The sequence below is a fragment of the Microcoleus sp. N9_A1 genome (assembly GCF_036701795.1).
Classification (GTDB): Bacteria; Cyanobacteriota; Cyanobacteriia; order Cyanobacteriales; family Microcoleaceae; genus Microcoleus.
The window spans coordinates 1-183,799 of the sequence record NZ_JAUBRI010000003.1 but is presented as its reverse complement, the minus strand read 5'-3'; the positions used below and the strand labels follow the sequence as shown (position 1 = coordinate 183,799).

143 protein-coding genes, 1 tRNA gene, 1 other RNA gene and 2 pseudogenes are annotated in these 183,799 nt (G+C 45.9%); 75 read left to right on the top strand and 72 right to left on the bottom strand.

Annotation, left to right across the window (positions count from 1 at the left end; translation table 11 throughout):
- Both QUA58_RS02555 and QUA58_RS02550 read right to left on the bottom strand, forming a co-directional pair.
- On the bottom strand, positions 1-329 hold a 329-nt coding region (locus tag QUA58_RS02555; RefSeq protein ID WP_333392914.1), incomplete at its 3' end, for a transposase.
- A gap of 18 nt (positions 330-347) precedes the next feature.
- A complete protein-coding gene (locus QUA58_RS02550; protein ID WP_333392913.1) occupies positions 348-566 on the bottom strand; it encodes a hypothetical protein in 219 nt (72 codons plus the stop codon).
- A 268-nt stretch (positions 567-834) separates the two neighbouring features.
- Here QUA58_RS02550 and QUA58_RS02545 point away from each other — a divergent pair, with 268 nt between their 5' ends.
- The 3 genes from QUA58_RS02545 to QUA58_RS02535 all read left to right on the top strand — a co-directional run bounded on the left by QUA58_RS02545 (position 835) and on the right by QUA58_RS02535 (position 3,611).
- Positions 835-1,341 (top strand): class I SAM-dependent methyltransferase, encoded by a 507-nt coding sequence (locus QUA58_RS02545; RefSeq protein ID WP_333392912.1) that lies wholly within the window; start codon positions 835-837, stop codon positions 1,339-1,341.
- 220 nt (positions 1,342-1,561) lie between these two features.
- Positions 1,562-3,172, top strand: a complete 1,611-nt coding sequence (locus QUA58_RS02540; RefSeq protein WP_333392911.1) for a cyclic peptide export ABC transporter — start codon at positions 1,562-1,564, stop codon at positions 3,170-3,172.
- Complete coding sequence (locus tag QUA58_RS02535; RefSeq protein WP_333392910.1) at positions 3,162-3,611, top strand: GNAT family N-acetyltransferase; 450 nt, start codon at positions 3,162-3,164, stop codon at positions 3,609-3,611. Before QUA58_RS02540 ends, QUA58_RS02535 begins: the two co-directional genes overlap by 11 nt.
- Positions 3,612-3,613: 2 nt before the next feature.
- Here the strand turns inward: QUA58_RS02535 and QUA58_RS02530 are convergent, their stop codons facing one another.
- Both QUA58_RS02530 and QUA58_RS02525 read right to left on the bottom strand, forming a co-directional pair.
- Positions 3,614-3,973 carry a Spx/MgsR family RNA polymerase-binding regulatory protein gene (locus QUA58_RS02530; protein ID WP_333392909.1) on the bottom strand — a complete coding sequence of 120 codons (360 nt, stop codon included), beginning with the start codon at positions 3,971-3,973 and terminating at the stop codon, positions 3,614-3,616.
- Positions 3,974-4,044: 71 nt separating this feature from the next.
- Entirely contained in the window at positions 4,045-4,488 is a 444-nt protein-coding gene (locus QUA58_RS02525) for a DUF4332 domain-containing protein (protein WP_333225969.1), read from the bottom strand.
- A gap of 396 nt (positions 4,489-4,884) precedes the next feature.
- On the opposite strand from QUA58_RS02525, the gene QUA58_RS02520 reads away from it, so the two are divergent.
- The 5 genes from QUA58_RS02520 to QUA58_RS02500 all read left to right on the top strand — a co-directional run bounded on the left by QUA58_RS02520 (position 4,885) and on the right by QUA58_RS02500 (position 12,097).
- Positions 4,885-6,273, top strand: coding sequence for an aminopeptidase P family protein (locus QUA58_RS02520; protein WP_333392908.1), 1,389 nt, complete (start codon positions 4,885-4,887; stop codon positions 6,271-6,273).
- A 136-nt stretch (positions 6,274-6,409) separates the two neighbouring features.
- Complete coding sequence (locus QUA58_RS02515) at positions 6,410-8,017, top strand: adenylate/guanylate cyclase domain-containing protein (RefSeq protein ID WP_333392907.1); 1,608 nt, start codon at positions 6,410-6,412, stop codon at positions 8,015-8,017.
- A gap of 209 nt (positions 8,018-8,226) precedes the next feature.
- Positions 8,227-9,210 carry a GntR family transcriptional regulator gene (locus tag QUA58_RS02510; protein WP_333250258.1) on the top strand — a complete coding sequence of 328 codons (984 nt, stop codon included), beginning with the start codon at positions 8,227-8,229 and terminating at the stop codon, positions 9,208-9,210.
- A 163-nt stretch (positions 9,211-9,373) separates the two neighbouring features.
- Positions 9,374-10,048, top strand: a complete 675-nt coding sequence (locus tag QUA58_RS02505; protein WP_333392906.1) for a nitroreductase family protein — start codon at positions 9,374-9,376, stop codon at positions 10,046-10,048.
- Between the two features lie 159 nt (positions 10,049-10,207).
- Positions 10,208-12,097: a hypothetical protein gene (locus QUA58_RS02500; protein ID WP_333392905.1), complete on the top strand. Its 1,890-nt coding sequence runs from the start codon at positions 10,208-10,210 to the stop codon at positions 12,095-12,097.
- 57 nt (positions 12,098-12,154) lie between these two features.
- Here QUA58_RS02500 and QUA58_RS02495 read toward each other — a convergent pair whose 3' ends face one another.
- Complete coding sequence (locus QUA58_RS02495) at positions 12,155-12,793, bottom strand: Uma2 family endonuclease (protein ID WP_333392904.1); 639 nt, start codon at positions 12,791-12,793, stop codon at positions 12,155-12,157.
- A gap of 180 nt (positions 12,794-12,973) precedes the next feature.
- Positions 12,974-13,753: an ABC transporter permease gene (locus tag QUA58_RS02490; RefSeq protein WP_333392903.1), complete on the bottom strand. Its 780-nt coding sequence runs from the start codon at positions 13,751-13,753 to the stop codon at positions 12,974-12,976.
- A gap of 127 nt (positions 13,754-13,880) precedes the next feature.
- Between QUA58_RS02490 and QUA58_RS02485 the strand changes: the two genes are divergently transcribed.
- The 4 genes from QUA58_RS02485 to QUA58_RS02470 all read left to right on the top strand — a co-directional run bounded on the left by QUA58_RS02485 (position 13,881) and on the right by QUA58_RS02470 (position 18,848).
- Positions 13,881-15,038, top strand: a complete 1,158-nt coding sequence (locus QUA58_RS02485) for a DegT/DnrJ/EryC1/StrS family aminotransferase (RefSeq protein WP_333392902.1) — start codon at positions 13,881-13,883, stop codon at positions 15,036-15,038.
- Positions 15,039-15,504: 466 nt separating this feature from the next.
- A complete protein-coding gene (locus QUA58_RS02480; RefSeq protein WP_333250242.1) occupies positions 15,505-17,181 on the top strand; it encodes an AarF/ABC1/UbiB kinase family protein in 1,677 nt (558 codons plus the stop codon).
- 163 nt (positions 17,182-17,344) lie between these two features.
- Positions 17,345-17,719, top strand: a complete 375-nt coding sequence (locus QUA58_RS02475) for a hypothetical protein (RefSeq protein WP_333250241.1) — start codon at positions 17,345-17,347, stop codon at positions 17,717-17,719.
- Positions 17,720-17,897: 178 nt separating this feature from the next.
- On the top strand, positions 17,898-18,848 hold the full coding sequence (locus QUA58_RS02470; RefSeq protein WP_333392901.1) for an NAD-dependent epimerase/dehydratase family protein: 951 nt from the start codon (positions 17,898-17,900) through the stop codon (positions 18,846-18,848).
- Between the two features lie 14 nt (positions 18,849-18,862).
- On the opposite strand, the gene QUA58_RS02465 is transcribed toward QUA58_RS02470, so the two are convergent.
- From QUA58_RS02465 to QUA58_RS02410, 12 genes are all read right to left on the bottom strand, one after another.
- Entirely contained in the window at positions 18,863-19,885 is a 1,023-nt protein-coding gene (locus QUA58_RS02465) for an Npun_R2821/Npun_R2822 family protein (protein ID WP_333392900.1), read from the bottom strand.
- A gap of 291 nt (positions 19,886-20,176) precedes the next feature.
- A complete protein-coding gene (locus QUA58_RS02460; protein ID WP_333392899.1) occupies positions 20,177-21,049 on the bottom strand; it encodes an Npun_R2821/Npun_R2822 family protein in 873 nt (290 codons plus the stop codon).
- A complete protein-coding gene (locus QUA58_RS02455) occupies positions 21,046-22,020 on the bottom strand; it encodes an Npun_R2821/Npun_R2822 family protein (protein ID WP_333392898.1) in 975 nt (324 codons plus the stop codon). Before QUA58_RS02455 ends, QUA58_RS02460 begins: the two co-directional genes overlap by 4 nt.
- 123 nt (positions 22,021-22,143) lie before the next feature.
- Complete coding sequence (locus QUA58_RS02450; RefSeq protein WP_333392897.1) at positions 22,144-23,244, bottom strand: formylglycine-generating enzyme family protein; 1,101 nt, start codon at positions 23,242-23,244, stop codon at positions 22,144-22,146.
- Positions 23,245-23,255: 11 nt separating this feature from the next.
- Positions 23,256-24,206 carry a glycosyltransferase family 10 domain-containing protein gene (locus QUA58_RS02445; RefSeq protein ID WP_333392896.1) on the bottom strand — a complete coding sequence of 317 codons (951 nt, stop codon included), beginning with the start codon at positions 24,204-24,206 and terminating at the stop codon, positions 23,256-23,258.
- Positions 24,207-24,349: 143 nt separating this feature from the next.
- Positions 24,350-25,591 (bottom strand): glycosyltransferase family 4 protein, encoded by a 1,242-nt coding sequence (locus QUA58_RS02440; RefSeq protein WP_333392894.1) that lies wholly within the window; start codon positions 25,589-25,591, stop codon positions 24,350-24,352.
- Between the two features lie 63 nt (positions 25,592-25,654).
- Positions 25,655-27,658 (bottom strand): ABC transporter ATP-binding protein, encoded by a 2,004-nt coding sequence (locus QUA58_RS02435; protein ID WP_333250226.1) that lies wholly within the window; start codon positions 27,656-27,658, stop codon positions 25,655-25,657.
- Positions 27,659-27,750: 92 nt separating this feature from the next.
- Positions 27,751-28,902, bottom strand: a complete 1,152-nt coding sequence (locus QUA58_RS02430; protein WP_333250224.1) for a glycosyltransferase family 4 protein — start codon at positions 28,900-28,902, stop codon at positions 27,751-27,753.
- 281 nt (positions 28,903-29,183) lie between these two features.
- Positions 29,184-30,002 carry a hypothetical protein gene (locus tag QUA58_RS02425; protein WP_333250223.1) on the bottom strand — a complete coding sequence of 273 codons (819 nt, stop codon included), beginning with the start codon at positions 30,000-30,002 and terminating at the stop codon, positions 29,184-29,186.
- A gap of 9 nt (positions 30,003-30,011) precedes the next feature.
- Entirely contained in the window at positions 30,012-30,887 is an 876-nt protein-coding gene (locus QUA58_RS02420; RefSeq protein ID WP_333250221.1) for a hypothetical protein, read from the bottom strand.
- Positions 30,853-31,851 (bottom strand): UDP-glucose 4-epimerase GalE, encoded by a 999-nt coding sequence (gene galE, locus QUA58_RS02415; protein WP_333392893.1) that lies wholly within the window; start codon positions 31,849-31,851, stop codon positions 30,853-30,855. Before galE ends, QUA58_RS02420 begins: the two co-directional genes overlap by 35 nt.
- A gap of 210 nt (positions 31,852-32,061) precedes the next feature.
- Positions 32,062-32,265 (bottom strand): hypothetical protein, encoded by a 204-nt coding sequence (locus QUA58_RS02410; RefSeq protein WP_333250217.1) that lies wholly within the window; start codon positions 32,263-32,265, stop codon positions 32,062-32,064.
- 224 nt (positions 32,266-32,489) lie between these two features.
- Between QUA58_RS02410 and gloB the strand changes: the two genes are divergently transcribed.
- Complete coding sequence (gloB, locus tag QUA58_RS02405) at positions 32,490-33,263, top strand: hydroxyacylglutathione hydrolase (RefSeq protein WP_333392891.1); 774 nt, start codon at positions 32,490-32,492, stop codon at positions 33,261-33,263.
- Positions 33,264-33,265: 2 nt separating this feature from the next.
- Here gloB and QUA58_RS02400 read toward each other — a convergent pair whose 3' ends face one another.
- Positions 33,266-34,105, bottom strand: a complete 840-nt coding sequence (locus QUA58_RS02400) for a glycosyltransferase (protein ID WP_333250213.1) — start codon at positions 34,103-34,105, stop codon at positions 33,266-33,268.
- A 630-nt stretch (positions 34,106-34,735) separates the two neighbouring features.
- Between QUA58_RS02400 and QUA58_RS02395 the strand changes: the two genes are divergently transcribed.
- The 4 genes from QUA58_RS02395 (at position 34,736) to dnaB (ending at position 44,594) form a co-directional block, all read left to right on the top strand.
- A complete protein-coding gene (locus QUA58_RS02395; RefSeq protein ID WP_333250211.1) occupies positions 34,736-34,948 on the top strand; it encodes a hypothetical protein in 213 nt (70 codons plus the stop codon).
- Between the two features lie 21 nt (positions 34,949-34,969).
- Positions 34,970-40,072: a PAS domain-containing protein gene (locus QUA58_RS02390; protein ID WP_333392890.1), complete on the top strand. Its 5,103-nt coding sequence runs from the start codon at positions 34,970-34,972 to the stop codon at positions 40,070-40,072.
- 361 nt (positions 40,073-40,433) lie between these two features.
- The gene (gene rplI / locus QUA58_RS02385) at positions 40,434-40,892 is read left to right on the top strand and encodes a 50S ribosomal protein L9 (RefSeq protein WP_333250207.1); all 459 of its coding nucleotides are present in this window, start codon (positions 40,434-40,436) and stop codon (positions 40,890-40,892) included.
- Between the two features lie 144 nt (positions 40,893-41,036).
- A complete protein-coding gene (dnaB, locus tag QUA58_RS02380) occupies positions 41,037-44,594 on the top strand; it encodes a replicative DNA helicase (RefSeq protein ID WP_333392888.1) in 3,558 nt (1,185 codons plus the stop codon).
- Between the two features lie 179 nt (positions 44,595-44,773).
- On the opposite strand, the gene QUA58_RS02375 is transcribed toward dnaB, so the two are convergent.
- Both QUA58_RS02375 and QUA58_RS02370 read right to left on the bottom strand, forming a co-directional pair.
- A complete protein-coding gene (locus tag QUA58_RS02375) occupies positions 44,774-45,361 on the bottom strand; it encodes an FKBP-type peptidyl-prolyl cis-trans isomerase (RefSeq protein ID WP_333250204.1) in 588 nt (195 codons plus the stop codon).
- A 283-nt stretch (positions 45,362-45,644) separates the two neighbouring features.
- The gene (locus tag QUA58_RS02370; RefSeq protein WP_333392886.1) at positions 45,645-45,971 is read right to left on the bottom strand and encodes a phasin family protein; all 327 of its coding nucleotides are present in this window, start codon (positions 45,969-45,971) and stop codon (positions 45,645-45,647) included.
- A 216-nt stretch (positions 45,972-46,187) separates the two neighbouring features.
- Between QUA58_RS02370 and QUA58_RS02365 the strand changes: the two genes are divergently transcribed.
- The 4 genes from QUA58_RS02365 (at position 46,188) to QUA58_RS02350 (ending at position 48,999) form a co-directional block, all read left to right on the top strand.
- Entirely contained in the window at positions 46,188-46,544 is a 357-nt protein-coding gene (locus QUA58_RS02365; protein ID WP_333392917.1) for a zinc ribbon domain-containing protein, read from the top strand.
- A 72-nt stretch (positions 46,545-46,616) separates the two neighbouring features.
- Positions 46,617-47,582, top strand: a complete 966-nt coding sequence (locus tag QUA58_RS02360) for a BadF/BadG/BcrA/BcrD ATPase family protein (protein WP_333392884.1) — start codon at positions 46,617-46,619, stop codon at positions 47,580-47,582.
- A 258-nt stretch (positions 47,583-47,840) separates the two neighbouring features.
- Positions 47,841-48,497 (top strand): hypothetical protein, encoded by a 657-nt coding sequence (locus QUA58_RS02355; RefSeq protein WP_333250196.1) that lies wholly within the window; start codon positions 47,841-47,843, stop codon positions 48,495-48,497.
- A gap of 103 nt (positions 48,498-48,600) precedes the next feature.
- The gene (locus tag QUA58_RS02350) at positions 48,601-48,999 is read left to right on the top strand and encodes an MgtC/SapB family protein (protein ID WP_333392883.1); all 399 of its coding nucleotides are present in this window, start codon (positions 48,601-48,603) and stop codon (positions 48,997-48,999) included.
- A 179-nt stretch (positions 49,000-49,178) separates the two neighbouring features.
- Here QUA58_RS02350 and QUA58_RS02345 read toward each other — a convergent pair whose 3' ends face one another.
- Positions 49,179-49,391: a hypothetical protein gene (locus QUA58_RS02345; RefSeq protein ID WP_333250192.1), complete on the bottom strand. Its 213-nt coding sequence runs from the start codon at positions 49,389-49,391 to the stop codon at positions 49,179-49,181.
- A gap of 62 nt (positions 49,392-49,453) precedes the next feature.
- Complete coding sequence (locus QUA58_RS02340; protein ID WP_333250191.1) at positions 49,454-49,672, bottom strand: hypothetical protein; 219 nt, start codon at positions 49,670-49,672, stop codon at positions 49,454-49,456.
- Between the two features lie 374 nt (positions 49,673-50,046).
- Between QUA58_RS02340 and QUA58_RS02335 the strand changes: the two genes are divergently transcribed.
- The 4 genes from QUA58_RS02335 (at position 50,047) to QUA58_RS02320 (ending at position 68,628) form a co-directional block, all read left to right on the top strand.
- The gene (locus tag QUA58_RS02335) at positions 50,047-51,798 is read left to right on the top strand and encodes a hypothetical protein (RefSeq protein ID WP_333392882.1); all 1,752 of its coding nucleotides are present in this window, start codon (positions 50,047-50,049) and stop codon (positions 51,796-51,798) included.
- A gap of 680 nt (positions 51,799-52,478) precedes the next feature.
- Positions 52,479-55,889: an amino acid adenylation domain-containing protein gene (locus QUA58_RS02330; RefSeq protein WP_333250187.1), complete on the top strand. Its 3,411-nt coding sequence runs from the start codon at positions 52,479-52,481 to the stop codon at positions 55,887-55,889.
- 181 nt (positions 55,890-56,070) lie between these two features.
- Complete coding sequence (locus QUA58_RS02325) at positions 56,071-61,161, top strand: aminotransferase class III-fold pyridoxal phosphate-dependent enzyme (RefSeq protein ID WP_333392881.1); 5,091 nt, start codon at positions 56,071-56,073, stop codon at positions 61,159-61,161.
- 186 nt (positions 61,162-61,347) lie between these two features.
- Positions 61,348-68,628, top strand: coding sequence for an amino acid adenylation domain-containing protein (locus tag QUA58_RS02320; protein ID WP_333392880.1), 7,281 nt, complete (start codon positions 61,348-61,350; stop codon positions 68,626-68,628).
- A gap of 282 nt (positions 68,629-68,910) precedes the next feature.
- Here the strand turns inward: QUA58_RS02320 and cobS are convergent, their stop codons facing one another.
- Positions 68,911-69,708, bottom strand: coding sequence for an adenosylcobinamide-GDP ribazoletransferase (gene cobS, locus QUA58_RS02315; protein ID WP_333250179.1), 798 nt, complete (start codon positions 69,706-69,708; stop codon positions 68,911-68,913).
- 259 nt (positions 69,709-69,967) lie between these two features.
- Here cobS and QUA58_RS02310 point away from each other — a divergent pair, with 259 nt between their 5' ends.
- The 3 genes from QUA58_RS02310 (at position 69,968) to QUA58_RS02300 (ending at position 71,969) form a co-directional block, all read left to right on the top strand.
- A complete protein-coding gene (locus QUA58_RS02310; RefSeq protein WP_265235369.1) occupies positions 69,968-70,417 on the top strand; it encodes a hypothetical protein in 450 nt (149 codons plus the stop codon).
- A 223-nt stretch (positions 70,418-70,640) separates the two neighbouring features.
- The gene (gene tgt / locus QUA58_RS02305) at positions 70,641-71,768 is read left to right on the top strand and encodes a tRNA guanosine(34) transglycosylase Tgt (RefSeq protein ID WP_333392878.1); all 1,128 of its coding nucleotides are present in this window, start codon (positions 70,641-70,643) and stop codon (positions 71,766-71,768) included.
- Between the two features lie 63 nt (positions 71,769-71,831).
- A complete protein-coding gene (locus QUA58_RS02300; protein WP_006634808.1) occupies positions 71,832-71,969 on the top strand; it encodes a photosystem II reaction center protein K in 138 nt (45 codons plus the stop codon).
- 84 nt (positions 71,970-72,053) lie between these two features.
- Here QUA58_RS02300 and QUA58_RS02295 read toward each other — a convergent pair whose 3' ends face one another.
- Complete coding sequence (locus QUA58_RS02295; RefSeq protein ID WP_333392916.1) at positions 72,054-72,608, bottom strand: glutathione S-transferase family protein; 555 nt, start codon at positions 72,606-72,608, stop codon at positions 72,054-72,056.
- Positions 72,609-72,710: 102 nt separating this feature from the next.
- On the bottom strand, positions 72,711-73,286 hold the full coding sequence (locus QUA58_RS02290) for a manganese efflux pump MntP family protein (protein WP_333250173.1): 576 nt from the start codon (positions 73,284-73,286) through the stop codon (positions 72,711-72,713).
- Positions 73,287-73,483: 197 nt separating this feature from the next.
- Between QUA58_RS02290 and QUA58_RS02285 the strand changes: the two genes are divergently transcribed.
- Positions 73,484-74,083: a cytochrome b/b6 domain-containing protein gene (locus tag QUA58_RS02285; RefSeq protein ID WP_333250171.1), complete on the top strand. Its 600-nt coding sequence runs from the start codon at positions 73,484-73,486 to the stop codon at positions 74,081-74,083.
- Between the two features lie 278 nt (positions 74,084-74,361).
- Here the strand turns inward: QUA58_RS02285 and QUA58_RS02280 are convergent, their stop codons facing one another.
- The 4 genes from QUA58_RS02280 to QUA58_RS02265 all read right to left on the bottom strand — a co-directional run bounded on the left by QUA58_RS02280 (position 74,362) and on the right by QUA58_RS02265 (position 79,853).
- A complete protein-coding gene (locus QUA58_RS02280; protein ID WP_333392877.1) occupies positions 74,362-76,662 on the bottom strand; it encodes a cache domain-containing protein in 2,301 nt (766 codons plus the stop codon).
- 1,041 nt (positions 76,663-77,703) lie between these two features.
- Positions 77,704-78,168 carry a hypothetical protein gene (locus QUA58_RS02275; protein WP_333250168.1) on the bottom strand — a complete coding sequence of 155 codons (465 nt, stop codon included), beginning with the start codon at positions 78,166-78,168 and terminating at the stop codon, positions 77,704-77,706.
- Between the two features lie 296 nt (positions 78,169-78,464).
- Complete coding sequence (locus QUA58_RS02270) at positions 78,465-79,025, bottom strand: sugar O-acetyltransferase (protein WP_333392876.1); 561 nt, start codon at positions 79,023-79,025, stop codon at positions 78,465-78,467.
- A gap of 153 nt (positions 79,026-79,178) precedes the next feature.
- Positions 79,179-79,853 (bottom strand): MBL fold metallo-hydrolase, encoded by a 675-nt coding sequence (locus QUA58_RS02265; protein WP_333392874.1) that lies wholly within the window; start codon positions 79,851-79,853, stop codon positions 79,179-79,181.
- 33 nt (positions 79,854-79,886) lie between these two features.
- Between QUA58_RS02265 and QUA58_RS02260 the strand changes: the two genes are divergently transcribed.
- Both QUA58_RS02260 and QUA58_RS02255 read left to right on the top strand, forming a co-directional pair.
- Positions 79,887-81,359 (top strand): site-2 protease family protein, encoded by a 1,473-nt coding sequence (locus QUA58_RS02260; protein ID WP_333250162.1) that lies wholly within the window; start codon positions 79,887-79,889, stop codon positions 81,357-81,359.
- A 477-nt stretch (positions 81,360-81,836) separates the two neighbouring features.
- The gene (locus QUA58_RS02255) at positions 81,837-82,949 is read left to right on the top strand and encodes a glycosyltransferase (protein WP_333250161.1); all 1,113 of its coding nucleotides are present in this window, start codon (positions 81,837-81,839) and stop codon (positions 82,947-82,949) included.
- A gap of 186 nt (positions 82,950-83,135) precedes the next feature.
- Here QUA58_RS02255 and QUA58_RS02250 read toward each other — a convergent pair whose 3' ends face one another.
- Positions 83,136-83,810, bottom strand: coding sequence for an FkbM family methyltransferase (locus QUA58_RS02250; protein ID WP_333392873.1), 675 nt, complete (start codon positions 83,808-83,810; stop codon positions 83,136-83,138).
- Between the two features lie 249 nt (positions 83,811-84,059).
- Between QUA58_RS02250 and sat the strand changes: the two genes are divergently transcribed.
- Positions 84,060-85,241 carry a sulfate adenylyltransferase gene (gene sat / locus QUA58_RS02245; RefSeq protein ID WP_333392871.1) on the top strand — a complete coding sequence of 394 codons (1,182 nt, stop codon included), beginning with the start codon at positions 84,060-84,062 and terminating at the stop codon, positions 85,239-85,241.
- A gap of 207 nt (positions 85,242-85,448) precedes the next feature.
- Positions 85,449-87,623, top strand: a complete 2,175-nt coding sequence (locus QUA58_RS02240; protein ID WP_333392869.1) for a caspase family protein — start codon at positions 85,449-85,451, stop codon at positions 87,621-87,623.
- Positions 87,624-87,909: 286 nt separating this feature from the next.
- Here QUA58_RS02240 and QUA58_RS02235 read toward each other — a convergent pair whose 3' ends face one another.
- Together QUA58_RS02235 and QUA58_RS02230 are read right to left on the bottom strand one after the other, a co-directional pair.
- Complete coding sequence (locus QUA58_RS02235; protein ID WP_333392867.1) at positions 87,910-88,470, bottom strand: Uma2 family endonuclease; 561 nt, start codon at positions 88,468-88,470, stop codon at positions 87,910-87,912.
- Positions 88,471-88,733: 263 nt separating this feature from the next.
- A complete protein-coding gene (locus QUA58_RS02230; RefSeq protein WP_333250151.1) occupies positions 88,734-90,083 on the bottom strand; it encodes a valine--pyruvate transaminase in 1,350 nt (449 codons plus the stop codon).
- 253 nt (positions 90,084-90,336) lie between these two features.
- Between QUA58_RS02230 and QUA58_RS02225 the strand changes: the two genes are divergently transcribed.
- From QUA58_RS02225 to QUA58_RS02210, 4 genes are all read left to right on the top strand, one after another.
- Positions 90,337-90,564, top strand: a complete 228-nt coding sequence (locus tag QUA58_RS02225; RefSeq protein WP_333250149.1) for a hypothetical protein — start codon at positions 90,337-90,339, stop codon at positions 90,562-90,564.
- A 96-nt stretch (positions 90,565-90,660) separates the two neighbouring features.
- Positions 90,661-91,203, top strand: coding sequence for a peroxidase-related enzyme (locus tag QUA58_RS02220; RefSeq protein WP_333250147.1), 543 nt, complete (start codon positions 90,661-90,663; stop codon positions 91,201-91,203).
- Between the two features lie 21 nt (positions 91,204-91,224).
- Positions 91,225-92,430: an adenylate/guanylate cyclase domain-containing protein gene (locus QUA58_RS02215; protein WP_333250145.1), complete on the top strand. Its 1,206-nt coding sequence runs from the start codon at positions 91,225-91,227 to the stop codon at positions 92,428-92,430.
- Positions 92,431-92,803: 373 nt separating this feature from the next.
- The gene (locus QUA58_RS02210; RefSeq protein WP_333392865.1) at positions 92,804-93,643 is read left to right on the top strand and encodes a Tab2/Atab2 family RNA-binding protein; all 840 of its coding nucleotides are present in this window, start codon (positions 92,804-92,806) and stop codon (positions 93,641-93,643) included.
- Positions 93,644-93,790: 147 nt separating this feature from the next.
- Here the strand turns inward: QUA58_RS02210 and QUA58_RS02205 are convergent, their stop codons facing one another.
- Complete coding sequence (locus QUA58_RS02205) at positions 93,791-93,997, bottom strand: hypothetical protein (RefSeq protein ID WP_333069727.1); 207 nt, start codon at positions 93,995-93,997, stop codon at positions 93,791-93,793.
- Positions 93,998-94,206: 209 nt separating this feature from the next.
- On the opposite strand from QUA58_RS02205, the gene QUA58_RS02200 reads away from it, so the two are divergent.
- On the top strand, positions 94,207-95,079 hold the full coding sequence (locus QUA58_RS02200; protein ID WP_333392864.1) for an S-methyl-5'-thioadenosine phosphorylase: 873 nt from the start codon (positions 94,207-94,209) through the stop codon (positions 95,077-95,079).
- 278 nt (positions 95,080-95,357) lie between these two features.
- Here QUA58_RS02200 and QUA58_RS02195 read toward each other — a convergent pair whose 3' ends face one another.
- Positions 95,358-96,581: a tetratricopeptide repeat protein gene (locus tag QUA58_RS02195; protein ID WP_333392862.1), complete on the bottom strand. Its 1,224-nt coding sequence runs from the start codon at positions 96,579-96,581 to the stop codon at positions 95,358-95,360.
- A gap of 76 nt (positions 96,582-96,657) precedes the next feature.
- Between QUA58_RS02195 and QUA58_RS02190 the strand changes: the two genes are divergently transcribed.
- Positions 96,658-97,146: a WbuC family cupin fold metalloprotein gene (locus QUA58_RS02190; RefSeq protein WP_333250137.1), complete on the top strand. Its 489-nt coding sequence runs from the start codon at positions 96,658-96,660 to the stop codon at positions 97,144-97,146.
- Positions 97,147-97,255: 109 nt separating this feature from the next.
- On the opposite strand, the gene QUA58_RS02185 is transcribed toward QUA58_RS02190, so the two are convergent.
- From QUA58_RS02185 to QUA58_RS02170, 4 genes are all read right to left on the bottom strand, one after another.
- Positions 97,256-97,768, bottom strand: a complete 513-nt coding sequence (locus tag QUA58_RS02185) for a hypothetical protein (protein WP_333250136.1) — start codon at positions 97,766-97,768, stop codon at positions 97,256-97,258.
- Positions 97,769-98,082: 314 nt separating this feature from the next.
- On the bottom strand, positions 98,083-99,891 hold the full coding sequence (locus QUA58_RS02180) for a PAS domain-containing sensor histidine kinase (RefSeq protein ID WP_333392861.1): 1,809 nt from the start codon (positions 99,889-99,891) through the stop codon (positions 98,083-98,085).
- A 25-nt stretch (positions 99,892-99,916) separates the two neighbouring features.
- Entirely contained in the window at positions 99,917-102,988 is a 3,072-nt protein-coding gene (locus QUA58_RS02175; protein ID WP_333250132.1) for an MASE1 domain-containing protein, read from the bottom strand.
- A gap of 169 nt (positions 102,989-103,157) precedes the next feature.
- Positions 103,158-104,789: a serine/threonine-protein kinase gene (locus tag QUA58_RS02170; protein WP_333392860.1), complete on the bottom strand. Its 1,632-nt coding sequence runs from the start codon at positions 104,787-104,789 to the stop codon at positions 103,158-103,160.
- A gap of 534 nt (positions 104,790-105,323) precedes the next feature.
- Between QUA58_RS02170 and pheT the strand changes: the two genes are divergently transcribed.
- Positions 105,324-107,768 carry a phenylalanine--tRNA ligase subunit beta gene (pheT, locus tag QUA58_RS02165; protein WP_333392858.1) on the top strand — a complete coding sequence of 815 codons (2,445 nt, stop codon included), beginning with the start codon at positions 105,324-105,326 and terminating at the stop codon, positions 107,766-107,768.
- Positions 107,769-108,015: 247 nt separating this feature from the next.
- Here the strand turns inward: pheT and QUA58_RS02160 are convergent, their stop codons facing one another.
- On the bottom strand, positions 108,016-108,588 hold the full coding sequence (locus tag QUA58_RS02160) for a Uma2 family endonuclease (protein WP_333392856.1): 573 nt from the start codon (positions 108,586-108,588) through the stop codon (positions 108,016-108,018).
- A 177-nt stretch (positions 108,589-108,765) separates the two neighbouring features.
- Here QUA58_RS02160 and QUA58_RS02155 point away from each other — a divergent pair, with 177 nt between their 5' ends.
- The 5 genes from QUA58_RS02155 to QUA58_RS02135 all read left to right on the top strand — a co-directional run bounded on the left by QUA58_RS02155 (position 108,766) and on the right by QUA58_RS02135 (position 116,732).
- Positions 108,766-109,191: a DUF29 family protein gene (locus QUA58_RS02155; RefSeq protein ID WP_333392854.1), complete on the top strand. Its 426-nt coding sequence runs from the start codon at positions 108,766-108,768 to the stop codon at positions 109,189-109,191.
- Between the two features lie 34 nt (positions 109,192-109,225).
- Positions 109,226-109,495 carry a YciI family protein gene (locus QUA58_RS02150; protein ID WP_333392853.1) on the top strand — a complete coding sequence of 90 codons (270 nt, stop codon included), beginning with the start codon at positions 109,226-109,228 and terminating at the stop codon, positions 109,493-109,495.
- Between the two features lie 13 nt (positions 109,496-109,508).
- Positions 109,509-112,535 (top strand): hypothetical protein, encoded by a 3,027-nt coding sequence (locus QUA58_RS02145; protein WP_333392852.1) that lies wholly within the window; start codon positions 109,509-109,511, stop codon positions 112,533-112,535.
- Positions 112,535-116,200: a helicase gene (locus QUA58_RS02140; RefSeq protein WP_333392850.1), complete on the top strand. Its 3,666-nt coding sequence runs from the start codon at positions 112,535-112,537 to the stop codon at positions 116,198-116,200. The genes QUA58_RS02145 and QUA58_RS02140 overlap by 1 nt, the downstream gene beginning before the upstream one ends.
- Before the next feature lie 73 nt (positions 116,201-116,273).
- Positions 116,274-116,732: a peroxiredoxin gene (locus QUA58_RS02135; RefSeq protein WP_333250119.1), complete on the top strand. Its 459-nt coding sequence runs from the start codon at positions 116,274-116,276 to the stop codon at positions 116,730-116,732.
- A 134-nt stretch (positions 116,733-116,866) separates the two neighbouring features.
- Here the strand turns inward: QUA58_RS02135 and hpf are convergent, their stop codons facing one another.
- The gene (hpf, locus tag QUA58_RS02130; RefSeq protein ID WP_333392849.1) at positions 116,867-117,496 is read right to left on the bottom strand and encodes a ribosome hibernation-promoting factor, HPF/YfiA family; all 630 of its coding nucleotides are present in this window, start codon (positions 117,494-117,496) and stop codon (positions 116,867-116,869) included.
- A 149-nt stretch (positions 117,497-117,645) separates the two neighbouring features.
- On the opposite strand from hpf, the gene lipB reads away from it, so the two are divergent.
- The gene (gene lipB, locus QUA58_RS02125; RefSeq protein WP_333250115.1) at positions 117,646-118,323 is read left to right on the top strand and encodes a lipoyl(octanoyl) transferase LipB; all 678 of its coding nucleotides are present in this window, start codon (positions 117,646-117,648) and stop codon (positions 118,321-118,323) included.
- A 45-nt stretch (positions 118,324-118,368) separates the two neighbouring features.
- Here lipB and QUA58_RS02120 read toward each other — a convergent pair whose 3' ends face one another.
- Complete coding sequence (locus tag QUA58_RS02120) at positions 118,369-118,590, bottom strand: helix-turn-helix domain-containing protein (RefSeq protein WP_332984474.1); 222 nt, start codon at positions 118,588-118,590, stop codon at positions 118,369-118,371.
- A gap of 222 nt (positions 118,591-118,812) precedes the next feature.
- Here QUA58_RS02120 and QUA58_RS02115 point away from each other — a divergent pair, with 222 nt between their 5' ends.
- The 3 genes and pseudogenes from QUA58_RS02115 to QUA58_RS02100 all read left to right on the top strand — a co-directional run bounded on the left by QUA58_RS02115 (position 118,813) and on the right by QUA58_RS02100 (position 121,144).
- On the top strand, positions 118,813-119,046 hold the full coding sequence (locus QUA58_RS02115) for a hypothetical protein (protein WP_333250113.1): 234 nt from the start codon (positions 118,813-118,815) through the stop codon (positions 119,044-119,046).
- Between the two features lie 413 nt (positions 119,047-119,459).
- Positions 119,460-120,687, top strand: a pseudogene (locus QUA58_RS31445) (RNA-guided endonuclease InsQ/TnpB family protein).
- Positions 120,688-120,799: 112 nt separating this feature from the next.
- The gene (locus QUA58_RS02100) at positions 120,800-121,144 is read left to right on the top strand and encodes a hypothetical protein (RefSeq protein ID WP_333250107.1); all 345 of its coding nucleotides are present in this window, start codon (positions 120,800-120,802) and stop codon (positions 121,142-121,144) included.
- A gap of 162 nt (positions 121,145-121,306) precedes the next feature.
- On the opposite strand, the gene QUA58_RS02095 is transcribed toward QUA58_RS02100, so the two are convergent.
- From QUA58_RS02095 to QUA58_RS02085, 3 genes are all read right to left on the bottom strand, one after another.
- Positions 121,307-121,864 carry a single-stranded DNA-binding protein gene (locus QUA58_RS02095; RefSeq protein ID WP_333250105.1) on the bottom strand — a complete coding sequence of 186 codons (558 nt, stop codon included), beginning with the start codon at positions 121,862-121,864 and terminating at the stop codon, positions 121,307-121,309.
- Positions 121,865-121,910: 46 nt separating this feature from the next.
- Positions 121,911-122,945 (bottom strand): RRXRR domain-containing protein, encoded by a 1,035-nt coding sequence (locus tag QUA58_RS02090; protein ID WP_333250104.1) that lies wholly within the window; start codon positions 122,943-122,945, stop codon positions 121,911-121,913.
- Positions 122,946-123,356: 411 nt separating this feature from the next.
- Positions 123,357-125,900, bottom strand: coding sequence for a mannose-1-phosphate guanyltransferase (locus tag QUA58_RS02085; RefSeq protein ID WP_333250102.1), 2,544 nt, complete (start codon positions 125,898-125,900; stop codon positions 123,357-123,359).
- Between the two features lie 569 nt (positions 125,901-126,469).
- Here QUA58_RS02085 and QUA58_RS02080 point away from each other — a divergent pair.
- Both QUA58_RS02080 and QUA58_RS02075 read left to right on the top strand, forming a co-directional pair.
- Positions 126,470-126,667 (top strand): hypothetical protein, encoded by a 198-nt coding sequence (locus QUA58_RS02080; RefSeq protein ID WP_333030091.1) that lies wholly within the window; start codon positions 126,470-126,472, stop codon positions 126,665-126,667.
- Positions 126,668-126,674: 7 nt separating this feature from the next.
- A complete protein-coding gene (locus QUA58_RS02075) occupies positions 126,675-127,412 on the top strand; it encodes a class I SAM-dependent methyltransferase (RefSeq protein WP_333143063.1) in 738 nt (245 codons plus the stop codon).
- A gap of 267 nt (positions 127,413-127,679) precedes the next feature.
- Here QUA58_RS02075 and QUA58_RS02070 read toward each other — a convergent pair whose 3' ends face one another.
- Together QUA58_RS02070 and QUA58_RS02065 are read right to left on the bottom strand one after the other, a co-directional pair.
- Entirely contained in the window at positions 127,680-129,386 is a 1,707-nt protein-coding gene (locus QUA58_RS02070) for a hypothetical protein (protein ID WP_333250098.1), read from the bottom strand.
- A 599-nt stretch (positions 129,387-129,985) separates the two neighbouring features.
- On the bottom strand, positions 129,986-130,465 hold the full coding sequence (locus QUA58_RS02065; RefSeq protein WP_333250096.1) for an NUDIX domain-containing protein: 480 nt from the start codon (positions 130,463-130,465) through the stop codon (positions 129,986-129,988).
- 145 nt (positions 130,466-130,610) lie between these two features.
- Here QUA58_RS02065 and QUA58_RS02060 point away from each other — a divergent pair, with 145 nt between their 5' ends.
- Genes QUA58_RS02060 through QUA58_RS02045 form a run of 4 tightly spaced genes read left to right on the top strand, consistent with a single transcriptional unit; the run spans position 130,611 to position 132,463 of the window.
- Positions 130,611-131,312: an alpha/beta hydrolase gene (locus QUA58_RS02060; RefSeq protein ID WP_333392845.1), complete on the top strand. Its 702-nt coding sequence runs from the start codon at positions 130,611-130,613 to the stop codon at positions 131,310-131,312.
- 46 nt (positions 131,313-131,358) lie between these two features.
- Complete coding sequence (locus tag QUA58_RS02055) at positions 131,359-131,772, top strand: hypothetical protein (protein WP_333276481.1); 414 nt, start codon at positions 131,359-131,361, stop codon at positions 131,770-131,772.
- Positions 131,769-132,053 (top strand): type II toxin-antitoxin system mRNA interferase toxin, RelE/StbE family, encoded by a 285-nt coding sequence (locus tag QUA58_RS02050; protein WP_333151983.1) that lies wholly within the window; start codon positions 131,769-131,771, stop codon positions 132,051-132,053. The genes QUA58_RS02055 and QUA58_RS02050 overlap by 4 nt, the downstream gene beginning before the upstream one ends.
- Positions 132,054-132,109: 56 nt before the next feature.
- The gene (locus QUA58_RS02045) at positions 132,110-132,463 is read left to right on the top strand and encodes a hypothetical protein (protein ID WP_333392843.1); all 354 of its coding nucleotides are present in this window, start codon (positions 132,110-132,112) and stop codon (positions 132,461-132,463) included.
- Positions 132,464-132,579: 116 nt separating this feature from the next.
- On the opposite strand, the gene QUA58_RS02040 is transcribed toward QUA58_RS02045, so the two are convergent.
- A complete protein-coding gene (locus QUA58_RS02040) occupies positions 132,580-132,885 on the bottom strand; it encodes a hypothetical protein (RefSeq protein ID WP_333262627.1) in 306 nt (101 codons plus the stop codon).
- 706 nt (positions 132,886-133,591) lie between these two features.
- The gene (locus QUA58_RS02035; RefSeq protein ID WP_333091127.1) at positions 133,592-134,128 is read right to left on the bottom strand and encodes a hypothetical protein; all 537 of its coding nucleotides are present in this window, start codon (positions 134,126-134,128) and stop codon (positions 133,592-133,594) included.
- A gap of 316 nt (positions 134,129-134,444) precedes the next feature.
- On the opposite strand from QUA58_RS02035, the gene QUA58_RS02030 reads away from it, so the two are divergent.
- A complete protein-coding gene (locus tag QUA58_RS02030) occupies positions 134,445-135,827 on the top strand; it encodes an NB-ARC domain-containing protein (RefSeq protein WP_333250324.1) in 1,383 nt (460 codons plus the stop codon).
- Between the two features lie 166 nt (positions 135,828-135,993).
- Here the strand turns inward: QUA58_RS02030 and fba are convergent, their stop codons facing one another.
- The 5 genes from fba to QUA58_RS02005 all read right to left on the bottom strand — a co-directional run bounded on the left by fba (position 135,994) and on the right by QUA58_RS02005 (position 140,658).
- Positions 135,994-137,073: a class II fructose-bisphosphate aldolase gene (gene fba, locus QUA58_RS02025; protein ID WP_333250087.1), complete on the bottom strand. Its 1,080-nt coding sequence runs from the start codon at positions 137,071-137,073 to the stop codon at positions 135,994-135,996.
- A 192-nt stretch (positions 137,074-137,265) separates the two neighbouring features.
- A tRNA-Lys gene (locus QUA58_RS02020) sits at positions 137,266-137,337 on the bottom strand.
- 67 nt (positions 137,338-137,404) lie between these two features.
- Positions 137,405-138,274, bottom strand: a complete 870-nt coding sequence (locus QUA58_RS02015; RefSeq protein ID WP_445301858.1) for an aldose epimerase family protein — start codon at positions 138,272-138,274, stop codon at positions 137,405-137,407.
- Between the two features lie 137 nt (positions 138,275-138,411).
- Positions 138,412-140,490, bottom strand: a complete 2,079-nt coding sequence (locus QUA58_RS02010) for a CapA family protein (RefSeq protein WP_333392840.1) — start codon at positions 140,488-140,490, stop codon at positions 138,412-138,414.
- A gap of 12 nt (positions 140,491-140,502) precedes the next feature.
- On the bottom strand, positions 140,503-140,658 hold the full coding sequence (locus QUA58_RS02005; RefSeq protein ID WP_333254625.1) for a hypothetical protein: 156 nt from the start codon (positions 140,656-140,658) through the stop codon (positions 140,503-140,505).
- Between the two features lie 615 nt (positions 140,659-141,273).
- On the opposite strand from QUA58_RS02005, the gene QUA58_RS02000 reads away from it, so the two are divergent.
- The gene (locus QUA58_RS02000) at positions 141,274-141,585 is read left to right on the top strand and encodes a DUF6679 family protein (protein WP_006633466.1); all 312 of its coding nucleotides are present in this window, start codon (positions 141,274-141,276) and stop codon (positions 141,583-141,585) included.
- A 322-nt stretch (positions 141,586-141,907) separates the two neighbouring features.
- Here QUA58_RS02000 and QUA58_RS01995 read toward each other — a convergent pair whose 3' ends face one another.
- On the bottom strand, positions 141,908-143,545 hold the full coding sequence (locus QUA58_RS01995) for an MBL fold metallo-hydrolase (protein WP_333254703.1): 1,638 nt from the start codon (positions 143,543-143,545) through the stop codon (positions 141,908-141,910).
- Between the two features lie 2,221 nt (positions 143,546-145,766).
- On the opposite strand from QUA58_RS01995, the gene QUA58_RS01990 reads away from it, so the two are divergent.
- From QUA58_RS01990 to QUA58_RS01965, 6 genes are all read left to right on the top strand, one after another.
- Complete coding sequence (locus QUA58_RS01990; RefSeq protein ID WP_333392839.1) at positions 145,767-146,960, top strand: glycosyltransferase; 1,194 nt, start codon at positions 145,767-145,769, stop codon at positions 146,958-146,960.
- Positions 146,961-147,056: 96 nt separating this feature from the next.
- A complete protein-coding gene (locus QUA58_RS01985) occupies positions 147,057-148,406 on the top strand; it encodes a glycosyltransferase (protein ID WP_333254629.1) in 1,350 nt (449 codons plus the stop codon).
- Between the two features lie 114 nt (positions 148,407-148,520).
- Complete coding sequence (locus QUA58_RS01980) at positions 148,521-148,664, top strand: hypothetical protein (protein WP_333254632.1); 144 nt, start codon at positions 148,521-148,523, stop codon at positions 148,662-148,664.
- Positions 148,661-149,452: an ABC transporter permease gene (locus QUA58_RS01975; protein WP_333254633.1), complete on the top strand. Its 792-nt coding sequence runs from the start codon at positions 148,661-148,663 to the stop codon at positions 149,450-149,452. The genes QUA58_RS01980 and QUA58_RS01975 overlap by 4 nt, the downstream gene beginning before the upstream one ends.
- Positions 149,453-151,525 carry a Wzt carbohydrate-binding domain-containing protein gene (locus QUA58_RS01970; RefSeq protein ID WP_333392838.1) on the top strand — a complete coding sequence of 691 codons (2,073 nt, stop codon included), beginning with the start codon at positions 149,453-149,455 and terminating at the stop codon, positions 151,523-151,525.
- A 136-nt stretch (positions 151,526-151,661) separates the two neighbouring features.
- On the top strand, positions 151,662-154,079 hold the full coding sequence (locus QUA58_RS01965; protein ID WP_333392837.1) for a sulfotransferase: 2,418 nt from the start codon (positions 151,662-151,664) through the stop codon (positions 154,077-154,079).
- A 59-nt stretch (positions 154,080-154,138) separates the two neighbouring features.
- Here QUA58_RS01965 and QUA58_RS01960 read toward each other — a convergent pair whose 3' ends face one another.
- The 5 genes from QUA58_RS01960 to QUA58_RS01940 all read right to left on the bottom strand — a co-directional run bounded on the left by QUA58_RS01960 (position 154,139) and on the right by QUA58_RS01940 (position 160,985).
- Entirely contained in the window at positions 154,139-155,359 is a 1,221-nt protein-coding gene (locus tag QUA58_RS01960) for an NAD(P)/FAD-dependent oxidoreductase (RefSeq protein WP_333254639.1), read from the bottom strand.
- Positions 155,360-155,366: 7 nt separating this feature from the next.
- A complete protein-coding gene (locus QUA58_RS01955; protein WP_333254641.1) occupies positions 155,367-155,735 on the bottom strand; it encodes an aspartyl protease in 369 nt (122 codons plus the stop codon).
- Positions 155,732-156,049, bottom strand: coding sequence for a hypothetical protein (locus QUA58_RS01950; protein WP_333254643.1), 318 nt, complete (start codon positions 156,047-156,049; stop codon positions 155,732-155,734). The genes QUA58_RS01955 and QUA58_RS01950 overlap by 4 nt, the downstream gene beginning before the upstream one ends.
- Before the next feature lie 69 nt (positions 156,050-156,118).
- Entirely contained in the window at positions 156,119-158,026 is a 1,908-nt protein-coding gene (gene dxs / locus QUA58_RS01945) for a 1-deoxy-D-xylulose-5-phosphate synthase (protein WP_333392836.1), read from the bottom strand.
- An 817-nt stretch (positions 158,027-158,843) separates the two neighbouring features.
- Complete coding sequence (locus tag QUA58_RS01940; RefSeq protein WP_333392835.1) at positions 158,844-160,985, bottom strand: protein phosphatase 2C domain-containing protein; 2,142 nt, start codon at positions 160,983-160,985, stop codon at positions 158,844-158,846.
- Positions 160,986-161,319: 334 nt separating this feature from the next.
- Between QUA58_RS01940 and QUA58_RS01935 the strand changes: the two genes are divergently transcribed.
- Together QUA58_RS01935 and QUA58_RS01930 are read left to right on the top strand one after the other, a co-directional pair.
- Positions 161,320-161,751, top strand: a complete 432-nt coding sequence (locus tag QUA58_RS01935) for an NfeD family protein (protein WP_333254649.1) — start codon at positions 161,320-161,322, stop codon at positions 161,749-161,751.
- Between the two features lie 102 nt (positions 161,752-161,853).
- The gene (locus QUA58_RS01930; protein ID WP_333392834.1) at positions 161,854-162,822 is read left to right on the top strand and encodes an SPFH domain-containing protein; all 969 of its coding nucleotides are present in this window, start codon (positions 161,854-161,856) and stop codon (positions 162,820-162,822) included.
- Positions 162,823-163,079: 257 nt separating this feature from the next.
- Here QUA58_RS01930 and cimA read toward each other — a convergent pair whose 3' ends face one another.
- Positions 163,080-164,696 carry a citramalate synthase gene (gene cimA, locus QUA58_RS01925; RefSeq protein ID WP_333254706.1) on the bottom strand — a complete coding sequence of 539 codons (1,617 nt, stop codon included), beginning with the start codon at positions 164,694-164,696 and terminating at the stop codon, positions 163,080-163,082.
- Positions 164,697-164,813: 117 nt separating this feature from the next.
- On the opposite strand from cimA, the gene QUA58_RS01920 reads away from it, so the two are divergent.
- From QUA58_RS01920 to QUA58_RS01905, 4 genes are all read left to right on the top strand, one after another.
- Positions 164,814-165,152, top strand: coding sequence for a 2Fe-2S iron-sulfur cluster-binding protein (locus QUA58_RS01920; protein ID WP_333254654.1), 339 nt, complete (start codon positions 164,814-164,816; stop codon positions 165,150-165,152).
- Positions 165,153-165,303: 151 nt separating this feature from the next.
- Positions 165,304-166,413: a glycine oxidase ThiO gene (thiO, locus tag QUA58_RS01915; protein WP_333392833.1), complete on the top strand. Its 1,110-nt coding sequence runs from the start codon at positions 165,304-165,306 to the stop codon at positions 166,411-166,413.
- 239 nt (positions 166,414-166,652) lie between these two features.
- Positions 166,653-166,859: a hypothetical protein gene (locus QUA58_RS01910; RefSeq protein WP_333254657.1), complete on the top strand. Its 207-nt coding sequence runs from the start codon at positions 166,653-166,655 to the stop codon at positions 166,857-166,859.
- A gap of 2 nt (positions 166,860-166,861) precedes the next feature.
- A complete protein-coding gene (locus tag QUA58_RS01905; protein ID WP_333254660.1) occupies positions 166,862-167,257 on the top strand; it encodes a hypothetical protein in 396 nt (131 codons plus the stop codon).
- 103 nt (positions 167,258-167,360) lie between these two features.
- On the opposite strand, the gene QUA58_RS01900 is transcribed toward QUA58_RS01905, so the two are convergent.
- Both QUA58_RS01900 and QUA58_RS01895 read right to left on the bottom strand, forming a co-directional pair.
- A complete protein-coding gene (locus QUA58_RS01900; RefSeq protein WP_333392832.1) occupies positions 167,361-167,828 on the bottom strand; it encodes a hypothetical protein in 468 nt (155 codons plus the stop codon).
- Between the two features lie 144 nt (positions 167,829-167,972).
- Positions 167,973-168,215, bottom strand: a complete 243-nt coding sequence (locus QUA58_RS01895; protein ID WP_333392831.1) for a hypothetical protein — start codon at positions 168,213-168,215, stop codon at positions 167,973-167,975.
- Positions 168,216-168,451: 236 nt separating this feature from the next.
- On the opposite strand from QUA58_RS01895, the gene QUA58_RS01890 reads away from it, so the two are divergent.
- Both QUA58_RS01890 and QUA58_RS01885 read left to right on the top strand, forming a co-directional pair.
- The gene (locus QUA58_RS01890; RefSeq protein ID WP_333208881.1) at positions 168,452-168,595 is read left to right on the top strand and encodes a hypothetical protein; all 144 of its coding nucleotides are present in this window, start codon (positions 168,452-168,454) and stop codon (positions 168,593-168,595) included.
- A 184-nt stretch (positions 168,596-168,779) separates the two neighbouring features.
- On the top strand, positions 168,780-169,895 hold the full coding sequence (locus QUA58_RS01885) for a fatty acid desaturase (RefSeq protein ID WP_333392830.1): 1,116 nt from the start codon (positions 168,780-168,782) through the stop codon (positions 169,893-169,895).
- Between the two features lie 266 nt (positions 169,896-170,161).
- On the opposite strand, the gene QUA58_RS01880 is transcribed toward QUA58_RS01885, so the two are convergent.
- Positions 170,162-171,910 (bottom strand): ABC transporter ATP-binding protein, encoded by a 1,749-nt coding sequence (locus tag QUA58_RS01880; protein ID WP_333392828.1) that lies wholly within the window; start codon positions 171,908-171,910, stop codon positions 170,162-170,164.
- Between the two features lie 519 nt (positions 171,911-172,429).
- Between QUA58_RS01880 and groL the strand changes: the two genes are divergently transcribed.
- A complete protein-coding gene (gene groL / locus QUA58_RS01875; RefSeq protein ID WP_333392827.1) occupies positions 172,430-174,121 on the top strand; it encodes a chaperonin GroEL in 1,692 nt (563 codons plus the stop codon).
- A gap of 471 nt (positions 174,122-174,592) precedes the next feature.
- Here groL and QUA58_RS01870 read toward each other — a convergent pair whose 3' ends face one another.
- The gene (locus QUA58_RS01870) at positions 174,593-174,850 is read right to left on the bottom strand and encodes a DUF2811 domain-containing protein (protein WP_050813024.1); all 258 of its coding nucleotides are present in this window, start codon (positions 174,848-174,850) and stop codon (positions 174,593-174,595) included.
- Between the two features lie 210 nt (positions 174,851-175,060).
- Here QUA58_RS01870 and QUA58_RS01865 point away from each other — a divergent pair, with 210 nt between their 5' ends.
- Complete coding sequence (locus tag QUA58_RS01865; RefSeq protein ID WP_333254677.1) at positions 175,061-175,300, top strand: hypothetical protein; 240 nt, start codon at positions 175,061-175,063, stop codon at positions 175,298-175,300.
- A 198-nt stretch (positions 175,301-175,498) separates the two neighbouring features.
- Here the strand turns inward: QUA58_RS01865 and QUA58_RS01860 are convergent, their stop codons facing one another.
- Both QUA58_RS01860 and QUA58_RS01855 read right to left on the bottom strand, forming a co-directional pair.
- Complete coding sequence (locus QUA58_RS01860; RefSeq protein WP_333254679.1) at positions 175,499-175,654, bottom strand: hypothetical protein; 156 nt, start codon at positions 175,652-175,654, stop codon at positions 175,499-175,501.
- Between the two features lie 103 nt (positions 175,655-175,757).
- On the bottom strand, positions 175,758-176,417 hold the full coding sequence (locus tag QUA58_RS01855) for a class I SAM-dependent methyltransferase (protein ID WP_333392825.1): 660 nt from the start codon (positions 176,415-176,417) through the stop codon (positions 175,758-175,760).
- Between the two features lie 162 nt (positions 176,418-176,579).
- Here QUA58_RS01855 and QUA58_RS01850 point away from each other — a divergent pair, with 162 nt between their 5' ends.
- Complete coding sequence (locus tag QUA58_RS01850) at positions 176,580-176,846, top strand: hypothetical protein (RefSeq protein WP_333254684.1); 267 nt, start codon at positions 176,580-176,582, stop codon at positions 176,844-176,846.
- Between the two features lie 235 nt (positions 176,847-177,081).
- Complete coding sequence (locus tag QUA58_RS01845) at positions 177,082-179,127, top strand: sensor histidine kinase (RefSeq protein ID WP_333254687.1); 2,046 nt, start codon at positions 177,082-177,084, stop codon at positions 179,125-179,127.
- Positions 179,128-179,165: 38 nt separating this feature from the next.
- On the opposite strand, the gene QUA58_RS01840 is transcribed toward QUA58_RS01845, so the two are convergent.
- The 5 genes and pseudogenes from QUA58_RS01840 to QUA58_RS01820 form a co-directional block, all read right to left on the bottom strand.
- Positions 179,166-180,341: a Gfo/Idh/MocA family oxidoreductase gene (locus tag QUA58_RS01840; protein WP_333392823.1), complete on the bottom strand. Its 1,176-nt coding sequence runs from the start codon at positions 180,339-180,341 to the stop codon at positions 179,166-179,168.
- Between the two features lie 184 nt (positions 180,342-180,525).
- Positions 180,526-181,239, bottom strand: a complete 714-nt coding sequence (rnc, locus tag QUA58_RS01835; RefSeq protein ID WP_333392915.1) for a ribonuclease III — start codon at positions 181,237-181,239, stop codon at positions 180,526-180,528.
- 277 nt (positions 181,240-181,516) lie between these two features.
- An RNA gene (gene rnpB / locus QUA58_RS01830) (RNase P RNA component class A) lies at positions 181,517-181,950 on the bottom strand.
- A 55-nt stretch (positions 181,951-182,005) separates the two neighbouring features.
- Positions 182,006-183,175, bottom strand: coding sequence for a magnesium/cobalt transporter CorA (corA, locus tag QUA58_RS01825; RefSeq protein WP_333392821.1), 1,170 nt, complete (start codon positions 183,173-183,175; stop codon positions 182,006-182,008).
- A gap of 118 nt (positions 183,176-183,293) precedes the next feature.
- Positions 183,294-183,722, bottom strand: a pseudogene (locus tag QUA58_RS01820) (sensor histidine kinase); the annotation flags it as partial.
- Positions 183,723-183,799 lie beyond the last annotated feature (77 nt).

Sequence of the window (183,799 nt, the reverse complement as noted above, 5' to 3'; positions counted from 1 at the left end):
CCAAATCTTTTTGCATAGGCATCAACTGCTGCTTGTATATCTGCCAAGCTGGTCAGAATATACCAAGGTTCTTCTGTAGTAATATTTCGATATTTGCCCAGCCACTTACCTGCTAGATTAAACCCCTTAATGGGTGCGGTTTTTCTAATTGTTACTTCTTGATTGAAAAAGCTATTTCCTGGCTCTAATCCTAGCATTTTTAGTTCAGTCCATAACTCCGATTCTGTCTTAATGCAAACATTCTTTTTTAGTCGTAAACAGAAATCTACTTTCTTCTCCCTGAGCCAATTTGCCAGGGTAACACTACAAAATTCACGATCTCCTAACACGAGCAATTTATAATCTGATCAGGCGGCGAATACTGGCGTTAATACAAATTGTTGATTTTCCAATGTGCTGTTCCCTTGTTTTTCAAGGGCTTTCCAATAAATAGGAATGGCTCTTTTTCGCCAAATCATGCTGACCATCAAAATATTATTTGATTGCCATTTGGTTCGATCTATTGCTAAATATATAACCTTATTTTCTTTGACACTACCTTTAATCCAACCAATCACCAGTGGCAACCAAATATTATCTATACTCCATTCATTCTCTGATAAAAATCTCTGAAGTTTTTTTCTTCTACTTTCAAAATTAATAGGTATTGCTAGTTTTGTCGCTATGGTTTCTCATGTGACTTCTTTAATCGATTGCACCACTTGAATCAATAAAATTGTCACTAAGTAATTAGAACGTGTCAGCTTTTCTGACAAATGGGCATGATATAATTCTGGTATCATTTAATTGTTTTTTGGGTAAGAAGCTTTCTTACCCTATCTTTTTTCATGCTATTTGTCTAGAGTTGCCGGACTGTATGACTTTCAGGCGACCTGTCGCCCCGGCAGGGATCTCGATGCTTTTGATGCCGCGCCAGAAGTTATCGAAATTAACCGCCAAAAGCTAAATGCTTCTCAAGTTACTTACCGACAGATCGATTTATTTTCATGGGAACCCGATCGGGAGTACGATCTAGTTTTCTTTGCTTTTTGGTTTTCTCACGTACCCCCAACTTTAGTGGATGAGTTTTTGGGAAAAGTTTACCGATCGGTTCGCTTTGGGGGACAAGTATTTATCGTTGACTCTTTATTTGAAGAAACATCTTCAGCCACAAATCATATTCTGAAGGATGAAACCAGTATTTGCCAAAATCGCAAGTTAAATGACGGTCGAGAATTTCAAGTTTTTAAAGTTTACTACCAGCCGGATTCGCTTTTAGAAAAATTAGCTAAAATCGGGTTTAAAGCCGAAGTTAAGGTAACAGAAAGCTATTTTATTTACGCTAGCGGGATTAAGATTTAAAGTTTTCGTTCCTAATCTGTCGCGCTATGTGTAGAGAAGATGAGGACATTTTTGGAAAAAATTTGCCAAATAGACAGTCATGGACGCAGAGTGTCCATATATCGTTTTTTGTATGGGCAATCCCCCCGTGGTTGCCCCTAAATCTGGAAAAAATTGGCAAAATAGGTAAGTGTGCGATCGAGCTCTGACTACTGTCAAAAATTAACCTCAATAAACTTCTATGAATGTAATTCGGTTACTGTTAAAAGCTTCTTGGTTAAATGTTTCTATCGCCATACTCACAGGCTTAATCAGCGGCGGTTGCAGCGCTATGTTAATTGCTCTAATCAACCGCGCCATTAGCGACAATTCAAATCATAATTTAGTCTGGTATTTTGCCGGATTAGCAGTTTTGGCTCTCGTCGCCGGAGTCATATCGCAATTTTTGTTAATCTACCTTTCTCAAGAAGCTGTTTACAATCTGCGGCTGAGTTTGAGCCGTGGCATTTTGTCTACTCCTTTGCGGAATTTGGAAGAGTTGGGCGCTAACCGCTTGCTGGCAACTCTCACAGATGATGTAGGAACGCTTTCTAATACTATATTTTTGATTCCTTTTCTCTGTGTTGATATCGCCGTTGTTATCGGCTGCTTAACTTATTTAAGCACGATTTCAGGTACAGTTTTTGTTGTTGTATTTTGTTTTATGGTGCTGACGATTGGCACGGTGCAGTTGTTGCTCAATAAAATGCGGAAATTCTTCGATTTAGCTAGAGAAGAACAAGATATGTTGTTTAAGCATTTTCGCAGTATTACTGATGGAATTAAGGAACTAAAACTGCATTCCTTGCGCCGCCAAGAGTTTTTTACGGAAGAATTGCAGGGGAGTGCTGATGCTTCCCGCAATTATAACGTGACTGCTTTGAATACTGGTGCAGTTGCGATGGGAGTTGGGCAGTTGCTGTTTTTTATGCTGATGGGTTTGTTGTTATTTGTTTTACCCAAATTTGTGCCTGTTTCAACTCCGGTTTTGTCAGCTTACATTCTGACAAGTACCTATTTGATGTCTCCGTTTAACAATATTTTGCAAAGGTTGCCGGCGCTTTTTCGTGCTAATACTTCTGTGGAAAAGATAGAGAGAATGGGATTGGCTTTGGCGAGTCAAGCTGAGATAACTTCAACGGTTAAACTGCCTGACACGGCTCAGTGGGAGACGCTGGAGTTAAATCGAGTAATTCACAGCTATCCGGGAGAAAAAGAAGACAGCAATTTTAGTTTGGGCGAGCTTAATTTGAAGTTTCATCCCGGTCAATTGGTGTTTATAATTGGCGGTAATGGCAGCGGTAAGTCTACTTTGGCTAAGTTAATCACTGGTTTGTACATTCCTGAATCGGGAGAAATTCTCCTAGATGGCCAGCCAGTTACTGAGGAAAATCGAGAGTGGTACAGGCAGCATTTTTCTGCGATTTTTTCAGATTTCTATCTGTTTGAAAGGCTTTTGGGCCTGACTAATCACGATTTGGACAAGCAGGCGGCTGAATATCTGCGAGAGTTTCATTTGGATAATAAAGTTCAGGTGAAAGATGGAGTTTTGTCAACTACGGCTTTGTCTCAGGGACAGCGAAAGCGGCTGGCTTTGCTGACGGCGTATTTGGAGGATAGGCCGATTTATTTGTTTGATGAATGGGCTTCTGATCAAGATCCGTTTTTCCGGGATATTTTTTACAAGCAGTTGCTACCGGAGTTGAAGCGGCGGGGGAAAACGGTGTTTGTGATTAGTCACGATGACCGCTATTTTGATTTAGCCGATCGCGCAATTAAACTAGATTACGGTAAAGTAGAGTATGACCGATAAAATGGATAAGCACCGAATTGTAGAAACTTTGACCGAAAGCCAAGTTTCCGACTTGATGGATTTGTACAAAAACGAGTTTTGGAGCGACAAGCGGACGCGGGAGGATGTTGTGAAAATGCTGGCGGCGACTGATGTTATCATTGGTTTTGTCGATGAGAGCGATGGCGTCCCGCCCCGCAAGCTACGGCTAATTGGCATTACCCGCGTCATCACCGATTTCGTCTACAGAGCCATGATTTTTGATGTCATTATCAAGCCGACACACAGAAAGATGGGACTGGGTGCGAAGTTGATGGATGCAGTTTTAACTCATCCCGAACTGCAAGCTGTCGAGCATTTTTATCTTAATTGTTTGTCGAACATGATGCCGTTTTACGAGCGTTGGGGTTTCACAGATGATGTGGGCGAACTTAAGTTTTTGCGGCGAACAACAGGCTGAACTCATCCCCTTGAAAGCCCCAATTTTTCTCGAATTACATCTTCTTTAAAACCTACTAAAACAGCCGTTCCATCTTTAACGAAAAGAGGACGTTTCAGCAGCATCGCATCCTTAGCAAAAGCCTCCACCCACTGTTCGCTCGTCCAATTTTTCTTGTCGTCGCCCAAAGCGCGGTAAGATTGACCGGAAGTATTTCGCATGGGTTGAAAACCCAAAGCAGCTACCCAGCTTTGAATTGTTTCGCGAGTCTGCGGCTGTTCTTTGGTGTTAATGAACTCGTAATTAACATCGCTATCTTTGAGCCACTGGAAAGCTTTTTTGCAGGTTCCGCAGTTGGGGATTCCGTAAACTTGAATTGACATAATAATAATTGTTGACTGTTGACTGTTGGCTGTTGACTGTTGGCTAATAACAACTGACAACTAACTAATGACTAATGGCTACTGACTAATCTAGCTTGTTGAACCCATTTTTGCACGCGATCGACTGAAGGAGTCAAGTCATTGCGCTGCATTGTCGCTACGTGCAGCCTTAAAACTTGTTGGTGTAATCTCTCCACGGGCATTTGAGCCAATTGAGCCGGAGAAGCAACGCCGGCGTGAAGTAACAGCCCGCAATACTGACAGCCTACACTCGGAATTCGAGCCAAATTTGCCATCGCTACCCATTTATTAACATATTGAATGTTAATCTGTAATTGATGGGCTAGCAACATTTTCGCCGCCGGTGTTTTCGTCATGCGAATTAGTTGTCCGGTTGTGGTGATGCTGCACTCTTCCAGTTGAGATTGGTTTTCCTTGCTCAATCCCGGTAAGTGTGCGATCGGCCAATCGCGTACTTGCGCTGAAGTTTGAGGAGCTTTGTGAGAAATTTTCATGTTTTTTCAGTGAATTTTACTTATACTTTAAAGTCTAAAATATCAAACAGTCAATAGAGGCGATCGCTCACGTCTACCAATCAACAAAAACCAGACCAAGGAATTTGACTAATTGCGGGTGTTGTGACATTTCTGCTAATTGCCTGCGGAGTAGCACTTTCAGCCTGTTTTTCCTACCTGTGGATCAGGCTTACTGCTTAACCAAATCATCCCGGCGATGACGACAAAGACTATAAAAAAGACAGCTTATAAATGCTAGCAAAAAAGAAGTGACCGATGAGGATTTCCTCAAAAATGCCTGCCAAGTTGGCAGTCCGAATTTTAGTTTTTTAATGCTGAGAATGCAAAAACTTGTGGCTGACTGCAAACCCAACTCAAAATTATAGGTTTTTACCCATGACAATTACACAAGGTTATGATTTGTTAACTAATACTCTACACCAACGGCGGCAAAAACTGGCTAGTTTAATTAATTTTCCGGTAATTTTATGGGCGGGGCGCAGCATTCCTCGCAATTATCCGGCACTTACTTATCCCTTTCGCGCCAGTAGTCACTTTCTATATTTTGCTGGTTTGCCCTTAGAAAATGCTGCCATTCGCTTAGAATCGGGCAAATTAGAATTGTTCTTAGATGAGGCACCTGCTAGCAGCACGCTGTGGCACGGAGAAATGCCGAAAAGAGCAGAAATTGCCGAACTAATTGGGGCTGATGCTGCTTTCCCAATGGCCGAATTGAAATCGCGAGCGACAAATGCAGCAACGATCGCCGTTCAGGATTCTTGGACTCAGTTGCAACAGTCTCAAATTCTAGATCGCCCTCTGGCACCGCCCAACTCGCCAACCGGAATCGACCTAGAATTAACTCAGGCGATCGTATCTCTGCGCCTGAGCCACGACGCAGCTAGTTTGGCCGAATTGCGTCAAGCTGCGGCTGTCACCGTAGAAGCTCACAAAGCGGGAATGGCGGCAACTGGAAATGCTCAAATTGAAGCAGGGGTGCGCGCTGCAATGGAAAGTGTCATCATCTCCAAAAATATGACCTATGCCTATCCTAGTATCGTTACTGTGCATGGAGAAGTGCTGCACAGTGAACATTATCACAATCCCCTACAAACCGGAGATTTGCTGTTAGCAGATGTTGGTGCGGAAACATCAACCGGATGGGCTGCTGATGTGACTCGCACTTGGCCGGTTTCTGGCAAGTTTTCTCAGACTCAAAGAGCGATTTATGATGTGGTTTTGGCGGCGCACGATGCTTGTATAGAGAAAATTAGTCCGGGCGTTGAATACCAAGACATTCACCTGTTAGCTGCTAGAATCATGACGGAAGGATTGGTGGATTTGGGTATCTTGCGGGGCAATGTTGAAGATTTGGTAGAAATGGATGCTCATGCGCTGTTTTTTGTTCACGGTATCGGACATTTAATCGGTTTGGATGTCCACGATATGGAAGATTTAGGAGATTTGGCTGGCTATGAAGAAGGAAGAACGAGAAGCAGTCGCTTTGGCTTGGGATTTTTGCGGCTGAATCGAGTTTTGCGATCGGGAATGCTGGTATCGATCGAACCCGGATTTTATCAAGTTCCGGCAATCTTAAATAACCCAGAAAATCGCGCCAAATATAAAGATATTGTAAAGTGGGACGAGTTGGAAAAATTCGCCGACGTGCGGGGCATACGCATAGAAGATGATATACTTGTCATCAATGAGGGTAGAGAAGTATTGACAGGGAAATTGCCAACAAAAGCTCCGGAGATTGAGGAGTTAGTGGCGGTAAATACGTAAGTAGAGCCGAGTTCGATCGCACATACGCAGTTCCATCAGGGGTGAAAATAAATAAATAAAGATGAATAAAGGTTGGCAAAAAAGTCTTTTGATATTAGTTAAAAAATTGGTCTCGCAAGTCAGAAAATTATTAGGAATGAGGCCTCCACGCATTCGCAAACCTGTATCCTCGCGGCCTCCGATGCAAGCTGCACCTTTGCCCAGCAACGAAGAAGAGAGGCTAGAAGCACTTCACCGCTACAACATTCTCGACACAGAAGCCGAAGCAGCTTTTGATGATCTAACAGCTTTAGCCTCCTATATTTGCGGCACTCCTATTGCTTTAGTAAGCTTAATAGATTCTAACCGACAGTGGTTTAAATCAAAAGTAGGTCTGGAAGCGCCCGAAACTCCGAGAGAGTCAGCTTTTTGCGCCCACGCTATTTTAAATCCCAACGAATTGCTAGTTATACCCAATGCTCTAGATGACGATCGCTTTGTCGGAAATCCGCTAGTAACTTCCGATCCAAATATTCGATTTTATGCTGGAGCCCCGCTAGTAACTCCTGACGGTTATCCGATCGGCACTTTGTGCGCGATAGATACAGTTCCTCGTAATCTCACCCCACAACAGCTAGAAGCGCTGCGGACTTTAGGACGGCAAATTATCAACCACATGGAGTTGCGAATAAATCTGACTAAATTAAAGCGTGCACAGATCAAGAACAAACAAGTAGAAGAGAAACTCCGTTCTACCGACGAGCAAATTGTCAATTTTTTAGAAGGCATGAGCGATGCTTTTTTTGCTTTCGACACTCAGTGGCGATTTACTTACATCAATTACAAAGGGTCCCAATTTTTGAAGCGCTCGCAGGAAGAACTTTATGGTAAAAATTTTTGGGAAGAGTTTCCTGAATTCGTAAATTCTGATTTTTATAAAGAGTATCATGAAGCTGTAGCCAAACAAATTGGAGTGGCTTTTGAAAAATATTATCGTCCCTTAAAAGTGTGGTTGGAAGTCAGGGTTTTTCCTTCTCACGACGGCATTTCTGTGTTTTTTCATGATATAACTAAGCGCAGGCAGATCGAATCTGCACTCAGGAAAGAACAGAAAAAAACTGAAACTTTACTGCTAAATATTTTGCCCGAACCGATCGTCGATCGGTTGAAGCACGAACCGGGGGTAATTGCAGACAAGTTTGAAAAAGCCACAATTCTTTTTGCTGACTTGGTGAATTTTACCCAAATTTCTACCACCATGTCCGCCACTAAATTAGTGTACTTGTTGAATGAAATTTTCTCAGCTTTTGACCAACTGAGTGAGAAGCACGGCTTAGAAAAAATCAAGACAATCGGGGATGCTTACATGGTAGCAGCCGGTCTTCCCATTGAACGTCCAGACCATGCAGAGGCGATCGCCGAAATGGGGCTGGATATGCTAGCAGCAATTAAAGAATTAAATGTGAAGCTAGACGCGAAATTTGACCTCCGCATCGGGATTAATAGCGGCCCGGTGGTAGCGGGGGTAATCGGCACTAAAAAATTCATTTACGATTTGTGGGGAAATGCCGTGAATACAGCCAGCCGCATGGAATCTCACGGCATACCAGGTCGCATTCAAGTCAGTCACTATACTTATGAGTTGCTGCAGGATAAATATGAATTTGAAGATCGTGGCGAGATTGAGATTAAAGGTAAAGGGCAAATGCAAACTTATTTCCTGACGGGTAGAAAAATAGCAAGCGAGCTCAAAATCGAAGAGTGAATAAAACTAAAACTGGAAAGTACCTGATTGTTGAGGGAAATTCCCGAGGCTGCGATTAATCCCTTCTTCGGCGCGATCGTCCTGTGGTAGAACGGCTGCTGCAGATCAACCAAATAAGATTATGCTATAGACAGAGATATCCGAGCAATCCTAGGCGCGGTACTCGACGTTATAAAAATACTAAGTTGAAGTCGTCGGAGCCTTTAATAATGGTTCAATTTCATATTCAAACCGATAGCGATATTCCAGCATCCACCCAACTATTCAATCAAATCAGGTTTGCGATCGCCTCGCGACAATTTCCGCCCGGACACCGCTTGCCCAGCACCAGACAGCTAGCCATGCAGACAGGTTTGCACCGCAACACCATCAGCAAAGTATACCGCCAGCTCGAAAATACCGGACTCGTAGAAGCCCAAGCAGGATCGGGCATTTACGTCCGCGCTCAAGGCAACGAACACGGCAACAAACTCAAATCTCCGATCCTCGAAGAATATCCCCTTGCCAACAAAATAGTGCAAGGAAGTATCGATCAACTGCTGGGACAGGGCTGTACGCTCAACCAAGCGAGGGAATTATTTTTGGCCGAAATTGACTGGCGGCTCAGGTGCAGCGCCCGCGTGGTCGTCACAGCCCCCACAGAAGACATCGGCGTGGGTGAACTGATGGCGAAAGAACTCGAACAAGCTCTTCGTATTCCCATACAGTTAGTGCCGATGGAACAGCTAGGTACTTTTTTGGATCAAATCTCTTCGGGAACTGTGATCACGAGTCGATATTTTATCGGAGAAGCAGAATCGATTTCGGCACCGCGTTCTGTGCGAGTTATTCCTGTAGACATCTACGACTACAGCCAGGAAATCCAGCTAGTCGGGGGTTTGCCGAAAGACAGTTATTTGGGTCTCGTTAGCCTGAGTCCGGGAATGCTACGATCGACCGAAGTCATCATCCACAGCATCCGGGGAGAGGATTTGCTGGTGATGACGGCTTTGGTGTCAGACGAGTACAAGATTAACTCGATCGTGCGATCGGCCAGAACAATTTTTTGCGATCAACCGAGTTTTGCTACAGTAAAAGCTGCCATCAATGCGGCTAGAGAAGATATTATTCGTCCCCCGCAACTGATATGCTCCGAAAATTACATCGGCTCTAAGTCGATTAATTTGCTCAAGCGCGAGTTGGGCTTGGGGTAAGTCAGTTGACAGTTGACAGTTGACAGTTGACAGTTGACAGTTGACAGCTAGCAGTTGATAGTTGACAGCTAGCAGTTGATAGTTGTTGTTCTAATTTCCAATAACCAATTCTCAATTCTCGATTACCCATTACCAATTACCCATTAGTAATTACCAATTATCCATGCCAATTGAAATCCAACCTTCAATTAATGTTAAAACGGCGATCGAAAGCCGACGGGCCGCGCGCAGTTTCAAACCCGATCCGATTCCCCCAGCAATATTGGCAGAGATTTTGCGCTTGGGAGTGCGATCGCCCTCTGGTTACAACTTGCAGCCTTGGCGGTTTATCGTACTTCAAGACCCAGCCAGCAAGGAAAAATTAAAAGCTTGCGCCTTCGATCAGCGCCAAGTGGTAGAAGCCCCAACAGTATTAATCTGTTGTGGCGATCGACGCGCTGCCGGGCCCGAAAACACCGAAGCCGTCATCGAATTGGGCAAAGCCACAGGCGCAATGAATGACAATTTAGCCGGTTATATGCGGCAAGCAATCCCGCAATTGTTCGAGAACCGTCCCTGCTTCGACTCCCTAGAAGCTTGGACAAACAGACATACAATGCTCGCAGTAGCCCACTTAATGATTGCAGCTAAAAGTTTTGGGGTAGATAGTTGTCCGATGGAAGGTTTTGTCAGCGCTAAGGTGAAAGAAGCCTTTCAAATTCCCGAAGAAGTAGATGTTTGCTGTTTGCTGCCGCTCGGTTATGCAGCAGAACCTTTAAAACAATACGGCGGGCGTTTTGACGTGACTCAAGTTTATTACAGCGAAAGTTATGGAAAGGCGTTGCAAGTTGAGATTTGAGAGTTGAGATTTTGTGGAAACTTGAATTTTAAGAGTTAAGATTTGGAATGAATCGGTGCCCAAGTTCAAACAAATCAAAAATCCCGACAGTTCCGCAATCTCAAATCTAAAATTCAAAATCTAAAATCGAAAGTGGTGAGTTCAGAGAGAGGAAAAAATATGACAGTAGCAACGCGACAAAGCAACGCACAAATTCTAGAAGTAAAATTGCAGCAGCACTTACAAGCAGCCGGATTTAAAAATTTACCGCTTTATATTAGTTGCGATTTTCGAGATGAATCTTTAACGGTTGTGGGAGAACACCCGCGCAGTTTAGTTCTCAAAGCAAAACCGACTTTTGCGGTGCTAGAAGCAGCAATTCTCGAAATTGAACCAGAATCAATTCAACAGATTGGACTTTGCCTAAAAATTACCGGGCAAAAACAGCCTTATGCTTTCCATTCTTTTGCCATGCACAACCCTGTTTTGTCAAGACCAAAAACAGTGCAGTTGTTCAAAAAAACGGAGAATACCCCGGCAGAAGAAACCGGGATAGTCTTAACAAAAAATGTGGCCCAGACGGCGGATGTAGAGGAGGAGATACCATTAGAAATGGATGGGCAAGATGCGTGGGATGAAGAATATTTCCCCAATTTGCCTGAGAGTTCCAGCAATTCCGAGCCGATCGCCTTTAGGGTAGCTGCAATCCCGGCAGATATTGGAGACAATCCCTTCAATCCGCTGGATATGGAAGTGGTCACAGTTGCCCAAAAACCCAAGCATTCACCGTTGGCGATGCTGGCTGCAGCAGGAATCATCAGTGTCGCCGCGCTAGTTTTGGCAGGCGGTTATTATATGCTGAGCCGGCCCTGCGTCATCGGAGGATGTCCTGCTTTAGCTAATGCCAAACAGTTGAGCGAGAATTCGACGAAGACGCTGAAAACGTCAAAAGTTGCCAACAGCCCCCAAGAAGCGCAGCGACAGTTAAAACAGGCGATCGCCCTTTTGGAACCGATTCCCTCCTGGTCAATTCATCGCGGTGAAGCTCAAAGCGCCCTGGAAAACTACCGGAAGCAAAATCAGAATTTAAACTCTGCGATCGATGCAGCGCGCCTCGCACAGTCAGCAACCCAGAAAACCCAAAATCCGCCTTATTCTGCCGAGAACGGGCAGGAAGCGCAAGCTCTGTGGCAAAGTGCGATCGCCGAGCTCGGAGAAATCCCCCCAGACAGCCCAGCTTATCCCTTTGCTCAAAGAAAGTCAAAAGAATACCGGAAGAATGTAGCAACTGGAAATCGGCAGTTAAGCACAGAGAAACAAGCCGAAAAAACACTGCTCGCCGCCAAAAATACAGCCCAAATAGCAGAAGCTCGCGAAGCAGTAGCTCAGACAGCCGAGACTTGGGCTCAAGTGCAAGCAGGTTGGGAAGAATCCCTCGACATCCTATCAGAAATTCCCACGAACACGACATCTTACCAACAAGCTAAACTGTTAGTTCCCAAATACGAAACCAAACTTTCAGAAGCTCGCGAGCGCAAAAATGTCGAAGGAATTTCGGAAAATGCGTATACTCAAGCTGTGACTTTAGCAGCGGAAGCTCAAATTTTTGAGGGCAAAAACGCCTGGTTTAAAGCATCAGAATCCTGGCGGAGAGCTCTGAGTTACGCGGAGCAAGTGCCGGCGGCAACTTCATATTCTCAGAAAGCCCAACCGCTGCTCGCTTCCTACAAAACTTCATTGCAGCAAGCAGAAGTAAGGTTACAGGAAGAAAGAAACCTGCAAAAAGCCCGCACCGATTTAGATAGAACTTGTAAGGGCAACCCCAAGATTTGCGACTATACTGTTAGCAAAGGTTTGATTGCGGTGCAGATGACTCCAGATTACGTGCAGAAACTGCAACAAACCTTCATCCAAGCAAACAACAACAATGCTGTGAAGACTCGCCAAGCTGTAGAAAAGCACGTTGAAACATTGCAAAAGGCCTTGGAGGCGATCGCCGAAAACGCCAAAATCCCGATGCAGGTGTACGATGGCGAAGGCAAGCGGATTGGGAGTCACGAACCGAAGTAGTTGTAGTTGTAGGGTGCGTGAGAGCGAAAAATTTGTCATACTGAGCAATATTTACACTCACGCACCCCCAGCAATTTCACCCGCAGTCAATCCCGCTTGAAAAACTTGTTGCGCCGTCAAATTCAACTCAGGAAAAGTGGGCGACTCGATTGTCTCATCTCCCCGAAATTGACTAACTTCATACTCATCATCAACCAACCGATAAATCGAAATAGTCGGTTGCTTGGGATTCCCGATAAACCTGCGGCCGCCCAAACCGAGATAATCCACAATCCAGTATTCAGGAATCCCAATTAGTTCATATTCCCCTACTTTTTTGATGTAGTCATCTTGCCAATTCGTGCTAACGACTTCTATAACCAGCGGAATTGATGCCCCTTGAGTCACGGTTGAGAATTTTTTCCACATAGGTTCTGATGCTAAATTTGGGCGGTTTAATATCAAAATATCTGGAGAATAAGCGGATTCTTGTTTTGGTGGCTTAACTAATGCTTGTTTTGGGATTAGGTACGGAAGGTTTAGCCTGACAAATTCAAGAGTTAATTCCGAGGCTAAGAAACCCATAACTTCTTCATGTTTTCCCGGTGGCTGGGCTATTTCAATAATCCCTCCGTTGTGCAGTTCGTAACGTCGGTTTTCTGGTTTCCATTCGACAAATTCTTCAAAGGTTACTGGTGGATTGGGAGTTGGAATCATGGCTGTTTATCCTTAGTGATGGCCAGGGCGGGATCTTCGGGCCACCCCACAATAAAACTCACTCTTTGTGGAACAGGCATCTTGCCTGTTCTTAAAAATAGTGCCAAATGCAAGTTCCTACTTACATTATATTATCAATGCCCAATGCCCAATGCCCAATGCCCAATGCCCAACGCCCAATTACCATTTTATCAATTGTGCATCTTGATTAAAAAACTTCCGGGACAATCCCTCAGTCAACAGCAGAGTTGCGATTACAGTTGCCAACGCTAACACAAACATAATCAAAATCTGGTAAGATGCTGCATCGAGAGGACTGATACCGCTCAGCATTTGACCAGTCATCATTCCGGGTAAAGTTACGATTCCTACCACCGTCATTGTATTTAAGAGCGGGATTAATCCAGCTTTGATCGCATCTTTGCGGTACTGCTTTACTGCTTGCTGCGGGGTCGATCCTAAACTTAAATGGGTTTCTATTTCTAACTGGCTGCTATTAACTGTACTGACAAGTCTTTCGCCGGCGATCGCCCCAGAGTTCATCGCATTGCCCAAAATCATCCCCGCTAGGGGAATCAAATACTGCGGTTCGTACCAGGGGTCAGGTTGCAAAATTAGCAAGTTTGTATAGCCCAAAGTAAACGCCGTACTAATCAAAATCGAACCCGAAACTAACGGTAGTAAGTGCTTGATTTTTTTGCTGATGCGGTTGCTAGCCACCGTGCTAGCTGTTGTCAGCATGATTGCTAAAACTGCTAAAACCAGCCAAGGATTTTTTCCCTCCGGGGCAAATACGACGGCCAGCACGTAGCCGACTAGGATTAGCTGGATCAGAGTGCGGCCCGCCGCGATCGCGATCGCCCCCTCCAGCCCCAATCCCTGCCACGCCGAAAGCCCGATCGCGATCGCCACCATCCCCAAAGCCCAACCCAAATCTGTAAAATCTAGCAGAATTAACACCGGCCCACCCTTTCGATAATGTGATTGTTTGCCTGTCCAAATATAAGATATTGCAATAAAGGTTTCTGAGAAACAGTTTTGCTGCAAGAATTTGCTTTGATAATGCTTGAAATTTATGGTGTGAAGAGTGAATAATGTTCCCCCCCTCGACTTAACCCGCCAATACGCGCAGATTGGCGACGAGATAACCGCTGCGGTGCAAAAAGTGCTTGCCTCTGGCGGCTACGTAGGCGGCCCAGCCGTGAAGAGTTTTGAACGAGAGTTCGCCGACTACATCGGCGTTTCCGAGTGCGTTGGCTGCAACTCCGGCACCGATGCCCTGATTTTGGCCTTGCGAGCTCTCAAAATTGGCCCTGGCGATGAAGTGATTACCACTCCTTTTACCTTTTTTGCTTCGGCTGAGACAATTAGCGCCGTCGGCGCAACTCCAGTATTTGTCGATATTGACAGCGAGACTTTTAATCTGGATGTCGAACTCCTCGAAGCGGCAATTACCGACAAAACCAAGGCAATTATGCCCGTCCACATCTTCGGCCAACCGGTAGACATGACTCGGCTGATGGAAATTGCGACTCGGCACAATTTAGCCGTAATTGAAGATTGCGCCCAGTCTGTCGGGGCCGAGTGGCAGTCTCGAAAAGTCGGCAGCATCGGCCATGTCGGCTGCTTCAGTTTTTATCCGACCAAAAATTTAGGCGCTTGCGGTGACGGTGGCGCGGTGACGACAAACGATCCAGCCCTCGCAGCTTCGATGCGAGTGCTCAAAGAACACGGACAGTCTTCTAGGTATTTCTACGAAGAAATCGGGTACAACAGCCGTTTAGATGCCCTGCAAGCGGTGATTCTCAGCATTAAATTGCGGTATCTCGACAGTTGGAACGCCCAGCGGCAGGAGAAAGCGGCACTTTACAGCGAATTTCTCTCCCGCGTGCCCGGAGTTGCCGTCCCCAAAGAATTGCCGGAAGCAAAAGGAGTTTGGAATCAATACACGATCCGGCTGACAAGTCCAGAAGAGGCGCAAAATCCCTCTGGCGATTTTCGAGATTGGATGCGGGCTCAGTTGCAGGAAGCTGGCATCGGTTCGATGGTTTACTATCCGTTACCTTTGCACCTGCAACCTGTTTACAAATCTTTGGGCTATGCTGCAGGTCAATTGCCAAAGGCTGAGCAAGTTTGTCGCGAAGTCTTGTCTTTGCCAATGTTCCCGGAACTGTCGAGGGATCAACAAGAGCGGACGATTTATGGGCTGAAAGATTGCTTGGCAAAGGCCGATCGCATCCGGTAGCTTTGGTGCGATGGCATCAGCGAGGGAAATGCAGGAGGAGAAAAGAATTGCAGGGTTGCAGTGCTGTGAGAATGTGCACCGGTCAGGGAGAGCTGTTAAGTATTTTGACCGATCACTTGTACTTTTATGTACTATATTTAATGAAAAGAAACAAATTTAGGCTAGCAATCCGCCTCGAACGGGTGCATTTTCCGCTCGCCTAAAACTTGCAATGCGATCGGTCAATGATGAAGAAGGAAGTTCGGCAACGGATTCGCTCGACGGATGTAACGGATGTAACGGATGTCAGGAAGAGGGAAGAAGGAAGAAGGAAGAAGGAAGAATAAAGAATGTTGGAACTTTCGACTTCCGATGCCAGACTTCCGATGCCAGACTTCCGATGCCCGATGCCCTCTTTGGCCGATGCTTTTAGGCCCAATTCTCAATTTAACCTGTAATTTTCATAAGATAAGAGGAAAATAAACGAGTGCCTCAGTATCAATTCACTCAGGCTAGACGCTACGATCCACAAGCGATCGCTCAGTATTACCGCAACCGTCCTTGGAAAGCAATTTGGCGAGCAATTACCGTTATTTGGTCTTTTGCGGGCTTTGTGCTGGGGATGCTGTGGGACAGTTGGCAGCACGAAGTCGCAGCACACCAGCCGGAACGGGCCGCCCACCTGCGACAAATACTCACTCGCTTGGGCCCCACTTTCATTAAAGTCGGCCAAGCCCTTTCTACCAGACCGGATTTGATCCGCAAAGACTTTCTCCAAGAATTGATCAAACTTCAGGATCAATTGCCGCCGTTTGACTCGGTGCGCGCTTTCGAGATTATTGAAGCGGAACTCGATCGCAAAATTAGCGAAACCTATAGCGAAATCTCCCCCGAACCTGTCGCCGCAGCAAGTCTTGGTCAAGTCTACCGAGCTCGCCTCCTCACCGGGGAAGCAGTAGCAGTCAAGGTTCAGCGACCGAATTTGCTGCCAGTCTTGAGCCTTGACCTTTATTTAATGCGCTGGGCGGCTGGATTGTTGGGCCCGTTGCTGCCGCTGAATCTCGGCCACGACCTCTCTTTAATAGTCGATGAATTCGGTATCAAACTATTCGAGGAAATTGATTATATCAATGAAGGCCGCAACGCCGAGAAATTTGCTACAAATTTTGCCGATGACCCGACAGTAAAAGTTCCGAGTATTTACTGGCGTTATACTTCAAATTGCGTTCTGACTCTCGAATGGATTGACGGCATCAAGCTGACAGATATAGAACGTGTTAAAGCCGCAGGTTTGGATACCGATAGTTTAATTGAAGTCGGAGTCCGCAGCAGTTTGCGGCAGTTGCTGGAACACGGATTTTTTCACGCTGACCCCCATCCGGGAAATCTGTTTGCCTTAGCGGACGGCCGCATGGCTTACATTGATTTTGGGATGATGGATCAGATGGAAGAAACAACTAAAGAAACTTTGGTTGATTCTGTCGTTCATTTGATCAACAAAGATTACTTACAATTAGCCAAGGATTTTGTCAAACTGGGCTTTTTGACTCCAGATACAGATATTATGCCGATCGTTCCGGCGTTGGAATCTGTACTGGGTGATATCGTCGGCGAAAATGTGTCAGATTTTAACTTCAAGACGATTACAGACCAGTTTTCGGAGTTGATGTACGATTATCCTTTCCGGGTGCCGGCGAAATTTGCCTTAATTATTCGCTCTCTGGTGACAGAAGAAGGTTTGGCCCTGACGCTGAATCCCGATTTCAAGATAGTCGAGGTGGCGTATCCTTATGTAGCGCGGCGTTTGTTGAACGGAGAATCTCCGGCTCTGCGGCGGCGTCTGATTGAGGTATTATTCAAAGATGGCAAATTCCAGTGGAACAGGTTGGAGGAGATGATCGCGATCGCTAGGTCCGATCGCAGTTTCGACTTGCTCCCCACCGCCCAACTAGGCTTGCAATTTTTGCTGTCAGAGGAAGGGTCGTTTTTGAGACGCCAGCTAATGTTAGCTTTGATTGAGGACGATCGAATCCACACCGAAGAAGTTCGCAGCCTGTGGAACTTAGTCAAGGAAGATTTGCAGCCCGGTCGCCTGTTCAACGTTGCTCTAGGCGCTTTGACGGAGTTTTCCACAGCAGGAGCAGCGGCGCTAACTCGGCTTTAATTAGAAGGAAGAAGGAAGAAGGAAGAAGGAAGAAGGAAGAGGGAAGAAGGAAGAAAAATAATTCTACTTTTGCCAATTCCCAATTCCCGATTCCCAATTCCCAATTCCCAATTCCCAATTTTTCAATTCCCAATTTCCAATTACCCAAATTAAGGAATTATTCGTGTATTATTTTCCAGAGCCTCCCTATTTTTTAATGTCGGCTGGACTGCTAGCAGGTATGGCCTCCGGTGTAGCATTTGAAGCAACTCTCAAACAATCCGTACAACTGTGGTCTAAAAATCGTTCTACTCGCACTTTGGCTAACCTGCAAGGGCTGCCATTGCGGATGCCTTTTCTGGGAATGGCTGGCGGAATTTGCGTATTTTTAGCTTCGGGAATGGAGATTTTTGGCTTTCCAAAACTACTTTCTTATGCCCTAGCTTTGCCACTGACGCTACTCACGGGCTGGCTAGTTTGGACTCAGCTAGGTAAGCTTTTGATCGAGTTAGAACGCGGAGGTTCCAAAGCGCTGGATCTGGATTCTTTTGAACAATGAGAGTTAGCTATCAACCTCTTTTCTGAGAAGGAAGGGGTTGATAGTTCTCTAATGTTATCCTAATTTGATGCTTTTTGAACCGCAGAGGACGCAGAGAACGCAGAGGAAGAGAAAGAAGAGGCTCACAATTTATGCAGGAATTTCTGTATAAAATATAAAATATAAAATATAAAATCGAATGGGTAATTTTATTGTTACGGGTGCAGCAGGATTTATCGGCTCTAATCTAGTAGAAACTCTTTTAAATCGAGGGGAGACAGTGATAGGTGTTGACGAGTTCAACGATTATTACGATCCGGCTCTAAAGCGCAAGAATATTGCACAATTTGATAAGTATCCTGGTTTTGAATTGGTGGAAAGCGATATTTTGTCTCTGAATTGGCGAGGTCTTTTATCCGATGCTAAGGTAATTTTTCACCAGGCGGCGCAAGCAGGAGTTCGTGCTAGCTGGGGCGACGGTTTCCGCAGTTATACGGAACGCAATATTAACAGCACCCAAGTATTGTTAGAAGCGGCAAAAGATGCGCCAAATTTGCAAAGGTTTGTGTATGCTTCATCGTCTTCAATTTACGGTAATGCTGAATCTTTTCCCACGAATGAAAATGCTTGTCCGCAGCCTGTTTCTCCCTACGGAATTACGAAATTAGCCGGTGAACGTTTGTGCGGGCTTTATTACAAAAATTTTGGCGTTCCTACTACTTCCCTACGCTATTTTACTGTTTACGGGCCGAGACAGCGCCCCGATATGGCTTTTCACAAGTTTTTTAAGTCGATTTTGTTTGATGAGGCGATTTCAATTTTCGGCGACGGATTGCAAACGCGGGATTTTACGTTTATCAGCGATTGCGTTGCGGCGAATTTAGCGGCGGCTGAGGTTGCGGAAGCTGCGGGGGAAGTTTTTAATATTGGTGGGGGAAGTCGGGTGGTTTTGAAAGAAGTTATTGATACAATAGAGAGAATTGTCGCGAGACCTATTCGGATAGATTTTACCGAAGCTGCGAGGGGAGACGCGCGGCACACTAGCGCGGATGTGTCTAAAGCCCAGAAAATCTTAGGTTATCAGCCGCAGGTTGCCTTAGAAGAAGGTTTAAGGCGCGAATGGGAGTGGATTCAGTCTTTGTACAGTTAGAGTACAGTTAGATACTATTTATCCCAGAAATTCCGCAACTTAAATTGAACATTGTTAATTTTTTGAATTCCCCAAGTTTTGAGATTTCTCCCCAAGCGAACCAACAAATTTGGAGGCGCGAGTTTGGGCTGTGTTTCCGGCGAATTCAAATATCGGTAGTGCAGAAATACGTCTCGGTAGGGAATCTCCACATCTTCGCCAGCACACAATCGACTAAACTTTGCAGCCGAAATACTCATGTAGTGCAAATAAGTCAACCGTCGCCCTTTATCGTACAGAACATAATCTATCACATCAAATTGAGAAGACCAATGATTTCCCGTTACCAGTGCAGGTTGATGATAAGCAAAGTTGTAAAAAGAGATTTTGCTGCGGGCGACTAAATAGTTAAGTAAAGATTGGTCTGCGCCTCGTAAAGACATAATTTCCGCTTCTCCTGATGTTAATTTTTCTAAAAGTTGAGAGCAATTATTTTGATTCAAAACCCCGGCTTTTGACGCAAACCAACCCGCACAAAAAGTATGAGATTGCAGTTCGTCAAAATTTAAAATCTGGGGCAATTTGGGGGACGATAAATCAAATATATAATTGAGGTCAGATTTGTATTGAAAATCGTTTGCTACCCAATCGAAATCATCAAGCTTTTGATAAATATAATCTAGAGAACCCATTAACAGAGTGTCTGCGTCAAAATAGATATATTTATCAAAAGGGCCGTCGAAACAACATAATTTTCGGTGCATTTCCAAACATTGAACTGGTTTCCAACCTTTAGCTTGCCAAACTTTTTGAGCTTTTGCATGGGTTTTCCAAACTTGAGTCGCAAAGTCTTCCCAGAAAATGATTGAATCGGTATTTTCAAACAGGGTGACATGAGGACGAGTTGCAATTTCTACTTGCACTTTTTTCATTCGATTATCATAGGGAATGATACAAACAGGAATATTTTTTGCCCCGTTGACTTCGAGACTGTTTAATAAAGCGACTAAGTGGTCGAACACAACATCGTTTGCTAGAATATAAATGCCATCAGTCATAGTTTTTTAGTGAATAAGTAACCCAGCGCATATATATTGCTTTTTAGGTGCGGGCAAGATGCCCACACCACAAGAAATAAAATTGATTGTGGAACAGGCATCTTGCCTGTTATTCAAAGCTTGTTTGGTGTTAAAAACACAACAAAGCTTATGAATTGTGGAACAGGCATCTTGCCTGTTATTCAAAGCTTGTTTGGTGTTAAAAATACAACAAAATTTATGAATTGTGGAACAGGCATCTTGCCTGTTCTTCCCAGCTTGTTGATAATGATACAACATAGGAGTTTATCCTCACCTACTGAAAACCCGAAATATTTTTTGCACTAAATTTGGTTTTTCCTCATTGAGATAACGATAATGTTTCCAAAGTTGCCAATAAGGACTACCCGATTTAATTGGTATTCCAGCCCAGTGAATATATTTTAACCTTTTACCTTTGTCATAAAGAACATAATCTATTTCTTGAAAATGCTTGGAACCAGCCCAGCTTCCCGGTTCGGTTGCTGAATCTTTCACAAGGTTGCAGCGTTTGGAAATCAATTGAAGAATGATATAATTTAGTATAGGTTGGTCTGTGACATTTTGAGTAAAGTCAAAATATTCTCGATGCTGCGAACATTCTCGCAAAATCTCATACATTTGCGCTTCTGTAATAGTTCCTTTTCTAGAAGCCCAAAAACCGCTGTTGAATACATCTTGAAGCTGTGAGTCGGTAAAGATATTCTGTTGTTTTACAGCGGGTGAAAATACATTTCGCAGTTTTTCGCTGAGGTGGTGGTAATCGCAGCAAAAAAAGTCTACTTCTGATAGTTTGTTTAAGTTGGCTGCGATGTCTTCAAAAACGATGATATCGGTATCGATGTACAGAAATTCGTCAAGGGGGCCAAACCAGGCGCAGAGTTTCCGCATTTTGTTGGGAAGGGCTAAAAAAGTGCGATCGAACGTTTGGCCAATTTCTCTGGTAAACTGTTCCACAAACTCCAGATTTGGGAACAATCGCACCCCGTGGAGAAAGCTGAGTGCGGCTGCGACTTGCTGATAATTGTCGTCGAAGGGAATCAGAAAAACAGGTACTTGACAATTATACAGACGTATGCTGTTTAAAAGGGCGATCGCACTTTCGATCACTTTATCATTCGCAACAATATAAATACCGCGATTCATACATTTATCCTCAACCTTCTCAACACTCTTTGTAGCAAATTCGCCCCAGAAACCTCAGTATAAGACTTTGGCGCTTGGGCAAAAATCGGACGCTGGGACGGTTCGCGGAGATAGCGGTAATGCAGAAACAAATCGCGATAGGGAAACTCAATATTTTCCCCCGCACAAACTCTCCGAATTAAATCCGGCGGCACACCAATATAATGAATGTAAATAAGTCGGTTTCCCTTGTCGTACAAAATATTATCTTGCACTTCAAAATGTTTAGAAGTGACGCTACACCCAGTTTTTTCGCCATCCGGGAGGCTATAAGCAAAATTATAGCTATTCATCCCCGTTTTCATCACCATATAATTGAGCAACGGCTGTTCTCCCGCACCTTCATAGAGAATTTCCGCCTCGCCCGATTGCAGTTGAGCTAACAGCCATTCCCTAGTATCTTGCTCAAACAATCCTTGCTTGCTGGCGTAAAATCCCGAACAAAATATTTCCGACTCGATCCGATTTTGCTCAAAAAGTTCGAGGAGTTTTTGTGACTGAATATTGTATACTTTAGTTGGATCGCGAAATTGAAAATCATAAACCACAAAATCCGATTCCTCTAACTTCTGAAAAACCGCATCAAGGGAATTCATCACCAAAGTATCCGCATCCATGTAGATAAACTTGTCAAACGGGCCGTCGAAAGCGCAAAAGCGCCGATGTGCGCCGTAAAGCCGGAATTTTTTGCGGTTCAAACGCTCGGGTGCGGCTGCTTCCATGAATTTGTCCCATCGCTGAATAGATGCGCTATCTTCATAAATAAAGACGTTGGGACGGTTAACAATTTCAGCTTGGATTTGCTCTATTTGGTCGTCGAAAGGATAAATACAGACAGGAGTATTTGAGCCTAAGATAATTTCAATACTGTTGAGCAAGGCAATTAGTTGATCGTAAACTGTATCGTTGGCTAGCGTGCAAATTCCATTCATATCTATAGTCTCGCGAAGGCGGACTTTGTTTGTGTTGTTGCGGTTTCAACCGCCGAATCAGTTAGTAAAATGGTAGAGAAGGGCGAGCCCGGGTGATTAAAGCAGAGACCCGAAAACCGGAGACTAGGCCAAATCCACAGCTACGCGAAAACCGATCTTCCTGCGGCGACCGCCCGCCGAAAGCCAGTTACGATCGGCACTGCGACAATTGACCGCATAGTTGTCCCAGGAACCGCCACGCAGCATACGGTATTCAGATGTGCCCGTTTCCCAGCAACTTCCGTCAGTTGGTGCGCCGTTATAGTTTTCGTGCCACCTATCGCTGCACCATTCCCAAACATTGCCGTGCATATCGTACAGTCCAAAGGCATTGGGGGGAAATCTCCCGACATTGGTTGTTTCTTTGCGGGAAAGTCCTTTGGGAGCGTTTGCGTAGGGGTAATATCCGTGATAATTTACTAAATCCGGGGTAATGTTTTCTCCAAAATGAAATTCGGTTGTGGTTTTCGCACGACAGGCGTATTCCCATTCTGCTTCACTCAGGAGGCGATATTTTTTCCCGTTTTTTTGCGAGACTTTGGCACAGAATTCGACGGCATCATCCCACGATACATTTTCTACACAACGTTTTTCACCTTTGAAACCAGATGGGTTGTTTCCCATTACTGCTTCCCACTGTGCTTGGGTGATGGGGTATTTGCCTGCAAAAAAAGCCGGTACCGTGACTAGATGCTGCGGATTTTCGTAATCATATCGTCCTTCTTCACTTTTAGGCGAACCCATCATAAATGTGCCTCCGGGAATATAAACCATTTCCAGCACAACTCCATTCCCTAAGTCTTCGGCGAAGAAGTGAGCATAATAACGGCAGCGACTGTTTTCTTTTCCTTTAGCATTTACTGTGATCGCATCAAAGTCAAAAGTAGGAAAATATTTTTGTAACTGCTTTTTTATATTTGGTTCATCTCTATCCTTCAGCACCAAAAAGGCTGCCAACTTCACCTGTCGCAATTCATCTTGCAGTGCCCCAAGGATCAAATCTAAACCAACATCTCCATATCTTATTGCTTCAGACAGTGCAGCAATTTTCACCTCGACAATCGGTGAAGCCAAACGACTCTTAACGCCGGGAATCCCGCCTAAAACAGCCGCAGCTAATGGCACTTGAGATTCACCGCCCTTGACGGCATCGTATTCTCTGGGTTGATTTGGGTTTTCTGTCATTATGTTATTTCCTAAGATACAAACTTAGACAGCCAATTGAGCAAGTTTAATTCATGGAGAATGATTTGTCTGGCTTCGGCAATTTTATCCCTCGCTTCATACCAATAATCCGCAGTAGCCACAACCTCTTTAATAAATTCTACTCCTTTCTCATCCAAACTCGGCAGCCGCAGAAAACTCCCCGCCGGCAACAATTTATCGGCCGCCGAACCGCCGTAATAAATTGGCAAACACCAAGCTAACAAAGCATCCCAAAGCTTCTCGCTGACATACCAATCGTTTTCTGCATAATTTTCAATAGCTAAGTTGTAATAGTAGGGTGCAACAGCGTGCCATTTATTGTTGACAGTCCCGTTCCCGCGCGCCCAATTTGGCAAGTTTCGCCCGTAAAGGTCAAAATCCAATTCTTGTGATTGCAGCAATTTGATCAAGTCTAATCTCTGGCGGTGATTGGCGGTGCGGCTAACACCTGAAGTAATCCAAGAACAGGATTTAGTTTTCGGCGGCGCAGGCATTTCATCGAGTTCTCGAAACGAGTTAGAGTGATACCAAATCGCGGGCATATAATCGGGTTTTGGTGCGAAGTCGTCTGGCCCGGAAACGTAACCGCAATAAAGTTTGGCTTGTTCGTAGTTGGCTTTGGTAATTTCAATAACTTCTGGTAATGGTGGCTCGCGGATTAGGTAAATTATGCGTTCCTTGGGGACACCGCGCAATTTTTCTCGAATGTCTTTTTCAGAACTTTGGGGGCTTGGACGGCGAATTTTGTTGAGCCAGGATTGATTTTTGGGAGGTTTGGGAAAGTCGAATTGATACATGAGTATAAAGTCTGGTTCTGGATGATTTGCTAGCATTTGAATGTTACGCCAGTTGCCGAAGTTGTGGGGGGTTTGTTGCCACAGCCAGTCGCTTTGGTTCATGCCGGGGTAGGTGGTGATTCTGCCGATGATTTTTGGGTTCATATCTAATAATAAATCGGGTTTTTGCTTGTGGGCGGGGCGGGTTTATAAGATTATTAATTTGAGGCGATGATTGTTGGTAAAACCCGCCCCTACTAATAATAAATGTGGTTTTTGCGTTTGGCAGGGCGGGTTTATGAGATTGTTTATTTGAGGCGATGATTGTTGGTAAAACCCGCCCCTACGGAATTTTGAATTATCGGATATCGCAGTGACTCTTCTACATAACTCAAAATTCTCTCTATTCTATTTTCCCACGAAAATTTCTTGACAAAATCCATTGTTTCTGCATAGCCTTCGCTTTTCCTCGGATATTTAGTTAAACTATCTCGAATGCTTTGCGCGAACTGGTACGGGTTATCCGGTTCGCACCAAGTTGCTGCTATATTTCCCGATTTAAATTCCATTAAAGATGCAATCTCCGTCGCTACAATCGGAGTTCCCGATGCCATGTAATCAAAGAATTTTAAAGGAGATGTGAACGTCGCGGCCTCTGTCAAACAGTGCGGGTGAGTCAAAACATCGGCTGCTTGCAGCAAGCTAGCAAGTTGATTTTGAGGGAGGTAGCCGAGAAATTTAATGTTGTTAACTTGTTGGGATTTTGCTAACTGCTGGTAGGCTGTTACTTGGGATGAATCACCGCCCGCGATCGCAAATTGAACTCGCGGCGACTCCAGGGCCACATCCACTAGCATATCGACACCTTTAAACGGGTAAAGTCCGCCTGCATAAACTGCTAAATGCTGTCTGTCATCTTCTAATAATTGCTGTCGCCAATTCTGGGCGGCTTCTGTTTGTCTGGCGAGAAACAAATGATTGAAACCGTTGTGCAGCGTAATTACTTTTTCCGGCGGCATCCCATTCAAAATCATGCTGTCTCGCACTGTATCGGCAACAGTTACGGAAATCTGAAACAGAGGATTGCGGACAATTTCTGATTCAAATTGCTTGTCTTCGTGGTGGTGCTGTTCGTAGATAGCGGGAATTCCGTTTTTAACTGCTGCTTTGACAAAGTTCCAGTCGCGGGTGTGGACAATTTGAGTCGATTTAAGCAGGTGAATCGGTAAGTAGTATTTGCAAACTATTGTACTCGAACTCGTCCACTTGCTGTCCCAACGGTCGATCGGCCACGGCATCGGTAAATCTGCTACTTTTAATTTATCTTGAATATTGTAAATTTTGGCAAGTTTGTCATCGGGTTTCCTGGGTTGAAAAGGAAAAAGCAAATCAACCGGATTCAAAGCACTCCAGCCTTTACGAAGGTATACCAAAACTGCTGGATAACCTAGGTTTGCTGTGGCATTGGCAGAGTGTGCAACTTGAACTAAGCTCGCTACATTGGGTTGCGGCAAGATATTTCTGGTAAAAAATACATAATATTTGGACATGGTAATTGGTAATTGGTAATTGTTGACTGTGCAGACAGTTGACTAATGACTACTGCCAACTGACTACTTTTTAACAGCCTGACGCTTAATAGTCTTTTCTATAAATTCTAAAGTAGTGAAAATATTAGCAGCAGAGTGAAATGATTCTCTGATTAACTCGTCTCTTTCTTCGGGAGAGTCTACCATTTCATCTACTAGCATTTTGAGGTAAGCTATCATGGGAGTCAGGCGAGTGCGAATTTCGTAAGAACCTCTAATTAGAGCTTCATCGCGAGCGGTTTCTTCGGCAAATTGCACTGAATACAAGCGAGTGTAGTAACCTCCTTTTGCTAGCAATTCTTCGTGGGAGCCCATTTCTACGACTTGTCCGCGATCAATCACGGCGATTTTGTTGGCTTTTTGGACTGTGGAGAGGCGGTGGGCGATTACCAACGTTGTGCGATCGCAACTCAATTTCTCGATCGCCGCTTGCACGTACCTTTCCGAAACCGTATCCAGCGAACTCGTCGCCTCATCTAAAATTAAGATTTCCGGGTTTTGCAGCAGGGCTCTAGCAATTGAAATTCTCTGACGCTGCCCTCCCGATAAGATCACGCCCCGATCGCCAATTTGAGTATCCAACCCATCCGGCAATAGTTGGATAAACTCGTAAGCATTCGCTCCCTTCGCCGCTTCCACAATTTCTGCCTGACTCGCATCGGGCTTAGCGTAAGCAATATTTTCGCGCACTGAAGCATTAAACAAAAACGTATCTTGGCTAACAATACCCATCGCTTTTCTCAGACTTTTCAGCTCAAAATCGCGCAAATCCATGCCATCGATCGAGATATTACCTTCAGTAGGATCGTAAAATCTCGGCAGTAAATCTGCCAAAGTTGACTTGCCAGAACCCGAAGTTCCTACCAAAGCCAAAGTAGTGCCGTGAGGTAGAAATAAATCAATTCCTTGTAAAACTAAATTTTTGTGGTTAGGATAACTAAAAGATATTTTATTAAAATGAATTCCCGATCGCAAATGAGTGTAAGGCACAGAACCGTTCAGCATAAATGGCTTTTCCTCGCAGCTCAAAAAATCATTAACCACCTCTACACTAGCCGACGTATTAGCAAATTGACTGCGCCCGCTATTCAACTGTGAAATTAAAGGGATCAATCGAAACAGTACCAATAAATAGGTTAATAAAATTGTAGCAATAGACTCTATCTCATTCGCAAATATTGTGCGACCTATAAATACAATCAAAATTATAACTATCAAATTAACAACTTCGTTAATTGGGGCGATCGCCGCATAATTTACCTGAGCCTGAAAATCCGCTTGTTCTCGCCTTTGAATTAAATGCTTGATCCGCTGATACTCCCTTTCCTCGTTCCCCGTTGACTTGACCAGCCGAATCCCAGTAATCGTTTCCAGCACCCTCACCGAATAATCTTTCGACATTTCAGAAAGCAGGTGGCCAAAATGCTTGGAACGGTTAATAATATATTGATTTGCCCAAGCAACTAACGCCAGCAAAACTGTAGCTGTCACCGTCAGTTTCCACGAGATCGAAAGTAGCAGACCCACAAAAACCAAAACCGTGATTGAGGTAGTAAACATTCCGATGGCCGTACCAACTGCACTAGCAGTCCGACCAATCTCTCCGCCCAATCTATTAATTAAATCCCCGACTTTAGTTTTAGAGTAAAAATCTAAATCTACTTCTAACAACAACCGCAAACCTGCGTCTCGCAAATCAAAAGTCAGAGAGCGCGTCAGAGAAGTAGCCACTAAAGTATTGATATAACTCGCAACATTTTTTAAAAAAATTGCCAGCACAACCGCCCCGGTCATCAGCATTAAACGCTGATTTCCGGGCATTCCCTCAAAGGGATACATCAAAGTTTTAATTAGAGGTGGAGCACCACGCAGCTCGATAGCTTCCTCTAAAAAACTTAAAAGCACTGGTACAATCAGAGTAGTGCTGATACCGTTAAATAAAGCGCCAGAAAAGCCCAGCATCACAGTTAAGAGAATCCTGCCGGGATATCGTCTGGCAAATTTTAGGAGTAGCTTATTGGCAGACATGAAGCATTCCCAGCTAAAAAGTACGGCATCTCAAAATATTCTTTAATAATAGACAGTTTTTCTTCCTCCAGTGAGTGGTTTTAAAATAACATTTACATACCTGCGATTATATCTGAAAGAATCGGTTTCATTGCTTGAATACTATATTTTTTCATACATCTTTCCCGAGCTTTCATTCCTTGTAAATTAGCCGCTGTCAAATTTTGAAATATCCATTGAATCTTTTGTGAAATTTGAGCGGGAGAACTCGGATCGACTAAATAACCCGTTCCCCCTAAAATTGCTGGAATATCCCCCACTCGCGTAGACAAAACAGGCTTAGCCATTGCCATGCCATCTGTCAGCTTGAGTGGAAACTGAGCCACGGCTGTGAGAGTTTCTCGCTGAGGAACAACGACAACATGAGCCGCCGCTACAACGGACGGCATCGTCTCGACTGGAAACCTTGGCAGTTTAACAATCCAACGCCCCCATTGTTTCACAAGTTTATCATCATAATCATCATAAGGACTCCCGCCGACGATCGCTAATTTTAAATCGGGCTCATTTAACTGTTCGAGGGCCATCAAAACATCCTCCACGCCTTTATGAGGTCGCGGTGCCCCCGGAAACATCAAAACTCTATACCCGGACAAGCCGTAACACTGTCTGCTCAATTCAGGATTGTATTTAGCAGGGTCGAACATTGCAGTATCCTTACCATTCGGCAAATATACACCACCAAAACGCTGTTTTAAAAACTCAGTATCAACGGTGACAGCATCAGCACGGTGAATGAGACTTTCCATCCACTTGAGATAGAGCGGATTATCTGGTTCTCTCAATAAACCATTGTGTTTAAAAATATCTCGATAAAGTTGTTTGAAAGATGGACGGTATTTCCATTCATCTCCGCCGTACCAGCTCATTTCCCAGTCGTCTATATCTAAAATTATAAAGTGGCGAGTCGCCAGTTTTTTTAGCAGTGATAACCCAAAGCTTGTAGGTTTAGGTTTGACTGCATAAATAATATCCCCATCTATTTTTTTCCAAAGTTTTTGAGCATCTATTAAAAACCCCGGATAATTTTTACCCGGTATCGCACATACCGGGATGTCTCTAGGAGGATTAGCATACAATTCCTTGCCAAACTGAAACCCAACAACTTCTACATCACATTTAAGCTCTATCAAGACTTGAGCTAAGAAAAAAGCACGAATTGCACCTCCTCCTGACAAATCGCTCACTACTAATGAAACTTTCACTGAGTATTTTGTTTAAAACATTTGTTTAATTTTCCTGCTTAACCGAGCTTTTGTCAAGGCGACGGGGACTCACGCACTCCCGACCACAGCAACCGGGTTTTTAACCAGGGCAAAGGGCAGCAACGCGTCTTTTGGTAAAAAAAACACAGTAATGAAACCAAGACTGTTATTCAAGCCAGCAATGATTATTCTAGGTAAATTTTCGGATATGTTGAGGCTAATTTTTTTTTATTTTGCGCTGATTTTTGTTGCTTTTGATGCAGTTGGGCGACCAATTTTAATTATTTTAAACGCCAGGGATTGTTAAGTTGATTTGGTAAAAATATTTTAGCAGTGCGATCGACTATTCTAGTAAAGAGCGATCGCGTCACGTTCTTCGCGTACTGAGGGCGGTAAGGATAAGTGCAGTGCATTACTTTAATCGGTTTGTCGATCGTATAAACATCTTTCCACTTATCCAAGTAGTTGTACACCGGGGACAAAGTTGTCATTTTCGGTTTCACCGATTCAACAGCCGCCGCAAAAGCTCCTTGGTCTTTCAATAATAGCACATTTTGATGCGCTACTACCATGTCGAAATATTTCTTAAAGTTTATAAACAATTCCTGAGTTTTACTGCTTTTTGTAAAAGCGATAAATCCGCCATTGTACTGAATGCTATTTTCATTTAGCGGCAACCCGACAGACAGCAAAGTTGACAGAATATCCTGCTTGACTCTTAATAAATTTGCAGCTTTAGCAATCGCAGGCTGCACATCTTCCGTCACCAACAAATCCACCCCATCAAGAAAATCAAACACCTCATCAATTGGCGATAGCAAACAAATATCGCAGTCCAGATAAATAGTTTTCTCAAAAGGAGATTGTTGATACAAAGCCAGCTTAGCTTGTCGCGATGCTAAAACCGGATTTTCGTGTTTCGGTGCGGCCTGCAATCTCACATTTCCAAACACCTGAAGTAAAGGATATAAAATTAGAGGGACTCTATCTATTAAAATAATAATTGGTTCGCGGTGAAACTTCCTGACTGAAGCTAGAAAATGTATGCAGTCTTGAAATGAGTACAATCCAATTAAAATGGTGATAAATCCTCTATCCATATCTTTTCTCTAACGATAGTAAAAATCGAAATTTAATAAGGCAATTAACTGTGTTTTTAATAACCGATAGAGATATTGCCAACGCTCAAACTGCAATTTATCCCCAACTTTATCCCAAAAGGTTCTTACTTGATTTTTTTGCCAGTCCCAATGAGCAAAAGAATGCTCCATAACTTGAGCGAGTTCCTGCCACCCGTCATTACGAATATTCCAGCCAACTTTGGCAGTTGCTAACCCAATTGGATTACCGTCTTTTGTTTTGACTTTTTGCACTTCAAAAAATCTTCCAATCTTTCCCCATTCTTGAATAAACTGAATTTCTCTCCCATTGTCTCTCGCAATTACAAACAAATTTTCTTGAACAAAACTTACCTTTTTCAATGGTAGTTCTAGCTTTTTTGCTAATTTATGAATTGCCTCTTTTCTCCCCGGAAATGATTGATTTGGTGGATGTTCTAGAATGGGCATAAACCCTTTACAAGTAATTCCTGACATCCATTCTCTCTCCGGCACTTTTCCTATGATTCTTGTATCTGCATCCACAAAGATTGTCACTCGACATAATTCTAAGGCTTTTTTTAGTGCAAATCGTTTATCATTATAACAAAAATCTACACCTTCGCGACTTTTTTTAAAGGCGAAAACATTCGTCAAATTCTGAAAGTCATTTGGGTTGTCAGTACAAACAACTAGCATCGTCCCTAGAGAATGAGTTTCTAAGTCTGCTGCTAGTTGTTTGGCTAATTCGCGATACTTTTTCCGAAAAGCTAAGGTGCAAAAACAAAAATCTTTGTGACTGTTTAACATTATTTTTAACTCAATTTTTGCACTTGTTTTATTTGAGTTTATGCTAACTGTGGCGTTTTTGGTGCCACTGCCAAGCATGGGAGATAATGTTCTTAATGTCGGGATATTCTGGAGACCAACCCAAGGTTTTGATGGCTTTCTCGCTGCTGCCAACCAAAGCAGGCGGGTCTCCCGGACGCCGATCGCACTCAACAGCCTTAATCTCTTTTCCCGTCACTTGGCGAGCCGTTTCTATCACCTCTTTCACCGAAAACCCGCCGCCATTGCCTAAATTAAAGAAATCAGATTTGCCACCATTTAGCAAATATTCTAATCCTAAAATGTGAGCAGATGCCAAATCGTTAACATGAATGTAATCGCGGATGCAAGTACCATCAGGAGTATCGTAATCCGTGCCGAAAATTGCGATCGAATCTCGTTTACCCAAAGCCGCGAACAACACCAGCGGGATCAGGTGAGTTTCTGGATTGTGATCCTCTCCTAACAACCCGTTAGGGTCAGCCCCAGCCGCGTTAAAATAGCGGAAACAAACAGACTTGAAATTGTACGCCGCGTCAAAATCAGACAAAATCCTTTCTACCATTAACTTAGTAGCACCGTAGGGATTGATCGGATTTTGCGGGTGGTCTTCGGTGAGCGGGATTTGCTCAGGTACGCCGTAAGTCGCGCAAGTAGAAGAAAACACAAATTTCTTGATGCCAGCAGCGATCATTGCTTCCAAAAGTGTAATCGTGCCGATGACATTGTTGCGGTAATATTTAGCTGGATCGGTAACAGATTCGCCGACGTAAGCGTAAGCTGAAAAGTGCATCACCGCAGCAATGTCATGGGTAGCGAATAGGTTGTCGAGCAGGGCGCGATCGTTGGTATCGCCAACTACTAATCCTACTTGCAAAACCTGCTCTACTAAGTCTTCGTGTCCGTAGACTAAATTATCCAAAATTATCACACCGTAACCTGCATTTTTCAGTGCTAATACTGCGTGAGAGCCAATATATCCTGCTCCGCCTGTCACCAAAATTGTTGGTTTTTCTGTACTCATTTTATTTTGCTTTGTTTGGTAATTGCAACGGTAGATTATATTGTAAATTTACCAGAAAGAATTGGTTTAAAGCCTCTCCCTTTGAGGGGGAAATTAAAATCAGACTATTCATTGCTTTAATCCTCTTCCTTCCAAGTAGAGGTAGCTGTCAACTGTCAACTGTCAATTGTCAATTGTCAACTATCAATTGTCAATTGTCAATTGTCAAGTTCAATCGATAAACTTGAGGCGACCAATTTGGATATAATCAAATATCCGATTAATCTGATGTCGATCCTCTTCTGAAATTTTATCATCTGACAGGATAGCCGAAGTCAAAACTAAGTGTTCCCGGCGAGTGATCTTGCCAGACGCTACAATCCGATCGACTTTTTGAGAAATTGTTAAGTTCGATTTGTTCTGAGATGTTCGCATTTATTCGATCGCTTTTATGCTAAAATAATTAAAGTTGATTGCACTTATTGACCGAAAAATGCTGCGTACCAGACCGCAAATCAATTTGCTCAACAGCAGAAATAAGCTATCATAGTTTTACTTCCAAAGATAGATGCGCGGACTTAATAAATCTGCAATCAGCCTTCTGATAGCGTTCAGACTAATCCAATTATATAATATTTTTCCGAGAGAGGCAGTTTTATATGCAGGTTTATCGGCTTCCGGTACTGTCAGACAATTACATTTTCTTGCTGCACGACCCCGATCGCCACACAGCAGCCGTCGTCGATCCAGCGCGATCGCAGCCCGTATTAGAGCAACTGCAAGCACTCGGAGCCGAATTAACCGCAATTTTCAATACCCACCACCACAGCGACCACATAGGGGGCAATCAGGAACTGATCGATCGCTTTCCCCAAATTACAGTTTACGGTGGCGCAGAAGACCGAGGCAGAATACCCGGACAGCAAGTGTTTTTACAAGCGGGCGATCGAGTTTCTTTCGCCAACAGAACCGCCGAAGTCTTCTTCCTACCCGGCCACACAAAAGCTCACATCGCCTACTATTTCCCCCCCAGCAACCCCAGCGAAACCGGCGAATTGTTCTGCGGCGACACCTTATTTGCTGGAGGCTGCGGCAGGCTGAAAGAAGGCACTCCCGCCCAAATGTTAGCCTCTCTGGGACAACTGCGAAACTTGCCGGACAATACGAGAGTTTGGTGCGCCCACGAATATACACTGAAAAACTTGCAATTTGCCCTGAGTGTAGATGGCGACAATCTTGAGTTACAGCAGCGTTTGGGCGAAGTCAAAGAGGCTCGGAGTCGATCGCAACCTACAATACCATCATCGATCGGCATCGAGAAAAAGACCAACCCATTTTTGCGCTGGGATTCTCCCAACCTCCAATCAGCCGCCAACACCCGCGATCCAGTGCAAACCTTCGCTCGATTGCGCGGCATGAAAGACCAATTTTGACCTTAACGTTTTTGTTTCTTCAGGTAACTCTTAAACTTGAGTATCGGTTCGCTCAACCACCTGTCAAGTCTTTTGTATTTTAGGTGAAAGCTCGACAGCCCCTTAAACTTATTTGGAATTTTTTCCAGTTCATCCTTAAACGGTGTCTGAGACAACATATCAAGCCATAATTGATTGGGGGCGGAGCTTTCCCACGGTTTCGGTCTTGACATAAAGTGCATCACTTTACTTGACATATCATCAGTCTTATGGTTGTTCCATATTTGGTCTAATTGCTTCCACCTTCCCACTAAAACTGAATTTAATGCACCTTGATCGCGATCGCCCCAAATGTGGGTTATACCATTTTGGATCAACTTTTCCGACAGTTGCTCTTCCTCCCAAAGCTTCATGTTGTAAACTAAAACACCACTATTGAAATAAGGGTTTCGATCTTGATAAGTGTTCGGATTTCCCCAGACGTTGGCTGCGGCTGCTATCGGCAGAGTTTGAAAATCTAGGTTCCACAGCGGCTTTAAGCTGCCCAGAACGATCGTATCGCTGTCGAGCCAAATCAGCCTTTCTGTTTCTTTGGTATATTTTTGCGGCTCCAATTTAACGTAAGGAAGTTTAGAACCTGATAGCGAAAGAAGTTGGTCGTAATTAGATTGCAATTCTTGCCATCCAATCTCGTATTTGCAGCAATTCTGTAACTGTTCCTTTTGCGGTGAAGATATCCTGGTAGATACAACGCTAATTTTGACCTGCTCCTCCCCAGATTGGCTAACATTCAGATCTACAGACTTGAGAAGTGCTGCTAAGCCCAGAATATAAGTGCGATCTGCGGCTGTGAATATGTGCATAGGATTAAGTTTGTGAGATGAATGGCAAACGTGACACAAACGTTGGGAATCAAGGAAGTAGGCGACCCTGTATTGAAGTAAATGCGATCGCCAATTTAACGTTGAGACGAATAAAATCTTGCCTAAATTTCCGGTTAGATTTACACAAAGAAACGGGGATTCTAAGTAGGTAGGCGCGAATAAAGTTTATAATTTAACAGAATGTAAGGCGGGCTTCAGTTGACAGTTGACAGTTGACAGATGAGTGCGACCTCTACCTAGAAGGAAGAGGATTGGAGTAATGAATAGTTTTCTTTTAATTTCTCGCCTTTAAGGGAGAGGCTTTAAACCAATTCTTTCTGGTAACAAGAGCGATTGCTTCGTTTCACTCGCTGCGAGAGAGGGCTTATGTATTTTCAAGCTTCATCTACTTATTTACCTGTGTGCAAGTGCCATCTGTTCGCGCCCGAAAACGAGCAACAGCCATTGGTAATATGCAGCAACGCGAAAAATAATGAGACGGACTAACCAAAGCACAGGGGCTTAAATCCCCACCTTTAGGTGGATTGTTTTTAGGCAGGGGCTTAAATCCCCTGCCTAAAAACTTCGCACTCCGAAGTCAACTGTCAACTGTCAACTGTTAACTGGCATTTGAAACAGCCAGAAAATTCCCCGTCGCCTGTGCTGAATCCCGCAACTGGTTCAGACGTGGGACTCTACGATAAAATAAATTGTCTAGATATCGATATTACCCCAGAACGATCGACATCCATCTTAGGTTTGAAGTGTCACCAGGCTCAAATCAAAAGTTCCTCTGGTTATTTCCCTATTATTGATGAGCGCGATTGGCTTTGCCAAAAGTAAAACGAGCGTTGTTAGAAACCGATGCAAAACCCACGCAATACTGAACCCCAAGCAAAAATCGACCCCTCTGTTTCCACGGATTCTAACAAACCGATCTACCCAGGCGCGCCTTTGCCAACTGATGTAGGGATGGTTCTGCAATTGGCAGATGGTAGCATTCAGGGGTGCAATTCTCACGCCCAGGATCTGTTGGGGATGACAGCACAACAGATGCTCTTATGCACTTCTATCACCAGTCGGTGGCAGACTGTGCCTCAAGATGGCTCGGATTTTCCCGGCGAGACACATCCGGCGATGGTGGCGCTCTCAACCGGGCAACCATCTTTAAATGTCATCATGGGCTTTGATCGGCCACAGGGAGAATTGATTTGGTTGAATGTCAATTCTCAACCTTTATTTCAGGGAGATCGATCGACTCCCTACGCAGTAGTTACAACCTTCACCGAAATTGCTCAACCTCAGCCGGAAGAAGTATTTGACACCCTTGCACCACAACAGTCAGACACCCTCGAAAGTATTTCCGACGGCTTCTTTGCTTTGGATCGAGACTGGCGATTTACCTACCTCAATTCTCAAGCGGCGCAGTGGCTGAATCGACTCCCGCAAGAGGTGATTGGTAAAAGCGTTTGGGAAGAGTTTCCCGAATCTGCGGGTAGTTTGTTCGATCTCGAATACCGCCGCTGCGCCAGAGAGCAAGTTACGGTTAGTTTTGAATCTTTTTACGGGCCGCTCAATGCTTGGTATGCAGTACGAGCTTATCCCATCGCCTCGGGAATTGCCGTTTATTTTCAAGATGTCACCCAGCAGAAAGCGGATCGGGCTGCTTTTATTCAACAAGCCCAAACTGCGCGGCAACAACTTGCAGAAATTGAGGCGATTTATGCTAGCGCGCCGATCGGCCTTTGCTTTGTCGATACACAATTGCGGTTTGTCCGGATCAACGATCGCCTAGCAGAAATTAACGGAATTCCAACCGCCGCCCACATCGGTAAAACATTGCGCGAAATCTTGCCAGAAATGGCAGATGATTTAGAGCCGCTTTACAGACAAGTTATTGAAACTAAAATTCCGATCGCGCAGATCGAAGTTCGCGGGAAAAATGCAGCACAGCCGGGAGCAGATCGGGTTTGGCTGTTGAGTCTCTATCCGCTCTCGGCCCAGGACGATCGCTTGCTGGGCGTGAATGGAACGGTGCTAGAAATTACCGATCGCCAAGCTAGCAAAAAAGAAATTCAACGGCTCAACCAGGAACTAGAGGGACGAGTTAACGAACTGCAATCAATTCTTGATGCTGTACCTATTGGCATTACGATCGCAGACGACGCGCAGTGTAAAGTAATTCGCGCTAACAGATTTGCTCAGTCGATGCTCGGATTACCGCCGGATGTCAATGTTTCTGCAACCGGAGAGCAAGCCGAAATCCTTCCGTTCAGACAACTGAGCAACGGAGTAGAAATCCCGCCAGAAGAACTCCCAATGCAGCGGGCTGTGGCAACAGCAGCCGAAGTGCGGGATGTGGAAATTCAAATGGTGCGAGCGGACGGGATGGCATTAGATTGGTTGGTGAATGCAGTTCCGTTATTTGATGCACAGGGCGCAGTTCGCGGCTGTGTGGCGGCGTTTGTGGATATTAGCGCTCGCAAACAAGCAGAAGAAGCTTTGCGCCGTTCCGAGGAACGCTATCGCACTTTGTTTGAGTCCCTAGACGAAGGTTTTTGCGTCATCGAAATGCTGTTTGACGACAACGACAAGCCGATCGATTACCGCTTTTTGGAAGTCAATCCGGCTTTTGAGAGACAAACCGGACTCGTAGAAGCGACGGGAAAAACGGCGCGAGAACTCATTCCAGGGCTCGAAGATTATTGGTTTGAGATTTACGGCAAAGTCGCGCTGACAGGGGAACCAGTGCGCTTTGAGCACGGCTCGGAAGTCATGAACCGCTGGTTTGAAATTTCGGCGTTCCGCACGCCTGAGCCGCACAGCAGCAAAGTCGCCATACTTTTCCAAGAAATCACCAATCGCAAACAGGCGGAAAATCTTCTGCGCGAACACTACAGCAAGTTGCGGATGTTTGTCAAACATTCGCCTGTGGGAGTGGCGATGTTTGACTGCCAGATGCGGTATATGCTGGTGAGCGATCGCTGGCTGTCAAGTTACGGGCTCGGCACTCAAAACATTGTGGGCCGATCGCACTACGACATCTTTCCCAATTTGCCCGATCGTTGGAAACAAATCCACCAGCGCTGTCTGGCGGGAGCAGTCGAAATCTGCCCAGAAGAACCGTTTCCCCGCGCTGATGGCTGCGTAGACTGGGTGCGCTTGGAAATTCACCCTTGGCGAACCAACAGCGGTGAGATTGGCGGGATCATGATTTTTTCGGAAGTAATCACCGAGCGCAAAAACGCTGAACTCGCGATCGCGCTCGCCAATCAGCAAGTCAGCAATATTCTAGAAAGTATTGCGGATGCCTTTATCGCGATCGATGCACAATGGTGCTATACCTACGTTAATGCCGCTGCTGAAAAACTGCTCGGTCGATCGAGAAACGACTTATTAGGTCGATCGATCTGGGAGTTATTTCCCGCTGAATCAGCATCGAATTCGACGCTATATCAAGAATTTCATCGAGTCGTTTCCGAGCAAATTTCTGTCAAGCTTGAAGAGTTTTTGCCGTCGCTTCAAATGTATGTAGAAGTCAGCGCCTATCCAGCAGCAGATGGACTTACGGCTTATTGGAGCGATATTAGCGATCGCAAACGCATAGAAGAAGAACTGCGACAAAAGAATGCGATTTTGAACGTGATTAACGAGTCAGCGCCCACACCAATTTTTGTCAAAGATCGAGAAGGACGGATTATTTATGCAAATCCAGCCACGCTGGAAATAATGGGCAAACCTGCTGCTGAAGTAATTGGTGGTCGCGATATCGATTTATACCCAGTAGTAGAACTTGCAGTCACAGTCACGGAAAACGATCGGCGCATTATGGAATCTGGACAAACAGAAGTCCTCGAAGAATCTCACGATGGCATTCGGACATTTCTGGTAATGAAAGCTCCCTACCGCAATCAGGCGGGAGAAGTGATCGGCTTGATTGGCATCTCCAGCGACATCACAAATCGCAAACGAGCAGAAGTCGCCCTGCAAGAACAAACAAAGTTACTGCAAGTAATTATTGACAGCATTGGTGATGGTTTGATTTTGGCCAACCAACAAGGGGAGTTTGTGTTGTTTAACCAAGCCGCCGAGGGGATATTCGGTCAGCTAACAAATGAAAAATCTCCTCGGGAATGGTCGAGAACCTACGGACTATTTTTGGCAGACAAAAAAACCTTTTTCCCCGAAAATGAACTACCTCTAGCCAGAGCAATCAAAGGTGAATATGTCAATGATGTAGAAGTATTTGTCTGCCACCCCCATGCCGAAAGTCGCTGGATCAGTATCAGCGGTTATCCGGTGGTTGATACTAGCAGCGAAATCCAAGGCGGAGTGATTGTCTGTCGAGATATCACAGAACGCAAACAATCAGAAGCAGCGTTGCTTGAGAGCGAAGTACGATTCCGCAATATGGCGAACAACGCTCCATTTATGGTCTGGGTAACAGACTCCACAGGCTACTGCAATTTCCTCAGCGAAAGCTGGTATGAATTCACCGGTCAAACTGAGGAAACAGGTTTGGGATTTGGTTGGATAAATGCTTTGCATCCAGAAGACCGAGAACAGGCAAAGAACGCATTTTTGACCGCCAACGAACGTCAGGAACCTTTCCGCATGGAATATCGCGTCGGGCGTAAGGATGGCGGATATTCTTGGGCGATAGATGCAGCTGCTCCCAGATTTTCCAAAAGCGGACAATTTGAGGGTTATATCGGTTCTGTTATCGATATTACAGAGCGCAAACAAGTGGAAATCGAGCGCGATATGGTTCTGCAATTGGAACAAACTGCCCGCGCGGAAGCCGAGCGAGCTAACCGGATTAAAGACGAGTTTCTGGCGGTGCTTTCTCACGAGTTGCGATCGCCCCTAAATCCGATTTTAGGCTGGTCGCAACTGCTCAGAGGTGGCAAGCTGAGCGCGGCTAAAACAGCCAAAGCATTGGAGACAATCGAGCGCAACGCCCGACTGCAATCTCAATTAATTGAAGACTTGCTAGATGTGTCTCGGATTCTGCAAGGAAAACTCAGATTAACTGTTGCTCCGGTGAATGTGGCAACCATTATTTTGTCTGCTTTGGAAACCGTGCAATTATCAGCGGAAGCTAAAAAAATTCAAATTCAAACAATCTTAAATCCCGATGTCGGGCAAGTTCTCGGCGATACAATTCGCTTGCAACAAATTGTGTGGAATTTGTTATCAAACGCGGTGAAATTCACACCCGAAGGCGGTCGAGTTGAAGTTAGATTAGGGCAAATTGAACACCAAGCTCAAATTCAAGTCATAGACACTGGCAAAGGCATTCTTCCCGATTTCTTGCCTTATGTTTTTGACCATTTCCGACAAGAAGATGGCGCCACCACTCGCAAATTTGGCGGCTTGGGACTGGGATTGGCGATCGTCCGCCAACTGATCGAACTTCACGGCGGCACGGTGTTTGCAGAAAGCCCCGGAGAAGGACTAGGAGCGACGTTTACGGTGAGATTGCCGCTATTAAATGATGATTCTAGAAGGCAGCGGTCGGAAGCCGTCAATTCGTCTCTGAGTCCCGATATGTCATCTTTGCCGCTAGCTGGATTGAGAATTTTGGTAGTAGATGATGAACTCGACTCGCGAGATTTTGTCGCTTTTGTGCTTGAGGAAGCGGGTGCAGAGGTGATTTCGCTGTCTTCTGCTGCTGAGGCGCTAGAGTCGATCGCCCAAACTGCACCGGATTTGCTCGTCAGCGATATCGGAATGCCCCAGATGGACGGATATATGTTGATAAATCGTATCCGCACTCAGCTTGCGCCTGAGTATCGGCAGTTGTTGGCGATCGCCCTAACGGCCTATGCTGGAGAAGGGAACGAGCGCCAAATTTTGCAAGCCGGATTTGACCAACATTTATCTAAGCCGATCGATCCGACCCTGTTAGTTGCTACTGTAGCGCGAGCGATCGGCGATCGCAGTCAGTTGACAGTTGACAGTTGAGAGTTGACAGTGGGCAGTTGAGAGTTGACAGTGGGCAGTTGACGGTTGACGGTTGTCAGTGGGCAGTTGTCAGTTGAAGGATGAGATATCATTTTTGGTGGGTTCATCCGTCTACAGCGAAGGTGGTGCAGCAATCGGAGAGGACTCTTCGTCCTTACTACGAACCTGATTAAGAAGGACTCTTCGTCCTGTCAACCGTCAACCCTTCGACTTCGCTCAGGGCAAGCTGTCAACTCTCAACTGCCCACTGCCCACTGCCCACTGCCCACTGTCAACTCTCAACTGTCAACTCTCCCTTGCGATCGCCCCTCAAACTTCGCTATTATAAAAAGTTGCAGTCAAAACCCCACAAGCAACGATCATGGCCAAGCGCGTCCAATTAGTTTTAAACAAAGATGTCAGCAAACTCGGCAAAGCTGGCGACGTAGTAGAAGTAGCCCCAGGCTACGCCCGCAACTACCTAGTACCCCAAGGAATGGGATTTAAAGCGACTCCCGGCATTCTCAAGCAAGCAGCGCGCCGCCGCGAAGAAGAAAGACTGCGCCAGTTAGAACTCAAGCAGCAAGCTGAAGTCCGCAAAACCGCCCTGGAAGCAGCCGGGCCTTTCATCATCTCCAAGCAAGTTGGCGAAGCAGACGCGATTTTTGGTACTGTCACCAACCAAGAAGTAGCAGAACTGATTTTCAACTCTACCAGTCAAGAAGTCGATCGGCGCGGCATCACTCTGCCCGAAATTCGCCAAACTGGTACATACAAAGCTGAAATCAAACTACACGCCGAAGTTACCGCCGAAGTTGATATTCAAGTTGTCCCCATGTAATTGGGCATTGGGCATTGGGCATTGGGCATTGGGCATTGGGCATTGTCATTTGTTTTTCTAATAACTAATAACCCATAACCCATAACCCATAACCCATAACCCATAACCCATTTTCAATAACTAATGAGCGATTTTCAATAACTAATGAGCGATTTGATGCCGACAAATATAGAGGCAGAAGAAGCAATTTTGGGGGGCATTTTAATTGACCCCGAAGCGATTTCCCGAATTGCCGAACTGCTGCGACCGGAGTTTTTTGCCATCACCGCTCATCAAGTCATTTATCGATCGGCATTAGGGCTATTTTTACAGGGTCAACCTACCGATTTAATGACGGTAACAACTGCGCTAACCGACCGCAACCAGTTAGAACAAGTCGGAGGACTAACTAAATTAGCACAATTAGTCGATCGTACAGTTTCCGCAGTCAACATCGACCAATATGCAGTTTTAGTTGAAGACAAATATCAGCGCCGCAAATTAATCGAAGCTGGCAACAACATAGTACAATTAGGTTACGAGACGGCAACACCACTAGAAACAGTCTTAGACCGCGCCGAACAACAAATTTTTAGCATTACTCAAGAACGTCCGCAACAAGATTTAGTATCGATCGGCGAAACACTAAACCAAACATTTCAAGACCTCGAAAATCGCAATGAAGGGCTGACGCTTCCCGGTATTCCGTGCGGTTTTTATGATTTAGATGCCATGACAGGCGGCTTTCAGCGATCGGATTTAATCATCGTTGCCGCCAGGCCGGCGATGGGGAAGTGCTGTATAGATGAGTCCGTTATACTACTAAGCGATGGAAGCCTTGTTACCATTGAAGAAATCTATCAGAAACGTCAAGCAGAATTACTAACTTTAGGAAAAGATTTTAAGTTTCATCTAACTAGACCATCAGATTTTATAGATGATGGAATTAAGCCTGTATTTCGGGTAACAACAAGACTGGGACGCTTTATAGAAACTACAATAACACACCCATTTTTAACAATTAAGGGATGGCGGCAGTTAGGGGAAATACAAGCAGGCGATAAAATTGCTGTACCCCGACAGATAAATATTTTTGGTAAAGAAACCATCCGCGACTGTGAAGTTAAGTTATTGGCTTATCTAATTGGCGATGGATGTTTGACACAGGGTGCGCCACGCTTCACCAATGGAAATACTGCTATACTAGAAGACTTTGCTAAGGCTGCTGCTAGCTTCGGAGGTCTTAGGCTGCGATACAACGATAAAGGGAGGCGCGCACCCGAATATCGTGTTATCGGCGATCGAGAAGATTACATAAAGAAAATAGACCTCTTTGGTTGGAATCTACACAGAGTCCTCGAAGAACAAGATTTGTATATCCAAGAATTTGCTCAAAAATTGGGAGTTTCACCGATTTTAGTCTCGTCTTGGGTACAAGGAATTGCATTCCCCAATCAAGAATTATTTACTCGCACCTGTGAAATTTTAGAAGTAGATCCAAAACAGCTAGCCGGGCCCGGAATGGATGCTGTTCATACCACACACAAAAACCCACTGAGATTCTGGTTAGAAGAATTAGGTCTGATGGGAAAAAATGCTCACCAGAAAACAGTACCAGATATAGTTTTTAAATTGGAACGATCGCAAATTGCCCTTTTCCTCAACCGTCTCTTTTCAACTGACGGCTGGGCAACCCTACTTACCAGCGGTCAATCTCAACTAGGCTACTGTTCTGTCAGCGAAGAACTAGCCAGACAAGTACAGCATTTACTACTGAGATTTGGCATCATTGCCGCCCTCAAAAAGCGTTTAGTTAAATACAAAAATACTCGTAATCCAGCTTGGTTTATCGATATTACTGACGTAAAATCTATCAAAATATTTATATCAGAGATTGGCATTTTTGGCAAAGAAGAAGCATTATTTAAAGTAAAAGAAGCACTAGAAAACAAAATATCTCACAATAACCGCGATTTAATTCCTGTCGAGGCTTGGGAATACCTAGCATTAGCCAAAGGAAACGAATCTTGGGCATCGTTAGCAAAACGCGCAGGCATCAAAGGTTATTCAAATATTCACGTTGGTAAACGTGCCCTGTCCAGGGAAAGACTTTTGGTTTTAGCAACTGCTTTAGATAATTCGTGGCTGAAACAACTGGCAGATAGCGAGGTTTACTGGGATGAAATAGTTTCGATCGAACCGATGGGAAATAAGCAAGTCTACGACTTAACTATCCCGGAAACGCACAATTTTGTTGCTAATGACATCTGCGTTCACAATACTGCTTTCTGTACCAACATCGCCCACCACATCGCCGCTGGACAGCAAAAATTTCCGGTTGCCGTTTTCAGCTTAGAAATGTCGAAAGAACAGCTAGTGCAGCGTATTCTTTCCAGTGAAGCCAAAATAGAAAGTAACCGCTTGCGATCGGGAAGAATCAGTCAAAACGAATGGGAACCAATCAGTACAGCCATAGGTAACTTATCAGAATTGCCGCTGTTTATTGACGATACTCCTAATATTACCGTGATGGAGATTCGCTCCAAAGCCCGCCGCCTCCAAGCAGAACAGGGCGGATCTCTCGGATTAATCTTGCTAGATTATCTGCAATTAATGGAAGGTAGCAGCGACAACCGCGTGCAAGAATTATCTCGAATTACTAGAGGCCTCAAAGGTTTAGCCCGCGAGCTCAACGTGCCGATTATTGCTTTGTCTCAGTTGAGTCGAAGTGTGGAAGCGAGGACAAATAAGCGGCCGATGATGTCGGATTTGCGTGAATGTGTTACTGGTGATACGCTCGTGCTGTTAGCGGATGGTCGCCGAGTTCCAATTCGTGATCTAGTAGGCAAAGAGCCAATGGTGTTGGCGATGAATCACCTCGAAAAGATTGCGGTGGCGAAAAGTGACAAGGTTTGGCGAGTAGGAGTCAAGCCTGTCTTTATCCTTAAGTTAGCCAGTGGCAGAAGCCTTAAGGCTACGGCTCAACATCGAATCTACACAGAGCAAGGTTGGCAAGAGTTAAAGTCGATTCAGGTGGGAAGTCGGGTGGCGATCGCCAGATTGATTCCTGAGCCTCAGAAGCCAATTAACTGGAAGGAACATGAAATTTCTTTGCTAGCTCACTTGATGGGAGATGGTAGCTATCTGAAGGGTCAGCCGCTCAGGTATACCACTGCATCCGAGGAAAATAGTGAAATCGTAAAGACCGCTGCTGAGTATTTTGGTGTCCAAGTCAATCGACACGAAAGTAGAGGTAACTGGCATCAGTTAGTTTTCAGTAGCAATGGAAACCGTTGGGAACCCAGGGGAATCAATGGTTCTTCTCACTTCAGTTTTGCTCCTTCACGAGAAACGGTTTTAGACTATGCCAAACTTTTGGATAGTGATTCCTTGCTTCAAAAAGCATCTTCTGACTTGTTCTGGGATGAAGTGATTAATATCTCAGCAGCGGGAGAAGAGGAAGTTTTTGACTTGACTGTTCCTGGTGTCGAATCTTGGTTAGCTGATGGCATTGTCAGTCATAACTCTGGATCGATCGAGCAAGACGCCGATTTAGTAATTATGCTTTACCGGGATGAATATTATAACCCTGATTCGCCCGATCGCGGAATTGCCGAAGTCATCATCACCAAACACCGAAACGGCCCCACAGGCATCATCAAACTATTATTCGATGCCCAATATACCTCATTCCGCAATCTAGCATCTCCAAAGCGCTCTTAAGAAGGAAGAAGGAAGAAGGAAGAAGGAAGAAGGAAGAAGGAACACACAGCAAGCTTTTTCGCGATCCGTATTTTACGTTTAATTAGGTCGATTTACCCAGGACTTATGCAGAAACCCGGTTTCTTAAAAGAAACCGGGTTTTTAAACGAAAAATTTTACACTTAGTTAGGCTGAGCTACCTAGCCAGCGATTTTCAATAATTCCACATCAAAAATCAGCGTAGCATTAGGAGGAATCACCCCGCCCGCACCGCGAGCACCATAACCGAGTTCAGGGGGAATAATCAACTTGCGGCGGTCTCCAACTTTCATCGTACCGACACCTTCATCCCAACCCTTAATTACTTGACCTACGCCAATTTTGAACTGAAAAGGAGAATTGCGATCGCGCGAACTATCAAATTTCGTGCCATCCTCCAAAGTGCCAGTGTAGTGCACCACAACCGTCTGACCGGTTTTTGGAGTCGCCCCATCACCCTCTTTCAATTCAACATATTTCAGACCCGAATCTGTGGTGACAGTTTTCTCAGTATTATCAGTCATGTTATTGCCAGCGATAGTAGCTGGTTCTTTTGGTAAATTAGCATCAGCTACTAGCAAGCTATCTTCAGTGAAAGACTTCGCTGAGAGGATCTCAAGCGCAGCATCGGTTACAGGATTATTCAATTCGGAAGCCACTGCTGTGGATACATAACCGCTCATTTGAGCGACTATCAAAAACACAAAGCAAACCACCACTACCCCCAAGCTGACCAGAATTCCTCGCAAAATTAATCCTCCTGATACTTTTAACGGCGATCTCTCAGATATCTAAGACATCTTGTACAACCAGAACTACAAAATTTTATCTGAACTTTTCCGCCAAAAGATGGCGGCTGCCAGTTAATTTTAAAGGCAAAAGAAAGTATGAAGTCAGAATGTTTGTAATTCTACCTTCTGCTTTCTACATAAGTGCCTGATTGAGCCTTCTGCGTTCGGGTGACAATTTTATCACACGATAGCAGCAAGCGTGCGATCGGGCGGAGCGCGAAGCCATCAAAGAGGATCGCACTCAGCGCCAGTTACGGTTTTCCAAATCCCGCATCTGACGTTCGAGACGATCAAGCCTTCCGCGCAACTCATCCATTTCGGACTGTCGGGGAACGCCCATATCTTGCAGCATATTCCGGAGTTGCCGCTGCAACTGCGTATCCCAATTTCCCTGTTCAGACTTGAGATGTTCAGTCACCTCATCGACAAAGCTTTTGGCTTGTTCGGGATTGATTTTGCCATCTTTGACCCATTGCTCGCTGGCTTCCTGCAATTTCTCCGCCACCAGGGAGGTAGTACCAATGCCCAGCATTACCAGTTGTTTGAGTAAGTTGCTATTGTTATCCATAGATTTTTCCTACTGTTTGCCCCAAAATACCCGATCGGCTCAGGTCGCCTGCGGTCGCTGCGAAACCCTTTGTACAATTTAAGTTACATCAGCGCTGACCTACCTTTCTATTTTGGAGCATCCAGCGACCTGCTGGCGAGTCTAACTCGCCAATGGGCGTTCGGAAAACCCGCTAAGAAGCCTGCCGACAAAATTACCCAATCACCGTGCTGTCTAATGCCTGAGTGTCCCCGCTGTCACCAACCTGTAGACTCCCGAGCGATCGCCTGTGGGCACTGCAAAACCCCTCTCAAAGCTTTCGGTCATCCGGGTATCCCGCTTTATCGATCAAAACCCGAAGAATTTCTGTGCAATACCTGTATTTACCACGAAGACGACACTTGCAACTACCCGCAGCGTCCCTTTGCCAAAAAATGCACCCTTTATCATAATCAAGCTGAGCCACTTGTGCCACAGACGATTCCTTACAGCAGTGGCGACGGGCTGCAATCAATCAAAAATTGGTGTCAGCGCCATCTGGTTTGGTTAGCATTATTAGGTTTAATTATTATTAGCATTGCTCTGTCGATTTAATCGGATTGTACAAAGCGTAGAATAGACATATCTCTGTTAATCTGGGTTGCTCTATTATTCTCTAAATTATTCATGAGCTACGTATTCGGCATCGACGGCGGCGGCACTAAAACTATCTGCCTTTTAATGGATGACAACCACCTTGTTTTAGGACGGGGTGAAGCAGGGCCATCAAATTATCAAACCCTGGGAATTGAGACAGCCAAACAATCCATCCAATTGGCGATCGAACGAGCAGTTCTGTCCGCTCAGGTCGAGGCTGTAGGCAATCTCAACATAGAAGCAATTGGTCTGGGACTAGCAGGCGTCGGGCGTCCAAAAGATCGTGAAATAGTGCAATTTGTAGTGCAGAACTTGCAGTTGACGAATACTTTACCAGTAACCCGCTCATTCCTGCCCAGGAATATAGTAATTTGCAGCGACTGCGCGATCGCACTTGCTGGCGGTACAGGCCATCCAGTGGGTATCGCCGTTATTTCAGGAACCGGTTCGATTGTTTTTGGGCAAAACAGTCAAGGGAAAACTAAACGAGTCGGCGGTTGGGGATATATTTTAGGCGATGAAGGCAGCGGATATAACATCGCCCTTCAGGGTTTGCAAGCTGCTTTGAAGTTCTATGACGGACGCGAAGATTTTACCGTGCTTGCGGAAAAATTTCAAAAGCATTTAGGCCTCAATAACCTAGAAGAATTGGTAGAAGTCGTTTACGGGCGCGGTTGGGGAGTCAAAGAAATTGCAGCTTTAGCGCCGATTGTCGATCGAGCTGCAGCAGAGGGCGATCGCGTCGCTGACTGCATTATCAATAATGCTGTGGCAGAATTAACCTATTCAACAAAAATAGCCATTGCAGCGCTATTTAACCAAACAGAAGAATTTGAAATTGTGATCGTAGGAGGTGTGTGGGGCGGGGAGGGAAATTGCCGAGGTCGGTTTGAAGCAGCAATAAGTGCGATCGCCCCAAAAGCTAAGGTTATTTCGCCCCGATACGAACCAGCTTTCGGTGCTGGATTGCTAGCTTTAAACGCTCTCAACAATTAATTGTTGACTGTTGACTCTTGACTGTTGACTCTTGACTGCTGACTGTTGACTATCTTCCTTATCTTCCCGATCGCCCCTGTCTTGCGGATTTTCTCGATTTTTCCAAATTTTCAACTTCTGGATTATCTACCTTATCTTCCCAACTTGTAGAATTCCAGCCTGCCATAATTAAAACATCAGATGAATGCGAAACCAGAAACAAATTTAGCAGTAGTGCGTTCCTAAGTAAACAAAAACCGAAGCAAGGAGACAATTTATATGATTACTTCTCAAAAATGGCGTTCAGCAACAGCAGCAATCCTCGCACTGGGCATTACAGTTGGAACCAGCGCGCCGCTGGTGGTAGCTACTCCCGCAGAAGCCCAACAACGAATTTCACAATTTGATAGCATCCGAATTCCCTCGGGCAGTGTCATTCCAGTTAGCTATGAAAAAGACAAAATAGTTGTCACCCGCGAAGAAACTGCACCTTTAACTTTAACAGTGGCGCGAGACATCCGCACACCTCAAGGCAGAGTATTAATCCCTGCAGGCAGCCAGATAGTCGGGGCACTGCAACCTGTCAGAAGAGGCAATCAAAGTGGTACTCAATTTGTTGCCAGAGAGTTAATTATCAGCCGCCGCCAACGCTATCGGATTGATGGCTATTCGGGAATTATTACCCGAACCGAAAGAGTCCAAAAAGGTGCTGGCACAGGTTCAGTAGCGCAAGGTGCAGCCTTGGGTGCAGCAGCAGCAGCAGCACTCGCAGGCATTACCGGCGACAAAGCGATCGCGACTGAAGAAGTATTAGGAGGCGTTGGGATCGGCGCTTTAGCTGGAGTCTTGTTGGGGCGGCGCAGCGTTGACGTGCTCGTGATTCGCCCGGAACAAGATTTGGCAGTGAGATTGCGATCGGACATCGTACTCCGCTAAGATTGGAATCTTCGGATTAATTATTTGCAGTAAAACATTGTCGATCGATAACTTGTGGTCTCCCGATAATTGGCTAGGCATACTATTGAGGTTGTGTCTGGCCATGTTTGTTGGCGGAATGATTGGATGGGAGCGCGAACTCAAAAACAAACCAGCGGGATTGAGGACTCATATGTTAGTCAGTATGGGTGCCGCAATGTTTGTTTTAATACCGCTGGCAATAGGTAAAAATGAAAACGGACGAGATGGTGTAGAGCGCGTAATTCAAGGCATTGCTGCCGGGATAGGATTTTTGGGGGGCGGGGAAATCCTGCGCGAATGTCAGCAGGAAATCGGCAAACCAAAAGTTCACGGGCTCACGTCTGCCGCCGCTATTTGGTTGTCAGCAGCTTTAGGAAGTGCGGCCGGATGCGGGTTGTGGCAACTGGCATTAATTGGCGCTTTCATGTCGCTGTTTGTTCTGAGAGTTATAAAAAATTTAGAGCGTCGGAGTCGGAAATAGTCGATCGCGAAGGTTTTGTATAATTAATATTGAAGTAAATTCATACCGATCGAGTTAAATAATAGCAATAATATTAGAATTAATTAGATAAAAACTAGGGTAAATTAAATTATTATCTAAGTCTGTTTTCATGGCATATAACTTAATATCTATCCCGCCCGAACACTGAATAAAGACGATTAATTTTGTTCCGAAAGGTTCGGCGAATTTATCGATTCCAAAGACTCTTGCCTCACACGACCAGCCATCGCGGCTAACTGCAAGCTCATAAAAGCATTCAAATCTTCCAAATCGCACTTCGCCGAGGCAAAAATATCCTGCATTTGATTTTCCGCTTCCAAACTCAGATATCCAGCGGCAATAGCTTGTTTTACAACTTCACGAATCTGCACGGTAGAAATGTCCCTTACTAAATTTGAACTAATCAAAAGTTAACTAATTACTAACAGGAATTTTAGGAAGCCGTCTCGCCAAAGATTTCAATTTTTTTCAGCTCGCGAGACTCTTGTTTCACTCCTCCGGACATAGCTGCTAGTTGCAAAGCCATAAAAGCATTTAAGTCTTCCAAGTCATACTTGGTGGTAGTTAACATCCGCCGCAGTTGATTTTCGGCTTCAATGGTTAGATAGCCTAGAGCCAGAGCTTGCTGGGCGAGATCGCGAATTAGTACCATAACACTTCGGGATTTTATTGGTTCAAGCCTCAGTATCAACTGTTTTCACAGAATCAGCAGTGACGGCTATTGCTCGATATGTGTGACATTGTTACGGGCCACTCGTGACAGCCGGAGTCGAAGAGTGTGACTAAGTATTTGCAGGGTTGTGACGGCGATCACGCGGGGGATGCCAGAGGATGAGTCGGAGAGTGGGGGGTTGGAGAGTGTCCGGGTGTCTGGGTGGGGGAGTCGGAGAGTGTCCGAGTGGAGGAGTCGGAGAGGGGGAGCATTTTTCTTCTTCCCTGGGACTAATGACTAATGACTACTGCCTTCTACCTTCAGAAGACGCTCAACGTCTATAATCAGCAAGTTAAATATTTACGGCAAGACATATGGAACTAGCTCATAAAGATTTGCTACAACAAATAGCCCGACTATCGGAAACTTATGCTAATTTGGCCGATCGCCTGTCTCAAGCCACAAAGCAACTGCAAAACTCCGGCCTTCCTCCCTCTGACAGCTTGCTGCAAGAAGTAGCCGCCTACAGCCGCAACTTTGCTGCAGTCCAAAAACAAGCTCTCGAACTCAACAAATCCGCGATTGCACCAGGGGAAATTACTTCCCTCAAAGACATTCAAAACTTAGTCGAGACTGCCGCAGCTTCTGAAGGTAAAGCAGAAATTCGCGATGCAGCATTGAAAGTGATCGATCGAGTATTGGCGATCGCCCACCGCGAACAAAGCGACTTCGCCCCCTTACAATCAGTGCATGGCAAAGCCCGCGAACTGCAGCGCGCGATTTCCGAATCAACCCCAACTCAACTGCATTCTGACGCAGAATCCTTAGTCACCGGCAAACACCCAGTTTCAGCAGTGCTCGCCCTGGTGGAACAGCAAGACAAATTAGATGACGAACAGTGGGTCATTCTCGAAGAAACAGTCAGCGCCGCTTTTGGCAAACAAATAGCCGTAGCCATTTCCAGAGGCAAATTAACCATTGCTGAGATGGTAAAAGCAGCACCTGCAAAAGTCGAACCCGCATTTAAAGCAGCGCCAGAACAAAAAATCAGCGCCGAACCTTTGCCAGAAGTGATTGTCATCCCGTCAGGAAATGTGGCACCGAAACAAGTTACAGTTGCGCCACAGATCCAGATTTTGGAATCCCCCGCACCTTCTGTCCCCATGCACGAGGTAATTATTGTTCCCAGCGTGGAAGTACCTAAGTCTCTTCAGGCAAGTGGTTCCGGGAACATTGTTTTTGGAGCACCTCGGAACATTCAACAAGCGGTGGCAGTAGAGGGCGCTTTGGGAATTAAAGTTTTGGCGCACATTCAGGGAATTGGCGATCGAACTTTCGGTGCTCAAGAATACGCAGGTAGTCGCGGTAAAGGGCTGCGCGTCGAAGGTTTTCAAATTAATATCGAGCCGCCAATTCTTGGCTTAAATGTCGAGTACATGGCTCACGTCGAAGGTGTTGGCGATACTCCTTGGCTCAGCGAAGGAGAATTGGCAGGTTTTCGGGGTCAAGCGAAACGAATTGAAGGATTTGCGGTGCGGTTGAGCGGGCCGCAAGCTGATAAGTATGACGTATTTTATAGCGCTCACATTCAAAATATCGGCGACACCGACGTGTCCTCCAACGGCGATTATTGCGGAACTCGCGGCAAAGCTTTGAGAATAGAGGCCATCAAAGTTTGGATCGCGCAGTCTGCGAGTTCCCAAACAGTGGCGCCTGTGGGTTTAAAAGTGTTGGCGCACATTCAAGGAATTGGCGATCGAACTTTTAGCGATCGAGAATATGCTGGTACAAAGGCTCAAGGGCGTCGCGTCGAAGGATTTCAAATTAAAATAGAGCCTCCCGCTGCCGGTTTAAATTTGCAGTACATGGCTCACGTTGAAGGAGTTGGCGACACTGCTTGGATCGATGAAGGGGATCTTGCCGGTTTCCGGGGTAAAGCGAAGCGCATTGAGGGATTTGCCGCGCGGCTGACAGGGCCGCAAGCCGATAAGTACGATGTATCTTACACTGCTCACATTCAAAATTTGGGCGATACTCCTGTTACTTCTAACGGTCAATATTGCGGCACTCGCGGCAAAGGTTTGAGGGTTGAGGGGATGACGGTTTGGGTTGAGCCGAAAGCGTAAAAATTTAGGTTTATTGTCATCCAAGAAATTGGAGAAACCGGGTTTATTCCTAGATTTTTGGTACTAACCGAAATTTGTCGCAGAAACCCGGTTTTTGGCTATTTTCTGGTCGCTCAAAGAATTTAAGAAACCGGGTTTATTCCTAGATTTTTGGTACTAACCGAAATTTGTTGCAGAAACCCGGTTTCTGGCCAGCCCAAGGAATTTAAGAAACCGGGTTTATTCCTAGATTTTTGGTACTAACCGAAATTTGTCGCAGAAACCCGGTTTTTGGCAACCTAACGAATTTGAAGAACCGGGCTTAACAGGTAATTGAAAACTTTACAAAACTTACCATCGGTTACAAAAAACACCGACATCGAATCAATCGATAATAAATCGCAAATAATAAGCCTCGACTTGTGAAATTGATATTTTTACTATTGCTGCATTCTCTGTAATTACACGGTTGCGGAACGCTAAAGGATCTGCATAGAATGTATTTGTAGGTTGAATATGAGTTGACAGGAGGGCAAAATTTTAGTTGACCTCGGTTGGTAGAATAAAAATTTATTTACAGTAAAAAACACAACATTCAGATGCTGGCGATCGCGCTTTTGCCTGAATGGTTAATTAAAAGAAGTCTGAAAAATCCCGTTACACTTGTTCCGAAGTTTGTAGTTCAATACTCCCAGGTAAGTATGTCTTTGCCAGCAGCCGACCGTCCCCAATCTGTAGCAACTGATAGCGAATGTTCCTATCAACTTTCACCGATCCAGCAGGGGATGTTGTTCGAGGGCCTTTCAGGCCAACAGTCAGGGGTAGATATCGAACAGGTACTGTGCAGCCTGGGCGAAGAATTGAATGTTTCAGCTTTTGTCGATGCTTGGCGCCAAAATGTCGATCGATATCCAGTTTTGAGAACGAGTTTTAGTTGGTTGGATCGAGAGGTGCCGGTACAAACTGTACACCAAAAAGTCGAACTGTCAATAGTTGAGGAAGACTGGCGCAGTTTGTCCCAGGACGATCGCACCCGCCAACTCGCAACATTTTTACAAGCCGATCGCCTGCAAGGATTTGACCTAACTCAACCGCCGCTGATGCGTTTGGCTTTGTTCCGAGTTGCGGAAACCGAATACAAACTCATCTGGACTTATCACCATATTTTGCTTGACAGTACCTCGGCAATAACTGTTTTGCAAGCAGTTTTTACCTTGTACGAAGCCCTGACTGGCGATCGAAAATTAGAATTAACACCGCCCAATAGCGATCGAGATCCCAGCCATCGAATGCAGCAAGATATCTCGAAAACAGAAGCATTTTGGAGGCAATACTTAAGCGGTTTGGGCGATCGTACTCCTTTGGTTGGCGATTTTTCCAGGACAGGGAAGATGCCCGCCCAACCAGAAAATTTATCAGTTGTGGAACAAGAAAGAAGCCTGTTGCCGACAATTCCCGAAATCCGGCTTTCTAGCAGTGTTACCGCAGCTTTAAACTCTCTAATTCACGAACAGCAACTAACCCTGAATACCCTGCTGCAAGGAGTCTGGGCTTTACTTTTGAGCCGCTGTTCCGGTTCGCAAGATGTAGTATTTGGATCTATTTGCAACAGTCGATCGCCAAATACAGAAAAAATAGAACCAGCAGTAGGATTGTTCATCAATACTTTGCCGCTGAGAGTAATTGTCACTCCCGAAATGCCAGCCATCGATTGGCTGAAACAACTGCAAAATCAATGGAATGCGCTGCAAGAATACAGTAACGTACCGCTGGCAAAAACTCAAGAATGGAGCGAAATCTCCCGCAGCAGTGCTTTGTTTGAAAGCTTGCTAGTAGTTGAAAAGTGCCAGTTTAATTCGGCCTTGCAATCTTTAGGCGGTGACTGGAAAAATCGAGAATTTCAGCTTTTAGAACAGACGAGTTTTCCCCTAACAGTTTACGGCTACGGGGGAGACGAACTGCTGCTGAAAATTGCGGGCGATCGCCAGCGGTTCGATGAAAACGCCCTTACCCGAATGTTGGGACACCTGCAAACTTTGCTCGAAAGTATAGCCGCGAATCCCCAGCAGAAAATTAGCAAATTGTCAATGCTGACAGCAGCCGAAATTTCGCAGTTGCAGCAGTGGAATCAAACTCAGGCAAATTATCCCCAAGACAAATGCGTTCACCAATTATTTGAAGCCCAAGTGGAGCGATCGCCCGATGCCATTGCCGCCGTTTTTCCACACAATTGCCGACAGCAGCTTACCTACCGCGAGCTCAATTCGCGATCGAATCAACTAGCCCATTACTTGCAGCAATTAGGAGTCGGGCCCGATGTTTTAGTCGCGATTTGCATGGAACGTTCCTTAGAAATTGCGATCGCCGTTTTAGGCATTCTCAAAACAGGCGCAGCTTACGTGCCGATCGATCCAGCTTATCCCAAAGAAAGGCTGACTTTCATGTTAGCCGACACCAAAACTCCCGTTATACTCACACAATCTCACGTAGTGTCCGGCTTGCCGGAACATCAAGCGCGAACCGTTTGTTTGGACGCAAACTGGCAAGAAATAGCCAATTACAGCACCGAAAACCCCGCCAGCACCGTATCTCCCGACAACTTAACCTATACAATATATACATCCGGTTCCACCGGCAAACCCAAAGGAGTTCTCCTCCCGCACCGCGCCCTAGTCAACCTAATTGCGTGGCAACTGCAAAACTCCACCTTGGAAGACGCAGCCAAAACCCTGCAATTTGCCTCCCTCAGCTTCGATGTCTCATTTCAAGAAATGTTTTGTACTTGGTGTGCGGGCGGCACCCTCGTTTTCATCACCGAAGAAATGCGGCGAGATGCGCGGAGTTTGTTGCAGCTAATCGACACAGAAAAGATTCAAAGATTGTTTCTCCCTTTCATCGCCCTGCAACACTTAGCCGAAGCCGCCGATAGCTATCAGCTAGTACCAAAATCGCTGCGCGAAGTAGTCACCGCCGGCGAACAGTTGCAAGTCAACCGTTACATTACCAGTTTCTTTCAGCAGCTAGAAAATTGCACCCTGCACAATCAATATGGCCCCTCGGAGAGCCACGTTGTCACAGCTTATACCCTCAGCGGCCCGCCGGAAAATTGGCCCGCACTGCCTGCGATCGGTCGCCCTATTCCCAACACGGAAATCTATTTGTTACACCAGAATGGTGAGCCCGTACCCATCGGCGTTCCTGGAGAATTGCACATTGGAGGTATCTGTTTGGCGCGCGGCTACCTCAACCGCCCCGACTTGACTGCTGAAAGATTTATTCCCAATCCCTTAAACGATTTTAGATTGCCGATTTTAGATTTTAGATTGGAGGAAGATGCACAGAAAACAGAGATTGCTGAAAGCCAAGAAGTATCTAATTATGCCCAACATCTCCTTTATAAAACAGGAGATTTAGCTCGCTACCTGCCCGACGGTAATATCGAGTACATCGGACGGATTGACGGCCAAGTCAAAATTCGCGGCTTCCGCATCGAGTTGGGAGAAATTGAAACTGCACTCGCAAAACATCCGGCAATTAAACAAGCTGTGGTGCTAGCGCGGGAAGACACACCGGGGGACAAACGATTGGTGGCTTATTTAGCAGTCAATCCACAAGAGCAACTAACAATTGCTGACCTCCGCGTCCAATTGCAAGGACAACTCCCCGATTACATGGTGCCTGCGGTGTTTGTGACTGTGGAGGCGATGCCGAAGACACCCAGCGGCAAAATTGACCGCCGCGCCCTGCCGCCACCTGACTCACAGCGACAAGAACTGTCCCAGGGTTACGCGGCGCCGCAAGGCGAGTTGGAGAAAGTGCTAGCGGGCATTTGGTCTAAGTTGCTGAAGCTCGATCGCGTGGGGATTCATGACAATTTCTTCGAGATTGGAGGTAATTCTCTGATGACTCTGCAAATTGCCGTGCAAGTGCGGGCTCTATTAGAAAAAGACTTGCCAGTTGTCAAATTGTTCCAGCATCCGACGATCGCCCAATTGGCCAATTATTTAAACCAAGGAGAGAGCACGAATCAGTCTAGTAATAAATTTCAAGATAGGGCCGATCGACAAAAAGCTGCTTTTGGTCGATCGAAGCAATTTACTAAAAGACGGTAGTCATTAGTCATTAGTCATTAGTCATTAGTCATTAGTCATTAGTCATTAGTCATTAGTCATTAGTTAGTGGTTAGTGGTTAGTGGTTATTAGTTATTTAAAAGAGGAGGATAGACAGAAGAAAAATAATGTAACGAGCTGTTGAATATTAGGTATTTTACGTTTAATTATAGGGGCTTACTTATGACTAATTCACAGGAAAACTCAGAACTTGACGGGATTGCAATTATTGGCATGGCCGGTCGCTTTCCCGGTGCTGCAAGTGTCGATGAATTGTGGCAAAATTTGTGCGGCGGAGTCGAGTCCACAACGCTGTTCAGCGACGCAGAACTAGACCCCAGTATTGACCCCAATCTCAGACAAGATCCGAATTACGTTAAAGCTAGAGGAATTATTGACGGGGCCGATCGCTTTGACGCAGCATTTTTCGGCGTGAGTCCCCGCGAAGCCGAAATTACCGACCCGCAGCAGCGCGTTTTTTTAGAAATAGCTTGGGCCGCCCTAGAAAATGCCGGCTGCGATCCGAATACTTTTAACGGTTCGATCGGAGTTTACGCCGGCACGGGCAACAATACCTATTTTCCCAACAACATCGCCGGACGATCGGACATAATTTCCCGCGCGGGCGAGTTTCAGGTAATGGTAGGAAATGAAAAAGACTACATCGCTACCCGCACTTCTTACAAACTCAATCTCAAAGGGCCCAGCGTCAGCGTCCATACCGCTTGCTCTACATCATTAGTTGCAGTTTGTCAAGCTTTTTATGCCTTAATGAGCTATCAATGCGATTTAGCTCTCGCTGGCGGAATTTCGATTACAGCTCCCCAAAATAGCGGTTATTTGTATCAAGAAGGGGGGATGTTTTCTAGCGACGGACATTGCAAACCATTCGATGCTAAGGCTGAAGGGACGGTGTTCGGCAACGCAGGCGGGGCTGTGGTACTGAAGCGTTTGGAAGAGGCGATCGCCGACAGAGATACAATTTATGCGGTAATTCGCGGCGTCGGTTTAAATAACGACGGGGCGGCCAAAGTCAGCTTTGCAGCGCCCAGCGTAGACGGCCAAGCAGACGCGATCGCGATGGCCCAGGCGATGGCCGGCGTAGATCCAGAAACGATATCCTACGTCGAAACCCACGGCACGGCAACTCCCCTCGGCGATCCGATCGAAATTGCAGCTTTGACTCAAGCTTTTGCACGCGAAACCTCAGCCAAACAATTTTGCGCGATCGGCTCCGTCAAAAGCAACTTCGGACACACGATCGCCGCCGCCGGAGTCACGGGGCTGATTAAAACAGCTTTAGCCCTCAAACACCAACAAATACCCGCCACTCTCCACTACGAAACACCGAATCCGGCGATCGACTTTGCCAACAGCCCCTTCTACGTCAACGCCGAACTTGCGGAATGGAAAGCAGGCACAACGCCCAGAAGAGCCGGAGTCAGTTCCTTTGGTGTCGGCGGTACCAACGCTCACGTTGTCATCGAAGAAGCGCCCGCGCTGGCACCGTCAAGTTCTTCTCGCCCGCGACAGTTACTGCTGCTGTCGGCAAAAACTCCATCTGCTTTAGACGCAGCTACCGCAAATTTGCGATCGCACCTCGCCCAAAACCCGGAGCTCGATCTCGCCGATGCTGCTTACACCCTGCAAGTCGGGCGGCAAGCCTTCAATTACCGCCGTTTCGCCGTTTGCAGCGATCGCGCCGATGCCGTGCAGCTACTCGAATCCCTGCCACCGCTGCGTACAGCAACCCGCTGCGCCGAAGCCAGAAATCCGGCGGTAATCTTCATGTTTCCCGGACAAGGCGCGCAATACGTCAATATGGGCTTGAATTTGTACGAATCTGAGCCTTTATTCCGCGAAACGGTCGATCGCTGCGCCGAAATTTTGCAGCCGCACCTCGGCCGAGATTTGCGCGAAGTGCTGTATCCCGGTAGCGATGAAGCGACAGCCGCCGAGTCGCTGCGCCAAACTTTCTTGACTCAGCCTGCAATATTTACCGTAGAGTACGCGCTGGCTCAACTGTGGCAGAGTTGGGGCGTAACTCCCCAAGGTGCGATCGGGCACAGCATCGGCGAATTTGTGGCGGCAACTATCGCCGGCGTGTTTTCCCTGGAAGATGCCTTGATGCTGGTGGCTGCGAGGGGGCGCTTGATGCAAGATTTGCCCGGTGGTTCGATGCTGTCGGTACGGTTGCCGGCGACGCAAGTCGAAGGGCGTTTGAGTGGGGATTTGGCAGTGGCTGCGGTGAATGCGCCGGATTTGTGCGTGGTTTCTGGGCCGACAGAGGCGATCGCACTTTTTGAACAGCAATTAACCAGCGAAAAGATTGTCTGCAAACACTTGCACACTTCCCACGCTTTCCATTCGCCGATGGTAGATTCGATCGTCGAACCTTTCGCCGAATACGTGAAAAAAGTGCAGTTGTCAGCGCCAACTATCCCCTTTGTTTCGACTGTAACTGCTAGTTGGATCACCGCAGAACAAGCAACAGATCCGATGTATTGGGCGCGGCATTTGCGGGCGACAGTGCGTTTTGCCGACGGCATCAAAGAACTTTGGCAAGATCCGAATCGCGTGCTTTTGGAAGTCGGGCCGAGAACAACGGCTGCTACTTTGGCTCGCAAACAATCGAAGGATTTGAAACAGCAAGTTGCTATTTCTTCTCTAACCGATAATCCAGATAACAACGCTGAATGGACTGCTTTGTTAAGCGCCGCCGGACAGCTTTGGCTTTGCGGAGTGTCGATCGACTGGCAGAGTTTTTATCAGGAGGAAACGCGCGATCGCATCCCCTTGCCAACTTATCCTTTTGAAAGCAAACGCTTCTGGATAGAACCCATGCGGAGAGAGGGGGAGACGGGGAGACGGGGAGAGGGGGAGAGTGGGAGAGGGGGAGACGGGGAGAATTCCCAACTCCCAATTCCCGATGCCCAATCCCCAATTCCCGATGCCCAATCCCCAATTCCCGATGCCCAACTAACAACTATCAACTCATTACCAATGTCAAATTCACAAATTGCAACCCAACAACCAGCTCGCAAAGAAAGACTAATTCCCAAAATCAAAAATATCTTAGAAGAAACTTCGGGTGAAGATTTAGGTAACGTCAGCGACGATCTCACCTTTTTAGAAATGGGTTTAGATTCTCTATCTTTGACTCAAGTAGCGCTGAACCTGCAAAAAGAATTTAAGGTTAAAATTACCTTCCGCCAGCTACTAGAAACTTTCCCCAGTCTCGAAACTTTATCTGAATTTATCGACGGATCTTTGCCGCCGGAAGTTTTGCCCGCACCAATTGCAGCACCAATTGCAGCACCAATTGCAGCACCAATTGCAGCACCAATTGCCGTACCCATTGCCGCACCAATTGCAGCACCAATGGCCGCACCAATCGCAGCCAGCGCCCCGGTAAATCTGCCCGCCCCGCAACCTCACCTCTTGCAACCCTTACAATCGAGCAACCTCGAATACTTGATCGGCCAGCAGTTGCAGATTATGTCGCGACACCTAGAATTGTTAGGTGGCGGTGTTCCCGCGCAGCCGGCACCGACAGCCATACCTCAAATGGTGCAGCCCCCCGCACCGACTCAAAATACCGCACCATCTAACGGTAGGGGCAGTGCCCCCGTGCCTGCCCCCGCACCTGCACCATCCACCGAACCCACCGCCGAACCCAAAAAAGTATTCGGCGCGGCCGCCCGCATCGATACATCCGATCGCGGTGCCTTAACTCCATCGCAAAAATCATATTTAGAAACATTTGTCAAGCGGTACACGGCGCGAACCCAAAAATCGAAACAGTACGCTCAGACTCACCGCCACCACCTCGCCGATCCGCGAGTAGTTTCGGGGTTTAACCGCACGATGAAAGAGTTGGTTTATCCAATTGTCACAGTGCGATCGTCCGGTTCCAAACTTTGGGATAAAGACGATAACGAATATGTCGATTTAACCAACGGTTTCGGGTCGAACTTTTTCGGATATTCAGCGCCATTTATCACAGAAGCGATCGCCGCCCAAATGCAATTAGGCTTTGAAATCGGGCCACAAACACCGCTAGCCGGGGAAGTCGCCGAGCTCGTGTGCGAAATGACCAAGCACGATCGTGCCGCCTTCTGCAACACCGGTTCCGAGGCAGTGTTGGGCGCAATGCGGCTGGCCCGCACCGTCACCGGCAAGAGTACGATCGTCACGTTTACCGGAGACTATCACGGAAATTTCGACGAAGTAATCGTGCGCGGCACCAAAAAACTGCGATCGCTCCCAGCAGCACCGGGAATTCCCCAATCCGCCGTTGACAATACCCTGATCCTCGACTACGGCGAACCCGAATCCCTGGAAATCCTCAAAGCGCGGGCGGGCGAGTTCGCAGCCATCATGGTAGAACCCGTACAAAGCCGCCGCCCCGACTGGCAACCGCGAGAATTCCTCCACGAAGTGCGACGAATTACCGAACAAGCCGGTTGCGCCTTCATTATGGACGAAGTGATTACCGGGTTCCGAGTCGCACCGGGCGGCGCTCAAGAATACTTCGGCGTACAAGCAGATATTGGTACCTACGGCAAAGTCGTCGGCGGGGGGATGCCAATTGGGGTAATTGCGGGCAAATCCGCCTGGATGGACGCATTAGATGGCGGATTTTGGCAATTCGGAGACGACTCTTTCCCCGAAGTAGGCGTTACTTATTTTGCCGGAACTTTTGTGCGCCACCCGCTGACATTAGCAGCCGCCAAAGCATCCCTCGAATATTTGAAACGGGGCGGGCCTTCATTGCAGCGCGATCTCAATGCCAAAACCGACAAATTAGTTGCAGAATTGAACGCCATGTTCGATCGCCAGCAAGCACCTTTCACGGTTAAAAACTTTGGTTCCCTGTTCAAAATCACCTACCCCCAAGAGTTTACTCACGGAGAATTGCTCTTCTACTCGCTGCGAGAAAAAGGAATTCACATTTGGGATCACCGCCCTTGTTTTCTGACGCTAGCGCATTCCGACGCAGACATTGCTTTTGTTAAAGAAGCATTTAAGCAAAGTATTGCCGAATTGCAGTCAGCCGGATTTTTTCCCGGTGGATCTGGGGAAACTGTGAGGGCGATCGAATTCCACAATCACAGTAATATTAATGGAGGAAAATCATCAACTGCTTTCGCCCAAAATGCTCCCATAGCAGGTGCAAAATTAGGGCGAGATCCTAACGGTAATCCCGCTTGGTACGTAGCAGATCCAGAGCGCCCCGGCAAACATTTACAAGTAGGAGAAAGCTTTTCATGAGACCTAAAAACTGATTAAACCACAGAGAACGCAGAGCAAACAGAGAAAAAGGAGAGAAATTCATCATGACAATGCTCCCGAAATTAATACTCCTGCTATCCTCTCCCTCCTCCCTCTGCGCCCTCTGCGCCCTCTGCGGTTAAAAAACATTATCTAGACACTTATTTTACCGTTAAGTAATATACCATGAAAACAACCACAGATATACCAAAACTAACTGCTGTAGACTTCGATCCCTTCGCCCTGGGAGAACTTTTTGCTTGCGTACCCCCCACGGAAGCGCAGAAAGAAATCTGGATTGCCGTGCAAATGGGAAATGAGGCAAATTGTGCTTACAACGAATCGATGTGTTTACGATTGCAAGGAAACCTCGATCTTGAATCTCTGCGATTTTCCATTCAGGAATTAGTGCAGCGACACGATACGCTGCGGGCAACATTTAGCCCTGACGGATCGACTCTTTGCGTTGCTGCGTCGATCGCCCTCGATATTCCAATGATCGACTTGTCCGTTTTGGAAGAGCGCGATCGCGAATCGAAATTAGCTTATTTGCGCCACGAAGAAGTCTATCGCCCATTCAACCTAGTCCGCGGGCCGCTTTTTCGCAGTCAAATTATTAAGCTACAAGAACAGGAACACATCGTTATTATCACCTGTCACCACATTATTTGTGATGGCTGGTCTTGGGGCATATTATTGCCCGATTTGGGAGCAATTTACTCTGCCAAAAAGCAAGGATTAGCCGCCAATCTTCCCCATCCAGAAAGTTTTACAGAATACGCAATCTTACAAGAAGCACAGTCAACAAGCACCGAAGTTATTGATGCAGAAAACTATTGGTTAAAACATTTTTCTGACACAAGTCCGGTGGTGGATTTGCCTACAGACAGACCGCGGCCAGCTTTGAGAACTTACAATGCTTCGCGGGAAGATTGGGAACTCAATCCCGATTTAGTTGCTAACCTCAAACGCCTGGGGAAAAAAGCAGGTTGCAGTTTTTTTACAACTCTCTTTGCTGGTTTTGAAGCATTTATGTACCGCTTGTCCGGTCAAGAGGATTTGATTGTCGGGATGCCGTCAGCCGGACAGTTGTTTGGCGGGCAAGAAAAACTTGCCGGACACTGCGTCAGCTTGTTGCCGATCCGCAGCCAAATTAACGGTGAGCAATCTTTTATCGATTATTTACGATCGCGCCGGAAAGCGATTTTAGATGCCTGCGACAGGCAGCAAATAACCTTCGGAACCCTGGTCAAAAAACTAGCCTTAGCCAGAGATTTAAGCCGCATTCCGCTAGTTCCGGTAACTTTCAATCTGGATGTACAGCTTACGGAATCACAACTTAATTTTCCAGATTTTAAAGCTGAAGCTTTCTCAAATCCCAGAACTTGCGAAAATTTTGAATTGGCGGTGAATGCTAGCGAAACCAAAGAAAAATTGGTGCTGGAATGCCAGTACAATACCAATTTGTTTGATGCCGACACCGTGCGCCGTCACCTAGCAGAATTCGAGCAATTATTACTCAGTATCGTTGCCGATCCTACGCAACCTTTATGGCAATTGCCCCTGTTGCCAGCAGCAGAACAGCAATTGCTAACTACCTGGAACAATACACAGAAACCATATCCCGAAAACCAATGCCTTCACCAGTTATTTGAAGCGCAAGTAGAACGCACTCCAGAAGCAGTGGCACTGGTATTTGGTACCGGGCGGCTGACTTATCGGGAGTTAAATACCAAGGCCAATCAACTAGCACACTATTTACAAAAATTGGGAGTTGGGCCAGATGTTTTAGTGGGTATCTGTCTGGAACGTTCTCTGGATCTGATTGTCGCACTATTCGGAATTCTCAAAGCCGGTGGTGCTTATGTACCTTTAGACCCAGCATATCCTCAAGAACGCATTGAGTTTATGCTCTCGGATGCCCAAGTGGCAGTGCTGCTGACTCAGGAGAAATTGTTGGCAGAACTTCCTAAATCGGATGCTCATCCAGTCTGTCTGGACAAAGATGGGAATGCGATCGCAGATCAGAAATCAGAAAACCCGATCGATCACTGTTCGCCCGCCAATTTAGTCTACATTCTTTATACCAGTGGCTCAACAGGCAGACCCAAAGGAGTAGCGATCGAACACCACAGTCCAGTTGCTCTAGTAGATTGGGCGCAAACAGTCTTTACACCAGAACAATTGACCGGCGTTTTAGCTTCTACCTCGATCTGCTTTGATCTCTCAGTCTTCGAGATATTTCTGCCACTGAGTTGTGGTGGCAAAGTCATCCTCGCTGAAAATGCTTTGCACCTACCCACTTTACCTGCGGCTGGGGAAGTTACGCTGATTAATACAGTACCGACGGCGATCGCAGAATTGCTGAAAATGGGTATCCCAAAACAAGTTAACACCGTCAATCTCGCCGGCGAACCCCTCAGCAATCAACTGGCCCAGCAGCTTTACCAGCAAAACATCCAGTACGTCTTTAATCTCTACGGGCCTTCGGAAGACACCACCTACTCGACTTATGCCTTAGTCGAAATCGGCACCAATAAATCTCCTGCCATCGGCAAACCTATTGCTAATACCCAAATTTACATTCTCGATAGTCATTTGCAACAGGTTCCTATTGGTAGCAGTGGCGAAATCTACATCAGTGGTGCTGGGTTAGCCAGATGTTATCTCAATCGCCCTGATTTGACTGCCGAAAAATTTATTCCTAATCCGATTGGTGAAAAATTTCACACTACCAATCGAGTTTACAAAACAGGCGATTTAGGTCGCTATTTGCCTGACGGGAATATTGAGTACATTGGACGTATTGACAATCAAGTAAAAATTCGTGGCTTCCGCATAGAATTGGGTGAAATTGAAGCAGTGCTGGCAGATCAGCAGCTAGTCAAAACTGTGGCAGTGATTGCTAGAGAAGACCGCCCAGGCGATCGGCGACTTGTTGCTTATTTGGTGCTGAATCAAACTAATGTTAATAATGACGAAAAACAGGCTTTTGTGCAGTCGTGGCGCAATGCGGTTCAGCAGAAATTGCCAGAATATATGATGCCTGCGGCTTTTGTGATTCTGGAGTCGATGCCCCTGACGCCGAATGGCAAAGTAGACCGCCGCGCTTTGCCCGCAGCACCCTCTACTTTAGAAACAGAAACAGAAAGCAGTTTTGTGGCACCGAGCAATTCTGTAGAAGAGGCGATCGCTAGCATTTGGTGCGAAGTTATGGGGATTGAGCGCATTGGCATTCACCAAAATTTCTTTGAATTAGGCGGACACTCACTAATGGCAGGACAGATCGTCTTCCGCCTCGGCAATCAGTTGTCGGTAGATTTGTCACTCCGCACTTTATTTCTAGCCCCAACCATAGCAGGTTTAGCCACAGAAGTTAGCAAACAGTTAAGGGGTTCAGATTCTGAGGAAACTTCATCGCCTTTACCATCGGTTGTCCGACGGCAGGAATTTCCTCTGTCTTTTGCTCAACAGAGAATGTGGTTCCTACACCAACTGGATCCGGAAAGTGGTTTGTATAATATACCCATCGCTCTGTACCTGGTCGGACCGCTTCAGATAGCTACCCTGGAGCAAAGTTTAATGGAAATAGTGCGCCGTCATGAGAGTCTCCGCACGACTTTTCCTTCTGTGGATGGTGATCCTGTGCAACTGATCGCTCCCACTCTCACAGTAACTTTGTCGGTAATAGATTTGCAGGCACTACCGATAGTTAAGCAGGATGCTGAAGTGCAGCGGTTAGCGCTAGCAGAAGCTAATTATACTTTTGACCTGACACAGTTACCTTTGGTGCGATCGACTCTACTGCAACTGGGCCCAGAATCTCATGTCTTGTTGGTGACATTCCACCACATTGTGTTTGACGGTTGGTCAATTGGGGTGTTGATGCAAGAGTTAAGCACACTCTACATTGCTTGGAGTACAGGTCAACCTTCTCCCTTACCGGAACTGCCCCTCCAATATGCCGACTTCGCTTGCTGGCAGCGTCAGTGGGCGACGGAAAGTGTAATGGAAACTCAACTTCGCTACTGGAAGCAACAGTTGTCAGGATGTCCGGCGCTGTTGCAGCTTCCCACTGACCGACCGCGCCCTTCTGTGCAAAGGTTCCGAGGTCGCACTGAACTGTTTCAGGTCAATCCCGAACTGGCTGGGCGATTGAACATTTTGAGTCAGCAATCAGGGGCGACTCTGTTTATGACGCTGTTATCAGTTTTCGCAATTTTATTGTCACGCTACAGCGGTCAGGAAAATGTTGTGATTGGTTCCCCCATTGCGAACCGCACTCGCGGTGATATTGAATCGTTGATTGGGTTTTTTGTGAATACTTTGGCATTGCGGATTGATGTGTCGGGGAATCCTACCTTTGCAGAATTGATTGAGCGAGTGCGGGACGTGGCTTTAGATGCTTATACTTATCAAGATTTGCCTTTTGAGCGAGTTGTGGCCCAATTGCAACCCGACAGGAATGCCAGTTATCATCCTCTGTTCCAGGTAATGTTTGTTTTGCAAAATGCTCCGACGGAACAATTGCAGTTGCCGGGTGTGGTTGTGACTGCTTTGGAGATTGAGACTGTGACGTCGAAGTTTGATTTGCTTCTGTCGTTGGAAGAGGGCGCGGCGGGTCTCAAGGGGTTGCTGGAATATAATACGGATTTGTTTGATACCCCAACCATGACTCGGATGGTGGGACATTTTCAAATTTTACTGGAGGCTCTTGCTACCAATCCACGGCGGCGAATTTCGGAGTTGCCTTTGCTGTCAGCAGCGGAGCAACAGCAGTTGCTAGTGGATTGGAATCACACGGACACAAATTATCCTCAAGATGCTTGTATACATGAGTTATTTGAGGCTCAAGCAGAGCAAACTCCTGATGCTGTAGCCTTAGTTTTTGGCGAACAACAGTTAACTTACCAACAGCTAAATTGTCGGGCCAATCAACTCGCCCATTACTTGCAAACTTTGGGGGCTGGGCCGGAAGTTTTAATCGGTGTTTGTTTCGATCGCTCTTTGGACGCGATCGTCTCGCTTTTAGCTGTTCTCAAAGCCGGCTCTGCTTACTTGCCTTTAGATCCAGCCTATCCCCAAGACCGTCTGGAATTCATGCTGTCAGATGCCGCCCTATCGGTGCTGTTAACTCAACAGCATTTAACAGAAAAGCTGCCCGATACTGAAGCAAAAATAGTTTGTTTGGAGCAGGTGCGGGAGGAAATAAACGCACAAAGTGAGGACAATCTTGCCCATCTCGCGCAGGCGGAAAATCTGGCTTATGTCATGTATACTTCCGGTTCCACAGGCAAACCAAAAGGCGTTTGCGTAGTCCACCGTGGGGTAGTGCGGTTAGTTAAAAACACCGATTATGCGAGCTTCAGCGCCGCCGAAGTCTTCCTGCAACTGGCTCCGATTTCCTTTGACGCTTCGACGCTGGAAATTTGGGGGGCGCTGCTTAACGGGGCGCAACTGGTTGTCTTTCCCCCAGGAACTCCATCTTTAGCAGAGCTGGGAGAGGCGATCGGTTTATATAAAGTGACAATTTTGTGGCTGACCGCCGGACTGTTTCACTTGATGGTAGACGAGCGGATTGAGGATTTAAAGGGCTTACGTCTACTGTTGGCTGGCGGCGATGTTTTATCTGTTACCCACGTCCAGAAATTGCTGAGAGAGGCTCCAAACTGCCAATTAATTAACGGTTACGGGCCGACAGAAAATACGACTTTTACTTGCTGTTTTGCGATCGCCCGTGACAGTCAAATTAGCAATTCGGTGCCGATCGGCAGACCGATCGCCAATACTCAAGTTTACATACTCGATCGCCATTTGCAGCCAGTGCCGATCGGCGTTCCGGGCGAGTTGTATGCAGGCGGTGCAGGCTTAGCCAGAGGCTACCTCAACCACCCGGATTTAACAGCCGAAAGATTCATTCCAAATCCTTTGATCGCCAACCAAGAAGATGGATGGAAAAATGCCGAAGAGCGATCGGTTTCAAGCCTTCTTCCTTCTGCAAATCACCTTTACAAAACAGGGGATTTAGCCCGCTATCTGCCCGATGGTAACATCGAGTATTTGGGACGCATTGACAATCAAGTAAAGATTCGCGGCTTCCGCATTGAAATAGGAGAAATTGAGGCCGTACTGGCTGGACATTTAGATGTGAGTCAAGTGTCTGTGGCAGTTCAGTTAGATGCTTCAGGGAATAAATGTCTCGCAGCTTATGTAGTCCCAGGCCCAGGCAAAATTCTCGCCGCCAATACCCTGCGGAGTTTCCTGCAAAAAAGACTGCCAGACTACATGATACCCGCTGGGTTTGTGTTCCTCGACGCTTTGCCCTTGAACCCCAACGGCAAAGTTGACCGCCACGCTTTGGCAAGTCAAAAGTGGCAATCTGCCAGCGTTGCACCCGATCAAACAATTGCTGTTGCCCCCCGGGACAAATTAGAACTCCAAGTGAAGCAAATTTGGGAACAAGTTTTAGGGATCAATTCAGTTGGCATCCGGGACAATTTCTTCGAGATAGGAGGGCATTCGCTGTTAGCAGCGCGTTTGTTAGCTGAAGTTGAAAAAGTATTCGGCAAAAAACTGCCACTATCTGCAATTTTCCAATCGCCAACAGTCGAACAATTGGCTGATATTCTCCGCGAACCGGAATGGTCGTCTCCCTCTCCGTCAATGGTAGTGATTCAACCGGGAACAGGGAGTTACAAACCTCCTCTTTTCTGCATTCACGTACTCGGTAGGGGATTGGAATTTTACCGTCCTTTACTGAATCATTTGGAGCAATCGCAGGCTATTTTGGGACTGTCTACCCAGATTATGGATGAAAATCTGGCTCCCCCAAATCGAGTTGAGGAATTGGCAGCTTATTACATCAAAGAAATGCAAGTTTTCCAGCCGCACGGGCCTTATTTTATGTTAGGAGTATCTTTTGGTGGGACAGTAGCTTTTGAGATAGCTAGGCAACTTGATGCCAAAGGTGAAAAGGTAGCTTTGCTGGGATTGTTGGATACCTACGGCCCGGATGCTTTTAAAAATTTGCCTCAAGTAAAGCGCGGTCAACGGGCGATGAAAGTTTTACACATGACTCCCGGTGTATTTCTGCGAAAAACTCAGAGCAATCTGGCGGGAAAAGTCGAAAGTATTACTAATCAAATATGGAGGATTTCTTCTAAGTTTTACCAAGCGATCGGCCGTCCCTTGCCGATCGAGCTGGAAAACTTCACTCATCGAGAACTCAATGAAGAGGCATTGAGACACTATGTAGCAGGAGTTTACTCGGGTGGAGCGACTATCTTCAAAGCGGTTGAGAGTGCCATCTTGTTTGATGCCGATCCCGCATTGGGTTGGGGCGAGGTAGTTGCTGGAGGAATAGAGATTCACGAGATCCCTAGCGACCACCTTGGGATGTTAAAAGAACCTCACGTTCGGATACTGGGGGAAAAATTGCAGGCTGCGGTCGATCGGGCTCAAGGTTAACGTTGGACAATTGACAGTTGATAGTTCACAGCAAAAACTCCGATCTAATTTTCGCTGTGAACTATCAACTATCAAATCGTTTCTGGTTGCATCGGAATGATTTAACCACAGAGGGCGCTGAGAACACAGAGGAAGATTAGAGAGAGATGAATACAGGACTATTAAGCGCGGATTTTATATGACTCGATTTTACAATTCCGATGCTACCGGATTTGATATTAATTGTTGAAATCCCCATCCTAAAAACTCGCTGTCAACTGTCAACTTTCAACTGTCAACTGTTTAACCTTCCAAGGCCGCCAAAAGACACAGCAATAAAGCCTCCGTCCACTCGACTACAGCACCGTAAGTATCCCCCGTGTGGCCGCCCAAACGGTGGTTAAACCAGGCTCCGGCAAAAATTCCGATCGCACTTCCGCCCAAAGCCATCCCCACTGCCAACAGCCACTGATCGCCCGACAAGACAACTTGCAGCACGCTCAAACTCAGCAGCAACAGCACTCCTGGGATAAAATCAAACGGAGAATAAATCGATTCTTTGTGAAAAGCTCCCTTACCCTCCGGGCGGAGATAGGGATAGCGGGCGATCGCCACCAGTTGGCCCCACCTCCCCCAACCCGCCACACCCATCAAAGCCAGCCACCGATAGTGATTCAAGTCCGAAAGAGCCGCAGTTTTCAGCAGGACGATCGCGATCGCAGCCATCGCCCCAAAAGCCCCTGTAACGCTATCCCGCATCACTTCCAGCCTGCGTACCGGGTCGGGGACAGCCAGCCCGTCCGCCGCGTCCATTGCTCCATCTAGGTGCAGCCCGCCAGTGATGGCAATGCCCAAAACTACCACCAAGGCCGATCGAGTCAGGGCAGGCATACCCAACAACTGCAACCCAAGATCTGCCAGTCCCAGCATCCCGCCAATCAAAAGCCCGATCGCCGGAGCCAAGCGAGCAATGCCCCGAAACTCCAAAGTCCAAGACATCGGCACCGGCAAACAAGTATAAAACGCGACTGCGGCTGCAATGGCAGCGCCTTGATTCCGGAAAAAGTCGATCGTAGAGCGAACCAATTTATCATCCACCATAAGATAGAAAATTTTTCATCTGATATGCAGTTGTCAATCCCTTAGCGTGTGCCAGAATTGGAGCTGTAACACCCTAGTTTTTTGGATCGGGCATTCCTCCTGTCCGAGATATTTTCCCCGGAAAACCTCTGCCGGCAGCGCTCCCGAAGCTCCGTATCTAAAATGACTAAACTGAAGATCCGCGTTTCCCTTCCCAAGAATTCTAGCTAACTCCCTGATTTCCAAGACGGGAACATACTACAACAGAGGCTTTTAATCCATGAGTCACGACCAATTGAATAACAGGGTAGTTGCTCCTTGCATCATCGATACAGGCATTGTCGTCAACAAGCGCGATATCAAAAGATTGCTGTTTGATTTAGGACGTGTCCGCTACCTTCACATCCAAGATGGCAAGATTTACAGCGAAGGCGAAGGGTACGTGCTCGAAGTCTTCGCCAACCCCCACCGTTCTACCCTGATTGCCAACCATGCGCTTTATTTGAACGTGTATAGTTTTGATTACCTAGAACTGAAACAGTCCCCTGATGAGGGTGCTTATTTTGACCTGATTCAAGACGGAAGACAGTTGCGTTTAATTCCCCTCTCCAATCCTTTGCAAGAGCAAGTCGCCCGGAATTTGGATGCTGCGGCTTTGGATGCAGTTGTCGATCAGGTACTCTCAGGGAACTGGGATCTGCAATTGGATGAGGATGATTCTCCGTTTTAATCGTCAGTCAATCGATTTTAGATTTTAGATTTTAGATTTTAGATTTACTCGAAAGATGAATCTGGGAGATTAAATTTTGGTCTAAAATTTTTGGTCATCTATGAGAGAAGTCCGGGCTTGTCTCCGTTTTTGGGCTCAGTCATGGGTTTTTTGTCTCAATCTCCATAAGAATAGGTTAGATAACAACGACTGCCCAGTAGCGGTTAACGATCGACGGAGACTAATGACTGAAGACAACGGGAGATTTTCTTTTAAATGTAAGGCTAACTGCAGCCATACTCAAGCACGTGCAGGGGTTTTTACCACTCCCCACGGTATTGTGGAAACGCCTAAATTTATGCCCGTGGGGACGCTGGCTAATGTCAAAACCTTGACCCCGGCACATCTTGAAGACGCAGGTTCTCAAATGGTTTTGGCGAATACTTATCATTTGCACTTGCAGCCGGGGGAACGAATTGTCGCAGGCGCTGGCGGATTGCACAAATTTATGGCTTGGCCGGGCCCGATTCTGACGGATTCGGGCGGCTTTCAGGTGTTTAGCTTGAGCCAAATGCGGACTATTTCTGAGAATGGGGTGACTTTTCGAGCTCCTCGCGACGGCCGCATCATTAATTTAACGCCGGAAAAGTCGATCGAGATTCAGAACGAGTTAGGCGCTGACGTGATTATGGCCTTTGATGAGTGTCCACCTTACCCCGCTACACGGGACGAGGTGGAGGCGGCGACAAATCGCACTTACCGCTGGCTGCAGCGCTGTATGCAGGCTCACTCGCGCCCGGATCAAGCTTTGTTCGGCATCGTGCAGGGGGGTGTTTTCCCCGATTTGCGATCGCGCGCGGCGAACCAGTTGGTAGACTTAGATTTGCCCGGTTATGCGATCGGCGGGGTTAGCGTCGGGGAATCGGGGGATTTGATCGCAGAGATTGTGAGAGTTACTGCGCCCCTGTTGCCGGCAAATAAACCTCGTTATTTGATGGGAATTGGCACCTATCGGGAAATGGCGCTGGCTGTAGCTAGTGGTGTAGATATGTTTGACTGCGTGATTCCAACTCGGCTGGGCCGCCACGGGACGGCTTTTGTGCGCGGGGAACGCTGGAATTTGAAAAATGCTCGGTTTCGGGAGGATTTTGCTCCCCTGGATGAGTCTTGTCCTTGCTATACCTGCCAAAAATTCAGTCGGGCTTATTTGGCCCATTTGGCGCGGGCTAAGGAAGCACTCAGCTATACTTTGCTGGCGCTGCACAACGTCACGGAGTTGATTCGCTTTACGGGGAGGATGCGGGAGGCGATTTTGGCCGATCGATTTACCGAAGAGTTTGCCTACTGGCTGACACCGAGTGTCGATCGATAATGATTGCCTTGGGTGAAGATATGCGACAATTATGAAAATTCTGTTGGATAGGTAGGTTGATTCATGGAAGCTGCATTACTCTTAGCAAAACTGCCCGAAGCTTATTCGATTTTTGAGCCTTTGGTTAATGTTTTGCCGGTCATTCCCGTATTTTTCTTGCTGCTGGCTTTTGTTTGGCAGGCGGCTGTCGGATTTAGATAAGTTTGATTTCCTCAAAAGCAGGGGCAATTCACACATTGCCCCTGCTTTTAGCTATTAAGTTTTGTTTCGTTGTTTTTTCTGACTTCAGCTACCGCCGATCGCACTTTTGAATGCCGGTCTTTCTGAGATCCGCTTGATGTAATCTACAACGGCCGGATAAGCACTGAGGTCTAGTTTTAGCATCATCGGAATGTAGGCTAAAATTGACCCGACTGCTGCGTCGGCGACGCCAAATTCATCACCCATTAAAAACGGCTGTTTCTCGAAGATTTCATTTAACGGTTTTAACAACTTGGGAGTTTCGCGATCGCGACTTGCTTCTGTAAATATTCCCGGCCCGAGGGTAGCGTTAGCAAACATGATCCACTGCACGATTTGAGCTTGCTGCTCCAAAGTGTCTGGCATTTTACCATATTTTTGAGCTAAATACAGCAGAATTGCGCCGGATTCCCAAAGTTTAAAATCTCCGTCGGCGATCGCGGGTACTTTGCCGATCGGGTTAATTTCGAGATACTCTGGCTGCAAGTGTGCCCCTGCTTGCATATCCAGCATGACGAATTCGTAGGGAACCGCTATTTCTTCTAGATACCACTGGACTATTGACGCCCTGCTGCGGGCTCCGCCATAAAGTTTCAGCACGGAATTTTTATCCTTTAACGCAATATTGCTGTTATAGCATTTTTGGTCAACCATCAACCATCAACTGTCAACTATCAACTGACAACTGTCAACTGTCAACTGTCAACTGACTAATGGCACTTCTGTCAAGTGCAGAAACAAGATTCTGCTGCCAATAAAAATCAAAATTGCTCCGCCCAAAATCTCAATCTTATTAGCAAACAAGTTGCCGCACTTGTGCCCGATAAACACGCCTGCAAAGGCTAAAAAGAAAGTAATAAATCCGATCGCAGTCACCGCAAGAACAATAGAATCTTTCAGGACAGCAAATCCGAGGCCAACTGCGAGGGCATCGATACTCGTCGCTACCGACAGCGTTATCAAAGTCCCTGTATCTAAGGGATTGAACTTTTTCTCGCTTTCTTCGCTTTGCAGCGATTCATAAATCATTCTCCCGCCAATGAAACTCAAAAGTCCAAAAGCTATCCAATGGTCGATCGGTGTTATCCAAAAACTAAAACTAAGACCGATCAACCATCCTAGGACGGGCATTAAAGCTTGAAAACCTCCGAAAAATAAGGCAATTTTTAAAGCTTTATTCACCTTCATGTGTTTGATTGCTAAACCGCTGGAAACAGCGACAGCAAAAGCATCTGCTGCTAGTCCCAAGGAAAGTAAGATGGTAGTGGCTGCATCCATTTTTGTAAAGTGTTCGGTGTTATAAACAAAGTGTTCCTCTTGACAATTTTAGTTTACACTAAACTTTGATAATATTGCGTTTTTATCATAATTTTTTCATTTTATTCTCACATTTATTTCACAATTGGCCAGGGTTGAAAAAATCTGTGCTTAGCTGTATTATGTAAAAGATTATTTATCAACTAGCACAATTAACGATGCCGCAATCTAGATTGTACCAGCCACTGCTGCTCAGGTTACTGCACGGTGTTAATGCTGCGATCGCCCTTTTAGCAATTTTGAGCGCATTTGTGGTTTACAACACCTACGATGGGCGGTTTGGCAAAGTACCCGTGCCTGAGATTGCAGATATTATCGGGATTCACGGCACTTTTGGCAAGATGTTGCTGTTAGGAATAATGCCGGCTTTTGCATTGTATAGTTTCCACGCAGGTCAAAAACGCTTGGTGCAGCCGGATTCTTTTGGGAAACTAACGCAGTTGGGAAAACCGATTTGGTGGTACAGTTTGCACCGGATTGTGAATACGTTGATGTTGCTGGCACTGACTTGGGCGATCGCTTCTGGCAGTATGGTTAAGGAAGAATGGCTGCCGGCTGGGGAATTGACGCAGGTTTGGTATTATTTACACGCTTCTGGTTGGGTGGTATTGGTATTTTGTCTGGCAATGCACTTGTTGATGAGTGCGAAGGTGGGGGGTTTGCCGCTAATTTTGTCGATGTTTGATGCCGCATATCGCCCGGAAGATTCGCCGACTGCTTGGTGGAAGAAAATTCGCTCTTTGGTTGATCGCTCTTAATGTGAAAATGCTTAATTTGAAAATGAACAGAAATATTTTATTAATTGTTGGGGAAGTCTTGGTAATGGGAGGCTGGTTGTTTGCTGTGGTTGCACCTTTATTATTTCCCTAATCCTATCCTATCAATTTTTGTTAACAAATGATCATTAGCTTTGTAGTGAGGAATTCAGCCCTCTTTTTTATGACGACTAAAGTCCTCACTACAAATCGAAATTAAGCTTTTCGCGCTGCTTGCTAGCAAGATTTGCGACGGGTTTCCCTGGTGGCAAAATGCGATATCAAAAGATCGGCAATTTTACCATAAACTCAGCACCGCCCCCAGTTTGAGATTTAATTTTAGGTTGCACTGGAGATTCAACTGTAAGGCGGCCGCCGTGCAATTCTACAATAATTTTATAGCAAACCGACAACTCCAGCCCTGCAAAATTTTTAAAGGATTTAGTATGGCACTGGTCAAATATTCTGGGTTGAATTTCCGGTGGAATTATAGATCCATTGTGGGCGATCGATACAACAATAAATCTGCCTGTATATTCCTCGACAATATCGGTTTTGATTGTAATAATTTGAGCCGAGTTATCAATACTTTTAACTGCATCTATAGCATTGCTGATTAGGCTCGCGAATACCTGGCTCAGTTGACCGGGATAACACAAAATTGGTGGCAGGTTGTGGTACTCCTTGACTACTAATATTTTTTGCTCCAGCCGGCTCGCTAGCAACAGCAAAATATTGTCGATACTTTCATTTAGGTTGGCGTGTTCTTTGTTGGCTTCGTCAGGAAGTGAAAATTTTCGCAAAGCCAGGACTATCTGGCGAATGCCATCGGCTCCTGTTTTCAAAAAATTGAGGATTTGCGGCAACTCTTGGCTGATAAAATCTAAGTCGCAAGTCTCTATTTTTTTGGCAATTCTTGGCACAGGTTCGGGATATTGTTCTCGATAGAGGCGAATTATATGGAGCAAATCTTTGATATAATCGTTGAGGTGAATCAGGCGGCCGTAAATAAAGTTAATCGGGTTATTAATTTGCTGGGCAACTTCGGCGGCTAGTTGACCCACTATTGTAATTTTTTCGCTTTGTACTAAATGCTCTTCGGTGATTCTGAGTTTGGCTAATACTTCTTCCAAAAGTTTGAGTTCTTCTTGAATTTGCCCTTGGAGTTGGGATTGGGAAATTGCGATCGCCAGCGAGTCTGCAATTGCTTCCAAAACTTCCACTTCGTCGGGAGTCGCAAACCGCCGATTTGCACAGGCGAACAGATATCCCAGCCGATGATTCTGAGTTAGTACGGGTACTGCTGCGTAGTGACTATTTGTGAGTTCGATATGGGCGTGTTCCTCAGACGCTGTGGCATCCGGGGCGGCCGTTTTATGTAGCAGTATCGTTTCGCAGCGGTGAAGCCGTGCAGCTAAATCTCCAGAAGGCTCACCTGGAACACCAAAGATTCCCAAACCCGCCGGCAAACCTTCCCGGCAATATTCCCAGCCAAATTCTAAAGTATCTTGTCGGGGGTCGTACCATGCGAAAATTGCTCGATCAAGCTTCAGTAAAGTACCGAGTTCGTCTACTGTAGTTTGGAGGATGCGATCGAGGTGCAAGGAAGCGCGAATGCGGCCGGTCAAGCGGTGGAGAAGGCCTTCTGTGCGACTGCGAATGCAATTTAGGGCAAACAGCTTGAGCGCCACAATTGCTGCCAAAATAGCTGCGGCGGCAAGTACGCCGGCGGCTACTGCTAGTATCTTGAAAGGAAAAAGTTCTTTTTCGAGATTGTCGCGGGGAATTACGAGGGCGATCGACCATTCAGCTTGTTCTAAAGGAAGATAGGCAACATAAACTCTGGCGTCGTTGATTTGAGTCAGCACAATGCCCGTTTTTTGATAAACCATCTCCCGGGCTACATTTGCCAAATTAGCATCTGCGGACTCTAAAAGACTGGGAGCAGAATTGTCGATATTTCCGATTAATCGAGCGTCGGGATGCACAATCGGCACTCCTTGAGAATTGAGAACAAAAGCGTAAGTCCCAGGGCCATATTCCAGATTTCTTACTACTTGGGCAATTCGGTCGATGCTAATGACGCCGTTCATTACTCCGATCGGCTTTTGTGCTGTTTTATCAATAGAATTTGCCGAATTTGACCACACCGGACCCGAAATGGGAACAATACTTTGTCCTTTGAGCGTTCGAGAAATGGTAGGATCTGAAACATAGACTTCCCCAGCCATTGCCTTTTTAAAGTGTTGGCGGTCGCTCACATTAATCAACGCTCTGCCGACTTTTGTGGTGAAATAAGAACCGTCGGGTTCAATTAATGCGAAGTGCTGGAATTCTTGCAGTCGATTTACTTCGGATTTTAAATAAGGCTCTGCCACTGACCAATTCATCGAACGAACGGGAGTAGTGTTGGCGAGGATTTCGATCTCAGCCTTTCTAGTGCCGAGCCAGCGATCGATCTTGTTAGCCCGCTCCCTAACTTCTAACAAAGCATTTCGCTCGCTTTTGGTGATAATCAAGCGGTGAACGCTTTGATAGCTAATACAACCAGTGATGCTAGCTGCCAGAACTGTTCCCCCCAAAATTAAGAGCGCAGTTTGGTACCCAAGATGGTATTCGCCCTTTAATCCCGCTGGCAATAGTCGAGTTAATTTCCACCACTTTACTCTCGCAAAGCTTCCCATGGTTTGACCAATTTGTGAGATTGAAATCCTTAGCTCACCTACGATCTACTCGCCCGCCGGCCAGTAGTCTTAAACTACTAGCATTCAATAATTGCGGGGATTTTTTCATTTTTTCCCGCCGAGCGGCTCCTATCGTTTCCGGTTGCACTCCTTATGATATAAAGGACAGGGCAGTGCCGTTTCCCTACCCAGATTAATTGTAGGGACACGGCGCTACCGTGTCCTGGCGGTGGGTAATATTAATTCTGATGATATCCGATTTGATATCACTTTCTTAAACAGGAATAATATCATACCACATTTTTGACAAATTAAAAACTTTTATCAACTACTTAATTATTTTTTACAGTTGTTAATAATTGATGTTATTTAGGTGATGTGAGCAGTAGACATTTTAGGTTGAGATGTTTGGTGTGTGTCTTAATCAATAGTCCAGACTGTTTTTAGTTCCTACTCTGAAACCATAGCTCTTCCGTTGATAGTTCGATTGCCGAATTGCCTTGAAACCCTTATTATGCGGTTGTTAACAGTTGACAGTTGACAGTTGACTTCGGAGTGCGAAGTTTTTAGGCAGGGGATTTAAGCCCCTGCCTAAAAACAATCCACCTAAAGGTGGGGGCTTAAATCCCCTGTGCTTTGGCAATCAAAAACTGTCCGCAGTATTGCTTAGGAGCGCGAATTAAATAACTTACAATTTTAATTGTTATTGTGGGATGGGCGTTTCGCCAGTCCAAAAAGGACGGGCGGGACGCCCATCCCACAAACTTGTGGAAGTTATTTAATTCTCATTCCTTAGTAACGAAATATTAAAAATTTTCCCTTCATTATTAATGAAGGAAAAATTTGTTAAATCTTTAATTTACATCTCAATAATCAAAACTATTTTCGGTGCATCCGCTGGCTGAGGCACTGCTAAATTGCCCCAGTTGCGGGATTTGTTTAAAGAACCTTGTGAGTGTGTTCGTGCTGTTTCACATTGTCTTCAGTGCGAATGACGCGCTCGGAGTTGAGCACTCTTTTGCGTTCTAAGGAATAAGTAAAGTCGTTGCGAACTGTTCCCAAGGGAATGTGAACTTGGGCTTGGGGGCGAATTTTGTAAGTGCGGGCTGCGGCGATCGCCCGAAAGCCAAATTCTTCGCTAAACTGGGCTGATGTCGGGAATTCTGGCAACATTTTGGGTGTTTCGCCGTCGAGCACTGCTCCCAAAGTCGTCCCGCAAATCATTAAATAAGATGTGGGAATTCCCTTCAAAATTGCTTCTAAAGCTGCTGAGGGAATAGCTTCGATTACTTGCACTTCAAAAACTTCGCCTTCTTCTTTGATGAAGCAGGTAGCTACACCGACTGCTATGTAGTCGTCGGTGCAGAGATCGGGAGCGTTGGGGTAAACTGTGGCAGTCGTCATAAGAAAAGCTTGGTAGTGTGGAAACCGGGAACGAGAAATTATATCATTTCCGGTTACACCGGAATGATGTTGACTGTTCACTGTTGACTGTTGACGCCGTGAACAGTCAACAGTCAACTCGAATTTACTATTCCGATGCTAACGGATTTGATATTAAGCGATTTTAGATTTTAGATTTATTGCACGGTTTTTTTCGGGAATTTTACGTGAAAAATCTCAAATCGGCTGTTCTAAACCTAAAATTTTTTGGTTAAGCTCCAAGGAGCCGATCGCACGAGTGTGTCGATCGTACCACATCAAGGTAGATGCCGGATAATCCGGCAAGGATTCCCCGCCGCCACGACGTTTGCGGGAATATCTTTGACAACAACACTGCCTGCGCCGATCGTGCTATTGTCGCCAATAGTGACTCCTGGACAAATAATACTGCCACCACCAATCCAAACATTATTGCCAATATTAATTTCCGCGGCGAGTTCTCGGCCAGAAAGTCTAACTTCCGGGTCTGTGGGGTGAAGAGCGGTGTAAATTTGTACGTTGGGCCCACACAGCAAATTCTCGCCAATGTTAACTCGATTGCAGTCGAGAATCACGCAGCCAAAATTCATATACAATCCGTTTCCAGCATAAATATTGCTGCCATAGTCGCAGTAGAAAGGCGGCTCGATTTCAACTTTTTGCCCAACTGCACCGAACAATTCTGCGAGAATTTCTAACCGTTTCTCTGGCTCGTCTTCGCGGGTAGAATTGTAGGTTCTGGCGAGGCGGCGGGCTCGCTGGCGCTCTAAAATTAATTGCTCATCAGCAGCTAAATACAATTCGCCTGCGAGCATTTTTTGTTTTTCGGTTTTTTCCACAGTTTTTTCCACGGTAAGAATCAGCGGTTGAAACCGCTACTTCACCAACGAACTTCCTCTCTAAGAGACTGAAGAATAATGTAGGGTGCGTAAGGGCGCACCTTACCGCTATAATTAGCGCGTCAGATCATTTTTTGATGTGGCCACATACATTTAGGGTTCAGGTTTTGACTGCAAACAAACAGCTAAATCCAGATTGGCTAATTGCTCAAAAGCTCGATCGATAGATCCTTTTCCCCGCAAAAAACCAGTATTTGCACCGGGACAAATATACTGTAAAGTTTCCGGCGAAAATCGATCGATAATTGACTTCACGCTGTTAATTTGCCGGGGCCAGTGAAAAGTTTTTGCCGTCCACAGCGGTACTGGGGCTGCTTCTCGGTTGGGGAGCAAGTGCCTACCCGAAAACAGCACTCCACCGCTGCCACTATCATAAAGGCAAGAGGAACCAGGAGAATGGCCAGGAGTCCAAAATGCTTTGATTCTATCGCTCACAACAAATTCTCGCTCAAAAACCGTCACCTTCAAACCCGGCAGTAAATAAGCTTCCTGTTCTTGAATCAGGATCTCGCACCCCGTGGCTTCCTGAATCTCCCGCGCCTTGGCGATAGCGCCACGGTGGCTGAGAAACAGCAGTCGCACGCCGCCGTGTTCCCGCAAAAATGTTTGGTTAATCTCATCCCAAGCGGGACAATCCACCAGGATGTTAGTTTGGTTTTCTACAATGAAATAGGCTGTTGCACCCAGAGTTTCCCGGTTAGGCGGGAAAGCAAGGATATTGTCGAGCACGGGCCTGGGTTGTTTGGAGACTAAACTCTGTTGTTTCAAGGAAGTATTTCAGAAGGGAATGGGATAAATATTATGTTCTTTTTACTATGGTTGTTCGTATTGGGGCTGATATCGTACTACTTGTTGCAGAACGGCACCAGCCGCATCACCAGGACTCCGATATGGCTGCTGTGGCTGGTAATGATGGCGCCCGCGCTGATTTGGGGTGGTTGGATTTTAGTTTACGGTAGCAGCAAAACTGTACCGCCGGAGTTGGTAATTATACCTTTTCTGGTTTGCCCTTTTTTGTATTGGTTTTTGGTACAGTTGGGGCGCCAGAAAATTACCGCCGAAACTGCTGAGCAGGTAGCAGGCTCGGAGACTGAATCTGTAAAGCCAAAACCGCCAGTGCGCCCGATCAATGCAGCAGAAGAAGCGAGTTTGCGCGATTGTTTTCCTTGGTCAATTTACTTTTTGCGAGATTTGGAATTTCGGCCGCAGGCTGTAATTTGTCGCGGACAGTTGCGGACGAACCCGGAGGCTGCTTATCAGGCAATTCGGGAGAATGTGGAGAGGCTTTTTGGCGATCGCTTTTTAGTAGTATTTCAAAACAGCTTGAGCGGTCAACCTTTTTTTGCTATAGTTCCCAATCCCAGCCACCAATCAGGGGAAACTCCTGTCAAAACCGAATCTGTAACCCGGCCATTTTTCGCATTAGCTTTGCTGCTGATCACGGTTTTTACGACTACGCTTGTCGGGGCGCGACTTGCCGGAGTTACTGAACAAGCTTTGCAGTCCAACCCGTCAATATTGTTGCAGGGTTTGCCTTACTCGCTGGCTCTAATTACATTTTTAGGAATTCACGAATCCGGCCACTATTTAGCTGCCCGGTTTTACCAAATTCGCACGACTTTGCCTTATTTTATTCCGATTCCTTTTTTCTTGGGAACTTTTGGCGCCTTCATTCAAATACGGAGCCCAATTCCCAACCGCCGAGCTTTATTTGATGTTAGCATTGCCGGGCCGCTTGCGGGTTTAGTTGCGACACTGCCGTTGTTGATTTGGGGTTTGAATCATTCGACTATTATACCGCTGTCTGAAAAGTCGGGAATGTTAAATTTTGACTCTTTCAAACCCAGTTTTTCGCTGCTGATGACTTTGTTGAGCAAGTTAACCTTGGGTGGTGCTTTAAATGCGGAAACTGCGATCGATTTGCATCCGGTAGCGGTGGCGGGTTATTTGGGTTTGATCGTGACGGCGTTTAATTTGATGCCGGTGGGACAACTCGACGGCGGGCACATCGTGCACGCGATGTTCGGCCAGCGAGCGAGTATGGCGATCGGGCAAGTTGCTAGACTTTGTATGCTGCTGCTTTCTTTTTTGGAACAGGGTTTACTGCTGTGGGCGATTATTTTGTTTTTGACGCCACTAAACGACGAACCGGCGTTGAATGATGTCAGTGAATTGGATAATCGGCGGGATTTTTTGGGGTTGCTGGCGATCGGGCTTTTGTTAATGATTTTGTTGCCGGCGCCCAGGGTTCTCCTTGAGTGGTTAAATGTTTAGCCTGAAGAAGGGGAAGGGGAAGGGGAAAGAGGAAGAAGGAAAAGGTTCATAAATCCTAGGGACTTTAGCATTTATTGACCCGCTCTTTCTAGACGCGATCGGGACGAGCGCGGCAAAATACATATTGTAAAAAATTCATAATTAATATTGACATTGAGACCAGAGATGTGTGATTTTCACCTGCCAAGGGATATATTCACCCACTGCAAGTGCTGCCATAAGTGCGATCGGCAAGTGCGATCGGCTAGATTTGCTAGCTAGTAGCTAGGTAAATTGGGAACTCGATTCAAGGGAATTGGCATTCCAAATTTAATTAAACAGTCCTGGACGCAAAGCCTCTACATATAGCGTTTTGTAGGGGCAATCCCCCCGCGGTTGTATTCATAGGATTGTTGCGTCCAGGACGATGGAATTTACCCTAATCCCCTCGTCTTTGGTATAATCTGCGGGTTCATTTAATAAAATTCAAATCTAGCTATGAATATTTTTGTAGTTTCTTCACGGGCTTTATGGTCAACTGTATTCTGGGACACAGTTTTTGAATTAGAAAATATTGTTGTACGAACCTGCAACGCACAACTTTTGGTACCATCTGCCCGCGATGTAACCCAGTGGTCATCCACACTTTATCCGCTAGCCGATCGAATAGTCCGTAAAGCTGTTAAGTCTACTACAGGTCTATATAATTTACCACTTTTACCTCCATTGTCGGACAAACCCAATGTTTTACTGATGATTGGGATATGCGGAGCCGATCTAGAACTACTCTCAAGTATACCTAAGTGGAGGGAGCGTTTTGATGTTGTCATCGCTTATATTTTCGATTCTTGGGAACCGGAAATTTATTCAAAAAACGTCACTCATTTAGATCATTTATTCGTGGCAGTTCCAGAAATTATAGATGAACTGAAAAAACGTTTTGCTATACCAGTATCGCTGCTCCCTTTTGCTGCTGATGTTCTCACTCAGGGTTCGGGTCAACTCAAGCGTTCAATAGATTTAACAAGCTTCGGGCGGATACCCTCACAGTATGACACTGTGTTTAGCAATAAATTCAATCAACCTGGTTCGGAACAAATTTACTATAAATCTACGCCCAGAACAGCAGAGCGATTTCCGAAATTGCCTTACGAAATGCGTAGAGACGAGCCAGATACTCGCCTGCTATTTCACATTCTCAGACATACCAAACTCACCTTGGCTTTTGACCCACTCTATCCTGGTATGCGTCGGTTTCCTTACTCGTTTATTACACTGCGTTGGTTTTATGCTACTGCGACTGGCAGTGCGGTAGTTGGGAAGCGTCCAACTACACCTCTAATGGATGAGTTGATGAATTGGAAAGATGCGACTATTGAGTTGCCCGATGACCCGCAAAAAAGTGTTGAATTGATTAATGAACTTTTACAGGACGAGGTGAGGCTTAATTCTATATACAAACGCAACTATGTTGAGAGTTTAGCCCGTCACGATTGGAGGCATCGGATTCAAAGTATGCTGGAAGCTGTGAAAATTCCCCTACCGCAGGGACTGCTGGAAGAATTGTCACAGATAAAGATGATTCATGAAAAAATGTTCAGCCGATTTTAGATTTGGGATTTGGGATTTGGGATTTGGGATTGGAGAATTACTCCTCTCCTGAGTCTGCGAAGGAATGAATCTGGGGGAACCGGGACTAAATTGCTGGATTGCCATGCCAGATCTGATTGTAGACAAATAAAAGTGATAGATTTGAAGGGGATTACGATCGACTTTGCCGTCGATTTATTCACCGCGCTAATTGGCAATACTCGGTTCGCGGTTTCCAGCGGAACGGAGTAGAGATGACTTAGTTTTTTCTATTGTTAAAAGCAACTTAATCATTTGAAAACCCAGCCAGTCTTTATACGGAATTTTACATCGATTCGTATTGATAAACAAGAAGTCACAGGTATCCATGTCAGGGAACAGGTATGAAAAGGGGATGCAGATAAAACCCAATCTTTTTAACCTGTTGGTAATTTTGTTAACTTCCTCAGTGCTAATAGAACCTGGCATAAAATCGTGAAACTCTATAGTGATCTGCTTAACATTGCAGAGCGTGGCATCCCTAGTTGAGTTAAAAACGGCTTCTTCAGCACCTTCAATATCTATCTTCAACAAATCAACTAACTCGATTCTCTGGTTGTTCAGAAAAGTTTCTAAAGTGATACCATCCACTGATATCTCTCCCTGAAGGCCGTAGACACTAGCAGCTTCCTGACTAATACTGTTACATTCTCGATTATCGGAAGTATATATTTTTAATGGCTCATTTCGGTCTGATATAGCATAATTAAACTTTTTAACTAAGCCATTTTCTGGTAGCTGAGAATACACAGAAGTAACAGCTTCTATGGCGTAACAGGTACAATTGAATTCGCGAGTTATCGCTTCGCTAAATTGACCGACATTGGCGCCTAAATCGATCACTCAAGAGTCAGAGTCGAGGATTTTAGAATAAATAGTATGAGTTTTGAGATTGCTCAATCCTGAATGCTTTTGCCAGAAATCGATAGATTTCACTAATAAATTATAAAGTGTCATGAGTGGCGAAATAAAGTATGGTTAATACCAACATTCAAAACCATGTGTCCCGACTTAGTGAGGAAAATTAATTAATTGTAACAATACTTTGGTAGGATATACTCTGGCAGCTAAAACCCACAACTTCAAATCGACATGAGCCAGCATTCAGACCGCATTGCCCCTCACGGCGGCATCCTGGTCAACCGCATTGCCACACTAGACCAAAGACAAGAATTTTTCGACAAAGCAGAGTCCCTGCCGCGAGTCCAGCTTTCGGATCGATCGATCTCAGACCTGCAAATGATCGCCATCGGCGCCCTGAGTCCCCTCAAAGGGTTCATGAACGAAGCTGATTATCGATCGGTCGTTAAACAAATGCGCCTCTCCAACGGCCCTCCCTGGTCGGTTCCCATCACCCTCTCGGTAACAGAAGAAGTCGCCGCCCCCCTGAAAGCAGGAACTTTAGTGCGCCTCGACACCCCGGCGGGCGAATTTGTCGGGCTCTTGGAACTTGCAGAAAAATACCACTACAGCAAAGAAGAAGAAGCCCTCAACGTCTACCGCACCGACGACCTCAAACACCCGGGCGTCCAAGTAGTAGACAAATCCGGACCCGTTAACCTCGCAGGCGATGTTTGGCTGCTGGAACGCGAACTAGATGTCCGCTTTCCCCAATACCAAATTGACCCGGCGAAATCGAGAATGCTGTTCACAGAAAAAGGATGGAAAACCATAGTCGGTTTCCAAACCCGAAACCCCATCCACCGGGCCCACGAATACATCCAAAAATGCGCCTTAGAAACAGTAGACGGCTTGTTTCTGCACCCGCTAGTCGGGACGACAAAAGATGACGACATCCCGGCTGACGTGCGGATGCGCTGCTACGAAATTCTGCTAGAAAAATACTATCCAAAAGAACGCGTAATTTTGGCAATTAATCCGGCGGCGATGCGCTACGCCGGGCCGCGAGAAGCAATTTTTCATGCTTTAATTCGCAAAAACTACGGCTGCACTCACTTTATCGTGGGGCGCGATCACGCTGGAGTTGGCGATTATTACGGCACTTACGATGCCCAATATATTTTTGACGAATTTGAGCCGGGAGAATTGGGAATTGTGCCGATGAAATTCGAGCACGCTTTCTATTGCAAACTGACGGAACAAATGGCTACAACTAAAACAAGTCCCAGCACTCCCGAACAACGGGTGCATTTGTCGGGAACCAAGGTACGGGAAATGCTGCGCGCTGGTAAATTGCCGCCGCCGCAGTTTTCCCGGCCGGAAGTCGCGGCAGAATTAGCCAAGGCAATGAATATTTTCAATTACGAGATTTAAATCTTGAACATTGGTGGGGGCGACATTCTGGAGAGTTTTGAATTTTGAGTTTTGAGTTTTAAATGGAAAATTTTCAACTTAAAGCTCAAAAGTTAAAACTTAAAAACTCCCTTAATACGAAAGACTCACAATCTAATTAATTCCCCTAAAATTATTGAGGGGAATTTAACTTAAAATTCAAAACTTAAAATTCAAAGCTATTTAAAAATGGGACTCAAGCGGCGGGAATTTTTACAGCAAGCTGGCCGGGTGCTGGCCGCCATCGGAATCAGCGAGGCCATCTGGCTGCCGTTGGGCGATCGCTACCTCCAAGCCTTAGCGCAGCCGACAGCCAGGAAATTGGCTTTGTTGGTGGGCGTTGACAAATATCCAGACTCGCCCCTGCACGGCTGCGTCACGGATGTGGAATTGCAGCGGGAACTGCTGATATATCGGTTTGGGTTTGTGCCGTCGGACATTCTGACTTTGACTGACGCTCAAGCTACCAGGGAGAATATCGAGACGGCTTTTGTCACTCACTTGACTCAACAAGCAAAACCCGGTGACGTGGTAGTTTTTCACTTTAGCGGCTGCGGTAGTCGAGTCAGCTTTGGTGAGTCTCCCGGAAAAATCCAAAACAGTTTGGTGCCGGCGGATGATGTTTTGCCGTTGTTAGCAAACCGGGCGGTGAACGATATTTTAGAGGAAACGCTGTTGCTGCTGATGCGATCGCTCGCGACAGAAAATGCGATCGCCATCCTCGACACCAGCTACCACTATCGGGGTTTCCCCACAAATGGCAACTTTCGCATTCGCTCCCGCCCCCGCCCCACCATCGGGCAGCCAAGCCTGGGAGAATTAACGTTTGCCGCAGGCCTTAAATCCAGCCAAAATCTCCGTCCTGCGGCCACCGTACTTGCCGCGGGTGCGGATTCCCAACTCGCCGCCGAACAAGAGTGGAACGGATTTACCGCCGGTTTGTTTACCTACGCCCTCACCCAAACTTTGTGGTTGGCAACTCCCGCTAGCAGCTTCAGCGTCAATTTCAGTCGCGCCGCGGGTAATGTCGAGCAAATCGCGGGGTTATCGCAGCAACCGCAAATTCTCAATCACAATTTAACAACCGCGCCGGCGGTGAATTTTTCAAATTTAATGTTGAATTCCCCTGCATCTGACGGCGCTGTAACGGCGGTGGAAGAGGGGGGCAAAACTGTGCAGTTGTGGCTGGGCGGTTTGTCGCCGGGGGTTTTGGAGTGCTGCGGGGGTTCTGTGTTTGCTGTGGATTCCTCCGAGGGCGCGAGGCTTTTGCTGCGGGGACGCACGGGCCTCTCTGCTAAAGCCCAAGTTGTAGATGGGTCTGCTTCAACAAACGGCGAATTAACAGCCGGCGAATTGGTGAGGGAAGAAATTCGGGTATTGCCGCGAAACATCGGTTTGACAGTAGCTTTGGACTCAGGTTTGGAACGCATCGAGCGCGTGGACGCCACCAGTGCTTTCGCGACTGTGCCACAAGTTTCGGCGGTAGGCAGCGAGCAATTGGCTGACTGTCGGTTTGGCAGAGTCCCGGAAACGACTAAAGTCGAAACCGTCTCGCCTCACGAGCCTGCTTTGTATCAAAGCCGTTACGGTTTGTTTTCTTTGGCTCAAATACTGATTCCCGATACTGAGGGCGACGGGGGAGAAGCAGTCAAGGTGGCTGTGCAGCGCTTGACTCCGCAGTTGAAAGCGCTGCAGGCTGGGAAGTTGCTGCGGCTGACTGTCAATGAGGGGTCTTCGCGCCTGAAGGTGCGGGCGGTTCTGGCAACTCTGGCACCGCAAGCGCGGGCTGTGGCGCAGCGAGAGCCGGTGCGAGCCGGCGGTGATTATCGGCTGGAACCGTTGAGCGGGGAAAGTGAGAAATCAGCCAATGCTCATATACTATGTCTGGGCAAAAGCAGCCGAATCCAGTGTAGATTGTATAACGACAGCGATCGCCCGGTTTATTTTGCGGTGTTTTGCACGGACAGCGCGGGACGGCTGTCCGTGCTCGGCGCTGAGGGCAAAGATTCTTCTGTGGGGGGGATGTCGCGGGCGATCGCTCCTGGGGAGAATTTGACCGTGCCGGCGGCTGAGGCGATCAGGTGGGCGGTATCGGGACCGATCGGACTTGCAGAAACTTTCATTATATTTAGTGAGAGTCCCTTCGCTCAAACTCTGGCTGCAATAGAAGCCGAAATGCAGCAAACGAGGGATGCCCTGCCAATTCGAGTGCTATTGAATCCTTTAAATGTGGCGCGGGCGGTACTCGAAGATTTGCACGCGGCTAGCATTCCGGGGGTGCAGAAATTGGGGATTTCCACTGATGATTTGGCTTTGGATGTGAATGTTTGGGCAACTCTGAGTTTTGTTTATCGGGTGGTTTAATTTCGGAATGGGGACTTGGGAATGTTTTCTACAACATACCTCTTGCAAAAGTCTTTTTAATAGACTTGCATTGCATCAGTCTTTGATTGATACAGAAACCGCAGATGTCAGGCAGATAAACACAGATAAACGCAGATAATTGAAGGCATTGAGAGCTTGGGAATGCCAGAGGTACAATCAAATTTTCACAGCGGGCGGGACACCCACAAGAAAAAATAATTTTTGTGGGATGTTGGATAGTCCGTCTTAGTTATTTTTGCAATTTTGTCTAACCTATAATCTGAATCTATCCGAGTACGAAATCGATATTCATTTCCCAATCCGGAAATGCTAGAGGCGAAACTTTTTGACTGCGCCAAAACTTTTGGATTAAGCTGTAACCGTTGGGTGTCCGCTGGCGGTAGACTTCTAAGCATTGTGCTTCTAAATCTACTAGCCAAACTTCTTGAATGAGCGATCGAGCGTAAATCAGAACTTTCACTTCTCGATCGTAATTCACCGTACTATCAGATACCTCTATCAACAGCAAAACTTCTGACGGCGTAGGATGTGCCGTTGAATAGTAATCTGCACGGGGTTGCAGCAATACTACATCAGGTTGAGGTTCGGTGCGATCGCTCAACTGGATGGGGTTTTGCACATCCAGAAAAGCCCGGTTAGTGGGAATTTCGCTGAACATTCCAATGAATCGTCTCACACAGGAAGCATGACGAGTTCCAATTGCTGCCTTTTGGATCAGTTCTCCTTGTATCAGTTCTACCCGATCGCCCTCAGAAAGAATACCCGCTTTGGTCATTAAATGATATTCTTCTACGCTCAACAACCTTTTGAGTAATTGCACTGCCATAACCCACCGCGCTGCTAATTATTTTTAAAATTGTAGTCGATCGGCAAAGGCAGAAGTTATGTTCATCGGCCCTGGGTAATTGGTAACTTGTAAGTTGTCGTGCATTTAATTTGTATACTTATTTTCATTGAAACTATTGTGGGGCGCTGCTCCTAGCCCGCCCCAAAGTTAAGTTTAAATGCACAACAGCTTACTACCCTTCAACTGTCAACTGTCAACTGTCAACTGTCAACTGTCAACTGTCAACTGTCAACTGTCAACTGTCAACTGTCAACTGACTTATAAAGCTTTTCTACCATTTGAGCCAAGCGTTTCATAGCAGTTTCAATCTCATCATTTGTTGCAGTCAAACTGATGCGTAAACACTCATGTTTGTGCTGCCAATCTTCCCGCAAACCGGGGAAGAAAGAACTTCCTGGCACGACAATGACTCCAACTTTCTTCAACTCTTGATACAGTTCCCAATCAGTCATTGGCAAATCTTTCAGCCACAACCACGCGAAAATTGCTCCTTCGCCCCGGTGCAAAAACCACGGCAAATCTTTCGGCATTGCTTGTTCTAGGGTGGTTTCTACGATCGCAAATTTGCTTTGATAGTATGGCCGAATTACGTTAATCGAAATATCGGCAAGAGCGCCGGAAGCAATGGCACGAGTTGCGATCGCCTGTCCGTATCTTGGCGAATGAATGCACATATTGGTCTGAAAACATTCTAATATTTGAATGATTTTTTCATCGCCGATCGCAATTCCGATTCTTTCACCCGGTAATCCGGCTTTCGACAAACTCATACAGTGCACGATATTGCCCCCAAAAATCGGCGTCATTTCGGTAAAATTCAAGGAGGGGAAGGGAGGGCCGTAGGCGGAATCAACGAACACCGGCGCGTCAAAAGCGGCCGCTAAATCGGCAATTTTCTTAACTTCGTCGTCGCTGAGAACGTTGCCGGTGGGGTTGCAGGGACGGGAAAAAATGACGCAACCGGTGGTTTGGTCGATCGACAATTGGCTGAAATCCGGGCGGTATTTGAACCTGTGAGCACTCGCATCAATATCGAGGGTGGGTTTGCAGGCGACTACCGCTTCGGGAATCAAGCTAACGCCGCCGTAACCCGTGTAGTCTGGGCTCAGCGGTAGGACGATCTTTTTAAGGCTACCCCCCCTAGCCCCCCCTTGGTAAGGGGGGGATTGATTAGCCGTTGCCCCCCCTTGGTAAGGGGGGGATGGGGGGGGTGCGGTGTAGCCGCCGAAAGCGTTGGCTGCGTAGAAATAGATCGATTGACTGCCGGGGGTAATTAGGATATTGCGATCGGTCAAATTCAGTCCGTAACGCTGGTTAAAATCCGTCAATACCGCATCGATAAACGGCTGATAACCCTGACTGGAACCGTAGCGACAAACCACCTCGCCGTATTCCGGGCTCGCCAAAAGTTCCGCAGTGCAGTCGCGCCACAACTGCTCGACTTCCGGCAAAATCACTGGATTTCCCGCGCTCAAATTAATAAACTCTTGCCCGCTGCCGGCTCTGAGAGTTTCAATAATATCTTTCATAATTGCCCGAACTCCCGTGAGGTGGGACATTTGAGCGCCAAATTGAGTAAGGGCAGGGTTCATGGTAAATGCAGCGACAAAGATAGAAGTTTAGTTTATCTATAATAACTCCAGTCGCAGGCGTTAGCGTAGCTTGTCTGGGGTATGGGTTGTCGATCGAGCATCTGATTAATGCAATAAACTCGATCGCACAGCATTTTGTTTTTCCCCTGTGCACCGGATCATCAGATTCTCGGCATTTGTGGAGTCCTATCGATCGAACTGTTTTTTTGCCTGAAAATTAGAGAACGGGGCAGCACTATCCAATTCAATAGTTTTGGTAAGATTTCACGCCGCCGCGCCACATGAATTGCCGATACTTGACAGCAACCATTGGCAGAATCTAAGATTAGCACTATATCCCGATCGCAACAGAATTTTATGGGCTCCTGTTACTGCTATAATTGCAGGTTTAATCCAGCCTCAAGAATCAGATTTGTTGCTAGCTCATCTTCATGATTCGCGGTTTGCTGACAGCGGTGCATTTAATCATCAATCCAACTAAAGCCCAGATACCTCGTAACCTCGCCCTTTCAGTGGCGTTACATCACAAATACGTACATCCAAAGGCAAATTAACAGCCGTAAATTTTAACAAAACAATGACATACTTTCCGCTTACAGAATACGAGCAACTTACAGATCCTAAAGCCAAAGCAGTGTACGAAGAAATCTTGACAGACTTGGGGTTTGGCATCGTCCCCAACCTGTTCAAGTCAATGGCAATCAACCCTGACCTATTAGAAGCAAATTGGAAAAAATTCCGGGGAACAATCCTGCAAGGAGACTTACCCCGCACGCTGAAAGAAATGGTCGGCGTCGCTATTTCCCAATCAAATAATAGCGAGTACGCTCTCCAAGTTCACCTGCACGGATTGTCAGCCTTGGGGATGAGCGAAGAACTACTGCGAACTCTAGTTTCTGACTTTGCCAACTGCCCTTTGCCAAAACGTGATAAAGCCGTAATTACCTTTGGCTTGCTGGCTGCTACAAAACCCCTGGAAATGACAGAAGCCGATTACCAAAACCTGCGGGATTTAGGACTTGATGATTCAGAAATCTTTGAGATTATTGCGACAGCAGACTTGTTTAGCTTTGTCAACCGATATACCGATTCAATTGCCCTCGAAATTGATGCTTTGTAATCTATATCTCATACCCATATTATGGGCGAGCGGCTAGAAGATCAAGATCGAGAAGAACTTCTGTTGACAGCCCGCCGTTTGTTAGCAGAAGCTCAAGCGCTTTCCATCCGCATTTCCGCCGTCAACGAAGTTGCCACTGCCATTAACCGCACCCTCGATCTCAATCAGATTTTGCGGGTAGTAGGCAAGCAAGCCAAATGGCTGCTCGACTTTGAACACTGTAGCGTTTGCCTGCACAGCACTAACGCTTGCACGACCTTATTTGGCAAGCATATCCCTGTAGATATTGCTGCCCTACCAGAGGGCGGCCCTATTAACAAGGCTTTCACAACACGTCAACCTCAATTAATTCAAGAAGCGGGTGCTACTACTATTTTGTCTCCCTACGCTTCGCAAATTATCATTCCTTTGGAAAGCGAGGGTAAGGTTTTAGGAACAATTAATTTTGCCACAACTAAGCCGCGAGCTTACACTCAAGAAGATATGCGGATTGGCTATCTTTTGGCTTTGCAACTATCCTCAGCCATCCGCAACGCCGAACGCTTTAAAGAGATAAATAGGCTGTATTCCGATCTCGATGCCGAAAAGCACAAATCTGACCAGCTACTGTTCAACGTGCTCCCGCTTGAAATTGCCGAGGAACTCAAAAATAACGGCAAAGTGGAACCAGTTTATTATGATTGCGTATCAGTTTTATTTACTGACTTTCAAGGCTTTACTGAGTTATCTGAAAAAATGACGCCGCGAGAGTTGGTTGACGAACTAGACTATTGTTTTTCTTATTTCGATCGCGTTATGGATAAATACTATATGGAAAAGTTGAAAACTATTGGCGACAGCTATATGTGTGCGGCGGGAATTCCTGTCCCTAGGGCAACACACGCCCTTGACGCTGTACTTGGGGCTCTAGAAATTCAACAGTTCCTGGAGCTGCGAAAAATGCAGAAAGCTCAACAAAAAATCCCTTATTGGGATTTCCGCATCGGTATTCATTCAGGCCCAATACTTGCTGGGGTAATTGGCAATAAGAAGTTTGCCTATGATGTCTGGGGAGATACAGTTAATACTGCATCTCGGATGGAATCTTCCGGCGTACCTGGAAGTATCAATATCTCTCACGCAACGTTTGAATTAGTTAGAGATTTTTGTGAATGCGAATACCGAGGAAAAATTCATGCTAAAAATAAGGGTGAATTGGATATGTATTTGGTTCGTAATCTTAAATAAATTGGGGAATGGGGAATGGGGAATGGCTAACCGAGCCGTTATACCATTTTAGATTTTAGATTTTAGATTGGGGAATTACTGATTACTAAGCTGAGGCGCATCTAAATTTGACAATCAAATTCGAGCAAATTCTTGTGGGGTGGGCGTCCCGCCCGCCCAAAAATACAATTTAGATGCGTAGCAGCTTACCACGGTTTGGATCACTGGCTTACAGTTGCACTTTTTTTAACCGGTGTTAGATATTGAAATTCAACTCAACTATGAACGGAGAATATATCGCTTGAAGTTTTTTCTCAGGCGATCGGTATTGTTTCGCAGTGTCCCCAAGCTATATTAAAATGATCGAGTTGTAGATTTTGATTTTTAATTATTTATGCGTATTTGGCAAGCAGATTTTTACCGCCGCCCTCTCCAAGACGAAACTGGTAAACCACTCTGGGAACTCTTAATTTGCGACTCGGAAGGCAGCTTTCCATTTAGCGCTGTTTGCCGTCAGTCGGAAGCAAATTCTAATTGGCTAGCTTCGCAGTTGCAGCAGCAAGCTCAAACCCAAAATTTGCCCGACTTGATTGAAGTATTTAGGCCTCAGTCTCTGAGCTTAATCCAAGCTGCGGGCAAAGTTTTGGGTGTCAAGGTGGAAGCGACTCGGCGCACTACGGCTCTGAAATTGCTGCTGCAACAACGCGCCAAAGAATATTTGAGTATGCCTAATTATACGGGTGAAACTTATAGCGCGATCGCCCTCGACTCGCCGCCGCCCGTGCCCTTACCCGAAAACCTCTGGGGCGATGGCTGGCGTTTTGCTTCCCTACCCGCCGGCGACATTGAAGATGCTTTTCAAGGGCGTCCCCTGCCAATTTTGGAAATGCCAGAATTGCTGTTACCGCTGAATTTGGGCTTGGCTTCAACAGTACCCGTACCAGGAGTGGTGATTGACGGCGGACGCCAGTCTATGCGCTTGGCTAGATGGCTTCAGGATGCCAAACCTTTTGCTTTGAATTATATTGCTGGAGCTCCCGACGGATTGATATTGGAAGCTGGGTTAGTAGATAGGTGGGTTGTGGCTACTTTTGAAGATAGCGAGGTGAAAGCCGCGGCCCAAATTTACCAACAGCGCAAGCAATTAAGTAAAGGATTACATTTTTTGTTAGTCCAGCCAGATGATAGTGGCATGACTTATACAGGCTTTTGGCTGTTGAATTTTGATCGATAATAAGATGTAAATAATATTATTTGTGATGTCGAGGGTTCGCGCGCCTAAAAATAGTAAAACACCGCCCGAACTCAGTTCCCGCCGATACATACTCAAGCACAAATTTTAAAACAGCTTCTTGAGCTAACAAGAGATAGTGCGACCCATTTATTCTACAACTAAAATCAAGCCGTTTTGGATGCCCTGACAAACTCGGTTAATGTGACACTGGTCTTTTTCGTTCAGACCTTTCTGGGCTAGCATTGCTGATTTCAGTAGCCGTCTGTCAAGGGGGGTAATTTGACGAAAAGCAAAGATGCGCTGGACGATCGCCTCGATCGAGATTTTGGGGAGGTTAGCAGAGCTGACTGTCATGGTCTTAACACGCTAAAAATAAGTAACAGAACTATGTACCTTTATTTTTAAAGATTTTGTGAAGCTACTTTGTGATTATAATCACATATATTTTGTGACAAAATAGTGTATGTAGGGTGACTTTTGTCACCAAATCTTCAATTATCTTTACGCCAACTTAACGATGGCCCGATAGAATCACTGTGGTAAAACTCAAGCAGAGGGTAAAAATGGCACAAGCAAAAATCGGAATTATCGGCGGCAGCGGTTTGTATAAAATGGAGGCCCTCAAGGATATTGAAGAGGTGAAAATTGATACACCTTTTGGATCGCCATCCGATGCCGCAATTGTGGGAACATTGGACGGTACGCCAGTAGCATTTCTGGCTAGACATGGCCGCAACCACACTTTTTTGCCCTCAGAAGTGCCGTATCGCGCAAATATTTATGCAATGAAGAGTTTGGGAGTTGAGTATTTAATCTCAGCGTCGGCGGTTGGTTCCCTCAAAGCTGAGGCGAAACCTTTAGATATGGTAGTGCCCGATCAGTTTATTGATCGTACAAAAAATCGAGTTTCTACCTTTTTTGGAGAAGGAATAGTCGGTCACATCACATTCGGCGATCCGGTTTGCGGCGAATTGGCAAAAGTGTTGGCAAGTGCGATCGAATCCTTGAACCTCCCCGACGTTACCCTGCACCGGGGCGGCACCTACGTCTGCATGGAAGGCCCCGCATTTTCCACAAAAGCAGAATCCCACCTTTACCGCAGTTGGGGGGCGACAGTCATCGGGATGACAAATTTGCCCGAAGCAAAATTAGCCAGAGAAGCAGAAATTGCCTACGCAACTTTAGCATTAGTCACCGATTACGACTGCTGGCACGAAGATCACGACAGCGTAACTGTAGAAATGGTTGTTGCAAACTTGCACCGCAATGCCGAAAATGCCCAGAAAGCAATTCAAGAAACAGTCCGTAGACTAACAGAAAATCCCCCCGTTTCCGAGTCGCATTCAGCTTTGAAATATGCAATTCTGACTCGGCTGGATCAAGTGCCGGCCGCAACTAAGGAGAAAATGGGTTTGTTGTTGCAGAAATATTTGTAGGTTCGCAAAAAGTTCTACGAAACTCGGTTTCTCGCTACCTTACAAAGTCTGGGTACAGGCTAATCTCAGAAACCGGGTTTCTTGCTAGATTTTTCGTACTCACCGAAATTATTCGTAGAAACCCGGTTTCTCGCTACTTACAAAGTCTTGGTGTACGCTAATCTTAGAAGCCGGGTTTCTTACACCTAATCTCAGAAACCGGGTTTCTTCCTAGATTTCTCGTACTCCACCGAAATTATTCGTAGAAACCCCGTTTCTCACTATCCACGCCCCACGTATTAACTTATCAATTGCTTGAATGCCTCATGTTCGCGAATCTTCTCCAAATCAGCTTCACTTTTTGCCAACTCTTTACACACATTCGGATTGAGATTGAGGGCGCGCTTTAAATTTTCAATGGCTAATTCTATTTTACCTTGTAGCGCATAACATCGGGCTTTATTGTACCAAATTCTGTAAAAGTCAGGTCGGATTTTAGCAGCATTTTCATAAGAATCAATCGCAGCTTCGTACTTTTGCAATTTTGAGAGTGCAACGCCTCGATTGTTCCAAGCGTCCGTATAATCATTTTTGATTTGTAGGGCTTGATTGTAAGAAATTACTGCTTGTTCGTACTCCTGCATTTTGGAAAAAGCAACGCCTCTGTTGTTCCAAGCATCGGCGTAATCGGGTTTGGCTTGAATTGCTTGTTCGTAACAGCCGATCGCCTCCTGGTACTTCTGCAACTCCAACAATACCACGCCTCGATTGTTCCAAGCGTCGGGATAATTCGGACGAATTGTAGTAGCTTGTTCGTATGAGGCGATCGCCTCTGGATACCGCTGCATTCTTGTGAGCACTACTCCTCGGTTATTCCAAGTATCGGCTAAATCCGGCTGAATTTGCAGGGCCTGATCGTAAGCTGCGATCGCATCTTGATAACGATTTTCAAAGAAACAAGCATCTCCCTGTTTAGCGTAGTCGCTGGCCGTCAATAACTGTTGGTAATTGCCATAGTTAACCGGAGCAAATTCTTGAATTTGGGCATCGGGGAATAAAAGGTCTGTTTCTGCCTCTGCCGGGTGACTTTGGTGTTGAATTTCGCCTAAGATAGTTTCAGCGTCGGAAATTAATAGTTTTAATTGAGAGATTGTATCGTAATGGAGACTTTCAATTTCTTGGCGAGCAATTGTTGTCTGCTTGGATAATTTGCTCAATAGAAACCAAACACCGACTCCGGCTGCTGTCGGAAACAAAGTTAGGGCAATTATCAGCCCGTTCAGCATTACCGCCGTGCGCCCGAAAGCAATGTCAACTTCTTCTTGAACTCGATCGCGAATTTCTTCTTTAAGTTGCTGCTGTGGGAATTCCTGCTGAATTAACAGTGCTGCCCTCGGTTCAGAGGCAGAAACGCTACTGGCGCAGACTAGAATAGTCGAAAGGGCGATCGGGCTAATACTTTTTCTAAAGATACTTGACAAACGCATTGCCTTAGTGATACGCACCTGAGTTGCGATTTCCATGTGTCAAGAGATGCTGATAACGATGATCCCAGACTAGCCCATTTGTTCAAAAACTATTAAATACAGGATATCTGTTGTGCAGTCCCCTCCGATCAAATTGCTGACGCAAGAATTGCTAGACGAAGTTGCCGCTTCCTCCCGCCGCAGTCCCCGCCAGCGACAAAACTACAATTTCCACGATTTGTCAGAAAAGGTGCAGCGGTTTGTCAACGTGCTGCAACCGGGCACTTACGTCCGCCCTCACCAACACCTGCGCGCGCCGGAAGTTAACGGTTTTGAGTTTTTCGCAGTGATTCAAGGAGAAGTGGGTATTCTTATTTTGAACGAAAACGGTCAAATCCTGCGCTCCCTGCGAGTCAGCGCGGCCGGCCCGACTCGCGCTGTCGAACTGCCAGAGGGCACTATTCACACGTTAGTAGCTTTGACACAGGATACTGTGATTTTGGAGTTCAAGGAAGGGCCTTACGAAGTGGCGGCGGATAAAGATTTTTTGGCAAGTTTTCCGGCTGAGGGAACTGCGGCGGCGCGAGAATTAGTCCTGATTTGGGAAGCAGAATTTAAATAAGAAGGAAGAAGGAAGAAGGAAGAAGGAAGAAAATTAATGGTTTCATCAATTAAGAACGTGCTAACCCTCGATCGCAGTTGACTAACTAATGACTGACTACTGTCAACTGTCAACTGTCAACTGTCAACTGACTGATGAATCTAATTGTCGTCATCCGATTGTATAAATCCGGGGCGGTGCGAATGATTTTTCTCAGGAGCTCATCCGTCACCCAAAAGACGAGGGGAAACGAAAATGTTTTGCTGAATTCGCTGCATAATAGGTTGGTAGAAACGAGCAATCGATCGATCGCCTCCACTGATTCCAAACCGAGGAGCATTAAAGCTGGAGGCTTTTCGCCGTCTATTTCTGCTGCGATTGTCGTGTAGAGAGTTGTCGCCGATTTCGGCAAAAACAGTTGCCGCGGTTGCACGGGACAATTTGCTTGCAGCCGATCGACTATTTGCTGCCGCAAAGCCAGCGAGTTGCAGTTAACTAAAACGAAAGAAAAGTAACCTTGGGAAAGACGCAGCGCCCGAATTAAAGTTGAGAACGACCGCTCGTTATATTTAGCTGAGTCGTACTTAGCTGCATCGTCTTTAGCTGTATTTTCTGAGCTTTGCTCGATAAACATAAATTGCATATTTTTTATCTAGTTTTAGAGATTTTCTAGATTAAATTATGTTTTTAAAGAAAATCTGAATATCTGAAATTTATTTTTCCTTAAAAACATTCAGGTCACTATAGCACGGTTTTAAATTAATATCAATAGTCCGATCAAAATAGTCCGATCGACTGATTTGGCTTGAACCACTCAAACAGCACCTGCGACAGCACAACAAAAGAATAGCCGCAGGCAGAAGAAAGAAGCATATTTCGCATGGGTTTCAGCAATGAATAACGTTCTAAATATCTGGCACGATTGCTAGATTAAATGTAATTTAAAATACAAAAAAATCACCTAAAATTCTCAGCCAGCGGCAAAGTAAACCAAAAACTTGCCCCAGCACCGGGAGTGCTAATTACCCCAATTTGGCCGCCATGAGCGCCAATAATTTGCCGACAAAGATAGAGGCCCAAACCCAAACCAACCGAGTGTCGGGATTGATCACCCCTAACGTAAAGGTCAAAAAGATGTTCGCACTGTTCCGGCAATATTCCCGCCCCGTCATCTTCGACGGTACAGTAAATCATCCTACTTCCGGGATTGGGGATTGGGGATTGGGGATTGGTAATGGGAGATTGTGGATTGGCAATCGGTAATTTGTCGATGTTTTGTTTTGCTGTCCTTTGATTTATAATTAATTTACCCGCCTTGATTACTTGAGCCGAAACTGTTAAATTTAGTTCCGGCAGATTGTGTTTCAAAGCATTAGCAATTAAATTAGAGAACACACGCCACAACTGAGTTTTGTCAGCATTCACGGCTGGCAAATCATCCGGCACCAAATTTTTAAAAGTAGCTTTACCCTCATTCATTAAAGGCTCCAAATCGGTCGCAGCAGCTTCAACTACAGCCCTCAAATTAACCGATTCGCAGTGCAAAACCAAACCACGCAATTCCCCGGCGTGGACTTCCAACAGCGAATTTATCAAGCGCAATTGCTGCTCGCTACCTTGAATCATCCGCTCCAAAATAGAACGGGGAATTGCGATCGAATCCCCAGGTTTCGTCTGCCAATTTTTTAGCACCATTAACATTCCAGCCACCGGGTTTCGCAAGTCGTGAGAAAGAGCGTGGATAAACAGCCGCAGCGATTCTTGTGCCTGTTTGCGCTGCGTGATATCCTCAATTAAACCCTCATAATAAAGCAGGGAGCCAGTGCTGTCCCGTACCGCCCGCGCCTTCTCAGAAATCCAGACAATACTGCCGTCTGAGCGGTAAATTTTAGATTCAAAATCCGATACTGTGCCGCTTTCCTCGATCGATCGCAAAAACTCATTTCTGCGAGACGGATCGACATACAACTGCCGCTCAATATCAGTAAACTTTGCCGTCACTTCTTCCGGGGAATCGCAGCCGTAAATCCGCGCCAAAGCTGGATTTGCAGTAATATAACGACCATCGGGAGTGCTTTGAAAAATTCCCTCGCCGGCATTCTCAAAAATGCTGCGGTACTTCGCCTCCGCCACCTCCAACTGCTGGTAAGCAGATTCCAACTCACGCCTGGTACTAAACTCTTTCCGTTGCAGACATTCGTACCAATAAACCGACAAATCGCAAATCAAACAAATCCAAAACAAATATAAGTACAACCCGGTCAACTTAAAAGGAGTATACTTAGCAAAACTTAGATTTAAAACCAAATTTATCCCGACGTGGCAACACAAAACGCCGAGTTGAGAAATCAGGTGCAGACGCCAGCGGACGGGCATCAGCGTAGCTTGGATCAGAAACGCTAAAATCCAGGTAAAAATTGGTAATTCCCCGGCTTGTGCGACAGCTAGCCCAACCTGTACAACTACCGTCAGCGACCACGAAAAACCCAAAAATAGTAAACCGGGATAGCGCTGTCCAAAGGAGGTTTTTTGCAACACAAAACAGGTCAATAAACCCAATTCTACAGCAGCGCTCGTGTACAAATAAACACTTTTAAACTCCTGGCGAGCGAAGAATCTTTCGCCCAGAAAATAGACAGTTATTGTGAAGGCAAAAAAGATGGCAATTCCGACAGCAGGGCGCAGCCGATCTCGGAGGAAGCGATCGCGCCACACCTCATAAACCGTTAACGCCTGAACTGATTTTGCATTGCCCAAATAGCTCATAACATTTTAGATTTTAGATTTTAGATTAAAGAATTGACAAAGATCGATCGTCCGAGTTAACAGCAGGTAGCGAAAACCAGAAAGTCGAACCACCGCCGGGAGTGCTTTCGACGCCGATTTCGCCGCCGTGAGCTTTGATAATTTGCTTGGAGAGGTACAAGCCCAAACCCAGCCCTGTTAATTGTCGGCTATTAGGGTCGTGAACGTAAAGTTCAAATAGAGATTCCTGCTGTTTGGCGCTGATTCCCACTCCATTATCTGTTACAGTACAGCGAACCATTTTTACGGTGAATCCGGGCAATTTGCTGCCGATATTGCCAATTTGACCCTGATAGCGGGGCATTTTGCAACTGCCGTCGAGGTTAAATTTGGCCAGGGTTTCCTGATTTTTCTGGGTGGTTTCGCCTATCCTAGGACGATCGCCCGCAGTAGATATCCGGTTAGCGATACAGCGGCCAAGCGGATTATTGGGCGATGTTAAAACCTGTGAATTTTCTTCATAACTTAGCGCTGTTTCAACTGCAATTACCTCGGCTTTAAAAGTGATATTGACTCCCGGAGGATTGTGTTTAATAGCATTAGTCAACAGATTTTCTAGCACCCGCTGCAAGTGTTTGCTGTCGGCCTTGACTTGTAGCAAATCCACTGGTATTTCCTGAGTTAAAGTTGCTTGATTTTTTGCCAACATCGGTTCTAAATCGGCAACAATGGCTGAAGCTAAAGACGGCAAATGCAGCGGTAAAGTATTGAGAACAATACCTTTGACCTCGCTAGCGTGAGCTTCGAGTAGGGCATTAACCATAGTCAACTGGTGTTCGCTGGCTTGAACAATCCGCTGCAAAATCGATCGAGAAACCGGAACATCCTGTAGAGAGTCAGAGGCCGATTTGTTGAGCAAATTTTTCAGCAGTATTAACATTCCCATAACTGGAGTGCGGAGATTGTGAGAAACTGCGTGCAAAAATAGGTCTTTCAGGCAGTTGCTTTCTTGCAGTTCGTGCATTTTTTGCTGTAGTTGGCGGGTGCGTTCCTCCACTTGAGATTCCAAGTTGGCGTTGAGAGCTTTTACCTGCTGCAAAAGTTGGGCTTGCTGGAGAGCGATCGCCACTTGGGTAGCGAGTTTTTCCAATAAATCAATTTCAAATTCCTGCCACTGGCGGGGCCCAGAGCACTGGTTGACGGCCAAGATCCCGAACAATTCATCCCCCAGGACGATCGGCACATTTAACGTCGCCCGAATTTGATAGTCGCTGTATAATTCGACAACTCGATCGGCCCCTTGCACCGTAGCAGCATCGGAGACAATTCGGACGCGGTTGTTAGCATAAAAAGTTTTCTGCGCTTCGAGGTGATTCTCGTCAGTGAGCACCAACCCCAAAATAGAACGGTATTGGACACCGACAGACTCAGCGACAATTTTACCGTACACCGGGCTAGGAAGATTTACCCCGTCCGCGTCCACAATACCGATGAAAGCGCGATCGGCCTTGAAAAATTTCCGGACTTCGGCAACAGTAGTATTGAGAATTTCTTCGAGGTCGAGGGAGTTGCGAATTCGCAGGGCGATTTCTGAGAGCAAGCGATCGCGATCGGAGGACGCTCGCAAAGCCACTTCCGCGCTGTGGCGTTCGGTAACGTCTTGCACTGTGGCGGAAATGACGTTTGAGTTAATTGCCGACTGTTCGCAGACAGTACGCACTCCGCCGTCTGGAAGCACGATCCGGTAATCAATGCAATAAGGTTTGCGCTCAAACATAGCTTGAGACTGCGATCGCGCCACCAATTCTCGGTCTTCTGGATGTACGGCTTGCAAAAAAACTTCTGGTGTCGGTTTGACAGTTCCCGGAGCAAAACCCAAGAGGCGGTAAAGTTCGTTTGACCACCGCAATTCGATATTGGATATATGATGTTCTGCGGATTCTTCGGAGTTGTCAGTGGCTGTGAGGGCGGCGCAATTTAAATCCCAATTTCCCAACTGAGCGATGCGCTGAGCGTTGGCTAAACTAGCTTCGCGATCGCGCAGCATGGCGGCCGTGCGGCGCACCTCCACCAGTGCTTGCTGGCGTTCTGCTACGGTGGCAGCCAACATCAGAGCCACAAGGGCGATCGTACCGGTAAAAGCTTGTAAAAATAAAACCGCCTGTTTGAGATTATCGCTTTTGGCCAAAAACGGGCCGCCTCCCTGCACTGCTCCCCAAATCGCGATGTAAGACACGATCGAATAAGCAAAAATCGCTCCCGCCGATTGAAACCGCAGGGCAGCCCAAACTATCAGAGGAAAAGGCAGATACTCCAGCGGATACTGAGCGATCGCCGCTTGTGTTTTTGAGCAAAAAAACAGCCAGCTCACGCTCAGCAAGAGAGTCAGCCACAGCGCTATTTCTGAATAATTAATAATTAAAAATAATAGATTATAACGGTTTTCAGTTGCAGAAAATGTGTGGCTGCGATTAGTAATTGGTAGTTGATTATTCTCTCTGTTAAAAAATGTGATAAAAGATGAAATAATAGGTTTTTTTAGTGGAGATTTAAAATTATTAACGGCGTGCTTTAAAGTCAGCAGCACTGGCGTCACAATCAAAATTCCCATGCCGTCTCCGAGCCACGTAGTCCACCAGTTCCGAGGGAAATTGCTCCACTGAGCCCAACCAAAAATGCACGTACCCAAGTTGCCGAGGATAGAGCCGAGGAAAGTAGACCCGATGACAGCGCCCGCTACCAAAGCCAGAACATCTCGCAGTCGATCGAGTTTGGTAGAAAATCCGCTCCAAGTCAGCAAAGCCTCTCCAGCCAGCGCTTGCAGGGTGACGCTAAAGGCCGATGTGGCAATGACAGCCGACGGTATACCGGCGGTAGAGTTTAACAGCACCGAACCGAGGGCAATTCCCGGCCACATCCGTCGCCCTTGCAGTAGCAGTGCCGTTAGAGCAATACCGGCTGGCGGCCACACGGGGGAGGGTTCGGCTTTCACCAGTCCCAGCATCGACGCTGCGAGTTTTCCGGTAACAAAGTAGGCCAGGGCCAGGATGCCGGTGTACAGAAGCATTCGAGTGCGGGGGTTGAGCAATTTCATGTTTAGTGCGATCGAATCCTCCATTCCTAGTTTTTAATTTAGGCGGCTTTGGGGCGATCGGGCTTCCTCCTGACGAATCACCTGACTGGGGGAGTTGACTGTTGACTGTTGACTGTTGACTGTTGACAACTGCCTACTGACAACTGCCTACTGACAACTGACTACTTACTACTGACTACTTACTACTTACTGCTTAAAATCCAAAACTCCGCTTACCATCCGGCTTAACAGTCAGCCAATTGGTCTTTGCCATTGCCAATTGTTCCTCAGAAACTGTAGCGTTCGTAAGATTCGCCCCGCACAAATTTGCTCCCCGCAAATTCGCCTTAGTCAAATAAGCCCCCGTCAAATCAGCACCTCGGAAATCCGCGCCTTCAAAATTGGCAGTGCTGCAATAAGCCTCAGTCAAATTAGCATCTCGCAAATTCGCCTGAATTAACCTCGCGTGACCCAAATTCGCCCCCGACAAATCCGCTGCTTGCAAATTTGCCTTCACCAACCTAGCCTGATAAAAATTACTTCCCGCTAACTGCACTTTTTGCAGTTGCAAACCCGACAGTTCGCAGTCAGCAAAATCGCGCTTGCCTTTAAAATATGCCGATCGCAAGCTGTTGGTGTCCCACTTAGGAGCAACTTTCGATAGCTTTGACGCTGCTAAATTGTCGCTAGAAGGTCCAACGGTTCCGAAAGTTCTGCCGGACTCAGCCAGAGTACGGGAAACTCTGGGCTGCATCCCCGTGTTCCCAGATTGGCTGAAGGAAGTTCTACCAGCGCGGGTGTGGTTCGATCGTAAATCTTGATTACTTTTGCTCCTCGGCGGTGACCACGAAGAACCCTCGTCATTAAATATTGTCGGTTCTTCAACAGTACGAGAAGAGCCGTTGAATTGAGTTGCCAAGCCATCGACAAGACTTGGGTCTTCAAATTCGCCAGAGAGAGCTCTGAGGACATCTGCTGCCGATTGGAAGCGGTGACCAACCATCGGCTTCAGCATTTTATGGAGAATCCGCGCAAAATTTGGACTCACCTGAACGTGTGGCTGCCAAACAATTTCGCCTGTTACTCCATCAAAATCTAAATCCTTGGGCGATTTTCCTGTCAGCAAGTACAAGCAAGTCATGCCCAAGGCGTAGATGTCGCTGGCAAATATCGGCCGCAGCGCCATTTGTTCCGGGGGAGCGAAACTAAATGTGCCGACTGAAAATTTCGTGTTGGCGCCTTGGTCGGCGGGGTCTAATAATAGGGTTTGGCTAACTTGGTCTTTTACCGCTCCGAAGTCAATCAGAACTAAGTGGCTGTCTTGAACTCGGCGAATAATATTGGCGGGTTTGATGTCTCTGTGAATTACTCCTTGGCTGTGGATATATTGCACTACTGGCAGAATTTCTAATAGAAAATTTTTAACGTCGGATTCGTTGAAACGGCCTGAGTGCTTGACTTCTTGTTTCAAAGTCGAGCCTTTAACATACTCTTGAACTAAGTAAAATTGCTGTTCGGTTTCAAAATAGTCTAGCAGCCTCGGTACTTGCGGGTGGTCGCCCAGTTGGCCGAGGGTTTTTGCCTCTCGCTTAAATAATTCCCGCGCCATTTCTAAAACTCGCGGCGACGAACTACTGGGTCGCAATTGCTTAACCACGCAAGTCGGTTGACCGGGCAACGAGATGTCTTTTGCCAGAAATGTAGCTCCAAAACCTCCTTGTCCTAACGGTTCAATAACTCGGTAGCGAGCGCGCAGCAATAACCGCGCACCGCAAGTCTGACACTGAAGAATAGAGTCAGCAGGATTTTGAGGATGGGGACAGCCCGGATTTACGCAGTAGCTCATATTGATTGAGTTTGCCTATGTTGTTCTGATCTTGTCAGCGTCGCTCGACTGCACAAATAGCCTGTTCCTGCTTCTGGTAGACATACTAATCTATCAGTTTTCGGCAAGCCGTGCCTTCGATTGCGAATTGGAATTGCACCTAAGTCTTTTAGGCAGATATCTTTTCCCTATTTTGATTATCTCGCTGCTGTGAGTTTTTTCGGTTGATTATCCTTGAAAATAGTTTAAAGACTTGCTAAAGTTGTGCTTTTTTGTGTAAAGTCTTTCTAAACTTAAGTGCTTTTTGCGTTGTTAGATGTATCTAGCATACCTCATTCTCTGAATGAGAATGCTACTCATCCCCCAGTAGCCATCGACCTTTGGGCAGATCCCTAATTTTTGCTGATGTGTACCATAACAGTCTTGACAAATTTTAATTAGTATGCTATGAAAAGCTTTCCCGAATAAATTCTGGGACTCAAAAGTCGTAGCCCGTCGGCGCCGACTTTTGACTAATAACTACAGAGCACTGACAACTAACTACTGACTCTCATTATGCGTATTTCTCTAAACTGGCTGCGGGAATTGGTCGATGTGACAATATCCCCAGAAGAATTAGCCGAAACCCTGACAATGGCCGGGTTTGAAGTCGAAGAAATTGAAGACCGCCGTACTTGGGCCGACGGCGTAGTATTGGGCAAAATAGTCGCCTGCGAACAGCATCCCAACGCCGACAAATTGAGAGTTTGTCAAGTCGATGTCGGCAAACCAGAAGCCTTGAATATTGTTTGCGGCGCACCAAACGCTAGGGCAGATATTTACGTGCCCGTCGCCGTTGTCGGCACTTTTTTATCAACAATTGATTTAAAAATTAAACCTGCTAAATTGCGCGGCGTTCCTTCCGAAGGCATGATTTGTTCCCTCGCCGAATTAGGCTTGTCTAAAGAATCTGCCGGAATTCACATTTTTGAGCTAGAAAATCCCGAATTGGGCAGCGATATTCGCCCGCTTTTGGGTTTGGATGATGTAATTTTAGACTTAACAGCAACTGCTAACCGTGCAGATGCTTTGAGTATGGTGGGCGTGGCGCGGGAAGTGGCGGCACTGACTGGGGCGAGTTTGAGAATTCCCGCCGCCGGTGGTGTTGCAATTGAGGACAAAAAAAGCGCCGGTTTAGGAGTAGAAATATCGGAACTGCAAGCCTGCCCAATTTACATCGGTACGGAAATTGAAGGTGTGAAAATCGCACCGTCTCCAGCTTGGTTGCAGCAACGGTTGCAGGCGGCGGGTGTGCGGCCGATTAATAATGTGGTTGATGTAACTAATTACATTTTATTGGAATGGGGACAACCGCTGCACGCTTTCGATCGCGATCGGCTACAATCTTTCACAGGTAATTCCGATGTCAGCATCGGCGTGCGCTTTGCCCAAACCGGGGAATCCTTCAAAACATTGGACGGACAAAACCGCAATTTGCAACCGCAAAATTTGTTAATTACTGCTAGCGATAAACCCGTAGCCTTGGCTGGGGTAATGGGCGGGGAAGATACGGAAGTTCACGAAGGAACTCAAAATTTGGTCTTGGAAGCAGCGATTTTTGACCAAGCAACAATTAGGCGTTCTGCCCGCGCTCAAGGCCTCCGCAGCGAGGCATCGATCCGCTACGAACGGGGGGTGAATCAGGCGGCTTTGACGACGGCGTGCGATCGCGCTGTTGCCCTGATTTTGCAGTTGGCTGGCGGTGCTGCGACGGTGCAGAAAACGGCTAGTTCGGGGGAAGATTTGAGTTTTTCGCGGACGATTGAATTGCGTCTGGATCGAATTAATCAGGTTTTAGGGCAGTTAAAAAGAGGAGAAACGGGCGGTTGTCAATATTTGGAACCGGAAGAGGTGAAAAATATCCTCACAGCCTTGGGATGCGAAGTTGTTGCGAGTGAAAAAGCACGGGTTTTTGCGATAACTGTTCCTGCTTACCGCTACCGCGATTTAGAAAGGGAAATTGATTTAATTGAAGAAGTGGCCAGACTTCACGGTTACGACAATTTCTGCGATACTTTACCCAGCAAAACGGAACCTGGTTATTTATCTCTAGAATACGCGCAAGTGCGGAATGTGCGATCGGCTTTTCGGGCGGCCGGTTTGACGGAGTTGATGCACTATTCTTTGGTGAAAACTGAGGGAGAAAATCAGGTTGTGCTGGCTAATCCGCTGTTTGTTGAGTATTCAGCTTTGCGGACTGAGATGCTGTCGGGTTTGATTGATGCTTTTGGGTACAATTTGGAGCAGGGAAACGGCGCGCTTAACGGTTTTGAGGTGGGCCGCATTTTCGGGAAAGATGGGGATGTAATGAAAGAGTCAGATGCCGTTGCGGGGATTATTGGCGGCGACCCGACGGCGTGGAAATGGCAACAGGGCGGGCGCGATCGACCTTTGACTTGGTTTGAGGCTAAAGGTGTCCTAGAAAGCGTGTTTCAGGGCTTGGGTTTGGCGGTGGAATATGCAAGCGATTCGTCTAATGGGCGCTTGCATCCGGGGCGCACAGCCGCCCTATCGTTAAACGGGAAACAGTTAGGAGTTTTCGGACAGTTACACCCGCAATTGCAGCAGGAAAAGGGTTTGCCTGAGCAGGTTTATGTGTTTCAATTAGATTTAGCGGTGTTGTTGGATGAGTTAGGGCGATCGCAGAACGCGACTCGCAAATTCGCGGGTTATTCGAGTTTCCCCGCTTCCGACAGGGATATTGCATTTTTTGCACCGATGGAGGTTCCGGTTGTGGAGATGCAAAGTGCGATGAAGAAGGCGGCTGGTAGTTTGCTTTCTTCGGTGGAATTGTTCGACGAGTATCGCGGCGACAATGTACCGGCGGGACAACGTAGTTTAGCATTTCGGTTGATTTATCGATCGGGCGATCGAACATTAAGCGAAACCGATGTCGAACCAGCCCAACAAAAAGTCCGCGACATCCTAGTCGAAAAATTCGGAGTCAGCCTCAGAAGCTAACCGTAGGGTGCGCACTGCGCACCTTCCCCTAACTCACACGTAAAAACCGAGAAACCCGGTTTCTTCCAACATTTCCCGCCACCCAACCAATATATTCATAGAAACCCGGTTTCTGCGGCCAAGCTAGTCCTAAATTCACTCCAAATACTGAGAAACCGGGTTTCTTCCAACATTTCCCGCCACCCAACCAATATATTCATAGAAACCCGGTTTCTGTGGCCAAGCGAGTCTTAGATTACGGCACAATTTAATCATCATTTAACTGCCACAACATCTCTGACACACAAAAAGAAATATCAGGAAATTGCAAAGGAGAAATACTCGCATCATAACCAAGAATCACCCGACTCAGATAACCATCCTGACTCGGTTCTCTAAAAAGATGAAGTTGCTGATTATTCACATCCAAAACCCAATAATCAGCAATTCCAGACTGAGCATAAATGGTCGCTTTAATCCCGCAATCCGTTTTCAGGCTGCTATCTGCAACTTCGACAATCAGATAAATATCAGCAGCAGTTGGAAGACGGGCTGCATAGTAACGTGGATCTCGGACAAGTAGAGCAATATCCGGTTCAGGTTCAGAGTAATCATTGAGCCGAACAGGATCTTGTATGCTCATTAATACCAAGCTACCTAAACGATTTTGCAGTAGTTCTACTGTACATTTAATTGTTGCACCATGTGCTATGCTTTTAGCTGCAATTTTTACTATCTGCCCTGCCAGTAATTCCACCCGTTCATCTTCATCAAGAATACCAATTTCCGTCATCAGGTCATATTCTTGAACCGTCAACAGCCGAATGTCTAATAAAGTCATAGCTTGCTCCTCTATGAATTTAGTAATATTATAGTATAAGTTATAATCAGTCCCGTACTCCGACTGAAGAAACCGGGTTTTTAGTCGAATCGCGGGTTATAACAAGGTCTTTTGGTAAAAAACCCGGTTTCTGGGCCCCGTGGGACTAATAATTTAAATAGCGATAATGTCAAACTTATGGAAGAATTAATGGAGTTGAAGGAGTTGCTACACCGAGGTAAGGTTGCGGAGGCTCTAGTGTTGGTGGAAGAATTGGAAGAAATGAGTAAGTCCGATAAACTTAATAAAATTTTTAGTTATGGGATTATTCTGCTACTGCATCTGATTAAAAAAGTTGCTGAAAACCGTACTACTAAGTCTTGGGAAACTTCGATTTTTAATGCGGTTAAGCAAATTCAACGCACTAACAAGCGACATAAAGCGAAAGGCACTTATCTCACGGAAGAGGAATTAGTCGAGACTTTGGAGGATGCCTATGAATCTGGGTTGAAGTCGGCGGCTTTAGAGGCTTTTGAAGGAATTTATGATGTCGAAGAAATTGCCAAGATGGTGAACCGAGATGATATTATGAAAATGGCGATCGGGTTGATTTTAGATAAATAACCTGAAATTTAGATTTTTTGAGAGGTTGACAGATATGACTAAATATGTGATGTGGGGAAGTTACTGCCCAGACGTTCTCGAAAAACGCGCACCATTTCGAGACGCGCACCTAGCCGGACTTGCCAAGCAAAAAGAATCCGGTGTATTGATTACCATCGGCCCCACCAAAGACTTAACTAAAGTTTTTGCGATTTACGAAGCCGCAGACGAAGCCCAAGTGCGAGAATTAGTTGAAACCGATCCCTATTGGGTAAATCAGGTTTGGACAGAATACGACATTAAAGAGTGGATTCAAGCGTTTTAAAGGAGTTAACAGGGTGAATATCTTAAGACTAGGCGACGACGAACTGGTTCCAGTAGATTATGGCGACTTGCTGGACAAGATTTTAGAAACTTTGCAGGTAAAGAACCCGTTTAACGTATCAGAAGACCGCCGTCGCTTGTTAATTGATATTGACACGATTGCTGCGGATGTTGCCCAAAAGGAAGTACGGCCACCCTTGGGTTCTTCTGAACGTGAAGCACATTCTGCTACGGTCAATTTTCTGCAGGAAGTTGAGGCGAGTTTTCCCAGCAAAGTCAGGCAGATCAAAGAATGTTTGCAGCAAAACTTAGAATTAATTTTAGGACAAAATGTTGCAGTTGAAAAATTTGCAGCTAGTTTAACCAGTCCTCTAGAGTCTCTTAAAGGCAGCGGAAGTCAGTTAGGCCTCAAATACGATTTCGACAAAAAACATCATAATTTACAGAAAAAAAAGCTGACTTTGGAACCCTTGGGCACTGGCAGCGATTCGCTGCTGAAGTTTCACAAGGTGACGGTTTCTGTCCGAAATGCAGATATTTTTGAAGAAGAGTTACAAAAGGGTTTAGAAAATTATATTGATGAAAAAGCTGAAACTGACGATGACAAGGAAGCACTGAATCGCCTGCTTGAGGAAATGGTGACAGATAAAAATTCTGATTTTCATCGGTTGGTTCGAGTTGTCGATAAGGAAACTCTGGGACAACTCAAGAAAGAAGCTAAAATTACTTATTTGGAGTATATTTTAGCTAATATCAGCCCGGATAAAGCAGATACTCGCGGCTGCATTTATTTGGAAGATTTAATCCGGCGTTTGCGGTTGATAGAAAAGTATATCAAGGACACCGAGAATAAAGGTGAGGGAGATTACCTGGTTAATTATCAGGGAATTGAGGTTAATTATAAAGATATGTTTTCGCGATCGGAAGCTTTGGATGCGCTGCCCATTATTCCGATTATAGCAGGTAATCTGGGAGAAACGACTGATACTTATGAAGGCGATCGCCAATTTGTATTTGGCTTAAAACTCAAGTTTGGCAACCCAGTTCCATCCCACGGCGCTAATAGCCTATTTGACTACAATCTCAGCCTACTAAATCCTGACAGCCCAGAACACTTAGCCGCATTAGAGGAACCTGCCTACCACGAAACTTTCTTTCGCAAGGTACTAAAAATAGCATTTTTATACTATTTTGTATTTGCTTCTAACAGCAATCCGCTAGATCCCAATTATAACGCAGAATCTGAACTTGATTACGATCCGATCGCCAATTTCGATCGCAAGGTATTTCCCATACTCAATGAATCTAACGAAGATGCGAAAAAAGAGCTATTTCGCAATTTTATTAAAGGATTTGAGAAATTTAATATCGAGACAAAAATTAACACTCTTAAAAACTTCTTAAAAGACTTCATTAAAGCAAAAACTATTTTGCAGCCCCGTGCAGAAGCGCGACACATATTGATTGAAACAGGCATCCTCAGAAAAATAAATAATACCTTGACGACGGGGGATTTTTTCAAAAAAGTAGTACAACGCAATCCCAAGGAAACGCTTCAGTATATTTCCGTGGGACAGCCGAATGTCAACCCAGAAGCTATCTGTCAATTGCCAGTCAATATTATCATTGAAGATGTCCGCTATTTTTCAACCGATGAATTCCAAAGTTTCAGCATGGAATACAACATCAAAGATATCCAGGCTTTGCCTATACTTTGGGTTCCCAATGCCAAGCGTTCTCAAGAAATTTTAAATGAAAATTTTAAGGGTAAATTAGTTGTATTTCCCTACGAATACCGACGCTTAGACAGCAAAGGAGGTTTACAAAAGGAAGCAGCTTTTATTTACAAGTTTGCAGTTTTGCTACTGTCGTATATTTGCTTGCGAATCTTGTTGCAAAACTTACCAAATAATACATTTGTGCCGATGGTGAGAATTCACGAAGGCGACCACGATCATCCTTTCCCTTCGGAAAAGTTTATGCGGCATCTTTCCAAAACATTGTCTCACATTTTGAGCGAAAAGCACCGCACAAATTCCCAGGGATTCCGCATCAGGGGCACTTTGAGCGCTTTTAAAATCAGAAACGGTTTGAGTTCGCTGTATTCAATACTTCCTAAAAAGTTTCGATTTAACGACCTACAGCTATCTCCAGAATTGGATAATTTAGCAATTATTGCAGTATCTACAAGAGACAGCGACGCGAGAAAAGGCAGGGGCGATAATCGCGCATCGAGAAAAGCCTGTTTGCTAGGCGAAGTTACCGGAATTAGGCGCTATGAAGACGGGACTATTCAAGTGGGATTGCTGAAAACTTTCTCAGAAAACTACAGCCTTGAGCATCTTTATACTCAGCCGTCAATTCTCGAAGATATTGTCAGCCAACTTTACAATCGAGGATATCGAAATTTTGTGTATATCTCGCAAGCACCTTACATGAGCACGCTGCACATTACTCAAAATGATGAAGATGAGAAATTGTTTTTTATGTCGAAAGACATCATCCGCACCTTGAAAGGAGAACGACAAGATATTAGAATTTATCCGGTATTTTTTGATAAATACTATGTCTACAGTCCCCAAAAGCATCGGGGAGAATCTTTTTATATTCAAGATACAGCGGAGCTTGCCAGCTTATTTGCAGATAGGAGCAAGCAAGCGGCTATGTTTTTCAATTTGTTTAACGGGATTAAGGTAGAGCAAGGGGGAAAAAACTTTTACTACGGGGTGATTTCCTATTCGACGCTGTTGAATATTTACGAAGGAATTCTTGACGATCAAAATATTCGTCAAGGTTTGATTTATGACGGTGAAATTAAAGATACTTTGCTGCACTATTTGACAATATTTCACTTTTCCAAGTACGAAGCTCGCCAGCAGATTAGTTTAAAGCTCGATCCATTCGATCGCATTATTGGCGATAATTCTGTTGGAGCTTTATCTGAATTCAGTCACGCGGGTGGTCGTGCGAATTTTAACTCGCTGGCATTTTTGAACAAGGTAAGAGAAGTGTTAAATGTAGCAGATAAAGGTCGAACATAATGATAGCAGCAAACTTTGGCAGACTCTTTGAAGTTGGATTTAATATCGGGATTCTGGCGGGAATTCAGCAGCAAAAAATTCCTCACAATTTCGGCGACTCCTACCGCCTGGATTTGCAGCAGCTTGAGCTTTCAAAGATGATAGCCGAAATTATCAAGTCGCACAACATCCCAAGCAGTTTGAACATTAAAATAGTAGAAAAATGGAGCGTGTTTTATATCCACAAAGGTTTTCTAGGCGGCTTGAATTTTTTCCGGGAGTACCTCAAAGCGATTGGCCCAAAACCGCAGCATTGGAAAATTTTATACTGTCAGTGCAGTTTTGCTAATACTAACAGTATTGGAACCTATCAAAAAGAAGATAAAGAAGGTTTTAAAGAAGTTTTACTGCAACTAAAAGCTGTCAAACCCAGTCTGTCAACTGCCGATATTAATTTGTACATCAATCGCTACTCAAAAACGGGTAAATTTCTGTGGGCGGATACGCTTTTGCTGCTACAGAAAGGCAAGAATTTTAGAATTTTGTGTGTTGATTTATCTGTGTTTTCTCCCGCTGCTGCTGAGCTTCCCGATTTGCATGAATTTGAGGTGGTCCGGAAACTGCTAGTGAGAGAAATTAGCTATTTGCGATCGAAAAGTGTTTTTTCTAACCTGGGAATTGATACCAGCATTTTAGGAATTGATTTTTCGGAGGAGTTGCAAGAGTATTTTAAAGCTTTTAACTATCAGGATAAGGAAACCAGTAAGTTAATTCAAGCGGGTAGCTACGCTCACAGTTTCTATGGATTTTTGCAAGAAACAGAAATTGTATCTAGCCAAGCTAATGTATTGTTTAATGTAGTCGGTTATAGCGATCGCAGTGTTAATGCTATTTCGCTGCGTCAAGACCAAATTAATATTTTGTCCACTTGTTCGCAAATCTACAAAAAGAAAGACACATATAAAGATATTAACACTGCTCGCAGCAAGGTTTTAAGAGTTATTCAAATCAACGCGACTCGCAGTTTTAAAGAAGGCAGAAAGTTTGTCGATTCTCTGTTAGGAATCGGGAAAGAGGCTAGCCTTATACCTCATACTGAGCGGATTGATGGTTTTGCTAATTCGATCGATATTATATCAGATAAACTGGCAGATGATTTGCAAATTTCTCGCGGATTGCATTTGAGAGACGCTCATGCTGAATTGATTGTAAAATCACTGCAATCTGAGGAAACATATGTTTTTTTAACTGGGAATCCGGGAATTGGGAAAACAACTGCGACCGCCAATTTCCTGAAAGCACATATTAACGACGGTTTCCTATTTTTTTACGTCAGTCCCCGCAAGCAAGTTAACTTAGATATCATCGAGAAATTCAAAGATAAAAAAACAGGTTTGCTGTGCGACAATAGCCTATTCTGTATTAACACAAACTCCGATATTATTGCCAGCAATGGGGGACGACGTACCGTCAAGTACGCCTCAAATAGCCGCGATGGAGATTTCACAGAAAAAACGGTTCATTTTTTCAAAGACAATGCCGAAAATCAGAGAAGAGAATATCACCAGCGGCAAATTGAAAGAAGAGGTGAAACCGTACTTCAACCCGCAAGCGTCAAAACTATGGGAGTGCTAAACAGCACTTGCGATGCAATTTATACCCTGATCAACCGTCAAATTTCTAATAATATTGTCGCTACGGTTTCTATCCAATCTTTGAAAGTTACAGCAAACGGAGAAAACACCCTCAAACATTTTGTCAAGATATTTCAAGATGTTTTCAACAAACGTACAGGAAATGTGATACCTGCTAAAATGCAGGAAATATCGAGTCGCATCAAACACTTATTCATCATGATAGATGAAGTCACGGGAGATGATGGCGGTGTCGAGTTTTTGTCAGAAATTACTCAAATTGTCAAAGAATATGAATTGGCGGATGCGCGGCACGGTTTTAATACTAAAATTATTGTAGCAGATGCTTCGATTGTTGACCCGGATGTGATTAAACAACACCTAAATGATACCTCACCGGAACCGGATAAAATATATTTCAAAAAATTACCGAAAAATTCAGAGGAAATCCCGCCACTACAGATTACTCCTTTTGAATTCAAACGGTTAGCTGCTAAAGCAATCAATACTAATTCCTATCCCGCTAGCAGTTTAGATATAACTTACAAAGTATTTGTAGAATGTGTCAAATTCACTGAAGATATTTCCTTAAATCCAAAGAATGATTTAGTTAAACGGGTACAGTCTCAAATAATTGAAGATATCAATCAGCGGTTAGCAATCCCTGGTGTAGAACAAATTATCGTCTACATTCAGGATAAGCGAAGATTGACTGAATTAATTGTGAGAATTCGATCTAGTCGCGACAGATTCGATCCGTTTCTCGATTATCTGGAAGTCCACGCGAATATTTCGGAAGAGGAAAAAGAGCAAATACATAAGTGCAAAAACACAGTTAAAGTAATCTTCATGACTGCATCGGGAAGTCGCGGCTTGTCTTTCCCGAAAACTAAGCATATTTTAGTAGATATTCCCCGCTTTCAGATTGAGAAAAATCTGATGGAGGTGATTCAAGTTATTTATCGGGGGCGCGGGGAAGATGATGATGGTAATACGCTGGATGGTGAAGCTAAGGAGTTGGTTTTTTACTTGTCTGATACGGCGGTTTACTATGCTGATGATGCGGAACTTTCGCTACAGGAAAGCAAGTTGAGTTTGTTGAATTTGCTGCTAATTCTCAAGACTGCGGTGATGACGCGGATTGTGGGATATGGATATTTGGGTAGGGAAAAGTTTTTGATGATTCCGATTGGCGGGAAGTCGATTTCTGCTGGGGGCGATACTTTTAGCAGCAAAATAGCGAGTTTGATTAAAGCGTTGAAAAGCGAACATCGCAGTCGCCCCCAAAATGTGTATTTTAAGGAGGTTTATGAGGGGCTGGAGGAGCTTTTGAGTCGCGGGGAGTATGAGGTTTTGCCAAAATCTGAGGAGTCTCGTGGAAAGGGAAAATCTTACTTGGAAATGCGGGAGAATTTTAATCGGAAGTTTTTGCAGATGTGCAATCCTCTTGAGGGTTTGCTGGGTTACGATCAGCTAGAGGTTGGTCATGTTTTGGGGAGTTTGTTATTAGTTCCTTTGGCTGATAAAAATTTGAAGGAAAACTATCAGATGCGGCTGAATCGGGAAATTAAGAAATGTTTGGAGAATCAGTTGCTGAAAAAAATGGAGACGATCGCAAATAGTAAATCCTCTCCTGAGAATGTAAAATCGGCTATTCGGGGTGGCGCGATCGAGCTTTTGCAGTTTCTCAACGGCGAAATCGAGAAAACTCAGTATTTCCAGCAGCAGAGTCAGCAGTTCGATCGCTATTATGCTATACCTTTGTTTGCTTTTGTCAGCGGCGAGGAGATGCAGGAGTATTTTGCACAGACGAAGCTGGAGGAACCGGAAGACAGGAGGTTTCGGGATATTTTGTCGGCTTACGTGCGATCGACCTATCCGATAGACAGTGTAATGCCGATCGGGCATAAGTACCACGAATTCCCGTTTATCGTGTTTAGAAGCTACAGTTTAGAGCAAAGTCGGGAAAAGATGTTTACCGATAAATACCTTTTGAGTTCTAATGAGTTGAACGTACTCAATTTGATTTTGTCGAAGCAAGACGGCGGTTGAAACCGCCCGGTTTTCCATAAAAAATTGTACAATAACAAAAATGAAAATTTCCAGCAAACAGGGTTAAACAAATATGGCAGTCAAAGTAGGAGATACGGCACCGGATTTTACCTTAACGTCGCAAACTGGCGCATCAGTTAGCCTCAAGGACTTTCGTGGTCAAAAAAATGTCATTGTCTATTTTTACCCCAAAGACGATACACCGGGATGCACAGCGGAAGCTTGCGCTTTTCGGGATAGTTACGAAGTTTTCAAAGACGCCGGTGCAGAAGTAATTGGGATTAGCGATGATTCGCAACAATCCCACGAGAAATTTGCGTCAAAATATCAGTTACCATTTACACTATTGAGCGATACTGGTAATAAAGTTCGGCAATTATACGGCGTTCCAGCTACTATGTGGATTATGCCCGGTAGAGTGACTTATGTCATTGACAAACAAGGGGTTGTCAAGCATATTTTTGACTCGATGTTGGATTTTAAGGCTCACGTTTCGGAGGCGCTGAAGACTTTGGAAGCTATTAAAAGTTAGGTGGAAAAACCAAGAAAGGACTAAAGTCCTTACTACAAACCTTTCGTTCGTAGTGAGGACTTTAGTCCTTTTTTGCTAACGACTTGCAGCCATTAACAATTAGAAATTATCTAGCTTTTCCCAACACTAGATTTTTAATGTGCAGCGCTTTCAGCAGTTTTGCCATGTTTGCTATTACCGTTGCCGTTGCCGTTGCGCGGTTGGATCACTCCATAGCCACCGTGAGTCTTGCGTTCGTAGAGTACGTTTATTTCGTCTGTTTCCGCATTACGGAACATATAGAAATCGTGATCGATAATCTGCAATTGTTCCAAGGCTTCTTGCACAGTCATTGGAGGCATCGCAAAATACTTAGTCCTCACCACCTCAGCAGGAAGTTCGGGAGTTCGATCGCCAATCAAATCCGCTGCTACAGGATGTTCATCAACTACCGCAATTGTTTTGGGACTATTCTGGATTTTGTTGTCGTGGCGTTTTTCCTTAAATTTCCGCAGTTGACGAGCTATCTTGTCGGCAACCAAATCTATGCTGGCATAAAGGCTTTCCGTGCTTTCTTCAGCCCGAATCACGCTACCGTTAGCATAAATTGTCACCTCAGCAGTCTGCTTAGGATTGATCCTGGGGTTACGAGCCACCGATAGATGAATGTCCACTTCAGTAGTCAAAGTTTGAAAATGGCTAACCGCCTTTTCAATCTTTTCGTTGACGTACTCGCGAATCGCATCGGTGATTTCTATATTTTTACCCTGGATAACAAGCTTCATAGAGCTCCCTCCCTTCTGTAACTTGGGTATAGTTTATACAATAGCATTATGTATTCAACAAAACACTTTTCTTTCAATTTTTTTTATATGTTGACAATTCTTGATTTAAACTGCACCAATATTCCGTAAAAACACTATTGATTTTTTTCATGCTTTCCCCTATTATCCCTCAAAACCTAAATGCACAACCCTGCTTACTCTTCGATTGGGGACAAGTGCCTTACTCCCAAGCTTGGGAAATCCAGCAAAAACTGGTGCAAGAACGCCGCGAGAATCCTGATTTGCCTGATGTGCTGATTTTGCTGGAACATCCGCCGGTTTACACTTTGGGGCTGGGATCAAAGTTGGAATTTCTGAAATTTGACACCGAAACTCAGCCAGAATTGCACCGAGTTGAGCGCGGTGGTGAGGTGACTTACCATTGTCCAGGCCAGTTGGTGGGCTATCCAATTTTAAATTTGCGCCGTCATCAGCAGGATTTGCACTGGTATTTGCGGCAGTTGGAGGAAGTGCTGCTGGGAGTGTTGGAAGTTTGCGGGCTGAAGGGTTCGCGGGTTCCGGGAATGACTGGGGTTTGGGTGAATGGCACCAAGGTGGGGGCGATCGGCATTAAAGTCAGCCGCTGGATTACGATGCACGGTTTTGCCTTAAATGTTTGCCCGGATCTAGCAGGTTTTGGGCAAATTGTACCTTGCGGGATTTCCGATCGACCGGTTGGCAGTTTGGAGCAATTTATACCGGGAATTGAGGTCGATCGAGTGCGATCGATCCTTGTCGCTGAGTTTGCTCGCGTTTTTGCAGTGGAAATTGTGCGATCGAATCTGTAGGGTGCGTCGCTGTCAACCTTACTACTAACGATCGCAGTCAGTTTTTTAAGTGCGATCGGAATTTTCCTCTTCATACACCATTAAATCTCCCGGTTGGCAGTTTAGTGCTTTGCACAAAGCATCAAGAGTTGTTTCATCAATTCTTGTCAGCCGGCGGCGGGTTTTGATTTTAGAAACAGATGTTGGGTGCATCCCAACTCTAGCCGCCAATTCTTTATTGCTGATATTGCGATCGGCCATCACAACTGCCAATTTCCAACGGATCACTGCGGGTGCTCAACTACTAGCCAGGACTTTGCAAGGTGATGTTAACATCCTGCAACCTTCACTAACACTTGTTTTGCCGTATCGGCAATATTCTTTGTCGTATCGCTTGATTTGCAGCAGCGAATGAACTATGCTGAGGATGTACAAACGGAAAAGCGATCGCCCCCCGAGCGTGGAAAACTTAAGGGCGATCGCTATCCGACTATTGTTTAGTTAAAACTCATGATATCACAGCCAAAGTCAGTTCCCGAACTCCTGCGCGAAGAAATTCCCGACGCACCCACCGGAAAGCAACCGATCCGATTGTTGATTTGCGGGATTCCCAAAGCGGTAGAAAGTATCGTTAATCTGCTGCACGTTTTAGGTTTTGCAGAAGTTGGGGAATGGAGCCCGCCTCTACCATCGCCGATCGCAGGTGAAGTAATGCGGATTTTAACCCGTTACTGGAAAGAATAATCTTTAAGGGCGATCGCCCTTTATTGAGCAAAGTGCGATCGCTCTTAAATCATCAAAAACATTAGGCTTAATTCCCCATCCAATCACCTAAAAACTCCAGACTAAGGATGCTAAATATCGAATCGAATTAACGCGGCGGTGTTTGCGAGACTTGGGGGGTATCATAGAGATAATTTTAATGGTCTGTACTTACTAACTCAAGAATTGAGAGAATTGGTGGTATAAGGCGCGATCGCGGGCTTCCCTAACCTTAGCTTAGTCGCGGGAAGCCCCGCGCCAAACATGGTACGACCTTGAGCGACGGGATGTTCGCTGTGCGAGTCAAGGGGTTCGATGCCCCGCCGACTTTGCAAATAATCTATGCCACCACCCTATTATTTATCATGTTCTGTAAACCGTGTTTACATAATGGAATGTTAAAAGCAGTCAAGGTCAGACTTTACCCCACGGATGCACAGCAAGCTCATTTGGCTCAAGCTTTTGGGTGTGCCCGTTGGGTCTGGAATCAGTCACTTGCGGTTATGTCAATAGCTTACAAAGAGACGGGTAAAGGTTTGTCTGCTCTTGATATGAAAAAGCAGATCCCGTTCTGGAAAGCTGAACACGAATGGCTAAAAACTTGCTATTCACAATGTCTTCAGCAATCTGTGCTAAATCTATCTCAAGCCTTCATTAACTTTTTTGACGGACGTACTGGTTATCCATCTTTCAAAAATCGCCATGGTCGGCAATCCCTTCAATATCCCGCAAATGTCAAACTATTGAGCCAAGGCGAAATTAAATTCCCAGGTTACTTAGGAACGGTAAAAGCTAAGGTTCATCGAGACATAGAAGGAAAGTTGAGGACTGTTACAGTGTCGAGGATGCCTGATGGTCGCTCAGAATGCTTCGCTATTGGTCGAGGATGGTCTTGACTCGCCAGAACCCAGTAGTGAAGGCAAGACGATTGGGCTTGACTTGGGGCTAATTGATTTTGCCGTCACTTCGGATGGCTCAAAATACCAAAACCCACGGCATCTTAAGAAGCATGAGCTTAACTTAAAACGCAAACAGCGAAAGCTATCTCGCAAAAAGGATAAGACCACAAACAAGCGGCGTAAAGCTCGTATTGCTGTGGCAAAAGTGCATTCTAAAATTTCGAGAGTGCGCTCGGATTTCCTCCACAAGCTGTCCCGTAAGACAGTTAACGAAAACCAAGTTATCGTGGTGGAAAATCTAGCAGTGAAAAACATGGTCAAAAATCATAACCTTGCCAAGGCAATTAGTGATGCAGGTTGGGGAATGTTTTGCACCATGCTCAAATACAAAGCAGAGTTTGACGGCAAGACTTATCTAGAAATAGGCAGGTTTTTTCCCTCTTCTCACCTTTGCTCAAATACGCTGCTACAAATCCCAAAGATGGATCTCAGTGTCCGCTCGTTTGATTGCCCTCGTTGTAATCAGCGACATGACCGAGATGTGAATGCGGCGATCAATATCAGAAATGAAGGCTTACGGATTTTGGCGTTGGGAATCAGCGCTACTGCCCTTGGACGCAATGTAAGACCAAAACGGTATGGACGCAAGTCTACTACTGTAGAGGCTGTTGCGGTTGAATTGGGAAGCCCGCGTTCTATCTGTACTCAGATGAACGTCGGGTAATTCACAGAGAAGCAAGACCGATGCAGAAATACCTCCTAAGAGTTTTGCGATCGCCCCTAGCGTCTGGTAGGATTCTTGTTAATTATTGCGCTCCGATCAGGAGAAAAAATTTATGGCAGATATGTCCGGTCAAGACCCCTCGGAAATTAAAATGGCGACGGTTGATGAAGAACAAAAAGGCGCAACGTTTAGCGGTACGGTCATTCTTGCTATCGATGCCGAGGCTGGGGAAGTCGTTTTCTTCAGAGACTTTTTGATTGAAGATTATAAAGGTGAACTTACCGCTTATCTGGCAACAGATGGCAATATAACGAAAAGCATTGATTTAGGCGAACTTAAGCATAAGAGCGGTAGCTTTAAGCTGCCAATTCCGCTGGGGACGGATACATCACCCTACAATACAGTCGTGTTGCGCGACGAAAAAAGCAAGAAAAAAATTGTGACGTTCGAGCTGTAAAATTTGCAATTTAGCTCGTAGTTGGGCCAAATTCGTTAGTGCAGCCCTCGAAGAGGATCGCCCTTTTTTTCCTGAAGTGCGATCGCCCTTAAATTAAGGTGCGTCACTTTCGATCGAACGGCGAAGTTTGGCGATCCCTCGTAAAGTGACGCACTCTACTTTTTAAAACGGAATCGGATCGTAATCGGGATTTTCCGGCTCGTTAGGCGAACTCGACTGGCGATCGGACTCAGAATTTGAAGACTGATGCGAGTTCCAATCCGAACTAGATGTGCGGTTAGAGCCGCTTGGAGCGCTGTTAGAACTGCGCTTGTGCGAGCCTAAAGGTACTACATTGCTCGGCACATTAGCCGGGGCGGTGTCGCGAATTTGAGCCGGTTCCGGGGCGGTTCTAGCTGCGGGAGCCGAACTCATTGCATCAGCCCCGACACTGTAAATCCTTTGAGCTGTCAGTTCAGCGCGCTTTTCTTTAATACCATCTCTTTCGATCGTATTCATGCTCAGCCGCCCCTCAATAATCACGCGATCGCCCTCGTGATATTTCTCGTGAATTTCTTGAGCAAAATTTCCCCATCCTATCACTTTCAAATGTTCGGGCGGATCTTCAGGTTTGGGGCCTGGAAACTGCACCAGCATCTCAGCGATTTGAAGTTGATTGTCAGGAGTATAACGGAGTTGCGGTTGTTGAATTATTTCCGCCATCAAAATGCAGCTATTCATCAGAAAAATGGGTGTGAAACCCCGTCCTTCTAGGACGGCTTTACAATTAATTTGCAATGCGCCATGAGTTGTAAGACAAAAACTTACAATCCGCAGACCATGCATTTTGACACAACCGTTTGCCAGTACCTAAGCTGTGCAAACTAATTGTTTTCCGAGTTGGGTCTTTCTTCGTAGGCGACTCTTGCCAGCCACCTACGTAGCAAAACCCATACTTTCGGTGTTTGACGATTGAACCGCGTTTGAATCCCGCACTCAAAGTGCCACCATACCTCGAACGGATGTGACCCGGAGCGTGTTGCAATCGGTGTAACTGGCGTCGATGAAACTCAAGAGGAATTACTTCTATCAATGCAGTGTTATCGGGTTTAAAATGCCCCCCAACGCACCAGTTAGCTAGCACCCAAGAATCAACGCAGTGTGCCTCAAATTTGTTTGATAGCTTCTGCTTTGACTTGAGGAGTTCACTCAATTGACGTAATTCATAAGTATCATTGCCCGTCTTAGTTTCAACACGAGCGATTTTCTCAAGCTCTGCATAGAACCATTGCTTGCCTACTCCTAGCGGACTAAACGATACATTCCACTTGCGTGCGTTTTTCCAGGTTCGGGCTTTGATATCTTCTACAACGAAAGTTGATATGGGGAACATCAAAGTTAGCCATTTAGCTATCCTTAATTTCCACTGCCACCTCGCCTTAGTTGATGGAGGCAGTCGATATTTGTTGACCAGTCGGTTGGCTCGGTTTTTGCGGCATGGCGTGTTGCGAAAACGCCTGGCGCACCGCATATTTCGCCTGATCTCAACATGGTCTTTCACCCAATCAACAGCATGGGTTTGAATGTTGAGATAAGTATGCGCTTTGGATTTAACCGTAAACGCTTCTCGCTTCGATCCGGGATCGATACCAACTGCAATTGGTTGGCGGTGCGTGTTGGATGGTTCTATGTTGAGTCGAACGCAAAACACTCCTTTTTTCCAAAATGGTGTCGCCTTGCCAGACTTAATCCAACGCTTTGCCCTGCTTGGATTTGTCGGCATTAAGGGTCTGTTTTCGCTATCTAAGACTGGAACAAACATTTACGGTAAGTCCTATTTCTAGGTTTGTATTTCCCTTCGCCACTGGCACATCCGAGCGGTTAAAAACTAGGGAGGTATTCTTAACGTCAGTTGGGATACCACTCCCAGATGGCTCAGTTTGTCTTGAAGACGCAGGCTAGACACTGTTTTAGTCTTGAATTAAGAAGCGGGTGTTGCTCCCTCTTTCAAGCCCCATCCCTTTTAGGGTGGGGTTAGTGACCTGTTATCTGTGCGTAATTGGGAATTGGGAATTGGGCATCGGGAATTGGGAATTGGCCAAACAGGGACTTCGGGATTGGGAATTGGGCATGAACTTTCAAGTAAAAAGGTAAAACTTAAAATAACGCATTTTATTTTTTTACTTTTGCATTACCAATTCCCCATTGCCAATGCCCAATGCCCAATTCCCGATTACACGTTACCAAATTTATCTTGGAGAACCGCCGTCTCGGCTTGACTGACAAAATCGTGAACGAGGGCGCGGTACTCCTTCAACGTTTCAGATACCCAATCTCGATCCTCACTGTTGGCGAAGATATGAACGGTCGGTTCACTAGCATCGGGTAAAACTAATACCCAATTGTCGTCGCTGTAGTTAAAAATCTTCACTCCATCTAATAATTCTAAACGATCGGGCGAATGAGTTTCTACTAAATGTCGCATCAGCGAACCCTTGATAGTCCAAGGACAGCGGACGCTGTAACTGCGGTGGGTGATGCGGGGAAGTTCCGCCTTGATCTGTCCGAGCGATCGCTCCTGAATCGTCATCATTTCTATCACTTTAGCAATGCAGAACATTCCGTCAAATCCGGGATGCAACTGCGGGAAAATAAAACCCATAAGGCCGCTGCCGCCCAAAACTACATCCGGGTTCCTGTTAGCGGCTTCCATCAAAGCAGTTGGGTTCGCCTTCGTGCGGATTACCTTGCTTTGATAGCGGCGGGCGATCGCCTCCACCGCAGAAGACGCATGAACCGGCACTACTACTGTACCTTTGGGATGAGAAGTCAGCATCAAATTTACCATCAACGCCGTCAGCATTTCCCCACGAATCGCTATCCCAGACTCATCTACCAAAATGAGCTGTTCGCCGTTAGCCGATACCTGCACTCCAAAATTAGCGCTGAGTGCTTTCACCACCCGGCCGAGTTGGTCAAGCAAATATTCCCGTTCCCCGTTGCTTAGAGAAGTCTGCTTGAGACTGGCATTGAGTACCACCGCATCGCAACCGAACTTGGCAAGCATTTGGGGCAAAATTGCTCCAGAAACCGCGTAAACGTAATCGATTACCACCTTAGTATTGCTGTAGCGTATTGCCTCAACATTCATCTGCCGCTCAAAAATCCGGTTGTAAACGTCGAGAGCTTGGTTAAAGTACGACATCTCTCCAATTTCGGGAATTAGAGCTCGCCGCAAATCTTCCTTAAAATAAGCCCCCTCGATTTTTTTCTCAGCTCCTTTAGTAATATTGATGCCTTTGATATCGAAGAATTCAATTAAAATGTGGTCGGAGCGATCGGGCGAAATGCGAACATGAATGCCGCCAGCAATCGACAGCGTAGACGAAACCGTGCGCGCGATCGGAATTGCCGTCGATTCCAAATTGACCACATTAATTCCCACCGACATCAAACCCGCAATCAAAGACCTCGAAACCATCCGCGAAATGCTCCGCTGGTCACGAGAAACCGATACCGAAGTCCCAGGTTTCAAAGTCGAGCCATAAGCCGCGCCCAATTTCACCGCAAATTCCGGAGTAACATCCACATTTGCCAGTCCTTGAACACCACGCTGACCGAACAAATTCCGCTTAGCTTGTTCTCCCCAAATTAAATTTTGATTTAACAGAGCGCCGGATTCAATATTTTTGCTCGGCCAGACGCGCACGCTTGGCCCCACTTGCGCTTCTTCTCCCACGATCGACATTGAACCGACGACAGCACCTTCGAGGACGTGAGCGCGCCTGTCTACGCGGGTGCTCCGGCAAATCACGCAGGCCCTAAGATGAGCGTCTTCGCCGACAATTGCTCCGTTCCACACGATGGGACGTTTGAGGTTGGCGTCGGCCCCGACAGTCACGTTATCTCCGAGCACCGTATCGGCATCGATTTTAACTCGGGCTCCAATTCGACAATTGCTGCCGATCATTGCCGGTACTTCGATCATCGCGCTATCGTCAATAAAAGTATTCTGACCTACCCAAAGTCCCGATCGAACTTGGTTGTAGTAGGTCAAATCGAGTTTGACCTTTCCCCGCAGCGCGTCGTACTGAGCTTCCCGGTAAACATCTAGCTGGCCGACATCGCACCAGTAACCCTCGGCGATGTAACCGTACATCGGCTCGTTTTTTTCCAGCAGCAAGGGAAACAAGTCTTTCGAGAAGTCGCACTCCTGATTTGCCGGCAGGTAGTCCAAGACTTCGGGTTCTAAAATGTAGATACCCGTATTGACGGTATCGGAGAAAATTTCGCTGCTAGAAGGCTTTTCCAGAAAACGGCTGATGCGGTAATTTTCCTCGGTAATCACGACCCCGAATTCCATCGGATTGGGAACGCGAGTTAAAACTAACGTGGCTTTGGATTGCTTGCTGCGGTGAAATTTGATCGCTTCTGTCAAGTCGAAGTCTGTGATGCTGTCACCGCTGATCACCATAAAAGTTCGATCCAGCAGTTCAGCAATATTTTTGACGCAACCAGCCGTACCCAGCGGTTGGTCTTCCTCCACAGCGTAAGTCATTTGAACGCCAAACTCTGCCCCGTCAGTAAAATATTCGCGCATGACATCGGGAAGGTAGTGCAGCGTCGCAATAATTTCCGTAATCTGATGCCTTTTTAGCAAATTAATAATGTGTTCGGCGATCGGGCGATTTAGAATCGGCACCATCGGTTTGGGCAAATCGCACGTCAGGGGTCTGAGCCTCGTTCCCGACCCCCCAGCCATCAGCACTGCACGCATAAAATCCTCCTTGCTTAGAAAGCTCTCTACCGCTATTGTCCGCTAGAAAAAGTTTGCCTGCTGTAATTCGTGGGCCGCCAGCAATCAGTTCTTACTTAAATATCTTCGAGTAGTGACACGTCTGGGAAATCCCCTTCGGCCAGGCCGTCCCCCAACAGCAACCGATTTCAACCGAATTAGAACTTGCGGCATCCCACCAATCCCCCGGTCGAGCTCGGATTTGTAAGGGATGTTGGGTAATACCAGTTAAAAAAAAGAATGCAACTGTAGGCCCGTGCTCGAAACCCTTCTGTCATCAGTCATTCCCAATTCTTTCATTCTTCAATTTTCAATCTTATAAGTCCTCAGAATCATCAACTTTTGGCAGAAGTCCCTTTTTGCTTGCTCGGTGAAAGCTATTTCCTGGCTGTTATTTTTAAGTTTGTGGCCAACGGGGATTTTGCAGTCTCTTTCTGAAGGTGGAATTACTACGGCTATCGGTGCGCCTTGGCGTCTGATAAATGATAGATTAAGGGTAGCGCTTTGACTAGCTGACCCAAAATCCTATCCATTGCTTAGGGGTTTTTTAAATGAGTACGTTAATTAGCTTGGCATTGCTGATCGCTTACGGTGGCGGTATTTGGAAATTTTGGAATGGTTTCGATCGCACTAACTTCGACAGAAGTTTTGCAAATCGCCTGAAGCTGTCCCTGCTTTGGCCCGCGTTAATTTTTAATAAGCCTTACCGCCAAAACTTTACAAAAGCTCTCAAAGCTTCTAAAAGGTAATTCAAGAATGTCTAAAAAGTCGGATCGCCCAGTAGCGGGCCAGGAGCAGACTTGGTTTGCTAAAGGAAAATCAGATAGCTGGCAAGTTTTATTGTCGCAAGTCGCTTCTCGATTCGATCGCGAATACCGAGGAGAAGCTTTCGCCTTACCCGAAGAAGTCGAAGCAATGCCGATTTTCCTAGAATCAGTTGCAGGAACTCTCCAAGCAAAAACAGTTTCTCCCTTCTGGAAAATTGCCAAACCTCAAAAAAATCAGCGCTGTTTAGACATTGGCTGCGGAGTCAGCTTTCTGATCTACCCTTGGCGGGATTGGGAAGCATATTTTTACGGTCAAGAAATCAGCAGCGCAGCGCGAGACGCCTTAAACGCTCGCGGCCCTCAGCTCAATTCCAAGCTGTTCAAAGGCGTAGAATGGGCCCCCGCTCACCAGTTAAATTACGAAGAGGCTCAGTTCGATTTATGTCTCGCTACAGGCTTTAGCTGTTACTATCCCATAGACTATTGGAGTATTGTCATGGGAGAAGTAAAGCGGGTACTAAAACCGGGTGGTCATTTTGTTTTTGATGTCCTCAACCCCAATGCTCCTTTAGCAGAAGATTGGGCAATTTTGGAAACTTATCGAGCCGGAGAAGTATTTTTAGAGACAATAGAAGATTGGGAAAAAATGATTAAAGCTGCTGGCGCTAAGGTAGTAAAAAAGCAAAGTGGCGACTTATTTCAAATGTATAAAGTTGAATACAATTGAGAGGTTAAGGGGAATAGGTAATTAGTTTTGTAGTCAAAACTTCAATCGCCCCAAGCCGGGCCGGGCGGACGAAAAAAAACTTCATTCTTAGTGGAGAAAGTAGGGTGCGTCAGCAAGTAGAAATTAGTTTGAGAAGCAACAAATATTCAAGCTGACGCACCCTACTAACTACTAACTACTAACTCACAATAGTCAAGCAAGCAGATTGGATATTACCCATTCCCATACCGGATTGCCAATTATCGATGCCCAATTACCGATGCCCAATTAATTTTCGGTAGCGGCAGGAGAAGGCGCAGCTTCAGGCGACGGCGACACTTCGGCTGCCGGAGGTGGCGACACTTCGGCTGCCGGAGATGGCGACACTTCCGGGGCAGGAGATGGCGACACTTCGGGCTGCGGGGACACTTCGGCGGCCGGAGATGGCGCTGCTTCGGGCTGCGGGGACACTTCGGCGGCCGGAGATGGTGCTGCTTCGGGCTGCGGGGACTCTTCGGCGGGTTGCGGTTGAGGAGAAGGCGACGGTTCCGCGGCTGGTTTCGGTTCAGGCGAGGGCGACGGTTGAGCCGCAGGCTTGGGTGCGGGCGGCGACGGTTGGGCCCCTGGCTGCGGTTTGTTTGAGGGGGCCGGCGGCTTCTCAAACTGCGGTTTCACTTCAGTAGGCGCTGGGGAGGGCGGCTGGCCTGTTGGTCTGCTGGGCGCTGTGGGGGCGGGCGCTGGCTGCTGCTGACCTGGTGGGTTGGGCCTGGTTGGGGTGACAGGAATGCCACTACAAAGTTTTTCGTCGTACTTAAACTCGACAGCCAGTTGGTAAAGCTTGTGCGTGCTGGCTGCAGAAAATGTTAGAGAAGGGCTAATAATCGCAATTTTAGCCGCATTATCGAGAATACTGTAACCCGTGGGGACGATCGGCTGTGGCTCGGCCTTGAGCAAGCCTTGAGGGCTGACAACTGCTCCAAAAACTGCTCTTCCTTGGAGTTTTTGCGAGCAAGCTGTGACGGGATAAGGGACATTCACAGGAGTTGGCACCGTCATTTCCAAGTCAGGATAAGCCTTTTTGAATTTCTCAAACAAAGCAACATAGGTATCTGCAGCCGCAAGCTGTGTCTCTCTGTCGGTGGGTAAGGTTGAAGCCGGTTGGCCGGACTGTCCTAGCTGTCGCTGTCCCTCTTCAAATTGTTGTCTCCTGATTCTTTCTTCGGGAGTTTCTGCGATGAGATTCCTTTTATTCGGATCTTTTTGAGTCAATTTCGGCACTCCATCGGGTCCCACATTCCTGCCAATTGGGAATTCGGGGGTAAAGACTGGAGCTCCGTCTGGAAATAGTGGGAGTCCGCCTCTACTGGCTATAATCCTTTTGAGTGTCTCTGCTTCGTCTTCCGAGGCGTCGCCGGGAAGCTGGGGCACTTCATTCAGCGATGGTGGCGGCGGAATATTGCGATCAAAATTACCGGGTAAGGGCGGGAAAAGAAAACCGCTGGGAGGTACGGGTGGGACGAAAGTGGGTGTTGGCTGGGAGGGGGCTCTGACTGTTGGGGATGGAGTTTTGGGAGGTGGCGGGGCTGTTGGGGCTGTGAAGGGCGGGAGAGGGGAATAAGGCAGAGGGGAAAAGAATCCAGGAGGGGGCATTCCCGGCGGCATGGCGGGCAAGTTGATGGTATCAGGTGCGGGGGGCAAGGGCGGGGCTAACTTTGGCGCTGGCAGAAGGGGAACTGGTGCGATCGAAAACGGCGTATTAGAGGGTCTCGGTGGTATGGTTTGTGGGAGGCGGCTGGCTTCTGTGGGAGTTAGTTCTACTAAGCCGACAGAACCGGGGATATTTTTTGAGGAATTTCCACCATAAAGTATGTTTGAGAGCGTCGGGGCGGTTGCTCCGAGCACTCCGTGGAGGCCGACAGAAGCTAGGGCTGCCCACCAAAAAGGCTGGCGCAGCGGTTCGGAAAGGGTGTTGGCTAGGGAGGAAGAGTCAGTCATGACTATGGGGAATGGGGAATGGGGAATTGGTAATTGGTAATTGGTAATTGAGAATTGATAATTGGGAATTGGAAGTTAATAGTTATTAATTGATATTTTTTTTGAGTGATTTTAAAAGTTGCTGTTGGATAATTCAAAGGTATAATTTTAGCACGGTCGGTATGGAAATTGCCCGATCGACTTTTATTAAGATTTCGCGACCCTCACATCAAGCACTCAAGCTTAGAAACCCGGTTTTTTGACTGCTTCCACGCTTGTATAGCAACCGCAAATAGGGTGAGGACGTTGTTAATTGCTCAAACCATTGTTTTTCTTGCCGAATGCCTTTGGCCGAATCCTATACGCGGTTTCTCAGGTATTGTTGAGAATGGTCAGCGGGCGTCAGGCGGGCCGGACTGGGGTGATCTAAAAAACAGACTGCACCGCTGCTATACCGTCTTTTTCCGGGATCTGGAGCGCCACTAATTCATTAAACACGATCGAGCAAACGGATCGATCGGCGTTTCCAATTCGGTTACGGCATCAAAAAACTCAAAACTCATCGAGTGGCTGCGCGTTGTACGCGCCGGCTGGGGCGGCCATCTCCAAACTCCCTTGATTCACCAGCGATAGCGGTAATTTTTAAAAGGAGCTCCCTCGATGGTGAGCAAGTCGATGGGATAAATTGGAGCACCACTTGCCATATATTGAAACATTTCCCGAACTTCCTCTCCCCGCAACGACAACTGGTCTAATTCCTTGAGAGAATACCAGCCCGCGCACAAAGTATGCTCATCCGGCTTGCTCTTGGGCGGCGTCTTATCTTGTGGACGAGCCACAAAAATGACTCGGAGGCGCACATTGCCCCTAGGCATCACTGTGTGCTCTACTCGGAGAATTCCCTCAACGATGATGGAAATGCCCGCTTCCTCAATGGTATTACGCATAGCAGCTTCGAGCAAAGTCTCCCCTTTTTCCACTCGCCCTGCTGGGAGATACCACTGCTGCTCGTACTTGCGCTCTTGTACCAGTAGAAAACGGTCTTCTAAGTGAACGACAACTAGGGTAAAATACCATGTTTGAATCGGCTCGCGAGCCATAGAAGTAGATATTCCCTAAGCAAAAGGTTTAACGAGGGACAGATGTTAGCAATTCAAAGGATGCTTCGGCAAGCGTCTTTGAACTTGAAAAACAGATCGTAGCACTCCGGCCGCAAAATCTAAAATCTAAAATCTAAAATTGACAATGCCATTACCAACCGTGATTTTACCAGGATATTTTGCTGCTGCTTCCGACTATCGCGAATTAGAAAAGTCTCTGGTCGATCAAGGTTTCCCAACAGTAACAGTGCCTCTGGGCAAGGGAGATTGGTTGCCGACTTTTGGCGGGCGGTCGATGGTGCCAATTTTGCGACAGCTCGATCGCACGGTCAAACAAATGTTACAGCAATACGGCGTTCCCCAGATCAATCTCGTCGGTCATTCCGCCGGCGGCTGGATTTCTCGCATTTATTTGGGCGAAAAGCCTTACACGATTCACGGCGACCTGCTTGAGGACGCGGGTTTGTGGGAAGCTCACCCCTGTGTGAATACTTTAATCACTTTAGGTACGCCACACGTCTCTCAAGAGCGCTGGACGCGCAAAAATCTAGATTTTGTCAAAATTCACTATCCGGGGGCTTTTCACCCGCAGGTGCGCTACGTGTGCGCTGCTGGGAAGGCTGTTTTTGGCAAGCGGGGTTTAGGGACTTGGCTGGCTTATAAAAGTTACGAGTTGACTGTGGGGAAGGGTGAAACTTGGGGGGATGGAATTACGCCGGTGGAAGCTGCTGTTTTGGACGGGGCCGAAAATCTGGTTTTGGAGGGGGTTTGGCATTCGCCTCGTTCTCCGGGGAAGTGGTACGGTTCGCCGGAGGTTTTGCCGGCTTGGATGGAGTATTTGTGTTAGAAATGAACCGCGAAGACGCGTTCGGCGAAGCCGTTCCCGTGCTACTGTGCGGGACGCAGATAACGAATTTGAGCCGGATGCTTGGTGGAGAATTGATGCGGGAGGTCGATCAAAAATTAGGGATGATGATTATGTGCGATCGCCACTCGTAGAATCATCGCAGTGTTTGGTATTTGGTGCGAGGGGCGATCGCTTGGGTGCAGTGATTTGTTATACTGATAATTGTAGACTTACGAAGCTTAGAACAATGAAAACCTATAGCTTTGATGCCATTATAGAGTTAGTCGAAGAAATGTCTGATGACGAACAGATCACTCTCATCGATTTGATCGGACGACGACTTAAAGAAAAACGGAGAGATGAGATCGCTCTTAATATTGTTCGTGCCGATGAAGAGTATTTGCATGAACAAGTATTCCGAGGCACAGTAAATGATATCATGGCAGAATTAAAAAGATGAGAACTCTTGTCTTAGCCTCTTCGTTCAAACGAGCTTTCAAATCCTTAATCCGCCAAGAACCTGAAATGGAGGAAAAAATAGCTGAGCGACTAGAACTATTGGCAAATGATCCATTTCATCCCTCACTTAAAACCCACAAGCTGAAAGGTAAACTATCTGGTGCTTGGGCTTGTACTGTAGAGTACGACTGTCGAATAGTCTTCAATTTCAAAAAATATTCAGATTCAGATGTTGAAGAGATCCTTCTGATTGATATTGGTAGCCATGACGAAGTTTATTGAGTTCATCCTTTAATCAAGAGACGTAACTCGATCCTCATACAGTTATTAGGAGGATTATGAGAGATGGGAATACTTTAAAGGAACGCTATTTGCGAGATGATCTACCCATTCGTTTGGGAAATTTAGCATCTAATTTGGCACGAATTAAATCTCGCTGTCAAAATGCAGCTAATGGCGAAATAATTGAAAGTCTGCTGCAAGAAAGTAAGCTGTTTATTGAATGGACTCCTCAAGATGCAGAGATAGAAATAGCTGCTGAGTTAGTTGAGTTGCAGATTCAGTTAGCTTGCTGGCAGTATTCTTGGGCAAGGATTTGGGAGGATGCAGAACAACGAATGAGAGTGGGAGAACAAGGAAGGATTTGGTCGGAGAAAGTGCTGAATATGTCGGGTTTGTTGGCTGTGAATTAGGTAAGGGCGATCGCTATTAGGGCAATCATCGCATTAGAATGGTAGAAATGGGTAACATTGTGAGTGGAAAAAGAGGTTGGATTTCATTGCGTCAACCCAACCTACCAGCTCATAAATCAATCATCCCTCGGTGATTGCTTTTTCTCAGATGTTGTTTGCTTCTCTCTGGCCGCCTCATCTTCCGATTGATATCTGCTCGATTTATCTGGTGCGGTTAATCCCAGAAGTCCACCCAGTACCAATGCTGCTATTTCAAAATACTTTGAGCAAACAGGATTGTCTCTAAAAATGATTTGGGGTTGAGTTCCAGCAGCTCTTGAAGTAACTGGGGGGTATTCTACTTGCACTACACAAATTTTATCACTTTTGAGAGTGATCGCCAGAGCACCAATAATCACAACCAAAGCAATAATAGGACGCATTCCATTATGATCTAAGAACTTAATAATCCCGTTCATATCTTTACACCATACCCTAATAGTCAATGTGCGGCTTAATACACTATTACAGGGATTAAACGACAAGCGTTTAATCCCTAAATTTACTGTTTAATTTTTCTCCTATGGTTCTTAGAAATCAGGATATTTTTTATAAAAAAAATTCAATTTGTTCACAATTTTTGATTTTTTGTACTCTGTTTAAATTTATTTAGTACAGTTTTGTACAATGTTGTTAAAAAGTGATCTAATATACAAAATTCTCACATCTTGCTCATTGGTAACAAGTTAAGCTAAGAAAGCATTTGTCAATCAGCAATTATGCTCAACATTTACTTGGATTTTGAGCCCAAAACTGAGATTTGGGCGATCGTGCGATCGTGCCGAGGGTGATATTTATACTTACTCCCTCTCAAATCGTGAATGTTCCACTCCTAAAAAAACAGTTTTTTTGAGTAATATTACTGATTGACAAATGCAATTAAGTCTTAACTTGTCACCAATGGTTATCAGAAAAAGCAAATAGTGATCGCTCTTTATGATTGGTGATGCGATCGCTATCTTTACAAGCATCCCATGAGAATGGTGGAAATGATAAAATTGTGATTGTAAAAAAAGTTGGGTTGAATTCATGAAACCCAACATACTAGCACATCCAGCCTAATTTACTGGGTAAAATAAATCCCAAAAACTAGCGGTAAAATTTCTGACCATCGGAATAAAAAACAATATCGTTACGGATACCATTGGGATAAAGGTAGGGCATTTTCAGATCAGACAGACCATCATTATTATTATCGATGGACTCAATCCGCCCAACAACAGAATTTGGGTTCAAGTTACCTTTACCGCTTCTCCACCAGATGCTAGAGTTAAAGTTCTTCCCGTCCGAGGTCAATACCCATATTCCAACATCAAAGTTTCCATAGTCATACAGACAAGCAATATCGGACTTTTTATCACCATTGAATTCACCAACAGTACAACTAACTATTTTTGAGAAGTTCGTATCTCCCCGACGGGTTGCATACCATTGTTGCCAGGTTTTACCATCATTAACTTCTACTGCTACAGCAAGAGAGCCTACCTCTCGAATCCGAGCTTCCTGAGTTTGTGTGCCATCAAACTTTCCTCGTAATCCAGATATTTGTGAATATGCTGCTTCAATCGAACTAAAAACTGTAGCTACGACACCGATAGAAATTAAAAGTCTCATGAGTATTTTCATAATGGCCTCCCAGCTAAAAATGTACAAAAATCGTCAATCTTCTAGCTAACTATTTATTAGACCGCAACAGCGGCATAACACGCTACTACAGGGTATAAAACGGCAAGCATTCTAACCATAAACTTAGGTTTAAATAATTTTCCCATTATTTATTAATAAATCCGGGCTTTTTTTAGTAAAAAAAGTCCTATTTTGCCGATAACTTTCTCCTACTTTCACTCTCTTTAAATCTAGTTGTGTACTAAAATATATAAAAATATACTAAAATATCTAAAAATGTGATATGATACCCAAAAAATCCCATCCTCTTGACCCGATGAATCTGAAAGAAATGCTAAACCTCGCCGATCGCATAGTCTTCGAGAAAACGGGTCAACACCTTGACGATTTACAAGAGGCGGTACTGCGCGGAACTCTACAACATGAGACATACAAGCAAATAGCTAAAGATTTTGACTGTTCAGAAAGTCGTGTTAGGAATGCAGGTTCGGAATTATGGCGGATACTTTCACAAGAGTTTGGAGAACAAGTCAGTAAATCAAATATTCGATCGGCAATGGAGAGGTGGCAAGTTTCAAATGTCTCCAATTTTGCAAAAGACGTTGTAGGGATTGGTATTTTTAACACCTGTGGAGAAGCTAAACACCCGCCAAACATACCAAATTCACACCCACCAAATCAGGAAACATCTAACCCAAAACAACCTCAAACTCTACATCAAGATTTAAGCGAGATGCCGGAATTGGGTAATTTTTACGATCGCACTCCCGAACTCCAAACCCTCACCACCTGGATTCTACAACAACACTGTCGCCTCATAACCCTCACTGGCATCAGCGGTATCGGCAAAACCACCCTAGCAGTACAACTCGTACAACAAATCAAACACGAGTTTGAGTACGCAGTTTGGTACACTCTAGACGAATTCCCATCCCTAGAAAAATTTCAATCTAACCTAATACAGCTTTTTTCCCATTCCGAAAAAGAAGATTCACTCCCAACCAACCAGAAACGCTTACCGCTGATTAAGTATTTACAAAACCATCGCTGTTTAATCGTCTTAGATGACGTTCACAACCTTTTCTGTAGTGGCGAATTGGCAGGAAAATATAAACCTGAATGCGAAAAATATCGCTCTTTGTTCAAACAAATAGAAAAATTACCCCATCAAAGCTGCTTGACGTTAATCAGTTGGGAACAACCGAGAGAAGTGACTCAAGTTAAAAACCAAAATACTTCTATTCGTACCTTACAACTCAAAGGTTTAGACATCGCAGCCGGACGAGAAATACTCAGAGATTATGGGTTAGAAGAAAGCGACAGCAGTGAAGCACTCATTCATCGCTACCAAGGCAACCCCCTATGGTTAAAAAGCGTGGCGAATATGATTCAAGACTTGGGAGGAGGCGTGACAGAGTTATTACCAAATGATACCATATTGTTGCCAGAAGATTTGAAAGATGTTTTACAGCATCAGTTCGATCGCCTATCCGAACTAGAAAAACAAGTAATCTCCTTATTAGCCAAAGAAAGCCAGCCCATCAACCGGGCAAAATTGCTAGAAAATGACATAATTCCGGCTTCAGATTTGCTAAATGCCTTGCAATCTCTATCGCGGCGCTGCTTGATAGAACAACAAGCAAATTTTTACACGATTTCACCTGTACTGAAGCAATATGCGATCGCCTGTGCGGTGTAATTGATATCTCTTAGTCTCCGGAGGCAGACTTAGTTTGTATAGCAATTTCAATCGCAGAGTGATTAAACACATAAAATCGCACAAACAAAAAACCGGGCAACTTCACAGCTACCCGGCAATCTAAACTTGAGACTTCAGATAAATCTCAAATCTCAACCTAAAATTATTAAACAGCTACAGTCTTCTTAACAGAAGAGCTCAATTCGCCCTTAGCATACTTAGCTGCGAAATCGTCCAAAGAAACTTGCTTGATCTTTGTACCGTTACCGGCGCAACCAAAAGAGTTGTAACGATCGCTACAAACCTTCTGCATATACTTGATCGACGGCTTCAAGAAGTGGCGCGGATCGAATTCTTCGGGCTTAGCAAACAAAGCTTCGCGCACCGCAGCGGTAATCGCCAAACGGTTGTCAGTATCGATATTGATCTTGCGAACGCCGCACTTGATACCCTTTTGGATTTCTTCCACAGGTACGCCGTAGGTTTCGCGGATTTTGCCGCCGTTGCTGTTGATGATTTCCAGCAATTCTTGGGGTACAGAAGAAGAACCGTGCATTACCAAGTGAGTATTCGGCAAGCGGCGGTGAATTTCTTCAATGCGGCTGATTGCCAAAATTTCGCCAGTCGGCTTGCGAGTGAACTTGTAAGCGCCGTGGGAAGTGCCGATCGCCACTGCGAGAGCATCAACGCCGGTTTGCTCAACGAAATTAACAGCTTCTTCGGGATCTGTGAGCAATTGATCGTGAGAAAGCGCACCTTCAAAGCCGTGGCCGTCTTCTGCTTCGCCCATTCCTGTTTCCAGAGAACCCAAGCAACCCAGTTCGCCTTCAACGCTAACGCCGATCGAATGAGCCACTTTCACAACTTCGCGAGTAACTTCAACGTTGTACTCGTAGCTGGCGGGAGTCTTAGCATCCGCTTCCAGAGAACCGTCCATCATCACGCTGGTGAAACCTTGGCGCATGGCAGAATAGCAAGTGCCGGGGGCATTGCCGTGGTCTTGGTGCATTGTAATGGGAATGTGAGGATAGGTTTCAACTGCCGCCAAAATCAAATGGCGCAGGAAATTTTCCCCAGCGTAGGAGCGAGCGCCGCGAGAAGCTTGCAAGATCACAGGGCTGTTGGTTTCGTCAGCAGCGCGCATGATGGCTTGGATTTGCTCCATGTTGTTGACGTTGTAAGCCGGTAGGCCGTAACCGTTTTCAGCCGCGTGGTCGAGCAGCAGTCGCATAGGTACAAGCGCCATAGATATTCCTCCTAGTTATTTGTGTTTCTGGGCCGTGAATTTTAGACAAGCTCAATTCTTAGGATAATCTTAAGACAATTTGTAGCCGATCGCGCACTATCTTTCCAGATTTACTTAAAAGTTCAAAAAACAAAATTTTGAGTTCCGAGCATTCCACTCAGAACTCAAAATTTTTAACTCACAAATTTTTTATGGGTCGCCCGGGATTTGAACCCGAGACCAATCGGTTAAAAGCCGAATGCTCTACCGCTGAGCTAGCGACCCGCGAAAACATTGTTACCGCACACAATTTCTAATAGTAGCACCCCTCATTTGAAATAGCAAGTGTTTTTTAAATAAAATTTGCAGTCATGCGAACCAGCATCTCGCAAGTCGCTCCCGGCTGCAAATAAATCAAGTGTTCGCCAGTGTTGAGGGCATTTCGAGGAGCAGTCCAAGGTTCCAAACAGTAAAAATCCTTGCCCTTCACCATCCAGAAAACCAACTTCCCATAGCTGGAGTTGTAACTGAGGGTGAGCCGCAAGTTCTGGGCCGCGTCAGTGACAGTAGCAGCAAGACCAGTGAGCTCGTCAAAGGAAACATCAATTTCATCCAACGTCGGGTCAAAAACCCCAGTGAAGTAACCCTTGGAATGGGTGTTCTGATCTCTGTACTGCATCCCCGGAATCTCAAAGCGCAGCTTAGATTTGTCCGTCGCCAAAAAGTAGGGGTGCAAACCACTAGAAAACGGCATGGGTTCGTCAGACAGATTCGTGTAGCGCTGAAAAATTTCCAAAGAATTGCCTTTAATCTGATAAGTGAAGGCTAGTTGGAAATCAAAGGGATAAACAGCGAGCGTCTTGTCGCTGCTGTCGAGAATCAGCGTCAGAGCGGCGCAACCCTCCGTAACTTGTTCGCCTATTGTCCAAGGCAAGTCTCGAGCAAAGCCGTGCTGTTTGAGCTTACGCTGCACTCCCTTGTGGGTGTAAGTATTGTCGGGGAGATTGCTGCAGATGGGAAACAGGATGGGAATCCCGCCACGTACAGTTAGATCGGGATTGGCGAACCGTTCCGCGTCCAAATAGAAGATTTCTTTGCCTTCAACCAGCCAGCTAGTGGCAATACCGCCCCGTTCCGGCACAACTTCTAGAGTAGAGTTAGCGGTTTCGTCGGAGAGGATATAGGTTTTGTACTGCTTTTGCTTGAGCGCGATCGCAAACACATTTGTCATCGGTAGTAGGTCATTGATCATTGGTTGTCAGTAAATCAGTCGTTAATAATTGGTCGCTAGTATCTTGATGTTCACCCATTACCGCCCCTATCCTCCCCCTGCCTCCTCGTTGTTCCGACCCCCATCGGCTAACCAATGCTCCCAGCTATAGGAGGCAGGGCGATCGAGTGCTTGGAGCGTTTTCTGCTGTTAGCTGGAACGATCGCGGAGGCCGGCTGCTGCTTGAGTGCGACTTCAAAAGATACAGCCCGAGTGGGGGGAAGATAGCTTTGGGGACTCGGCACTGCTCCTTGACTGGGAGAAGGGGGCGAAATAAACGGTTCTTTGATGAATGGCTCTTTTGTAAACGGCTCTGCTTCCCGGCTGGGATTTTGAGGTTCAGTGCGGTAGATGCGCGGCGGCAAATTTTGATTCGGAGGCGGGTTTGACTCAATTGCAGGCCCCGTCCCGTTCGGGAAAAATGAGGAGTTGTCCGGCTGTTGGGGCGCAGCCGGCAAAGCCGGCAAAATCAAAGTAGGTTTGGGTTGTCCGGGGCCTTGCTGAGTGCTTTCACCGTCGCTGGCCCCGGAACCTCGTCCGGGCCCGTATGTACCGCTCTTTGCTGCTCCTGGCAATGGAGAATTTTGAGTTTTTGATGCAGTTCCTGGCTGGACTAGGGCATCTAGAACTACAGAAGATCCCATCGGTCGATCGAAAATACTAGAAATTTGCTCGACGCGTTTGAGGATGCGATCTGCTGCGGCTCCCTTCACAACCTTCGGCTGAAACTTTTTCACCTCCACAGGCAGAAACTCTACCTTCATATTCCTATCTTTGAGCGATACTTTCAGGACTGCGGTATCGTAATCCCTGCGAGCATTCGGGCCGAATATAAAATTACCCAGCGAGTAAACTATCGGGCGGCCTTTGTAAATTTCTGCACCTTGCAGTACCTGGGGATGGTGCCCCACTACCAAATCAGCTCCTTGGTCGATCGTGAACCGAGCCAAATCAATCTGCCAGTCCCCCGGATAATCTGCCAATTCGACTCCCCAGTGGTAATTAACAATAATCCAGTCTACCTGACCCCTAAGAGCTCGAATATCCTCGGCCACGCGATTGTTGCGGCGGGGATTAGTGCCCGCTTTCCCTTGGTCGGCGACGTTAAGCTCGGCATCATAATAACCGAGGTAGGCAATCCGCTGACCCTTAACTTCAATAATATCTGGACGCCTCGCTTGTTTAATATCTCTGCCGGCTCCCAGGTGTTGAATCCCACTACTATCTAGAGTATTCATAGTCTCCACCAGCCCTGGTTCCTCGTAATCCATAGCGCGGCTATTTGCCAGATTGACAATATCCACTCCTCCGGCTGTTAATACTTTCACCGATTCTGGATTGGCTTTAAAATTTAATTGTTTTTTGCCAGACCCCAATGTAGAGCGAGTCAGGGAGTTTTCTAGGTTAACCATCGCCACATCTGCTTGCCGGTACTCCTCCATATTGGCAAAAGCCCATTGGTGATCGTTGGCAGCAGATGCTCCGAGCGCATCCGATAGATTCACATTTCCTCCGAACATCAGCGTTACTGTTGGGTCGTAAGGATTAGCAACTTGCTTTTGCTGTACTACTGGTACCACTTCTAAGGCCGCTTGCACCGTATCCGCACGTTTTGGAGGCGGCCCCGACATTACCGCAGTTTGCTGGTACCCGGATACTGGGGATACTAACCGCAGGGTCAGAGCTTCGTGGTAGCTGACCCAACACCCTAAAATAAAAGAGGCAAGTGCCGAACCCACTAGCAGCAGAGAACGATACGTTTTAAATTTAACCCAATCGACGGCCGGTAGGGAACGGTAACGCCGCCGCTGGCGGTTTGCCGGAGTGACAATTCGCACTGACTGTTTCCAGAGAATGTCTGCATCCCCAGCCAAGCGCGCGTGAATTCGCACTCCTTCTACTGCTGGCGAGTTGAGTCTCCAGAGTTGGTGGCAAATAAATTTGACTAAGCCTTCCCGGAGAGTGCTCCCGAGTAATGTAGTATCTGGCGCAAATTCGCGCTGGAATTCTACGAGGATTTGGACGCAGCCGGCCTGAGCCTGTTCGACGCGGGCATAAATCCCTTCGGGGCGCAGCAAGCTGTCAATCCAGTAATTCAGGGCTTGAAAGTTGCCCGATCGCGCTAGCTCCAAGATAGACGGCTGCGACCAATTTTCTGCGTACACCATCAATTAGCCTCCTTAATACGCACGAGCAATTACTCCAATTTGTTTTGAACGGAACCGCAATTCTTTTAGCTTAACCGCCACAGGTTCCGCTGCCCGTTTTGAAGCTAGTTGTTGGCTGCCACCATTTTCTACATTTAGGGGCTGCCTGCTGTCAGTGATTTTTATCACACTCCGGTCTATTGATTTGAGATTTGAGATTTGAGATTTGAGATTTGAGATTTGAGATTGAGTTCACAGAGGGTACTCGGGGCCAGAACCAACGTCGAAACAAGAGGTTTCTGGGGGAATTGAGGCACAAGAGAGCGAGATTTCTGAGGCAGAGTCTGTTTTTATTGTCGCTGTTTGAGTGTCGCTTTGGAGCTTTTGCTTTGACATTTGAGATTGCAGACTGAGTTAAGAGGTGTTAGTGGGCGATCGAACAAACGTCGAAACCAGACGTTTCTGGGGGAGTTGAGGCAAAAGAGAGCGAGATTTTTGAGGCAGAGTCTGTTGTTATTGTCGCTGTTAATCGCGTGCTGTCGTCAAGTCCTCATGCTTCGATCTATGCTGGCAAATGCCTCTCACGAGGGATGCCACTGGCTGCACAACCTGTAATGGGATAAATGGCGTACTAGATAGATTTGGTGGTAAAATCAAATTTGGTAACTCCCATCGGTACCAAAGTTGCGGAAAACGTGAAACTGGCCAGTCCATACGGCTGTGCCTTCCGATGTAAAACCCAAAGTACGTTACGGTAAACAGGCCATATTTTAAGCAAGTTACACTGCGCAGGAGAACTGACAAATGCTACAGCGCAAAATCTATCAACTCTGTTGTGATGGTCGTGAGGTTTCTATTTTTCTTCGAGATCAGCAACGTTGGATAGAGCGCGCTCGTATCCTAGATATTGAAGGGGATCTAGTCACGCTGCGCTACGAAACCGACGAAGAAGACGAAATCAGCTCCTGGGAAGAAATGGTGCGTCTCGAAAGTATTGGAGCTGTGTCCCAGAAGTTGGCTTCGGTATCCCGAACTAACTGCGAACCCCTAGTTTCTGACGATTGTCCCGAAGCCGAACAAATTCGCAATCACTACCCGGACTCGAATTTGGAATAGTTTTGAGCTCGCGCTTGAGGCACAAGGAAAACTTGGGGGAAAAGAAAACGACTTTTCTCCCTTTTTTGTGGAGAAATTATGCAAAAAACCCGATTTAGGCCAAACATATTCTGGGTTGTGACCACATAAGCTATTTTGCCTTTAAATTTAAGCTTGATGGCGGGATCTCCTGCCCACCCCACAAGAGCGTAAGTACACAGTAGTTTAAAAATTCAATACGCGACACCCTAGCCCTGCTGAAACAGGGTTTTTTATCTGGGTGCGTCCAGGACTGTTCTTTTGTTTTCTTGGCCTGCAGGCTGGTTTCTAGATGCCCGACAGCTTATTCGCCGTCTGTTTCGCCATCTTCTAAGAAAAGTTCCGACTCCGGTATCGCTTTAAACACGGGACAGTAACCGTCGGGGGTAACTTTAAAGCCAAACAAAGCACTGGACTGGTTCCAACAGCGCTGGCTGCGGTAGTGCTGACAATTGCCGCAGCATTCGAGGTTTGCCTGAACGGCGCTGCCTTGAAAAAGCAGTTCCCGCTGGGAGATGCCGCGCAGTACCAGTTCTTCGCCTTGCCAGCGCGCTTCTACCAAACCGGTATCGGCAAAATTGGCCCACCGAGGATCGGCTGTAATCGGACTCGGCAAGCTAATTGCTACCTCTGTCCCCAATTCGCTGAGTTCTCCCTCATAGTTAGTTTCTGGGATAGCGGGCTGCAAAAACATTTCCCCGATCGGCAATTCGACCAGTGTTCCGGCCGCCGGAGTGTGCAACTGGTAGCGGTTTCGCAGCTCGTCCAAGTTAGCCAAGTCAGCCAAATATGCAGGGGAACCGTGGATCAAAATTACGTGCTGGGGACGCAAATTGTGGATGAGTTGGGTAGTCCCCGGCCCGTCGCAGTGTTCGGCTAGTAGATAAGTTTCGACACTTCTGATTCCAGATTCGGGCCTGTTGCCCAGCCAGTCGCTGACGGGATATCCAGGTTTTTGAGGGGCGAGCAAAATCCAAGGATGTGTGCGATCGGCAACATACAAAGCCAAATCAGCTAACTTGTCTGTAATCACAATACAGGGCGTGGCTCCCAATCCGGGGCGTTGTTCGGCAGACAGCCGGCGGACGCGGGGTTTCACCCTTTCGTCCCAAAACAAAGGTTGGTGCAGAGCAAAATTTTGGACGGCGGTGGGAAATTGGGGTAACAGTTCCAGATAAGCGTCGCACCCGTCGGCGACAGTGCCGTCCACCCAAATATCCAAGTCGCGGCCAGTAAAGTAGTGGTGACTGCGGAGCAGCATCAGCATTTCTTGGCCCAAACCAAGGGCCGGCGCGGGCAGCAGTACCGAGTACCCGTCGGCGATGGCGCGGTGGAGGCGATCGGCTAACTGATTTTCTAGTTGTCGGCGGTGAGGGTGGCGCGCCGTGCCGTAACTGCCTTCCAAAATTAACACATCCGGCTTCATGCCCCTGAGTTCTCCCAGGGGCAAACCTTCCACCAAACGAGAATTGGACAGAAAAAAGTCGCCGGTGTAAACCACTGTGTAGGTGCGGTGCGGTCCGGCATAAGTCAGCAGCACAGTCGCCGCTCCGGGCAAATGGCCCGATGGGAACAACTGCACGCTCAGTCCTGGGCGCACTTCGAGCGGCGACTGCCATGGCAGTCCCTGACAGAACCGTGACTCTGGCTGCTGAGCCAGTTCTGGCCAGTTGAGCGGTAGCAGTCGCGCTGTCACTTCGCTGGCGTAAATTGGCAAGTGGGGGAAAGATTGATGGAGTGCTAGCAAACCTCTGGCATGGTCAGAGTGGGCGTGGGTACACACCACAAAATCGGCTGGCAGCGATCGATTTAGTGTCGCTGACAGCGGTGCAATATCCTCTACACCGCAGTCGAGTAAAATGCGGTGCGGCCCCATTCGGACTAGCAGACAGACCCCTTCCTGTGCGTGGCCTGCGCCGTAAGGTAAACAATCGAGATCCATCACTGCGGTTAGCTCCCTGCTTTGCACGCAACTTGCAGTATCGCCATATTTAAATATTGGTTGCGACTGCATTCATTCGAGTTCAGTCTCGGACGCAGAAACCGGATTTGATGAACGAAAACACTTTGTTGCCGCCCTCGCTCCCGGTAAAAAAACCCGGTTTATCTAAAGTTGTGGTGCGTAAGCCCTGGAGCTAAATGTTTGCTCGAAGGCTCCGGCTCCCGTCAAAGGGAAGTAATTGCACTTAAGATTTGATGCAGCGCCAAGAAGGCTATTTTCCGAAGGCATTGGCCGGACGGGCATTCGGCCTTCGACAAAGTTCAGGCTACTGGTTCTGGCATCAAAAGTTACATTTTATTGCACCATGTAAGAGCAGCGAGCTCGATCTCATATTCTGAGTTTTAAATTTTTTTCCACAATTTGCGCCTGCTAAAAGCTAGTCTTTTTTATGAGAAGATTTTAATTCAGATGCCCAAAGATCTTGATAAAACTTTACAAATCTTCATTTTTAGGGGTGTGAGGGCCGTGTATAGTCCAATCTGAAAAACGGAGAACCAGCATCGGGCTAGCTAACTGCTTTTGTCCGGGCAGACAGAGACTTTATGAGTTGGCTCGGTTTCTTTGTAAAAGTTTGATACATTCTTCTAAGCAAACCTTGTGGCTATCGAGGAGAGAGTTTAAATGGCTTTTTGACCCCGCCCACAAACGGATACAAGTTTCCGACAGGAATAGCCCGCAGCCCAAAGTTTTAGACTCTTGTTCAAGCTCCCAGATTCATCTGTGGAGTAAATCTCAAATCGCCCGACTCAGCGCGACTCGACGCTCGTACTCGCCGAAGGTCTGAGCGCGGCTCGATGGCTCACCCAACGTATCGCCGAAGCCTCAAAACTCAAATCTAAAATCGACTGACTGCCCCATAATAGGTTCGTTTACTCCGCTGATTGACTAGGGGACAAAAAGATGAGTTCTTTTGTTTTACCCCCAACATAGCCACCTCAATCCCCCGACAATGGATGATATTCATCCTTCATCCTGTAAAAATACCACTAACTTGCCAGAAGTAATCTCAGCTTGATGAGTCTCCAACCAGTCTGTTATCTCGTGTTTTTTTTATCATTGCTGGGTCTTCTTTGGGGTTGGGTTTTTGAGTTTTTTTTAGCTAATCCGTGCCTATTTAAAAAGTGTGTAATAGCTGTGTTTGGAGTCCAATAACACTTCGTAGCTCTCTAATATGTATCGTTTGATTTCTGCGAGATCCGTGTTTGTTGACTGCATTCAGCAAATGAATGCCGCGCTTTGCACAGCAGATTATAGATCAGTGACTGGCTCTCGTCGCTATGCCAATTTTAACCTAGACCTACCAGTTTATAGAGTTTAGTTTGTTGAGCAATTAACTGTACTAAACTTTTAGAAAATCCTGAATATTCAGGTTATTATAGGGTTGTAAAACATTTTAATAAAAAAATGGGATCAATTTACGTGGTTATTGATTGGACTAAATCAACTCATTGAGAGTGGCGAACTAAGTGCTATCAATAAACCTATTGTGAGAAATTGGGAGTTCAAAAAGTGGCTTGTATAAAATCAATTTTTAGCTAAACCCGCCCATCCAAGATATTTTTTTGCGCTATTATACCTAGTATTTGACTTGAGGCTCAAAAAATAGTATTTCATGGGTTGCCTCTATTATATTCTCACAACTAACTTGGGATTGTTAGAGAATTACTACTTGCGAAAGTTTGAATTGGGAGAGTGTATAATTGTTTGGTATGTTGTAGAGAAGAGTACCCGATCGCAATTAAAGCTGAAATGAGGAGCGATCGCACAAACCCGGTTTTCTAAAAAAAATCGGGTTTTTAGATGTGGCATTAATGGCGAGGCTTGCTAGCGCAACGGCTGCCAATAGCACTGGCAATTGACACTAGCCTCAACAAGCGGTCGTTTTTGACGAAAAATATTATGTACGAAAAAAACTTGACATCAGTCGGTCATCGACAGTTAAAATATAAATAACAGCAATAACAAAAATGAGGCGTTATGTTTGATTTGCAAGCGGGGAGCGGCAACTATGGCATTAATAAATTGCTATTTTGTAAAACAATTTTGGCTAAAATACATCCGAGGAAATACGGATTATCTATGAGTTTTTTAAAATCTAGAATCTAAAATCTAGAATCTAAAATCTAGAATCTAGAATCTAAAATCTAAGATGGCATAACTCATGGCAACAGCTATTCTTGACCTGGAAATCTCCAAACTCCCGCCCGAAATTACGGTTGAGGAGCGTTACAGCAAAGCCTTGGTTTTAATTCGACTGCACGGAAAACCGATCGGTCAAGCTCTTTTGCCCGTAGTCGGAGGCCGCCTTGGTGGTGACGAATTACAGGAAACACTGATGAATGCTGCTGGTGACAACTTGTGCAAAAACTGGCTCTACGACACTCTAGAATGGGATGAGCGGGGGTCGGTGCAGGCAATTCCGATCGCCACAGTAGCGGTTTGCACGCGCGATCGCCCGGAAGACTTGCAGCAGTGTCTAGAAGCGTTGATGCAGCTCCCAGACGACGGTCAGGAATACTTGGTAATTGACAATTGTCCCGCCACGGATGCTACTGAAGAATTGGTCAAAAATTACCCAAAAGTCCGCTATGTACGCGAGGACGTACCGGGCTCCAGCGCTGCCCGCAACCGAGCTTTACGCGAAGCTAAACACGAATTCGTAGCGTTTACAGATGACGATGCAGTGCCCGATCCAAACTGGCTGCGATCGCTCTTGCGAAATTTCAGCGATCGGCGAGTGATGTGCGTCACGGGGCTAATCATGCCCTTGGAGCTCGAAACAGAAGCGCAAGAATGGTTCGAGCGCTACAGCCCCCACGGGCGGGGCTTTGAACGCCGAATTTTTGACGGGGCGCAGTGCAATCCTCTGGTTGTCAATCTTGTGGGTGTTTCGGCGAGTATGGCTTTGCGGAAAAGTTCGATCGACTTTATTGGCTTGTTTGACGAAGTTCTGGGGGCGGGAACGCCCGCGGCTAGCGGGGAAGACTGCGAATTTTTTACCCGCATTTTGCGATCGGGCTACCGCATCGTCTACGAGCCCAGGGCCTTGAGTTGGCACCGCCACCGGCGTACCTGGGAAGAACTACGGAATACGCTTGAAGGCTACGGAGTCGGAGTCTATGCTTTCTGGACGGGGATGATTGTGGTGAATAGGGAATTCAGCGTGGTTCTGTTAGGCTTGTCATGGTTGTGGTACAAACAAATTCCTGAACTAATTTCTTCTTTGCGAAAGCAACCGGATTCTGTTCCTAGTGATTTGCTTTTGGCTCAATTACGGGGCTGCATTAGTGGCCCGATGGCTTATTTTGCCTCTCGCAAGTGGTTGCAAAAAATTAAGGAAGAAATTATTAGTTAGTTGTGATTGGTTATTTGTTAGTTGTTATGTGTTAAAAAGGCCCACTTTTCTCTTCCCGATCTCTCCGCTTCGCTCTGCCCAATTCCTAATGTAAATATGGAAAATCTAACATTTAGCATCATTCTTATAACTCACAACCGAAGTTATTCGCTGCGGCGGGCTTTGGATGCTCTGCAATCACAGACTTATCCGATGGATCTCATCGAAGTCAGGGTCGTCCTAGATAGCTGCATTGACGATACTTTAACAATGTTACAAGACTACAAAGCTCCTTTTAAAATGCACACAATTGAGGCAAACTGCCGGAGTGTGGGTATGTCTCGCAATATTGGAGCAGCGGAGGCTACTGGACAACTGCTGTTGTTTCTGGACGATGACATCGAAGCAACGCCGTGTTTAGTCGAAAACCACGGGCGCGTTCATCGAGAACGTCCGGGCTGTGCCGCGATCGGCCCTTATCCGCCAAAGTTGCAATCCAGGACTAATTTTTTTGATGTAGAAGTGCGGACTTGGTGGGAGGAAAAGTTTTACCAGATGAGCAAGCCGACTCACCGCTACACTTATCAAGATTTGCTCTGTGGCAACCTTTCTATTGATACAAAACTGTTTGCTGGCACCGGAGGCTTCGATTCGGCCTTCGGCCCGGGTACTGCCTATGAAGATTACGAGTTTGCCTTGCGCTTGCTCAAAGCAAATGTACCTTTTGCGGTGGCACCGGATGCAGTCGGGTATCACTACGAACACGAAACTAACAACCTCGATCGCTCTTTTGGGCGAGCTCGCGCGGAAGGGCGATCGGATGTTTTGATCGGTCAGCGGCACCCGGAAATGAGACCGACGCTGCACATAAAAGACTACGAAACTCCTGATTCGCTGGTAAATAAAATTTTGGTCGCGATCGTATTTTTCTGGCCGGCGGCCTTAGATTTGCTGGCTGTCGGACTGAGAAAATCCCTTGACTGGCTTCAATACATGGGGATGCGGGGAACTTGGCGGTGGTTGCGGACTAAACTACTGGCTTACTCGTACTTGCGGGGAGTGATGGATCAGTTAAAAACCCGATCGGCTCTTTCTAGTTTTATGCAAGAAGGAACGGCTAGCGGCGATTTGGGCAGACATGAAATTGAAATCGATTTGCAGGAAGGTTGGGAAGCAGCAGAACGAATTATTGATGAGAAAAAACCCGATGGCCTTGATCTGCGTTACGGTGAACTGCCGATCGGTCACGTCACTCCCAAATTCGGTGTAGAGCCACTGCGGGGCGCTCACTTGCGATCGATTCTGGCGCTTGACTTTGCCGAACCTCTGGCTCGGGCGATCGCGGTTAACGGTATGCCCAAAAGTGCTGCTCATTCTGAGCCTAGCTTAGTTGACAACATCCTACTTCAACATCTACAGTTGTTTACAGTATTGGACAAAAAAAAGCTGGAAAATTCTGCATTATAATGACATAGTTAGATTCTAAAAACAATAGAATATAGAGGTGTAATTAAATAAGCCTTTAGTTAATCTGAAATAGTAAGTTAGAGTTAAAAGAAAGAGAAATTGACAAGGGTAATTATGGCAATAGAATTGAATGAAGCTAATTTATTAGAACCAATTCCTGACAACCTGGCCCTGGTGCAGACCCAGAATTTGGTTAAGATTCAGCCCTGGAATTTATCCGGGCGAGAACCTCAGATAGTTGCTGGGGGTGTGCTGTGATAAATGCGGGAAAGGTAGCTTACATTCGCCAAATCACTCATTTCTTTGATTTGCTACGGGTATTGGTCGATCGCGATATGAAATTACTTTACAAGCGATCGACCTTGGGGATTGCTTGGACTTTAATCAGTCCGCTGTTACAGTTGGCTGTATTTTCCTTTTTGTTTCGCTCTGTCGTAGCGCTGAATATTCCCAAATTTTCTTCCTTTGTTTTCAGCGGCTTGTTAATCTGGAGTTGGTCTCAAACGGCATTATTTAAATCAACGGGATTAATTACCAATAATAAGGCACTAATCAGGCAGCCAAATTTCCCCACGGCAATTTTGCCGGTAGTCACGACGATGACTGGGCTAATTCACTTTGTGTTAGCTTTGCCGGTGTTAATTATCTTTCTGCTAATTGATGGCGTTCATCTAAATTCAGTGCTACTTTTGTTGCCGCTGCTGATGATTATTCAGTTTTTGTTGACAGTTAGTTTTGCTTATCCCCTTGCAGCTTTAAATGTCACTTTTCGCGACACTCAGCACACTTTGGGAGTAGTTTTGCAGATGATGTTTTACCTGACTCCGATTTTCTACGACATCAACAGCGTACCGGAAAAATTTAAGATTTTTTATTACTTAAATCCAATGGTGCCACTGATTGAAGCTTACCGCGCCATACTGCTCAAAGGTATGCAGCCGGATTGGCAGGCTCTGTTAGTTTTGAGCTTGGCTGTGGCGGCTCTTTTGCCCATTGGACTGGGAATTTTTAGACGGCAAAGCGATCATTTTGTGGAGGAATTATAAATGCGAGAAGCAATTATTGTCAAGGGTTTGGGTAAGCGTTTTAACCGCTACTCTGCCGCGAAACCTTATACGATTATGGAGGCAGCTTTGTCCGGTTGGTGGAAACTGAAGCCGGAGGCGAGTTTTTGGGCGCTGCGGAATATAAATTTTACTGTTTCTCCTGGGGAAATGCTGGGAATTCTTGGCAAGAATGGGGCGGGAAAATCAACGCTGCTGCAACTTGTCGGCGGGATTGGTAAGGCTGAGGAAGGAACTATTAAAGTTAACGGCAGAATTGGCGGCTTGTTAGATTTGGGTGCTGGTTTTCACACGGATCTAACGGGCAGAGAAAACGTGTTTGTGGGTGCTGTGGTGGCCGGTTTGACTAGCCGGGAAGTGGCGCGCAGGTTTGACGATATTGTGGAATTTGCAGAGTTAAAACAGTTTATTGACAGCCCGATGCGGACTTACAGTACGGGGATGAAAATGCGGCTGGCTTTTTCGGTGGCGGTGCATACCGATCCAGAAGTGCTGTTAGTTGATGAACATTTGTCGGTTGGTGATGTGGCTTTTCAAACTAAATGTTTGAATAAGATAACTGAGTTTAAAAATCAAGGATGTGCGATTGTTTTGATTTCTCACACTGCGTCGCAAATTCAGAAAATGTGCGATCGGGCTTTGTGGCTGAAATCAGGTGAAATCGTGGCCTATGGGGAACCGGAAGTAGTAGTCGGTCAGTATTTGTCAGAAATGCGATCGTCCACAGAAAATAACAGTCCCCTGCGTGCTGCTGATGCTACAAGTAGCGGCTCGCCACTGCGAGGTAATCAGAATCGCTTCGGTTCTTTGGAAGTGGAAATTACCGATGTTAAAGTGTTGCCCAATGCAGAAATAGATAGCGGTGATGCTATTAGCATTGAAATTAATTATTCGGTTTTGCAGGAAATTTCTGCTGCTATTTTTGCCGTGACAATTAGCAGGGATGATGGTCAAAGTTGTTTTGAGACTAATACTAATCAAATGGGCAGACTGCTGCCGCTTGTGAAAGGGAAAGGCAAAATCCGGCTGCAAATAGACAGGCTGGATTTAGGAAACGGTCAGTATTACGTGAATGCTGGGGTTTATGAGGAAACTTTGGCTTACGCCTACGATTATCATTGGCAGGTTTATCCGCTGTACGTGCGATCGACTGTAAACCAAAAAACGATTCTTTGTCCGCCGTACCGCTGGGAATTTGAGGGCAAAATGCCGCTTCTAGATTTAGCCGAACCAGCCGCTGCAACTTACGATTTGGATAAGAATAATCCCGGCTACGCCAAGATTTTGACTCAGTTGGAAAACAAGCAAAAACCTGACTTTTTAATGATTGGCGCTCAAAACTGCGGCACGGAATCTCTATACGGTTATCTCGCAAATCACTTGCAAATTATCAAAGAAGGTTCGCGGGACATTCACTTTTTTGAATTAAATTTCGAGCGCGGTATTGAGTGGTACAGCAAGCAGTTGACGCGGAGTGTAGCGAGTGAGAAAGTGCTCCTTTGGGAGATGACTGCTTACTATATTTATCATCCCTTGGTAGCGGAGCGAGTTTACAAGTGTTTCCCGGATGTTAAGCTGATTGTAATGCTGCGAAACCCGGTAAAACGAGCGTGGATGCACTATCATTTAGAAGTGGCGAGCGGCTGCGAAAAGTTGGATTTTGAAAAGGCGATCGCCTCTGAGGGCGATCGACTCAAAGGTGAGATTGAAAAAATCAAAGCAGATGAAAATTATTACAGTTTCAATCACCAGCACTATTCCTATTTGTCGCGGGGAATTTATGTAGAACAAATCAAAAACTGGCTCGACTATTTTCCGAGAGAACAATTGCTAATTATCAAGAGCGAAGATTTTTACGCAGATACAGGCAAAGTCTTTTCCGAAGTATTGAATTTTCTGGATATTAGTGCGATTGCAGGTAAAGAATATGAAATTAATCATGTCGATGAATACAGCCAAATGCCACCGGAAATCGCACAAGAATTGACTAATTACTTCAAACCTTACAATCAGGAACTTTCGGATTTGTTGCAGGATGATTTTAGTTGGAGTTAGGAAAAAAGTTTTTAACCGCAGAGATCCCAGAGAGGAACATCAATCATACCTCTTTCTTCTCTTCCTCAGTGTCCTCTGCGCTCTCTGCGGTTCGTAAAAAAAAATCTAATTCACAAACCCTTTATTAGCTCTAAAAATGAAACGGATATTTTTAATAGGCTCTCCGAGAAGCGGCACAACCATGCTTCAAAGTTTATTGGCTGCTCATCCTGAAGTTATTTCTTTTCCTGAATCTAAATTTTTTCACTATTTGCTGTACAAGAAGTTTGCGGGAAAGTTGCCAGGTAGGATGGAAGCTTTTTTTAAAGATGAGATTAATCGCCCTGAACTTTTGCAAGGTTTTGATGACAGTCAAAGTTTGGGAACTAAAGTTAGTTGGTTTGCGGGAGTTTTGGATGGTTTGGCTGCGGAACAAAACAAAAGCATTTGGTTGGAAAAAACGCCGGAACATATATATTTTATTGATGACATAGAGCGATTTTTACCGGATGCGAAATTCATACATATTTTGCGAAACGGTATGGATACAATAGCTTCTCTGCATGAGGCTACTAGGAATTCTCATGATTTGTGGGGGCCTGGTTGGGATTTAAACCACTGTATCCATCGCTGGAAGGAGGCGACGTTAATTAGTCATAAATATGCTAAAAAATCTAATCATATATTAGTCAAGTATGAGGAAATTGTCGATAATAAAGTAAAAAAGTTAGAAGAGCTTTGTCATTTTATGGGTGTTGAATATGACGGCAAAATGCTGGAATTTTATCAAGAAAAAGCAGCCAGTCTCAGTTTAAATTTACCTTGGCATCAAGGGATTGAGAGAGAGGTTAAAAGTAGTAAAATTCACAAATATCATAAAATTTTTACGAAAAATGAAGTTAAAGATATTTTAGATAAGATTAAGCGAGTCAAGGGTGAAATTGCCTGGAAAGTTACGGTAGAAGCGAGCGAACCAATTTCGGATATTTACACTTTGCAAATATGCGATCGCCTGCACTGTACAATTCAATTAGAAGGCATTAAACTCGGTGTTGTGGAATTGCCAGTCTGCGACGGGATTGTGGCTGGTGCGGTGTTGGCGGATGCGATCGCAGCCCAGTTTGCTTGGCCAATTCTCGATCGCTACTTTCAACGCAATCGCTGCGAAAAAGGTAATAGATTGTGGGAAACTTTGCTGCAACCGTTGCGCGCCAAACATGACTGGGCGCTATTTTTGCAAGAATTATGGGGGCGTTCGCATTGGCATTTGGAGGATTTCTACAAATCAGAAATAGCCGAAGAAGTCCCAAAAATTACGCTTGAAAAAGATTTAACTGCTGTAGAAGTTAGCGAGGAATTGCCTAATATAAAAGTTGAGCTTTCTGAAATTGATGTGCTGGTGAAAGTCGGCGGCGTTGCTGTCGGTATTGTAACGGTTGCGGTGGAAAATAATTTTGTTTCTGCTCAAAAATTGCGATCGACAATTACTCGAAATAGCGGTTTTGAGTTGTGCGTCGCCGCCGTGCGAGAAGCTTTGCTGGGAAAACCGCTCGACGGTAAGCAATCGCTGCGATCGCGCTTAGCCTCTTGTGCTCAACAAAGGTCGGATCAGCCCGAATGGTTGAATGCAGAGGGTTATGGTGGCATTTACCCGCCAACTGCGGTGATGTTCGGCAGGCGATCGGGTGCGATCGGCACCAGTATCAGCCGCCGCGCCGCACTCCCAGCGGCAGCGCTACAGGAAATCGCATCAGCCGCAGCAATCGCCGGGGAAACAACAATGGAAATTCCCCAAGAAAACGAATTACCAAAACAAGTATTTTATGCACCGGAAATCATTGGCTCAAAATCTTTTTATCGAGAACCTTATCACTCGGTGAAACCTCAACTTTCTGACAATCATAGCATTACAAAAAAACTCCCGATTCTCTCCTACCGCCGCATTTCTCCTGACGGTTTAGACGCAGTTACTCCCCAGATTTTTGAACAACAGTTACACCATCTCAAAAATCTGGGTTATTACAGTGCGAGTTGGGAGAATTGGCGAAGCGCGAAACTGGCTAAAACTCCTTTACCCGGTAAAGCTGTATTGATGACTTTTGATGGTGGCTATCTCGACTTTTTCCAATATGCTTGGCCTCTGCTAAAACGCTTTGATTTTACAGCAACTGTTTTTCTAGTAGCGGAGTCAATAGGAAAGACAAATAGTTGGGAAAAAGCCGAATTTGAAGAAGTGCACTTAATGGGATGGCCGGAAATTTTGCAACTACGGGAGGCAGGGATTGAATTCGGTTCTATGTCTGCTACTCATCAACCTTTGACTGCATTGTCGCCGACAGAAATTGTGCGGGAGGCGGTCAAATCCCGTGCTATCTTGGAACGGGGATTAGAGAAACCTGTTAAATGTTTTGCCTATCCTTACGGGGATGTCGATTCCATTGTAGCGCATTTAATTGGAGCGAGTGGATATACTTTTGGTGTATCATATAAATTAAATTATAGCAGTTTTGACGATTCTTTATTGTCGCTGCCGCGCATTCAAGTCACCGCCGAAAATGCCTTAAAATTAGCTTAGTATGGTGCCTCAATCAGCGAAATTTTTCCATCAATTAACAATCTCTCAACGGACGAACCTTACAAGTGAAATTTATTAATCAATTCCTTTATTTTTCTCTGCAAATAACCGCCTAACCCTCGGGATATTTTCTCAAATTTATAATAAAATAAAATGTCCATAACATCTTCAGTTTTCATATACTTTAAATAAGAAATCATTTTATCTGTCAGTTTATCATTAACATCATCGATATACTTTCTCACCGCCAACCTTTCCGAAATATTCCATTTCTTATCAAACTTGCGGTGCATTTCCGTCTCATAATCCCGAAAATCTGATATTTTTCCCTCCAAATAGCTTTGAATATATTTCCCCGCTATTTCGGCACCATCCATCCCGTGTCTGATACCCTCGCCGCCCAAAAAATTTACAGTGGAGACAGTATCGCCGATCGCAATTATATTATCCTTGCAATAAATATCCTTCAAACCACGACTGTACTTCAGCATGGAACCGTGTTTGTCAATAATTTTATAATTTTTAGACTTCAGATATTCATCAATCAGTAAATCAATATATTTTTTCAGCGGTGACAAATGCCTCAGCGTTTTCTGCTCTAAAAAAATGCGACCCACACCAACTTTCAGCCTGTTTGGTTCCATTGGGAATATCCAGGAATAACCCTTCGGCATCCATTTATCGCCCAAAAAGAAGATTAAATCATTGGCATATTTATTATAAATTTCCGGTTCTACTTCAATTAAATATTCGATACCGATTCCCGACAAAAAATCTGGCTTATCATTCTCTTTTTCGTACATAATCGCCCTAGCAAAGCCAGTAGCATCAACCAATACTTTCGTGCTAACTTTGATAATTTGACCGTCGGATAACTGTTTAAATTCTACGGTTGTTTCGCCCTTGGCTTGTGAATGTCGGGTGTAGCGATAACCAAGCCAAACTTCACCGCCAAATCGCTCAACTTCCTCGGCTAAAAAAGCTCTAAATTTAGCAAAGTTGAGCACAACTCCCAAACTTTCGGGAGAATCCCAAGTTTGACTGACTTTGCTAGTTTCAATAGTCAATTTGTGCCAAAAACTGCCGATAACCGATTCTGGTAAATCGAATTGAGAGAGGGTTTCTAGAGGCGTGGCAGCGCTGGAAAAGTCGTTTTTATTAAAATTGTCGTTTTGTTCGGCAAGCAAGACTTTGCGGCCGGATTTTGCTAATATTCTCGCACAGTGGCCACCTGCGGGGCCTGCTCCTACTATTACTATATCAAAACTTTTTAAAGTCATCTTGCTATTAATTTACTTCTAATGTCAAAACACCCGCAGACATATCAACTACTAACCGCCGATTTTTTAGCCATTGGCGACCGATTAAAACTTCGGGTACTCCGTCACCTACGTGAACAGGAATATCGAATTCTTGATTTTCAATTCTGATTTTTCCTGCATAAAGGTCGAAATTGAATTCTCCCCTAGCTGTTATCATTTTTTGTCGCCTAACATAAGTCCAATTAAGTCCTTGTGAATCCTGAATGTCCATTGCTAACCAGCCAGAAAAACCTGTATCTAGGAGAGCATCAACAGGTAATTCTAAGCCGTTATCAGCAATCAAGTCAACTTCAAAAAATAGCTCATCCTCATCACCAAATGTTCCTTGAATCATATCGTGCCACAGGCCCCTGTATTGTTGATGCGGAACATGAATGGGATAGCATTTGGATGTTTCTGGCGGCACATTTTGGTAGCCACCATATCATCGTTGTCGATAAAATAGTCCCCGCTGTCGGGTTCAACTGCCATATACCAGTTGTAGTGGGTTTTAATCAATTCTGGTTTTAGGCGATCGAAGGTTGGTTTGCAGCGTTGATAAAATGCTTCTCTTTCAGCGCGCCACTGGGCTTTTTTTTCTTCTGACCACTGGATTTCGGGGAACAATCTTCCGCGCCGTACTGTACGATTTGGTTTCACGTTAGTCATTGTTGATTCTCCTTTTGTGCAGTAAAGGTGAAGTAAGGTGGGCAGTGCCCACCCTAGAATTCTAGCTAATTAGACGCTAACGGGTGATTGTTTGCGGCTGAATTGTGCTAAGATGCGATCGCACATTTGCGACGGATTCAATCCCAAACTGGCAAATGATTGTTCAGGCGTTGCATGATCCACCAATGTATCCGGTACGCCCAGCCGCATCAGTGGTACGAGGATATTGTTATCCATCAAAGATTCGGCTACTGCTGAACCGAAGCCGCCCATCAAACAGCCTTCTTCCATTGTGACAACTTTGCCGATTCTCTGTGCTAAAGGCAAGATTAATTCAGTGTCCAAAGGTTTGACAAAACGCGCGTTGATGACTGTTGCTTCGATGCCGTGTTCGCTCAAAATCTCGGCGGTTTGCATTGCCGGATAAACCATTGAACCGTAACCTAATATTAGCAAGTCGTCGCCGTTGCGGAGAATTTCAGCTTTGCCGATCGGCAATTCTTCCCAACCTTCTTCCATCAGAGGTACGCCGTAACCGTTGCCGCGCGGGTAACGCATGGCGATCGGGCCGCTGGTGTGGTTGATTCCGGTGACTACCATCCGCTGCAATTCAGCCTCGTCTTTTGGTGCCATAATTGTCATATTTGGCAAGCACCGCAAGTAAGAAATGTCGTACATTCCTTGGTGGGTGGGGCCGTCGGCACCGACAATTCCGGCGCGATCTAAACAGAAGAAAACTGGCAAGTTTTGGATGCAGACATCGTGAATTATTTGGTCGTAGGCCCGCTGCAAAAATGTCGAGTAAATTACTACAACCGGGCGCATTTCTTCGCAGGCTAAACCAGCAGATAAAGTCACCGCGTGCTGTTCGGCAATCCCGACATCAATGTACTGTTTTGGCAGTTTTTCCTGAAGTTTATCTAGGCAAGTTCCGGTTGCCATTGCAGCGGTAATGCCGAGAATTTTGGGATTATCTTCTGCTAGCTTGACCAGGGCGTGGGCAAAGACTTTCGAGTAAGCGGGAGGCTTGGGTTTGGTGGATGGAATGCCTTTGCCAGTGGCTAAGTTAAAGGGATTTTGGGCGTGATATCCTACTTGGTCTTTTTCGGCGATGGCGTATCCTTTGCCCTTCACCGTCACAACGTGAACTAACACAGGGCCTTGGATAGTGTGACCATGTTTGAAAGTAGCAATTAACTCTTCCAAATTGTGTCCATCAACCGGGCCCATGTAAGTAAAGCCCAATTCTTCAATTACGGCTCCAACTTTGGACACGGCTAACCGTTTCATGCCTTCTTTGAGGCGTTCCATTTCTGGAGTAAAAGTTTCGCCGACAAAGGGAATGTGCTTGAATTGTTCCTCTAAGTTATCTTTGAGAAATTGCACCGGCTGCGAGAGTCGCATCTTGTTCAAATAGCGGGTAATTGCGCCGACGTTGGGCGAGATTGACATCTCGTTATCGTTGAGCACCACCATCAAATTGGTTTTCGGCATATGGCCCGCGTGGTTGATGGCTTCGAGTGCCATGCCGCCCGTCAGCGCACCGTCGCCGATGACTGCTACAGTTTTGAAATTTTCGCCCTTGAGGTCGCGCGCCATCGCCATCCCTAAAGCTGCGGAAATGCTTGTGGAAGCGTGACCCGCGCCGAAGTGGTCAAATTTGCTCTCGCAGCGCTTGAGGTAGCCTGCAACGCCGTCTTTTTGGCGTAGGGTGTGAAACTTGTTGTAGCGGCCGGTGATCAATTTGTGCGGATAAGCTTGGTGGCCGACATCCCAGGTAACTTTGTCGCGATCGAGGTCTAGGGTTTGGTAGAGTGCTAAGGTCAGTTCGACTACACCCAATCCTGGGCCGAGGTGGCCGCCGCTAGCGGCTACAGTTTCTAAATGCTTTTCTCGAATTTGTCGGGCAATTTGTTCGAGTTGATGAATCGAAAGGCCGTGTAATTGGTTTGGATGAGTCAGTTCGCTGAGATGCATATTTTAAAATCTTGCTCCTGTGAATCAGGACGAATCCTTAACAGATATAGGTTGTGCCTGCGAGGTTGGGTACGCGCAAACGTTAGAATAGTTTAACGGTTATTTGAGAAAAACTGTTAGGCGTAAGATTTTTGTTATTTTTGGTCTGGTAATTATAGTTGATAAATTGTGCGCCGTCAATATAAAAAAAGCTTATGTTTTTAGTTCCTAATCGCTAATTGTTAGCTGCATGGAGATTCTTAAGCATTTTTAACTACTTTTTGTAGTGATGGCTGATTTTTTAGCTATCTTGTTTCTGCAAGCGGACTATGATACAAAATCATTAACTGTGATGGGATCATCTCATATTTGTAAAAACACTTCTTTGGGTTCCTGCCTTCTGCCTTTTTTTTCTGCCTCCTGCCTCCTGCCTCAAAACTCCAATTTCTAGCTTGGCTGCTTTCATTGAGATGCTCCCACTGTGATTTATATAACATAGCTGATGTCAAGTCATTGCTAACAAGTTAGAAATGAGTAGATTTTGTCAACACCTGTAAGTGGAGAAAAAATTAACTAATAATGATAATCAAAAAAGGGGAAAGGTTGGACTAGCCCAACTAAGGCGATGATCACTATAAAACGATAGAATTGACGAGTAATTGAGCATTGTGTAGGTAAGCTCAAAAGCCTAGAAGATTTACCACAAGGGCCGTTGGTAGGAAAGAAAGAACACGGGGACTGAAGTCCCCCGCGTGGCTTCCCTCTGGAATCTGAAGACGCGATCGTTTCCCGCATCCCATATTCTTTTTATGAAAGGTTCTGCTTAATTCAATCTCCCTTACTCCGGTGATGGCAAAGGAGTTTCCGCTTCTTCGGGCGGCGGAATTTCCGCAGGAGTCGATTCGGGCGACGGCGAGAGACTCTCGCTATCGGGCGGCGGAATTTCCGCAGGAGTCGATTCGGGCGACGGCGAGGGACTCTCGGCCCCGGGCGAGGGACTCTCCGAAGGACTTGGGACAGGAGTTTCCGGCGGTGGCGGAAGTTGTTCGGGCTCTGGCTGGGGGCTTTGGAGGCTTTGCATCCACAAACCTAAACCGCCGCCGGCTAAGATCAGCCCCAACACCCCCAGTAGGGGCAGCGGAAGCTTGGATCGCCGTTTTTGAACGGGTTCCGGGGCGGGGGAAGTTTCGGGGTACAACAACTGTTTGGACGATTCTGAAAGCTGAGATTCTGGAATCCTCCCGGACTTCTGGAGGGACGCCACGAGGGAAGGCGGCAGCGACACCGAGGCTGCTGACACTGGCGCTGACACTGGCGCTGACGCCACCGCCGGATCAAACAGTACCAATCTCTCCGGCGACATCCGACAGTGAGTCGCCACCACCGAGGTGTTGTCATAACCGTTTTTCTCGTTGGCGAGACGAATCCAAGACTGAACTGCGGCTTCCAAAGACATTTTGCCCTCAAGCACCTCTGGGCCGTAATTCTCCCAAGATTGCTCTACCCAGTCGTTGTCGCTCAAACCGTCGGAACACAGCAGCAGTAAGCCTTCCTCTTCGACAATAAATCGCTGAATCGTCGGGCGCAGGAAATCGCCGTCCCGCGTTCCCAAAGCTTGAGTCAGGGCTCCTGCATCGGCTCGCAGTTGAGTCTCCCAGTACAAACAATGTCCTAGCTGGACTTCCCTTGAGGCTACGTCGTCGTCCACAGTCAGCCGGTGACAGTAATTTTTGCCAATCCAATAAGCGCGGCTGTCTCCAACATTGACTAAATAAAGTTCGTGGCTGTTATTTGAGGGCAAATCCTCGGAAATTTTCACTTTTTGAGGCAACTGGAGGGCCATCACCAAAGTCGTCCCCATCCGTTGCCGCAACTCTTTTCCCTGCTCATTATTTTGAGCGGAAATCACATTATTCACAACTCTGACTATTTCTTCGAGTTGCTTGATGACCATTGCGGGCGTCATCAACTCTTCTTGTTGAGCAATTTCTGCGAGCAAATTTTGGATTAAAGCTTTCAGGGACTGCACGGCTAATTGACTGGCAACTTCTCCTCCTTCGTGGCCTCCAACCCCGTCGCAAACCATTGTCAAGTAAGGAATTAGTTTCTCGCCCCCTGAAGTTTTGCTAGATTGAAAATCAGTAGCAACCGGATAGCAACTGTCTTCATTTTGGGAGCGCTGCGGCCCGGTATCGGTCATGCCGACTACTTCTAAGTGCAGAGGCAATTGAGCGGATTGTTCTAATAGTAAATCGTTTAGTTCCAGGGCGATCGCGTCCAAATTCATGCTGCTGCGGCGCATAAACTGACAAATCTCTCCGAGTCTCGACTGCACCTCGGGTTGCGCTGATTCCACTAAACCTGACCACACATCTCCCAAATCCCGCAGCGTCGGTACAAAATTGCCCCGGTGCAGTTCCAGCAGGCGTACCCGCCAACCTTCCACCCGCAAATTTTCCGGTACCAGCAAACTCGAAGCGACTCCATGTTCCGATAGCGGCGTCCAGAGTTGGAGCATTTGCCACAGCCAGTAAACTTGGCGCGCGGCGGTTGTCCCAGACCAAGCTTCTAAAATAGAAGGATACAGGCGACCGAAATTATTGATGGGCACATTTTCCAACAAGAGCACCTCTGTCGCTTCCGGTGCTTCCCCTAGCGAACAAAAACCGTATACTTCCGGCGTATGCAGCCGTTGGGGATACAAATTCAGGTAAGGCATAATCGTATCCGGCAGTTCTTCCGGGACGCTCGGAGGCAAAGCTGGACGGCTGTCGAGCCAGATTTGGGGTGCAATGACAAAGTATCGATCGGCTATTACCTTACCCGCCGGCACTTCCTCGGCTGCTTGCCCCACCACCCACACATAGCGATAAATTAAATCCGTTTCGCACGCTGCACAGTGCTGGCGGCCAAAGGTATTGCGGGGATCTGGACAGCTAAGATTCGGGCAATAAATGGGTTCGGAGAAACTGCTGATCATATCGAAATAATTTGTGTAAAAACATTCTGAAGATATATGATTCGCCAGCCCAAATTCATGAGCTTGAGAATAAACTGATTTTAGCCCCTATCAATTTCTTAACTGCCTTTGGGCCCGTAGAAATTGTAGTTTCTGCCAGTCTGCACGGGTTTAAATTGTAATTTAAGTTACTAAACTCTGACATTGAGTACGGTAGAAGCATCAACCTGATACCGTGGCGCGAAAAAGCGCTCTGAGGGCTTGCAAGTGGCAAACCCTTGCATAGTCAGTTGTTGGCATTTCTTAAATCTTAAATTTCCAATCTAAGATCTAAATAGTATCACCTATTCTTTTTATGATCTTGACTCCGACGCTCCTTTGGCTGCTAGCTGGGTCTTTGCTGTGTTTGGCAGAGCTATTTCTCCCGACTGCTTTTGTCGCTTTTATGATGGGACTGAGCGCCTTCGCCGTAGCTGGATGCTCTCTAGTTCTACCTTACGTTAATTTACAAATATTCCTCTGGATGGTATTTTCGACAGTTTTTGTGCTGCTGTCTCGGCGGTTGATACCAAAAGGCACGGCAAGGGCGATCGCAGATTCTCAGGAAGCAAAAACTTTAACAGAAATTCCCCCCGGAGAAGCCGGCCGAGTCATTTATGAGGGGAATTCTTGGCAAGCTCGCTGCGAAGACACGAACGCCGCCATCCCCCCCAACCAAAACGTAATTGTCGTGGGACGGAAAGGCACTACTCTGATAGTTTTGCCAGAAAATCTCTTGCATTCTTAAACAAAATGCGTAATTAATCACAGACAATTAGTAGTTAGTAATTAGTCATCGTTCTTTAGTCAACATTTAACACTCAACACTCAACATTTATAGGAGGCGACAGTGGAACAACTTTTTTTACTTGTATTTTTAGCACTAGGCGGCTCAGCCCTCGCAGGTTCCGTCAAGATTATCAATCAGGGAAATGAAGCGCTGGTGGAAACTTTAGGTAAATACAGCGGCAAGAAACTGGAACCCGGTTTGAATTTTGTCACGCCGTTTCTTGATCGCGTCGTTTACGAGCAAACAATTCGGGAAAAAGTCTTAGATATTCCTCCGCAAGCTTGTATTACCCGCGACAACGTTTCCTTCACCGTTGATGCTGTGGTTTACTGGCGCATTGTAGACTTGGAAAAAGCCTGTTACAAAGTAGAAAATCTCCAGTCAGCAATGGTAAATATGGTGCTGACTCAAATTCGCGCCGAAATGGGTCAACTGGATCTCGAGCAAACGTTTACTGCTCGTTCTCAAATTAATGAGATCTTGCTCAGAGATTTAGATATTGTTACTGATCCTTGGGGAGTGAAAGTAACTCGGGTAGAATTGCGCGATATTATCCCTTCTAAAACTGTACAGGAATCGATGGAATTGCAGATGGCAGCCGATCGCCGCAAGCGGGCGGCAATTCTGACATCCGAGGGCGAACGCGAGTCAGCAGTTAACAGCGCCAAAGGTAAAGCAGAAGCGCAAGTTCTGGATGCAGAAGCGCGCCAAAAAGCGACTATTTTGGAGGCGGAAGCTCAACAAAAGGCGATCGTCCTGAAAGCTCAAGCAGAACGCCAAAGTCAGGTTTTGAAAGCTCAAGCTACTTCCGAGGCCTTGCAAATTATTGGCAAAACTCTGCAAAATGACTCCAATGCCCGGGAAGCTTTACAATTTTTGTTAGCTCAAAACTATCTGGATATGGGTCTAAAAATTGGCACCAGCGACAGCAGCAAGGTGATGTTTATGGACCCGCGCAGCATTCCCGCTACGCTCGAAGGAATGCGATCGATCGTTGGGGAAGGTAATAATAATGAGGCGAAAAAGTAGTCTTAGCTAGAATGGGCAATTGAAAGAGACTGGTAACTCTGTATGAGGGATGAAACTCCTCATACAGAGTTACCATGAATACAAAAAAGATTGTGTCATATCTACTCCGGTAGCATCGGAATTAATATTACCCACAGCAGGGAAACGGCACTGCCGTATCCTCTAGATCGTGTCGAAGAGTGCAACCGGAAACGATATGAAATCGCCTGGTATCTATTTAAAAATCGATATTCAGGCAACTTCTCTTCGCCGTCAACCTAATAACTCGACACAGTTAAAACGATCGCCTCCCTATCTCCCAACACCAAACCATACTCCAAACCCTCAACAACCGCCTGATAAGAAGCATCCAAAATATTACCAGAAACCCCCACAGTCGTCCAGCGGTCTTGACCGTTGCTAAACTCAACCAACACGCGAGTTTTAGCAGAAGTTCCCGCACATCCGTCCAGAATTCGCACCTTATAATCTGTTAAGTTAAAATCAGTAATTGCCGGATAAAAATTCCGCAAAGCCTTCCGCAAAGCCGCATCAAGTGCCGAAACAGGCCCGTTTCCTTCCGCGCATTCCAGAATATCTTGACCGTTAACAGTCACTTTCACCGTTGCTAAAGAATTAACTGTTTCCTCCCTACCTTTATCGCAGTGAACTTGAAAACCTTTGATTTCAAATAAACGCTTGCGCTTTCCCAAGGCCTCCCGCATTAACAATTCAAAAGAAGCCTCAGCACCCTCAAATTGATATCCCTGACTTTCCAAATCTTTCAATTTTTCCAAAATTTGGCGGCAAGCAGGATTTTTGCGATCGAGCTCAATTCCAAAAGTTCGCGCCTTCGCTAAAACATTGCTCAAACCCGCTTGATCGGAAATCACAATTCGCCGTCTGTTGCCGATTTTTTCCGGTTCCAAATGTTCGTAAGTTAACGGATTTTTCTCAACAGCCGATACGTGGATTCCGCCTTTGTGAGCAAAAGCCGAAAGACCGACAAAAGGAGCATGATCATCGGGAGCAAGATTGACAATTTCACTAATCGAGCGACTTACTTGAGTTAATCTAACTAATTGCTCGTCTTCAATGCAATTCTGACCCAACTTTAGCTGAAAATTAGGAATTAAGGAACATAAATCGGCATTGCCGCAGCGTTCGCCGTAACCGTTTATAGTTCCCTGTACCATCGTCACTCCTTCCCGCACCGCAGCCAAAGCATTAGCAACCGCAACTCCCGAGTCGTTGTGAGTGTGAATTCCTAATTGTAAAGATTTTTCGCGATTGGTTCCTAAAGCTTCTAAAACATCGCGAACAACCTGACTGACTTCGTGAGGTAAAGTACCCCCGTTAGTATCGCAAAGCACTAGCCATTCTGCACCGGCATCGGCGGCTACTTCTAAAGTTTTAATAGCATAATCTCGATTGTGCTTGTAGCCGTCAAACCAGTGTTCGGCATCGTAAATAACGCGCCTTCCCTGACTCCGCAAATATTCAATTGTATCTCGAATCATCGCCAGATTTTCTTCTAGCGTCGTCTTCAAACTTTCAATAACGTGCAAATCCCACGACTTTCCAAACAGCGTCACCCAGCGAGTACCTGCGGACAAAATAGCCTGCAACATTTCATCATTAGCTGCCGTAGTTCCCGGCCGTCTAGTCGAACAAAAAGCTACAACTTCTGCTTGAGTTAGCGGCTGTTCTTTGAGCCGCCAAAAAAATTGTACGTCTTTAGGATTAGCTCCCGGCCAGCCGCCTTCAATAAAGGGAATTCCTAAACTGTCTAACTGCCGAGCAATTCGCAGTTTGTCTTCGAGAGATAAGGAGAGTCCCTCACACTGAGCACCGTCTCGCAGCGTGGTATCGTAGATCCAGAGCCGATTTGTCATGGGAAATTGCGATCAAGAAATTGGTAATATATCACTTACCATATTAGATGAATTTATTTGAATTTAATGCGATAATATATAGGAAAATTAACATAAATCTAACTGGGGTAAATTGCTGTGGTCAAGGTACAAGCGCAAGGAAAAACATTTGAGTGCGATCGCGAATCGAATCTCCGTGAAGTTTTGCTCAAAAACGGCATCGACCTCTACAACGGTAACGCCAAAGTCATCAACTGCCACGGGCTAGGCACTTGCGGCACCTGCGCCGTCACCGTCGAGGGTGAAGTTTCCGAGCCCGAGTGGCGCGAAAAAGCCCGACTTTCGCTTCCTCCCCATTCTCCCGCATCGAACCGCCGTTTGTCCTGCCAGACTAAGGTTTTAGGTGATATTAAGGTGACAAAATATGACGGTTTCTGGGGCCAGGGTTCTGAAACTGTTTGGAAACCCCAAGCATAGATTTTTTGTTAAGGAAGGCAGATAGGACGATCGCCTTGCCAGATAATCTGTAAGACTTGTGCAAGAATTCTAACTGTAAGGTGCACACGGGGCACCTTACCATAAAGAAACCCGAGAGGTCAAAAAAGCCAGAAAGTCCATATAAAAGTTAATGAATTCATCTAAAGATATTCTGATTATTGGCGGCGGAATAATTGGTCTTTCGCTAGCAGTAGAACTAAAATTGCGAGGGGCATCTGTCGCGGTTCTCACCGCCGATTCTAAACAACCGACGGCCCGGGCTGCTGCTGGAATGCTGGCCCCGCAAGCTGAACGAATTCCCCCCAGTCCGATGCTGGATTTGTGCTTGCAAAGCCGCGCACTGTATCCCGCCTGGGTGGAACGGCTAGAGAATATTACCGGATTGAAAACGGGATATTGGCGATCGGGAATTCTCGCACCAGTTTGTCAAAATGAGCCTCAAGAAAAGCCACTTTTGTCAAACCTTAATTCTCAATGGTTGGACAGAGATACTGTTCGCCAGCACCAGTTTGGATTAGGTCAAGAAGTAATTGGCGGTTGGTGGTATCCTGACGACGCTCAAGTAGACAACCGCGCTTTATTTCGGACGCTTCAGGCCGCAACTAAAGAATTGCAGATTGAGATTATTCAAGCCAATGCAGGGGAAATTATTCGGCAGGGAAACCGAGTTGTTGGCGTTGAAACAACCGCAGGAAAATTTCAAGCAGATCGTTATGTTTTGGCGGCGGGTGCTTGGTCTGAGCAGTTATTGAATGTTCCTGTTTTTCCAAGAAAGGGACAAATGCTGTCAGTATGTGTACCAGAAGATTGTGGAGTTATCCAGCCCCTGCAAACCGTTATATTCGGGACTGGCATTTATATTGTGCCACGTCAAGATGGCAGAATTATTATTGGCGCAACTAGCGAAAATGTGGATTTCACGCCGGGAAATACGCCTGCAGGAATCCAAAGTTTGCTAGCAGGAGCCATTAAGTTATATCCCGAATTACAAAACTATCCAATTCTGGAGTTTTGGTGGGGATTTAGGCCGGCTACGACCGATGAATTGCCGATTTTGGGTGCTAGTGCTTGGGAGAATTTGACATGGGCTACGGGGCATTACCGCAATGGCATTTTGTTAGCTCCGGTGACGGCTAAATTGTTGGCTGATTTGATTGGGAATCAGAAATTAGATCCGTTATTGGCTGCTTTTCATTATTCGAGGTTTCCTGCATCTTGGAAGTTTGAAAATGGTAAATAGTGAGATTTTTTGCTTTTTTTGAGACGAGGCAGAGCCGGGAAACGAGAAAACAAAGTCAACCAAAAGGATATTTTTTGCTATAATATACCTCTTGCAAAAGTCCTTTTAATCAAATTTTGGAACGAGCAAGATGCCCGTTCCACAAGAAAAAATGTTTTTTGTGGGATGGGCCGGAGAGCCCGTCCTAGTTATTTTTGCAAGAGGTCTAATCTAATCAGCACAATAGGGTTTTTTAAGTTATGACTTTCAGTGATGTGATCGAGACGATCAAGAATCTTTCTACTGACGAAAAGCAAGAGCTTCAACTGTTGTTGAAGAAATATCTCCGGGAAGAACGTCGCGAAGAAATGTATCAAAACTTTAAGTCAGCGCAGATTGAACAACAAAAAGGTGAACTGAAATTTTCCGCTAACATCAATGAACTCAGAGTAATGATAGAGGAATAATCGTGGAAGTCAGTTTCAGTTCTTCATTCAAGCGTGCTTTCAAAAAGCGGATCAAAGGCGATGCTGATTTGGAGGCTAGGTTTTGGCAAAAGCTGGAACAGTTCATCAGAGAGCCGTTTGAACTGAGATATGGCACCATTTTTAATAAGCTTTATGAACAGGCTTTCCGGCCTGTTCCACAAGAAAATTCACTCTTTGTGGAACAGGCCGGAAAGCCTGTTGCTGACAATGATGCAATATCTCAGTTTGAACCAAGCTTAAAAACTCATAAATTGTCCGGTAGGCTCAAGGAGTTTTGGAGCTTTAGCGTAGATTGCGACGAAAGGGTACTTTTCTACTTTACAGAAGACGCAAAAGCCGTGTTTGTAGATTTTGGAAGTCATGATGAAGTATATTAATCGACAGAACAGTTGCTAAAGTAATCTGTATCTGTAGGGTGGACACTGCACACCTTTCCACTATAAGTAGCGCGTTAAACCATTTTTTTGCTTTAGTCTTGAATTAGTTGGCATCCTGTTTTTTTGGTTGGTTCAATTCCCTACATTTAAGCGCAGCCAAATCGTAAGCATTTTGGTAATCGCTACCGCCTAACATGACATCGCCGTAATATTCATAAGGTTGATTTCCGTAAACCGGTAGCGGGTCATCTTCTGGATAATCTTCTTTTGACTCATCTAGAATTGCTTTGAGTTTTTTGACGCTCAATCGCTGGGCGGGGAAGTAATGAATGTCTTGAGCGCTGAAGCCGAGATGCGGAAAAGTTGGGTCAACAATTCGCTCGTCGAGTTCAATCCAGCTATACTCGATGGGTTTATAGGGCGCTCCGGGTGCAGCTAAAAATCCTTGGACGTAGATTGCGCCTTCGGTGGTTAATGCTGCTTTGGAAGCGTTATCAAAGCAGTTTTTACGGTTGCTTTTGATGCGAGTCGCGGTTTCAATAGAAAGCGTCTCATCTAATAGTTCGGTCATAACCCATTTCTAATCGCGTGTGCGATTAGATTGTAGCAAATCCGAGCTATCTCCGAACACAAAAAACGCAGCCAATTGCGATCGCTCCTCAAATTCTGTTCTCAAGGAGTTGATCCAAAATCCTCTGCGGTTGTGGATGTTGTGTCAGCTTTGGCTTCCGAGGCGGGCGGTTTGTCCCTCGCCCTTATAGCCCGCCAATACAAATTTTTCGCCAGTCTCCCAACTTTTGAGCGTGCGATCGAGTTGGGGGTAGAGCCCGGTACAGTAAAGTGTGGCACAGACGATGCAAGCAAAAATAGTGGCATAAATTACTGAATGGCGTGCAACCAACCAATGATATTCATGCCTTCCGGTGCAGCGATTTGTTCGGCTGTTGACAGGCTTCACAGTTTTTTCTGTAAACAAAGCAGAGTTGTGATAACCTCATAAATGTGCAAAAATCGGTTCCAACAAAAAAACCTTTGGAAGAAACGGGGAAAGTTCGGCGTAAATCCGCCCCTGTCCCGCAAATGTAATGAGATTATACAGTCTATACGGTTCCGCATCACTTGCAATTCCTAACTGAATTATCGCTAACAGATTATCTGTAACGACTGTCAAGAGAGCCATCCGCTATCTCAATTTTGCTTCAAATCATTGCGACATACCATCCCACCCAAGAAATTATTCTGCTAACAAATGACGGTCAAATAGAAATCGATTTTCTGCAACAATTAGAAATTACTCTGGCCGTTTGTTATGAGGAACTACGTCAATGCTGGGATTAATTTTAGCTTGGCGAAACCACCAAAAGGACGAGCTAATGAACTAAATATTATCAGCAGTTTTGTAAACTCTGGGTCAATTTTCAACCGCGATTCACCCAATTACCTGCAAGAAAACAATTCCAAAAATAGCCAGCATCTCCTGATGGTAAGCTAAGCACTGATCCACACACCATAGACATACTGAATGAAAAACGCGATCAAAAAGTCGGATTTTGTGCTAGCTCCTTATATGAAGAGCAACAACTTGAAAGCTAGTTGCCAAATATTCAATACAGTGATTCCTTATACATTTTTATGGTTTTTAGCCTTTAAAGCGGCTGCCATTTCTGTATTCCTGCTGCCGCCGATAATGGTGTTGATGACACTTTTTTCAGGACGTTGTTTCTCTTTGATGCACGATTGCGGACACTATTCTCTTTTTAGCTCCAAAAAAGTCAATCGCATTATGGGTTTTATGCTAGGTATCATCAATGCGATTCCTCAGTACCCCTGGTCGAGGGGACACGCTTATCACCACAAACATAATGGTAATTGGGATATGTACCGAGGCCCTTCGGCGTTGATATCCACCGAAAAATTTGCGGCGCTAAGCCCATTTAGTCAAAAGATTTATCAGTTACTCAGACACCCATTGATGCTGTTTCCCGGTGGTTTTTTCTATCTAATTATTAAGCCAAGACTCTCGCTCATCTTAGGAATTACGGGTTTTATCCGACATATTTTTGCTTGTCTCAAGCAAGATTTTGGCATGGGTTTATCTGCAATCATTGCTTCTTATAAATCCAAACATTGGTATACGACGGCTGAATTTTGGGATTTACTGTTCAACAATATTTGTGTTGTTGGTAGCTGGATTTATCTGAGCAACTTACTGGGGTTTGGCTTTTTCTGGAGTGTTTACTCAATTGTCATGACTTGTTCTGCAGCGATATTTATCTGTATTTTCTTTGTTCAGCATAATTTTGACGGTTCCTACGCCCACAAAACAGAGGGCTGGGACTATCTTCTCGGCGCAATTGAAGGCAGTAGTTACCTAAAATTACCGACTATCCTCAATTGGTTTTCGGCTGATATTGCTTACCACAATATTCATCATCTTTCTGAGCGAATACCTAACTATAATCTTCGGGCTTGTCACAATGCTAATATTCACCTGCTTGCTAATTCAAAATCACTGACAATTCGCGATATTCCTGACTGCTTCCAATTCATTCTCTGGGATGCTGCTTCAGATAGTCTGCAATCGATTAAATTATTTCAACAACAAGAAGAAATTCCCTTCAGTAAGGTAGCTAATTAAAATCGGTTGGAAATAAATCTGGTGGCTTTTTTATCACCCAAATCCTATGATTAGGGATGCAGCTAGTGGGATAAATTTCAACCGTAGCTTTCCTAGTTAAGTAGGTGGTTACTAATAAACATTAGATGGGTCGGGCGGGTTTAACCGGGAGCTATGCTAGCAGCCAGTTTATTCTGACAAAACCCGCCCTCCTCGTGACCAGTTTATTTGCACCAACCTACTTATCTAGCGTCTAAGTCTAGATTCCTCAAAGTATCTGTCACTTTTCAATGGAGCAATTCCTCTAATTTTTGCTGGTTCCACAAATACTGATAAAGCCCTGTTTGCCCTACCAATTCAACGTGAGTGCCGCTCTGAACTATTTCTCCTTTCTCCATCACAAAAATGCGATCGGCAGTGGCCGCCGCTGACATTTGATGCGAGATAAAAATTACTGTTTTGCGATCGGTTCCCGTTGCCAAGTTTTGCAAAATGTCGGTAGCAGTTTGATTGTCAACGCTAGAAAGAGCATCATCCAAAATTAACACTGGGGCGTCAACTAACAAAGCGCGAGCAAGTGCCGTCCGCTGCCGCTGTCCGCCGGATAAAGTAATGCCGCGCTCGCCGACAACTGTTTTGTACTGCTGTGGAAAGTTGAGGATTTCGGCGTGAATTTGCGCTTGTTTTGCCGCGGCTTCAATCTCCGGCTGTTCCGCTAAAGGGTTTCCGTAGCGGATGTTATTCTTGATGGTAGTGCCGAATAGAAAACTTTCTTGCGGAACGTAGGCGATCGCCCCGCGCAATGCGGTCAATTTTACCTCCGTAATATCCTGTCCGTCTAAAAATAACTCGCCCAGATCGATGTCCAGCAGTCTGGGCAGCGCATTAGCTAAAGTTGATTTTCCTGAGCCGATCGCCCCAACAATTGCGACAGTTTCTCCCGGTTTTATGGTAAAATAAACATCTTTAAGCGCGGGTGTCTTAGCGCCGGGATACGTATAATTTAGATGACGAGCCACAATTTCGCCTTTGACTGGCATTTTCAGTTCAACTGCATCGACAGCATCCTTAATTTGCGGTTCCACGGTCAGAATTGATTCGATGCGATCGACACTCACTTCTCCGCGCTGGTAAGCAGTAATTGTGAAACCCAACAGCGCCGTCGGAAACACCAAGCGCTCGACATAAATCAGCAACGCCACAAAATCGCCAATGCTAATTTTACCATTAGCAATTGCCCCCCCACCAGCAGAAAGCAGTACCAACAAACTGATGCTTGCCAAACCGCCCAGCAGCGGAAAAATAAAGTTTCTAGTTTTTGCTAATTGCAAATTTGCTGATAGTAACTTCGCATTGGAATTGCGAAAAGCTCGGCGTTCGTTTTCTTCTTGAGCGTAGATTTTAATTACGGACATCCCGCTCATATCTTCCTGAATTAAATCGCTCATCGCCGACAATTCCTCTTGCACGGCTAACTGTTGGATGCGAAGTTTGTCGCTAAATAACTGCACCAAAACTAGCATTAAAGGATAAACTGCGATCGCCAACAGCGTCAACCTTACATTAATCCCTAGCATCACCGGCAAAGTCAAAGCATAAGCAAAAGCTGTATTCGCCAAACTCAGCACCGCAAACCCCACCAAGCGCCGAATATTGTCCAAATCGGAAGTAGCGCGGTTAATTAAATCCCCTACCGTATTGACGGCAAAATAAGACGGTTCTAATGTTAATAAATGATTAAATATTTGCTGTTTGAGGTCAAATTCTACTTGACGCCCCACGCCAAACAGCAAAATCCGCGACACCATCCGAATTCCCCACATAATTGAGGCGAGGATCAGAATCAGGAGCACGTAGTTGAAAACTTGGTCAAATTTAGTCGCAATTTGCAGAGTGTCAACTGAATTCCGAATCAGCAGGGGAATGTAAACGCCCACAGCATTGACAACTAATAGCGAAAAAACGCCCCAGAATGTTGGTTTCCAGTGCGGGCGCATATAAGAGCCGAGTTTTTGCAGTCGAGAATAACGAGCCATTTGTTAGTGCGTAATTTGAGATTGATTGAGGAAAGGAATAAGGTTCGACAACGCGCAGTGAATCGGGATTTAACGGATGGATGCTGAAGGAAGAAGGAGTCTTCCCCAAGGTTTTCAGCAATTAAGAACGTCCTAATAGTCTTGGCGGTTGCTATAGAAGGTAGAAGTTTGAAAAAAGCATAGAACTTCTATCGAAAGGTAGATGACCGAAAACACAATTTAATAAATTTTTATTAAAAATTCTGCTTTGGGATGACGCGCCATCAAAATTGGGTTTAGGCCTGAACCAAAACCTGATTATATCGATATGTAACAAACCACATTATATCTGTGGGAACACGAGATCTGTGGGGACACGGCAATGCCCTGTCATTAGCCACTCGGAACGATCGCCCAAATCTCCAATCCGTCCCCCCAATCCCCCACACCGTTGAGGCGCGCTACAATCAAAAATCGATCAACTTAGCACTCAGCCTCAGAGAGTGCTAAATTTGCTAATGTAAGCGATTGGAGACAAACATGACCAAAATAGTTGCATTTAGCGACAAATCTCGGCGGGCACTAGAACGCGGCGTCAATCAACTCGCCGATGCTGTCCGCATCACCTTGGGCCCGAAAGGCCGCAACGTCCTATTGGAAAAGAAATACGGCGCTCCCCAAATTGTTAACGACGGTATCACCGTTGCTAGGGAGATCGAACTCGAAGACCCCCTGGAAAATGCCGGCGCTCGCTTAATTCAAGAAGTCGCCTCCAAAACTAAAGATATCGCAGGCGACGGCACTACAACCGCCACGGTTATAGCTCAATCCCTCATTCGCGAAGGTTTGAAGAATGTCGCAGCAGGCGCAAATCCAGTCGCGCTGCGTCGCGGTATTGAAAAAACGATCGCCCACTTAGTCCTAGAAATCGCCAAATTGGCGAAACCAGTCGAAGGAGCTGCCATTGCTCAGGTCGCCACTGTCTCCGCCGGTAATGACGAAGAAGTCGGCGCGATGATTGCCCAAGCAATGGAAAAAGTCACCAAAGACGGCGTAATTACTGTTGAAGAGTCGAAATCTCTGTTAACAGAATTGGAAGTTGTCGAAGGGATGCAGTACGATCGCGGATATCTTTCGCCGTATTTCGTCACCAATAGCGATCGCATGGAAGTTGAGTATGAAAATGCTCGCATCCTGATCACCGACAAAAAAATTAACTCCATTCAAGAATTAATTCCGGTTCTCGAAAAAGTCGCCCGCACCGGTCAACCGCTGCTAATTATCGCCGAAGATATTGAAGGCGAAGCTTTGGCAACTTTGGTCATCAACAAAGCACGTGGCGTTTTGAACGTCGCAGCTACCAAATCTCCTGGTTTTGGCGATCGACGCAAGGCTATGCTACAAGATATCGCCGTTCTGACCGGCGGTCAACTGATTTCAGAAGAAGTCGGACTCAGCATTGATACCGCAACACTAGAAATGCTCGGTACCGCCCGCAAAATTACGATCGACAAAGAAAACACGATCATTGTCGCTGGCGATGAACACAAAGCTGACGTGGAAACACGGATCGAGCAAATTCGCAAGCAACTAGCAGCGACGGATTCCGATTACGATCAAGAAAAATTGAGCGAACGCATTGCCAAACTAGCTGGCGGTATCGCTGTAATTAAAGTAGGCGCAGCTACCGAAACCGAGCTCAAAGACCGCAAACTTCGCATTGAAGATGCTCTCAACGCTACTAAAGCTGCTGTGGAAGAAGGCATCGTCGCAGGAGGCGGCACGACGCTGATTCACCTGATTACCAAAATAGATGCAATCAAAAACACTTTAGACGCTGAAGAACAAGTAGGCGCTGACTTGGTTGCGAAGGCTTTGGAAGCTCCTTTGCGTCAAATCGCTGATAATGCTGGCGTTGAAGGTTCGATCGCGATCGAGCGAGTGCGGGCGAGCGAGTTGAACATTGGCTACAATGCTCTCACCGACGTGTACGAAGATATGATTGCCGCTGGGATTATCGATCCGGCTAAGGTTGTGCGATCGGCTTTACAGAATGCCGGTTCCATTGCTGGTATGGTGTTGACCACCGAAGCCGTGATTGTCGAAAAACCCGAGAAGAAAAAAGCCGGCGGCGACATGGGCGACATGGGCGGCATGGGCGGCATGGGCGGCATGGGCGGCATGGGTGGCATGGGCGGCATGGGCGGCATGGGCGGCATGGGCATGATGTAGTCTTCAGCCATTAGTTTGTAGTCTGTAGAGTGCGCCATAAGCACCAGGGGTGTAAACAAGCGCGTCTTATCTACTACCCGTCTACTGTCTGACGAATAAGGCAGCTTATCCCCCCGGCATCCCCTGATAGTCCGGGGGGCTGTTTCATTCTCTTGTGGGGGCTGCCCCCCGTGGCTGCCCCAATCCCACCCAATGCCTAACAAATCGTAGATGGGCCGGGTCGGCATTCTTGGCACGACAAGAGTCAAAAGGCTGGTTTTCCTGAGAATGAAACAGCCCTGCCCTGATAGTCCGGGGGACTTGAAGCTATCAAAATCCCCTTCTTAAGGGAGATGCAATGGGGTTCGGCATTAAGCTATAAGCGATAGTTCTCAGGGATTTTAAGCTGAAGTTGCCACCTATGCAGTGCGCCCCCTCTCTGTCAACTCAAATCCTTCCCAGAAACCGCGTCTCCCCCTCTCCCCTGATCCTTTAAGACGACGGAGTTACATTGTTGCTGTGCAAGTCTTGAGGAGATTGAAACAGAGTTTCGAGATAAACTCTCGCAGCTTGGCGATAACTGCGCGAAGCTTCAGGCGTACCGCTATCGGCATTCTGCAACAAAAACAGCGACAGGGCCGCGCAAAATACTCGGTCTAGATCCCATTCGGGATGGGTTTCCAGGTAAGTTTTGAGAGAATCGTGCAGCGTTTCGGGAATTTCAGCAAAAATACTGACTGTTGGGTTCATCATTTTTTTTAGTCTCGCTAATAAATTGAAAACAGAACCCCCCTTCGGCCGGATACAGGTGCAGGCACAGCCGAAATCAGAGCGCTTTTTTTTAGGTCGGTCGCATCATTGTGCGCTATGAGGGGGTGGGTTTGTCAATGTTGCGAAATATTACAAAGTCCTTTAGATAAAAAAAAGGTTTACCAAATAATCAGCTTTTCAGGGGATTTTTTGTTACATATCTTTATGTGTTGGGCGGTTTATGAGGAATTAGGCAGCAAGTTAAGGAAATCCCCAATTCCGCAGCAAGATGCTACCGTGCCGTTAATTTCTGTGGAAAACTTTGTCGCATCTGTGGAAAACCTCAGACTTGCCTGTGGAAACGCTGTGGAATGTTTAGGGAAAAGTCAGGGAAAAAATAAGAATTGCAAAGGGCATGGGGCATGGGCATGGGGCATGGGGCATGGGTAGCAAATAACAAATGATTAATGACTACTGACTGCTGACTACTGACTAATGACTTCCTAAGTGCCACTCTGCCGATTTTTGCCCGATGGTTGCCAATTCTGTCGGCGGCATTTTGTCGAGATTAGACCTCTTGCAAAAATAATTAGGACGTTGCTCTGAGCATCGTCCGAAAATTTGATTAAAAGGACTTATGCAAGAGGTCTATTGGTTAAGAGTAAACTCATGCGACCGATCGACTGAAGTTTTTCCCGGTGGCGCGCTAGGAAATCCCAGTAGGGAAGATTTATCATCGGTGCGGTTGATAGCAGCTTGGTTCTGCCAAAGTTGATCGCCTAATATCCAAACGCCAACAGTCATTTTATTTGTTTCACCATTTCACCATAAAATTATATTTTACTTTTCATGAGCGCTGGTCGTTTATTGATAAAAATTAATTGGCTGAAACATCACAAATCAAAACTCATAATTTCTCTGCTTGTGGCGAGAACGTACTAGAGCATAACATTGATTTCCAAAGATAGGGACACCGACCAGCAAAATTAAATTTTATGTCGGTGTATCCTTCAGATGTTAATAACTTGGTGAGCGTCTCTACTGAAAAAAATTTAATGTGGCCGTTATCCCAAAGAACGGTAAAATGTTTATCTAGTTTGCCAGAAACCGCTAAAGCCAAATTTTTAAAGTAGCCGTGATAGGGTGTGGAAATAATTAGTCTTCCTCCCGGATTGAGGCATATTTTTGCAGCTTTTGCTAGTTCTTTAGGATAAAGCAAGTGTTCGATTACTTCAATAGCTAAGACAACATCAAATGAGTTCAGAATATCGGTATCTGGAAGGTCGTAAATATCTGCTTGGATAAACTGACACTCGGGGAAACTTTGACGGGAGATGGCAATTCCGGGCGCAGAAGTGTCAACGCCGACAACTTCGCAGCCGTGCTCTGCGATAACGTGACTGAGGCTGCCATTGCCGCAGCCGAGATCCAAAACTCGGAGTTTTGTCTTGCTGGTCTGCTGAAGCATCGCCAGCATTTCTAAAAGGGGAGATATCAAATAAGCGTGATGATATCTCGGACGGTTGTTTGTGTAATAATACGTATAATTGCTAAAGTTTTTTTTCATCGATTAAGCTATGGAGATTATTGCCGAGACCGCGAATTTACGGAGCGTGGGTACACTGTTTGGGCCAAGGTTCCCCACGTTAGGGTTGTCAGAGTCGATCGGCAGCTCGATCGTCTCATTCTTTTTTTTTGACAGGCGAATTATTGTCACCGAATCAACCGGATGGCAAAAGAAATCTTTCACAGGGTGCAAAATCTTGCATCGCCCATCTCTGGCCCATCTCTCGAAGGCATTCGGAAAGAAAAAGTCCGATCGAGCAAGAATTCTCTCTGTACACTAGCCGGAAACCGAACTTTTTGCCTGTTAATTTGGGGCAAGTGCATCTATGCGATTCTAGCTTCAAGCAACTACGGTATGTCCACCCGACGCTTTTTCCAGCCTGAAAAATGTGCCCTGGGGCGATCGGGTGCCAGTCGCTCCGAAAATTGAGAAGGGAAGTGTGACCGAAATCACAGGCATTTGCGAAACAAATTGCTCAGCATCTTTGGGTCTACAGACTTAGAATCGAGATTACTACAGTGGCTTCTATAATTGTGTTTAAATGTTGTTCTGAAGCTGTGTTGTCCAGTCAGCAGAGTCCCCTAGACAGATTCATGCTTTCGGTCTGGTTTATTTCACTTTAATGGTCGCTGTTGGGTGTTGCACCTTAATTTAGATATTTCCTATGGTTAAGTTAGGTCAATCCTCCTTTCGCCGTATTTTACTGTCGCGGATTTTGTTGCTCAGCGTACCTGTTCTACTGGTGGGGGAGTATGTTACCTATCGCAAGGCACGCTCGACGCTTCTGGAAACTGCTCGTCAAAACTTGAAAGAAAGTGCAGTCAGAAAAGCAGAAACTATTGAACAGTGGGCGAAATCGCTGAAGTCGAATCTGATCGGCGCTTCGGAAAGCTCGATGTTGCAGTCTGTAAGTCCGAAGGATTATCAAAAGTTTATCGCGCAATTAGGGCAGCGGTTGCCAGCGCAGGTTGATTGCTTGCAATTGACTAATTTAAAGACAAATCAAGTGATAGCAAGCACTTGTGGGCAGCAGCCGATTCAGTCGTTGCCGGCAAAATTTTGGCCGCCCGTACAGCAGCAGCAAACGCTGCTGGACGACAAGAGCGTTTACATCAGTCTGTCCTTACCCAAGCAGCGACAGGGGACAGCAAACGATCAGAAGGTGGCTTTGGGGGCTGAGGATTTTCCCGATGCGGGTAAAGAAGGCTCCGATAGCCAAGCGAGTTTGGTGTTGAGTGCTCCTGTTTACATTCGTCGGGGCAATAGCCTGCAGTTGAGTTATGCTTTGAGTTTGCAGTCGGCCCTGCCTGTGCAAACCAGCGCTCCCAAGGGTTCTCTAGCCGGCTATACGGTGGCGATCGACCAAGATGGAACGATTTTGGCGCACCCGAATATCAACCGCGTGGGCCGCAATATCGCCCAAGAGGCAGATGCCGATCGACTAAAAAGTATTGTCAGAAGGGCGATCGCCGGCGGACAAGATTTTCTCCACCTATTTTCCTTTGAAAGAAATGGTGTAGAGTTGCTAGCAGGATATGCTGCTATCCCGAGTCCTTCAACTAAACAGGAGAACAGGAAGTGGATTATTTTAGCAGTCTCTCGTTTAGATTACGCTCTGTCAGGTTTGGAAGAAATTCAGCAAGTTTTATTTAATTTAATTGTAGGTTTGGTTGCTGCTAGTATCATCGCGACTTTATATCTGTCTCGCGACTTGGCGCGTCCTGTGGAAAAACTGAGAGACTACGCGATGAAAGTAGATACAGAAGCGTCGCAGACAGTGCCCCAAGATTTCCAAATTAGGGAATTCAATCAGCTATCAGAAGCACTCAACAGCATGGTGCAGCGCCTCAGATCCTGGGCTAGAGAATTGGAATTCGCAACCAAAGAAGCGCAAGTTGCCAATCAATTAAAAAATGAATTTTTGGGGAATATTTCTCACGAATTGAGAACGCCGCTCAACGGGATTATTGGTTTTATTCAAATTGTGCGGGACGGCTACTGCGATGACCGAGATGAAGAAATGGAATTTTTACAGCGGGCCCACGACTCGTCAATGCAATTGCTCAATATTATTAATGATATTTTGGACATTGCTAAAATAGAATCCGGCACGTTCTCCATGATGTTAGAAGTAGTTGATATTACTCAGGTACTTGAAGACGCGATTGATTTGCAAGCGACTCCAATCGAGGAAAAAGGCTTGAAGTTAAGTTTGCCAGAGCCTCATGATCCGATTATTGTTCATGCCGATCCCGAGAAGCTAAAACAGGTGTTTTTAAATGTTTTGAGCAATGCCGTTAAGTTTACAGAGTCGGGCAGCATTAATATATATGTGCGGCTAGAATCGAGGACTAATTCTGGTAGTTCTAACGGCAGTGGTGAAAGTACGACTAGCCCCAGCGGTCAAAGCGATTGGGTGGTGGTGACAATTAAAGATACGGGAATTGGTATTGATCCCGAACACCAGCAGAAATTGTTTCAACCTTTTGTGATGGCTGATGGTTCTACAACTCGCAGGTTTGGCGGTAACGGTTTGGGCTTGGCTATCTCGCGAAGGATAATGGAATCTATGATCGGAAGCATTACCCTGCACAGCGCGGGCGTGAATCAAGGTACTACGGTGATGATTTCTTTGCCTGTCAATCAGCAGTCAAGTTTTTATTTTCAGAGCCCGGACTTAGTAACGGAAAAGGGAAATTTAAAAAGTTGAGGAGTGATTTTCCCAATCTAAAATCTAAAATCTAAAATCTAAAATGGTATTAGGGGCTGTCCACCGAGTTCGAGGGATTTGCTCAAAGTGCTGAGAATGCGGATTAATTCGACGGAGGCCGCGCCCGAAGAGGTAAGACAGGGGGTATTTGTTTGCACGCAGTTGAGGAAGTGATCGCACACTCGCCTCAGCGGTTCTACTTGTTCTAAACTCAACACTTCGCGGTGTCTGATGCTGGTTGGCTGTGGCGCGATCCTCTTCGTTGATGAGCCTCCCGTAGGGGCGGGCTTCGCTAACGCACTTTCAAAAGAGTTATTCTCTTCGCCTCCCCAATCTGGATTGCCACGCTGCACAATCAGAGGAGTTTCTGGCGACATTTCGTCAAAAATCAAGCTTCCCAAACTGCCAACAACTGTTAAGCGCCGTTGTTTGTCGGGATTTAGCCAGCACAGGTGAATAAATGCTTGAAATCCGTCGGGATAGGTAAGCGTTACCCAGACTAAATCGGCTAGTCCTTCTGAATGATTAGCAGTCATCCGTGAAGGAGCAAATTGATTTTGTATTTCTGCTGCTGCTTCTTTATTTATTCCCTCTTCCTTCTTCTTTCTTCCTTCTTCCTTCGGAAATACAGTGCCGATCGCGCTTACTTGAATAGGCGTTTGTTCCAACCAAGTATTGAAAATAGCGATATCGTGAATAGCCAAGTCCCAAAGGGCATCAACGTCGTGCCGCACCGGTTCAAAATGGGTGCGCTGGGCGTAACCGTAGCGCAATTTTCCCAGTTGATGCTGTTGAATAATCGTTTGGCCGCGATCGACTGCTGGATGAAACAGATAAGTGTGGTCAACAAAGAGTTGCCGCTGCTGTTTTTCGGCTAATTGGCAGAGTTCTATTGCTTCACTGAGGTTGAGGGCGAGGGGTTTTTCTACTAAGACGTGGTAGCCTTTTTGCAGGGCTGCTGCTGCGAGGGTGTAGTGTGTGGAAGCTGGAGTGGCGATCGCCACAGCTTCCAGTCCCGGCAAGGCTTGCACTTGAGACCAATCGGTAGCTAGAATCACCGAGGCATCGAGATTAAACTGTTTTTGAACTGCAGCCAATGAATCTCGATTCGGGTCTACCACCGCTAAAACTTGGCTGTTGGGATGTTCGAGAAAGTTGCGAATTAAGTTAACTCCCCAGCGACCTGCACCCAATACAGCTATTCCGATTTTCATTAATTATAAATTTCAAAAATCGCACAGTAATTATAACATAATTGGTAATTTTTAGGTTTCTTTTAATACTAAAAATTTCCAATTCCCAATTCCCAATTCCCAATGACTACTGTCAACTGCCAACTGACTACTGTCAACCCTTCGACAAGCTCAGGGCAAGCTGTCAACTGCCAACTGTCAACTGTCAACTGTCAACTGTCAACTGACTAAAAGCTGCCTGAGCCGCTGCTTGTTCCGCCGCTTTGATCGATCGACCTTTTCCCTCTGCTACCAACTCTCCCTGAATGTGAACTTCTGCCGTAAAACGATCCTGGCCCCCCTGCACTGTCCCGGTTTCTTGCACGCTATATTTGGGCAAAGTTTTGTATTTGCCTTGAGTCAACTCTTGGAGAGCAGCTTTGTAGTTTTGGCGGGCCGGATCGCTGCGAATTTCCGCCGCTAAACGTTGAAAGTGAGAATCTAGCCAAGGGCGAATTAATTCTAACGTCTGGGCACTCAAATACAGCGCGGCGAGTAAGGCTTCCAAAGCATCGGCCAGTCGGGGCTCGGCGCCTGTTTTGTCCGAGGCGGCGCTGCTGGAAACAATTAAATAGCGATCGAACCCGTAACTTTCAGCGATTTTAGCAAGAATGCGATCGCTCACCAAGATCGATCGAATAGCCGCAAATTCCCCCACCGTACAGTCAGGATAAATCTCAAACAACAATTCAGACGCAGCCAGTCGCACCACAGCATCACCGACAAACTCTAGCTGCTCGTAATTTGCCTTAGCAGACGCACTCGCATGAGTCAAAGCTAAATCGACGAGATGCCATTTGATCGAAGCATCTTTCGACAGTCCCAACTTTTCAATTAATGTTTCAAGTTGCTTTTGGCGACCAGGATAAAGCATATTCATAGCGAATTGGGCAAACAGGGAAGTGGGAATTGGGAATTGGGAATTGGGAATTGGCCAAACAGGGAATTGGGAATTGGCCAAACAGGGAATTGGGAATTGGGAATTGGAAATCTATAGCCGAATCTCGGTAACATGAGGCTATCTGTCGCGCATAAGCCTCGCGGGCACAGGAAGCAGCCCGCATACCTCACAACGCGATCGAATTGCTATATCTCACTTGATTCTAAAAATAATATATAAAAATTCTCCCACTCTCCCACTCTGGGATTTTTGGAGGGGAAAAAGTCGGACATAAGCCGGGTTCTGTTCTCTCAAATGCAAGCACTTTTCGATGGCAGTTATCTATCTGGGACGTTTGTTACCAAACGCCTCAAGCGGTACCAAAAAACGGAACTGGTAAAAAACCAACCGTAGTCCCTCCGACCTTGCTCCCAACCGGGGTTTACCTAGCCAGCACCTCTCGATGCTGCTGGTGCGCTCTTACCGCACCTTTGCACCCTTACCCCCTAACAACTTGCAATTTTTGACGATCGATTTTTGATGCAATCTCCAATCTCTAATCTCCAATCTCAAATCGGGGGGCGGTATCTTTCTGTGGCACTATCCTCACGATCGCTCGCACTGGGCGTTACCCAGCAAGTTTGGTTTTTCGGGAGCCCGGACTTTCCTCAGACCAGCTTTCGCCAATCCGCAACCGCCTGCGCCTACTTTTTTCCCCAGACTTATTGTACGCGATCGTTCGTCAATCAATTGAGGATTTTAGATTTCAGTCATCTTTAATAGTAGAAAAGTTTTCAAACCAGCCGCGCCGCCAGAAGAAGTAAACTAAACTCGATGCGATCGCTACCATCACCGCCCAACAAAGCGGATAGCCAAAATACCAGTTCAGTTCTGGCATATTCAAGGGCGATTTCTCTGTATTGAAATTCATCCCGTATACTCCAGCCACAAAAGTGAGAGGAATAAAGATACTAGAAATCACAGTCAGCAGTTTCATGATTTCATTCATTTTATTGCCAACCGAAGACAAGTAAACATCCATCAAACCCGAAGACAACTCTCGATAGGTTTCCACCATATCCATCACCTGCACCGTGTGATCGTAACAGTCGCGCAGGTAAATTCGCACCTCTGGACTGATCAAATCACTGCTATCTCGAATTAGCGAGTTAATTGCATCCCGCTGTGGCCAAATTGCGCGGCGCAGCGTCAGCAATTCTCGCCGGATTTTATAGATTTTTTCCAGGGTTCTGCGGGTGGGGTTCACCACCACTTCATCCTCTAACTCTTCAATGCGCTCTCCGTACACTTCTAATACTGGGAAGAATCCATCTATAATCGAATCTAACAGAGTATAAGCCAGATAATCTGCTCCGTGCTTGCGGATAATTCCTTGTCCTTTACGAATGCGATCTCGCACGGGTTCAAAGCAATCATAGTCCGGTTCTTCCTGAACAGTTAACAGGTAATGCTTGCCCAAAATAAAACTTACTTGTTCTTTATGAAAATTCTCTGAATCCGGCTTAATCATCACCATCCAAGCAATGATTAAAAGGTGTTCTTCATAGTCTACAACTTTCGGTCGCTGAGGAACATTAACTACATCTTCCTGAGCCATTACGTGCAAATTAAATACTTCGCCCATTTGCCGCCAAGTTTCTTTGTTTCCCAATCCCAACATATCAACCCAAGAAACAGATGCTGTATCTAAATACGCAGCAGCTTTTCGAGGATTTGCCAAGTTGGCACGAGTAGCTGCTGTGGCGCAATAGTCAATTAATACAATCTCGGGAGGCGGCGCATCCGGTTCTAAGTCGAGAGTTCCCGGCAGCGCCCCCGGAACGTCGTAAAAATAGTCAACGTAGGAATCATCCTCATCATTATCTTTAATTGGTTTGGCAACAGCACTAGAAGTATTTATCTCTTTGTGTACCATGTTGATCTTCCTGACTTTTAGTATCTTTAATTAGGTTATCATCTTTCCCGTAAAACGATTAATTCCCAATGACAACAGTCAACAGTCAACAGTCAACAGTCAACAGTCAACTGACTAATTACCTTTGCCGAATTGGAATCTCGATCGCGAATTCAGTCCTCCCTCCCGGCGCGGAAATGCAGCGCAGCGTGCCCCCGTGTCTTTCCACCACAATCTGATAGGAGATAGACAGTCCCAAACCAGTACCTTTGCCTACTGGTTTAGTAGTAAAAAACGGGTCAAATATCCGAGATTTGACAGACTCTGCCATTCCTGGGCCATTATCTGAAATTGCGATCGCCACCCGATTGTTCTCCACAACCTCCGTGCGAATCCGAATCCAAGGCAATGCGTCGCAACCCAAAGGTAAACTCGGAAAGTTTTGCGGTTCCGCATCCGTTGCACTCGCCAATTCCAACTTTCTATTTCTGACATCTGCCAAAGCATCAATGGCATTACTTACTACATTCATAAACACTTGATTTAACTGTCCGGCGTAGCACTGTATTAGGGAGCATCCCATTAAGGAAGTAAGTATTTATACTTAGTTTAGAAACAGGTAAAATGTTAAAAAATCACACCTCA

Bases quoted from the DNA above. Each gene is read 5' to 3' on its own strand.
- QUA58_RS02540 (WP_333392911.1), top strand. From the start codon at position 1,562: ATGAATGTAATTCGGTTACTGTTAAAAGCTTCTTGGTTAAATGTTTCT.
- QUA58_RS02535 (WP_333392910.1), top strand. From the start codon at position 3,162: ATGACCGATAAAATGGATAAGCACCGAATTGTAGAAACTTTGACCGAA.
- QUA58_RS02530 (WP_333392909.1), bottom strand. From the start codon at position 3,973: ATGTCAATTCAAGTTTACGGAATCCCCAACTGCGGAACCTGCAAAAAA.
- QUA58_RS02525 (WP_333225969.1), bottom strand. From the start codon at position 4,488: ATGAAAATTTCTCACAAAGCTCCTCAAACTTCAGCGCAAGTACGCGAT.
- QUA58_RS02520 (WP_333392908.1), top strand. From the start codon at position 4,885: ATGACAATTACACAAGGTTATGATTTGTTAACTAATACTCTACACCAA.
- QUA58_RS02515 (WP_333392907.1), top strand. From the start codon at position 6,410: ATGAGGCCTCCACGCATTCGCAAACCTGTATCCTCGCGGCCTCCGATG.
- QUA58_RS02510 (WP_333250258.1), top strand. From the start codon at position 8,227: ATGGTTCAATTTCATATTCAAACCGATAGCGATATTCCAGCATCCACC.
- QUA58_RS02505 (WP_333392906.1), top strand. From the start codon at position 9,374: ATGCCAATTGAAATCCAACCTTCAATTAATGTTAAAACGGCGATCGAA.
- QUA58_RS02500 (WP_333392905.1), top strand. From the start codon at position 10,208: ATGACAGTAGCAACGCGACAAAGCAACGCACAAATTCTAGAAGTAAAA.
- QUA58_RS02495 (WP_333392904.1), bottom strand. From the start codon at position 12,793: ATGATTCCAACTCCCAATCCACCAGTAACCTTTGAAGAATTTGTCGAA.
- QUA58_RS02470 (WP_333392901.1), top strand. From the start codon at position 17,898: ATGGGTAATTTTATTGTTACGGGTGCAGCAGGATTTATCGGCTCTAAT.
- QUA58_RS02465 (WP_333392900.1), bottom strand. From the start codon at position 19,885: ATGACTGATGGCATTTATATTCTAGCAAACGATGTTGTGTTCGACCAC.
- QUA58_RS02460 (WP_333392899.1), bottom strand. From the start codon at position 21,049: ATGAATCGCGGTATTTATATTGTTGCGAATGATAAAGTGATCGAAAGT.
- QUA58_RS02455 (WP_333392898.1), bottom strand. From the start codon at position 22,020: ATGAATGGAATTTGCACGCTAGCCAACGATACAGTTTACGATCAACTA.
- QUA58_RS02450 (WP_333392897.1), bottom strand. From the start codon at position 23,244: ATGACAGAAAACCCAAATCAACCCAGAGAATACGATGCCGTCAAGGGC.
- QUA58_RS02445 (WP_333392896.1), bottom strand. From the start codon at position 24,206: ATGAACCCAAAAATCATCGGCAGAATCACCACCTACCCCGGCATGAAC.
- QUA58_RS02440 (WP_333392894.1), bottom strand. From the start codon at position 25,591: ATGTCCAAATATTATGTATTTTTTACCAGAAATATCTTGCCGCAACCC.
- QUA58_RS02435 (WP_333250226.1), bottom strand. From the start codon at position 27,658: ATGTCTGCCAATAAGCTACTCCTAAAATTTGCCAGACGATATCCCGGC.
- QUA58_RS02425 (WP_333250223.1), bottom strand. From the start codon at position 30,002: ATGGATAGAGGATTTATCACCATTTTAATTGGATTGTACTCATTTCAA.
- QUA58_RS02420 (WP_333250221.1), bottom strand. From the start codon at position 30,887: ATGCTTGGCAGTGGCACCAAAAACGCCACAGTTAGCATAAACTCAAAT.
- galE (WP_333392893.1), bottom strand. From the start codon at position 31,851: ATGAGTACAGAAAAACCAACAATTTTGGTGACAGGCGGAGCAGGATAT.
- QUA58_RS02410 (WP_333250217.1), bottom strand. From the start codon at position 32,265: ATGCGAACATCTCAGAACAAATCGAACTTAACAATTTCTCAAAAAGTC.
- gloB (WP_333392891.1), top strand. From the start codon at position 32,490: ATGCAGGTTTATCGGCTTCCGGTACTGTCAGACAATTACATTTTCTTG.
- QUA58_RS02400 (WP_333250213.1), bottom strand. From the start codon at position 34,105: ATGCACATATTCACAGCCGCAGATCGCACTTATATTCTGGGCTTAGCA.
- QUA58_RS02390 (WP_333392890.1), top strand. From the start codon at position 34,970: ATGCAAAACCCACGCAATACTGAACCCCAAGCAAAAATCGACCCCTCT.
- rplI (WP_333250207.1), top strand. From the start codon at position 40,434: ATGGCCAAGCGCGTCCAATTAGTTTTAAACAAAGATGTCAGCAAACTC.
- dnaB (WP_333392888.1), top strand. From the start codon at position 41,037: ATGAGCGATTTGATGCCGACAAATATAGAGGCAGAAGAAGCAATTTTG.
- QUA58_RS02370 (WP_333392886.1), bottom strand. From the start codon at position 45,971: ATGGATAACAATAGCAACTTACTCAAACAACTGGTAATGCTGGGCATT.
- QUA58_RS02365 (WP_333392917.1), top strand. From the start codon at position 46,188: ATGCCTGAGTGTCCCCGCTGTCACCAACCTGTAGACTCCCGAGCGATC.
- QUA58_RS02360 (WP_333392884.1), top strand. From the start codon at position 46,617: ATGAGCTACGTATTCGGCATCGACGGCGGCGGCACTAAAACTATCTGC.
- QUA58_RS02355 (WP_333250196.1), top strand. From the start codon at position 47,841: ATGATTACTTCTCAAAAATGGCGTTCAGCAACAGCAGCAATCCTCGCA.
- QUA58_RS02350 (WP_333392883.1), top strand. From the start codon at position 48,601: ATGTTTGTTGGCGGAATGATTGGATGGGAGCGCGAACTCAAAAACAAA.
- QUA58_RS02340 (WP_333250191.1), bottom strand. From the start codon at position 49,672: ATGGTACTAATTCGCGATCTCGCCCAGCAAGCTCTGGCTCTAGGCTAT.
- QUA58_RS02335 (WP_333392882.1), top strand. From the start codon at position 50,047: ATGGAACTAGCTCATAAAGATTTGCTACAACAAATAGCCCGACTATCG.
- QUA58_RS02330 (WP_333250187.1), top strand. From the start codon at position 52,479: ATGTCTTTGCCAGCAGCCGACCGTCCCCAATCTGTAGCAACTGATAGC.
- QUA58_RS02325 (WP_333392881.1), top strand. From the start codon at position 56,071: ATGACTAATTCACAGGAAAACTCAGAACTTGACGGGATTGCAATTATT.
- QUA58_RS02320 (WP_333392880.1), top strand. From the start codon at position 61,348: ATGAAAACAACCACAGATATACCAAAACTAACTGCTGTAGACTTCGAT.
- cobS (WP_333250179.1), bottom strand. From the start codon at position 69,708: ATGGTGGATGATAAATTGGTTCGCTCTACGATCGACTTTTTCCGGAAT.
- QUA58_RS02310 (WP_265235369.1), top strand. From the start codon at position 69,968: ATGAGTCACGACCAATTGAATAACAGGGTAGTTGCTCCTTGCATCATC.
- tgt (WP_333392878.1), top strand. From the start codon at position 70,641: ATGACTGAAGACAACGGGAGATTTTCTTTTAAATGTAAGGCTAACTGC.
- QUA58_RS02300 (WP_006634808.1), top strand. From the start codon at position 71,832: ATGGAAGCTGCATTACTCTTAGCAAAACTGCCCGAAGCTTATTCGATT.
- QUA58_RS02290 (WP_333250173.1), bottom strand. From the start codon at position 73,286: ATGGATGCAGCCACTACCATCTTACTTTCCTTGGGACTAGCAGCAGAT.
- QUA58_RS02285 (WP_333250171.1), top strand. From the start codon at position 73,484: ATGCCGCAATCTAGATTGTACCAGCCACTGCTGCTCAGGTTACTGCAC.
- QUA58_RS02275 (WP_333250168.1), bottom strand. From the start codon at position 78,168: ATGACGACTGCCACAGTTTACCCCAACGCTCCCGATCTCTGCACCGAC.
- QUA58_RS02260 (WP_333250162.1), top strand. From the start codon at position 79,887: ATGTTCTTTTTACTATGGTTGTTCGTATTGGGGCTGATATCGTACTAC.
- QUA58_RS02255 (WP_333250161.1), top strand. From the start codon at position 81,837: ATGAATATTTTTGTAGTTTCTTCACGGGCTTTATGGTCAACTGTATTC.
- sat (WP_333392871.1), top strand. From the start codon at position 84,060: ATGAGCCAGCATTCAGACCGCATTGCCCCTCACGGCGGCATCCTGGTC.
- QUA58_RS02240 (WP_333392869.1), top strand. From the start codon at position 85,449: ATGGGACTCAAGCGGCGGGAATTTTTACAGCAAGCTGGCCGGGTGCTG.
- QUA58_RS02235 (WP_333392867.1), bottom strand. From the start codon at position 88,470: ATGGCAGTGCAATTACTCAAAAGGTTGTTGAGCGTAGAAGAATATCAT.
- QUA58_RS02230 (WP_333250151.1), bottom strand. From the start codon at position 90,083: ATGAACCCTGCCCTTACTCAATTTGGCGCTCAAATGTCCCACCTCACG.
- QUA58_RS02220 (WP_333250147.1), top strand. From the start codon at position 90,661: ATGACATACTTTCCGCTTACAGAATACGAGCAACTTACAGATCCTAAA.
- QUA58_RS02215 (WP_333250145.1), top strand. From the start codon at position 91,225: ATGGGCGAGCGGCTAGAAGATCAAGATCGAGAAGAACTTCTGTTGACA.
- QUA58_RS02210 (WP_333392865.1), top strand. From the start codon at position 92,804: ATGCGTATTTGGCAAGCAGATTTTTACCGCCGCCCTCTCCAAGACGAA.
- QUA58_RS02205 (WP_333069727.1), bottom strand. From the start codon at position 93,997: ATGACAGTCAGCTCTGCTAACCTCCCCAAAATCTCGATCGAGGCGATC.
- QUA58_RS02200 (WP_333392864.1), top strand. From the start codon at position 94,207: ATGGCACAAGCAAAAATCGGAATTATCGGCGGCAGCGGTTTGTATAAA.
- QUA58_RS02195 (WP_333392862.1), bottom strand. From the start codon at position 96,581: ATGGAAATCGCAACTCAGGTGCGTATCACTAAGGCAATGCGTTTGTCA.
- QUA58_RS02185 (WP_333250136.1), bottom strand. From the start codon at position 97,768: ATGCAATTTATGTTTATCGAGCAAAGCTCAGAAAATACAGCTAAAGAC.
- QUA58_RS02180 (WP_333392861.1), bottom strand. From the start codon at position 99,891: ATGAGCTATTTGGGCAATGCAAAATCAGTTCAGGCGTTAACGGTTTAT.
- QUA58_RS02175 (WP_333250132.1), bottom strand. From the start codon at position 102,988: ATGGAGGATTCGATCGCACTAAACATGAAATTGCTCAACCCCCGCACT.
- QUA58_RS02170 (WP_333392860.1), bottom strand. From the start codon at position 104,789: ATGAGCTACTGCGTAAATCCGGGCTGTCCCCATCCTCAAAATCCTGCT.
- pheT (WP_333392858.1), top strand. From the start codon at position 105,324: ATGCGTATTTCTCTAAACTGGCTGCGGGAATTGGTCGATGTGACAATA.
- QUA58_RS02160 (WP_333392856.1), bottom strand. From the start codon at position 108,588: ATGACTTTATTAGACATTCGGCTGTTGACGGTTCAAGAATATGACCTG.
- QUA58_RS02155 (WP_333392854.1), top strand. From the start codon at position 108,766: ATGGAAGAATTAATGGAGTTGAAGGAGTTGCTACACCGAGGTAAGGTT.
- QUA58_RS02150 (WP_333392853.1), top strand. From the start codon at position 109,226: ATGACTAAATATGTGATGTGGGGAAGTTACTGCCCAGACGTTCTCGAA.
- QUA58_RS02140 (WP_333392850.1), top strand. From the start codon at position 112,535: ATGATAGCAGCAAACTTTGGCAGACTCTTTGAAGTTGGATTTAATATC.
- QUA58_RS02135 (WP_333250119.1), top strand. From the start codon at position 116,274: ATGGCAGTCAAAGTAGGAGATACGGCACCGGATTTTACCTTAACGTCG.
- hpf (WP_333392849.1), bottom strand. From the start codon at position 117,496: ATGAAGCTTGTTATCCAGGGTAAAAATATAGAAATCACCGATGCGATT.
- lipB (WP_333250115.1), top strand. From the start codon at position 117,646: ATGCTTTCCCCTATTATCCCTCAAAACCTAAATGCACAACCCTGCTTA.
- QUA58_RS02115 (WP_333250113.1), top strand. From the start codon at position 118,813: ATGATATCACAGCCAAAGTCAGTTCCCGAACTCCTGCGCGAAGAAATT.
- QUA58_RS02100 (WP_333250107.1), top strand. From the start codon at position 120,800: ATGGCAGATATGTCCGGTCAAGACCCCTCGGAAATTAAAATGGCGACG.
- QUA58_RS02095 (WP_333250105.1), bottom strand. From the start codon at position 121,864: ATGAATAGCTGCATTTTGATGGCGGAAATAATTCAACAACCGCAACTC.
- QUA58_RS02090 (WP_333250104.1), bottom strand. From the start codon at position 122,945: ATGTTTGTTCCAGTCTTAGATAGCGAAAACAGACCCTTAATGCCGACA.
- QUA58_RS02085 (WP_333250102.1), bottom strand. From the start codon at position 125,900: ATGCGTGCAGTGCTGATGGCTGGGGGGTCGGGAACGAGGCTCAGACCC.
- QUA58_RS02080 (WP_333030091.1), top strand. From the start codon at position 126,470: ATGAGTACGTTAATTAGCTTGGCATTGCTGATCGCTTACGGTGGCGGT.
- QUA58_RS02075 (WP_333143063.1), top strand. From the start codon at position 126,675: ATGTCTAAAAAGTCGGATCGCCCAGTAGCGGGCCAGGAGCAGACTTGG.
- QUA58_RS02070 (WP_333250098.1), bottom strand. From the start codon at position 129,386: ATGACTGACTCTTCCTCCCTAGCCAACACCCTTTCCGAACCGCTGCGC.
- QUA58_RS02065 (WP_333250096.1), bottom strand. From the start codon at position 130,465: ATGGCTCGCGAGCCGATTCAAACATGGTATTTTACCCTAGTTGTCGTT.
- QUA58_RS02060 (WP_333392845.1), top strand. From the start codon at position 130,611: ATGCCATTACCAACCGTGATTTTACCAGGATATTTTGCTGCTGCTTCC.
- QUA58_RS02050 (WP_333151983.1), top strand. From the start codon at position 131,769: ATGAGAACTCTTGTCTTAGCCTCTTCGTTCAAACGAGCTTTCAAATCC.
- QUA58_RS02045 (WP_333392843.1), top strand. From the start codon at position 132,110: ATGAGAGATGGGAATACTTTAAAGGAACGCTATTTGCGAGATGATCTA.
- QUA58_RS02040 (WP_333262627.1), bottom strand. From the start codon at position 132,885: ATGCGTCCTATTATTGCTTTGGTTGTGATTATTGGTGCTCTGGCGATC.
- QUA58_RS02035 (WP_333091127.1), bottom strand. From the start codon at position 134,128: ATGAAAATACTCATGAGACTTTTAATTTCTATCGGTGTCGTAGCTACA.
- QUA58_RS02030 (WP_333250324.1), top strand. From the start codon at position 134,445: ATGAATCTGAAAGAAATGCTAAACCTCGCCGATCGCATAGTCTTCGAG.
- fba (WP_333250087.1), bottom strand. From the start codon at position 137,073: ATGGCGCTTGTACCTATGCGACTGCTGCTCGACCACGCGGCTGAAAAC.
- QUA58_RS02010 (WP_333392840.1), bottom strand. From the start codon at position 140,490: ATGGTGTACGCAGAAAATTGGTCGCAGCCGTCTATCTTGGAGCTAGCG.
- QUA58_RS02000 (WP_006633466.1), top strand. From the start codon at position 141,274: ATGCTACAGCGCAAAATCTATCAACTCTGTTGTGATGGTCGTGAGGTT.
- QUA58_RS01995 (WP_333254703.1), bottom strand. From the start codon at position 143,545: ATGGATCTCGATTGTTTACCTTACGGCGCAGGCCACGCACAGGAAGGG.
- QUA58_RS01990 (WP_333392839.1), top strand. From the start codon at position 145,767: ATGGCAACAGCTATTCTTGACCTGGAAATCTCCAAACTCCCGCCCGAA.
- QUA58_RS01985 (WP_333254629.1), top strand. From the start codon at position 147,057: ATGGAAAATCTAACATTTAGCATCATTCTTATAACTCACAACCGAAGT.
- QUA58_RS01980 (WP_333254632.1), top strand. From the start codon at position 148,521: ATGGCAATAGAATTGAATGAAGCTAATTTATTAGAACCAATTCCTGAC.
- QUA58_RS01970 (WP_333392838.1), top strand. From the start codon at position 149,453: ATGCGAGAAGCAATTATTGTCAAGGGTTTGGGTAAGCGTTTTAACCGC.
- QUA58_RS01965 (WP_333392837.1), top strand. From the start codon at position 151,662: ATGAAACGGATATTTTTAATAGGCTCTCCGAGAAGCGGCACAACCATG.
- QUA58_RS01960 (WP_333254639.1), bottom strand. From the start codon at position 155,359: ATGACTTTAAAAAGTTTTGATATAGTAATAGTAGGAGCAGGCCCCGCA.
- QUA58_RS01955 (WP_333254641.1), bottom strand. From the start codon at position 155,735: ATGATTCAAGGAACATTTGGTGATGAGGATGAGCTATTTTTTGAAGTT.
- QUA58_RS01950 (WP_333254643.1), bottom strand. From the start codon at position 156,049: ATGACTAACGTGAAACCAAATCGTACAGTACGGCGCGGAAGATTGTTC.
- dxs (WP_333392836.1), bottom strand. From the start codon at position 158,026: ATGCATCTCAGCGAACTGACTCATCCAAACCAATTACACGGCCTTTCG.
- QUA58_RS01940 (WP_333392835.1), bottom strand. From the start codon at position 160,985: ATGATCAGCAGTTTCTCCGAACCCATTTATTGCCCGAATCTTAGCTGT.
- QUA58_RS01935 (WP_333254649.1), top strand. From the start codon at position 161,320: ATGATCTTGACTCCGACGCTCCTTTGGCTGCTAGCTGGGTCTTTGCTG.
- cimA (WP_333254706.1), bottom strand. From the start codon at position 164,696: ATGACAAATCGGCTCTGGATCTACGATACCACGCTGCGAGACGGTGCT.
- thiO (WP_333392833.1), top strand. From the start codon at position 165,304: ATGAATTCATCTAAAGATATTCTGATTATTGGCGGCGGAATAATTGGT.
- QUA58_RS01910 (WP_333254657.1), top strand. From the start codon at position 166,653: ATGACTTTCAGTGATGTGATCGAGACGATCAAGAATCTTTCTACTGAC.
- QUA58_RS01900 (WP_333392832.1), bottom strand. From the start codon at position 167,828: ATGACCGAACTATTAGATGAGACGCTTTCTATTGAAACCGCGACTCGC.
- QUA58_RS01885 (WP_333392830.1), top strand. From the start codon at position 168,780: ATGAAAAACGCGATCAAAAAGTCGGATTTTGTGCTAGCTCCTTATATG.
- QUA58_RS01880 (WP_333392828.1), bottom strand. From the start codon at position 171,910: ATGGCTCGTTATTCTCGACTGCAAAAACTCGGCTCTTATATGCGCCCG.
- groL (WP_333392827.1), top strand. From the start codon at position 172,430: ATGACCAAAATAGTTGCATTTAGCGACAAATCTCGGCGGGCACTAGAA.
- QUA58_RS01870 (WP_050813024.1), bottom strand. From the start codon at position 174,850: ATGAACCCAACAGTCAGTATTTTTGCTGAAATTCCCGAAACGCTGCAC.
- QUA58_RS01860 (WP_333254679.1), bottom strand. From the start codon at position 175,654: ATGACTGTTGGCGTTTGGATATTAGGCGATCAACTTTGGCAGAACCAA.
- QUA58_RS01855 (WP_333392825.1), bottom strand. From the start codon at position 176,417: ATGAAAAAAAACTTTAGCAATTATACGTATTATTACACAAACAACCGT.
- QUA58_RS01850 (WP_333254684.1), top strand. From the start codon at position 176,580: ATGGCAAAAGAAATCTTTCACAGGGTGCAAAATCTTGCATCGCCCATC.
- QUA58_RS01845 (WP_333254687.1), top strand. From the start codon at position 177,082: ATGGTTAAGTTAGGTCAATCCTCCTTTCGCCGTATTTTACTGTCGCGG.
- QUA58_RS01840 (WP_333392823.1), bottom strand. From the start codon at position 180,341: ATGAAAATCGGAATAGCTGTATTGGGTGCAGGTCGCTGGGGAGTTAAC.
- rnc (WP_333392915.1), bottom strand. From the start codon at position 181,239: ATGAATATGCTTTATCCTGGTCGCCAAAAGCAACTTGAAACATTAATT.
- corA (WP_333392821.1), bottom strand. From the start codon at position 183,175: ATGGTACACAAAGAGATAAATACTTCTAGTGCTGTTGCCAAACCAATT.